A 229928-nucleotide genomic window follows, 5' to 3' on the forward strand; every position below is an offset into this window, starting at 1 on the left:
CGACAGCCCCTACGGCAACGGCACTTCCATCTTCACCAGCTCCGGTGGTGCGGCACGCCGCTACCAGCATGAGATCGAAGTGGGCCAGGTAGGTATCAACGTGCCCATTCCTGTGCCCCTGCCGTTCTTCTCCTTCACCGGCTGGAAGGGCTCCTTCTACGGTGACCAGCATGCCTACGGCAAGCAGGCGGTGAAGTTCTATACCGAAACCAAGACCATCACGGCGCGCTGGTTCAGCAGCGATGCGGTTGCCGAAACCAACTTCTCCATCCGCATGCGGTAAGGGGAGCACATGAACTTTGATCTGACCGAAGATCAGCTGGCCTTCCGCGAGGCTGCCAAAGCCTTCGCGGAAAAGGCCATGGCGCCGCACGCGGCAAAATGGGATGCAGAGCATGTGTTTCCGGTGGAGGTGATCCGCGAAGCCGGCGAAATGGGCTTCTGTGGCATCTATACCCCGGAGGAGCAGGGTGGCATGGGCCTGTCACGGCTGGATACCAGCGTGATTGTGGAGGAGCTGGCCGCGGCCTGCCCTTCCACCGCCGCCTACATCACCATTCACAACATGGCGACCTGGATGGTGGCGCAATTCGGCAATGCCGACATCCAGAAACAGATTGCCCCGAGAATGGCCAGCGGTGAATGGCTCGGCTCCTACTGCCTGACCGAGCCGGGTGCCGGCTCCGATGCCGGCAACCTGCGCACCAGGGCAGCCCGGGATGGCGACAGCTACCTGCTTAATGGCAGCAAGGTGTTTATTTCCGGCGCTGGCGCTACCCAGATGCTGGTGGTCATGGCCCGCACTGGGGAGCCCGGCAGCGGCCCGAAAGGCATCAGTGCCTTTGTGGTGCCGGCCGACAGTGATGGAATTCACTACGGCAAGGCCGAGGAAAAGATGGGCTGGAACAGTCAGCCGACCCGCCAGATTACCTTCGAGAACGTCCGTGTGCCTGCCAATAACCGCCTGGGCGAGGAAGGCCAGGGGTTCATGATCGCCATGAAAGGCCTCGACGGCGGACGCCTGAATATTGCTACCTGCTCCATTGGTGGCGCCCAGGCAGCGTTGCTGCGCGCCCGCAACTACCTGCACGAGCGCGAGCAGTTCGGCCAGTCGTTGGCGGGTTTTCAGGCATTGCAGTTCAAGCTGGCGGATATGGCCACCAACCTGGTGGCCTCCCGGCAGATGGTTCGCCTGGCGGCTTACCGGCTGGACCAGGGGGATAATGAAGCCACGCTCCACTGCGCGATGGCCAAACGCTTTGCCACGGATGCCTGCTTTGAGGTGTGCAACGAGGCACTGCAGCTCCACGGTGGTTACGGCTATATCCGCGAATATCCCCTGGAGCGCTATGTACGGGACTTGCGGGTACACCAGATACTGGAAGGCACCAACGAAATCATGAGGCTGATTGTGGCCCGTCGGCTGCTGGAGCCCGGCGTCGCCGAAGCCATTCAATAACAAGGAAAATCACATGAGCGAACTGATTCAGCTGGAAAAACGCGACCACACCGCGATCATTACGATCAACAATCCACCGGCAAATACCTGGACGCTGGACTCACTGAAAGCGCTGGAAGAAACCATCGAGGCACTGAATGAGGACCTCAATATCTTCGCACTGGTGGTGACCGGCCAGGGCGAGAAGTTTTTTTCCGCCGGCGCCGATCTGAAAAGCTTTGCCGATGGCGATATCGCCAACGCCGAATTGATGGGTAAGGCCTTCGGCCGGGCATTCAGCGCCCTCAGCCGCTTTCGGGGCGTGTCGATTGCAGCAGTGAACGGTTACGCCATGGGTGGTGGCCTGGAATGCGCCATGGCCTGCGATATTCGCATCGCCGAAGAACATGCCCAGATGGCCCTGCCCGAAGCGACCGTGGGGCTGCTGCCCTGTGCCGGTGGTACCCAGAATCTGCCCTGGCTGGTTGGCGAAGGCTGGGCCAAGCGCATGATCCTGTGCGGCGAGCGCATCAAGGCAGATAAGGCGCTGAGTATTGGTCTGGTGGAAGAAGTAGTGCCCTCCGGCGGCGCTCTGGACAAGGCCCTGGAGCTGGCAAAGATGGCCAGCAAACAGAGCCCGTCGTCCGTTGCCCGCTGCAAGACCCTGGTGATGAGCGCCCGCGATGGCCGCAGCCATGACGACGGCTGGCGCATGGAACGGGAGCTGTTTGTGGACCTGTTCCGCACCGAGGACCAGCGCGAAGGGGTAAATGCGTTTCTTGAAAAGCGTACCCCAGAGTGGAAAAACCGATAAGCCGGGCCGGAAAAGCTGAGTAAATGCTATGAGCAATCAAGTAGTCATTTTTGAAGAACTGGAAGCCGGCGGCGGCAGTCGCATTGGCGTTGTCCGTCTGAATGCACCGCGCTCCATGAACGCTCTGTCACTGGAGATGATCCACTCGCTGAAGGCCAGGCTGGACCAGTGGGCAGCAGACGACGGCATTGGCGCTGTCTGGCTCGAAGGTGAGGGCGAAAAGGCGTTCTGCGCCGGCGGCGACATAGTGGCGCTTTACCGGGATATGACCGAGCCACGTTCCGACAGCCAGTCTGTCAGTGAAGGGGAAGCTTTCTTCACCGACGAATACGAGCTGGACTATCTGATACACACGTATCCCAAGCCGTTTATCATCTGGGGTAACGGCCTTGTGATTGGTGGCGGGCTGGGACTGATGGTAGGTGGCTCCCACCGGATAGTGACAGAGCATTCGCGGGTGGCAATGCCGGAAGTGAGTATTGGCCTGTATCCGGATGTGGGCGCCGGCTGGTTTCTCAACAGGATGCCGGGCCGGACAGGGTTGTTCCTGGGCCTGACCGGCGCGCACATGAACGCTGCCGATGCCATCTTTACCGGTCTGGCAGACCGGTTTATTCGCCACGACATGCGCGAAGAAGTGAAGCACGCCCTGCAGCATTCCGATTTCGATACCGGGGCTCATGCTGCGGTCAACAAGGTATTGCGCAGGTTCGAGGCCGGTTCCCGGGATGCATTGCCCCGGGCTGTTGTCCGTGAGCATTTTGATGTCATTCAGTCGCTCACCGACGGCGACTCACTGCTGGACGTGGTGGATAACCTGGGCAAGTACGCCGGTGATGACCCCTGGCTGATCAAGGCGGTGAAAACCGTGGCATCAGCGTCACCAGCTTCCCTGACCCTGACCTGGCAACATTATCACAACACCTTGCATGACAGCCTGTCCCAGGTATTCGACAAGGAACTGCAACTGTCACTGCGCAGCCTGAAAATGGGCGAATTTGCCGAAGGCGTGCGGGCACTGCTGATCGACAAGGACCTGAAGCCGCGCTGGTATTTTCCAACCCTGGAAAGCGTGGACCCGGAATGGATTGACCGGTTCTTTATGCAGCCCTGAACAAAACAGAACAGACCTGACCAAACCTGATCAAAAAGCGGAGAACAATAATATGGCGACCATCACGTTTATCGGTCTTGGCAACATGGGCGGCCCCATGGCCACCAACCTCGTCAAGGCCGGCCACGATCTGACAGTATTCGATCTGTCTTCAGAAGCCGTCAAGGCACTCACCAGCGAAGGCGCGAAGTCCGCGGCGACGATACAGGAAGCGGTCGAAGGCGCCGAGGTGGTTATTTCCATGTTGCCTGCCGGCCAGCACGTGGAATCGGTTTACCTCGGTGAAAACGGTCTGCTGAAAAACCTGCCCTCCACCACACTGGTGATCGACTCATCAACTATCGCCCCGGAGACGGCAAAGGGTGTGGCGGAAGCCGCCGTTGAAGCCGGTATCACCTTCATGGATGCGCCGGTGTCCGGCGGCGTGGGTGGCGCCAAGGCCGGCACCCTGACCTTTATCTGTGGTGGTGAGGCGGACGCCTTCGAGCGCGCCAGGCCTGTCCTCGATGCCATGGCCAAGAACATCTTCCACGCAGGCCCTCACGGTGCCGGACAGATTGCCAAGATCTGCAACAATATGCTGCTGGCCATCCTGATGAGTGGTACCAGCGAGGCTCTTGCCCTGGGCGTGAAGAACGGGCTGGACCCTGCCGTGCTGTCGGAAATCATGAAGCAGAGCTCCGGGGGCAACTGGGCACTGAACGTCTACAATCCCTGGCCGGGTGTGATGGAGGGAGTACCGGCATCACGCAATTATGAGGGCGGCTTCCTGGTTGATCTGATGAACAAGGACCTGGGCCTGGCCTTCGACAATGCCGTCAAGAATCATGCGCCGATTCCCATGGGATCGCTGGCCCGTAACCTGTTCGAGCTGCACGCCAGTGAGGGTAACGGCGGCCTGGATTTCTCCAGCATCCAGAAATTCTATTACCGCGGGCAGAACTGAATACACAGCGCCTTCGGAACGCTCCAGGCAGAGGTTTTCACCCCGGCCGGAGCATTCCGGAGGCGCCTGGCTTTAGCTTAAAGTTTACCTTTACGTAAACTAAAGCCTGTGATAAACATTGAGAACAGAAATCGTCCACAACAATAAAAGGACTGAAACATGAGCCTCCCGGATTACCAATCGGTCTATGACAATTTCGATCCTGCCAGCCTCGAAGCGGAGGCCCTGGAGGGCAGCCTGGACGCTGGCCTGAACGTCTGTACTGAAATCTGTGACAAGTGGGCAGACGACCCGCAGCGAGTTGCGCTCTATTACGAGAAGGCTGACGGTGGCTCCGGCAAGCTCACCTTTGCCGAACTGAAAGAAAAATCCGCCCGTTTTGCCAACTATCTGACGTCCCGAGGCATTGGCAAGGGCGATCGGGTTGCGGCCCTGCTGCCGCGCGGCCCGGAGTTGCTTATCGTTATTGCCGGCACTCTGAGAGCCGGTGCTGTCTATCAGCCTTTATTCACCGCCTTCGGCCCCGGGGCTATTGAATATCGCTTCGAGCGAGCCCAAACCCGGCTGGTGGTCACTGATCCGGTCAACTACCCCAAGCTCATCGAAGTGAAGGACTGTGCTCCGGTGGTATGTGTGAACGCGGTCGAAGTCAGTGGCGACATCCCCGACTTCGACAGGACCCTGGCCGGGCAGTCAGACCAGTTCGAGCCGGTGCTGATCAAGGGCAGTGACCCGTTCCTGCAGATGTTTACCTCCGGAACCGTGGGCAAATCCAAGGGTGTGGCAGTGCCGGCCAAGGCGCTGCTGGCGTTCTACGTCTACATGAAGTACGCCATTGACCTGCGCGACGACGACGTGTTCTGGAACGTGGCTGATCCGGGCTGGGCCTACGGCCTTTACTATGCGGTGATTGGTCCGCTGCTGATGGGCCACGCCACCCATTTCAACCCCGGTGCGTTCACTCCGGAAACCACCTACGACATGATCCGCAAGTACGGCATCACCAACCTGGCAGCGGCACCCACCGCCTATCGCCTGCTGAAGGCCAACGACCACGTGTTGCCGGAAGGTGAAAACCTCGGCCTGCGGGTGGCCAGCAGTGCCGGCGAACCGCTGAACCCGGAAGTGGTGAACTGGATTGAAAGGCGCCATTTCTGCCCGGTCAAGGACCACTATGGCCAGACTGAAACCGGCATGACCTGCTGCAACTTCCACGGTCTTGAACACCCGGTACGCCCCGGCTCCATGGGCTATTCCTCTCCCGGCCACAAGGTGGTCGCCCTGAACGAGAAGAACGAGGAAGTAGGCGAGGGCGAAATCGGCCAACTGGCGGTGGATGTGGAAGCCTCGCCGCTGTTCCATTTCGATGGCTACACCTGGGGTGAGAAAGATCCGTTCGTGAACGGCTACTACCTCACCGGCGACATGGTGCTGAGTCACGGTGATGGCTGCTTCTCGTTCAGCGGCCGCGATGACGACATCATTACCACTGCCGGCTACCGTGTGGGTCCGGCCGACGTGGAAAGCACGCTGCTGGAGCACAAGGCCGTTGCCGAATCCGGTGTCGTGGCCAAGCCCGATGAAAAGCGCGGCTCCATCATCAAGGCCTACATCGTGATCAAGGGTGATCAGGAACCGGAGAGCGAGGACGCTCTGAAGGATGAGCTCCAGGAACTGGTACGCCACCGCCTCTCTGCCCACGCCTATCCGCGGGAGATCGAATTCGTGGATGAACTGCCGAAGACCCCCAGCGGCAAGATCCAGCGGTTCGTTCTGCGTAATCAGGCGAAGGAAGAGAAACAGGCATGATTGTCACCTTCGAGGAACTGCAGGCCTTCCTCGCCGAACAGTTTCCCCAGGGTGCCCGTTACGGCACCCTGGAGAAGCTCGGCGACGGCTGGGCGGAAATGAAGCTGGATGTGGATGATGAACACCTGCGCCCTGGCGGCACGGTTGCCGGCCCTGCCATGATGGGACTGGCCGACGTCGCCCTGTACGCCGCACTGCTGGGAAAGATCGGCCTGGTGCCGCTGGCGGTAACCAGCAACCTGAACATCAATTTCCTGCGCAAACCGGTATCCCATAGTCCGATCCGGGCGCGGGCCAACATGCTGAGGATCGGCAGGGCCAGTGGCGTGGGCGAGGTTTATATATACTCTGACGGTCTGGAAGAGCCGGTTGCCCATGCCACCATAACCTATGCCATTCCGGCGAAGCGGTGATGGTATGAATGTCACTGATGTCGCCGTCCCGTTAGGGGATGGCGTCAGGGTCCAGGCACAGCGACTGCGCCATGAAAATAGCAGCGGACCGGTGCTGGTCTTTCTGCACGAATCGCTGGGCAATATTGCCCTGTGGAAACAGTTTCCGCGACGGCTGGCAGAAACGACAGGCCTGGATGCCCTGGTCTATGAGCGCCGGGGCTACGGCGCCTCCACTGATGAGCCGTTGCCGCGCCCCTATGATTACCTGGAGCAGGAAGGCAGGGTCTGGCTGCCCCGGTTGCTGGACGCGCTGAAAATCGACCAGGTGATACTGGTAGGCCATAGCGATGGTGGCTCCATAGCCCTGATTGCAGCCGCAGTGCTGGGTGACAGGGTGAAAGGGCTGATCACCATGGCCGCCCATATTTGGGCCGATCACCTGACTCTGGCGGGCATCCGCGACATGGGGCGGCGCTATAGGGCGGAAGGTATTCGCGAAAAGCTGCTGCGCCACCATGGCGATCGCACCGATGCGCTATTCCACGCCTGGCAGGATGTGTGGCTGGATGAAGGCTTCCAGCAGTCGATGGATTTTGCACCCTGGCTGGACGCCATCCAATGTCCGGCTATGATCATTCAGGGGGAGAACGATGAATACGGGGTTCCGGAACAGGTGACCCGTATTGTGGAAGGCATCGGAAGCCATGCAACGCCGGTTTTCATGCCCGAAACCGGCCACTCGCCACATTTGCAGAAACCCGACCAGGTGCTGCAGCTAATATGCGACTTTTTGCGAATAGAGACTGATCAAAAAAGTGCGATTTCTGGTTGACGTTTACGTAGACGTCAATCTACTCTGTCAGTACTGTAAATGCACAACAATAACAAAAGGTAGGATGGCTCATGAGTGAACCGTTCGTTCTGGAGACCCAAAGCCTCGTCAAGGAGTTCAAGGGCTTTGTGGCGGTTAATGACGTCAATCTGAAGGTGCAGCGCGGCCATATTCATGCCCTCATCGGGCCCAATGGCGCGGGCAAGACCACCGTATTCAACCTGCTTACCAAATTCCTGAGCCCGACCCGGGGCAAGATCCTGTTCAAGGGTATGGATATTACCTCCATGAAGTCGGCTGCCATTGCCCGCGAGGGTGTGGTGCGCTCCTTCCAGATTTCCGCCGTGTTCCCCCATATGACCGCCCTGGAGAATATCCGCGTAGCTCTGCAGAGTTTTGAAGGCAACTCCTTTCGTTTCTGGAAATCCGGCGAGTCCCTGAACAATCTCAATGACCGCTGCATGGCACTGCTGGACAGCGTGGGGCTGACCGAGTTTGCCAACACCACCACGGTTGAGCTGGCTTATGGCCGTAAACGGGCACTGGAGCTCGCTACCACCCTGGCCATGGAACCTGAGCTGATGCTGCTGGATGAGCCCACACAGGGCATGGGCAGCGAAGACGTGGAGCAGGTGGTGGAGCTGGTGCGCAAGGCCGCTGAAGGCCGCACGGTACTGATGGTAGAGCACAACCTGGGGGTGGTCAGCAAACTCTGTGACCGGGTGACCGTGCTGGCCCAGGGCTCGGTGCTGACCGAAGGCGATTACCAGGAAGTGTCCGACGATCCCCGGGTGCGTGAGGTCTACATGGGCGGCACCGCGACCAAAAAGCAGGAGACAGCGGAATGAGCCAGGCCTCCCGGAGAGATTACGAACAGCTGCGCATTGACGGACTTCACGCCTTCTACGGTGAGTCCCACATCCTCCACGGCATCAATATCGAGGTTAAGCGTGGCGAGCTGGTTACCCTGCTGGGACGCAACGGTGCCGGTCGCAGCACAACCCTGAAAGCGATCATGAATATGGTGGGCCGGCGAACCGGGTCCATCATGATCAACGGTGAGGAGACCATGTCCTGCGCTCCCCACCACATAGCAAGGTTGGGAGTCGGGTATTGCCCCGAACACCGGGGCATTTTTTCCGGGCTCAATGTCATGGAGAACCTGACACTCCCACCCGTAGTAAGAAGCGGTGGCCTGGGGCTGGAAGAAATCTTCTCCATGTTTCCCAATCTGTATGAGCGCCGCGCCAGCCAGGGCTCCAAGCTCTCGGGCGGCGAACAGCAGATGCTGGCCATGGCGCGGATCCTGAGAACCGGCGCCAACATGCTACTGCTGGATGAGATCACCGAGGGCCTGGCGCCGGTCATCGTCGAGAAACTGGGCGATGTGCTGGTCAAGCTCAAGGAAAAGGGCCTGACGATCGTTCTGGTGGAACAGAATTTCCATTTCGCCGCACCCCTGGCGGACCGTCACTACGTGATGGAACACGGCCAGATTGTGGAGGAGATCAGCGCCGGCGAGCTTGAAAGCAAGCAGTCGATGCTGGACAAGTACCTGGGCGTTTAAGGTCCTGGTTTGAAAGTGTCTGTAGAAGTCGAGAGTGCAATAAAAGCAACAACAGCGAATCCCGAAAACCAACGCAAAGACAGTAGCGGAGAAACAACAATGACAATTACCAAAAAGCTTCTGACATCAGCGATTGCATCAGCCATGCTTGTAGGCGGTGCCCAGGCTGAGATATCCAATGACACGGTCAAGATCGGCTACCTGGCCGACATGTCCGGTACCTACCGTGACCTGGCCGGTCCCAATGGCCTGACCGCTCTTGAAATGGCCATTGCCGATTTTGGTGGCACAGTGAACGGGGCGAAAATTGAGGTAGTCAGCGCCGACGACCGCAACAGCCCGGATTCTGCATCAAGCACAGTGCGGCGCTGGGTTGAGAACGAAAACGTGGACCTGGTGGCGGGTCTGGTAGCGTCCTCGGTCACCATCGCGGTGAGCAACATCCTGGAAGAAAACAACAGGCTGGGTATCGTCTCCGGCTCTGCAGCTTCCAGCATCACTAACGAGCACTGTACCCCCAACCACATCCACTATGTGTACGACACCTATCCCCTTGCCAACGGTACCGCCAGCGCCATTGTAAAAGAAGGTGGTGAAACCTGGTTCATCCTGACCGCTGATTACGCGTTCGGGCACGCTCTGGAAAATGACGTAACACGTGTTGTGGAAGAAAACGGCGGTGAAGTGATTGAGACCGTGCGTCATCCGTTCCCGACATCGGACTTCTCGTCCTTCATCCTGCAGGCGCAGTCGTCCGGTGCCGACGTGGTTGCCCTGGCCAACGCCGGTGCAGACACCACCAACGCCATCACCACGGCCGGTGAATTCGGCCTGACCCAGTCCGGCCAGACCCTCGCCGCCCTGCTGCTGTTCCTCACTGACGTTCATGCCTTGGGCGCGCAGAGTGCACAGGGCATCCAGCTCACGACCGGCTGGTACTGGGACATGAACGAGGAAACCCGTGAGTGGTCCGACCGCTTCATGGAAGAGGCCGGCGTTCGCCCGACCATGGTTCACGCCGGTATCTATTCCAGCACCATCCAGTATCTGAACGCCGTCAAGGCGACCGGATCCGACGACTCCCAGACCGTGCGCAAGCAGATGATGGATACCCCCATCAACGACATGTTTGCCAAAAACGGCATCATCCGCGAGGATGGCCGCATGGTACACGACATGTACCTGGCGGAAGTGAAAACGCCTGAGGAGTCCGAGAGTGAGTGGGACCTGTACGAAATCGTGCGCACCATTCCCGGCGAAGAGGCTTATCGCCCGCTGTCCGAGAGCAAGTGCAAGCTGGTAACCCAAAACTGATGTTCTGACCGACCAGGCCACTCCGCAGTCCCGGCGGGGTGGCCACTGACCTGCAGACACGCAATCCGCCTCTGTAAGTTCAAAGTTGCGCTGCTTTTGGAGTTTGTAACATGACCGAGATTCTGGGAGTCCCCGTGGCTGTGCTGTCTGGCCAGTTAATGCTCGGGATTATCAATGGTTCCTTTTACGCCCTGCTGAGTCTGGGGCTGGCGGTCATTTTCGGCCTGCTGAAAATCATCAATTTCGCCCACGGTGCCATGTACATGCTCGGTGCCATGTGCACAGTGCTGATGTTCGATGCCTTCGGCGTCAACTACTGGGTGGCTCTGTTTCTTGCTCCCGTTGTGGTGGGCTGCTTTGGCATTGTGCTGGAGTATTTCCTGTTGCGCCGCATTGCCGGGCAGGACCATATCTACAGCCTGCTTCTGACGTTCGGTATCGCCCTTATTCTGCAGGGTGTGCTGATCAATATCTACGGCGTTTCCGGCCTGCGCTATTCCATGCCGGAAGTGTTCAGGGGTGGTATGAACCTCGGGTTCATGTTCCTTCCCTACTATCGTGCCTGGGTTATCGTGGCCGCCCTGCTGGTGTGTTTCGGTACCTGGTTCATGATCGAGAAAACACGGCTTGGCTCCTACCTGCGGGCCGGTACGGAAGATTCCCAGCTGATGCAGGGATTCGGCATCAATGTGCCACTGCTGATCAGCCTGACCTATGGCTTCGGCGTCATGCTGGCCGCGTTTGCAGGCGCCCTCGCTGCGCCCATCTACTCGGTGTCCCCGGTGATGGGTTCCAACATACTCATCGTGGTGTTCGCGGTGGTGGTGATCGGCGGCATGGGTTCCATCGCCGGTGCCGTGATTACCGGCCTGATGATGGGAGTCGTGGAAGGGTTTACCAAAGTATTCTACCCGGAAGGGTCGGCAGCCGTGATCTTCCTGGTGATGGTGGTTGTTCTGTTGATTCGGCCATCGGGCCTGTTCGGTAAGGAGGCGTAATCATGGCGACCACAACGACCCAGACTGATATCCAGCAAAGTATCGTCAAACAACAGAAAGCAGAGCAGCGCAAGAAGCAGATCCTCAACCTGGTGCTGCTGGCACTGCTGCTGCTTGCACCGGCGGTCTTTTACCCCGTGTTCCTGATGAAAATCCTGTGTTTCGCCCTGTTTGCGGTGGCACTGAACCTTCTGCTTGGCTACACCGGCCTGCTGTCTTTCGGGCATGCCGCGTTCCTGGCGGCGGGCTCCTACACAACCGGCTACCTGCTATCGAGCTTTCCCGGGGTGACCACGGAAATGGGTATTGTCGTGGGCACAGCAGCCTCACTGGTGCTTGGCCTGGGCTTTGGCCTGGTCGCCATACGTCGCCAGGGTATCTACTTCGCGATGATTACCCTGGCCCTGGCGCAGCTGGTCTATTTCTTCTTCGTGCAGGCCCCGTTCACCGGGGGCGAGGACGGCATGCACGGCGTGCCCCGTGGCTACCTGTTCGGCATGGTGGACCTGAGTGATAACACCGCCATGTACTACTTTGTGCTGGCGGTGTTCCTGGCCGGTTACCTGCTGGTGCAGCGCATCGTCGGCTCACCGTTCGGCCAGGTACTCAAGGCAATCAAGCAGAACGAACCAAGGGCGGTCTCCCTGGGCTACAACGTGGACCGCTACAAACTGATGGCCTTCGTGCTCTCCGCAGGCCTTGCCGGCCTGGCCGGCTCGGTGAAAACCGTGGTGTTCCAGCTGGCCTCTCTGAACGACGCCCACTGGCACATGTCCGGCGAAGTCATCCTGATGACCCTGCTGGGCGGCACCGGCACCCTGCTGGGCCCGGTGGTTGGCGCCGGCTTCGTGGTGACTCTGGAGTACCAGCTGTCACAGGGCCCGCTGGGGGACTGGGTGGATCCCATCCTGGGTGCCATCTTCGTACTGACGGTGCTGGCTTTCCGTTCGGGCATTGTGGGGGAGATCCAGAACTTTATGCGGAAGAATATGGGCTAAGAAAGCCGTATAACCGTCTGAAAAACACAAGGGCTGCTCTCCGGAGCGGCCCTTTATTATTGTCAAGGAATGTAAAAAGTTTTGTCCGGACTGTGCAGTGGCTTGACATGTTTGGATGCATAAACTAATCATAAGATCCGGGTCGCAAATATTAAAAAAACTACATGTTGCTCTCCCCTCGGCATATCCAGAAGGAGCTGACGACCCGAAAGTCAGATGGAAGAAGGGGATGTAGAAATGGAAAAATCTACCGTTGTGCTGGTAGATGCCACACAGTATGGATCGGATCCAGCGATCGTCAGGGTGATCGAGAGGGAATATCCGCTTGTTTATGTGACAAAGCAGGACGATCTTGGCCGGGTCTATGAGACTCAGGCAGCCGCCGGCCGGGTGATTACCTGCTTTGACTTTGATTTTCCGGATATCGCCAGCCTTTCAGTGCTCAGCGAGGCCAAGCAGCAGTTTGCCTCTGTGCCGATGCTGATGTTCACGGAGCAGCATTCCGAAGCCCTGGCGGTCTGGGCCCTGCGCACCAGGATATGGGATTATTTCGTAAAGCCGGTTGTCGATAACTCCGTTACCGCATCCCTCGACCGGTTGAACAGGCTGCTGACGGAATCTTCAGGCCGCGCCCCTCGCAGGACCATCTCCCACAAACAGCCCCTGCCGGATGACGCCCGCTTCCAGAAGCATAGGGGTGAAGACAAGGCGGTGGAGGTTGCTGCAGCCTATATTGACCAACACCTTGCCGAAAAATTAATGCAGACGAAGATTGCCGAACTCTGCGGAACCAACAGCTACCAGCTGAGCCGCGCATTCAAGCGGGTGTATGGCATCACCTTCCAGGAATACATCCTACGGCGTCGCATCGAAAAGGCCACTGAGCTGCTGCGGAACAATAGTGCTTCGGTCATCGACGTATGCTGGGCCGTGGGTTTTCACGATGCCTCCTACTTCACCAAGATGTTTCAGCGCCATACCGGCATGACACCGTCCGGGTACCGCCACAAGTGGATGACCTCCCGTAAAGAGGCCACTCTGCCGTTCCAGCTATCAACCGGCCACCTCGTCAAGCTCTGACGGTGGCCTGCAAAATCCTCCCAGTTTTTCGCCGGAATTCTCCTAACGGTTGATTCTCCGTTGCTCCTAAAGTGGTTGATACAGTGCACGGATAGGTGGCTGTACAACCATGGAAGTTCGTTTAACGACTGCAGGAGTGACGAAATGAAAAACTTCAAGGGAAAAGTGGTTCAGTTTCTTCGTGATGAAGAGGGTTTGGAGTTGGCTGAGTATGCGGTGGCTGGGTCTTTAATTGTTCTCGCTGTTGTAACGGCATTCACCGGCCTAGGTACTGCCATAGCGGGCGCAATTACTAAGATTACTGGCCACATCACTTAATAGTAGTGTCTCACGCGAAAAAAGGGGGGGATACCCCCCTTTTTTCTGGTCAGATCACTTGCGTAGCACGAGGTTTTTATGAATCCAAGTGGATGGGCATTAACAACACTAACCATAGGCCTGGTGATGGCTGTTTTCAGTGATCTGTCCATCCGCAGGATTCCAAACGTGGTTACTTTTGGCATGGTGATTGTGGCGCTCGCACTACATACCTGGTTTGGGCAATGGGAGGGGTTGCTCTTTTCCTTGGGCGGCCTACTTATCGGCTTGCTGTGTTTTCTGCCGCTCTATGCCTTCGCTGCCATGGGCGCGGGTGATGTGAAATTGTTGACAGCGGTTGGTGCTGTGGTGGGCGCCAAAGTGGTTTTTATTGCCGCCCTGATGACCATTATCGCAGGCGGACTTCTGGCTCTTGTGTATGTCGCCGCGAAAGGAGGGCTGCCAGCCATGCTCAAACGCTATGTCTCCATGTGCTGGCTGCTGCTGGCCCGACAGCCAACATATATACCTCCGGCACCAGGCGAGGCCGCAGGCCTACGCTTCCCATATGCACTGGCAATCGCCTGCGGAACGGCCCTGGCACTTATCTAGGCAATTCATTTTCCAGAATTCGGAGACTACGCAATGGAAGCTGAACTCCTGACCACAGAAACAAGGGAAGCCTCTCCGGCAGTTGCTGAGATTCTTTCCAGGCCACACACCCTGGACGATACCGGCCTGGACCATTTCTTTGTGGCGGATCTGCTGCTCAAGCATCTCAACCTGGTCAGCAATCAGACCCTACAGCACCTTGCCCGCCAGATGGCTTTGCCCGGTGCGGTGCTGGAACCGGTGCTGAATCTGTTGCGCCGGGAGGCCAAGGTTGAGAGCCGCAGTGCGGATCTCTCCGATGGTGGTCTGCGTTATGCACTTACGGATCGCGGGCGTGCAGAGGCGCTGGATTCCCTGTCCCGGGATGGCTACTGCGGCCCGGCTCCGGTTCTTCTCAGGGATTATGAGTCACTGGTCCGGCGCCAGTCGGTGTCCGGGTGTGTTGTTACCGAAGAGGATATGCACCGGTTGTTCCGCAATACCGTGGTCGACGATAGTCTGCTGGCCCAGCTTGGCCCGGCCGTGCATTCCGGCCGCGCCATGTTCATTTACGGCCCCGCCGGCAGTGGCAAGAGTTATATCTCCCGGCAACTGGTGAAGTTACTGGCGGGGCCGGTGTACATACCCTATTCCCTGCTGGTGGGCGATACGGTGATCAGCCTGTTTGATCCTGAATTCCACCACCCGGTTCATGGGGAGCAGCAGGACCCCGTGCACCTGACCAGCGGCCACGACCCCCGATATGTTCTCTGTCATCGGCCGGAAGTAACCACCGGTGGTGAGCTGACCCTGGATATGCTGGAGCTGAAGTTCGACGAACAGCGCAAGCAATACCAGGCGCCGCTGCAGCTCAAGGCCAGCAACGGCATGCTGCTGATTGATGACCTGGGCCGGCAGCGAGTCTCCCATGTGGATCTGCTGAACCGCTGGATCGTGCCCATGGAGGAGAAACGGGATTTCCTCAATCTCAGGGCCGGCCAGCACTTTGCGGTGCCTTTCGACATGCTGCTGATCTTCTCCACCAATCTGAATCCGCTGGAGTTGGCCGACGAAGCCTTCCTGCGCCGGATCGGGCATAAGATCGGTTTCAGAACCCTGGCGCCGCAATCGTACCTGCGGTTATGGCAACAGGTCTGCCAGCAAATGGCGATGGAAAACGATCCCGACGTTACCCGATTCATGATGACAGAGCTTTACCCGATGCAGGGCAACGTCCTGCTGCCCTGCCATCCCCGGGACCTGCTTGGTCTGGTCAGTGATTACTGCCGGTATCGCGGGTTACCGGCGAGGCTCAGCCGGGATTCCATTGAATGGGCCTGGCAAAACTACTTCGTACACATGGATAACGTGGGGTGACCGCTATGTTCAAGTCAAGAACCGTTCTCATGCTTGGTTTTGCCCTGATGATGGGCCTTGGTGCTGCCTACCTGGCGAGGGGCTGGGCGATGGATCGCCTTGCGTCGCCCGCTACCGAGGACGGTGTCCCCGTGGTAGTGGCGGCATTGCAGGTGCCGTTCGGCAAGAAACTGGAAGCCAGCGATCTGAGGGTCGCCAACATGCCGAGATCCATGGTGCCCTCCGGGGCTTATAAAGACACTGCCGAGGTGGAGAGCACGGTTGCCATGACCACAATCTACCCTGGAGAAGTGATCCTCAGGGAAAAAGTGGTTGCCTTCGGGGGCGGCAGTGCACTGTCGGCGGTCATCGCGCCGAACAAGCGGGCGGTGACCGTGCGGGTGAACGATGTGATTGGTGTCGCCGGCTTCCTGATGCCGGGTAACCGGGTGGATGTTGTCTCTGCCATTCCCAACGGAAACCGCCGTTATCAATCCCGGACACTGCTGGAAAACGTCAAGGTACTGGCGGTGGACCAGACTGCGTCACCGGAAAAAGACAAGCCGGTGATTGTGCGGGCCGTCACCCTGGAGCTCAGTTCGGCGGACGCCGAGGAACTGGTCAAGGCGACCCAGGAAGGGGTGGTGCAACTGGCCCTGAGGAACCCGCTGGACGACAGCATTCGCCCGATACCCGAACCGGAGCCGGAACCGGAAAAAGAAGAGGTGGTGGCGGAAGTGAAGCCAGCGCCAAAGCCGGCGCCGCGGCGGGCGGTATCCACTATATCACGGGTCACGATCATTCGCGGTACAGAGGTCAGCACGTCAAGGGTTTCCATGTAAGGGCACGCCCAGGGAGGCCTGTGGAATGGGAGCGGCCGGTGAGTTTCGGTAACCGGGCAGGAAGTAATGATAGGGAGAGTGGCCATGACAGTAACGGCACGGAATTTAACGATTGAAGGTTATCTGATCAGCCTGGTTCTGCTTTGTGTACTGGTGTTCCCGGCAGGGGCCAGTGCCCAGGCCATGCTCGCCAGCGGTATGAACAGGCAGGTTGTGGAAGTTGCCGTGAACCAGTCCCAGATTCTCTACCTGGAACAGCCAGTGGCAAAGATCTCCGTTGGCAATCCGGACATTGCCGATATCCTCATTCTGCGTTCACGGCAGCTGTACGTGGTGGGGAAAAAGCTGGGAACCACCAACGTGACCTTGTGGGATAACAACAATCAGGTTGTCAGTGCCGTTGGCATTGAGGTCAACCATGACCTGGAAAGCCTGAAATCGAAACTGTACCAGGTGCTGCCCGGGGAAGAGGTCGAGGTCCGTTCCTCCCAGGACGCCATCATTCTCAGTGGTGAGGTGAGCAGTGCCGCCCGCATGACCGCGGCCCTGGATCTGGCCCGCAGTTACCAGGGTGGTGACGAGGGCAGGGTGCTCAACATGATGCAGGTGGGCGGTGCCCAGCAGGTCATGCTGGAAGTCCAGGTAGCCGAGGTGTCGCGGGATTTCCTCAAGCGTATTGGCGCCAAGTTTGCCGCCATCAATGCCAACTCCCTGTTGACCATTGGCGCAGCCAACAATGGCACGGCACTGGCCCCTTCCGGAGCATTTGTTCCCGGCGGCGGTTCGGGCACGTTAACCGGAGAGACGCCGGCCACCCAGATCCTGCGTGAACCAATGACCTTTGAAAGCACCGGCCTGTTTGCCAGTTTCCTGGACGGTGACACCCTGTTTGACCTGGTGATCGACGCAGCCCAGGAGAATAACCTCGCCAAGGTACTGGCGGAGCCCACGCTGACCACACTCACCGGCCAGGAAGCCACCTTCCACGCCGGCGGTGAATTTCCGATCCCGGTGGGAAGTGGTCAGGATGACGGCATAACGATCGAGTTCAAAGAGTTCGGGGTCAGCCTCGGCTTCCTGCCCACGGTACTGGACTCTGACATGATCAGCCTCAAGCTCAATATCAAGGTCAGTGAGCTGAGCAATCAGAACTCGATCGCCCTGGACGTGCCTGAAACCTCTGCCACTTTCTTCATCAACGCCCTGACCAGCCGCAGTGCATCATCAACGGTGGAACTGGCCAATGGCCAGACCATCGGGGTGGCGGGATTGATCAACGAGAACCTGCGGGAGCGTGTCAACAAGTTCCCGGGCCTGGGCGACCTGCCGGTGCTTGGCAACCTGTTCCGCAGCCAGGAATTCATCAAGGGCAAGACCGAACTGGTGATCCTGGTAACACCCCACTTCGCAAGGCCGGTGGACCGCGAGCAGTTTACCCTGCCCACGGATTACTTTGTGGAGCCGTCCGATCTGGAATTTTACCTGTTGGGTTATACCGAAGGCAGGCGCAAGCCCGGCACCGGGCCCAGGTCGATGCAGCGTGGCAGTGTAAAGGGACAATTCGGCCATGAACTCTGAGGAAAGCACCATGGATGCCTACAAATGCAACGTGAAGACAGTGGTGGCCGGGCTGGCTATGGCAATGCTGGCAGCGGGATGTGCGTCACCCAGCTCCGAGGACCAATTTGGTAACTCGGTGCGCCAGATGATCGCTGCCCAGAAGTATGTTTCACCGGACCGGGAAGTGCCTGAGCTTCCGGTGCTGGATGGTCGCAAAGCGGAAGCCGGCTATGAAAGTTATCGCAAGGATACCGGCAACCCGTCGCGGATGACGCCGGACATGAGTGGCAGTGTCGGCCTGGGTCTTCAGCGCTGAACAGGGAGGGCGGGCCATGATCTCGCTTGGGAAGACTCAAAGGTACCAGCAGGGTGCGATCCTGCCACTGGCGGCGATTTCCCTGGTGGCCATTCTTGGTATGGCGGCGCTGGCGCTGGACATCAGCAACGCCCACCTGGAAAAGACACGGCTGCAGAATGCCCTGGATGCCGCCGCGCTCAGTGCCGCCAAGGTCCTGGACCAGACCGGCAGTACTGCCCTGGCAGATAGCGCCGGCCAGACAACCTTTGCCGGCAACCTGGCAGCGCCCGGTAATGCCGGGCTTGGCGCCGCGGCCAGTGGCGGCAATCTGAGCCTGGTGCTTGAATATTCCTCCACGCTGAATCCGTTTGTGTCGGGTACTGTGCCTGCCCAGTACGTGAGGGCCGCTGTCGCAAACTATGACGTCGCCGAATGGTTTGCCCCGGTACTCGGTTTTGATGACCTGACCATAGCCGGCACAGCCGTTGCCGGCCCCAGCCCGACCCTGCAGCAGGTGTGCAACGTCGCGCCGGTAATGGCCTGTGGTACGCCACCTGAAGAGAGCCCGCCAGGCACCACTTTTGGCTATTCCCGGGGACAGGTAGAGCAGCTGAAGATCGGCTCGGGCACCAGTTCCGAGGTGGGTAACGGTAACTTCTACCTGATCCGGCTTGATGGTAGCCAGGGCGGCGCCGATGTGCGGGAAGCGGCAGCCGGGAAATTTGATGCCTGCCTGTCTACCGGCGGTGACAGCGATATCGAGACCGAGCCCGGCAACACCGTGGGCCCGTTTGCCCAGGGGATCAACACCCGGCTGGGCATCTATAACGGGCCGGTCAACTCCACCGATTATCCGCCGGACTGGTTCACCAACCACGAAGCCTACACCGAACAGGATTACCTGGACCAGAAAATCCCACCCTATGACCTGGACTGGTACGAATCGCAATACCAGACCGTCAATCCGGATGCGCCCCCGGAGGGCGCGGCCGGCCGACGTATCCTGACCATGCCTGTTGGTAACTGTGACGGGCTGGCCAACGGCCAGGACAGTGTGGAGTTGCTGGGATTCTCCTGCTTTTACATGGTGGACCGGATGAATCAGCAGGGGCAGGCGGTGTTTTACGGTCAATTCAGGGACGATTGTGGCGGCAGCGGAGTGCCGGGGCCGGATCCTGGCGCCGGCCCGGGGCCCCGTATCATCCAGCTCTATAAGGATCCGGATACCATTGACAGCTGAAAGCTTTGGGATAAGCGGGAGCAAAGGCCATGGGAGAGATTTGCAGGACAGGGAAACAGCAGGGCATCGCGGCACTGGAATTCCTGCTGACAGCCCCGTTGTTGTTGCTGGTGGTTTTTGCAGTCAGTGAACTGGGGTGGGCATTTCACCAGTACCACACCATGACCCGGGCAACCCAGGACGGCGCCAGGCACGCGGCGTCCAATGCCATGCTTGGTAGTGTGGGGGTGATCTTCCTGGATAGCGCTCTGGTGCAGGAGTCCAGCAATCTGGTGGTGTACGGCAACACCCTGGGAGCGGGGGAGCCCCTGCTTCCGGGCTGGTCCCCCGGTGATGTCAGTGTGACCAGCCCGGATGCCAGCCATATTATGGTCAGCGCCAGGTATGACTATGTGCCAATTGTTGGTCGCATCCCCGCGTTCTACGGCGGAGACCCGATCAGCCTGGCTTTTGAAATGAACGGCACTGTGCAGATGAGGGCGTTATGAATATCAGGCTTCAGTCCGGCTTGCATACCGTGGAATTTGCCCTGGTGGGAGCACTGTTTTTTATCCTGCTGTTTGCCGCCATTGAGTTCGGTCGCCTGATGTTTGTCTGGAATACGCTGGATGAGACCAGCCGGCGGGCTGCCCGGGTCGCCGTCGTCTGTCCCGTTGAGCACAGCGCGATCCGGCGGGTGGCCATGTTTGCCGAGCCGACGTCGTCCGGAAGCAGCCCGGTACTCAGGGATCTGAACGAAGGCCTGATCAGTCTCCAGTATCTCACGGCCACTGGCAGTGTGGTGGCCGATACCACCGCAGACTTCATGGACATTGCCTTTGTGCGCAGTGAAGTCAGCGGCTTCCAGCATCAGCTGATCATCCCGTTCTTTTTCCAGCAGTTTGAGTTGCCACCGTTTATAACTGTATTGCCCAGGGAAAGTCTGGGTGTTTCGCCGGAAGGTATCGGCTGTTTTGGAACAGTCAGTTGAGCAGGCAGGGAAGGACAAGGCCATGAAAGCACCGATGACGGTTTTGATTGCAGGGCGCAATGCCTCTGAACTGGAAATACTCGAACAGATACTGGCCAACGAGCCAGGTTTGTCACCTACCAGGCGCCTGATTACCAACGGGCATTCTGATCCGCTCCATAATCTGACGGAGCTGCCGGATGCGCTGGTATTCTGCACCACCGTTGCCTGGGAAGACGAGCTGAAGGCGCTCGACGAACGCCCCGCGACGGGCCGCGTCCCGACGATGGTAACCGGTCCTGAAAATACCACCGTCATGCGAACGGCCATGCAGGTAGGGGCCCGGGACTACTTCACCTTCCCGGTCCAGAAACAGGAACTTCTGGTCTCCCTGTGGCGCGTTGCCCGGGAGCTGGAACCAACAGCCAGGCAGGCCGGTGACCTGTTTGCGGTGATTAACAGCAAGGGTGGCTCCGGCGCCAGCATCATCGCGGGCGCATTGGCCCACAGCCTGGTGGAAAAAATTGAGGACCGGGTCGCTTTGCTGGACATGGATCTGCAGTTTGGCCACCTGGCATCGGCCTTCGACCTGAAGGAGAGCGGTGGCCTCATCGACGCCATCCTGCGTGCTGACAACATGGATCTGATGGCCCTCGAGGGCCACATGGTCAAGCACAAAAGCGGGTTGCATCTGCTGGGCAATGGCACTGATCAGTTGATCGTGCCGGGAGATGTCGATGAGGGACAGCTACAGAAACTGATTACATTAATGCGCTCCGGCTATGATCATACGGTGGTTGACCTGCCCAGGCATATCGACGGCGTTACCGGTGGCGTGCTGGAATCCGCCGATCGCGTGCTGCTGGTGATGCAGCAGACCATCTCCCATGTCCAGGATGCCCGACGGCTGCTGCATTACCTCACTCGCTATATGCATGTTCCTGCCGATCGCATCGGGGTGGTGGTTAACCGCTGGAACAAGCGCCTCGCCCTGACTACTGCAGACATTGAAAAGGCGCTGGGTATCGGTGACCTCACCTGTATTCCCAATGATTATGCCCGCGTCGCCCAGAGCGCCAATATGGGGGTGCCGCTACTGGAGGCGGCGCCTTCGGCACTGGTAAGCCGCAGCCTGGTGCAGATGGCGGAGGCGCTGAGTGGCAAGAAGGTGGTGCCGCAGTCCGGTTTTGGCCGGGTCTGGCAGAAACTGGCAGGGGCCTGAGGAGGGCATTATGGAACCGAGCAGCATGAATGGCGCTGGCAAGAGCGAACTGGAAGCGCCACTGGTTACAGCGGGGGTCGGAATGGAAGCTGCGCGCCGGTCCGAAGAGGAACAGGAAAGGGTCTGGAAACAGAAAATTCACCAGAAGCTGATGAAGGTGCTGGATCTGTCCCTGCTGGGAACTTTGGGGCGGGAAGAAGCCGAGCGCCAGCTGGAGGAGATTGGTCAGCGGTTGATGGCGGAAGAGTCGATGCCACTCTCGCTGGCAGCGCGGCAACGTATTCTGCAACAGATCAAGGACGACATCCTCGGCTTTGGTCCCCTGGAGCCCTTGCTGGCAGACAAGTCCATCTCGGACATCCTGGTCAACGGCTACAACTGCATCTATGTGGAACGCAATGGCAAACTGGAGCGGGAATCCGCCACCTTCCAGAACGATAGCCATCTGTTGAATACCATTGATCGCATTGTTTCCAGTGTCGGGCGGCGGATCGATGAATCCTCGCCGATGGTGGATGCGCGGCTGAGGGACGGCTCCCGGGTAAACGCCATTATTCCGCCACTGGCCGTGGACGGACCGTTACTGTCCATTCGCCGTTTTTCCATTGATGGCCTGTCGATGGAGACCCTGATCGAGAAAGGCACCCTGACGCCTTCGATTGCCAATCTTCTGGAGGGCATTGTCCGGGGCAGACTTAATGTCCTGATCTCGGGCGGTACCGGCTCGGGTAAAACCACCCTCCTTAACGTGATGTCCGGGTTTGTGCCGGATGACGAGCGCATCGTCACCATTGAGGATTCCGCGGAACTGCAACTTCAGCAGCCCCACGTGGCGAGGCTGGAAACGCGGCCACCGAACATCGAAAACAAGGGCGAAGTCACACAGCGGGACCTGGTGCGCAACAGCCTGCGCATGCGGCCTGACCGCATTATCGTCGGCGAGGTTCGCGGCACCGAGGCCCTGGACATGTTGCAGGCAATGAATACGGGGCACGATGGCTCCATGACCACCCTGCACGCCAACGCCCCCCGGGATGCCCTGACACGGATCGAGAACATGGTGTCGATGACGGGAACCACCATGCCGACCAAGGCCATCCGTTCCCAGGTGGCATCCGCCATTGACGTTGTGCTCCAGGTGGAACGTCAGGAAGACGGTAAAAGACGGCTGGTGAGTGTGCAGGAGATAAACGGCATGGAGGGTGACGTGATCACCATGTCGGAGATTTTTACCTTCCGCCGCCTTGGTCGCGACGAACACGGCCACGTGCAGGGCAGGTACTGGGCAACCGGCATTGTTCCCCGTTTCCAGGAACATCTCCAGCAGCGGGGTATTGCATTGCCGTTGTCACTCTATGATCCGGATTTTGGGGGCTGAGCCATGGACGTATTGGGAGACAAACTGTGGATATTCCTTGCACTCGTGTTTGTGGCGGTTTTTCTACTGTCCCAGGGGCTGGTGATTCCGGTATTCGGGGAGAGTCGCGGTGCCCGTAAGCGCCTGAGCCAGCGCATGAACAACCTGACCGCCGAAGACGGAAGGGAAGACCGTATATCCCTTATGAGGGAGCAGTACCTGCGGGATCTTTCGCCCCTGGAAAAACGGCTGGAAACCCTGGCCCTGTTGCAGCCCCTGGCCACCCTCATTGCCCAGAGCGGCTACCAGACCCGGGCTTACCGGGTACTTCTGCTGGCGACGGTGTTGGCGGTGACCGCCGGTGTTGCCGGCTATTACGTCAAGAGTACCTGGTGGATACCGCTGGTCTTTGCCCCTGTTGGCGCTCTGATTCCGTTTTTTTATCTGCGCAGAAAACGCAGTCAGCGGATTGCCAGGATCGAGGAGCAGTTGCCGGATGTGGTGGATGTGATTATCCGCGCCTTGCGGGCAGGGCATCCTTTTATTGAAGCCATACGTCTGGTGTCCACCGAAATGCCCAGCCCGGTAAAGGAAGAGTTCCTGACCACCTTTAACGAAATCAATTACGGGGGGGATGTCCGCTCGGCTCTGTTCGGGTTACTGCAGCGGGTTCCCAGTGTGCTGGTCATGGCGTTGATCACGGCCGTTCTGGTGCAGAGAGAATCCGGCGGTAACCTCGCCGAGGTACTGGAGAAAATCGCCTCCGTCATTCGCGGCCGTTTCCGATTCCAGCGGCGGGTCCAGACCCTGTCTGCGGAGGGGCGGATGTCAGCCTGGGTACTCACCATGACGCCGTTTGTGCTGTTTGTACTGATTTCCCTGGTGAATCCGGACTATATGCCCATGCTTACCGAAAGTCCCCGTGGTGGTGACATTATCCTGGTGGCCCTGGTCATGATTGTGATCGGTGTTTTCTGGATCAGGAAGATACTCAATATCAAGGTGTAGGGAGAACAGCCATGGATTACCTGATCGGAATGCTCAACAGCATCATCGAGGACCAGCAGATGTCGCAACTGGCCTTTGTGGTGCTGATGGCGGTTGCCGTCTTCTGTCTCGCCCTGGCCGGCATGTTCCTGATGACGACCTTGTTCCATCCGGTGCGCAGTCGTCTGCACAATGTGGTGGCGCCGGAGGCCAGTGGCACGTCTAGCGGAGGCTCGTTTGCACCGCTGGTCAAGTCTCTCTCTCCCTACGTCTTGCCAAAGAAAGAAAAGGAACTCAACCGGACGGGCCAGCGCCTGGTCCATGCCGGCTTCCGCAGTGACAATGCCCTGTCCAACTTTTACGCCATAAAAACCCTGCTGATCATTGGTCTGCCACTAGCGGTATTTTTTGGTCTGAACTGGGTGCCAGGGCTGAGCAGTCTGGAAATCCTACAGGCGGCCACCGCGGCCACGCTGGTGGGAGCCCTGGGCCCCAACTACGTGCTGGGTAAGCTGATTGAACGGCGCAAGCGCAAGCTTTACAACGGGTTTCCAGACGCCCTGGACCTGCTGGTGGTATGTACCGAGGCGGGTTATGGCCTCAAGCCGGCGATACAGCGGGTGGCCGATGAGTTGGTGGTGGGGCATCCGGAACTGTCCGAAGAGCTAGCCCTGGTCAACAGCGAGATGCGGGCCGGTGTGGACCGGATCGATGCCCTCAAGAACCTCTCTGAACGCACCGGCCTGGAGGAGATTGGTGGTCTCGTGGCTTTGCTCAGCCAGAGCCTCCGGTTTGGCACCAGCACGGCCGAGTCCCTGCGAATCTATTCCGAGGAGTTCCGCGACAAGCGCATGCAGCGGGCGGAAGAGGCAGCCGCCACCATCTCCACGAAAATGATATTTCCGTTGGTGTTTTGCATGTTTCCCGCGTTCTTTGTCGTGGCCATAGGGCCGGCCGTTGTCGGGGTGCTGGATCATTTCAAGGGATAGATAATTGTATCCACACTCAGCTTAATCCGAGGATTTACATGATGGCCTATCAGCATACAAAGAAAGTGCGTGGTGTGTGTCTCGTCGTTACTGTGCTTTCCCTTTACGGTTGCGCCAGTAGCCAGACGGTAGAGTCCGGCAACAGTTATACAGAGCTGTATGAGGGCACGTCCGAGCTGACATTTTCCACACTGATGCCAGTGGAGTCGGCAGAGGAGGCGATCGCCAGGGGCGATGCCGCTTACCGGCGCGGCGATGTGGATGAGGCGGTATTCGAGTACATACGGTCACTGGAACTGGACCCGGACAATGCCGATACCCTCTACAAAATTGGTGCGATCAACCACCACAAGGGAGCCAATAACAAGGCCGCTTCCGCTTTTCGTCTGGCGCTTGAACAGGATGCCAGCCATCCCGGTGCCCTCGAAGGCCTGGGGTTGATGATGATGAAGCAGCGGGAATACGATCAGGCCCGCGCCATGCTTGAACAGGCCGTTGCGGCCGACAGCAAGCGCTGGCAGGCATGGAATGGTCTGGGTATTCTGGCGGACCTGCGCGGTGACTTTGCCAGCGCGCTGGATTATTACGACCGGGCACTGGCGCTCTCTTCCCGCAATGCCAAACTCCATAACAATCTGGGATACTCCTACTACCTCATAGGCAAATGGGAGCGGGCCGAGCATCAGTACCATACGGCGCTTGGCATCTCACCCCGGCACGAGCGCACATTGCGGAATCTTGGCCAGCTCTACACCCGTATGGAGCGTTACGACGAAGCCCTGGAGGCCTTTGCCAAAGTCATGGGCGAGGCAGATGCCCTGAACACCATGGGTTATATCCGCATGGCCGAGGGGGATTATCCGCAAGCCGAAGTCTTCTTCACCCGGGCTGCCAAGGCGTCCCCCAGCTACCATGTGACATCCAATGAAAATCTGGAGCAGGTGCGCCGCCTGATTGAGCGCGACTAGCGGCTGATTTTTCCGCGTCCCAGGGCCTGAAATATCAAGCGCGGCGGCGTTATTCCTCCGCCGCCCAACTCCCATACCCCAGCTCCATTACCCTGGCCACTTCGTCATCCGGTATGGAGCCAAGGTCACCCAGCTCCAGGGTGTCGTAGTGGAACGCATAGAGCCGTGAGGTAAATTCCGCGATGGGCAGGGAGGCCTCGCCGCGAATCTCGCCGTTTCCCCGTGTTGAACAGGTAATGCCCTGGCCCCAGTCCTGGCCGCTGTCGTTGTTGGGGTTGAAAAAGTACACCCGCATTTCGTTGCTGGGGCTCAGTGCCACCCGCTGGATGGTGATGGCGTGGCGGCCGACAAAACGGGCGGCGCTGTCGGTGACGGCAATGCCGGCGGGCTGGTGGTGAATGACCGGGAAATTTCCATTGTAGTAGGGGTGGTAACTGGCATAGAAGTGCCTGATAAAGCCTTCGTAGTCCTTTACCTCGCCAGTGTGGATGTCGGCTACCACCCTGAAACCATGGCTGACCCACCAGCCATAGAATTCCGGGTTGATCCAGCGGTGGGCGTCATCGTCCCGGTCTTCACAGCGGCGCCACATTTCACCGTAGATCCGATCCATGTGGGGAATCAGGATCAGTGACACCGGATCCACGTCCACCGGCGTGTCCTTGACCAGCCCCGGTTCCAGATTCTTGGACGACACTTCCCAGCCTTCAAACCGGCCCAGTACTTCATTGTCACGGGCTGCCCAGGTCAGCACCTGGAGCAGATAGTCGGCCTCGTTGGCCGCCCACATGGACAGCCCGATCGCAGACTGGCAACTGGGGTTGTTGCCCTGGCCCACGCCCAGTGGCTGTCCCAGCAGATTGAGCACACCGGCCAGCAGAAATACCCGTGGCGGAACGGCATTGCCGAACGCTTCTGTCAGGGCCTGCCCGGTTTCCTCCGACAGTTTGAGCTTGATCTGGCGCCACAGCGCCTGGGCCACCGCCGGGGTAAACAGCGAGCCACGTTCCAGCATCATGGTCAGGCCATAGACGGCCTGGCAGGTTTCCGGATAGATGGCTTCGTCGATCAGGGAATGAACCAGCTGGTGGTAGCAATACAGATCGTCCAGCCCGGTCATGCTCAGCCCCAGGGCCTTGGGAATCAGTTCGTCCTCGTTGCTGGTGCGCAGGAATCTCAGAAATACGGCATGATAGGGCGATGCCAGGCCGGTATCGTGCATGTTGCGGGCAAATTCCCTGGCCTCGCCCGCCAGCGCTATGTCGTCCATCCGGGTCAGGCGCAACTGGTAGACATCCAGGCCGGGGTCTTCCCTGCTGCCGGGGGTGGGCGCGAACAGGGCCCGCACCAGGCGGGTGGCATCGGCGGTGCCGGTGGTCTCAAGCTCAGGGTCATACAGGCATTTGGCGATCTGGCCGATCATGTCGCAGATGCTGTCCACCTGAACCGGCCCTTGCTCCAACAGCCGCCATACCTCTGCGACGAGGCTGTCCAGCAGGCTGTCGTAGCCGAGATGGGAAATCAGGTACTGGTATAGCCCCTCTACGATAACGCCGAGCTGCCTGGGCCGTTCCCGGTCCGCTTCGGTCAGCGTGCCGGACAGCAGATCCAGATTCAGTGCCATTACCTGGGTCAGGAAGTGCCGGGCCTGCTCCGAGGATATACCGGGGTGGAAGTAGTCTCCACGAACCACCGCCAGCAGGCGGATTTCGCTGAGCGCTTCCACCACGGTGGTCACGGCGCCGGCTTCACGCAGGGAGTGTTTTGCCAGTGCCGGCTGCAGGATACCCGGCCTGGACCAGTCGCTGCTACCGAAGATGCCGGCGGATTCCAGCGCACGAACCCGGCGGTACAGCACGTCAAATCCACCCGGTAACGTCATCAGCACTCGCGCCCTCTCCAGCAGGTTGAGGCTGGAAGCCTGCGGCGACATGCTTCGGGCATGGGCGAAATCCGCCAGTGCGACATCAAATTGCATCGAGGCCTGGGCAATATCCAAAGGTCAGCTCCTGTTGCTTTAAAATACGGACGAATTTTACGTTCGATCCGTTATCCTACAAACATTCTTTTTGCCAACGGCAGCCCCTTGAATCCACTGACTGCTATGGTGGCAAGTAACCCGCCGATCATGGCCCCGGCCACGCCGCAGGTCATGACATCCTGGCCGGTCAGGTAGAGGCCGGGGATGCGTGTTTTGGGCTTCAGCCAGTCCTGCTCGAAGCGGCTCGGGGTGTGGTTCAGGCCGTAGATCTCGCCCTTGCTGTAGCGGCAGAAGTAGTCGGTGGACAGGGGCGTGGACAGCTCGTAGTAATCCACCTTGCCTTCCAGGTGCGGGAACTTCTCGTACAGCTTGGCCAGCAGCCGCTGGGCATAAGCTTCTTTCTTTGCCTCGTATTCCTCGCCGCGCTTGCCCCAGGTTTTATCGGCCCAGTCCCGGTACCACTCATAGGGCCCGGGGGCGACAATCTCGATGGTGGCGCGGCCGGGATAGCGCTCGGTAAAACTCGGATCCTTGGCGGAGGGGAAGGAGATGTAGGTCAGTGGAATGTCGGTCTCATCGGGGGCAGCCATGAAGTCGCTGAGCTGCTTTTCGTAATCCGCGCCCGGATAGATCCAGTAGTTGGTTCTGGGTAATTCAAGGTTCTCGGCGGTATCCTGCAGGCCGATGTACAGGCAGTTGCTGGCCATGGAGCGTTCCACGGTTTTCAGCTTCTGCTGGTAAAAGTCCCGCTGCGGCGCGGTTTCCGGTAGCAGTTTTTCGAAGGTGTTGAACACGCCGGCATTGCTGATTACCAGCGGGGCGCGCACTTCTTCACCGTCGGCCATGCGCACGCCGACGGCTTTGCCTTTCTCGATCAGGATTTCGCTCACGTCGGCGTAGGTAAACACCTCGCCACCGCTCTGCTGGATGACCGGGATGATGGTCCGGGCCATTTCCGAAGCCCCGCCGATGGGGTAATAGCCACCGTAGAGATAGTGGCGCGCAATCAGGGCATGGATGATAAAGCTGGATTCGGCTGGCGGCAGGCCGTTATCGCCCCATTGTCCGGTGAGCACGGCAATCAGTTCCTGGTTACTGGTCAGGCCTTCCAGTACTTCACGGGTAGGGCGGTTCAGAAACGATGGCGCAGTGCGGTTTACCAGTTTACGCAGCGGGCCGGCGGCCAGGTCGGGCAGGACTTTGCCGATAACCAGCCCCGGCATGGCCCTGGCTACCTGTTTGAGGTAATCCAGATAGGTGTCGATGGCCTGTTCCTCGCCGGGGAAGGCCTTTTTCAGTTCGGCTTTGAAATTGTCAGGCCCGGCTACCAGATCCACATGGCGCTCGCCGATGAAGATACGGTCAAAATGGCTGTCCATGGGCGCCCACTTCAACTGGCCGTCAGTGATGTGGTCGAAAAGGCGTTTGGTCAGGGTGTGGTCAGCGCCCACATCGCCGATGTAGTGCACACCCACATCCCATTCGTAGCCGTTGCGATCGTAACTGTGGGTGAAGCCGCCGGCGGTGTAATGCTGCTCGAACACCACCACTTTCCTGCCCAGTTTGCTCATGCAGGCCGCCGTGGTCAGCCCGCCGATGCCGGAGCCGATAACAATGGCATCGTAGGGGCCGTCCAGACGATTGGCGCGGTAGCGATGGCCGACACGAATGGTGCTGGGTTTGGGGCTGCTCATGGTGTTTGATCCGGCTGAGGTTGATCATCAGAGGAGCGGGGATTTTTGCTGGAGAAATCGGTGCTGGCAAAGACCTCCGACAGAATCGCCTGCTCGATGTAACTGCGCTGTCCGGATTTGGCGGGCAGCCGGACAGTCAGGTGGATTTCGCTGGCCTCCGGGGCCTGGATGGTCACCCGCGGGTCTACCGAAGGCACTTCCAGGCCGCGCAAAACGCCCACCTTGTCCATATGTTTGCGGACTGACTCAAGATAGGGCTCGCAATGGCGATTGGCGGCTTCCAGCAGGGCATTCCGGGCGGCCTGCCAGTCGTCCTCCCGTTTAAAGGGCACGGTGAAAACGTGGAAGTCCCAGTGGTCGGTAAAGCTCTCATTGATGACCGGTTCAGAGACGAACAGGGCATTGGGTACCACGATCATCCGACCGGTGCGCTGGTGACCCGTTTTCCCCGGGCCAACCTCGAGGATGGTGGTCGCCAGCAGGGTCTGGTCGATGACATCACCGCGGAAATCCTTCACCTGTATGCGATCTCCCAGATTGAAAGAGCCGGCGCCGCTCTTCAGGATTGCACCGGAAACACAGAGGATCAACTCCTTGGTGGCGACCACAAAGGCGACGGCGATAGCGACGATGGATAATGCCAGGGAGCGGATCTGGTCACCCCAGATCAACGCCATTCCCAGGATTCCCAACAGCAGGAAGCCGTTGCGAAAGTTTACCAGCAATCGCCCCCGCAACTCCGATGACGTCACGTTTCGTCGGATAAAACGGGCGGTCAGGGTCCGCAGGATGATGATGGCCAGCACCAGTAATCCGGTGCTGATCAGCAGCCTCCACATGGAGTCCGGCAACGAAAAACTTTCAGGCGTCAACGCCAGAGTCTCGAGCATGCTTCAGTCTCATGACTTATAAATTCAACAACGCATTGTCGGGGGAAAGCGGGGAGGTAACAAGCCAAAACACCGTCCGGGAAACAGTTTCAGCTTTGCTGCTTGCGCCATCGCACCGGCGGCGCACCTGTCCAGCGCCTGAAGGCACGATAGAAGGTGCTGACCTCCGCAAAGCCCAGTGATTCGGCAATCTCGGGCAGGGACGCAGTGGTGTCGGTCACGGCCTGAAGCGCCCGCTCCCGGCGCACCTCATCCAGCAGTTTGTCGAACGTCTGCCCCTGTTCCCTGAGACGACGCGCCAGCGTGCGTTCGCTGATCCCCAATGCCGCCGCCGCAGCAGCACGGCGCGGCAGGGCCGGGCCCAGCCTGGCAGCCAGCCATCGCCGTATCTCCGGAGCAGACGCACTGTTGGTGGACAGGGCGGCCAGACGGGCTCTGGTGTAGCGTTTGTGTACCTGCGCCAGTTGGGGGTCTGCCTGGGGCAGGGGTTGATCCAGCACGGTGTTGTCCACCAGCACGCCGCTGAAGGCCTGCTCGAATTCCACCGGGCACCGGAATGCTGCCTGGTAGCCCTGCAGTGGCCCCAGCCTGGGTTGGCTGAACTGCGCCCGCGCGGGTTGCATCCGTGCTCCTGTCACCCAGCTGGCGAAACCGATGACCGCTGCCAGCACCGCTTCAATCTGGTGGGGGCTGAATGCCAGTTCTCCCTGGCGGGGATGATAGACGAGCCATGTGGCTGACTCGCCAGCAAGCACCTGGAAGCGCCCGCCATCGGAGATCAGGCGCTGGAACCTTTGTACCATCATCACCGCCTCTCGCAGGGTGGCCGCAGACTGCAGCGCAAACCCCACGCCACTGATACTCATCGGGGAGAACCCGGCCCCCACTTTCAGCCCGAAGCCGGGGTCGCCTGTGCAGCGCTCCGCCGCATGCCAGAGCCGCGTAATGTCATCAATGGGCCAGCGCTCGAGCTCCCGCGCAGCAGCAGGAATCCCGGCCGTGGCCAGCAGGGTATCTGCATCCACCGAGAGTCGTTGCGCCGCAGCAATGACGGTATTCACCCAGCCGAGAGAAACCGTGGCCTCTAATGTCAATTTTTATGGCCTCTGAAGTCAATTTTTAAGTCATGGTAGCGGTATATCTTGGAGTCTGACAACAGAGTTTTATCAACCCGGATGTGCAGTATGGCCAAGGTGATTACTTCAGATGTTCTGGTGGTTGGTGGCGGGCTGGCAGGTATTGTCATGGCACTTGAAGCCCTGCGGGCCGGAAAGAGTGTCACCCTGGCGGATCGTGATACCTCCGAACGCATGGGCGGGCTCGCACTCTGGGCCTTTGGTGGCATGATGCTGGTAGGCACGCCCCTGCAGGAGCGCATGAAGATTGCGGATTCGCCGGAGATCGCCCTCGGTGACTGGCTGAGTTTTGGTGAGCTGGCCAAGGATGATGAATGGCCGTTGCGATGGGCACGCTATTACGTCGAACATTCCCGTTCCGAAGTTTATGACTGGCTGAGCAATGAAGGCATCAGATTTCTGCCGGCCGTCAACTGGGTAGAACGTGGCCGCCTCGGGGATGGTAACCGTCTGCCCCGCTACCATGTGGTCTGGGGCACTGCTCGCGAGCTGGTCCGTTGTCTGCTCGCGGCACTGCATCGTGAAAACAGTGCCGGAAAGGTCACCGTGTTGCACCAGCATCGTATAACTGCGCTGGACCATGAGGGCGGCAAGGTCTGCGGTGCCGTGGCGATTAACGAAGCGAGCGGCGGGGAAGTCCGGCTGGCGGCATCTGCAGTGGTGCTGGCCACCGGTGGCATCAACGGCAGCCACACCGAATGCCGCGCCAACTGGCCGGCTGACCGCCCGCAACCTGCCAGCATGCTCAATGGCGCACATCCCAATGCGGACGGCAGCATGCACCACTGGGTTGCGGACACGCTTGATGGCCGGATAACCCACGCCGGTGAGATGTGGAATTACGCGGCCGGGTTTCCGCACCCGTACCCGCACTTTCCCGGTCATGGTCTGTCGACCATTCCCTGCAAATCCGCCCTGTGGCTGAACCACCGGGGTGAGCGCATCGGCCCCGAGCCCCTGGTGACCGGGTTCGACACCCACTGGCTGTGTCAGCGCGTTGCGGAACAGGAGAAACCCTGGACCTGGCACCTGCTGAACTGGCGCATTGCCGCCAAAGAGTTTGCAATCTCCGGCGCCGAACACAACGCCCGGATACGGGACAAGCAATTCCCCCTGTTCGTGAAAGAGCTGTTGCTGGGCAACCACGCACTGGTGAGCCAGATGCAACGCGAAAGCCGCGATTTCCTGGTGGCGGACAGCCTGAGTGACCTGGCAGGCAGAATGAACGCGCTGACCTGTTCCCATGACATTGATCCCGGCACACTCCAGGCCACCGCGGATGCCTTCGATGCCAATTTCAGCGCCGGCACCCGGCTGCATAACGACCCCCAGATCCGTCTGATCCAGCACGCCAGGGAATGGAAGCCGGACCGCCTGCGCACCTGCAAGCCGGCACCCCTGCAAGAGCCCGGCGCCGGGCCCTATATCGCCATTCGCATGCAACTGATCACCCGTAAAAGCCTGGGTGGTCTGCAGACCGATCTGCAAAGCCGGGTACTCAATGCTGCTGGCGCTCCCGTGGAGGGCCTGTACTGCGTCGGGGAAGCGGCCGGTTTTGGCGGTGGTGGCGCCAATGGTAAACGTTCGCTTGAAGGCACCTTTCTGCCCGGCTGCATCATGACTGCGCGGGCGGCGGTGCGATCCATTGTTGCAGGAGGCTGATGCCCATGAACCCGAAGTTTGGCTACCCGGCCACCGCTGGTGACTACCGTGAAAAGGCCCGCGCCCGCTTGCCCGGATTCCTGTTTGATTACCTGGACGGCGGCGCGACCGACGAGCAGACCCTCCGTGCCAACGAAGCCGACTGGGCAAACATAAAGCTTCGCCAGCGGGTTATGGTCAATGTCGACGAGGTGGATACAGCCACCACCCTTGTCGGGCAGCACTGCGCCATGCCGGTGGTACTGGCACCTCTCGGGCTGGCAGGGATGATGGCCAGGCGCGGCGAAGTTCAGGCGGTACGCGCCGCCAATGCCGCAGGCATTCCCTTTACCCTGTCCACAGTGGGTATCTGCCCGGTGGAGGAAGTGCAGGCCGCCGCCACAGAGGCCGCCTGGTTCCAGCTCTATATGATTCGTGACCGCTCCCGCATAGAAGCACTGCTGGAGAAGGCCTGGGCGGCCGGCTGCCGCACACTGGTGTTTACCGTTGACCTGCCCCAGCCCGGCATGCGCCATCGCGACTTTCGTAATGGCCTGTCCAGCCCCGGTCCGCGAGCCAGGCTGTTGAAAATCCAGCAACTGCTGTCGCGCCCGGCTTGGCTCTGGAGCGTTGCGGTGCGCGGCGGCCCTCTCAGCTTTGGTAACCTCAGTGATGTGGTGCCGGATGCCGGCAATCTCGATGCCTTCAAGGACTGGATTGATGCCCAGTTCGATCCCACCGTCACCTGGGCGGACATCGAATGGATACGCCAGCACTGGCAGGGCAAGTTACTGCTGAAAGGCATCCTGGATGTGGAAGACGCCCGCCAGGCTGTTCAGCTGGGGGCAGACGGAATCGTGGTGTCCAATCACGGCGGCCGCCAACTGGACGGCGTTGCCTCTGGTGTTGACAAACTTCCGGAAATCGTCGCTGCTGTGGGCGCGCAGACAGAAATTTTTGCCGATGGCGGCGTCCGCAGCGGGGTGGATGTATTTCGTGCCCTGGCCCTGGGCGCCCGGGGCGTAATGGTCGGCCGCCCCTGGGCCTGGGCACTGGCCGGCGGCGGTGAAGCCGGGCTGACCAGATTGCTGGCAAGCTGGCAGCAGGAGTTGCGGCTGGCCATGACGCTGACCGGCGTTACCCGTATCGTCGATATTGGCACAGAACAACTGGACCGACCCTATAACCCCGAATTCCGAAAGACTGGAGAACAACAATGACAAACGGCGCACAAGCTCTGATGAAAACACTGGTGGATGCCGGCGTAGAAGTCTGCTTCAGCAACCCCGGCACCAGTGAAATGCATTTTGTGGCGGCGCTGGACGATGAACCGAAAATGCGTGCTGTACTTGCCCTGTTCGAAGGCGTCGCCACCGGTGCGGCGGACGGCTATGCCCGCATGGCCGACAAGCCCGCCGCCACGCTGCTGCACCTGGGCTGCGGCCTGGGCAACGGGCTGGCCAACCTGCACAACGCCCGCAAGGGCAAGGTCCCGGTAGTGAACATCGTGGGCGATCACGCCACCTATCATGTGAAATACGACGCCCAGCTGCAGTCCGATATCGAGACGGTGGCCCGCAACGTATCACCGGGTTTTGTGCGCACCGCGAAGAGCACGGAAACACTTTGCGAGGATGCCGCCGACGCCATTGCTGCAGCACGCAGGGCGCCTGGCCAGGTCGCCACCCTGATCCTGCCGGCGGATGTTTCCTGGGGTGAAGGCGGAGTGCCCGGCGCGCCTCTGGCCCCGCCCCGGCCGGAACCGGCGGACGATGCCACGGTAGAGGCAATCGCCTCGGCCATCCGCTCCGGCGGGAAAACCGCCCTGCTGATGGGCGGGCATTCGTTGCGGGAACCCAGCCTGCTGGCGGCGGCAAAGCTTGCCGCACACAGCGGAGTCGTGCTGATGGCGGAGACGTTCCCGACCCGCATGGAACGAGGCGCCGGCCTGCCTCCGGTAGAGCGCCTGGCGTACCTGGCCGAACTGGCAACGGTACAGCTGACGGATATCGAACATCTCATCCTGGTCGATGCCAAGGCTCCGGTTTCTTTTTTTGCCTATCCGGGCAAGCAAAGCTACCTGGTGCCCGATACCTGCAAGGTTCACACCCTGGCAGCGCCGGACCAGGACATCACCGCAAGCCTCGACAAGCTCATCAAGGCCCTGGGCGCCAGCCAGGCCGAACCCGGGCTGCAAACCGCCAGAAGACCGGGCCGGCCAAGAGGAAAGCTTACCGCGGAAAAAGTCTGCAAGGCAGTGGGCCACCTGATGCCCGACAACGCCATTATCGTGGACGAAGGCATTACCTCCAGCCTTATGCTTTCAGTGATGACCGAAGGAGCACCGAGACACGATCTCATCACCCTCACCGGTGGCGCTATCGGGCAGGGCCTGCCCAATGCCGTCGGTGCAGCCGTCGCCTGCCCTGACCGTCCGGTACTGGCGCTGATCGGCGACGGCACGGCCATGTACACCATCCAGGCCCTCTGGACCATGGCCCGGGAACAGCTGAATGTCACTACCTTCATTTTCAACAACGCGTCCTACTCGGTGCTGAACATCGAACTGGAGCGGGTAGGGGCAGAACGGGCCGGCACCAAGGCCAAATCACAACTGGATCTGCGCGGGCCGGTGCTTAACTTCGCCGAGATGGCGCAGGGAATGGGGGTGCATGGGGTGAGAGTCGATACCGCTGAAGATATGAATAAAGCCCTGGAATACGCCCTGAGCATGCCGGGGCCACACCTGATCGAAGTGATGACGCCAGAGTCGCTGAGCGGCGTGAAACGCAGAATACTGCCGTGGATGCTACGCGCATTGCCGAACCTGCCGCTGTCGGTCAACAAGGCGCTGAAGCGCAAGCTGGCACCTTAGCCGCCACAGGGACGGGTCCAGGGATTCGGTGGCGCGCATTCTCGCGAATGCTCCTAGCCAATCTGTAACTTCTCTGGGGACGATGTTCCCCCGGGTCCGAGGGCGGATCCGACCAGATAGGCCACGGTCAGGGGACACACGCGCCCGACAAACATCAGGAAGGGTGGGTTAATGCGCCAGACAATCTGTGGGAAATGGTTATCAAGTCTTTGCCTGTCGCCCATCACTCATGGCCCCGGAGCTATTGGTAAAGCGATATTTTGGTTTAAGGAATGATAGCAGCCAGGATTCCGGACTGCCCGGTTACCCTCTCGTGCTCATTGTGGTGCTCTGCAGGTTAGTCTTCCATATCGATGAGCCGGACCGAAAAATCAGAATCCGGCATTTGTCGTTTCCCGGGAAACCCTCTAAAATTTGTGGGCTGTCTGGTGGAACAATCAACCAAATTCCGGACGCGCCAATGAAACTGCTTATTGTGGACGACCATAAGCTTTTTATTGATGGCATGCGCCATCTCCTGAATCATCTTGGCGGCGCAAACACCATTGAAGATTGCACCCGGGCTGAAGATGCTATCCTCCGGCTTGAGAAAGACGACTTTGACCTGGTCCTGATCGACCTGGCCATGCCCGGCATGGATGGTCTGGCAATTCTCCAGAGACTGTGGGAGACGGGTTCAGTCACGCCTGTTGTGGTTGTGTCCGCAGAGGAAGATATAGCCCGAATCGACAACGCCCTCGCGCTGGGCGCTTTGGGGTACATCCCTAAAGAACAGAGCGCGATAGAGATGCTTGATGCATTGCATCAGGTCCTTTCAGGCGAGATATATATTCCCGTAAAGATCCGCGAACGGCTACGTGGTTTCCATGCCCGTCGACATCCGGAGGACGGCACCCTGACCCGGCGGCAGAGCGACGTCCTCGAGCTGGTGGCCAAGGGATACTCCAACAAGCAGATCGCCTCCGCGCTGTTTCTTGCGGAGCATACGGTCAAGGTCCACATTGCCTGTATCATCAAGGCTCTCAATGCCAGCAATCGGACTGAATGCGTTCACAAGGCCCGGAGCCTGGGCTTGCTTGATTAGTCCACACCTGTGGGACTTGCCAATTGCCTCTGGATAAAGCTTCTGAGCAAGGATGGTCTGACAGGCTTTTGAATCATCCTGAGTCCACTGTTTTCGACTTCCTGTAACTGCCGGGGATTGGTTGTACCGGTAATAATGATGGCCGGTAACTCTGGCCCATAACGCTCTCTGATCATCTGTATCGCCTCGATGCCATTATGCGGTCCATCAAGGCTGAGATCCGAAAGCACCAGATCTGGCTGGTCTGGCAGGAGCTTTAACGCCTCCGTCGGGGATGTGACGGGGGTGACCCGGAAGCCCCACTTGTTTAACAGGGTGTCCATGGCATGGAGGACATTCTCGTCGTTGTCGATGACCAGAATGTGGTGGCCCGAATCCTGCCACTCAGGCTCAATTGCTTTTCCGGAAGACTGTTTCATGCGAGCGGGATCACCAGTCGGGATGGAAAGACTGAAAACCGATCCCCTGCCATCCACGGATCGAAGATCCAGTGGCAGACCCATTAAGCTGCAGAGCTTGTGAACAATTGCAAGACCAAAGCCCAACCCCTTATCTCTTTCATCTTCATGGGGTGATTCGTGAGCCTGTTGAAACTCAATGAAGATCCGTTCGTGTGCTTCCTGAGGAATACCGATACCGGTATCCCATACCTGGACCAGCACCGAGTCTTGCCTGGGGCGGGAACTGAGGAGGATACCACCGCGATCGGTATAGCGAATGGCGTTGGTTATCAGGTTGCGCAACACTCGCTCCAGTAGTACCTGATCCGTTCGCACGACTGCGGGTTGTGTGTGGAGCCTTAGCGACACGTGCCGTTGCCCGGCCTTGTCCTGGAACTCCTCTTTCAACTGAATGAGGAAGGTTTCTATATCGAAGTCCTCCGGCTCTGGCTGGACGATGTTGGCATCCAGTCGAGACAGGTCGAACAGGGCATCGAACATTCTGCGCATGGCATCAAGTGAGGCATCAATTCGGCTGAAAATGAATTTTTCTTCCCGGCGGCTGTCGGCGCCCTTCAGGGCATCGACAAAAAGCGACAGTGCGTGAAGAGGCTGCCGAAAGTCGTGGCTGGCCGTTGCCAGTGTCCGTGATTTTGTGCGAATGGCATTCTGGAGCTCGCGAGATTGTTCTTTGAGCTGATCCGCCAGGTCAGCGGTTTCAAGACGTAATCTTATTTCCCAACGCACAATCGAATTGAGCTTCCGGGCAAGGCCGTATGAGGCCAGGATGGCAAAGACAACCATTATTGCCGGCGCAAACCAGGCGACATCACCAAGTAGCACAAACTTTGCGGCCAAAGCGCTTTTAATGGGTAAACCGTAACTGTAATAGAGTGGCAGCCAGTGTGCGCCTGCGGAGATCGAGCCGATTCCGAGAATAAGGGCCAGAGTAATGGCGAAGACGCGGTGCGGCGGCGATTCAAGGTCGTGCATCAGAAAAACGGCGATAGCCCAGAGAAAACCCATGTATGCCTGCACAATCAGAAGCCTGAGGTGCCAGAGATGGGCGTTTTCAAAAGAGACGTCATTTCTACGATAACCAGAAGCAACCAGGTAGCGTGCGCCGGTGCCTGCGAGCATCAGTACTAACCAGCTCAACAACACAGCACGGTCAACCTGGTTCCACATGACCAGCATGACGGACAGTGGAACCAGGATGGTGAAGGCAGCCCATTCCCTTATCTGTTTGAAATAGGGGGCGAGCGCCTCAAAAGTGGTGCGTTGCTCGATCTTCGTGGACTCCATCTATATGAGTCACCTCCCTGCTTTCATGGTCCGCTGGTTCTGCTCATATTGTTCCACCAGAACTGAGAAGGTTCGCGGACGACACTGAGCCCACCAGGAGCCTACGAAAGGTCTCTGGCGGTGCGAGTGTGTTAGCTCGCGACCGGTCCGCACGAATCCCCAGTTTGTTGCCTCATCCAGAAGCATGACGCGCTTCCCCGACAACGCAAATGGCTGGGTCCTGGGTGGGCCACCCCGAGGATCGCCTGATTTTATTTTCCCGCAGATCAGAGGGTCTTTGTCCGGTTCGTTACCGGCAACGGCGTAGACGTTGAAGAGCTCGATCGAGCGGGCATCATCCACCAGTTCAGTAACTGAGTAGACGGCAGCTGCCTTTTGCTCACCCGAGACCAGGAACAGGATCGGTTCCGGCTCATCGGCGAGGTCAGAACTGAGAGCTGCGTAGCGCTGTGAGTCGGTGCTCGCACAACCGGTGATTACTGCAAGCATGAAAAGTAAGGTTAAGGATTTTGTAGTCATCTCCGCTGCTCCCTATCCAGACTATTGTTGAGTCTTGCCCCGGGCCAGAAACGGCTCTGGGTCCTTGTGTGAGGCTGGGATGAGCGTCACATTCCAAGTATTGGATATTGCAGCTGAGCCTTGTATTACTCGAAAGAGCTAATTTCATGATCGGGAACGAAGCGACTCTGACTTATGCTGGCCAGATGGGCGGCCACTCGCCATTGCGCTCCGCAAAGCGCTCGATCGGCTCACTCTGGTAGCCGCTGTTGTACCGCGCTCGTACACTCCCGTGTACCCAGGTTCTGATCTCGTCCAGTGGGGGTATTTCCCGCACCCGTTTGCCCAGTAACCTGTATTTGCCCTTGTACTCATTGTGCTGCTCGGCGGTGGTGTGGGTAGTCGTTGGCAGAATACTGTTAAACACCAGTTTCTGCTTCCGCGCTTCTTCCGCCATCCACAGCAGGGGGATATCGGCCAGAATGCGGCCCTGTTTGTCCGGGCCATAGCCGCCGCCGATATCGGAATGCACCCCGGCGAACCAGACCTGCTCGATGTCTGTCCCGGAACTGGGCTTCCAGATGGTCGGTTCGAAATCCTCCCGGTGTTCGTCCAGAGACAGGGCGTGCCGCGCAATTTCAATGTTGCTGCCGATCTCGCGGTCGTAAAACAGATCCTGGTCTTTGATCAGACCAAAAAAGGTAAACGGCAGCCCCAGCGCGCCGACGGTGTCCCACACGCCCACGAACCTGATGGGGGTGCGTTCTTCCACGGAATACCATCGTTTCCACGCCATGGCGTGGTCGCTGTTGGCTTTGTGTTTTTTGGTTTTGTAGAGTTTGAAGGCGTTCTGGATCCGGTTGGCGTTTTCCTTTCGCAGAATACTGCAGTTGTTGATCATGCCGCACAGGCTGCGGGCGGTATAGGCACCCCGGCTGAAGCCGAACAGGAAGATCTCGTCGCCAGGTTCGTAGTTGTGAACCAGGAACCGGTAGCCGTCCATCACGTTCTTTTCGAGGCCATGCCCGGTAGCGCCGGCGAGTAACTCGTCGTGATAGGAGCCGATGCCCCAGTCGTAGAACACCACCTGTTCGACGCCGTTGCCATCCGTTGGGCGAATGGCGCGGGCGAACTGCAGTACGTTGGTTGGAAAGTCTTCGCCAATGTTTGCTTCCGGCCGGTTCCAGGTGCCGTCAAAGCAGATGGCTATGCGTTTCATGGTGGTGACCTCCTGTCATCAATATTCCCTTTCTATTATAGCCTGACCCCCTCAGCCGGTGCGGAAAATAAATCTGTCCCGATTTCTGGATTTTACCCAAAGGTTTCTCTGACTTTGAATTTCATAACCTTTCCGGTAGGTGTGCGAGGAATGCTGTCGACGACCTGGATGGATCGCGGGATCTTGTAGCGAGCAAGCTTATCCTTGCAATAGCTTGTAATCGCCTCTTCATCGATAGGGCTGCTCCTGTCTGTGACAATGACTGCCACAACGGTTTCGCCCCAGTCCTTGTGCGGAAGGCCGATTACCGCAACTTCGTTGACACCGGGGCAGTTGATGAGAACATCCTCGACTTCCTTGGAATAAACGTTTTCACCGCCGGTGACAATCATGTCTTTGGCCCGGTCCACGATAAACAGGTAGCCGTCTCCGTCAATGCGGGCGAGATCACCGGTGCGGTACCAGCCGTCCTCGAATGCTTTCTGTGAGGCCTCCGGGAGCTTGTAGTAGCCCAGCATCATGGACTGTGCCCGCAGCCAGATTTCTCCCACTTCACCGGGTCTGGCATCCTCCCGGTTTTCATTCACCAGGCGCATGTCACAGCCATTGACAGCAATTTTACCGATAGAACCCGCTTTGGTTTGCTGCTCGTGGGGATAAAGCGCGGTACCGGTCGGGCCGGTTTCTGTCATCCCGTAAATCTGATAGAAGCGTTCACTTTTGTACTTCGCGCTCAGCAGTTTTGCGGTGTCGGCATCAATCGGGCCGCCGCCGTAGAGCCATGCATGCACACTACTCAGGTCAAAGGCCTCGAAATCCTCGACAACCTGTACCGGCATAACATAAGCGATCGGGGCGCCGAAGAAGATTGTGCAGCGTTCGTTCTGGACCGTCTCCAGGAACTTTACTGGTTCGTATTCCCGCATCAGAACGACGGTTGCACCCACGTACAAAGCGCCCAGCAGCTGGTTGTTCAGGGGAGCGCTGTGCCAGATTGGCATGGCCATGAGGATGCGGTCGTTCATTCCGGTACCCCAGACCATACCGGGCCCTATGCCTGCAAGCAGAGCTGTTTCATGTGAGTGCATGCATCCTTTCGGGCGGCCGGTAGTGCCCGACGTGTAAAGCAGTTCCGCCAGGTCATCCGCTGAAACATCAACAGAACGGAAGTCTGTCTCCGTCCCGAACCCCATCGGGTCCAGCCCCGTAACTTCTTTATCGGTATCAAGAGCAAAGGTCCGGATGCCGGTGTCCTTCGGGTCGAGCCCGAGCTCCTCAAACAGCGATGAGTCAACGAGCCAGAGGGAGGAATCGCTGTCTGCAAGAATGTACTCGACTTCCGCTGCCGCGAGTTTATGGTTTACGGGAACGGCTACGCCGCCACATTTCAGCACCGCAAAGAAAGCCTCAATCCATGTGGTTGAGTTCCTGCCATGAATTGCGATCTTGTCGCCTTTGCCAACGCCTTGCTGCTGCAGCCATGCCGCGCGTTGCCTGACGTTTTCCCCCAACTGACCCCAGGAAAGACGTCGGTCATCCTGGACAAAGGCTTCTTTGTCACTGAACTTGCGGGTGTTGCTATCGAGTACGTCATTAATGGTCCACATGGCTACCTCCACGAATGCCGCTCACTGATGATACTGGTCAGGGAGAAGGCTGAAATTTTGTTTTAGTTGGATACTGATGTCTGCTTCGCTGGATCCGGACTGTCGCTGGCAATAGCGTATTAAGAAATGAACCTGTTTTCAATCTTTGTTCAGATGATTGGTAATCGATAGTGCCTGGCAGGCGAAGGAGGGCGGTATCAGCTACCCTCTCTATAAACGGATTCCGGCAATTAACGAAACAGCCCTGAGTCCGGTGCGTTCGCAGCCCGCCTGATTTATGAGGTGATTATGAGCAATAGGGAAAAACGTCCCCTGTACATACCTTACGCCGGTCCGACTCTGCTGGAGATGCCGCTGTTGAACAAGGGCAGTGCCTTTACCCAGCGGGAGCGCCTGGATTTTAATCTGATCGGTCTGCTGCCACATAATGTGGAAACCATCGAAGAGCAGGCGGAACGGGCCTATAAGCAATACCGGTTATGCCAGACTGATCTTGACAGGCACATCACATTGCGCGCGATTCAGGACGACAACGAGACTCTCTTCTACTACCTGCTGGAAGATCATCTGGAAGAAATGCTTCCGATTATCTACACCCCCACCGTGGGCGAGGCGTGCGAGGAGTTCTCCAACATCTACCGCAACCACCGCGGTCTGTTCGTGTCCTGGCCTGACAGGGAGCACATGGACTATCTCCTGCGCAGCGCCACCAAGGAAAAAGTCAAAGTCATCGTGGTCACCGACGGCGAGCGTATTCTGGGGTTGGGCGACCAGGGCATTGGCGGCATGGGGATACCCATCGGAAAATTGTCGCTGTACACCGCCTGCGGTGGTATCAGCCCGGCCAACACTCTGCCCATCATGCTCGATGTCGGCACCAACAATCAGGCCCTGCTTGATGACCCGATGTATATGGGGTGGCGCCACAAGCGCATTGGCCAGGAAGAATACGACGATTTCGTGGCCGAATTCCTGGCGGCTGTGAAGCGCCGGTGGCCCGATGTTCTGGTGCAGTTCGAGGACTTCGCGCAGAACAACGCCATGCGCCTGCTGAACCAGTATCGCGACCAGGCCTGCTGCTTCAACGACGACATCCAGGGCACCGCCTCGGTTTGTCTCGCCACTTTGCTGGCCGCGTGTAAAACAAAGAATGAGAAGGTCAGTGAACAGACGGTCGCTTTTCTGGGCGCAGGATCCGCCGGTTGTGGCATCGCCGAACAGATTATCGTTGCGATGACCGACGAAGGCTTGCCAGAGAGCGAGGCGCGCCAGCGCGTGTACATGGTTGACCGTGCCGGGCTGTTGACCACCGACATCGACGGACTGCAGGATTTCCAGTCAGCGCTTGCCCAGGATCCGGCCCGGATCAGGGACTGGCCGGGCCGGGAACTGATTGACGTGGTGAAACAGGCAAAACCAACGGTGCTGATTGGCGTATCCGGCCAACGTGGTCTCTTTACGGAGGAAGTGATCAAAGCAATGCACGCGGGCTGTGCCCAACCGGTGGTGATGCCGCTGTCGAATCCCACATCGCGGGTCGAGGCGACGCCCGCCGACATATTGAGCTGGACGAATGGTGAAGCCCTGGTAGCCTCAGGCAGCCCATTCAAGCCGGTGGAGCTGGGTGACAAGACCTACCCCATCGCCCAATGCAACAACGCCTATATCTTCCCGGGCATTGGCCTTGGAGTTCTTGCTGCCGGCGCCTCCCGGGTGACCGACACCATGCTGATGGCCGCGGCCAACGCCCTGGCGAACCAGGCACCCATCGTCCAACAGACCGGCGAGCGGCTGTTGCCGGATCTGGCAAATATCCAGGAGATCAGTCGCAACATCGCTTTCGATGTCGCCAGGCAGGCGCAGGAAGATGGTGTCGTCGCCTTGCGCTCCGATGATGACACCATCCGCCAGACCATTGATCGCAATTTCTGGCGCCCCCGTTACCGGCGTTACCTGCGGCGCGCGATTTAAAGGGGTACCGGGAAGAGAGCAGTTTTGTCGAGATTTCGTTGTGTTATCGGAATTAGGAGACAGTTGCCCGGGAGAACACGTTGATCACCACCACGCCGGAGGTTGCGACCACTTCTGCAACAATGGCGATGCCGAGAAAAATCCAGCTTTTCATAACGGCTCAGTTCTGCATGCGGATGTCATCTTTGCACCGAAATCCCACGCCGCCGGCCATCGTTGTCTGACCGTCAACCCCTCCTGCTCAATCAGCGAGACCCGGCCAGGGTCCAGCGAAGGAATTGTCGGCAGGTTGCTGCTGAATTTTTCGGATGTCTGTCCCATAGTCTCAGTTACCTTACCGGTTCTGTTCCTGCTCCGCCCCTCGCTTGTTGTCTCTGGCCGTGAATCCCCAGCCGACGGCGGTCAGAAGAATCAGTCCGGTAATGATCAGTGACACCTCTCCAAAAGTGATCACTGCACCAATGACCGAGGCCACTGCCGCAACAGCAGACAGTTTCCAGGAGTAGCTGCTGGTGCCGGACTGTTTTTGGGGTATTTCTGTCATGAGAGAATCCTCGGAGTTTGTACTCACATTAGCAGGGATCGTTGCATTTTCCTGGCTTCGAAGCGAGTTGTGTTACAACATGTTGGTCTCACCCGGTTCATCCCCGTTCTGGAAATGGAGTCTGTTCATGCAGCCGAAAGACATCGTGGCGCAATACATCGCTGATATCCACGCCCAGCGTTTTGACGAGGCAAAGTCCTTGCTGGCTGCTGAGGGATTTGAGTATGTGGGGCCGAATATGCGCTTTCTTTGTCCGGATGACATGCTGTCCTACCAGTTCGGTATGGCAGCCATCCAGAAAGACCTGATCGTCCGTCAGCTCAGTGCCGACGGGGAGCACGTGTTCGCGATCCTGGATTACCGCACCAACTTTGAAATGATCGGCGATGTGCGGCTTGCGGTCTGGTTTCGTGTCCGGAACGATAAAATACAGACGGTTGAAGCCTTCTACAATGCGGCAGTGGTTGAAAACATGCTAGGAGGCAACCTGCCTTCAGCCGTCTGAAAAAACGGGGAGTTACCCGCCTTCGCGGAAGCGCCGGATAAAGGCCTCGGACTCGGCGACTGACTGTTCCATATTGCGAATCAGTTCGTCCACGTCCTGGCGGATACCCACCAGTTCATTCTCCAGCGAACCGATCGCCTGGGCATTCAGGTTATGCTTGAGGTACAGCACCTGATCCTGAAATGCCTGCAAGACCGGGTCCATGCGATCTTCGGCTTCGTGCATACGGCTGATCAGCTGGTTGTACTGGGTGCGGGTTTCATCAAGCTGCTGTTCGCTGCTACGCCGCAGAGAAGCGCTCTCATATTTATCAAGCTCGTCCTCCCATTCATCGAACAGGTCTTCTGCAACATCTTCCACCTTGTCGATGCGCTCACGAACTTTTTCCGCGCTCGATTTGCTGTCTTCGTAGGCATCGCTCATCTCGGCATACTGACCCTTGAGCTCGGTATCCGGCGTATCCACCACGCTCTGGAAACGCTCCAGAGACGAGCGGAAGGTCTCCTGAGCGTCATTCTGGCTGTCCCGCGCGTCTTCCACCCGGTCTACCAGGATATCGCGCTTTTCATACCCGAATTTTTCCATGGTGTTGTAGTACAGTGAGGAGCACCCTCCCAGAAGCGCGACACTGAGCAGCAACAGCCAGAGCCTCCCGGCACCGGGTGACGTTATTGAGGTAACGGTAACAGGATTGGACATAAAGTTGTCTCCGGTTGAAACGCGTGCGCGCTACACGGAAGTGAAGCATGGCGGCGGGCCGCTGACAAGCGCTGATTCGGGCGCCCCTTTTGTGATTGCGCAGACCCCGAACTATATTAAGTATAAGCAGTATATTAATCCGTGGTTTCCATTTTGATGCTGCGATGTCAAGTCCGACATGTCGGCCCTGTTTCACGGATGGAGGTGGTAATGAACCAGATCAGTAATCCAATGCCCGTCGTTATTGGGTCGTCCGCTGGCGGCATGGCGGCGTTAAAGGAACTGGTAGCACAATTTCCCGAGAATTTTCCCGCCCCGGTTTTTATTGTCAATCACATGGGCGCACACACCACCGGGGAAGCGCTCGTCAGAGTTTTGAATGAGAGCGGCCCACTTACCTGTGTGCATGCTTACAATGAACAAACGTTCAAAAGCGGTCACATTTATCTGGCGCCTTCGGATCAGCACATGCTGCTGGTAAAAGGAAAGATCCTTATTACCAAAGGTGCCAGGGAAAACCGGTCACGGCCGGCTATTGATCCCTTGTTTCGCTCCGCAGCAGTGGCTTACGGTAACCGGGTAATAGGGATCGTCCTCACAGGCTATCTGGATGACGGTACCAGTGGCATGATGGCCATCAAACGATGCGGAGGTGTCTGCATCGCACAGGATCCTGAGGATGCGTCTTATCCGGACATGCCGCAATCGGTAATATCGAATGTCGGTGCCGACTATTGTTTGCCGATAGCCGGAATGGGGGCGTTGCTATCCACTCTTATGAAGAGAGAGCTACCGGAGAGCGGGCCGGTTCCGGAAGACATAGTCATTGAGGCAAAGATCGCACGGCGGGTTCTGAGCGATCTGCCGTCTGTCGAAGCGCTCGGCGATCAGGTGCCGTACAACTGCCCGGACTGTGGCGGGGTATTATGGAAAATGGCGGAAGGAGAACTTCTCAGGTACCGCTGCCATACCGGCCATGCGTTTACCTCCTCGGCGTTGCTTACCCAGCAAACCGAAAAGATTGAGGAAACGCTCTGGGTTGCCTTGAGAATGCTTGAAGAGCGCCAGAATCTGCTCGTCACCATGAGCAAAACTGAAAGCAAACAATCGTCTTCATCGATCTCCCAGCGGGCTAACGACTCCCAGGTCCACATCGACCGCATTCGTGCCATGTTGAAATCCACTGACGCGGACGCTTGGCCGCCTGCCCCGTGGCTCAGTGAGGGCGTGTAAGCGAGAACCTGTAAGAAAGGGGGCGTTGGCTCCCTTCCTTACAGGAAAACACGGCTCCGGTTTCCGGGCAGCGGTTCAGCCGCTGACCTGATGGCGTATGTGGTCAATGACCATGCCGTGCTCGTGTTGCGGGCTGAACATCACGATATCGGTGTCTTTTTCTGCCCTTACGCTGTGGCCGGGAGGCCAGTAGAACAGGTCACCGCTGCGCGATGTTTCTTCACTGCCGTTCGAGTACAGGGCAGTGATTTCTCCGTCGACAACGTAGCCCCAGTGGGGGCTTTGACAACTGTCATTCTCAAGCCCGTGCAAAAGCTCGGTGATATCGGTGCCGGCACCGAAGGAGAAGTACTCGGCTCCCATCTTTCCGTAACCCGTCACATCACCAAACTCGGTTTGCTGTCTTGCTTTTGCGCCGGGTACATCAATCCGAACGGGTATATCTTCTTTTGCGATACGCATAGAGACTCCCTCCGTGTCGTTGCATTGCCGGCTGTCCTACCGCTTACGTACTCCCGGGCAGCCTCAACCAGCAAGATAGCACAGGTAAATGGCTGGCGCTGTTGCTGAGTCGTTGCTTCATAAAGAGCGTGCGTTGACACGTTTGCTGGCGGCAAACACGCTCCGCCCCAGCCACTGCCCGAGGGTCCCGGGAATCCTGCGGGCTGCCCCGGACAAGCAGCCGGCGCGCCTGTTGCTCGGCCTCCGGGTCACTGTCGCCGCTCCAGATTTCGGTCAGGCTGGCAACGCTGGCCTCTACCTCCAGGGTCAGTTCGTGGCCCGGGTCTTCACGGCACAGGTCGATCTCTCCGTTGGCAACCACCAGCCACCAATGCCGTTCCCGGTGCCGGGCATCATTCAGGAAAAAGTGGATGACCACGCGGCGGTCAGAAGGGAATTCGTCAATCCTCGCGAAGCGGCGGATATCCCACATCAGGAAGCCGGCATCGAGCTGGTTTGCCTGCAACCGGCTGCCAATCCATCTCGCCCCCCAGTGACCTATGGACAGGATGATCAGGCGCAGCTCCTCACCTGCCGGTGTAAGGAGATACTCCTGGTGGCTGCCCTCCTGCACGCGCTGAAGCACGCCCACTTCCTCAAGCTTTTTCAGGCGCTGGGCCAGAAGCGTGGCCGACATCCGCGGCAATCCCCGCCGGATCTCGTTGAAATGGGTGCTGCCACACAGTAGCTCCCCTACCACCAGCGGTGTCCATCGCTCCCCGAGTATCTCCGAACCCAGGGCATCGATATCTACATCGCCCCCACCTATGACAGCGGAGACCGCTGGATTCATACCCTCCAGCACATTGCCAGGGAAGGCGGGTGCTGGGTTCTCGGCGCGGGTAATGTACTGCGCACGAGCGATCTGCCTGCGGACTTCCCGGAGGCCGACCGCCTGTATCCGGACAGGGAAGAATGGATCAACTCCGGCGATTCGACAGTCATTTCACCCGCCGGGAAAATCGTAGCCGGCCCCCTGCGAAAGGAAACCGGCCTGCTGCTTGCGGACATTGATGTCAGCGAAGTGAACGCGGCAAGGTGTAGCCTGGATATCGTCGGCCATTACGCCCGGCCAGACTTATTCTCACTGCAGGTGAACACCCGGCAGCAAAGGCCGGTGAGCTTCAATGAATAGGGGCCGTGTGACCAAACCAATGAGGAGAGATGTGTCATGAACGAAGAAAAGGTCTACCACGGAAACTGTTTCCGGAAACTAAATCTGTCCCGGTTTTCTTTAAATTGGATCTTTTGGCAGATTCAGTGCCTGCTACCGTCAAAGGAATTATTGATTTCCCGAGCGACGACTCGAGCATACGCTTTCGCAGCTGTTCCAAGGGACTTGGGGTCGACCGTGCTTGAGAACATCTGCCAGATGCTGTCTCCGGAAGCCGCGTCGAACAGAGTGGTGCGGAGAATGTACGCGGTCGTTTCCTTGTAAGAGTCGGGTACGGGTATGGCTTCCATGTAAGTGGCTGAAGCCAGTGGCCCATAGCTTACCGTGACCGGATTGAAAACCACATGGTGGGGAATGTGTTCGACCTGTCTGTTCTTGCGAACCAGGGACACCGTCAATACACCGTCAGCATCCTCGATCTGTAACCTCTCTTCTACCTGTTGTCTGAGTTGCTGTGGATCCTGCCACTGAAGGGCAGGGGAGGGTCCGTATCCGGTAGCCTTAAAGTCTGAGTTCCGCAGCTGTGAAACCAGAGCTGATTCCATCACAGCGCGGTTTTCCTCGCTGGAACTGATGGCCAGCACCAACAGATGCGCTGGTGCTTCACTGACGCCCGATGCTTTCTTGACACTTTTAACTTCAGGGCCGGAAGAGCAGCCGGCAAGTGTCGCAAAACCGAATATGAGTGTGAGGCAAGTTGCCACCAATACGTTATTTTTCATTGCAAGGTCCTCAGGGGTTTACTGTTAAAGCCTGCGCCCGGAGCTGCCAATGTAGAGATAAACCGATTGGCTCGAACGATCCTCAACCCTGTGCACGGAGACCACTGGTGACTTCCTGTCTTCGTGCTGAAAGAGGGTGGCCATACCGGCGTCCTCGCCGTTACGCTCGCGAGCTTTTTCGCCAGAAGTCCATTCCGGCCCGAGACATCCCGATACTTTTTCCACAGCCTGGCTGTAGCGCGCGTTTGCGACATCCAGGTTCGGGGCACCAACGGTGCACACGTAGGCGGAATCCCCGTTACCCCATGCCCAGACCTCACAATGACCCCTGATCAGTTCTTCTCTCGCCTGGTATATGGTCAACGATCTGAAGTTCGAGCCGCCCTTCCGAAAGGCTGCAAACTCTGTCGGGTAGTCTGCCACGATATTTTGCAGAGTGGCGCACGGATCGTCCGTGCCACTTTGAATTTTGTCCTGCAAGGCACATCCGGTCAGGGAGAGTGCTGCCAAGGCAACGGATAAAGGCAATCGGATCATCTTCATTTTGTCCATCAGGCGTTTGTGATTGGAGGTCTGCTTCCATTCATTTAGCGTAAGTGTGTTCGATATGCAATGAATTAACTGGTTGAATACTGAACAATGGCCAGAGGTGAAGGGGTTGGCTATTCTTTGACTCAAACCCGCGGGCGTAACTCGGGCGCCTGCGTGTAATAAGGAAGAAAACTAATGTTAAAGCACCGATACGCCTGCCAGCTTCCCGGGAAACAGCCCGGGATTTTGCTTGCCCTGATTGTTTCCCTCTCCTTCATTGCCGGATGCTCCGAACCCGTTGACGCACCACAGAGCCCGCCGGTCGCGGTATCAGTGATGACAGTGGAAAGCGCCGAAGTGCGGCCATCCCGGGAGTTCGTTGCCAGAACCGCACCCTCAGCGAGGGCCGATATTTCTGCCCGTATTGAGGGAGAAATCAGGGAAATCAGTTTCAGGGAGGGATCCCGGGTCGAACAGGGGCAACTGCTGGTGCGCCTGGAAGATACCAGTGCCAGCGCAGATCTCAGGCAGGCCGAAGCAGAGCTGGCAGCGTCCCGGGCGGAATTACAGTCAGCCACCAGAAATCTCCAGCGGGGAGAGGAAGTTGCAGGGAAGGGTTTTCTTTCCGCCGCTGACCTGGACAAGCTGAAAGATCGCTTCAGTGCTGCCGAGGGGCGATTGCAGGCGGCAGAAGCAGCGGTGCAAAAGGCGTCCAATAACCTGGCTTATACCGAAATACGGGCACCCTTCGGGGGCTGGGTCGGTAAACTGAATTTTGATGTGGGGGCGGTGGTGGGCCCTGCCAGTGGCGCTATCACCGAAATGCTGGTAACCGATCCCATTTACGTGGAATTCCAGCTTAATGAAGCCGAGTATGTGGCGTTTCGGCGGGCAGGAAGGGAGGCTGCCGAAGGTCTGGTCAGTAATCTTTCTCTGTATCTGACGTTACCGGATGGTGAACGGTATTCCCAGGGCGGTGTGATGGATTTCGCAAACGTCAGCACTGACGCCACCACCGGGACTGTTGCCATGAGGGCCGTTTTCCCCAATTCCGCCGCCGTTCTGGTGCCCGGTCTGTATGTGAATCTGTATGTGGAAGGACAGGCCGGCGAGGCCCGGATTCTTGTGCCGCAAGTGGCTGTACAGGAAACCATCGAGGGCAAGTTTGTGCTGGTGGTGGACGATCAGCAGCAGGTAGCGCAGCGCTTTATCAGGACAGGGTCACGTCAGGGCGCCATGGTGGTGGCGGAAGCGGGTCTTGAAGCAGGGGAACGGGTCATCGTGGAGGGGATGCAGAAAGTCCGCACCGGGGTAACCGTCGATCCGCTGCAAAAACGTATCGACCCTGATACCGGCGTGCTCGCCGATGCAGAAGAGGTCAGCCAATGATCAGCGGCGTCTTCATCCAGCGACCGAAGTTCGCCTTTGTCATTTCCATCCTGATAACCCTGGCAGGCCTGCTTGCCCTCCGGGGTTTGCCTGTGAATATGTATCCCGATATGGCACCGCCCCAGATTCAGGTAGCGGCGACTCTGCCGGGTGCCAGCCCGCAGGTGGTCGAGGAAGCGGTGATCCGTCCGGTTGAGCAACAGCTCAACGGTGTCGAAGGGATGATCTATATTGAGTCGACAGCCTCCAGCGACGGCACCGCAAAGATAACCCTGACATTTGAAAGCGGCACGGATACCGATATTGCCCAGGTGAACGTACAGAACCGCGTGGCTCTGGCGGAACCCTTCCTGCCGGATGAGGTGCGCCGGCAGGGCGTGGTCGTCAGCAAGCAGGCCGGCAATATGCTGTTGGGTATTAACCTGACGTCTGACCGGCCAGACCTGGACGGTGTTTTTCTCAGTAATTACGCCTCGAACAATCTGGTAGAAGCATTGGGGCGTGTGCCGGGCGTCGGCTCTGCCGAAGTCATGGGGGCAAAAGATTACAGTATGCGGGTCTGGCTGGACCCGCAACGCATGTCGGCGCTTGATATAACAGTCTCCGATGTGGCGTCGGCGCTGAGAGAGCAGAATCAGATTGTGGCTGCAGGCAAGCTCGGGCAGCCGCCGGTGCCTGCCGGACAGCAATTTGTTTACAGCATCCAGAGCCGTGAGCGGCTTTCAGACCCCGACGAATTTGCCCAGACCATTCTCAGGGCAAAATCCGATGGCGGATTCGTGCGGTTAAGGGATGTAGGGCGCATCGAACTGGGTTCGCGCTCCTATGCGTCTACGGCCAGACTGAACAACCGGGACACAGCATTTGTGGTGATCTATCAGTTGCCCGATGCCAATGCACTTGAGGTTGCGGAACGGGTAAAAGAGGTGGTTGACAATGCGGCTGCCGGTTTTCCGGACGGCGTTGAGCACAGCATCCTTTTCGACAGCACCGAGTTTATCAGCCGCTCCATCGACGAAGTGATTGTTACCCTGCTTCAGGCGGTCGGACTGGTCATACTCGTGGTGTTTCTGTTCCTGCAGAACTGGCGGGCCACACTGATCCCCAGCATCGCCATACCGGTCTCGCTCATTGGCACCTTTGCGGTGATGGCGGTGCTTGGTTATTCCATCAACACCATAACCCTGTTCGGGCTGGTGCTCGCCATCGGTATCGTAGTGGATGATGCCATTGTGGTGATCGAAAACGTCGAGCGCCTTCTGCAGGAAGAAAAGCTGCCTATCCGCGAGGCGGTGACGAAAGCCATGGCGGAGGTTACCGGCCCGGTCATTGCCACCACTCTGGTGCTGCTGGCCGTCTTCGTTCCGGTGGGTTTTATGCCGGGCATTACCGGTGAGCTGTACAAGCAGTTTTCCGTCACCATCTCGGTGGCAGTGATTATCTCATCGATCAACGCTTTGACCCTGAGTCCGGCGCTTTGCGTTTCGCTGCTGGGCCGGGGCGGCAGCCAGCCGATTCGCTGGCTGGGCCCCGTCGAGAAGTTGATTACCAGTGGAACCAGAGGCTACGACGGACTGGTGACACGGCTGCTTCGCAAGAGCGCCCTGATGGGTGTCGGGCTGGTGGTGGTCCTGCTTGCCAGCGCTGGCCTGTTCAAGGCGGTACCTACTGCGTTTGTGCCTCCGGAAGACCAGGGATTTCTTTTTGTGGATGTGCAGCTGCCTGATGCGGCGGCGCTTGAGCGCACGGATGTGGTACTTCAGAAAGTCACCGATATGGTTCTGGAAGATCCTGCGGTGACCGATTTCATCACCGTGTCGGGGTTTTCGCTGTTAGGTGGTGCCAATTCCAATAATGGGCTTGGCATCATTACGCTCAGGGACTGGGAGGAGCGGGAGGACGGGACTTCAGGGCTGCAGCAGATCATACCCCGGCTGTCGTCACGTCTCTGGTCGATCGCGGAGGCGCAGGTGATGGTATTAAACCCGCCGCCCATCCCCGGGCTTGGCACTTCATCGGGGTTCGATTTCCGCCTCCAGGATAATCAGGGGCGGGACGTCACCGAGCTATCCCAGGTCATGAACGGCCTGATTTTCGAGGCCAATGAGCACGAAGCACTGTCACGGGTTTACAGTACCTATCGTGCCAATATTCCCCAATACCTGTTGCAGGTGGACCGTAACAGAGCGAAAGCGATGGGTATCCAGCTTTCGGACATTTTCTCTACCCTGCAGACACAAATGGGCTCGCTTTACGTCAACGATTTCACCCGCTTCGGCAAGAATTACCGGGTATTGCTGCAGGCGGAAGGTCGTTACCGACAGGACCCCGAGGACCTGTCCTATTACCAGGTGCGAAATCAGCAGGGTGAAATGGTGCCACTGACAACACTGGCATCCCTTGAGCCGGTTCTTGGGCCATCAACCATCCAGCATTTCAATCTCAAACGCTCAGTCACCATATCCGGTGAAGCTGCTGCCGGATTTGCCAGTGGCGACGCGCTCCAGGCCATGGAAACCCTGTCAGCACAATTGCCCCAGGGCTATGAATTCAGCTGGGCCGGGCAAAGTCTTCAGGAAATACAGGCCGGGAGCCTGGCAGCGGTGATCTTCCTGCTGGCCATCGTGTTCGTGTATCTGTTTCTGGTTGCCCAATACGAAAGCTGGAGCCTGCCGCTCGCCGTGATCGGGGCGGTCCCGCTGGCGATGTTCGGTGCCATGGGTGGGCTCTGGCTGCTGGGCATGGCCAATAATATCTATGCGCAGGTGGGGCTGGTACTGTTGATCGGTTTATCAACCAAAACGGCCATTCTCATCGTGGAATTCGCGATGCAGCTCCGCCAATCCGGCCTGCCGACAGGGGAGGCTGCCAGGAAAGCGGCCGTTCTTCGCTTCCGGGCTGTGCTGATGACCGCGTTTTCCTTCGTGCTTGGCGTTCTGCCACTGGTGTTTGCCAGCGGCGCAGGGGCTGCCAGCAGGGTCAGTCTGGGCATCACCGTGCTTAGCGGAATGGTGGCAGCAACCATTCTCGGAACACTGATGGTGCCTGTTTTCTATCAATGGATTCAGGGCCTTCGCGACAGGTTCAAGCCTTCCATCAAGCCATCCTCGTAAGCCTCAGGAAGGGCAACTTCGGAATTTGCCTGGTGACACCTGAACTTTGCACTTTTTCGACTTATCTGTGCGAACAGCGTCTTTATACTTTCAGGACCTTCAACGTCCCTCATCGAATACGGTTGGTGATCCGTTGGGACAGGGTCGAAAACGCACAGGAGCGCACGAATGAATACAAAAATCTTTCCAGCCGCAGTTTTATCTGTGGCAGGACTCGCCCAGACAGCCGCTGGCGAGATGCCACCGCCAGTTGAAGGCGCCGGTATAGAGACACAGAGCGGGCAGGCTGCGTATCAGCTTCCCCGTGACCATGCCTGGCATGGTGGCTCTTTCTACCAGTCCAACGATTACAACGAGTGGCACTACATCACCGCCATTGGTGAGGATGTGGAGACAGGTGATCGCGTATCGATTTTCTGGGTTCCCCTCGCTCAGGGCTGGATGAGCAGGGAAGAGAAAGAACGCCCCCTGCACAACGTGCTTTTCGCTTTCCATAATCTGGATACGGGCGAGTTCCACACCTCCATGCCCTATCTGACCGGCCCACTTCAGACCGAGGGCTCAGAACCGGAGGCGGATGATTTCAGGTTCAAGTATTCGATCGATGATGGTAACAACGGTTTTACGACCGAGTATGACCATCCCAGTGAAACCTGGACGTTTTCCGGTTACAACACCAAGGATGATAAGTGGAATCAACCATTCAGGCTCGACATGACAGCAACCCTGCAGGAACCGGGTTATGTGCCGCTGGCCTACTGGGGATTGGAAAGCATCGGTGTTGATCCGCAAAACCGCCAGAATCCCGAAACCATGTATGGGCTGACCTATTATTACGCAGCCCCGAGCATGGCGGTGCAGGGTACTGTGGAAGTGGGAGGGCGAACCATCGAGTTCGATGCGGAAGGCTGGTTCGAACACCAGTGGGGCAATTTCCGGAACACCTTCCAGTACCGGTATTTCTGGGCCTGGTTCCGCTTTGATAACGATGATGTGATGACCTTTCGCCAGTATTACAAGGACGACAGTTTTCGTGACCCGCACTATCACGTGAATCGCTACCTGTTCATGGACGGCGAAACCCATGAACGATCCTACGCCTTCGGTGAATCGTTCAAGCTTATCCCCTCGAAAATGTGGATGTCGCCCAAGTCAGGCAAGCATTACCCGTGGTGGGGCCGCATCGAGACACCGCAGGGAACCTACTACTACGAACCGACCTATCCGGAACAGGAAGGCTATGGCCTGGCCGGTCCCTATATCGAGGGTGTTATTCAGTTGCGGGAAGGATCACCCGACGGTCCGATCGTAGCGACGGGCTTCACCGAAATGATCATGCTTACTGATCCGTACGCTGACGGTACAGATCCTTCTTACGGTCCACCGGTGTCGCGTAGTCTCCCGGAGGATGCTGAGATGCCCTGGACGCCGTGGCAGCCGGCTGAGCAGGACTGAGATAACCAACCGTGATCAGCACAGGTGAAACCGATGTGGTACGCGTTGACTAGGGTCTTTCCCGGCTTCAGGGCCCTGGCTCTGGTACTGAGTACGCTGCCTTTCGCCACCATGGCTGCCGAACCCGGCGACTGGACCGGGGTGTGGGACACCCAATGGCGGGGTGGTGGCGCGGTCATGGAGTTGCAGCAGGATGGAAATCAGGTTGTCGGAACCTACCCCGGTTTCCGCGGCGAAGTTGAGGGCAGAATCGACGGCAGCGAGTTAGCCGGCAAATGGTCGGATGCCGCAGGCGAGGGTGTTTTTATCTTCGTGATGTCGCCGGACCAGCAAAGTTTCATGGGGCGTTTCGGAACCGGAGAGTGGTGGACGGGTGTCCGCACGGACAAAAAAATACAGGAAACCCTGTTTGGGAAACTTGATGCCTCCAGTGCTGAACTGACGCTGCTGTCGTTCCTGAAAGCCGGAAACCAGGCGGGTGAGGGGAGAAGCGACCGGCTTGGTGTGGTTTTCCAGTTGCTGGACTTCTCAGCGTTTGACGATTCCCTGACACCCTATGACCGTATCGATCTCGCGCGCCTGCTCTTCCAGATCGTTGATCGCCTGACTTTTCGAGTCTGGGAGCTGCGACCAAATGGCGACCTCAGCGGGGCCGAGGAGTATACAGTCAACCTCACCCAGGCAGGCACCAACCTTCCTTACTCGCTTACGTTCCGGCCCGGGGAGCCGACAAACGGGACAGGTTCAGAGCCCTGGCGAATCGTTGTTCCTCCGGAAGCGGAGATGCGGGAAGCGCTCGAGGCGCTGCTTGACAATTACGATGGTGCGGTCCCGCACCCGCGAAAGCATCACGAACTGGCGTCACCACGCGACACCATGCGCACCTTCCTTGAGCAGTGGAATAACGCTCGCAACGGCAAACGGGAGCTTTTCCTGAAAACCATGGATCTGTCGCAAATCGCGGCGGCCGTGCGTGAGGACGAGGGTTTTTTGCTTGGCGAGTATCTTATTGAGGTTCTCTACCGTATTGGCCTGCCATTGCGCCAGGAAATTCCCGACGACCCGAACCGACAGGCAGCCTATACACACTTTGTCCACCCTGCCGGGACGATCGAAATCCAGCCAGTAGGACAGGAAGACGGCTCTTTCAGATGGCAGTTCAGCGCAGAAACCATGGCCAGCGCACGCCAGTTGTTCATGGCAATGGAGGATATGCCGCTGGCGCAGGTAGAGCAGCGCCGGGAATCGACACCGTTTTTCGAAATCCGCAACAATGCCCGTTCAATACATCGCGACCTGCTCCAGGAGGCCGGTGCGGGAGTGGAAGTTTGGCAATGGATTGCGCTGGCACTGCTGCTGGTCATCAGTATTCCGTTGAGTTGGGTTTTTACATGGATCGTTGCGCAGATCTTCCAGCTTAAGAAAAGCGATGAAAATCATTCACTATCGGCCAAAGTCCGTTTTCTATGGCCGTTACGACTGATCCTGATTGCAGGTCTGGGTTTGTTGGCGCTTCGGACATTGGGCCTGCCTCAAGCCGTGGACATACCACTGCGCGTTTTCATCGGGGTAACCCTGTCCATCGCCGGTGGCTGGCTCGCCTATCATCTGGTGGACAAGGTTAGCGAGATGCTGGATGCCCACTCTCACAGCAATCACCGCTACCGGGACGAGATCCTGCGTTCGCTGGCGACGTCGATTGCCAAGCTTGCAGTGGTCATCGGTGCCATCCTGTTTCTCGCCGAGATTCTCTCGATTCCCTACCAGGGCGTGATCGCCGGCCTTGGTATCGGCGGTCTTGCAGTCGCACTGGCGGCTCGCAGCACGCTGGAAAACCTGATAGGTGGCATTACGCTTTATGCTGACAAGCCAGTCGAGGTCGGCGACTTTTGTTGTTTCGGAGACCACCTCGGGGTCATCGAGGGCATCGGACTGCGATCTGTAAAAGTACGCTCTCTGGATCAGTCGGTCATCACGGTCCCCAACGCCGAGTTTGTGAACCTGAATATCGAGAATCTCACGCGACGTGACCGGATGTTATTACAGACCACGATCGGTTTTCGCTATGAAACCAGCCCGGACCAGCTGCGCTGGCTTCTGGCGGAGATTCGAAAGCTGTTACTCCGGCATCCGATGGTGACGCCGGAGCCCGCACGGGCGCGATTCGCCGGTTTCGGTAATCATTCGGTCGATATCGAGATATTCGCTTATGTGAAAACCAGTGACTTTAATAAATTCTTTGGTGTGCGGGAGGATATTTTTCTTCGCCTTATCGACATTGTCGAGGAGTCCGGCACCACATTTGCCTTCCCGTCTACCGTGAATTACCTGGCTCAGGACTCCGGTGTGGACAGCGAGCGCACCATGCGCATTGAAGAGATTATGCGAGAGTTGCGCCACGGGCAAAAGTTGCCGTTCCCCGAGTTTGACCTGCAAACCCGGACCGAGTTGAGAGATTCCCTGGACTACCCGCCGGAAGGCTCCGTCGACTCAGGTGGCGGAGGCAATGCCAAATCCTGAAACCCCATGAGGCAGATTGGACATGAAAGTTTTGTTTAGCGTGTGTGCACTTCTGGTGCTGATGGGCTGCGCCTCCTCAGCCCATCAGCCTAAAACCGCCAAGGAAACTGGTGAAGGCCTGTCTCAGGAACGGATCACCGCGTTGCCGGCAACGTTTTCGGGGACGCTGCCCTGCGCAGATTGCCCGGGTATTGACCTGCACCTGAATCTGCTGGCCGACGGTGTTTACCTGCTGCGTGAAACATATCAGGATCGCGACGGTGGTCCGTTTTTTGATATCGGGCGCTACCTGTACTCATCGGATGGCCGGGAGGTTACGCTGTATGGCGGCCGAGAAGCCCCCAGGCGCTTTGAAATAGCGGCCCCGGACAGGTTGCGGTTGCTCGACAGGGACGGCCAAAGGATCGAATCCAGGCTGAACTACAGCCTTACGCGCGAACCGGAGTTTCAGGAGCTGGAGCCGCGCCTGCTGCTCGGTGGAAAATACCGTTATCTGGCCGATGCGGGCATATTCCGGGAATGTCTGACCGGGCTGGAAATGCCGGTGGCCGCCGAAGCCGATAACCGCGCTCTGGAGGAGGCTTACCTCGCTGCCCGGGAAAAGCCCGGCGAGGAGGTAATGGTCAGCCTCGAAGGTCAACTTGCCCAGCGTATGCCAATGGAGGGCCCCGGCCCTGTTCGTACCCTCGTCCCGGAGCGTTTTATCGGTGTCTGGCCGGAACAGTCCTGCCCCTCTCCGATCCAGCGTGCGACGTTGGAGAATACGTACTGGCGGCTGACTCTGCTGGGTTCAGAGGGAGTCCAGCGCGTGCCAAACCAGCGTGAACCGCACCTTGTATTCCGCGAAAACGGGCGTGTGACCGGTTCCGATGGCTGCAACGTCCTTACGGGGGCTTACCAGACGGACGGCCCGGCGATGGACCTTTCCCGGCTGGCAACAACCCGAAAGGCCTGCCTCGAGGGCATGGAACAAGCCGACCAGTTCCGGGATATGCTCGAAGAGGTGAGGGCATACCGAATCATCGGTCAGCACCTGGAAATGCTGGATGACTCGGGCGACCTGAAGTTGCGCTACGAGGTGGTTGCGCTCTACTGAAGGGCATCACCAGAGGCTGGCTCTGCCTACTCCATTTGCTTTGGCGGGTCTTGCTGGGTGATTCCCCGAACAGACGGGCGTAATCGATAGCGAACTGCCCGAGGTGACAGAAGCCCAGATCAGAAGCGATTTGCTGCACGCAGCGTTCGTTGCTCCGGGCGGCGATTTGACGCCTTGCAACGTGGAGCCGAAGGATTTTGGCGTGTGCGGAGGGTGTTCGCCCCAGCAGCTCCCGGAAAGCGTAGAACAGCAATCGCCGGCTGGTGTGTGTGATTTCGCAGAGTTCGCTGACGCTTGGGGGATTATCCAGACGGCTTCGTATCAGCTCCTCGGCCAGGCCGACGATCCGCCGCCGATGGACCAGGCTGGACCGGGCAAGGTGGTTCTGGGGGGCACTCGCCGCCAGAGAGATGATGTGTGCGGCAAGGTCGGCACCATTGCGGACGCCCCAGTATTCTGTCACCCAGGGCTCTGACAGCAGTCGCCCAAGAAGCCCGGCGATATGAACCGTGACAGCCGTATCAGCCCTTATGCACCAGCACCCCCATATGGCGCCGGCTGAGAGTCCATATTCTGTCTCGCAGATCCGCTCCGCAAGGTCCAGGGGAATTGATATGGCCTGTTGACGCTGTCCGGCGGCTACCTGTTGATAGACTTCACCGCCGGGATCCAGCAACAGAATCTGTCCGGCGTCGAGCTGATGACCACGAAACCGGCCTCCGGCGCATGTGTGGGTGATGGGGGAAATGGTCCAGAAATCATCGGAACGAGATCCTGAGCAAAGTAAAGAGGTGTTGGAACCGCTTTCATAAACAAGGCAATCGTTAACCCGGGTGGCCGCGATAAATGTTTCCATTGGCCCGGTTTCTGACTGGGTGATCTCCACGTCCCAGATGTGCCCTAAAGCTTGCTGAAACTCTTCGATCTCCTGGTAAGTGCTCCGGTGCGGTACATTCACGAGGGCTCTCCGAGTGAATACCCTTGAAAACTGTCTGACAGTGACGGACTGGTTTATACGATCGCAATCATTCTTCAGGCTATACGGCGAGACCAAAAAAAACAGACCCCGACAAAAAAGCCGGGGTCTGCAGACAGGAACCAGGCAGTAATAGTGATTAACTCTTCAATCCCATCTCCTCGATAGAAATCTCCCGCATCTTGAACTTCTGGATCTTCCCGGTAACCGTCATCGGGAATTCATCGACGAACTTGTAATTCCGGGGAATCTTGAAGTGGGCAATTTTGCCCTTGCAGAATTCCCGCAGTTCGTCGCCGGTGACCGGCTCCGCATCCGGGGCCAGTTTTACCCAGGCGATCAGTTCCTCGCCGTACTTGTCGTCGGGAATACCGGTTACCTGTACTTCCTCGATGGCAGGGTGGGTGTAGAGGAATTCCTCGATTTCTTTCGGGTAGATGTTCTCGCCGCCGCGGATGACCATGTCCTTGATGCGGCCGACGATCTGGATGTAGCCGTCTTCGTCCATGGTGGCCAGGTCGCCGGTGTGCATCCAGCCGGCCTCGTCGATGGCTTCGGCGGTTTTTTCTTCATTGTTCCAGTATCTCAGCATCACGCTGTAGCCGCGGGTGCAGAGTTCGCCGGTTTCGCCCCGGGGCAGGATGTTACCGTTGCCCGGATTGACGATTTTGGTTTCCAGATGCGGCTGGGTGCGGCCCACGGTGGTTACCTGCTTCTCGAACGGGTCGAGGGAGCTGGTCTGGGTGGACACCGGGCTGGTTTCGGTCATGCCGTAGGCGATCTGGACTTCCTTCATGTTCATCTTGCCGTTGACTTTTTTCATCACTTCCGCCGGGCAGATGGAGCCGGCCATGATGCCGGTGCGCAGGGTGGAGAGGTCGTAGGTCTCGAATTCCGGCTCGGCCAGTTCGGCGATGAACATGGTCGGTACGCCGTAAAGAGCAGTGGCCTTCTCCTGGTGCACCGCCTGCAGCACGGATTTGGGCTCGAAGCCTTCGCCCGGGTAGATCATGGTGGAGCCGTGGGTGATGCAGCCCAGGTTACCCATCACCATGCCGAAGCAGTGGTAAAGGGGGACCGGGATCACCAGGCGGTCTTTTTCGGTCAGGCGCTGGCTCTCGCCCACAAAGTAGCCGTTGTTGAGGATGTTGTGATGGGTGAGCGTGGCACCCTTGGGGTTGCCGGTGGTACCTGAGGTGAACTGGATATTGATGGGGTCATCGAACTGCAGCACCCTCTGGCGTTCGTCCAGTTGTTGCTGGGTGACTTCGCTGGCCAGTTTGACGAAATCATTCCAGGCCCACATGCCTTCGTGGCTGCGCTGGTCGAGGTTGATCACGCCTTCGAGGTCTGGCAGGCGCCGGGATTTGAGTTTGCCGGGCTGGCTGGCCTGCAGTTCCGGGGCCAGTTCGTAGACCATCTTGCGGTAGTCGGAGGTCTTGAAGCTGTCTGCGGTGACCAGGAAGCGCATGCCGGACAGGTTGAGGGCGTACTCCAGTTCGTGAACACCATAGGCCGGGTTGATGTTCACCAGGATGGCGCCCACTTTGGCGGTGGCGAACTGGGTGACGGTCCACTCGTAACGGTTGGGGGACCAGATGCCCACCCGGTCGCCACGTTCAACGCCGATGGCCATGAAGGCGCGGGCGGCTTCGTTGACCTTCTGCTGGAATTCTCTGTAGGTCCAGCGGATGCCCTGGTGCAGGGCGACCAGGGCTTCGGTGTCCGGGTATTTTTCGGCGGTGCGGTCGAGCATTTCGCCGATGGTCATGCCCAGCAGCGGGGTTTCGGAGGTACCGCTGGTATAACTTGGATAGGAGCTAGGTAGAGTCTGGTTCATTTGTCTGCCTCCATTTTTTTTGTAGTCGAGTGCGAACAGAGTCAGATGTCTGCTAGCGACTCTGGCTGTGATACTCAGGGTTTGGTTGCATGTCGCTGGCGATGGCCACGCGATTGGACATATTGTAGAAGCCGATCAGGTTGCTCAGGTCCCAGATGCCGCTGTCACTGAGGCCTGCGTCCCGCAGGGCCTGGATATGTTCTTCGGTGACGGTCGCCGGCGAACGGGTGAGATGCGATGCAAAATCCAGCATCGCCCGCTGGCGCCCGTCGAGTCGGGCACTGCGGTAGTTCATCACCATGTGTTCGCCCAGTTGGGGGTCGCCGCTCAGTACCCGTACGGCGGCGCCGTGAGCGACCAGGCAGTAGAAGCATTTGTTCTCGGAGGACACCACGACGGCGACCATTTCCCGCTCGAGTTTGCTGAGTTCGCTTTCGCCCATCATCAGTTCGTTATACAGGCGGGTGAAGCCCTCGAGCTGTTTGAGGTTCTGGCTGTAGGCGGTGAGTACGTTGGGGACCATGCCGAGTTTTTCCTGGCAGATCTGGAAGTACTTCTGGGTGTCTGCTGGCATGTCCTTGATCTCCGGGATCGGGAGATCCAACGCGACTACGCTCTTTTTGTTCATTTTGCGCTCCTAGCCTGTGGATGGGGTGCGGTGGGGAGTGGGCCTGGTTGTCCGGGACACGCCGTTAATACGTCCATGTAGGCTCGTAAAAAACATCCCTGTTTTTTACGGTCCCGGACAACCAGGCCCACTCCCCACTCGATCATTTGCAGTTACCGCCTAGTGCCTGGCCTACTTTGGAGCCGTTGTGACGGTTTAGCTGTTGGCTGATCCATTCGCCGGTTGATACCAGTTTGTCGAGATCGACACCCGTTTTTATACCCAATCCGTTCAGAAGGTATAGCACGTCTTCTGTGGCTACGTTTCCCGACGCGCCCTTTGCATAGGGGCAGCCGCCGAGGCCGGCGACTGACGCATCAATAACGGAAATGCCTTCTTCCACTACCGCGTACAGGTTTGCCAGAGCCTGGCCGTAGGTGTCGTGGAAGTGGGCGGCCAGCTTTTCCATGGGCACTTCAGCGGCGACGGCTTCGAGCATGCGTTTGGCTTTCAATGGGGTGCCTACGCCGATGGTGTCGCCAAGGGAGATTTCATAGCAGCCCATTTCGGCCAGGGCTTTGGCGACTTTGGCGACCTGTTCGGGAGCGATGTCACCTTCGTAGGGGCAGCCGAGGACGGTGGAGACGTAGCCGCGCACCGGGATGTGGTGCTGTTTGGCAGCTTCCATCACCGGCAGGAAGCGTTCGAGACTTTCGGCGATGGAGCAGTTGATATTTTTCTGGCTGAAGGATTCGGACGCAGCGCCAAAGACCGCGACTTCGTCTGCCCCGGCGGCGAGGGCGTTTTCGAAGCCCTTCAGGTTGGGGGTGAGTACGGAGTAGCGAACGCCCGGTTTGCGTTTGATGCCGGCCATGACGTCGGCAGCGTCACCCATTTGTGGCACCCATTTCGGGGATACAAAGCTGGCGGATTCGATGTGGTTGAGGCCACAGTCAGCCAGCCGTTCGATCAGGCCGGTTTTGATACGGGTCTCGATGACCGCGCCGGGTTCATTTTGAAGACCGTCCCGGGGGCTCATTTCAACCAGTCTTACTCGGTCGGGAAAGGCCATCAGCCTGCCTCCTCTTCCGCGTCTGCAGTGACTTCAATGGCGATCAGCTCGGCACCTTCGGAGACCTGGTCCCCTTCCACGAAGAAGATGTCGGTCACTATGCCATCCGCCGGGGCCTTGATAGCGTGTTCCATTTTCATGGCTTCCATGATCACCAGGCTCTGGCCGGCAGTGACCTGATCGCCCACTCTGGCCTGCACTGCCACGATCGCGCCGTTCATGGGAGCGGCCAGGCTGCCTTCACCGGCCATTTCTTCAAAGCCGTAGGTTTCCCGGTAAACGGTGCACTGGAAGGTGTCGCCTTCATAGAACAGCACCAGCTGATCGTTGTGCAGGTTGCCGTGGATGCTGATGCGATGGCCGTTGATGACGGCCTGCAGGAAGTCGTCGTCCAGCCGGGCGGTGAGGTTGTAGACGCTGTCGCCTACAAATACCTGGTAGCGGTCGTCCCGTTCCAGCACCTTGAGTTCGTGAATCTCGTCGCCCACCTGCAACTGCAGTGGTTGGGCATATTCCGAGTTCATGCGCCAGCTGTTCTGGCGGCCGAATGGCGACCACGGATCGGTGCTGATCACTTCCCGGGATTTGCGCTGTTCCAGCACGAAGCCGGCGGCCAGCACCAGGGCTTTGTGGGTGTCGAGCCTGGATTTCGGGAACAGCAGCTCGCGATGGTCGTCGATAAACCCGGTGGTCAGTTCTGCTTCCCGGAACGGCTGGGCGTCGGCCAGGGCGTGGAGAAAACGGATATTGGTTTTTACGCCGGCGATGCGGTAGTGCTCCAGGGCCTGGACCATGCGGTTGATGGCCTGGTCCCGGGTTTCGTCCCACACGATGAGCTTTGCGATCATCGGGTCGTAGTGGATGCTGATATCGTCGCCTTCGGTGACGCCGGTGTCCACGCGCACATGGGCACTTTCATCCGGGGTGCTCAGGTAGCGCAGGTTGCCGGTCGCGGGCAGGAAGTCCTGGTCCGGGTCTTCGGCGTAGATACGCGCTTCCAGGGCGTGGCCCCGGGTTTTTACCTGGGACTGTTCCAGGGGCAGCGGGTCACCCCAGGCAACTTTCAATTGCCATTCCACCAGGTCCTGACCGGTGACCATTTCGGTGACCGGGTGCTCTACCTGCAGGCGGGTGTTCATTTCCATGAAAAAGAAAGAACCGTCCACGTCGTAGAGGAATTCAACGGTGCCGGCGCCCACGTAGTTGATGGCCTGGGCAGCTTTTACCGCAGCCTCGCCCATGGCTTTGCGGGTTTCTTCGCTCAGGCCGGGAGCCGGGGCTTCTTCCAGCACTTTCTGGTGGCGGCGCTGCACCGAACAGTCGCGCTCCGCCAGGTAGACACCTTTGCCGCTCTTGTCGCAGAACACCTGGATTTCCACGTGCCGCGGTTGGGTCAGGTAACGCTCGATGAGCATGTCGGGGTTGCCGAAGGCGTTTTTCGATTCCCGTTTGGCGGCGGCCAGGGCATCGTCAAAGTCTTCCATGCGCTCGACCACGCGCATGCCCTTGCCACCACCGCCGGCGACGGCTTTCAGCAGTAGCGGGAAGCCGCACTTTTCGGCCTCTTTGCGCAGGGTGTCCGGGGACTGGTCGTCGCCATGGTAGCCGGGCACCAGGGGCACGCCGGCTTTTTCCATAATGGCCTTGGCGGCGGATTTGGAGCCCATGGCCGCGATTGCGGAAGAGGGCGGGCCGATGAACACGATGTTGTTGGCTTCGCAGGCTTCGGCAAACCCTGTGTTCTCGGAGAGAAAACCGTAGCCCGGATGAACGGCCTGGGCGCCGCTCTCTTTGGCGACCTCGATGATCCTGTCGGCTTTGAGGTAGCTTTCGGAGCTGGGCGCAGGGCCGATGTTGAAGGCTTCGTCCGCCATGGCCACGTGCCGTGCATCGGCGTCGGCATCGGAATAGACCGCGACGCAGCGGATGCCCATGCGATGGGCGGTCTGGATGATCCGGCAGGCGATTTCACCGCGATTGGCGATTAAAATTTTACTGAACATTATTCTTCCTCCGGAACCCAGTTGGCTTTGCGCTTGTTCAGGAAGGCGCTGAGTCCTTCCTGTCCTTCGGCACCCACCCGGATGTCCGCGATGCGTTGTGCAGTGTCTTCAAAGACGTCTTCGCCGATGATTTTGTGGCTGACCGCAAACACCAGGTCCTTGGCAGCGTTCATGGCTTCGGGGCCGTTGAGGGCAAGCTGCAGCAGCAGCTCGTCACAGCGGCGTTCCATGGCGTCCACGTCGTCACAGATCATGTGAACCAGGCCGTACTGCTCCGCTTGCCGGGCGCTGAACACTTCCGCCGAGATAAAGTACCGGCGCGCCTGGCGTTCACCAATGGCGCGCACCACATAGGGGCTGATCACGGCAGGGATCAGGCCGAGTTTGACCTCGCTCAGGCAGAAGCTGGATTTTTCCGTGGCGAGCACGATATCGCAGCAGGCGGCCAGGCCCACAGCGCCACCGTAAGCCGCACCCTGTACCAGGCCAATGACCGGCTTGCCGAGGGTATTGAGTGTTTCCATGAGCCGCGCGAGCTGGCGGGCGTCGTCCAGGTTTTCCTGGCGGCTGTTGTCCGCCATGCGGCGCATCCAGCCCAGGTCGGCTCCGGCGGAGAAGTGTTTGCCTGCGGAGCGCAGGATTACGATGTTGCTGTTGTCGTCGGCGTTCGCTTCTTCCAGCGCCTTGATCAGTTGCTGGATGATGACGTCGTCAAACGCGTTGCGTTTGTCCGGGCGGTTGAGCACCACTTCGGCAACACCGTCGCTGCGCTGTTTGAGCAGAACCGCTGATTCCTGATTGGTCATGGCGTTGTCCTCCGTTACATGCGGAACACGCCGAAGCGTGTTGGCTTGGCCGGGCGGTTAAGGGTGGCGGACAGGCTCAGGGCAACCACTTCCCGGGTCTGGGCCGGATCAATCACGCCGTCGTCCCACAGCCGGGCGCTGGCATAGTAGGGGTGGCCCTGGTGTTCGTAGGAGTCGACGATGGGTTTCTTGAACTGCGCCTCTTCTTCGGAGCTCCATTGCTGACCCTTGCGCTCCATTCCTTCACGCTTGACGGTGGCGAGCACGCCGGCTGCCTGTTCGCCGCCCATTACCGAGATGCGGGCGTTGGGCCACATCCACAGGAAGTCAGGGCTATAGGCGCGGCCGCACATGCCGTAGTTACCGGCACCGAAGCTGCCGCCAATCAGTACGGTAATCTTGGGCACTTCGGCGCAGGCCACGGCCATCACCATCTTGGCGCCGTGCTTGGCAATGCCTTCGGCTTCGTGCTTCTGGCCCACCATGAAACCGGTGATATTCTGCAGGAACAGCAGCGGGATGTTGCGCTGGCAACACAGCTCAATAAAGTGCGCCCCTTTCTGCGCAGACTCGCTGAACAGGATGCCATTGTTGGCGATGATGCCTACCGGGTAGCCGTGAATATGGGCAAAGCCGGTGACCAGGGTCTGGCCGTAATAGCGTTTGAATTCGTCGAATTCAGAACCGTCGACGATACGGGCGATCACGTCCCGTACATCGAACTGTTTGCGCAAATCAGTGCCGACGATGCCGTAGATTTCTTCGGCGTCGAACAGCGGCGCCCTGGGCTTGCGGATCTCGACGTCGGCCGGCTTGCGGCGGTTGAGATTGGAGATGCAGCGCCGGGCGATTTCCAGGGCGTGGGCATCGTTTTCGGCGTAATGGTCGGCCACGCCGGAGACTTTGCAGTGCACGTCGGCGCCGCCCAGGTCTTCGGCGCTGACCACTTCACCGGTAGCGGCTTTTACCAGCGGCGGACCGGCCAGGAAGATGGTGCCCTGGTTGCGCACGATGATGGATTCGTCGGCCATGGCGGGCACGTAGGCGCCGCCGGCGGTGCACAGGCCCATGACTACGGCGATCTGGGGAATATCGTCAGCAGACATGCGGGCCTGGTTGAAGAAAATGCGGCCGAAGTGGTCACGGTCCGGGAAGACTTCGTCCTGCCGTGGCAGGTTGGCGCCGCCGGAATCGACCAGGTAGATGCAGGGCAGGCGGTTCTGCAGGGCGATTTCCTGGGCACGAAGGTGTTTTTTCACCGTCAGCGGGTAGTAGCTCCCGCCTTTTACGGTGGCATCATTCGCGATAATCATGCATTCGGTGCCGGAGACGCGGCCTACGCCGGCGATAACACCAGCAGCAGGGACTTCTTCATCGTAGACGTTGTAGGCGGCGAACTGGCCCACCTCAAGGAAAGGAGAACCGTCGTCGAGGAGGCGGTTGATGCGTTCCCTGGGGAGCAGTTTGCCACGGGCGATGTGGCGTTCCTGATAGGAGGGGCCGCCACCCTGTTGAATCGTGGCTACTTTGTCCCGCAGGTCTGCCACGGCTTTTGCCATGGATTCCTGGTTGGCCTGGAATTCTTCGGACCTTGGGTTGATCTTGCTTTGGAGTATCGTCATAGCATGTGAGTCCGTGCATCGGGTCTGGGGACATGGCGCTCCGGGACACGCCGTTAATACGTCCATGTAGGCTCGTAAAAAACGTCCCTGTTTTTTACGGTCCCGGAGCACCATGCCCCCAGACCCTTGTTGTTCATTTGTGCTGGTCGCCTGCTTGGCTTCCTTCCTCGTGCTATTACCCTTAGTTGTTCAGGTACAGTTCGCGGCCGATCAGCATCCGGCGGATTTCGGACGTGCCGGCTCCGATTTCGTAAAGCTTGGCGTCCCGCAGCAAACGGCCTGTGGGATATTCGTTGATATAGCCGTTACCGCCCAGCAACTGGATGGCATCCAGGGCGAGTTTGGTTGCCATTTCCGCTGAATAGAGAATCGCGCCGGCAGCGTCTTTTCTGGTGGTGTTGCCGCGGTCGGCGGACATGGCGACCATGTAGACGTAGGATTTGGCGGTGTTCATCCAGGTGTACATGTCGGCGACTTTGCCCTGGACCAGTTCGAATTCACCGATGGCCTGGCCGAACTGTTTGCGTTCGCGGATGTAGGGAACGACTACGTCCATGGCTGCCTGCATGATTCCCAGCGGGCCGCCGGAGAGGACCAGGCGTTCGTAGTCGAGGCCGCTCATGAGGACTTTGGCGCCATTGCCGAGGCCACCCATGACGTTTTCCTTGGGCACCCTGGCGTCTTCGAATACCAGTTCACAGGTGTTGGAGCCGCGCATGCCGAGTTTGTCCAGTTTCTGGGCCTGGCTGAATCCCGGGGTGTCGCGTTCGACGATGAAAGCGGTGATGCCGCGCGGGCCTGCAGCCGGGTCGGTTTTGGCGTAGATCACGTAGACGTGGGCGTCGGGGCCGTTGGTGATCCACATTTTGCTGCCGTTGAGCACGTAGTGATCGCCGGCGTCTTTGGCGCTGAGTTTCATGGACACGACGTCGGAACCGGCGTTGGGTTCGGACATGGCCAGGGCGCCGATGTGTTCACCGCTGATGAGCTTGGGCAGGTATTTCTCTTTCTGCTCGTCGGAGCCGTTGCGGTTTATCTGGTTGACACACAGGTTGGAATGCGCGCCGTAGGATAGCCCTACGGAGGCAGAAGCGCGGCTGATTTCTTCCATGGCCACCACGTGTGCCAGGTAGCCCATGCCGGAGCCGCCGTAGGCTTCGTCAGCGGTAATACCCAGCAGGCCCATGTCACCGAACTTTTTCCACAGATCGTTGGGGAACAGGTTGTCCCGGTCAATATCTTCGGCACGGGGTGCGATGTCTTTCGCGGCAAACCCGTTGATCTGCTCGCGGAGCATATCTACCGTCTCGCCGAGGCCGAAATTGAACTCTGAGTATTGTGCTTTCATTGTTGGCTACCTTTTGATCTTTGCAGAGAGTTGGCTGACAAGGTGAGCGGGCAGGGCTTCCGAAACCGTGCGGAGCCATGGATGGCGGAGCCGAGCGTACAGGGACGTATTTACAGCGTGTTTCGGAAGCCCTGCCCGCTTGCCTTGTCATTCCCGTTATTTCTGTTCAACTGGCTCTTCTTTCTCAGCTTTCGCTTGTTGAAGCTTTTTCTTCTGAAGCTCGGCAAGGGCTTCCCGGCACCGGGCCTCTGCCGTATCCATTTCCATTTCCGCCTGGGCGATGTCGTTCTTCTGCTGCTCCAGTTGTGCCCGTTTGTTGGCCAGGGTGTTCAGCATCAGCAGGAGCTGTTTTTCGTTGCCGCTGAGGGTTTCATCCCACAGGTCGAACAGTTCCTTGGTTTCCGACAGCGAGAAGCCCATGCGCTTGCCCCGCAGGATCAGCTTCAGGCGTACCCGGTCTTTCGAGCTGAAGATGCGGGTCTGTCCCCGTCTGGTGGGGTGTAGCAGGCCCTGGTCTTCGTAAAAACGTACGCTTCGGGTAGTGACATCGAACTCTTTGGCGAGCTCGCTGATGCTGTAAGTTTTCTTGATGTCCATGGCGGTTTCCTTTTTAAGACTTAGGTTAGATAAAGTTTACGTAAACGTAAAGTATTTTCAGAATCGAATTCGGGTGGCAGGCGTAAAAAATTTCGGTGTATGGTGAAAGTGTCAAAAACGGTCTGTTGCCCTATAGTCATGGGATCAGGATGCCAATCCAGAACAACAACATCAGGAGACCTGTATGGCTTCGATCTTTGATCAGGGCCTTGAGCCCACGGATGCAAACCACGCGCCTCTGACACCGCTGGATTTCCTGGTGCGTACCGCCAGCGTGTATCCGGAATACCCGGCTGTGATTCACGGCAAAACCCGCCGTAACTGGCAGGAGACCTATGAACGCTGTCGACGCCTCTCGTCGGCCCTGGCGTCGAAGGGCGTGGGCAAGGGGGATACGGTGGCGGCGATGCTACCGAATATTCCGGAGATGCTGGAATGCCATTTCGGTGTTCCCATGCTGGGTGCGGTGCTGAATGCACTGAACACGAGACTGGACGCGAAGACCATTGCCTTCATGCTTGAGCATGGCGAGTCCAGGGTGCTGATTGCAGACCGCGAGTTTGGCGAGGTCATCAATGAAGCACTCAGTCTGCTGGATAACCCGCCGCAGGTGATTGATGTCAATGATCCGGAATTTGGCGGCGGTGGCACACAGGTGAGTGACCTGGACTACGAAGCCTTCCTGGCCGGCGGTGATCCCGAATTTGAATGGCAGATGCCTGCCGATGAGTGGGACGCGATTTCGCTGTGTTATACCTCCGGCACCACAGGCAACCCGAAAGGAGTGGTGTACCACCATCGCGGAGCCTATGAGAATGCCATGGGTAACGAGGCAGTGTGGTCCATGGGTATGCATCCGGTGTATCTGTGGACGCTGCCGATGTTCCACTGTAACGGCTGGTGTTTCCCCTGGACCATCACCGCTTTTGCCGGTACCCACGTATGCCTGCGCAAGGTGGATCCGGAGAAGATTCTGAAGCTGATCAGCGAGCACAGGGTCAGCCACATGTGCGGTGCGCCGATTGTGCTGAATACCCTGCTGGGGGCTCCTCCAGCGGCGAAATCGAGCTTCAGCCACACTGTTCAGGCAATGACTGCCGGCGCGGCTCCTCCGGCCAAGGTGATTGAGGCCATTGAAGAGATGGGCATTCGCGTTACCCACGTTTACGGCCTCACAGAAGTGTATGGCCCGGTGCTCGTATGCGCCTGGAAATCCGAATGGGACGACCTGCCGGCAGAAGATCGCACCCGCATCAAGGCGCGGCAGGGGGTTCGTTACCACACCCTGGCCGGCATGATGGTGGGGGATCCGGACAGCATGGAAGCGGTGCCGAAAGACGGAAAGACCATCGGCGAGATCTTCCTGCGTGGCAACACGGTGATGAAGGGCTATCTGAAAAATCCCAAGGCTACCGCCGAAGCCCTGCGAGGTGGCTGGTTCCACACCGGTGATCTGGCAGTGTGGCATGCCGACGGCTATGCCGAGATCAAGGACCGCCTGAAGGACATCATCATCTCAGGTGGCGAGAACATCTCCACCATTGAAGTGGAAGATGTGCTCTACCGCCATCCTGATATCCTCGAGGCCGCCGTCGTGGCCAGGCCGGATGAAAAGTGGGGCGAGACACCCTGCGCCTTCGTCACCCTCAAACCGGAGGCCGGGGATATCAGTGAAGACGCTATCATTGCGTTCTGCCGGGAGCGGATGGCAAAGTTCAAGGTGCCCAAGACCATCGTATTCAGTGAACTGCCAAAAACCTCCACCGGCAAGATCCAGAAGTTTGTGCTGCGGGACAACGCCAAGAATCTCTGACCGCGGGCGGTAAGCGCCGGTGCCGGCAGGAATTCCGGCCCCGGCGTGTCAATTTTTATCAAATTTCCTGTTCGGTTATGTCATGGCGCCCAGGAGGTGACTGAGACAGACTGACTGCCTGTCCAAATTCGAACTGTTCGCCGGCGGGCCACCGGGCTGCGCCGGCGACGCTGATATCGGGAGATAACCATGGAATTTCAGGGTGTACCAGCCATTGTAACCGGTGGCGCTTCAGGCCTTGGCGAAGGCGCTGCCCGTGCGCTGGCGGCTGCCGGCTGCAAAGTGGCCATTTTCGATCTGCAGAAAGAACAGGGCGAAGCAGTAGCGAAGGATATTGGCGGCGTATTCATTGCCTGTGACGTGTCCTCTGCGGAGAGCGCCGAAGCAGCTGTGAAAGCTGCCCGTGATGCCCACGGCCTGTGCGGCATCGCCGTCAACTGTGCCGGCATCGCCCCGGCCGCCAAGATTCTCGGCAAGGAGGGCCCGATGCCGCTTGAGAACTTCAGCAAGGTTGTCCAGGTCAACCTGGTTGGCACCTTCAATATCATGCGCCTGGCTGCCGCAGACATGGCCCAGCGTGAGCCCAACGCCGATGGTGAGCGGGGCGTGATTATATCCACCGCTTCTGTGGCCGCCTTTGAGGGTCAGATTGGCCAGGCGGCCTATAGCGCTTCCAAGGGCGGGGTTGTAGCCATGACCCTGCAGTCGGCAAGGGAGCTGGCGCGGGAAGGTATCCGCGTGAACACCATCGCCCCGGGCATTTTCATGACCCCGATGATGGCCGGCATGCCCCAGGAAGTGCAGGACAGCCTGGCGGCCACACTGCCGTTCCCCAAACGCCTGGGCAAGGCAGAGGAATTCGGCATGCTGGTAGACCAGATGGTACGCAACCCCATCCTCAACGGCGAAGTTATCCGCCTCGACAGCGCCCTGCGCATGGCGCCCAAGTAATTGCAGGAGACAACCATGACCAGCGTTGTTGATAAAGAAGAGCTCGGGATGTTCCGGGAATCCGTGATCAAGGCCCTGGAAACCGAGGTGACTCCCCACTACGAAGCCTGGGAGAAATCCGGCATTGTACCCCGGGAGCTCTGGAACACCCTGGGCAACGCCGGCATGCTGTGCGTTGACGTGCCCGAAGACTGGGGCGGCTGCGGCGCGCCCTTCCAGTACTCCGTTGTGGTGGGCGAGGAAATGGCCCGCCTGGGCTTCGGCGCACTGTCCACGAACGTCATGGTGCATTCCGACATTGTTGCCCCCTACCTCAGCCACATTGGCAACGAGGAACAGCGACAGCACTGGCTGCCCAAAATGGTCTCCGGCGAAGCCGTCGGCGCCATTGCCATGACCGAACCGGGTGCCGGCAGTGACCTGCAGGCCATCCGCACCGGCGCGGTGAAGGACGGGGACAACTACATCCTCAACGGTTCCAAAACCTTCATCACCAACGGCCAGCATGCCGACATGGTCATCGTTGCCGCCAAAACCGACCCTAAAGCCGGTGCCCGTGGCATCAGCCTGTTCCTGGTGGATACCTCGCTGCCGGGCTACAGCAAGGGCCGCAACCTCGACAAAATCGGCCAGCACTCCGGCGACACCTCGGAAATGTTCTTCTCCGACATGCGCATTCCCGCCTCGGCACTGCTGGGTGAAGAAGGCCAGGGCTTCATGTACCTGATGCGTGAACTTCCCCGCGAACGCCTGGTCATCGGCGCCCTCGGCGTCGCTGCCGCACGCGGCGCCCTGGACCTGACCATCGCCTATTCCCAGGAACGGGAACTGTTCGGCCAGAAACTGGCCCAACTGCAGAATACCCGCTTCGAAATCGCCCGCATGGAAACCGACTGCCGCGTCAACCGTGCCTTCGTGGACGAATGCATCGACCTGTACGAAAAAGGGGAGCTCGACGCACCCACGGCGTCCATGGCCAAGTACAGCGCCACGGAAATGCAGTGCCGGGTAGCCGACGGCTGTCTGCAGTTGTTCGGTGGTTACGGCTACACCAGCGAGTACCCGATTTCGCGGGCGTTTATCGACGCGAGGGTACAGAGAATCTACGGCGGTACCTCCGAAGTAATGAAAGAAATCATAGCTAGGTCCGTTCTGGGAAAAGCTTAAATCCGACGGACTCAGAGATAACTCACAGCCTGGAAGCCGGGTGGCGACCATCCCTCCGGGACCGTAAAAAACAGGGATGTTTTTTACGAGCCTACATGGATGTATTCACGGCGTGTCCCGGAGGGATGGTCGCCACCCGGCCAACTCCCGACTAGCAGTCTTACCAGATAAAGAGGCCACGAAAAATGTCAAACACAGAAGTAGTAATAGCAGGCTCCGCAAGAACCCCTATGGGTGGCATGATGGGCGACCTCAGCTCCGTGCGTTCCCCGGACCTGGGCGCCACCTCCATCAAGGCTGCCATCGAAAGAAGCGGCCTGCAGCCCGCCGACATCCAGGAAGTCATCATGGGCTGCGTACTGCCTGGTGGCCTCGGCCAGGCACCCGCACGTCAGGCCTCGCGCGCCTCCGGCATTCCTGATTCCAGCGGTTGCACCACCATCAACAAAATGTGCGGCTCCGGCATGCAGGCCGTGATCATGGCCCACGACCAGATCAAAGCCGGTACCAACAGCATCATGATCGCCGGCGGCATGGAAAACATGAGCCAGGCGCCTTATATGCTGCCCAAGGCCCGCGCCGGCTATCGCATGGGCCACGGCCAGATCATGGACTCCATGTTCCTCGACGGCCTTGAAGACGCCTACGAAGGTGGCCTCATGGGCGTATTCGCCCAACGCACCGCAGACAAGTACGATATCAGCCGCGAAGCCATGGACAACTTCGCCATCGCCTCCCTCGAGCGCTCCCTGGCGGCTATCAGGAATGGTGGCTTCGCCGACGAAATTACCCCCGTGACCGTCTCCGGCCGTGGTGGTGACACTGTTGTCGATACCGACGAACAACCCGGCAAAGCCAGGCCCGAAAAGATCCCCCAGCTCAAACCGGCCTTTGCCAAAGACGGCACCGTCACCGCCGCCAACTCCAGCTCCATCAGCGATGGCGCATCGGCGATTGTACTGGCCTCCCGCGAAGAAGCCGAAAAGCGCGGCCTCACACCCCAGGCCCGTATTGTCGCCCATGCCACTCATGCCCGCCTGCCGGCAGAGTTCACCCTCGCGCCCATCGGTGCCATCGAAAAGGTACTGAAAAAGGCCGGTTGGAGCCGCGACGACGTGGATCTGTTCGAGATCAACGAAGCCTTTGCCGTGGTTACCCTGGCGGCCATCAACGAACTCGGGCTGGACGCTGACAAGGTCAACGTCCATGGCGGCGCCTGTGCCCTGGGCCATCCCATTGGTTCCTCCGGCTCGCGTATCATGGTTACCCTGATCAATGCCCTGAAACAGCGTGGCCTCAAACGCGGCGTGGCATCCTTGTGCATCGGTGGCGGCGAAGGTACGGCCGTGGCGATCGAACTGCTGTAAAAGTGAAGCGGAAACTACTGGTCCTGCTTGCGGTAGGCCAGTGGGCTGAGCCCGGTCCAGTGCTTGAAGGCACGGGAAAAGGCGCCGGGCTCGGTAAACCCCAGTTGGGATGAAATTTCCGACACCGTCAGGTTCTGCCGCGTGAGCAGGATGACCGCCTGGTCACGCCGCAGGTTGTCCTTGATCTTCTGGTAAGAGCTACCCTCAGCCTTGAGCTTTCGCGACAGGGTATAGGCTGTCATGTGCAGTTCTTCCGCCACCTGCTCCAGGGTTGGTAATCGCTCGTTATCCACAATTTCCAGACTCTGCCGCACCCGGGTGGTCAGGCTGTCGTCGTCATCTGTCCAGATCAGCAGGTTGCGGGGCGACTGGGCGATGAAGTCGTTCAGCTCGGCTGGCGTTCGCGTTACCGGCATGTCCAGGTAGTTGCGGCTGAAAAACAGGCTGTTACGGTCGCGATTAAAGGTGCACCGGCAGGGAAACACAAAGCGGTATTCGTCGAAGTGTCCCGGTAGCCCGTGCCGGAAGGTGGCATGGCTGAGCACAATCTTGCGGCCAATCAGCCAGCCCACCAGACGGTGCCACACAAGTAACAGCCACTCCACCAGGAAGTTGTCCGGATCCAGCTCCGGGCGGCGGTGGGTAATGCTCAGCTCTACCTCCTCGCCGCTGGTGTCCAGTTCGATCACGATATCGTCCGAGAACAGCCGGTAACAGCGAATGCTCTGGCGAATGACCTCCTCCAGGTTATCGCTGTGCACCGCCAGCGATCCCATCAGATGAAAATGTCCGACACGGCAGGGTTGTGCAGTGCGGCCCATGAACTCGTCATCCAGCCTGCCCCATACCAGGCGGAACAGACGTATGAACTGCTCGGTGGGTACCCGCGCCCGTGGCGGGTGAATGAAATCCGGATCAATTCCGTTATTGCGCAGCAGTTCATCGGAATAGCCACCCGCTTTCTCCAGGCCGTACAGGACAGACCTGGCGTAGTGGGAGGAGAAAGTCAGGTTCTTCATCGGGCATTCATCTCGGGTGGCCGCCGGCTGCAAAATCTTACAATTTGAGAGGGGCCGGCATGTTATTGTCGACCCGAATCACTTTTCGCAAAGTTCCAGACAGGTTACAAGGTTATGGCCGAGGGCACCAAGCACCCCCAGAAACTGTTGCTGTTCTATCTGACAAGTCACCGGCCTTTCGGCCTGGGCACCCTGAAAATCCGCGAAATCATGCCGTTTGTTCCGTTGACCAGACTGCCTCACAGCCATTCGGCGGTGGTCGGTACCATGAGTTTTCGGGGCTCGGCGGTACCGGTCATCGATATGGCTGCAGCCGTTGGTTATCAGCCATTGACGTCGGAAGAACGCAAGACCGCGTCCATCATCGTGACCGATATTCAGCGCAGGGAAATCGGCTTCCTGATCCGCAGCGTGCGGAAAATTGTCGAGGCTGAGTGGAAGGATGTCATGCCTCCGCCCACGAGCCTGGGTGACCGGGCTTTCATTACCGGATTACTGAACATTGAGGACCAGATTGTCCAGTTGCTGGATGTGGAGCTGCTGCTGGCACGGGTGTATCCGGATTCCATCGCTCCTGGCGATGTGGTGCTGACGGACGTGCAGCGTGAAACCCTGAAGGGCCTGAACATTCTCCTGGTGGATGATTCCCAGGTTGCGCGGAAGCAGTTGTCCGACGCACTGGACAGCAAGGACGTCACCTATTTTGTCACCACCAACGGCCAGGACGCGCTCGACTTGATGGTCAATGCCAACAGCGACGGCAACCCCATCGATATCCTGGTGAGCGATATTGAAATGCCGGGGCTGGATGGTTATGAGCTGACCTTTAACGTACGTGACAGCAGTTCCCTCAAACAGCCCTACATCATTCTCCACACCTCGCTGAACAGCGAAATGAGCGTGAGCTATGCCAGGCAGGTGGGGGCTGACGAGGCGCTGACCAAGTTTGACGCGGAAGAGTTGCTGCACGCCATCCTCAGAGGCGCCGAGCGGGACTGAGCTGCCGGGCAGTGAAGGAAAGACCCTGCGCAAAACCATCTGGCCAGCCCTATACTATAGTCTGTTTACCGGGCTGATCGCGCTGGCTGCGTCCTGTCTGCCCGGTGTCACTGATCCATTGAAGGGAGCCTCATGACCCTTTCCCCTGACGCCCTTGCGGCAATAAAAGAGCTGATTCCGGCAACACGGGTCTATGATGATCCGCTGTCGACACTGGCCTACGGCACCGACGCCAGTTTTTACCGCCTGATTCCGGGGGCCGTGGTGAAGGTCGAAAGCGAGGAGGAAGTAGTCGGGATATTGAAGCTGGCCCGCCGCTTCGCGGCACCGGTCACCTTCCGGGCTGCTGGCACCAGTCTGTCTGGCCAGGCCGTCAGCGACTCCATCCTGCTTGTGCTGGGCGACCAGTGGCGAGATCACGAGATCCGCAACAGGGGCCGGCAGATCCGGCTGCAGCCGGGAATCATCGGTGCCCAGGCCAATGCCTGGCTGGCGCCCTATGGTTACAAGATCGGCCCGGACCCCGCCTCCATCAATGCCTGCAAGATTGGCGGCATTGTTGCCAACAACGCCAGTGGCATGTGCTGCGGTACCGCCCAGAACACCTATCATACCCTTGCCAGCATGCGGCTTGTGCTGGCGGACGGGGCGGTGGTGGATACAGAGGACTTCGCCAGCGTGAAGGTCTTCCGGGCCAGCCACGCAGCGTTGCTGTCGGAACTGGAGCAGTTGGCGGCCCAGACCCGCGCCGACACCGGGCTGGCAGACCGCATCCGCCACAAGTACCGGCTCAAAAACACTACCGGTCTCTCGCTCAATGCCCTGGTGGACTACAGCGACCCCCTGGATATCCTCACTCACCTGATGGTGGGCTCCGAGGGCACCCTGGGATTTGTCAGCTCGGTGACCTATAACACCGTGCCGGATTACCCCGACAAGGCCACGGCTCTGCTGGTGTTTGCCGATGCCGACAGCTGTTGTCGCGCGGCTGCACTGCTGCGTTCACAGCCGGTCGACGCTGTCGAGCTGCTGGACCGGCGAAGCCTGCGCTCGGTTGAGAACAAACCCGGCCTTCCGGAATGGATACACGGCCTGTCGGATGACGCCTGCGCGCTGCTGATTGAAACCCGGGCTCCCGACCAGGCCCTGCTGCAGGAGCAACTGGTTCGGATCCGGGCCGCCCTGGCGGACTTCCCGCTGGAAGAGAAGGTGGATTTCACCACCGATCCGAAAGTATCCGAGCTGCTGTGGGCCATCCGCAAGGGTACCTTCCCAGCCGTGGGCGCGGTGCGGCCGGTGGGCACCACGGTGATTATCGAGGATGTGACCTTCCCCCTCGACCAGCTGGCCGAGGGCGTGAAGCGGCTTCAGGCGCTGTTTGTAAAACACGGTTATGACAACGCCATCATCTTTGGCCATGCCCTGGAAGGGAATCTTCACTTTGTGTTTCCCCAGGGGTTTGATGACCCTGACGAGGTGGTACGCTACGACACCTTCATGAAAGACGTCTCGCAACTGGTGGCGGTTGAATTCGGTGGCTCCCTCAAGGCGGAGCACGGTACCGGCCGCAACATGGCACCCTTTGTGGAGCTGGAGTGGGGGCACGATGCCTGGCAGTTGATGTGGCGGATCAAGGGCCTGCTGGACCCGGAGAACCTGCTCAATCCGGATGTGGTGCTTTCCCGCGATCCGGACATTCACCTGAAAAACCTGAAGCCACTGCCTGCTGCCGATCCGTTGATCGATAAGTGTATCGAGTGCGGTTTCTGCGAGCCGGTCTGCCCGTCAGAAGGGCTGACCCTGTCGCCACGCCAGCGCATTGTGATCTGGCGTGATATCCAGGCCAGGAAACGGGCCGGGGAGGACACATCCGGGCTGGAAGCCGCCTACCAGTATCAGGGCATCGATACCTGCGCCGCCACGGGTCTGTGTGCCCGGCGCTGCCCGGTGGATATCAATACCGGCGACCTGGTGCGTAAACTGCGGGCTGGGAAAACAGGCCACCACGGCACTGCCGACTGGGTAGCAAACCATTTTCGGGCCGTGTTGCGTGGAACGCGTTTGGTGCTGACTATGGCTTCCGGTGCGGAAAAACTTCTCGGTGCACCAAGGTTAGCCAGGCTGAGTGCCGGGATGAGCAAGGTCTCGGGGCAGCGACTGCCGCAATGGGATCCGTCCATGCCGCAGCCCATCCGTTTTGTGCCGCCGTCACCGGCAGCGGCCGGTGACGCGCCAAAAGTGGTGTATCTCCCTGCCTGCGTCTCCCGCGTCATGGGGCCGGCCAGTGGCGACGCAGAACAGACGACGCTGCAGAATAAAACCCGCCAGTTATTGGAGAAGGGCGGTTACCAGGTCATTCATCCCCAGGGGCTGGATGCTCTTTGCTGCGGCCAGCCTTTTGCCTCCAAGGGTTATCCGCAACAGGCGGACCGCAAGAAAAAGGAGCTGCTGGATGCATTGCTGGCAGCGACCCGTAACGGCCAGGATCCGGTATATTGCGACACCAGCCCCTGTACCCTGCAGATTCAGGAAGCAGCCCGTGAGCTGGGCCTGGATCTGTACGATCCGGTGAAATTCATCCGTGAGAAGCTGGCGGATCGCCTCGTATTCAAGCCTGAAGAGACTGCGATTGCAGTCCATGTTACCTGCAGCACCCAGCATCTGGGTGAGTCCCAGGGTCTGATCGACATCGCAAGGCGCTGCAGCACCAATGTGGTGATCCCGGAAGACATTCACTGCTGCGCCTTTGCCGGTGACAAGGGGTTCAATGTACCGGAGCTGAACAGCCATGCCCTGCGAACGCTGCCCCGCCAGGTCGACGGTTGCACGGAAGGGATCTCCACCAGCCGCACCTGCGAGATCGGCCTGAGCCGCCACGGAGGGATTGATTATCACGGGCTGGTTTACCTGGTAGACCGGGTAACGGAAGCGGCCGCTCACTGATCGGGATTTTCGACCAGTCTCGCACGGAGTCGCGGCAGATGTTCGGGGAACTGTTGCTGAATGAAAGTGATCATGCCCTCGCGAATGGCGCAACGCAGGTCCCATAGTCCCGAGGAGTCTTTGGCGCTCATCAACAGGCGCACCTCCATGTTGGTGTCGCCGGCATCGGTCACCTGAACCGTAGCGGTGTTTCCGTTCCACTGCGGTGACTGTCGCAGCAAACGGTCGTATTCCGCTCGCAGCGGTTCAATGGGCATGGCATAGTCCACGTGCAGGAACACCGGCCCTGTCAGTTCCGTGTCGTTTCGCGACCAGTTCTGGAACGGGTTCTCGATAAACCACTGCAGCGGCACGACCAGCCGCCTCAGGTCCCAGACCCTCAGCACCACGTAGGTTGCCGTTACCTCCTCCACCCAGCACCACTCGCCCTGCACATACAGTACGTCGTCTATGCGGAAAGGCTGGGTCAGGGCAATCTGCATGCCTGCCAGCAGATTGCTGAGCACCGGTTTGGCGGCAAACCCCAGTATGATGCCGCCAATGCCTGCGGAGGCCAGCAGGCTGCCACCAAGGTGCTGAACCGGTTCAAAAGTCATCAGTGCGGCGCCCAGTCCGAGAATGATGACGAGGATGTTCAGTATCCTGACCAGAAAACGTGTTTGCGTTTCCACCTTGCGGGCCCGTTTCCACTGGCCCTCCAGAACCGGGTTCATGGCGACAATGACATTACCGATAGCGGAGGTGCATCGGACCAGGGCCCAGGTGACCGCAATGATCAATAACAGGGTTGCAGCATGCTGGATATGGCTTAACCAAAGTAAATCGGAGGAGAAGGTTTCCAGAATCCCATTGAGGACCAGCAGCGAAATGACAATGCCCAGCGCCGTCTCGGAAGCATCAAGAAATAATCGCGGAACAGTTCTGCTGCGGGTGAGCCGCTTGATGATCGCCAGCACACCTTCGTAAACCAGAAAGGTAAAAACAAGGGAAAGCAGGGCCGTTATGCCGGGCCGAAGCCAGTCTTCAAGGCCAGCCTTCAGCATGTTCAGAGTTTCAAAATCAGTCATGGGCAAAGGGCATTGGGTCAGCTTTGAGGTCCGGTCAGTTTAAACTGCTTTTCCGCATCGTGATATGGTTGCGCTCTGTCCCCCGGCACTAGACTGCAGTCATGAAAAGTCGCGACTGAGGATTATTTTATGAAAGTGATGCTATTGGGAGCCACCGGCCTGACTGGTGGCAAGGTGTTGCAAGGGCTTCTTGCGAGGGACGAGATTTCCGCCGTGGTCACGCCGGTGCGGCGGCCGGTTTCGCTGAGCCATGCAAAGCTGGAACAGCACGAGATGGATTTTGACCGCCTGGATGAACACGGCGAACTGTTCGCAGTCGACGGGATCATCTGCTGTCTTGGCACCACCATCAAAAAAGCCGGTTCCCGCGAGCAGTTCCGCAAAGTGGATTATAGTTATCCACTGAAAGCGGCGGAGCTGGGGCAGGCGAATGGCGCAAAAGCGTTTGTGCTGATGTCGGCGATTGCTGCCTCATCGTCTTCCACAGTTTTCTATAACCGTGTCAAAGGGGAGCTGGAAAATGCTGTAAAAGCGCTGGGTTATCCCTGCCTGTCCATCTACCAGCCCAGCCTGCTGCTGGGTGAACGGGAAGAGCATCGCCCCGCCGAAGCCCTGGCAATGAAGGCCATACCGCTGATCAACCGGGCACTGATTGGCCCGCTGGAACGGTTTCGGGGTATCAAAGCGGACACGGTGGCCAAAGCGATGGTCAACGAGATATGCGCGCTTGCCCGGGAAAACCCTACCGGGACCGTGGTCCGGGTACATGAGTATCCGGATATTGTCGCGCTGGCGAAGACTTGATCAGGAAAGCCCATGGATTACATCGGACCCATCAGTAGCGCCGTCATGGTCGTGATCTGGATCGTCTATTTGCAGTTGTTCCTGCTTCAGTACAGGCGCAATAGTCGTCCCTATCTGGTGATTCACCACGCCCAGAACGAGAACCCCGACGCCCTGTGTCTGCTGGTGAATATGGGCAAGGAAACCGTGCATGTGCAGTGTGTTCAGGTGGTGCTGCATACACGGGCGGGCGAAGAGAAAACACTGACAGTGACCGAGTATCGTCGGGTGGCGGCAGACGACAGCGACGTGCACCAGGTGCTGCGGCAGGGGCCCCTGCAGCCTGGCGGCTACCTGGTGCTGGGGTCGTTTCGTAATATTATTCTGGGCCGGCGAAGTGAGGACGGTGACACTGATAGTGATTATCTGTTTGAAGACATTGTCGCTGTACAGATACGCGCTGCTGTGGTTCATGGCCCCAGCCGGTATCCGGTGGGCGTGCGCCGTAGTTTCCGGCTGGAGCATGAAGGGGGGCCGCAGATATTTCCCCGGAATATTCACAGCGAACAGCTGACCCGTCGCCGCGACCGGCATGAAGTGCGTCGCTGGCTCGAGTCAGAGCTCAGTCCCGAGAAAAAAGGGCAGTCAGAGTCTGACAGTTCGGATCAGTCGCGGTGACCGGGTTTCCCGAAGCAGGCGGTGTGGCCTGTCAGTAAATCAGGGTCACTGGCCGCGAAATTCTGCGGTTCGCTTGGCCAGAAACGCCGATACACCCTCTGCAAAATCCTCGGTCCGGGTCATTTCCAGGAACGCCGCCCGCTCTGCTTCCAGGTGGCTGGCCAGCTGATCGCCGAAGGCCCTGTCGGTAAGCCCGCGGAAGGCACCAAAGGCCCGGGTGGGGCCGCTGGAAATCCTGCTGGTGATTTCGTCCAACAGATTTTCATAGTTGTCTTCCGTGGCAAACTCGGTGATCAGGCCCCAGTCTTTGGCTTCGGCTGCGCTCAGCGTCCGGCCCAGCAACATTAATTCCGCGGCCCGGCCGGCTCCGATTCTGTGGGCGAGAAACCAGCTGCCGCCGCAGTCGGGAACCGCGCCGATGCCGTTGTAGGCGACCAGAAATTTTGCATCTTCCCGTGCAATAATCAGGTCTGCCATCAGTGCCAGGCTCAGCCCGGCACCGGCAGCAACGCCCTTGACTGCGGCTATCACCGGGGCGTCCATACTGCGTAGCATGAGGATGGCCGGGTTGACCGCATCCAGAATGGCGCTGATGGCTTTACCTGCCTGCTCCGGAGAACCTGCCATGCTGGCGATATCCCCGCCCGCCATGAAGGCGCGCCCTGCGCCGGTCAGAACGATACAGCGGATGCGCGGAAGGTCTTTCAGCCCCTGGACAGCGGCAAGAAAGGCCTCCGCCAGAGGTACATCGATGGCGTTCAGGGCTTTCGGGCGGTTGAAAGTAAGAGTTGCCACACCCGTTTCCTGATCAAATTCCGTGGCTACCAGAGTGTCGGTCATTGTTGATTGCTCTCTTGTCGCTGCAGGTCTGACGGCCGGTTCTCTGCGTATCCGATGCAGTTGTCCGTCAGTTAACAGGTTAGATGGGTTTGCCTTATGTTGCCTGAATGGGCTACTTTAAATCCGCATCGGGGTTGTTCCCGGCGATAAGAAAAAACAAAAATCAACATCATCTTTTGGCGTTAATCCGGTTACAGGTAAGGCACTTCTGTGTGTCTGCGTATCCGGCGCCTGGGGTGCCGGGAGGTAACGTGAGCATCCTCGATATCAGCAATCTCTCCCTGTCTTTTGGTGGTGTGAAGGCCCTGCAGGATGTCAGCTTCCGGGTGCCGGAAAATACCATCACTACCATTATCGGGCCGAATGGTGCCGGTAAGACGTCCCTTTTCAATTGCATTTCCGGTTTCTACAGGCCCCAGCAGGGCACCATCAGCTATCAGGGCCAGGTGCTTTCAAGTGGTATCAGGCCGCCCCGCAGGGCAGCGCTGGGCCTGGCCCGGACTTTCCAGAATATTGCCCTGTTCCGGGGTATGACTGTGCTCGATAACATCAAGCTCGGCGCCCACGTCCACATGAAAAGCGGCCTGCTCAGCGCACTCGCCTATTTTGGCCCTGCCCGCCGGGAGGAAATCGCGGTCCGCAGGAACGTAGAGCAACGGATCATCGACTTTCTGGAAATCGACCATATCCGCCGACAATCGGTGTCGAGTCTGTCCTATGGCTTGCAGAAGCGGGTAGAGCTGGCCCGGGCACTGGCGATGCAACCGAAAGTGCTGATGCTGGATGAGCCGGTGGCCGGTATGAACCGGGAAGAAAAGGAAGACATGGCCCGCTTTATTCTGGATATCCGGGAGGAGTGGGGCATTACCGTGCTGATGGTGGAGCACGACATGGGCATGGTGATGGATATTTCAGACCACATTGCGGTGCTCAATTTTGGTCAGGTCATTGCCGAGGGCCTGCCGGCGGATGTCCAGAAAAACCCGGAGGTGATCAGGGCCTACCTGGGTAACAGTGACATCGACAGTTTGCGCAAGAAGCTCAATCCACAAGGGGAGGCCGCCTGATGGATTGGATGTTCTTTGGTGAAATCAGCCTGGCGGGCCTGGCCATGGGCGGGCTCTATTCGCTGATCGCCCTGGGGTTTGTAATCATCTACAAGGCAACCCGGGTGATCAATTTTGCCATTGGCGAAATAATGATGTTCGCGGCCTACCTGTTCCTGGCCTTTGCCGGCGGCATGGAGATGTCGGCCTGGATCGCGTTGCCGCTGGCGGTGGCCGGAGGCAGCATTCTGGGCGGGGTGATCGAGAAGACCATGATCCGGCCGATGCTGGGGGAATCTCCGATTTCGGTGGTGATGGTGACCATCGGTATTGCCAGTATTCTGGTGGGTCTGGTGGAGTTTATCTGGACCGCCGATCCGCAACTGCTCCCGAGCTTCCTGCCCCGGGAGCCGGTGTTCATTGGCGAGCTGTATCTGGCTCCGAAAATTGCCTACGGTTTCCTGATCGGCGCCGCCCTGCTGATTGTTTACCTGCTCTATTTCCGCTTCTCGCGAGGCGGCGTGGCATTGCGGGCCACTGCCTCGGACCAGGCAGCGGCCTATTCCATGGGCATTAACGTACGCCGGGTATTCAGCATGGCCTGGGTATTCGGTTCGCTTGCCGCTTCACTGGCCGGCGTGCTGGTGGCCGCCACCGGTGGCCTCAGCCCGCAGTTCGGGATCATCGGGCTGAGTGTGCTGGTGGTGGTCATTGTTGGTGGCCTGGACAGTATTCTGGGGGCGCTGATTGCCGGTGTGTTCATTGGCTGGCTGGAAACCGTGGCCGGTGCCTACTTCGGTGGCGAGTACCGGATGCCGGCTACTTTTCTGGTTCTGGCGGTGATTCTGGTTATTCGACCCTATGGCCTCTTCGGCACCCACGAAATAGAGCGAGTGTAAGATGCGGATCGGTGACGCAAAACAGACTTACGAGGCCGATGAGGCGATCTGGACCACCCAAACCCAAAAGCTCTGGTTTGGCCTGTTCCTGCTGCTTCTGCTGGTGTTTCCGTTCATGGCGGATTCCTACCTTCTGTACCTGGGATGCCTGGTGGGTATTGCCGTCATCAGCACCACCGGCCTGAATATCCTCACCGGCTTTACCGGCCTGATTTCCCTGGGCCAGGCAGGTTTTATGGGCGTTGGCGCCTATACTGTCGCCTGGCTCTCCGTTAATACCGCCCTGCCGTTCCCGGTAACCCTGTTGCTGGCCGGGCTCATGGCTGCTGCTGTGGGCATTCTGGTGGGCCTGCCCTCGCTGCGGGTCAAGGGACTGTACCTGGCCATTGCCACTCTGGCGGCCAGCGTTTTCCTGCATTTCATTTTTGCAGAGTGGGAATCGGTCACCGGCGGCATGGGCGGCATGAGTCTGGAACCGGCGCATCTGTTCGGGTGGTCTTTCCAGAGTGATTTCATGATGTATTTCATCATCGTGCCACTGGCGGTGCTGATGGTGCTTGCTGCCGCCAATGTGTTCCGCACCCGCATTGGCCGGGCTTTTATCGCCATTCGGGACCGGGATATTTCCGCCGAGATTCTTGGTATCGACCTGTTGCGTTACAAGTTGATGTCCTTCGCTCTCAGCTCGTTTTATGCCGGGGTGGCCGGAGGCCTGTTCGCCTATTTCTTCCGCGTGGTGACACCGGAGAGTTTCCCGCTGTCGATGTCGATTTTCTATCTGGCGGCGGTGATCGTGGGAGGCATGGGCAATTTACTCGGTGGCATACTCGGGGCGGTCTTCATGACCCTGGTGCCGGAAGCGCTGAAACTGCTGACGTCTGCACTGACGCCGTTCTATCCAAACGCACCTGTATTCATGTCGCCAATGCTGGAGATCATTTTTGGCGCCCTGATTGTAGGCTTTCTGATTTTCGAACCCCATGGCCTCGCGGAGATATGGCATCGCATTCGTCGCTTCTTCCACCTGTGGCCATTCAGGAATTAACGGTTTTTAACGAGAACCCGAGCAACACCAACAACAAGAAGCAGCAAGGAGAAGAAACATGTTCAGAAACATCCTCGACAAAGGACGCCGGCTTGCCGGGCTTGGCAGCCTGGTGGCTGCGTTAACCGTAGCCGCTCCGGCCATGGCCCAGGACAAGGAAACCATCGTGTTCGGTGGCTCCATTCCGCTCTCCGGTGTGTTTGCCTTTGCCGGCATTCACATCCATGCCGGCCTCACCGACTACACAGCCTGGATTAACAGCGAGGGCGGAATCAACGGCCATCCGGTGGAGTACGTGATGGAAGATACCGCTTACGAGGTGGACCGTTCAGTGGCTGCCTTCAAGAAAATTTCCGGCAGCGAATCGCCGGCCACCTATTACGGTGACAGCACCGGATTCATGAAGACCATCGCTTCGGAGCTGAACAGCCAGGGCGATACCCTGATGAGCGGAGCGTCGTTCGCGACTGCGCTGACGGATAACGAGCAATACCCCTATCAGTTTATTCCGGGACCCAACTACAGCCAGATGTTCGGCATCATCCTGGAATACATTGCCTCCCAGGGTGAAAGCGGGGACATGCCGACCGTAGCATTTGTCTACAGCGATACCGAGTTCGGCAAGGATCCGATCGAGAACGGCAAGGCCCGTGCCGCCGAGCTGGGTATCGAAGTGGTTGAGGATATCGTCACCAAACCCGGCAGCGTGGATGTGTCCGCTGAAATTCTGAAGCTGCGCCGGGTTCGTCCCGATTACGTGGTGTTCCACGGCTATGTATTGTCTCCGATCAACGAGTTCATGGTGCAGATGCGCCAGATGGGGCTGGATACCGAGTTCATGGGTACTTTCTGGTCTTCGGACAAGCTGATCATCGACAAGATGGGCGCGGATGCGGACGGTTACATGGGTGTTATGCCCTACAACTACTATGACAGCGAAGAAAGCGGACCAATGCTGGATGCACTTCGGGCCCAGGCCGAGAAGAGCGACCCGGATGCCGGTTACCGGCCGACCGGTTACATGCAGGCCTGGTTCAATGCCATGGTCTGGACCGAGGTTATCAAGCGTACCCTGGACGCCGACAAGGAGTTGACCGCTGACAACATGGCCGAGGCACTGGCCTCCATCGAAGACTGGGACACAGGCGGTATCATCGGCATACCGGTAACCGTCAGGGACATGTCTTTTCCGGTGGGCCGTATCTGGCGGGTTAACGCCGAAGAAGGCCGGTACGAGCCGGTATCGGACTGGATTCACCTCGACTGAGGGGCTGTATGAAAGCCTTACTGGAAATCGATAACATCGAGGTGGTTTACAACAAGTCGGTGCAGGTCCTGCGGGGCCTGTCACTGCGGGTGCCGGAGGGTGCCATTGTCGCGCTCCTCGGTTCCAACGGTGCGGGCAAGTCCACCACACTGAAAAGTGTTTCCGGCCTGTTGACCCTGGAAAACGGCGAAGTGACCGCCGGGGAAGTGCGTTTCCGGGGCAAGGATGTAAAGGGCACACCGCCTGAAAAACTGGTGCGCAACGGACTGTTTCATGTGATGGAAGGCCGCCGTGTGTTTGAGGACCTGACGGTGGAGGAGAATCTGGTTGCTGCCACCTATGCACTCACCGGCAATAAGCCCTCCCTGAGTGACAGCTATGAACTGGTCTACAACTACTTTCCGCGACTGCGGGAACGTCGCAAACAGCTGGCGGGGTACCTGTCCGGTGGCGAGCAACAGATGCTGGCCCTTGGCCGGGCACTGATTGCCCAGCCGCGGCTGATCATGCTGGATGAACCCTCGCTGGGCCTGGCGCCGTTGCTGGTGGAGGAAATTTTCACCATCGTGGCGCGAATCAACCGGGAGCAGGGCACCGCCATTCTGCTGGTGGAACAGAACGCCGCCGTTTCCCTGGCGATCGCATCCTACGGTTACATTATGGAAAACGGCAAGATCGTGATTGACGGGCCGGCAGACAAACTTACCGCCAACGAGGATGTCCGGGAGTTCTACCTCGGCGTGGGTGGCAAGGAAGGCGAAGCCCGCAGTTACCGTGACATCAAGCATTACAAACGCCGCAAACGGTGGCTTTCATGACGACACCTTCGATACCCGATCTGACCCTGACCCAGATGTTGCGGGCCCACGCCAAAGAGCGGCCCGACGCGCTGGCGCTGCGCCAGAAGGATTTCGGCATCTGGCAGGCCTATGCCTGGCAGGATTACTATCGGCGGGCCCGGCATTTCGGGCTGGGACTCCGCGCACTGGGGCTCCAGGAAGGTGGCCATGTGGCCATCATCTCGGAAAACCGGGTGGAGTGGGTCATTGCCCAGATGGGTATAGGCATCGTCCGGGGCATCTGTGTGGGAGTCTATCCGACCAGTCCATGGAACGAGGTTGCCTACGTTCTTGAGCACAGCGATGCGGAAATTGCGGTGTGTGAGGATCAGGAGCAGACCGACAAGGTGCTGCAGGCCTGGCCCGACCTGCCAAAGCTGAAGTACACCATCGCCATTGATATGAAGGGTCTTGGCTATTACCCGGAACCACCGACGGCGTTCGAACATGTCGAGGCCAGGGGCCGGGAGTTCGAGGAAGAGCACCCGGGGCTGGCGGATGAATTGCTCGATGGCCAGCAGATGGATGAAACCGCCCTCATGGTTTACACCTCCGGATCTACCGGCCGGCCGAAGGGCGCCATGATCAGCTGGGGTAACCTTCATGCCGCAGCCCCCGGCCTTATTGAGCTGCTGCAGGCAGACGAGCATGGGTCCTGTCTTTCCTACCTCCCGCTATGCCATGTGGCAGAGCAGGCAGTCACCAACATTGCGCCGGTTTACGCGGGCAGTTCTGTCAGCTTTGGTGAGAGCCTGCGGACAATCCAGGAGGATTTGCGGGAAATTGCGCCGACCTTTTTCCTGGGAGTGCCCAGAATATGGGAGAAGCTGCACTCTTCCATCTACATCAAGATCCAGGAAACCGGACGATTCCGGCGGGCGCTCTTCGACCAGGCCATCCGGATGTGTTCTCCCATGGCCACCAAGCCGCGGGCGCAGTGGAGTCTGAAAGAAAAATCTCTATACAGCCTCAGCTACTGGCTGGTATTCCGGGCATTGCAGAATTTCATCGGCCTGCGCCGTTGCACCCTCGCGATGACGGGAGCTGCCCCCATTTCCACCGGCATTCTGGAATTCTTCCGGACCATGGGTATTCCCCTGGTGGAAGTATACGGCCAGACAGAAAGCACTGGCGTTGCAACCGCCCAACCGGTGGATAACGTGCATCTTGGAACCGTGGGTGTCGCCATTGCCGGTGTCGAGGTCAGGCTCGGCGAGCACAACGAGATCATCATGCGCGGCGGCAGCATGTTCAAGGGCTATTACAAGAACGAGGAAACAACCGCTTCCACCCTGAAAGATGGCTGGCTGCACACCGGCGATGTGGGCGAATGGCGGGACGGCCAGCTCAAAATCGTTGATCGCCTTAAAGACATCATCATTACCGCCGGGGGCAAGAACCTTTCACCCACCGAGATCGAAAACACCATCAAGGCCAGCCCTTTCATCAAGGAATGCATCGTGATTGGCGAGGCCCGGAAGTATGTCTCCGCCCTGATCCAGATCGACTTTGACACGGTTGCCAAGTGGGCCGAGCAGGAGCGGATTGCCTACACCACCTTCCGCAGCCTGACCGAACAGCAGCAGGTGCACGAGCTGATTGAGGCGGAGGTGAACAAAGGCAACGCACAGCTGCCCCAGGTGGCGCAGATCAAGCGTTTCCACCTGCTCACCAAGGAACTCGATCACGACGATGATGAAGTGACTGCCACCATGAAGGTGCGCCGGAGCAAGATCTACGAAAAATACACCGATGTGATCGAGTCGCTTTACGCCTGAACAGCCGAAACCGCCAATCATTTCGGAGTGAGTTACTCGAGTAACCGGCCGACAGGATCAGCGATCTGTCGGTTTTCTTTAATTCCTCCTTGTATATTTCGAGCGCTCGTTCTATTTTTAGTGAACGGAGGTCGAACTATGAATAATTCCAATAATACGAACCCTCACTGCACAAACCCGTTGCGCCTTGACGGCAAGACTGCGCTGGTCACCGGCGCCGCCGGTGGCCTGGGCCACAGCTTTACCCGCTGCCTGCTGGAGGCAGGGGCAACGGTCATTGTCAGTGGCCGCCGCCGTGAGTCGCTGGAGTCCCTCAGAGCCGACCTTCCCCAGTACGCTGATCAGATTCACATTGTTGTCATGGATGTTACGGACGAGTTGAGTGTCACCGAAGCGTTCAACACCATGACTGATGACATCGCCGTTCCGGACGTGGTGGTTTCCAATGCCGGCGTGGCAACCAGCAGGAAGGCGCTGGATCTGACCGGGGCGGACTGGGACCGGGTGGTCGACACGAACCTCAAGGGCTGCTGGCTGGTGTGCAATGAGGCTGCCCGTCGCCTGTCCGCAATCAACCAGGGCGGCAGCATCATCATGATTTCTTCCATCCTGGGTCATCGCGTGGCCGGTAACGTGGCGCCCTATGCCGCGGCCAAGGCCGGTGTCGAGCAGCTCACCCGCGCCCTTGCCCTGGAGTGGGCGCGTTTCGGCATCCGTGTCAACGCGCTGGCACCGGGGTACATCGAAACCGATCTGAACCGTGATTTCTTCGCCAGTGAACCCGGCCAGAAAATGATCCGCCGTATTCCCCAGCGTCGCCTGGGACAGGCGAGTGATCTGAGCGGTCCGTTACTGCTTCTGGCTTCAGGACTTTCCGACTACATGACCGGCAGCACCCTTGTGGTGGATGGCGGCCATCTTCAATCTTCGCTTTAAGGAGTGGGCTGTGGACTTCAATCTGGACCCCCGGAATGAATCGTACCGAAAACGTATCAGGAACTTTGTGGAGCAGGAGCTGCTGCCGCTGGAGCAGAACCCTGAGGCCTACGATGAGCATGAGAATATTGCGCCCGACCATCTTGAGCAGATGCGTGCCAAAGCAAAGCAGCAGGGCCTCTGGTGCCTGCAGATTCCTGAGCATCTGGGTGGCCAGGGGCTCGATATCTCCGGTATGGCGGCGTGCTACGAGGAAATGAACCGGTCGCTTTTCGGGCCGGTGGTGTTCAACTCCGCGGCACCGGACGATGGCAACATGATCGTGCTGGCGAAGGTGGCGACCGAGGCCCAGCAGGAGCGCTGGCTCAAACCCATCGTGGAGGGCAGGGTGCGTTCGTCGTTCGTCATGACCGAACCACCTCCCGGCTGCGGTTCCGATCCGGGCATGATGCAGACCACTGCCACGCGCCAGGGCGACCGGTGGGTCATCCACGGCCATAAGCACTATATTACCGGTGCTGCCGAAGCGTCCCATTTCATCCTCATTGCCCGGACTTCCGACGATACCCGCAAGGGTCTGAGCGCCTTCCTGTTCCACAAGGATGATCCGGGCTGGGAAATCGTCCGGCGGATTCCGATCATGGGGCCGGAAGAACACGGCGGGCATTGTGAACTCCGGTTCGATGGCCTGGAAATTCCGGATGAAAACCGGCTGATGGAAGTCGGCGATGGCCTCAAGGTCACCCAGATTCGTCTGGGTACCGCCCGCCTGACCCACTGCATGCGCTGGCTCGGCCTGGCCCGCCGTTCCCTGGAGATTGCCACCGAGTACGTCGACACCCGGGAATCCTTTGGTCAGACCCTGTCACAGCGCGAAGGCGTGCAGTGGCTGCTGGGCGAGGCCGCCATGGAGATTCAGATCGGACGACTGTTGACGATGCACGCTGCCTGGAAACTGGATCAGGGTGACTTCGCCCGCAAGGAAGTTTCCATGGCCAAGGTCGCGGTGGCGGACACTCTGCACAAGGCGGTGGATACCGCCATTCAGCTTTGTGGTGCCCGCGGTTACTCCAAGGACACCCCCCTGGAATGGATCTACCGTTATGCGCGGCAGGCGCGACTGGTGGACGGTGCCTCGGAAATACACAAGATGGTGTTCTCGAAGACCCTGCTGGCAGAGCGTACCGACTTCTGGCACTGGGGAGTGAAGGCGTGATGTCTGCGCTTGCCGACACCTTCAGCAGGTTCATTGCCCGGCAAACCGGTGCCCGGAGTGCCCGGGTTATCGATTTCGACAAGCTCTCCGGGGGCGCGATCCAGGACAACTTCGGGCTGACACTGGAGCTGGAGGGCGGCAGCCGGCCGGGGCGGCAGGAATTTGTGGTCCGGCAGGACGCACCCTCCGCAGTGGCGGAGAGCCTTTCCAGGCCCCAGGAATTCCGGGTTCTTCAGGCGGCGTTCAGGGCCGGGGTTACAGCTCCGGAACCACTGTGGCTTTGCGAGGACCCTGAGGTCAGCGAGCGGGTATTCTACGTCATGACCCGGGCGGCAGGGAGCGCATCCCCGCGCAAGCTGGTCAAGGCGGATTTCAGCAAAGAGCAGCGCCGGAACATCGTGCGCCGGCTGGGTGCGGAGCTGGCCAGGCTGCACACGGTGAAACCACCGCAGGAGTCGCTGGCGTTCCTGGCGTTACCTGATCCGGGCAATCCGGCCCTGAGCCGGATAGCGCTGTATCGCCGCTACCTGAAAGAAATCGGTGAGCCCCATCCGGTGCTGGAATGGGCGCTGAACTGGCTTGAGGACCATGTGCCGGAAGCTGGCCCGACGGTGCTGTGCCACTGTGATTTCCGGACCGGCAACTACATGATGGACGGGGACCAATTGACCGCTGTTCTGGACTGGGAGTTCGCCGCCTGGAGCGACCCCTGTGAGGATCTGGGCTGGCTCTGTAGCCGCAGCTGGCGGTTCGGTGCTGATGACCGGGAAGTCGGAGGTGTCGGAGACCGGCAGGATCTTCTGGAGGGCTACCGGGAAGTGAGCGGTGTGGAGCTTGACCCTGCGAAGGTCAGCTACTGGGAAGTCATGGCCCTGGTGCGCTGGGCGATGATTGCGTTGCAACAGGCACGCAGGCACATGTCAGGTGAACAGCGCTCGCTGGAGCTGGCGCTGACCGGCCGCATGGTGGCCCAGATGGAGCTTGACCTGCTGAACCAGATTCAGGAACTGGAGGACGGGAAATGATCAATCAACCGGAAACCCGGGATCTGCTTGCCGAGGCCCGCCGGGTATTGCTGGATTCAATAGCCCCTGATCTTGGTGGGGAGCGCAAATACCAGGCACTGATGATTGCCAATGCCATGGCTATGGCAATGCGGGAACTTGAGCAGCGCGAGCAGGGCCAGCCAGAGGAAACCGACCATACTGTCCGGGCATATCTTGCGGAGCACTCCATTGACGGCACTGCCGCAGAAGCCGAGGCGGACCTTGCCCGGGCTGTTTTCGAGCGCCGTCTGGATGGAACCGACCCGGCCCTGCGTTCAGTACTCAGAACCCTCACCGAAGCCCGGTTGCGGATCAACAATCCAGGCTTTCTGGAACGGTGAACCATGAATAAGTACAACAGCCTTAACAAGACAGCCGCCAACCACTCTGCGCTGACACCGTTGAACCTGCTCCAGCGTTCTGCGCAGGTTTTCCCGGACAAAAGCGCGGTCATCGACGATGACCGGACACTGTCCTACCGGGAGCTCTATCAGCGTTGTTGCCAGATGGGTGATGCGCTTATGCGCAGGGGTGTCAACGCCGGGGACACGGTGGCCATCCTCTGTCCGAACAGCCATGAGATGCTGGAATCCCATTATTCCGTGCCCATGGCCGGAGCGGTACTCAACTCGATCAATATCCGCCTTGATGCCGCATCACTGTCCTTCATTCTGGCCCATGGTGAAGCCCGGGTGCTGTTCTATGATACCCAGTGGGAGAACACGGTCAGAGCTGCCATGGCTGAACTGGAGATGCCTCCGCTGCTGGTCGCCATCGAGCGCAAGGCGGGGGCGAGCGAAGGCCTGGCGGACAACGGCTACGAGAGTCTGCTGACCGAAGGGGATGCAGAGGCTTCCTGGCAACGCCCCGCCGACGAATGGGCCGCCATTTCACTGAATTACACCTCCGGTACCACTGGCAACCCGAAAGGCGTGGTCTACCACCATCGCGGTGCCTACCTGGCGGCCATGACCAACGCCATGGTCTTCAACATGACCGCCGACACGGTCTACCTGTGGACACTGCCGATGTTCCATTGCAACGGCTGGGCCTACACATGGGCGATTACCGCCGTGGGAGGCACCCATGTCTGCCTGCGGGAGGTTGACGCCCTGGAAATATACAGCCGGATCGAGGATTACGGCGTGACCCACATGTGCGGTGCGCCGATTGTAATGAACATGCTGCTGCAGGAGCTGGGGCGCGAGGGCCTGACGCTTTCCCGGCGGGCGCACTTCGCACTGGGCGGTGCGGCGCCCCCCAGCAGCGTGATCCGCAAGGCAGAGGAAATAGGCTTCGAGATTACCCACCTGTATGGCCTGACGGAGACATTCGGACCATCGACATTATGTGTGCCCCAGCCGGAATGGCAGCAGCTACCGCTGGAAGAACGGGCGGTGAAAATGTCCCGTCAGGGTGTCCCCACTCACGGCCTGGATGAGGTTGTGGTAATGGATACGGTCAGCGGCGCCCGGGTACCTGCAGACGGCAACACCCTGGGCGAAATCTGTATCCGCGGCAATACTGTGATGAAGGGCTATCTGAAAAATACGGACGCCACGGGCAATGCATTCCGGGATGGTTGGTTCCATACCGGTGACCTGGCGGTCATGCATCCGGACCACTATGTCGAAATCAGGGACCGGGCCAAGGACGTGATCATATCCGGTGGCGAGAACATCTCCAGCCTGGAGGTGGAAGAGGTTCTATACCGGCACCCGAAAGTCTCTGAAGCTGCGGTGGTGGCAATGGAGCATGAAAAGTGGGGTGAAGTGCCCTGCGCCTTTGTCAATCCGGTCGACGATGCCGATGAACTCACCGCCGAAGAGATTATCACTTTTTGTCGGGATCACATGGCGCACTTCAAGGTGCCGAAAAAGGTGGTGTTCGGCGAGCTGCCCAAAACCGCCACTGGCAAGATACGCAAAAACATTCTGCGGGACTCTCTATCACGATGACTGTCCCGATGATTGGGCTGACCATGGTCAGCAGGAGGTCGCGATAACGCCAATAACGCATTCAGAAAAACGACACAGGCTCTGATTCAGCGGGCCGCAAGTTCCAGTGACAACAAAGACAAGAAAACAGGAGCATTATCATGAAAAAAACGCACATCAAGAACTTCCTGGTTGCGATGACCGCAACCGCGGCGCTGGGTACCGCCAGTACCGGTTATGCCGAGGATCCGATCCGGATCGGGGGCCTCTACATTCTCTCCGGCAGTGCTGCCACCTACGGTGAGTTTGCCCAGAAAGGCATCGACCTTGCGGTGGATGAAATCAACGACTCTGGCGGCATTCTGGGCCGCCAGATTGAAATGATCTATGAAGACACTCAGGGTAAGGCCTCGGTTGCTATCCAGGCAGCCCGGAAACTGGTCTATTCCGAAGGGGCCGATGCCCTGGTAGGGCTGGACAGCTCGGGCGTCGCCCAGGGTATGGTTCCAACCATGCCGGAGCTGCAGAAGCCGTTGATTATCACCCATGCTGCCACGCCGGATGTCACCGGCAAGCTCTGTAATCCGTTTACCTATCGCATCAGTGTGAACGTGGCCCAGAACATGAAGGCCGCTGCCATGGTGGCCGCGGAAACCGATGCCACCAACTGGACCACCATCGGCCCGGACTATGCCTTTGGCCATCAGTCCTGGGAGTTCTTCGGTAACTACCTCAAAGAGATCAATCCCGATGTAAACCTGATGTCGGAGACCAACTTCCCGCGCTTCGGTGCCGAGGATTTCACTCCGTTCATTGACCGGGTCATGGACTCTGATGCCGAGGGCGTTCTGATCTCCGTATGGGGTGGTGACCTTGTCAACTTTATCCGCCAGGCCAACAACCGGGGCTTTTTCGAGCAGGACCTGGAGCTGATGTTTACCGTTGGTGCTGCTACCGAAGTACTGACTGCCCTGGGTGATGAAATGCCGGAAGGTGTGCACCTGTCCACCCGGTACTGGTACGAGGCCTACGACAATGACATCAATGACCGCTTTGTGAAGTCTTACATTGATGCCTACGGCAATCCGCCAAGCTATAACGCCGAGGGCGCGTATGCAGCCATCTACGCTTACAAGCAGGCGATGGAAGCGGCCGGTAACACCGACGGCCCTGCTGTTGCCAAGGCACTCAGCGGCATGAGCATGGAAGCCCCGAACGGAACGGTAACGTTCCGCAAAGGCGATAACCAGGCCATGGTCAGCCCGAACTGGGGTATTTCCGGCCCCATGCATGCGGAGCACGGCATCCGCACGCTGACCAGCCTGCAGATCTTTGACGGCGAAAAAGTAGCCCGCACCATCGACGAGACCGGTTGCAAGCTCTGATCTGACTGTTCTTGTGCTTGCCGTGGCGCCCTCCGGGGCGCCACGAATCCGGCCCTAACGTAATGAGGTAATCCATGTCTGGCATCGGAGCGGCGTTGCTGAATAGTCTCGATATCGGACTGCTGCTGTTCATCATCGCAGTGGGTCTGAATATCGTGTTCGGTGTGCTGAACATCATCAACTTTGCCCACGGGGCACTTTACATGCTGGGGGCCTATCTGGCCTTCACCCTGATCAACATAGCGGGGATGCCCTTCTGGGCGGCCCTGCTGCTGGCGCCGATTGGCGTCGCTATCCTGGCAGTGATCATCGACCGGGTCCTGTTGCGCTTTATCTATTCCCGCGACGTGGCAGACAGCCTGCTACTGACTTTCGCCATCCTGCTGATCATCAACGAGAGTGTGCGGATGATCTGGGGCAGTGGCATCCACGTGGTCCAGCCGCCGGATCTGCTTTCAGGTTCGGTGCGCCTGCTGGGCAGTTCCGTTGCCACTTACAGCCTGTTTGTGATTGCTATCGGCCTGCTACTGCTGGCGGGGCTCTGGTACCTGTTCAATCGCACCCGCATCGGCCGCATAATGCGAGCCGCGGCACTGGACCGGGACATGGCCGAGGCGCTGTGCATCAACACCCGCCTGGTGGTGACCGGTGTTTTCGCTTTTGGCGCATGGCTGGCTGCTGTCGGCGGCGTAATGGCAGCGCCGATGCGTGCACTGGATCCCGGTATGGGTGACAAGATCATTATCGAGTCGTTCATCGTGGTGGTAATCGGGGGGTTGGGCAGCTTTCCGGGTGCCTTGCTCGGTGCCATCATCCTGGGCCTGATTCATGGCTTCGGCGGCCGTTACCTGCCGGAAGTGAACCTGCTGTTGCCGTTCGTGGGCATGGCGCTGGTTCTGTTGTTCAAACCACACGGCATTATGGGCAAGGGGGCAACCGCATGAAGAACAAGGTTCTGATGGCCATTCTGGCTGTGGTGATTGCCGGGCTGATTGCGGTGCCCTGGATCGCTTCTTACTTCTATGTCTTTATCTTTACTGAAATCCTGGTTCTCGGTCTGTTCGCGGCCAGCTTCAACCTGATTTTCGGCTATACCGGGATGCTGAGCTTCGGGCATGCGGCTTTCTTCGGTATCGGTTCCTACGCCACCGCCCTGGTGCTGATCCACCTGCAGTGGTCGTTCCTGGCCTGCCTGCTGGTCTCCATGGGGGCGTCGGCACTGCTGGCGCTGGTGATCGGTTTCCTGAGCGTCCGCCTCAATGAGGTGTACTTTGCCATGCTCACCCTGGCTTTTGGCATGATGGTTTTTGCCATCGCCTACCAGTGGCGCTCGTTGACCAATGGCAGTGACGGTCTTGCCGGGTTTACCCTGGGCTCCTTCGGGCTCGGTCTTGATCTGACCCTGGGCAATCCGTTGGTCTATTATCATGTGGTGCTGGGTATCGTGGTCATTGCCTCGATAGTGCTTTACTTGATCTGCCGCAGCTCCTTCGGCATGATTCTCAAGGCCATCCGCCAGAATCCCGAGCGGGTATCCTTCGCCGGGCTGAATGTACGGACCTACCGTCTTGTGGCCTTCATTATTGCCGGCACCTTCGCGGGCCTGGCCGGTGGTCTGATGGCCCCGTTCCTGCGGGTGGCGAGCCCGGAGCTCCTGCACTGGTCGATGTCTGCCGAACCGATCCTGATGGCCATCCTCGGTGGTACCGGCTATTTCCTCGGGCCATTCATCGGTTCCGCGGCATTCGTATTGCTGGAAACCTGGATCACCACATATACCGAGTCCTGGATGCTGGTTCTGGGCATCATCCTGGCGATGATGGTGATCTTCTTCCGCAAGGGTCTGCTGGGTACCGCGATTGACTGGTGGATGGAGGTGAAGAAATGAGTAACCCGGTCCTTACCATAACCAGCCTTACCAAGCGTTTTGGCGGAGTCACCGCGGTGTCCGATATCAACCTGGAAGTCATGCCCAGGGAAACCATCGCTATTATCGGTCCCAACGGTGCCGGCAAGACAACCTTCTACAACATGGTTTCCGGCCGGATGCTGCCCACCGAGGGCAAGATCATGCTGGACGGCAAGGATATCACCGGCCTGCCGCCCCACAAGATCAGCCGGTTGGGAGTGTCCCGCTCGTTCCAGCTCAATAACATCTTCCCGGAGATGACGGTACAGGAGAACGTGGAAGTGGTGCTGTCGGCCTACCACGGCCATAGTCGCAAGCTGTTCAACATTGCCTCCCGTAACACCGGGATCCAGCAGGAGGCGGTCGAGTTCCTGGAGCGCCTGGGCATCGACAGCCTGAAAGAGCAGCGTGCCGAGGTCATCAGTTACGGTGACAAGCGATTGCTGGAAATTGCCATGGTGCTGGCAACACAACCCAAGCTGGTACTTCTGGACGAACCCACCGCCGGAATGACCCCGGACGAAACCCGGCGTACCACCCGGCTGATCAAGAAGCTTGCGGACAGCGGTGACTACACGTTCATGATTACCGAGCATGATATGGATGTGGTCTTCAACCTGGCGGACCGGATTCTGGTCATGCACCGTGGCGAAAAGCTGTTTGCCGGTACCCCCGAGGAGGTGAAGAACCATCCGGAAGTTCGTGTCGCGTACCTGGGTGAGGAAGACGACGAGGCGGTCGAGGAGGCCAACCCATGATTCTTGATGTTCGCAATATCCAGACGTTCTATGGCGAGAGCCAGGCGCTACACGGTGTTACCCTTCAGCTCGAAGCCGGTGAAACGGTTTGCATCCTCGGTCGTAACGGCGCGGGAAAGAGCACCACTCTGAAAAGTATAATGGGCCTGACGCCTCCGAGGTCCGGAGAGGTCATTTATGACGGCAAGCCGGTGCAGGGCTGGCCGGCGCACCGGATTGCCCGTGCAGGCATCGGTTATGTACCGGAAGACCGCCGGATCTTTCCCGGGCTGACCGTGCGGGATAATCTGGATGTGGCCGCCTACCAACGCAAGGGCAGTACCGCCCGCTGGACGGTGGATGGCATCCTCAAGAAATACGAGATGCTGGGCGAACGGGCGGGCCAGGACGGTGCCACTCTCTCCGGTGGCCAGCAGCAGATGCTGGCAGTGGCACGCTCACTGATGATTCAGCCGCGGCTGCTGTTACTGGACGAGCCCAATGAAGGGCTGGCCCCGGTGATCGTGCAGCAGATTGGCGAGCTGATTGATGACCTGAGCCAGACCACAACCATCCTGTTCACCGACCAGAGCGTGCGGTTTGCGCTCAAGCATGCCCAGAGGGCGTATATCCTCGAGAAGGGCCAGGTGGTCCACGAGGCAAGCAGTGATGAGTTGCGGACTGATCAGGCCACCCAGGACCGGTTTCTCTCGGTCGCATAGTCCGGCGGTGGCATAATCCGGTGTATAATCCCCGCCGCAGGAGCAGGCAGTCGTGGCAGTTATGATCGAGAATTATGAAGCATTTCGTGGTGAGCTCAGCATGTCCAAGGAGGATGTGATCCGTGATGTTTACCGCCAGAACAAAGAACGGATCAGTATCAAGAAGGAGGCGACGGCGGTAAAAAACCTGACCCGGATCATTGAGTCGACCCTGCGGCTGGCCAATTCCAAAGGTTTCCATGCCATGACGCTCAGGGACCTGTGCGCGGATTCCGGCATGAGTATGGGGGGGCTGTATGCCTATATCCGCAACAAGGATGACCTGATTCACCTGATCCAGAGCCACGGGTTCATTATCACGCGGCGGACCTTGCTGCATTACACCACAGAGGTCCGGGATGTGCGTGACCGTCTGTTCGCAGCGATCAAGGCGCACTTGTACCTGAGTGAGCTGATGCGTGCCTGGTTCTACTTTTCCTACATGGAAGCAAAGAGCCTGCCGGTTGAGGAAAAGCGGGATGCGGTAGCCATTGAGCTGGAAATCGAAGAAATCTTTCTGGGGTTGATCGAAGATGGTATCGAGGCCGGGGTTTACCGCGCAAGAAATGCCCGTCTTGTTGCCTCGATGATCAAGGCCCTGTTGCAGGACTGGTACCTGAAGCGCAGGAAATACCGTGACCAGAATGTTGCTGTTGACGACTACGCTGCGTTCGTCAGGGACGTGATTGAAAGCTATCTGCTCTGAGGGTTTTGATACCGGGGCAGGCGATGGTGATCACACACAAGGAGAATCGGATGTCAGGCTCCCTCTCTCATCTGCGTGTCCTCGATCTGTCGAGAGTCCTCGCCGGCCCCTGGGCCTGTCAGATTCTCGGTGATCTGGGCGCGGAGGTTATCAAGATCGAGCGTCCGCGAACCGGTGACGACACCCGCTCCTGGGGCCCGCCCTACCTGCAGGGAGCTGACGGTAGCGCCGAGCTATCCGCCTACTTCCTGGCGGCCAACCGGAACAAGCAGTCCCTGGCGATCGATATCGCCCATCCCGCGGGGCAAGAACTGATCCGCAAACTCGTGGCCGAATCGGACGTGGTACTGGAAAACTTCAAGGTTGGCGGCCTCAAGCGCTATGGCCTGGATTACGACAGCCTCAAACACATCAATCCGAAGCTCATCTACTGCTCGATCACCGGCTTCGGCCAGGATGGTCCCTACGCAAACCGCTCGGGCTATGATTTCCTGATCCAGGCCATGGGTGGGCTGATGAGCATTACCGGGCAGCCAGATGGCGAACCGGGCGCCGGGCCGATGAAGGCCGGGGTGGCCCTTACAGACATCCTCACCGGGTTATATGCCACCATTGGTGTGCTCGCCGCGCTCAGCCACCGGGACCGGACCGGGGAGGGCCAGTACGTGGAAGCCGCGTTGCTGGATGTCCAGGTGGCGTGCCTGGCCAACCAGGCCATGAATTACCTGACCACCGGCAAGGCACCGGCGAGGATGGGCAACGCCCATCCCAACATCGTGCCTTACCAGGATTTCCCTACGGCGGACGGCAATATGGTGCTGACGGTCGGCAATGATCAGCAGTTTGCCCGGCTGTGTGGCGTGCTCGGGCATGCGGAATGGGCGAGTGACGAGCGCTTTGCGACAAACCGTGCCCGGGTCGCCAACCGCAGTGAACTGATCCCCAAGCTGCGACAGGCTACGGTGATGCGGTCTACCCGGGATTGGGTAGCCATTCTGGAGGATGCCGGCGTGCCCTGTGGGCCGGCGAATACACTGGATCAGGTATTTGATGATCCCCAGGTCCTGGCGCGGGGCATGAAACAGTCTGTCGCCCACCCCGACCTGGGAGAGGTGCCAACGGTCGGTAATCCGATCAGGCTGAAACTGACCCCGGTCACTTATCGTACGGCACCGCCGCTGCTGGGGGAGCAGTCGCAACAGGTCCTCCAACGCGTGGCGGGTCTGTCGGCCGGGGAGATCAAGGATCTCAGGAATCGTGGCGTTATCGCGTGACCGGGCAGGTTAGCGGCGCGGGGCTATGACCTGTCGAGAAGAACGCGTGCCACCTGCTGTTTCCAGGCCGCGACATCAACCCTGCACTCACTGAGCACCTCCAGATCCCGGTTCTCAAGTAGCCGGTCCAGTGGTGACCTTGCCGATCGCAGCACCCGGTCCCGCTCAACAAGCAGGGCCGCAATGTGAAAACGGTGCAGTCTTACAAAATGGGTTATCCAGATATTCAGCGGCCAGCTCGGGGAGGCATGGTCAATCTCGAATTCACCCAAGCGCGGGATTACCTGTTCCGCGGAATGCCAGGTTTCGTCGGTGACCCAGCGATTGGTGGTAAACAGGCCGGTAGGGTGGCCCCAGGCATTCATGGAAATGGCAACCAGGTGCATAAGCTGGTCTTCCTCATGCTCCCCGTTCCTTACCGTCAGAAAAGTGTGAAAATGTCCGTGCTCGGGCGTGTCAGGGCGATGGGCGTGATAGTAATACTGGCTCCGGCTATCCGGGTCGAAGACATCACCTTTGGGATAATGCTCCATTTCATAGAAGGTGCCCTGGCCCTTCAGCACTTCACCCACCAGGTTCAGTCCGCCCTTCCCGAGCACCCGGCAACACTCCTGGATCCGGTTAGCCGAGTCCAGAAGGTCTTCAAGTTCTTCGCTTGTCAGTGCACTGAGGTCGGGCCGACACTCCATCAAAGTCCCATTAACTCCCGCACGGCGCCTTCACGGCTGGTCTTCAGACCGGCAGCCCGTCCTTCTTCAATAGCAATCTCCGCCGGAACGCCCATATGGAAACGGTAAAGAGCCCACATGGCACCAACACGGTTGCTGCTGGCGCAGTGCACCAGAATGGGATAGTTGGCCGGTGATGACGCGATTTTGGAGAATGCTCTGACCTGATCCCGGGTCGGTGCTGTCGTCGAGACTCCAAGCGCGTGGAAATTCAGACCTGCGGCATGTGCCTCGGCCTCTTCCTCAGAGACGCCTTCTTCCTCGGTGAGCAGACTGACCACGGTATTGAATCCCTGGGCCTTCAGCTCCGCCATGGCGCCTTCCTTGAGGTGGCCACCAGCGGCAATAAATGGTGACGGACGGTTGTAGTTTTTCACCACCTGGGGCATTTCGCTGCCGAAGGGGACGGTGGCCCAGTCATTTTCAATAGCGTAAGGGAGGCGCCGGTCAGGATTCTGTTCAGCGGAGCGCGGAACCGCTGCCGGCATTGGCTGGGCCCCTGCATTTCCAGTACCCGTCGCAGCACCTGCTGCGCATGGATTTGCCGACGGTTTGGCTGCTGCGCACGGATTGGCCGCCGCGCAGGGATTTGCGGTTGCACTCTGGCTTGCTGCTGCGCACGGATTAGCGGCAGCACAGGGATTGGCGGACGAACTCTGGCTGGTCGTCTGATCCTGGGTTGCGGTCGGATTCTGGGAATCGGAACACGCAGAAACTCCCATCCCCAGCGCGATGGTGATGGCCACAGGCAGTGTGGCACGTTTGAATCGGTAACAGGTCACGACTGTGCTCCTTCAGTTCTGTCTGTTGCTTTCCGGGTAAAGGTCAGATGCCTGATAGGGCCCGCCAAGCTTTCGCTCAAGCCTGCTGCCCAGCCTGAAACCACCCCACGCCATTGCCGCCAGCACCAGAATGATCAGCCACTCCGGTATCCCGGTAAGATCCATCAGGGTTTGCCCCTGCGGGCCGGGTGTAGCGAGATAGAGTTTCTCAAGGGGGGCGAACCAGGCGGCAAACAACGCCGTACCCAGCACCATTCCGGCCATGAAAACGATAGCGTCAATCCGCCCGCCGGCAAGTCCCGCCACCGATGTGCCGGGGCAGTAGCCACCAATGGCAAAGCCGGCACCAATCAGCAGTCCGCCGACTCCCATGGCGGCGTAAAACGGGGTAGGGACATAGTAGCTGCCACTCCCCATCAAGCCGAACTGCTTCGACACCCACAACAGCAGGGCAGCCACGATAACGGCGGTAAACATGACCTTGAAAACTGACCAGTCTTCAAGGCGAAACTGTCCGGTGAGTTTCCGGGGACTTCCAAACCCTGCATTCTCGAGCGCAAAGCCGAACAGGAATCCGGCAAGCAGGCCGGACGCAACACCGGAATCAAAGAGAGGCCAGATCATTGCCAGTACCTCCTTACCATAAAACTGAACAGGAACCCCGCCGCAAAGAAGCAGATCAGGAACACAAATCCCCCCACCGCCAGTGCGGCACCACCGGACAGGCCAAGGCCACTGGTGCAGCCTCGTGCCAGGCGCGCCCCTAGGCCGGTCAGAATACCACCGACCAGAGCCATCACCAGCCGGCTACCAACCCCTGCCGACGGCCCCCTCTCAACCTGGGGGCGGAAGCGGCGACCGGACAGCGCCCCGACAAGCGCTCCAATAAAGGCGCCGAGAACTTCCCAGGTGATCCAGGCCTGAAGGGGGTTACCGCGAACATAGTCTCCCAGGTAGCGGTTTGCAGCGGTCAACTCCGGCGCCAGCCACTGGCCGGACTCCGCCGTAAGTCGCGTGAAGAAACCACTGGCACCCAGACCATGGCCAGTCAGAACGAAGGTAAGAAAGAGGGCCAGTCCCAGAGCAACACCGGCCGATAAGGGTGACCAGAAAGGACGTGGAGACATGGGGGCTCCTTGCAGGCTAAATAGATATTACTTTTTGTACTATCCTTATTCGTTTATGTCAAGAGGCCAGGCAGCCATTGAGCCTCGCTGCTAAAGCCGGGACTCAACGGATAACCCACAGCGGCGGTGAGCAGCCCTGTTCAGGGACATCACAGGGCCCATGTCAGCGAAAGGGTGCCAAAACTGAAATTATCCTTGTTGGTTTCTTCTTCACCGGTCGTTGCCCGCAGAATCATGGCCAGCTGTAACTGATTCCATTGCCATGTTCCGCCAATACCGACCTGGCCCTGGACCAGACTTTCATCGAACCGGAAGGGATCGGAGTTTTCATCAAGATAGGAATAGGGTACATATTCCAGCCCCATCCCGAGAAATACAGACCATCCCCGACCATTTGCATTCAAGGCACCCGGCATCCCGATTGTGGAGGCGGTGCCGGCATAATCGGGTACAAAATTGATCGGCAAATACTGTCCGATACGCCAGACCAGGCCAATCCTGCCATTGGTTTTGAAGCTGGACAGCATGGCCGAGCCCAGGAGCGAAACTTCCTGCTCCAGGTCATCCGGCGAACCACTGTGCATGATTTTTCTGGCATGGGCCGCCTGTACACCGCCAAGGACGTCAGTACCAAGCTGGTGGTCCCAGCCATTCGGAGTTTCATTTCCAGTCAATTCATGCGCCCATTTCTGGGATTCTTCTGCGCCGCTTTCCGGGCCGACAACCCCGAGATGGACACCATATCCCGTAATACTGTTGGCATCCCAACTCCACAAGGTGGTGCTGGCAAAGAGAAACCCCGCATAGGGGAGATCGTCCAATTGGGGTTCACTGGCGGTGATATCTGCCGGGGTGACCATCAGTTGTCGCAAGCTGAAGGCAAGCGCATGCTCCTGGGTCTGTGAATTCAGGCCGGGTAAAAAACCGACGGCATCTTTCGCGCCGCGTGCAAGGCTGGCCGATTTTTTTTGCTGGTCATCGGCGCTGGCTGTGAGATAGGAGAGCTTTAAACCGTTCGTATATCCCCTGTCTGTACCGGTAAACAGGTCGTTATCCCAGGCAATGTTGAAGGTGTCGGCCTGGGCTGTAATGGCAAATGCCGAGAAGGTCAGGCCACCGAGCAGAGTCCTCAGGGTTGGCCGTAACAGGTGTTCTGTAAGCAGGGATAGTTTTGGGCGCACAGTGCACTCCAGCGCAAGTGTCTGAATAGTGGTTGAATTGCACAGTATAGTGGTTGCTGGCAAAGAGGGCGAGTGCTCACACCCCGAACGCCTTTTCTGTCGCAATAACAGAGTCAGTTTGCAGCCAGGCACCTTCCCGGCCGTCATGCCGGCCAGCCAGTGACTCCTGTCAAGCGTTTCAGAATCACTCGCTCCAATGCCTGGGCGGAAGGCGACAGCGACCGGTTGGCTGGTTTGATGATGCCGATCTGGCGGACCAGTTTGGGTTCGCTCAGGGGCACAAAGCACAGCTTCCGGTTATCTACCGGAAAGGCCAGGCGGGGCAGCGTGGTAATGCCACTGCCTGCCTCCAGCATGGCGAGCAGGGAGATCATGTTGGAAATGTAAAAGTCGTTATTATCCACCAGGCTGGCCGCCGCGGTATTTTTCAGGAGCCGCGAGGTGCCGTTGGCGATGAAACGTTCTTTCTCCAGTTCGTGCCACTGCAGGCTGTCGCGGTTTGCCAGTCGGTGGTCACGATGCAATACAACCCCGATGTTGTCCTCGAACAGGTGGGTATAGCTCAGGTGTTCATCCTGCGCCCAGACACTGCTGATCCCCAGATCCACCTCGCCATTGGCGACCATACGGCAGACGAACTCGGCGTTTTCGTCGTGGAGGTTAATATTGATGTCGGGATACTCGGCAATGAATGCCGCCAGGAATCCCGGCATCAGCCGGCTGGCAACGGACGGCACCGTGGCCAGTGTAACGCGCCCCTGCTGACCATGGGCGACATGCTGAAGGTCCCTGGCCAGTCGGTCGTGCTGTCTTATCAGTTCCCGGAATCTGGGCAGGCAATACTCACCAAATGGCGTCAACTGTCCCTTGAGACTCTTTTCGAAAAGCGGCTGTCCGAGCCGCTCCTCAAGATCACGTATGGCCATGGACAGCGCCGGCTGGCTGCGATGCAGCTGGCGGGCAGCGCCGTGAAAACTGCCTTCCTCCCAGACCGCCAGCACATAGCGCAGCGGCTGAATCTTGAGCTCGATCCCCATACGTCATTTATCCTCAGAGCAGTGCCAATAGACCATAAGCATAGCTTATCAAAAGTACGATATTTTTGATTATCCTTATAAATAAAAGGCGTCTAGGCTATGGGTAATCATTGAGGAGGAACCCATGTCACAGTCGCACGCACTCTACATCGGTGGAGAGTGGGTCAAGGGCGAACAGTCTGCCCAGCCCAACCAGAACCCGTCTGATCTTTCCGATATCATCGGCCATTATGACCAGGCCAGCGCCAGTCAGGTGAAACAGGCCATTGAGGCCGCCCGGCAAGGGCAGAAAGCCTGGGCTGAAACCGGGCTTGAGGCCCGTTACAGCGTGCTGATGGCCATTGGCAATGAGCTGATTGCCCGCAAGGAGGAACTGGGCGAGCTGCTTTCCCGGGAGGAGGGCAAGCCGCTGGCAGAGGGCAAGGGCGAGGTGTATCGCTCCGGCCAGTTCTTCCATTATTACGCCGCTGAAGTGCTTCGCCAGATTGATGACCGGGTGGCATCAGTGCGCCCCGGTGTCGAGATAGAAACCCGCCGCGAGCCGCTGGGGGTCGTCGGCGTGATCAGCCCCTGGAATTTCCCCATGGCGACCGCCGTCTGGAAAATCGCCCCGGCCCTGGCGTTCGGCAACGCCGTGGTGTTCAAGCCTGCCAATCTGGTGCCGGCAAGCGCCTGGGCGCTCACGGAAATCATCAGCCGTCAGGCTCTGCCCGCCGGTACCTTCAATCTGGTGACCGGCAGCGGCCGCGAAGCAGGTGAAGCCCTGATTACCAGTCCCCAGGTTCAGGCTGTCAGCTTTACCGGGTCGCTGGAGGTTGGTCGCCGTGTGGCTGCCGCTACTGCCGCCAACCTGGTGAAATGCCAACTGGAAATGGGCTCCAAGAATGCCCTGATCGTGCTGGACGACGCCGACCTGGATGTGGCCGTTGATGCCGCGTTCGCCGGTGCCTATTCCGGTACCGGGCAGAAGTGTACCGCCTCTTCACGACTGATTGTTACCGATGCGGTACACGATGACTTTGTGGCCAGACTGACCGCAAAGCTTGCCGCGGCGAAGGTTGGCCCGGCGCTTGCGGATGGCACGGTCATCGGCCCCATTGCCAGCGAAAGCCAGTTGGCAGCCAACCGGCGCTGGGTAGATGTTGCCCTGCAGGAGGGTGCCACGCTGGCATTCGGCGGTGACGACGTGAGTGCTGCCGGTGATGGCTATTACATGCAGCCGGTTCTGTTCACAGACACCACCAACGACATGGCTATCAACCGCGACGAAGTGTTCGGTCCTGTGGCCTGTGTGATCCGCGTTCCGGACTACGAAACGGCGCTGAGCACGCTGAACGATACCAACTACGGCCTGACTGCCGGCCTGATCACCCGTTCCCTGCATTGGGCGACGGACTTCAAGGCTCGTGCGGAGACCGGCTGCGTGATGGTGAACCTGGCCACTGCCGGCACGGATTATCACGTGCCTTTTGGTGGCCGCAAGGATTCCAGTTTCGGGCCGCGGGAACAGGGCCGGTACGCCCGGGAGTTCTACACCGTGGTGAAAACCTGTTACACCAAGGCCTGAGGAATCCGTCATGTCAAAGTCTGTTCTGACCATTGATGGCCTGCAGTACTCGAACTGGTCACGATCCATTTTCGAGGAAATGCGGGAAGGCGGTGTTAACGCGGTGCATGCCACTCTGGTGTATCACGAAAATTGCCGCGAGACCCTGCTGCGTTTCGGAGAATGGCAACGCCGCTTTGAAGAGCATGAAGACCTGATCATGCCGGTGTTCCAGGCCAGCGATATCGAGCTGGCCCGGGCAAGCAACCGAGTGGGCATATTTTTCGGTGCCCAGAACTGTTCGCCCATTGAAGATGATATTGATCTGGTCGCCATCATGCGGCGGCTCGGGCTGTTGATCATGCAGCTTACGTATAACAATCAGAGCCTGCTGGCCTGTGGATGTTACGAAGCGGAAGACAGCGGCATCACCCGTTTCGGCAGGCAGGTGATCCGGGAGATGAACCGGGTCGGCATGTTGATTGATATGTCTCACAGCGCGGAGCGTTCGACGCTGGAGGCCATTGAGCTGTCGGAGCGGCCGGTGATTATTTCCCATGCCAATCCGGCGAGCTTTCATGCCGCCAAACGCAACAAGTCCGAGGAGGTGTTGCGGGCAGTGGCGCAGAGTGGCGGCATTCTGGGGTTTTCCGTGTATCCGTTCCACCTTAAAAATGGTCCGGACTGCACGCTGGATGAGTTCTGCGGCATGGTGGCCGATACCGCAGAACTGATGGGAATCGACCATATTGGAATGGGCACCGACCTGTGCCAGGGACAGCCGGAATCGGTGCTGACCTGGATGCGCAACGGCAGGTGGACCAAGGCCATGGACTATGGCGAGGGCAACAAGGCGAACGCCGGCTGGCCGGAGCCGCTGTCCTGGTTCAGCGACAACCGCCATTTCGGCAATATCACTGAGGGGTTGCGCCTGAAAGGGTTCAATCAGGAAGAGATCGAGAAGATCATGGGCCGAAACTGGCTCCGGCAATTAACCGAGGGTACGCGACCCCAGGCAGGGAGCGTGTACTGAATTTTCTCTGTTCCAGCTATAAAGCTCCAACAACAAAAAACAGGTAAACGCCATGACAATCTCAGCCAGCTCTACCGCGACTCAGGAAGCGGGTATCAAGCGCTTGGGGGACCCGATCGTATTGGGCCTGAGCATTGGGTTCATACTGCTTTTTCTTGGTCTCTCACTCTATGACATCGAGTGGACGGCCGGATTGATTTCCAGCGGCTTTGCCTGGACGGCCGAGACCCTGGGCTCCTTCTTCCAACTTCTGCTGTTGCTGACCTTTCTGATTGGCATGGGCGTGGCTGTCTCCCCGGCGGGCAGTGCCAAGGTGGGTAACCGCAGCACCCCGGAGCTGAGCACGTTTAAATGGTTGTCCATCATCATGTGTACGCTCCTGGCCGGCGGTGGTGTTTTCTTTGCAGCTGGTGAGCCGGTGTATCACTTTGTAGTGACGCCGCCTGTGTTCAGTACCGAGGCCGGAACGGCGGAAGCGGTTGCGCCAGCGCTTGCGCAGTCATTCATGCACTGGGGATTCCTGGCCTGGGCAATTCTCGGGACACTGTCTGCCATTGTGCTGGCCCATGCCCACTATGTGAAAGGTCAGCCACTGCAGCCCCGGACACTGCTTTATCCGGTGTTTGGCAACCGGGTGATGCATGGCTGGTTTGGCGGCCTGGTGGATGCCGCCTGTGTGATCGCAGTGGTTGCCGGCACTGTGGGGCCGATCGGGTTCCTGGCCACGCAGGTCAGTTTTGGCCTCCATGAGTTGTTCGGTTTCCCCCAGGGTTACGGTACCCAGCTGGTGATACTGGCAGTGCTGGCGGGTGTTTATGTGACCTCGGCAATGACGGGAATCCACAGGGGTATCCAGATTCTGAGCCGGTTCAATGTCTTTCTGGCACTGGCGATTGCGGCGGTGATTTTCATCTTCGGTCCGACACTGTTTCTGACCAACGCCTACACCCAGGGCTTCGGAGAGTACGTCACGTCTTTCTTCGCCATGGCAACGGTTACCGCCAACACTGCTGAAGGCTGGTGGATGCAATGGTGGACCGTGTTCTTCTTTGCCTGGTTCCTGGGTTACGGGCCTCTGATGGCCATCTTCGTTGCCCGCATCTCCCGGGGCAGGACAATCCGCCAGATGATTCTCGCCGTGGGCGTCATGGCGCCAGTGGCGACCACCATATGGTTTACCCTGTTGGGTGGGTCCGGCATTTTTTACCAGCTAACGGGCGCTATCGACCTGACCGGAGCTCTCAACAATTTCCAGTTTGACGTAGCCACACTCACCATTGCCCAGGCGTTGCCCGGCGGCACGCTGATGGCGCTGGCCATTCTGGTCCTCACTACTATTTTTGTGGCAACCACGGGCGACTCCATGAGCTACGCCATTGCAGTGGTCAGCGCCGGACATGACGACCCCGACCCCATCGTTCGTGCCTTCTGGGGCGTGGCGATGGCTCTGATGGCGGCGGTGCTTCTGTACATGGGTGCGGGGCAGATCAGTGCGCTGCAGCAATTCATTGTCATCACGGCGATACCCGTCTCACTGATTCTGCTGCCGTCACTTTACATTGGCCCGAAATCCGCCTATGCAATGGCAAGGGAGCAGGGCATTGTGCCGCCCAAGGGTGAAGTGGCCCTGGCCGGTCAAACGTCAGTTTCGTCTGACTCTGTTTCGAGGAATTAAAACATGGCTACCCAGTTGGACACGCAACCTCAGCTGAAACTGCGCCCTGCCGCCAGGGTCATGAACCTGGTGCGGCTGGGTAGCCTGCACGCCAGCCGTCTGAGCTTCTCCCGCAGCCTGGTCCGCCAGATGGCACGCGAGGACTGGACGGTAACAACTGTGCGGGATGAGCTGGATGAGCACGGTCATGGCGTAATGATCTACCGCTTGCAGACGCCCCATCATAGCTACCACGGTGTGATATTTTCCCAGCACCTGGAGCCCGAACACAGGTCCGACCGCGTTATTGCCGAGGCATGGGACGTTACATTTGCGCTCGTCGAAGGGGCAGTGGAAGACAGCCTGCTGGCCCAGATGGCTGCCAACGTACCCCTGCAGGAGGCCGGCCGGCAGCATCCGAGATTGCTGGTGCTGTCGCGGGCCAACAAAAGCCTGCGTAACTTCGATCACTTTGTCGAAGCCCTGGCGTCGGGGCAGCAACCGGATCCGGCATGGCTGACCCGCGTAGGTTATCTTTATCGCACCACGGCGGTGTATGGCAATGGCAAGTTCGGCATTGCAGACTACGCGCGCCTGCAGAAAAACCCGGATTTCAACCGGCCATTTTCGGCCCAGATGTTCGCTGTCTATCTGTTGCGTCACTTCTCGATACAACAGGTGGAGCACCTTGCCCGGAGCCGTTCTCCAGCTCATGCTGTCGGCCTGGCCCCGCAGCTGCAACGTTATCTGGGTATTGGCAACTCCACCGGTTTGGGTATGGCGCCTTTCCTGATCAACCATCCGCAGCTGATCCAGCAGTGGGTCTGTTGTCGTGAACGTGCCCTGGCCTGGGCGCGCGGGCAATTGCCCACCGAAGCCTCACGTCTTGAGCTGATGACGCTGTTGCGCCGGGCTCACCAGCATTTTGTCGAGACCCTGACGGAGGACGCTGAGCAGACCCGGCGCAATGCGGCTACGGTAGAATCCATCGAGGCCGTCATTCACTGGCTGGAACAGACCACGGCGGGCCCGTGCCTGTGGGACAACCTCCTGGACTGGGCCGACGACCACTGTTCCCTGGAAGCCCAGGAACTGATCAACACCCTGCTGATTGAACTCTATCCCGATCTTATTGATGCGGTGGAAGACGAGTTGGGCTGTGAGGAAATACTGGAATTGCAGCCGGAAATGCGTGCGGCTGCACTCAAACAGTTGATCGAATCGAAGTTTGCCTGGGCACTGGATTACGACCCCAAGAATCCGGACCACCAGTACTGGTTCTGGTACCGTTCGGTGGAAAAAGAGGAGCCACGGTTGGGCGTGCGCGCGGAAGAGCCCGGAGCTGAAAAGGAACTTCCGCTGGCTATCGGGCCGCGGATACATCGCACCTATCAACTGCTGGATGCGTTTCTGGATCGCAGTCCGCGGGGCTCGGTGGTGGAGTTCCTGATGGCCCACCCCGGACAGAAAGAATGTGTCCGGCGCATCCAGACCATGGGAGCCACACCCTATGGCGAGATCCAGGCCAATCTCTGGCACCGGGACATGAAACCCATGCACCTGTTGCGCACCAAGCTCTCATTTTTCGGTGCCAGCCGGTTCGACCCCAAGTCGGATCGTTGGGTCCGGGTAACCCTGTTTCAGGGTGCACCGTTATTCTGTGAGCTGTTCAGCGATCATGGCACCGACAAGGCACGGCTGAAGGCGCTGGATGACTGGAGTTTCCCCGTCGAACCGGACCTGAAACCATCATGAAAGTCTCATTCAACGAACTGCAGGGAATGGGTCGCAAGGCGTTTATCGGTATCGGCTTCGAGGAAGGTGATGCCATTGATGCTGCAGAAATGGTCGCCTGGATGGAAGCCCACGGACTTGGCGGTGTCGCGGCCCTCAAGAAAGGCCTGGACTACCTGCTGACCGAGGACCCCGCCCGAACCCCGACTCTGGTGTACCAGGACGCTGACTTCACCGTGCTGGACGCCCACAATCACAGCATCCTCGGCAACGCCAGCCTGGCGCTGGAGCTCGGCTATGCCCGGGCCCGGGCGCGTGGGCTGTCAATTACCAAAATCCGCCACTGCCACAACCGGGTGTTGGTGATCGGTTATCTGTCCCGGCTGGCCCGTCGGGGTATGAACGTAACGGCCTTCTGGCGTAACTCCCACGAACCCCTGATCGAACAGGTAGTTGGCTTCAAGGCGGGCCACCTGGTTCCGGAAATATGTGTCTATAGCCTGGAGGATATCCCCGACGATACCGAAAAGAATGATGGCATTACCCTGATCATGGCCAACCATGTTGACCTGCTGCCAAGCCTGCGCTCGGACTATGCCCTGACAAACCTGATGCGGCAGACCGAGGAAGACCTGGAACAACAGCGGGGCCGGGCCCTGGTGGAAGGTCTGGAGGTGGATGACCAGCTCTGGAGGACCCTCAAAACCCTGGCTGACCGGTTGCTGGTGGAAGCCTCCGAGGCCTCCCGCAGTGGCGCCGGGGCTGGTAAGAGCGATAATGACTGACCGGAGAAAAACGGATGACGACTGCACCCACGATTAATCCCATCGCGACAGATCTGCCACGCTCGAAAGCACCATTGGAGTGGGCAGTGACCGCCAACGGTATTCTTTTTACCGCCCAGATTCCCATCGACGCCAGTGGCCAGGTCGTTCCCGGTGGCATAGAGCCCCAGATCAGGCAGACCATGAACAACCTGAAGCACACCCTGGACTGCGCCGGCATGGGGATGGCAGGCCTGACCCAGGCCCTGATCTACGTGACGGATCGCGAGCATCTGGCAGTGGTCAACCAGGTCTACGCCGACTATGTGGCCGAACCCTATCCCAATCGTGCAGCAATCATTGTTTCCGGTTTTGCGCGGGCGGATATGCTGGTGGAAATAGTGGCGTATGCAGCAAGCGACTGAGTAGTCCATGGGTTTCAGGGCCTTTCCGACCCTGATTCTCAACGGTTTTTCTGACCTGCCCCGACCAGATCCGGAAGATCAGTTATCGGTTGCAGTTATTCCGCGGTTGAAGACTCATAGTGGCGAATCATGCCTGCCAACTGATCTTTGAGGTTGAGGCGCTGCTTCTTGAGATTTTCCAGGTGCTCGTCGGAGGTGTTCTCTGCGCCGCCTTCGAAGTGGTGAACTGCATGATCTGCATCATGGTACTCGTCAAACAGCTTCGCGAAATGACTGTTGCTGGTTTTCAGGTGATGAATGGTTTCTTTTGATCCGGGCATTTCGTGAATCAGATCGTGCTTTTCCAAAGACATATAGCAAATCTCGATGGTTGAGGTGGGTTTTACTGGTTCAATATTAACCCGTCAGGCTACTCTGTTTTTGACACTCGTCAATGGCCCGTGCTGTTTTGGCGTCAAATCAGCGAGGAGACTCCGAAACCGATAACACCCTGATGCATTCACCAGTGGCATTTCTTTCCTGGCGGCCACGGGAAAACTTACAATACTATTGGAGAACAGTTAGCCAATACATTCCACCGAATTTGACATCAATTCCGGAGGATCAGTGTGAGTGAAAAGAAAAGCCTGTTAAACGACGCGCAGTCCCGGATGGAGGATATCTTCGACCGCCTGGATGTGGACGACGACGTCCGCCACCAATTCAAGCAACCCAGGCGGATTCACCAGGCCGCAATTCCGGTTCGTATGGATGATGGCAGTTTACAGGTCTTCCCAGGCTGGCGTGCCCAATATGACCAGAGCCGCGGACCCTGCAAGGGTGGCATACGCTTTCATCCCGATGTCGATGCCGACGAAGTCGCCACCCTCAGCTTCTGGATGATGCTCAAGTGTGCCGTGGTCAACCTGCCATTCGGAGGTGCCAAGGGCGGTGTGAAGGTAGATCCGAAATCTCTCTCCCGATTGGAGCTGGAGCGGCTGTCCCGGGGCTACATACGTGCCTTTTACGATGTGATCGGGCCGAACCGCGACATTCCCGCCCCGGACGTCAATACCAACGAAACTATCATGGGGTGGATGGCGGACGAGTATTCCGAAATTGCACGCCATAAAGTACCTGCGATCATTACCGGCAAGCCTCCCGCAATGGGTGGCTCGGCAGGCCGCACGGCGGCAACCGGGCGCGGCGCCCTCCAGGTTCTGGAAGCCTGGGCCAGACGCCGTGGCATGCAGCCCGAAAACATGACTATAGCGGTGCAGGGCTTCGGCAATGCCGGCTATCACTTCGCACGCCTGGCAAAAGAATCCGGCTACCGCATAGTGGCACTTTCCGATTCCAAGGGGGCAATCCACGCCAGGCAGGGCCTGGATCCGGAGCCGATCTGGCAGCACAAACACAAAAACCGCGAGCTCAGGGGCATGGTCTATTGCCAATCGTCCGTGTGCGCCGAGAGCGATGTCGACCACATGAGCCAGGACGATTTGCTGGCGTTGGATGTCGATGTGCTGGTGCTGGCGGCGCTGGAAAACGCCATCACCACCGACAACGTGGACCAGGTGCGTGCCGGCGCCATCCTGGAAATCGCCAACGGGCCGGTAACGGCAGACGCCGACAAGAGCCTGGCCAGAAAGAAAGTCACCGTGCTACCGGATGTTCTGGCCAACGCCGGAGGCGTGATCGTCAGTTACCTTGAATGGATACAGAACCGTACCGGCGACTACTGGTCCGAAAGCTATATCAACGAGCGCCTGGCCGACCAGTTGGTGGGCCAGGCCGAGCTTTGCTTTGACCGTGCGGAAGGGGAAAACATTGATTACCGCGTTGCTGCCTACCTGCAGAGCGTCGAGCGCATTGCACTGGCTATCGCCAGCAGCGGCACCCAGCGGTACTTTTGCAGTGAGTGAGAGTAGGGAACCTGGGAGGCGCTCTTGCGTGGGACCATTTTCGATCAGGTGAACCGCGGTCTGGGACTGCTGCAATCCTTTGTTATCTATCGACGTCCCGGGCGCCAGCGAGCTTTACGCCAGCTCTACAGTGAATTTATCCAGCCCGGGGATCTGGTGTTCGATATCGGCGCCCATCTGGGGGACCGTAGCTCCGCGTTTGCGGCATTGGGGGCACGGGTGGTGGCGGTGGAGCCCCAGCCACAACTGGTGCGCTGGTTGCGGCGGCTGACCCGGCATCAACCCGGGATAGTATGCCTGCCACTGGCGGTGGGGCGGGCTCCGGGCGAGGCCGAGCTGGCACTGAGCCTGCGCAATCCCACGGTGGCCTCACTGGACAGCCGCTGGCGCGAACACCTGCGTGCAACGACCGCCGGTTTCCGGCACGTGCGCTGGGAAGGCTCGGCCACCGTGACGGTCACCACGCTGGACGAGCTGATACTTCAGTACGGCCGGCCCGGCTTCTGCAAGATTGACGTGGAAGGCTTTGAAGTGGAAGTACTGGCGGGCCTGAGCCAGCCGCTGCCGGCGCTGTCTTTTGAATTCGTCAACGGCACCCTGGATCAGGCATTGCGATGTCAGGAGGAACTGGAGCGGCTGGGCCGGTACGAGTTCAATATTATTGCCGGCGAGCAACGCTGTTTTATCTGGTCTTCATGGCAGAGCCCGGAGTCACTCCGGAACTGGCTCGATGCGGGAGCTGACGGGATCGCCTCGGGTGACATCTATGCCCGGCTCATTACCTGAGCCCCGCTCACTGGCCGTCAGCAGTGGGCGTGAGAGGTCACTTCAATACAGCGCTTGCGGAGTACCCGAATAAATCCGATGATGGTTCAAGCACCAAAGCGATAGGAAATCACGTGGCTGTCTGGAGGGCGAACGTATGCCGGAGATTCAGAAATACCCCGCAGGCTGGCGGATACTGCATTGGGTAATGGCGCTGATGGTTCTGACTCTGATACCCATTGGGCTCTGGATGGCCTCACGTGCGGAAGCCGACCTCTGGGGGGATCTGACGGATACACTGTACAACTGGCACAAAGCAATTGGCTTCAGCGTGCTGTTGCTGATGGTCCTGCGGATTGTGGTCAAAATCCGCTTAAAGACCCCTCCCTATCCGGATGAAATGCCACGGCAATTGCAGATTGCCGCCAAGAGCCTGCACCACCTGATCTATATAATGCTGGTGGTGACACCCCTGTTTGGCTGGGCCGGTGTGACGGCATTCCCGGCTCTGGTCACGGTAGGCGGCTACCACTTGCCTGCCATGCCCTTTGTGCCAGAGGATAAAGAACTGGCCAACCGCCTGTTTGAAATACACGGATGGCTTGCCATAACCCTGGGTGTGCTGATCGCCGGCCATATCGCCGCAGCGTTGCGTCACCTGCTCCGCAAGGACGGTATCTTCCGGCGGATGGTTTGAACAACCACAAGAGGGTGCCCTTTAACCACTCGTCGTGATCAGAAAGGCCTCATGGCTCTTTTTGCTTCGTCATGGCTTTCCCGCGAATGCCAACTATGCCAGACAGATACGATAACGGAGGACGCCAGCGTTTTCCTCGCGGATCCATTCAATCCGGTGACCGGTCAGATCACACAGTACCTGTAAATCCCGACGGCCGCTGGGGTCATCGGCAAGAAACTCGACCTGCGTGCCGCTGGGCAGATTCTGAATGCGTTTTTTTAAACGCAAGATGGGAAGAGGGCACACCAGACCGACAGCGTCGATCTGGTGTACCTCATGGTCTAACTCTGATTGATCAGTCAAGCCGCACGCTCTCACTGCTGTATTGCTCGGCTGAAGACCACCCGAACTGATCCAGAACTACCGGCGCGAGAGCGGCGATCACCAAGGCTGCGATAAATCCGGAAATCATGACTTTCACGATGATTCTCCTTTGCCTTGTCTACCCTGTTTGGCTTGAACTTCTTCTACCCACAGATCGTGGTGTTGGCGGGCCCACTCCAGATCAACCTGACCGTTACCCATGGCATCGAATGCACCTTCCATACCGACCGAACCGATATAAATATGTGCAATGATGGCCAGCATCATCAGGAACGCCACAATCGAGTGCCAGAGGTTAGACAACTGCATCTCTTCATGCGGCGCCAGGTCTGTCTGAAGATCGGTTCCCAGAATGCTGTTCACGAAGCCAAAGGTATCGGCAAACATGGGCAACTGAAATGGAAACAGCAGCGACAGGCCCGACAGGGACACTGAAAAGCCAAGCACCATTACAGTCCAGAAGATAATCTTCTGACCGGCGTTAAACTTCTTTGCTGAAGGATGACCATTGGTAAAGATGCCGCCTCCCGCCTTGAGCCACTGCCAATCCAGCTTGTTGGGGATGTTGTGCACCACCCACATGGAGAAGGTCAGCACCAGGCCGAGCATGAAGGCCCAGGAAATATTGTTGTGAATCCATTTGGAACCAATAGCCAGAGGTGCAAAGGCTTCCTGCCCTATAACGGGGATCAGGAAACTGCGCCCCATGAGGGTGATCAGTCCCGTCAGGGCCAATGCGATGAACGAGCCGGCCAGCAACCAGTGACCAAATCGCTCGATGGCCTTGAATCTTTCAATCTTGGTACCTGAAGGTCCACCCTCGATCTCGATCCTGCCGCGAACAAAGTAAAATACCACCAGCAGCAACACGAAGCCCAGGATTGCGCCACCGCCATAGCTGATGACCGGTCCTTCCCGCAACTGATACCAGGGCATGCCTTCGTCCTGGATCATAACGTCGACCGCTGGCCCGCGGACCTGCGTTTCGGGATCAAGCTCGTTGTAGCGAATGCCGCGCCAGACATCGGCGTCAGAGCGCCCTCCGAGAGTGCCCAGTTCATCCCTGATCGGCGCCGCATTGGCCGGATCACCCAGGTTTTCTGATCGGAAAGACTCGTCAATTTCCAGCTGCTTCTGACGGGCCATGATGTCTTCCAGAGTTTGAGCACCTCCGGTATCGGTCCGATCAATCGCCGGGGCCTCGTCCGCCAAGGCAGGATTAAACGCCAGTGTCGCCAGCACAAACACGGCGGCACTGCATATTTTAAGGTTCATGAGAGTACTACTCCAGCGGGATCAACATAGAGAATTCGTTGCCTCAATAAAGTCCGGGGCCCGCGAAGGCCCCGGAGCAATCAGGCTGGTTTAACTGGTCTTTTTCTCGTATGCCGTGCCCCATCCCCAGGCGCCTGCACCGAAACCACGGTTCACTACACGCTGGCGATAGATGTCTGCCACGTCGTTGCCATCACCGGCCAACAGCGCTTTAGTGGAACACATTTCTGCACAGATCGGCAGCTTGCCCTCCGCAATACGGTTGCGACCGTATTTATTGAACTCGGCGTTGGAGTTGTCTTCTTCGGGACCACCTGCACAGAATGTGCACTTGTCCATCTTGCCACGGCTGCCAAAGTTGCCCGCCTGGGGGAACTGGGGCGCGCCGAAGGGGCAAGCGTAAAAACAATACCCACAACCGATGCACAGATCCTTGGAGTGCAACACTATCCCGTCTTCAGTCTGGTAGAAGCAGTCAGTGGGACAGACGGCCATACAGGGCGCGTCTGAACAGTGCATGCAGGCCACCGAGATCGAACGCTCGCCAGGTTTGCCATCTTCGATGGTCACCACGCGTCGACGGTTGATGCCCCAGGGGACTTCATTCTCATTCTTACAGGCCGTTACGCAGGCATTACATTCGATGCAGCGTTCCGCATCACAAAGGAATTTTGCGCGTGCTTGTCCTTCAAGTGCCATTTTGTACACCTCTTGTTATGCCGGCATAATCGAACACAGGGTGGCTTTGGTCTCTTGCATCTGCGTGACCGAGTCATACCCGTATGTCTGAATCGTGTTAGAGGATTCGCCCAGGACATATGGGTCAGCGCCCTCGGGATACTTGTGCCTTAAATCCTTACCCTCGAGATGTCCGCCGAAGTGGAAAGGCATAAAGACCACACCTCTGCCAACGCGCTCGGTGATCATCGCCTTTACCCTGATGCGACCGCCCTCAGGGCCGGAAACCCAGACATCGTTGCCGTCACGAATGTTCAGGTTATTCGCATCGTACGGATTCACCTCAATGAACATATCCTGCTGCAGTTCCGCCAACCAGGGATTTGAACGCGATTCGTCACCCCCACCCTCGTATTCAACCAGGCGGCCTGAAGTCAGAATGAGGGGGAATTCCTTGCTGAAGTCGTTCTTCTGAATCGACTCGTACAGCGTCGGGACGCGCCAGAAGTGCTTGTCTTCATAGGTCGGATAATCTTTGACCAGATCGCGACGACTGGTGTACAGCGGCTCGCGGTGAAGCGGCACTGGATCCGGGAAGTTCCAGACCACAGCGCGCGCTTTGGCGTTGCCGAAGGGGGCACACTCGTGCTTGATTGCAACGCGCTGTATGCCGCCTGAAAGATCAGTCTTCCAGTTGGTTTCGGGGCCTGCAACCGCGTCAATACTGGCACGCTCTTCGTCCGTAAGATCGCCGTCCCAGCCCAGATCCATCAGCATCTGCATGGTGAATTCCGGGTAGCCGTCCTTGATCTCCGAATTTTTCGAGTAGACGCCTTCAGCAAGCAGGTTCTCGCCGTCGCGCTCGACACCAAAACGGGCACGGAAAGTGAGTCCGCCCCTGGACACCGGCAATGACATATCGTACAGGTTCGGTGTTCCCGGGTGGTTCATCTCGGCGGTACCCCAGGATGGCCATGGCAGGCCGTAAATATCACCGTCACAGGGCCCACCCACGGCACGCAGGGTCGTCTTGTCAAAGTGGTGCTGGTTCGCCATGTGTTTTTTCAGGCGCTCGGGCGACTGACCGGTATAGCCGATGGTCCACATGCCGCGGTTGAATTCGCGGGTAAGGTCCTCGACAACCGGGATGTCACCTTCCACGGCAATGTTGCGGAACATGCGATCGGTGAAACCGAACTTGTCAGCAAACAGCTTCATGATCTCGTGATCGACCTTCGAGTCAAAGTTCGGCTCGATGACCCTTTCACGCCACTGGAGCGATCGGTTGGAAGCGGTTACTGAACCATGGGTCTCGAACTGGGTTGTTGCCGGCAACAGGTAGGCGCCGTCCTTACGATCGTGCAGCACCGCTGATACGGTGGGGAAGGGGTCCACTACCACCAGCAGGTCCAGTTTTTCCATGGCTTCCTTCATTTCAAGCATACGGGTCTGCGAGTTGGGCGCGTGGCCCCACAGAACCATTGCCCGGGTGTTATCGGGCTGGCCCAGGTTTTCCTTGGCTTCCAGAACACCGTCGATCCAGCGGGATACGGGAATGCCCTTCTCGTTCATCATGGCCTTGGACTTGCCGTTTTTGTCCCACACGGCAAACCGGCCTTTCAGCCAGTCCTGGTCTTCCTCCCAGACGCGGGCCCAGTGAGCCCAGGCGCCAGCGCTCAGGCCATAGTAGCCTGGCAGGGTATCGGCCAGGACACCCAGGTCAGTGGCACCCTGAACGTTGTCGTGGCCACGGAAGATGTTGGTGCCGCCGCCGGAGACGCCCATATTGCCAAGTGCCAGCTGTAATATGCAGTAGGCGCGCGTGTTGTTGTTACCATTGGTGTGCTGGGTGCCACCCATGCACCAAATGACAGTGCCGGGGCGGTTATTGACCAGGGTACGCGCAACGCGCTCAAGCTGCGCACCCGGGGCGCCGGTGACGCGCTCGACTTCTTCAGGGTTCCAGCGCTTCACCTCTTCACGGATGTCGTCCATACCGTACACCCTGGTGCGGATGAACTCCTGGTCTTCCCAGCCGTTTTCAAAGATGTGCCAGAGCAGGCCCCAGACCAGCGCGACGTCTGTGCCCGGCCGGAAACGCACATACTCGTCAGCATGGGCGGCAGTACGCGTGAAACGCGGATCACAAACGATGAGCGGCGCGTTGTTTTCTTCCTTGGCCTTCAGAATGTGCAGCAGCGACACCGGGTGCGCTTCCGCCGGGTTGCCGCCGATCACGAAGATCGCCTGGGAATTGTGGATGTCGTTGTACGAGTTGGTCATCGCACCGTAGCCCCAGGTGTTGGCTACGCCGGCTACCGTCGTTGAGTGACAGATCCGGGCCTGGTGGTCGACGTTATTGGTGCCCCAGTAGGCAGCAAACTTACGGAACAGGTAGGCCTGTTCGTTGGAGAACTTTGCACTTCCCAGCCAGTAGACGGAGTCCGGACCGCTCTCTTCGCGGATCTGCAGCATCTTGTCGCCGACCTCGTTGATCGCCTGTTCCCAGGAGATCTTCTGCCACTCGCCGTTGACCATTTTCATGGGGTATTTCAGGCGTCGTTCACCGTGACCGTGCTCTCGCACCGAGGCGCCCTTGGCGCAATGAGCGCCCATGTTAAAAGGGCTGTCCCAACCGGGCTCCTGGCCGGTCCATACGCCATTCTGAACTTCGGCCTCGACTGTGCAGCCGACAGAGCAGTGCGTACACACTGTCTTTTTATGAACAACTTCGCCACCCGCTGTTGCCGGGTCCGCCGCTTCGACGCGCGTCGAAGTCATCGACAAAGCCGCCAGCCCGCCCACGGTAACCCCGGAGGCAGTGAGAAACCCCCGGCGGTCCATAGTTTTCGCAGCGAGGGATGAAAGCAAAGATCCCGCACGGGAGCCTTTCGCTACCCCGTTGGTTTTCTTCCTTAACATGTCACTTACCTCTCTCTTTTTTTATTCTCGTTTTCCTGGAGCTGCGGTCACCCAAGAGCCTTTCGCAACCTTGAATGACTCACGATTCCTCAGAAGCGAGCCGATTCCAGATATTTACGTGTGTGCTCAGTGTCACGTAGACCGCTGCTTTTGGGGGCGTCCTGTTTGACGACCCTGGCTGCGGCGTTCGGTGCTACTGCCACGGCAACCGCAGCTGGAACTGCCGTTGCTGCCATCCGCAAGAAACTGCGGCGGCTGTTTTCACGCTTTTGGTTGTCCATAGGACACCTCCACCTGAGTTAAGGGGTCGGGTAGACCCCGGTTATTGAAGTGCAAACGCTTCAGCTTCCACGGTCATGAACGCCCGCCCCAGCGAGCCCACAGGAGAGTAGAAGATCGCGTTTTGCGCTCTCTCCAAATCGGTAAAAAACAACTCCGCCCACTTTGCCAGGTGCGCGTCAAAAAAGGCTTTTTGGGAAGACAGGTCGCTGTCGCACGCAAAATCGCCCGCAATAATGCCCGCCATGATTTCACACAGCGTGCCCATATGATCTTCAGGTTCTTTGACGTCGTCGCTGGTCTTGATGCCCCTGGTCATGAGATCACCACGCAGATGCGCAAGGGGCTTCTCATTCAGAAAACCGGTGAGGTAATAACTCGCGTATGGCAGCAGTTCGCCACGGCCGACTCCGATGAACAGGTTGTTGTACTCACGCCTGGCGTTATCAGGGGTGGTGCGTTCTGCCAGGGCAGCCAGGTTTCTGGAGGCGGACCCCAACGTGGTGTCATCACCCTGCAAGGATGCCAACCCCTGAAGCAGCTCACTCGAAGGTGGGCCACCCAGCAACACCCCCAGCAACTGATACATTTGGGCTCGCGCGCGCTCTTCTTCGGTGATCGAGCGAGGGCACTGGATTTCAGCAGTGTTGGCCAAGTCTTTGTCCTTACTGTTATTGTTCGGCGTGTTATTTGTTGGCGTACTCTGAATTACTATTTATTTATATTTTTTTTCCATTATTATTTATAGCCCCGATCTGACTCCGGCGCAACCGTGCTTCCACACGCTATTACGTGAAACGCATCCGCGGTCGATAGCGCGGTGCGGGTTCCACTTCATCGTGGCTAACCACAGCTTCGGCATGGAGAGTGTTGGCCGAGGACTCAACAGCGACTTGGGGCTCTGTTCCCTCAGGAGGCAGCTCACTCTCGGCCACCTCTGCCTCTACGGGGATAGCAGTTTCCGAAGCTTCGGCCTGGCCCCGGATTTGCTCCGCGGCCTGCTCATCAACCTGCTTGTCGGCCCCCGCGGTTTTATCAAACATGCCCTGGCCCACCCTGTACAGGGTCTGCACGCCGTTGACTGTTGTTGCAGCGTTAGAGAAATCTTCATCGTAATCATTGAGACCGTCCAGCACCGCCAGAACGGGGTTGGACTTCCAGAGCGAGCGCAGGGCCTTGCGGCGCAGGAGTTCAGGAATTTCTTTTCGCATGAACCCGGTGATATCGGTGCCGATTTCGATGGCATCCGGGTCAGGCAAATCGTACTTCGCCAGCACCGCTTGCTCAGGCAAGGTCTCGTTAACGGCGAGTTCCTGCTCCTGGGGTGATGGCTCGGGCTCAACGGCCGAGGGCGGGGCGGGATCAGCTTCTTTGAGGGCTCCGGTTTTTTTGCGCGACCAACGCTGCAGGCGTGACTCGGCCATTAGTGCACTCCCGGTTTTCTGATGCTGGAGGGTGCACGGTAAACGTCGCTCTGCTGACGGATACGCGCATCACCCTTGCCGTCCTCGGTACCATCAACACGGATCTCGTCGCGACGGCGTTTCTTGAAGGGTTCTTCGATATAGTGCATATCGACAAATTCTTTGATCCAGGCCGCCAGGGACTCGGGAATCGGAACCGCTTCGACGATGCTTTCGCCGCTGTCCAGGGCGTCCAGCGCCTCATGGGCGCTGGCGGTAACCGCGCTGACAACCCATCCTGACGGAGACAGGCTGGTCTGATCCTTATCCATGACAACCCACACAGAGGGAGCGGTCATATTCAGGGACACGAGGTAACCTTCGACATCGGCCCGAAATAATTCCATTGCCACAGTGCCGGCGTGGTAATCGACCACTTCGCCGTCCCGCACGAGCTCTTTCCAGAACGCCTCCGGTGCCCCGGGGATGACCGCCACCGGTTTCCAGATATCCCGCGCCCACTGTGTCACGCCGGGTGTCCGGCGAACGACGGCACCGACTTTTAACTCGCGCTTCCAACTACTTATGTTACGGCTCATGGCAGCTCTCTTTTTTTATGAAGTTAGCAGAGCACAAACAATTATCCAATTATCCAATTGTCGAGTGACAAACGGATGTGGCATCCTCAACCAGTAATGATAAACACGCATAGGTATAAAAATAACTAAAAGAGTCAAAATTCTGATGACGGCACCCAAAACCCTACTGTTATGCACCTGCGATAAAACTCAGTCTTTTAGTCCCGAGGCACTGCAGACAGCGGCGGCAGCTGAGCAGGTGATCGTGGTGGATCAACTGTGCGGCACAGATATGAAAACTGCCGTCGAGCACATGGGCGGCAGTGGCGAGTTGCTTGTTGCCTGTGGCCAGCAGGCCGCGCTGTTTGAGCGCCTGAAAGAAGATGTGCACACTGAAATCCAGCACTCCGCTGAGCTGAATACCATCGATATCCGGGATCGTGCTGGCTGGAGCGCATCGAGCGCAAAGCCCAGGCGCATACACGCCAAGCAAGCGGCCTTGATGGCCGCTGCCCAGCTACCGGCGTCAATGGCGCCCGCCAAAACCATTCAGTCCAGTGGCGTATGTTGTATTGTCGGCCCCACCGAGCAGGCCGTCAGAATGGCTGAGCTGGTGCAGGACGATCTGGGCGTTACCTGTATCGTGAATGATGCAGGGCCCATACAGCTGCCCTCCGCTAATTACGACATGGCCCGGGGCCGGTTGACGGGTGCCCGTGGCGCACTGGGCAACTTCGAACTGGAGTTTGCCCAGTTACAGACTCTGAACCCGGCAGGTCGTGGTGCCCCTGGTTATGGCGAGGCCAAGGCCACCGCCCGCAGCGAGTGCGATGTATTCATCGACCTGCGCGGCGGCGCGCCAGCGTTTCCCAGCTACCAGAAACGCAACGGTTACTTCTGGGCTGATCCGGCCAGGGCCGGAGAGCTGGAGCGTATCGCTCTGACTGCCAGGGAGCGGGTCGGTGAGTTCGAGAAAACCGTGTATTTCAACCTGGAAACCTCGCTCTGTGCACACTCACGGGCGAACCAGCCCGGTTGCACCCGCTGCCTGGACGTCTGCCCCACCGAGGCGATTTTCTCCTTCGGGGAGCACGTACAGATTGATTCTGATATCTGCGCCGGCTGCGGGTCCTGTGCGGCAGTCTGCCCGACCTCAGCCGTGACCATGAATGAAACCCCCTTCGAGGCCCTGACCCAGGCCATGGCGGTTATGGCCAGGGTCTATCGCGAGCATACCGACGAAGCTCCGCGCCTGGTTTTCCATACCCTGGGTGCTGGCGCTGACAACATCGCCTTCCTGGCACGATACTACGACGGACTGGCGGACGATCTGATACCGCTGGGGCTGGAGCATGTCGATCGTGTCGGCCACGCCGAGATAATGGCGGCCTTTGGCGCAGGCTACGCCGAAGTGCTGGTCCTGGCGGACAACGAGATAGACCGCCGTGCGGTTACTGCGGAAGTTGAATTGGCCCAGGCCATGCTCAAGGGTACGCAAAACTCCCCCGGCCGGGTCCGGGTGATCGCAGCCGAAGAACTCGGCGCGGCCGGAGACAACGCCGGGAGAGTGAGCGATCCGGTTCTGCTGGTCGGCGGCCGCCGCGATATTACGCGGGTCACTGTCGGCGCGATGGCGGACAAGGTCGAAGCGCCGATCCCCCTGCCGAAGGGCGCACCATACGGCGCGATCGAGATCAACTCCGACAAATGCACGCTCTGTCTGGCCTGCGTATCGCTGTGTCCCACCGGCGCCCTCGGCGACCACCCGGATCGGCCAGAGGTTCAGTTCACGGAAAACGCCTGCGTTCAATGCGGCGTTTGCGAGAGCACTTGTCCCGAGACAGCGATTACTCTGATTCCCCAGCTGGATTTGTCGAAGGACGCGCTGAGTGCCCGGGCGTTGCATGGCGAAGAACCGTTCGAATGCATCAAATGTGGCACTCCCTTTGGCGTGGCCAGCACGATTAACCGTATCGTGGAAAAACTGGAAAACCTGCACTGGATGTACACCAACTCTGATAACGTTCAGCTCATCAAGATGTGTGACGACTGTCGGGTCAAGGCCCAATTCCACGGGGATAATGCGTCCATGGCGGCGAGCGGGCGTCCTCGGGTTCGCACCAGTGACGACTACCTGGACAGCTAAAAAGCAAACAGGATACAACATGGTTCAATATACTGAGGTTGGAAAACCCAACCTGATCGGTACTGACGCGCCCCGGCCGCAGGATAAAAACCCCAAGGGGATTGATCGCATCATCGCCATTGCTTCGGGCAAAGGCGGCGTCGGCAAGTCCACAGTGGCATCCAATCTGGCTGTCGCGCTGGCCTCGAAAGGTCTTAAAGTGGGCCTTCTGGACGCCGACGTCTACGGCCCCAGCCAACCCCGCATGATGGGTGTTTCCGGGCGGCCATCCAGTCCCGACGGGAGTACCATACTGCCGCTGCGTAATCATGGCGTGACCCTGATGTCCCTGGGGCTGATGACCCCGGATGGTGAAGCCATCATCTGGCGCGGGCCTATGCTGATGGGTGCCCTGGAACAGATGATGAATCAGGTGGACTGGGGCCGGCTGGACGTGCTGCTGGTGGACCTGCCCCCGGGCACCGGGGACGTGCAGATGACCCTGAGCCAGAAGTTCTTTGTGGCAGGTGCCATTGTGGTCTCTACCCCCCAGGACATTGCCCTGATGGATGCGCGCAAGGGCATCGACATGTTCAACCGGATGGATGTGCCGCTGTTCGGCCTGATTGAAAACATGGCGTCCTTTGTCTGTGACGGTTGCGGTAAAGAGCACCACCCCTTTGGATCCGGGGGCGCCCGGACTGAGGCAGAAAAGCTTGGGGCGCCGTTCCTGGGTGAAATTCCACTCGATCTGGATATTCGTGTGGGTTCGGACGGTGGTGTTCCGATTGTGGTTTCAAAACCGGAAAGCCCTCAGGCCCGGTCCTTCCAGCGTATCGCCGATGAAATTATCGCCTCTGACGCCTACGCCCGGGCCATTCTATGATCGAGTCGCCTCAATTCCCGCCACTATTCTCGGGCGAAGCAGTGCCCAAACACACGGATCCTTTTGATAAGGCCGTCAGCCAGGCCATTGCCGGGGTCGATTCGGGGACAATTTTTTACTCCGAGGCGGCCGACACCCTGCGTGCCGCCCTGGTGCTGGCGCCGGAAACGCCTTTGGAAGAGGCTATTCAGGCCGTTTACGTTGCCCAGATAGGCCTGGCGGAGAGTCTGGGCGCACTGGCTCCACCGGAAGTGCCGGTGCATTTTCAATGGCCCGATCGCATCAAGATCAATGGCGCGGTCTGCGGTGGCGTTCGCTTTGCAGCGGATGTGTCAGATCCCAAGGCGTATCCTGGTTGGCTGGTCATCGGTATCGATGTACCCTTTATACCGGCGAGCGACGAGCCAGGGAAAAACCCCAATAAAACCTGTCTGCTGGAAGAAGGTTGCGGCGAAATCGAGCCCATGGCGCTACTGGAAAGCTGGTCCAAGCACACGCTTCTGTGGCTGAACTACTTCATGGATAGCGGGTTCGAGCGCGTGCACAACGAGTGGCGGCCGCGCTGTGACACCCTGGGCAAAGAGATCGACCAGCCAGCGTCCGGCATCTTTGTCGGGCTGGATGAAAAAGGCCGGATGCTGTTGCGCCAGGGCCCCATGACCGAAACAGTGAGTTTGATTGAATTCGCGGAGCACACATGAAACTGGCCCGAACCCTGCGACTGGATATATCCGATGAAAATGTGTACGAAGTGCCGGCCCCCAGCGGCGAATGGGCAATTTCGGGCGGGTTTGAATTCTCCAACTGGACCGAAGCGGAGCTGAAGGGCAAGGCTCGTCAGGCCTTTACCAACGGTTGGTACAGCGTAGAGTCCGGCGGCCGCGCCAGTTTCGTTGGCGTCTGCAACATCACCGAAGCCGAACTGGAGCAGCTGCGCCAGACGCTGGCGCAAACCTTCGTCGAGTGTTACGGCGCGCCGGATGTTGACGCAGCCTACCCTGTTGCCTGTGAAGAAATCGACCAGATGCGCAATATGTGTGAGGACTTCGAGGAGAACACCCTGCTAATGGTCAGCCGTACACTGACCGGGCTGGGTGTTGAGGAAACCTACCGCTCGCGAGCCCCGCAAGATGCCTCGTTAGAGGCCTTTGCAGTGCACGGCGGCTATGAGTGATTACAATCCGAAGCTGGCGTAGGGGATAAACCGCACGGGGGTTCCCGGCTCTATCTGCTGAGCACTCTCGCCCAGTTCCACCATACCCTCCGACCAGGCCAGACCGGTAACCCGGCCCGAGCCTTCAGAACCGAATACCTCAACCTCGCCGTTACGGATCCGGGCGCGCAACATCTCGCTGCGCCCCGGCTTCTTGTTTTTAGAAAAACCGGCGGGCATGAGATAGCCCTGGGGTTCGAACCACTCACCCCCAGCCAGGAGCGACATCGCCGGAGCGCCAAAACGCAGTGCGCAGACCCAGGCTGCAACCGGATTTCCCGGCAACCCCACCACGGGCGTCCCCTGGAACATGGCCAGCGCCAGGGGGCGGCCGGGCTTGATCGCGATGCGCCAGTTGCTGATGTCACCATGGGCCTTCAGTATTTTCGACACATGATCTTCGTCCCCTGCGGAAACACCGCCACTGGTCAGGATCAGGTCGCACTGCTCAGCCCCCCGTTCCAGTGCCGTCCTGACTTCCTCGGGGCGGTCGAGCACATGGCCGAGGTCCACCAACTGATAGCCAAGCTGCGTGACCAGAGCACTCAGCATCGGGCGGTTGGCATCATAAATTTGCCAGTCAGTGACCGCTGCACCGACAGGTTTCACTTCATCACCGGTGGACAGGACTCCGACGCGAAGCCGCTGATAGACATCGACCGACTCGACCCCGACACTGGCGAGGACTGAAATCTGGGTGGGCGTCAGGCGGGTTGCCATGGTGAGGATTCGATCCTGCGCCTTGATGTCCTCACCGGCTTTACGTGCGTTGGCTCCCGCTTTCAGCGTGCCGTTCAGATGTAGCTGCTGGTCTATGACTTCGCAGTCTTCCTCCAAAACCACCGTATCAGTGCCTGCCGGGATAACCGCTCCGGTCAGGATCCGGATAGCGTGGCCCTCGGGCACCTGGTCGGTGTACGGCGCCCCGGCGGCACTGCGGCCTTCAACCAGAGGCACGGTGCAGGGAACCCGGCTTATGGGTCCGGCAAGAGCATAGCCATCGACCGCGGAATTGCTGCTGGGGGGATGAGCGCGAGGCGCATAAACGTCACTCGCCAATATCCGGCCATTCACCTGTGACAGCGGGACAGCGCGATCTACGCCCACCACTGGATGCAAACGTGTACGTAAGCGCTCCAGGGCCTCATCCACCGGCGTCCAGTTAACTCCGGGGGGCAGGGCAAAACAGTCGTTACGAAGCTCGTTCATGAATCTCCCGTTAATGGTTCTCTTGGGCCAATGACTTTTTTGGCCCGAGAATAAAGTCCGCTATCCCGGGGACATCGTTCAAATCAAAGCCAGGACCCGCAAAATCCGCCGCGTAGTCCGCCGCCACCGCAATGATACTGGCGTCGTTCGGGTACAGGGGCGCCTTCGCGCACTCCCGCCTATGCACTTCAATCTTGGGGTGTGAATGGGTTTTAAACCCCTCGACCACAACCCAGTCGCATGGGCCCAGGCGGGCCAGCAATTCATCGAGTGTCGGCTCCTCGGCGCCACGTAGTTCGTGCATGATGGCGAATCGCTGTCCCCCCGCCAGAATGACCTCCCGGGCGCCGGACTCACGATGATGGTAGCTATCGGTACCCGGCTGGTCCACATCCACCTTGTGGTGGGCATGTTTGATGGAGTTGACTGTAAAACCCCTGCCGGATAACTCGCGAATCAGAGCGCTGGCCAGGGTGGTCTTTCCGCAGTTTTTCCACCCCACGATGCCAATGACATTCACTTCAGATGATCCTTGGCCCAGGCCAGATCTTCCGGCGTATTAATATTGAAAAAGTCGTCCGGGCCAAACAGCACCAGCGACTCGCCCTGGGCCTGGGTCCATTGGCGGATCTTGCGGACACCTTCATTCAGGGCAGCTCGCAAATCATGCCGCAACGCAACCTGCCAGCGGCCAAAGGTTGGCTGGGGCAGTCGGCCGCGCTCGGGGTCCGGCGTGGCCGCCAACACCACCGGCGTGTCATGCTCGGCCAGTCGCTCCGCCAGATCCAGAGGGAACGACGGAGTATCCGCAGCAACGCTGATCAGCCACTCATGTCCCTGCTCGGCGGCCCAGTCCATGCCCGCGAGCACACCGGCCAGCGGGCCCGGGAAACCACCGATAGAGTCGGAGACCACGGGCAAACCCAGATCATCAAAACGACCCGGATCCCCGTTGGCGTTCAACACCACCGCGTCGACCTGCGGGGTGATCCGATCGATGACACGCTGGATCAATGACTGGTCGCCCAGCATCAACCGTCCTTTGTCACCACCGCCCATCCGGTTTGCCTGGCCGCCGGCCAGAATGACTGCACACTCAGTCATGCTCCGTCTCCTCCAATAATGCTGAAGCTCCGTCAATCATGCTGAGCGCCTTTTCGCCGCATTTTTTTCTCATCATCCGGAACCTGCGACAGGTCCTGGTCGAACACCAGCCGGTGCTGGCCACTGAGGCAGGTGAATTTCTTGCCCCGCATCCGTCCGATCAGCGTCAATCCGACCTGCCGGGCAATATCGACGCCCCAGGCCGTAAAGCCTGACCGGCTGATCAGGGTGGGGATGCCCATGAGTGCGGTCTTGATAACCATTTCGGAGGTCAGCCGGCCAGTGGTGTAGAGGACTTTATCCGCCGCCGAAATGTCATTCAAGTGCATCCAGCCTGCAATCTTGTCGACCGCGTTATGACGCCCGACATCCTCCATGTAGGCCAGGACCTGAAGTCCCTGACACAGAGCGGTGCCATGAATGGCACCGGTTTCCATATACAGGCTGGGGGTGTGGTTAATCTGGTACGAGAGGTCGTAAAAAGTACTGGTGTGCACGGGTGTATCCGGCAATGAAAGCCCGTCAAGCCCGGCCATCATGTCACCAAACACAGTTCCCACTGCGCAGCCGGAGGTGCGGGTTTTCTTTTCCAGCTTGTCCTCTACATCCGTAACCCCTGCGGTACGGACCACAGCGACTTCCAGTTCTTCGTCAAAATCAATCTTTGTTACCCGATCAGCCTTTTTCAGCATGCCCTGATTCAAGAGAAAACCGAGGGCCAGATACTCCGGGTGATCGCCGATGGTCATCGCCGTGACGATTTCCTGGCTGTTCAGATAGATGGTCAGGGGACGTTCTTCGATCACGCTGATCGACTTCAACTGGCCGCTTTCATCGATGCCCTCAACAGTGCGGGATAGCCGGGGATCGGTAGGATTCGGTAGAAGGGGTGCAATCATCATTTCAACTCAATTGTACTGTGTAGCCTGGCTGGCGTTCGGAAAAACAGCTGCTTACCTTCAACCTGATAGGCTGCAATGGCGGCTTGTCCGGTTTCGGACAATAGCCACTGTGTAAAGGTGTTCGCCGCCTCTCGATTCACGTTGGGGCACTTATCCGCATTGACCGGAATGATGCCGTACTGGTTAAACAGGGCGGGCTTCCCCTCGAATAAAATGGTGCTGTCCTGTTTGTTGGCAAATGAAATCCAGGTGGCTCTGTCGCTCAATACATAGGCGCCAAGGCTCACCCCGGTATTGAGGGTTGCGCCCATACCGCTACCGGTTTCAAGGTACCATTGCCCCGATCCGGCGTCAGGGTCGATTGCTGCCGCCTGCCACAATGAGCGCTCTTTTTTATGGGTTCCCGAATCATCACCGCGTGAGGCAAATCTGGCGCCGGCCTGCCGGATTCGCCGCAGGGCTTCAATGACGTCACCGGCTCCTGCGACATTTGCCGGATCTGCTTTGGGTCCGATGATGACAAAGTCGTTGTACATCAGGTCGCGGCGGTATTCTCCATAGCCGTCGGCGACGAACTTTTCTTCGTCCGATCTGGCGTGGACCAGGAGCACATCGCCATCACAGCGCATGGCATTTTTGATCGCCTGTCCCGTGCCCACAGCGACTATATTGACCTGAACACCAGTATCCTTTTTCAGCAGCGGTAGCAGGTAGTCATACAGGCCACTATTCTGGGTCGAGGTGGTGGACTGAACAATGATGGTGTCTGCCAGTGTGTGAGTGCTGAAAGCCAATGCAACGAAGATGACAAGGTGTTTCATAACCGTTCTCTAAAGCAGGATTTCACCGGCTAAATAAGCTTTAGCCACCGGGGTTCTGGGCGAGGCAAAAAACTGGTTCGCCGGACTCTGCTCGGCTACCTGCCCATCAGACATAAATACGACATCATCGGCCAGACGTCGAGCCTGACCTTGGTCGTGACTGACCAGAATGACCTTGGTTCCCTGGGCACTTTGGGCTTTGACCAGGGATTCAATCACCAGGACCGATGCGGGATCCAGACTAGCTGTCGCCTCATCCAATAGCAATAACGCAGGCTTACCCAACAGGGCCCGCGCCAGGGCCAGTCGCTGTTGTTCTCCGCCCGACAGCATCCGTGCCGGTTGGTGGGCGCGATCAGCCAGGTGGACGGATTCCAGCGCCTCAATTAATCGCTGCGGCCGGGATTTGGCAATCACGGGGGCGGCAAAGGCCAGATTCTGGAGAGCAGTCCGGCGTAGCAGTACCGGTTGCTGGAATACCATGGCCTGCTGATCGCGACTGTCAGCCACCCTCAGGTGGCCAAGTGTAATCTGCCCCTGGTCCGGTCTGATCAGTCCGTGCAAACAGCGAAGCAGTAAGGTCTTGCCCGCACCGTTCGGGCCCATAATCACCGTGATGCCGGATTTATCAATGGTCAGGTCCACACCCCCCAGCACGGCCCGCTCGCCTTTGGTCAGACGCAGATCGCAGATTCGTATAGGCATGATGGAACTAGGCATACTGGCGCTCCGCAGCGTATTCACGCACGCCTATCACCAGTGCATTGACCAGCAATGACAGCGTTAGCAACACGGTGCCCAATGCCAGGGCCAGTGTCAGGTTGCCCTTGGAAGTTTCCAGCGCGATGGCGGTGGTCATGACACGGGTCACGTGATCAATATTGCCGCCGACGATAATGACTGCGCCAACCTCGGCGATAGCCCGACCGAAGCCCGCCAGAATGCAGGTGGTCAGCGCATAGCGTGCATCCACCAGATAGGCCACCACAGCACGGCGCCCGGTGATGCCCATCGAGTAAAACGTATCGCTGTACTCCTGATGAAGATTCTCGATCACCTGATTCGACAGTGCCGCGATAATCGGGGTGATCAGCACCACTTGCGCGATGATCATGGCGGAGGGCGTGTACAACAGGCCCAGCCAACCGAGCGGGCCGGACCGTGACAGCAGCAGATACACTATCAGTCCCACGACCACCGGCGGCATCCCCATCAGGGCGTTCAGCAAAAGGATGCAGAATTTCCGGCCCGGAAATCTGGTGATCGCCAGCCAGGTTCCCAGAGGTAAACCGATTACAGCGGCAATGACCAGTGCGATCAGACTGACACGGATGGACAGCCACAGAATTTCGAATAAATCCGGGTCCAGCGTGATAATAAGTCGAAAGGCTTCAGCCAAAGCGTTCATTTTATTGTTAGGGTCCTGCAGTGGTGAGTTCGGGATTGAACGCTTTTTGCCCCAGATTCGCAAGGGTTTCGGAACGAGTCAACCCGAGCGGGAATCAAACTCGGGTGATTCGGTGAGCAGGTAGTGTTGCCACAACTTCAGGCTGATATTCCGTGGTTAAGCTTACATATTGGACCGCTGCTGGGCGCCGTCTACAGGAATGCAGGCTCCGGCACCTTTGCCCGGGCCATCGGCCAGTTTCATCAAGCCATCTTGGCGTCAGTTGATCAGTAGTGGCTATAGTTAAAGTCTCGGGCAAAAATTTCATTCAGGAATGACCCAATATGAATGAAGCGTATATCAAGAACATCCAGGAAAGCTTCTGGTTTCTTCCAGCCATCTATAACGCTGTTGCTCTCATGCTCGCTATTGCAGTCGTTCTCGTCGACTACCAGTTAACCCCTGAGACCTCGCTGCTCGGTATTGCTCCGCTCTCGTTGAGTCGCACCACTGAGATGCTGAACTCGCTGGCTGGTGGGATCCTCACCATGACAACGATAACATTCTCCGCCATCCTCATTGTGTTGACTACGTATTCGTCTCAGTTCTCACCCCGGGTGTTACAGGACTTTGTCTCCAGTCGGCCCACCCGGCATGTTCTGGCCCTTTTCAGCAGCGGTTTCACCTTCTGTGTTGCAGCGATGCTGATCATCAGTGAAGAAAAAGCTTACCAGCTGCTCGCGACACCCATCCTTGCGGTGCTTTGGGCGCTGGCAGGAATCGCTGCCTTTGTTTTCCTCCTGAATCACACCGCGAGCTGGCTGCGGGTCAACAACCTGATTGGCTATATTGCCGACGAGACAAGAAGGACCATTGATCATATGCTGAAGCGGGACGTCAATGGAATGCGCGATTGCGTGGATCAGGATGATCCCGCATGGAAAAAACACGGAGTCGTGATTACCTCACCCATTTCAGGTTATGTGGTTACACTTGCTCTCGATGGCCTGATTGCAACGGGTTCTTTGAACAGCAGGAGTTGAGGCGCTATGGGACTTCGGGGCCAATACCTATCGTCTTGCCATCACCTCCCTCGATTTACAGGAAGCTGAGTATTTGCGGCTCAGATCTCCCCTGGAACAATTGGCCAATGTCGCCGACAGGCATGCCGATTTCAGTGAACTGATGAGATCGCTTTAGCCAGTGGTTATCACGCTTGCGTATCTCACCTTTAAGCCGTTGGTCCGGCAGACGGTTCAAACGTGATCTCACCTGGCGTCATCCTCATTTTTACAGTTGCCTTTGGAGGCCCGGTGGTAATGCAATCGATAGGCGCGATAGAAGTTGGTCACTCCTCCTGCGAAGAACAGTATGCTGGCGAATATGAACTGACCGGCCAGGTAGGTAAACATTTTCTGCGGGAGATCGGGGCGGCTCGAGGGCCAGAGGTAGGGAATCGAGGGGATAAGAAACAAAATCGAGCCAATGACGAAACAGATGGCAACAGCGTTCAGGAGTTGCAGGCCAATCAGCGTGCCAGCCTCGGTAATCTGAGTCACGCTTATCGTTGCGCCGGCAGCGAACAGGGCGCTGCCGATGATGAAACACCAGGCCCCCCACGCTTCCTTGAGCACGCCGGGCAGGAAACAGACGCTGCCGAGCAGAAACAGCACACTGGCGATGACATAGCCTGTCAAGGTGAGGAACTCCAGAATCGCCTTGCGGCCGCGTTGCCTGTTATGCCGGTAGTAAATGAGCGTCTCGGCGAAATCATGCAGGGAAACCGCCAGATAGATCAGCGAGCCGGTCATGAATAGCCAGGCGGCGGCCGCGGAATAACCCTGGAACGCGGGCAGGAAAAAGACACTGCCCACGACGAAACAAAGTGCTCCGGCGATGTAGCTGGAGGCATTTAACCCCTCCCACAAGAAGCTCTTCGATTCTGACGTGTAGCTACGTCTTCGGTTCGTAATGTGATGGGCCATGACTACATTGCTTCTTTGGTGCCTCGCTTGATCAGCCACCAGTTAACAGGGTAGGACGTCAGGACGCCGAAAATCATGGCGATCTGCATCATGAACCAGAACTCCGCTGAAGAGACGGCCAGTTTATGGTTCAGCACGACAGCGAAGATAGAAGTGGGCAAAGGTCATGAAACATCTGGAACTCCTTTTCCTGTTTTGTGTTTGTGAACCACTTTTTGTTTGTGAACCGCTCTTAGACCTGGATTCGCCTCTGAGGGCGTTTTCCATAATTACCTGGCTGTAAGAGTAGCGTCGGTGCGCTGCCACACAGAGCGAAAGCGGAGCGTGCGGGAACAGAGATGTCCCGGCAGCGCCAGGCCCCTGTCATTCTGGCAGCAGCCTAGCCACTGTCCTTTGCTGCCTCAATTGCGCGCTCTGCCTCGTTGATGAGTTCTCTGTCAGTCTGGGGCGGGGCCAGTGCCTCATGTTCACTGATGCGGCAGAACCGCCCCACAAACGGGTAATGGTCGGACCCGAACGATCCGAGCCGCTCAAGGGAAAGCGTAGCGAACCCTGGCTCGTGGAAAATGTGGTCCAGTGGCCAGGACATCCACCAGGAAGTCGCATTGAACGTCGGCAGATAACCATAACCACGGCGCGGTTCCTGAAGATTGCCAATCTGGCGCATCCGTTTGACGGCATTTTCCCAGGGGGTCGCGTTGAAGTCACCCGCAACGATACCTGTCCTCTCGCTCTCACGCAGAAGTAAAGCTGCTTTATAAAGCACCGCGTCACGGCCTAAGGTTGTATTTGACTGCGACGGCACAGGTGGGCGCGGGTGAACCCCAAGAAAGTCCACCGTTTCTCCGCTGGCTAGCGTTACACCTGTGACAACCTGAGGGGTGCCCTGTCCCGCCAGGAATCTGATCTCCGGGGATTCAAGGGCTAACCGGGAAAACAGATGAATGCCGAAGGTCGAGTCCGAGATGTGGGACACTGTATGGGGCATAGTCTCGTCCAGCGGAGCCAGGGCCTCGTTCCACTTTTCATTCGTCTCCATAGCCAGGAACAGATCTGGCTGCATTTCACGGACCAGCTCAAGCAGGCGGCCGTCCGGGTCATTGCGCATCTTTACGTTTGCGATCATGACTGACATGGCGCTTCCGGGTCGGCATTCAGCTTCGGGAAAATCCTGTCCAGACTGAAAGTAAGGGAACAGGACAAGCCCATGGTAGCTTAGAGCACTGACAATAAGGATCATCCCCAGGCCTGCCATTTTCCGGAAGTACCGCACATAAAAAGCCACTGGCACTGCCAGGATCAGTAGCGCTATTCCTCCTTGCAGCCGGGGGAAATCCAGAAGCCGAACCCACCAGCGATTGGAGTCGAGCAGCGGAATGAAGGTCAGCGTCGCGAGTACCAGAACGATCAGAAAGACCAATCCGAAGCCGACCTTGTGTTTTGCCTTTCCTTGGTGGGCGTTTCCCGAGTCAGGCGTCACTGCATTTCTCCCTTGCTGGCGGCCCGTCAACCGATGCCTTCCGTTTGCTTACCGTAAGCAATCAGCACTGACTTGTGAATAGTCCGGGGGTGAGACGGTCCGATGAGTCGAGCGTCTACTAAGAGGGTAGCATGACAGCTGATAACTTGATGGACACGGAGGTTTTCGGCACGGATGATGAAGAAATTGGTAGCGTCGAGAACATACCTCTGAACGATAAGAACGAGATCGTTGCGGTTATCGCCCAGGTTGGTGGTTTATGGGATATTGGCGACACACACGCCCTGGTGCCTTGGGAAGAAGTCGAAGTTAACGAGAATGGCGTCTCGATTCCCGCCCATGAAGACAATGCCGATAACTATGGTCTGTTCGAGGGAGAGTCTGTGACGAAAGAGGATCTTTCTCACATCTCGCAAATAGACGATGACCCCTGCGCAGGGAAGCACGTACACGCTTCCCTATGATGAAGCTGATCTGGACGATGCCACAGCCTTTGACTACGACGAGTACGATAGTTTGTGGGATTAATATCGCCGGGCCTGAGTGCAGCAGGTAGCCAAATCCAACTCAACTGGTGTTCAGGTAAGGGGGGGGGGTACTATCTCCCCTTTTTGCTGCGGCAATACGGGCTAAAGCTTGCTTAATCTTGCCAGCCTGGCCGACATGTCCTCGTCGGTTATACCGGTAAGCAACGTATATCGGTCCAATACAGATAACAATTGGTTAAGCTCTTTTTTCGTCTGTTGACCGGCATCCTCGTTACGACTCTCCCTGGAAGGTTACGAGCCCTAGCCTCGCCAGTTGAACAGGAAGAGAAAATCTTTCGTCCCTGCTGACGAAATTGTCCAGAACGGGGTAAGCAAGACGCTGTTCGGTGCAGGAAACAAGCTCATTTTTGATCCCCGCTACCCAAGCTGCAAAATTCTCAATGTCAGGGAATTCGCTCAGAAATTCACCCTCGTTACCCCCATTCAGGTAAATTTTATAGGCCAAAACCCGTCGGGCGACCACAGCGCTAACCACAGAAACGGCGTAGGTTACTATCAGAGTCACGATCAGCAAACCGCTAAAGGACGACAGGACAGTCGCTATCTGTGCCCCTCGGGTGGTAGGGAAAAGATCGCCGGTACCCAGGGTGGAGAGGGTGAACCCAACGAAATAGATAACGTCATGGAGGTCCACCCCTGACATATCGCCGGAATGCGCAATCGCATCGGGAATTCCCATGAAAACCAGGACCCACCCTGCCCACAGCCCGGCCAGCCATACTAGGGCCAGAGTCGATATGGAGATTGAGCCAATAATTTCGGAGGGCCTGTGTCCCGCGCGTATGGATGAGCAAGCGACTTTTCGAAATGCCCCGGACACAAAAGCGGATATAAGGCCTTCGCCTCTGGTTGTGAGGGTCGTCCGGACAATATCGGTCATCAAAAGCAGGATGAGAATCACGCCAGAAATGATATATGCCATCGTGCTAGTTCCGATTTCCCCGGCGCCCGGATCACATCCGATGACGGGTTGCTTTGGTAATCCCCCTTCGGTGGTAGCGAGGAAAGAGATCCGTTGGACCAGATAGTTCAGAATTTCAACGAGGGCTGGTTCCAGGAATGGGAGGCAGCGCCTGAAGAGCAACGAGTAGGGTTCTGATCATCAGACACTCCTAACCTGTGATTAGAGTATAGGAGGAAGTGTCGTTAAGATACTCAAGAAATGCTATGCGAAAGACGGAATGGACCGGTAACAATTCGAATAAATCAAAAAACTTCAGGGCTGAAGGAGAAAACTGAGATGAAGGATGCACTCGATGCACAGCGGTCTCACTGGCAAAAAACGTTCATTCAAAAGCCGGAAATGTTTGGCAGTCAGCCAAGTCAGCCCGCCCGAGCGTCCGCGGAGCTGTTCGCAAGGGAAGGAGTAAACCGGATTCTTGAACTGGGCGGTGGGCAGGGGCGCGACACGCTGTATTTTGCTGGTGCCGGCTTTCGCATCCAGATGCTGGATTATTCGGATAGCGCAGTGGAGGCTGTGACGGAAAAAGCACGGCAACTGGATTTATCGGAGTCGGTTACTGCTCTGTGTCATGACATCAGAGCCCCGTTGCCCTTTGACGATGAGTCTTTCGATGCATGTTATTCGCATATGTTGTACTGCATGGCCCTGACCACGTCCGAGCTGGAATTCCTTTCCGCAGAAGTCAGACGAGTATTGCGCCCTCAGGGTCTTCATATTTATACCGTGCGGCACACCGGGGACCCGGACTACGGGACGGGAATTCACCGCGGTGAGGATATGTATGAAAATAATGGCTTCATCGTGCATTTTTTCAGTCCCGAGAAAGTCGGGCGTCTGGCGAAGGGCTACAAGATACTTGGCGTTGACGAATTGGAGGAGGGCAAACTGCCCCGGAAACTATTTGTTGTAACGCTGAGAAAAGAATAATGTTTAAACAGCTTCAGGTTCTGCTAGGAGCAATATCTGGCCCGGCCCGACTCAATGATCTTGCTCTGGTCCGGTAATGGCTCAAACCCTGGACACCTCCGCGGACACAATTTGGACACAGACAAATAAAAAAGGCCTGCGTTTCCACGCAAGCCTCTGAAAATAATGGCCCGCCCGTCAGGATTCGAACCTGAGACCTCTGCCTCCGGAGGGCAGCGCTCTATCCAGCTGAGCTACGGGCGGTTGTCGGAATCAACGCCTTGGCATCAATTTCGAGTGCGCAATCTTACGTGTGATGGGGTGTTCTGTCCAGTCCTCTTGGCGCTTGTCTGGCAAGTTACAGAGTCCGGGCGGAATCGGCTGCGGCTCTGGGGTTGCGGGGATAGTAGCGCTCGGGCAGGCGTTCGATGTGGGGGAAGAAGCGGGTGTCCTTGTAGGGCATTTTCATGAAGCCCGAAACACCCAGCCCGGTGATCTGGTCAACCGAGGACAGGATTTCGTCGAGCAGGCGGGAAAATTCGCCTTCCCGTTCAGGGTCCAGCAGCCGGTAGTGGCTATGGATCTTGAGATGGCGGGGCAGGGCCTCGAAGATGATCATGCCGGTGTGATGGATGTTGTTCAGGGATTCCAGTGCCGTGATGATGGTTTGGGGCAACAGCAGGAATTCCTCCGGATCGGGGCCGTCTTCGAAGTAGGAATGCACCCTTGATTCGTCTTCCACTTCCGGCGCCGCGCTGACCTCGTAGCGCAGTTGCATGCCGGGTTCGGTCACGAAGGGCTGGTCCGGTTCGTCGCGATCGATGTGCAGAGTGTTGCGGGCGTTGAACAGGCAGCTCTTGAAAATGCCCTGGCGGTAGATGGCCTGGGCGAGGTACACCATGTTATTGACGGCCCGGGTGAAGGCGGTCTTGAGACTGGGGTCGTGCAGGTTCAGCGAGGTATCGATGTAGACACCGTCGCTCTCCCAGCGCACGGCGAGGCCGCCTTCGACGGGGTATCGTCCGAGCCGGCTGACGGCGGCCAGGAACGCCTTTTCCGTTTCCCCCATGCCCTGCATGAAATTCTTGTAGTAGCGGTCCAGCTGAACATCGTTGACGTCGTTGAGGGTTTCCGGGGCGCCTTCCTGTCGCAGGAAGGATTTGCGCGAGCTGTACACCACGGTATCGATCTCGTGATCCGAGGCCCTTGCCCAGACCGGCACCAGAGGATTTACCGACGGTTCCGGCAGGTCGATCATCACTGTGCGCGCCATTCTGGGCATTTCATTCAGGTAGTAGTCACCGGCCTTTCGGCGTGTCTCCGGATCCGGGGCCAGCATGCCATCAAGCATGCGGGCAAATTCCATGGGTAGGCCCAGGGAATTTGCAGGAATGGCCTGATGCCCGAAGCGGCACGACTGGCCTGAAGCCAGCGCGTAGAGGGTTCCGGCCGCGCCCTGTTCGTCGAAGCGGGGGGATGAGAGGCCGCCGTTGAGCTGCTCCTCGCCAATGAAATAGACATCGCCCAGCCGTGCGTTGGTCTGCTGCAGGTTGTCGGACATCAGTTCCATGACATTGGTGGTGAGGAACTGCTGGTTGGCGTCGAGCTGTGCGAACACCGACGAGCCCCAGTCGATCAGGGCGATGTTCTCGGTGCTGGCGTCGAACACCAGGTTTGAAGGCTTGATATCGCCGTGGACGATAGGCCGGCCAGCGGGGCCGCTCTCACGTCGCAGATTGCGCAGGATGTCACCAAGCTGGTCGGCGATTCGCATTACCACCCGTGGTTTGAGGCGGCCCTCACGCAGGGACACTTCCTCCAGGTTAAGGCCGGCTGCCCGTTCCATCACCAGGATGGGCTGGTTGTGGGCCCGCTGATAGGCAATCAGCCGGGGCACCCTTGGGTGTCGGACCTGTTCGAGGATGTAGGCTTCGTCCTCCAGCCGGTCCTGCAGGTGCTGGGGCAGATTGATACGGGTGAACTTGAAGACGTGCTCGGGGCCGGTGCCGTCGCGGCTTGGCAGGCGGCCCGCGAACACAAAGCCATAGGCGCCCTTGCCGATCAGTTCGATGTCCAGGTAACCCAGCTGGCGGAGCTGGGCAGCGCAAAGCGCCACCCAGTCCTTGAGCTTCTTGGCATCGTCATGGCTGAGCAGGTAGATCGACTGCTCTTCAGGGATGTAGAACTGCTGAAGCTCTGTCTTCTGCGCCATGATGCCCCGTCAGCCCAGGTGCAGCAGCATTGATTGCGGCGATTCCAGGTAGCCCTTCCAGCGGTTGCAGAAACGCGCAATGGTGCCGCCATCAATGATGCGGTGGTCACCGGCCCAGCTTACGGTCATGATGGCCCGTTCCACCACCTGGCCGCTGGCGTCGAATCGCGGCAGTTTCTGGGTACGGCCCAGGGCCACAATCGCCACTTCCGGCGCGTTGATGATGGGCGACGCGTAGGTGCCGCCCAGTGCGCCGATGTTGGAGATGGTGATGGTGCCGCCTTTGAGATCTTCCTGGCTTACCCGGCCCGAACGGGCCGCCTCGGTGAGGCGCGCTACTTCATCGGCAATGCCCAGCAGGGTCAGGTTTTCAACGCCTTTGACGTTGGGGACCATCAGCCCCGCCTTGCCATCCACCGCCATGCCGATATTGCAGGCGGGCAGGTAGTGAATCTCCGTAACCTCGTCATTGACACGGCTGTTGAGTACCGGGAACTCCTGAACCGCCAGGGCTATGGCCTTCATAATGAAAGGCATCAGTGTCAGCCGTGAGCCTCTGGCTTCGGCTTCCGGTTTGAGTTGCTCGCGCAGCTTCAGCAGGTCAGTAACGTCGATGTCTTCACTGTAGATGAAATGCGGGATGGTCGTTGCCGATGTGACCATGCTACGGGCCATGGCCGCTTTCATGCCCCTGATCGGCTCGATCCGTACTTCCTGCTCGCTAGCCGGCGTTCTTCGATCGCGGCCTTTACTTGTTGGCTGCAATTCACTGCTACTTTCCTGACTTTGCGTGGGCTCGGCAGATTTATCGAGATGGGCGAGCACGTCTGCCTTCAGCACGCGGCCATCCTTGCCGGAACCGGCGATGTCCGCGAGGTTCAGGTTATGCTCCCGTACCAGGCGGCGCACAGCAGGGCTGGCGGGAATCCGCTGCCGCGCCCCTGTTGCAACCGGTTTTGTGGTGGCCGGGGAGGGTTCTGGTGCCGGCTTTGATGCGGCTTTTGCCTCGGCAGGCTCGTCACGGTCCCGGGGAATAAACGCAAACAGCGGTGAATGCACCCGCGCCATCTCCTGCTGCTTATGGTAAAGCTTGGTGACGCGGCCAGCCTTGGGCGCGGTGATCTCGACCATGGCCTTGTCGGTCATGACATCGACCACCGGCTGGTCTTCCTCGATCTCGTCACCTTCGGCGACACGCCATTCCACCACCTCACACTCAACGATGCCTTCGCCGATGTCCGGCAGGATAAAGTCCTCGGTTTCGTCGTCATTGGGTGTGGTGGTGCCAGAGGCTTCCTGCACAGGCTCTGCTTCGCTGGCGGTAACTCCGGCTTCTGTCGATGGAGTCGGAGGTGCTGTCTCCTGTTCACTGTCGCCACCCTCTTCCACCAGCTCGAACAGCGGAGCGTGGACCTTCGCGATGTCACCTTCCTTGTGATAGAGGCGGGTCACCCGGCCTTTATAGGGCGCCGGAATTTCCACCAGGGCCTTGTCGGTCATCACCTCGGCAACCGGCTGGTCCTCTTCGATGACATCCCCTTCACTGACCAGCCATTTGACCAGTTCGCACTCCACGATACCTTCGCCGATATCGGGCAGTATAAAATCACTCATGATTGCTCTCCTGTCCTGATATCAACCTAGAATTCCACGCTCGACCTGATGGCCTCATAGACCTTCAGGTGATTGGGCAGATGCTCTTTTTCCAGCACCAGCGGGAAGGGTGTATCCATCCCGGTCACCCGCGCGATGGGGGACTCGAGGTACAGGAAGCAACGCTCCTGTATCGTCGCTGCAATTTCACCGGCGAAACCGCCGGTCAGCGGGGCCTCGTGGGTAACCACCAGGCGCCCGGTCTTGAACACCGAGTTGGCCACGGTTTCCACATCCCACGGCAGGATGGTTCTCAGGTCGATGACTTCACAGGAAATGCCTTCTTTTTCCGCCATCTCGACGGCGTGTTCAATCACTTCCATTTGTGCACCCCAGCCCAGCACGGTCACATCAGTGCCTTCCTTGAGTACTTCCGCTTCTCCCAGGGGCAGGCGGTAGTCTTCATCCGGCACCTCGCCCACGGAGGCGCGATAGAGACGTTTGGGCTCGAAAAACAGGGTCGGGTTCTGGTCATGGATGGCGGCCAGCAGCAGGCCCTTGGCCTGGTGCGGGTTGCGCGGTACTACAACCTTGAGGCCCGGTGTGTGGGCGAAATAGGCCTCCGGCGACTGTGAGTGATAGAGCCCCCCGGCAATGCCGCCGCCGTAGGGTGCGCGAATGGTGAGTCCACCCACATTGAACAGGTTGCCCGAGCGATAGCGGAACTTGGCCGACTCGTTCACGATCTGGTCAAAGGCCGGGAAGATGTAATCGGCAAACTGTATCTCGGCGACCGGCACCGAACCCTGGGCGGCGAGGCCGTTGGCAAAGCCGATGATGCCTTGCTCCACCAGTGGCGTGTTGAAGCAGCGGTCCTTGCCGTATTTCTGTTGCAGGTTGCTGGTGGCGCGGAAAACGCCACCGAACACGCCCACGTCCTCACCGAAACACAGCACCCGCTCGTTGGCGGCCATGGCGGTATTGAGGGCATTGTTGATGGCCTGGAGCATATTCATCTGTGTCATATCAGGCCCCTCCCTTGGCATGTTCGGCGCTCTTGGGGTAGGCGTCCGGGTGCCGGCGGATGTGAGCCTTGAGACTGTCGAACTGTTCGGCCAGGGCTGGCGGCACCTGGTCGTAGACATCACTCACCAGAGTATCCAGTGCCGGTGGCGGCCGCTTTTGTGCCCGCTTCATGGTTTCGAGAACCTCGCGGCGCATGTTTTCCTGCAGCTGCTTCTCGTCGTCTTCGTTCCACCACTTCTTGCTCTCGAGCCAGAGACGCATCCGCAGGATGGGATCTTTCTCGCGCCATACGGCTTCTTCGTCCTTGCTGCGATAGCCGGACGGATCGTCGGAGGAAGAGTGCGCAGCCAGGCGATAGGTCATGGTCTCAATCAGCACCGGGCGATTGTGTTCCACTGCCAGGGTGCGTGCCGCTCTGGTGGCTTCGTGGACAGCCAGGATGTCGTTGCCATCAACCCGGATCACGTCCATCTTGTAGCCGTAGGCGCGGGGCGCAACACCATCGGCGGCGAACTGCTCGGCGGCCGGGGTGGAGATGGCGTAGCCGTTGTTGCGGCACAGGAAAATCACCGGAACCCGGTGGACGGCCGCCATGTTCAGGGCGGCATGGAAGTCACCCTCCGATGCGGCGCCTTCGCCAAAATAGGTAATGGTGCAGTGGCCGTCGCCGGCCAGTTTCTGGCCGTAGGCGTAACCGGTGGCCTGGGGGATCTGCGTGGCCAGGGGCGATGAGATGGTCATGTAGTTCAGCTTGCTGGAACCGTAATGAACCGGCATCTGGCGGCCTTTGCCATAGTCCAGTTCGTTGCCGAACAGCTGGTTCATGAACTCGTCGATGGTGAAGCCGCGATACGCCAGGGCACCCTGTTCACGATACTGCGCCATGATCATGTCGGCATCGTCCAGTGCGGCGGCACTGCCGACGACTGCAGCTTCCTCGCCGGTGCACTGCATGTAGAAACTCAGGCGGCCCTGCCTCTGGGCGGCGAGCATGCGCTCATCGAGAATCCGGGTGGTGACCATCGCGCGGTAAATGCGCAGGGCCTTGTCTTTTTCGAGATCAGGCGCCTTGGCGCCCTTGTAGAGCGAGCCGTCCTGTTTCAGTAACTTGAAGGTGGGAATCCGGAATTCCGCACCGTCGGTAAATGCCGGGGAGTAAACAACTTTGGCTTTTGTTGTTGTCATAATCCTCTTCCTGGGGTAGTGGCCTGAGGAACAAAACACCCCTCGTGAGGGTGTCAATGTTTTATGAGTATAGCCAATCTGAAGGAACCTGGTGCGGCTCCGATCATCGTCGACCAAGGTTTACCTTAACGTAAACTGTATCGTTCTGGTAGACCCGAAAAGGTGATTTTTTAGACAGGGTAGAGCGGTGCGGGCGTCAGGCTGACGAGGGTTTCCTCGTTGCCGATATTGACGGTCCCGTCCTGGATGGTGCACTGCAGGTTCATGCCGCGCTCCGCCAGTTCGGCAAGTGGCTCGGTGGCTTCCGGTGGCAGGTTGATGATGGTGAGATTGTTGAAGCGGGTCAGTTTGCCCTGATGTTTTTCCCACCACAGGGGCACGGCCCGACCGCCATAGGTATACAGGATAACCCGGTCCGAGCGGTTGCAGGCTTTGCGCAGGCGGCTTTCGTCCGGCAGGCCCAGTTCGATCCAGAGTTCGATATCGTCACTCAGGCTTTTCTGCCACAGGTCCGGTTCGTCATCCGTGCTGATACCCTTGGTGAATTCCAGACTTTCACTGGCATTCAGTATGAAAGCCAGCAGGCGTATCATCATCCGCTCGTCAGTTTCCGACGGATGGCGGGCAATGGTGAGGTGGTGGTCAGCGTAGTAGTGCCTGTCCATGTCGGCGATGTTCAGTATCGCCTTGAAGATGGTTGCCTTGAGCGCCATTGGGCTTCCTGCTTAGGGTTGTCCGGGGCGACAGTGTAAATCAAATGTTCAGCAGAGAAACAACAGCCATGTCAATGTTGCGCGGTTTTCTGGTTCTGACAGTATTCTTTATCGCCGGCGAGGTCCTCAGGGTGTTGCTGGCACTGCCAGTGAGTGGTGGTGTTATCGGCATGATCCTGCTCACCCTGTTGCTGATGGTCAAGGGTTCCATCAGTGACAGCCTGGCGGGGGCGAGCCAGGCGCTGATTTCGGTGCTGGTGTTGCTGATCATGCCCGGGGTGGTGGGTGTGTTTTTTGTTGCCGATGAATTCGCGGGGCAGTGGCTGGCGGTTGGAATCGCGCTGGTGCTGGGAACACTGCTGAGTGTGCTGACCACGCTGTGGCTGATGAGGCGTTTCAGCGGCCAGGAGGTTGATGGTCATGACTGAGTTGTCGAACCGCTTTCAGGAACTGCTCGAACTGCTTTCCGTGAGCCCGGTGCTGGCGATCGCACTGACCTTCGGGGCATTTTTTGCGGGCAACCGTCTGTTTGAAGGTCTGAACCGTCCGGCGTGGCTGCCGCCGATCCTGATTTCGTCGATGCTGGTCAGTGCAGCGATTGCCATTCTGGCAATCGACTACGGTGATTATCGTGAAGGCGCCCAGTGGCTGTCCGTCCTGCTGGGACCTGCCACGGTGGCACTGGGTGTGCCACTGTACCAGCAGATGCATCATATCCGGGCGTTGTGGCGCCCCATTGTATTTACACTACCGGTGGCAGCAACGCTCGCCGCTGTTTATGCGGTGCTCATCGCCGCCTTGATGGGCGCCTCCCCGGAAGTGCTGGCATCACTGGCGCCTAAGTCAGTTACCGCACCCATTGCCATCGGCATCACCGAGCAGCTCGGCGGCTCCGTGTCCCTGATGATGGGTGGGCTGCTGATCACCGGCATCATGGCAACCCTGTTTGTGGACCTGCTCGCACGGCGGCTCTCGATCACAGATCCACGCATCCTGGGCCTTGCGCTGGGGTTGAACGGTCATGCCATCGGCACCGCGAGGGCGTTTGAGCTGGGCCCGACCGCAGGCGCGTTCGCTTCCCTTGGTATGGGCCTGACCGGCATCTTCACTGCCCTGATCCTGCCCCTGGCATTCAGCCTCACGGGCATTTGACGGGGCCTGATACATTTAATTGCACAAAAAACGCTCGCAGGGCTTGCAAACCCGCATGCAAATGACAATAATTATCAGTACCTTTCATTGGCCCTGTGAGTAACCTCCATGTACGTATGCCTTTGCCACGGTGTGACAGACAGAGAAATCCGCGAAGCTGCCGACAACGGCATCAGTTCCATGCGCCAGCTTGGGCGGGAACTCGGTGTGGGTACCCAGTGTGGCCGTTGCGCCTGCACTGCCCGGGAAATTCTTCGCGAGAGCCGTACACCTGATTATCTGGCCATGGCAAATATGCTCGCCCAGCCGGCCTGACCCTCGCTTGCTGCATTCATTTCCCATTTGTGATTTTTTCTCCTCGAGTGAAAGGCTATCCTTGTAAGTAGTTCACACTCAACATGGAGATCCGTCATGAAAGGCGACAAGAAAGTCATCCAGTTTCTTAACAAGGTGCTCGCCAACGAGCTTACCGCGATCAACCAGTATTTTCTCCACTCCCGCATGTACAAGGACTGGGGCATCACCAAACTGGCGGACAAGGAATACGAAGAATCCATCGACGAAATGAAGCATGCGGATCAGCTGATCGAGCGCATTCTCTTTCTGGAGGGATTGCCGAACCTGCAGGATCTGAACAAGCTGCTGATCGGCGAGAACGTCGAGGAAATGATTTCCTGTGACCTCAAACTTGAAATGATTGCCCACAAAGACCTCAAGGATGCTGTGATCTATTGCGAGCAGGTTCAGGATTTCACAAGCCGCGAACTGTTCCGCAGTATTCTGGACAGCGAGGAGGAGCATATTGACTGGCTCGAGACTCAGCTGGACATGATCGGCAAGATGGGGATCCAGAACTACATCCAGCTTCAGTCCTCGGCAGGGGAGTAAACGACCGTGACAATGGACCTGTCCTGTTTCAAAGCCTATGACCTTCGCGGCCGCGTGCCGGATCAGCTCAACCCGCAGCTGGCGGAACGGATCGGCCGCGCCTATGTGGAAGTGACCGGCGCGAAGCGGGTTATCGTCGGCTACGATATCCGCCTCACCAGCCCTGAAATTGCCGACGCCCTCAGTTCCGGCCTGATGGCCGCCGGTGCCGATGTCTTCGATATCGGCCTGTGTGGCACCGAAATGGTCTACTTCGCCACCAGCCATTACAAGATGGACGGCGGCATCATGGTTACTGCCAGCCATAACCCCCGTGACCACAACGGCATGAAAATGGTTGGCCCGGACTCGCGCCCCATCAGTTCCGATAATGGCCTCAACGACATCCGCGACCGGGTTCCGGAGCCCTTTGCTGACGCGCCAGAGCAGGGACGTTATGAGCCGCTTGAAGTCACCACCGCCTATATCGACCACCTGCTGGGCTATGTGGATGCCGGATCGCTCAAGCCGAAGACCATCGTGGTCAATGCCGGTAACGGCGGGGCGGGATTGATCATCGACGAACTGGAGCAGCACCTGCCGTTTGATTTCGTGAAAGTGCACCATGAGGCAGACGGTAACTTCCCCAACGGTGTCCCGAACCCCATTCTGGAAGAAAACCGTGCGGTGACTGCTGAAGCCGTCATCAATTACGGCGCCGCCATGGGCATTGCGTGGGATGGCGACTACGATCGCTGCTTCTTCTTTGACGAAAATGGCCGCTTCATCGAAGGCTACTACATCGTCGGCCTGCTGGCGGACCAGTTCCTCCGCAAAACCGGCGGCGGCAAGGTCATTCACGACCCGAGACTGACCTGGAACACCATCGACCTGGTCAAAGCCGCCGGTGGTGAAGCCATCGAAAGCAAAACCGGCCATGCCTTCATCAAACAGCGCATGCGCGACGAAGATGCGGTTTACGGCGGCGAAATGAGTGCCCACCACTACTTCCGCGACTTCGCCTACTGCGACAGCGGCATGATCCCCTGGCTGCTGGTCGCCGAACGCCTGTGCCAGTCCGGCCAGACATTATCGTCCCTGATCGACGCCCGCATCGAAGCCTACCCGGCCAGCGGCGAAATCAACCGCACCATCGCCGACCCGCCCAAGGTCATCGCCGCCATCGAAGCCAAATACAGCGTGGGTGCCAAAAGCGTCTCCCACGTCGACGGCGCAAGCATCGAATTCGACGACTGGCGCTTCAACCTCCGCATGTCCAATACTGAACCGGTGGTCCGCCTGAACGTGGAGTCGAGGGGTGATATTCCGTTGATGAAGGAAAAAACGACAGAGCTGTTGGCGGAAATGCAAAGGCTAAACGAGGAGGGCTAACCCAGGATTTTGGGGCCGGTCGGGGCGATACCCCTATCAGAAACTGTGCGGAGCCATGGATGGCGGAGCTCAAGCACCACATGGATGTGCTTGAGCGTGTTTCTGATAGGGGTGTCGCCCCGACCGGTCTTGTGCTAAAAGCCAGAAGCGACTCAAAGCCAGTCGTTCAGCATAATGCCGATACCAATCCGCTGAATCCGCTGATTGTAATCAATCAGACTCTCTCCGTAGCCGTTGAAATACTGAACATATCCCTTGATGGTATCCCCCATGGGAAAGCTGTAACCCAGCTCAACAGACGTCCTGTTATCCTCAGAGCGTAAATTGTTCTGCAGCGTCAGTGACAGCGTCCGGTCCTCGCTCCACTTGTAGACTGCTCTGTAATCGGCGTACCCCAGATAACGCTCAATATCCGGATTGTCATCCTCACCGCTGTTCTCCGGCAACCGGTACCAGGGCTTCACCATGAACAACCAACGGTCATAACTGTAAGCCGCTCTGGCGGTAATGCGGTTCCAGCTGCGGGAACGGGGCTCGGACTGGCCATTGGACTGATGATTCAGGCCCAGGGAGACCCCATTGAAGGTGCCCGGGCCGATATCATAGTCCATGGCATATCGCAGGAAGATCTCCGGCTCGAAATTGGTTTCACGGAACGGGGCGGAATCTTCCGTGTTATAAACCTGCCAGAACGACTTCTGGGTGTAGCCGAACCAGAGCGTTGTGCGGTTATCAAGCCAGCCGGTGAGCAGCGGTACCTTGAAACTGATCTGGTACTTGGCTTCCTGATTGTCGATGCCATGATCGTAACCGGCGGTGCCCAGTCTCGGGCTGTCGGGGGTTCGGTTGGCATTCTCCATGTAGCTGAAGGGGAGAATGTACATTGGCCGGTGGCCGACAAAACCGCCGGAAAACGAGAAAATGGCGCTTTCCGCTGCAACCTCGCGGTTCACAAGTGCTGACGCCACGCCGGAGTTTTCACCCTTGCCCCCGGCTTCCAGCTCCTCAACGGCCTCGTCGTCCGTTGCCTGCTCCCGGGCCGCCCGCGGATTGTTGATGGCATCGTAGCAAGCCAGTCGCTGGACTCCGTCCCTGATCAATGCACAGTCCTGTGGTGACAGATCGTCAAACGCCGTTTCTGTTTGCGTCGGTGTTTCTGCCGCAGTGGCCGATGCCGCGCCAAGGCAGAAAATGAGACCGGTGGCTTTCACGGACCGTAAGTTGAAAATGACTGGCATTGCGATGTCCTTATGCGTTGGAGAGACTGATCCATGTATTGGCGATGCCATAGGCCCAGACGCCAAGCAGGGTCAGCACCAGCAGTGAAAAAACAATTTTGTGACGGGTTCTTCGCTCCGCCGCTGCCGCTACTACCCAGCGTAAGTACATCAGGCCGATAAAACAGATAAACACTGCCAGGCTGGCAGCCGCAGGGATCAGCAGCCAAACAGGGCTGAGCTCTGCTCCGCTCCCGGTGCGGCTGGAAAACCAGGCCATGGAGACCAGCAGTACTGCCAGTGCCGAAAACTCGGCGATCAGCAGAGGTTTGCGCCACGGATGGGGTTGCGGTTTGTTCGCATCAGGCATAAATTCCGACCTTCGGACTCTGTTTTTGTGTATGTTACCCGTAATAGAGAGGTAGGGCCTCCTGACTTACGAAATGGCAACGAAACCGATTGAAATCGGACGTTCATTTTGCACTTTGGTTTTTTTGCCTCGCCGCAGCCGCTATAATGCTGCCACTGATTATTATAACGCCCAATTGCGAGGTGCATTGTGAAGATGAAGAGAGTCCTGGCTGCCGTATTGCTTGGTTTCGGCCTGACAACAGGCGCCGTAATGGCGAATGTTGAAGATGAAATTCGCGCTCGTATCGCTCCCGTAGGAGATGTTTGTGTACAGGGTGAAGACTGTGGGCAGGAAGCAGCGCCGGCTGAAACCGCCAGCACTGAACCCCGTGCCGGTAACGAGGTCTACGATGCCGCCTGTGCAGCCTGTCATGCTTCCGGTGCCGCGGGTGCACCCATAATGGGCGACGCCGGTGCCTGGGAAGGTCGCATCGACAAGGGACTTGAGACACTGGTCGATCATGCCATTAACGGCTTCAATGCCATGCCGGCCAAGGGCGGCTGCTCCAGCTGTTCCGATGAAGAAATTGAAGTGGCCGTCGAGTATATGGTTGAGCAGGTCGAGTAAGCTGCCACTGTAATGCCTTCGATCCCAAAAGCCCCGCACCGCGGGGCTTTTGCGTGACGGGGCCTGCAGGTTTCAGCTTCCCAGATCACCCAGCAGGGCACTCAGCGTGGCCTTGCCCTTTTTCTGATTGGCTTCCACGTCCAGGTCACCGGTACCTTCCCAACGCAGGTCGTCTCCCGGCAGTTCATCCAGAAACCGGCTGGGGATGGTTTCCAGCTTTTCGCCGTATTGCTTGCGCTGTGCGGCATAGGTAAGCGTCAGGGTTTCCCGGGCCCGGGTGATACCGACGTACATCAAGCGCCGTTCCTCTTCGATATTACCCTCTTCGATGCTGGAGCGGTGGGGCAGGATTTCCTCCTCAAGGCCCATGATGAATACGTGGGGAAATTCCAGGCCCTTGGACGCGTGCAGGGTCAGCAGCTGGACCTTGTCACTGTCGTCTTCCTCTTCCCGTTGCTCCATCATATCCCTCAGGATCAGGCGGCTGATGGCATCTTCGATGCCCATCTCGTCAGCTGTGCCCTTGCCATCATCCAGCATGCGCCGGATCGACTCCACCAGGTACCAGATATTCTCCATCCGCCGTTCCGCCTGTTTCGGTGAGCCGGAGTGGAGGTGCAGCCATTCTTCGTATTCAATGTCGGTGAACAGCTGTTTGATCACCGGAATCGGCTCTTCCCCGAGCAGCCGGCCGCAGGTGCTGTCCACCCAGTGGGCGAAGCGACGCAGGCGATCCAGTCCCTTTTCGGTGACATGGGTTTCGGCACCCATGTCACCGAGTGCCCGGAACAGGCTGACATTGCGAGAGCGAGCGTAATGGCTCAGCTGCTCCAGGGTGCGGGGCCCGATCTCCCTGCGCGGCACGTTCACTACCCGCAGGAACGCAGCATTGTCATCCGGGTTTACCAGCAGGCGCAGATAGGACATGGCGTCCTTGATCTCGTTCTTGGAAAAAAACGACTGGCCGCCGGAGATACGGTAAGGAATCTGGTAGGCCTGCAGTTTCATTTCCAGCAGGCGCGCCTGGTGATTGCCGCGGTAAAGCACGGCGAAATCCCGGAAGGCCTGGCCTTTCTTGAGTTTCTGGTCAAGGATTTCCGTGGCCACCCGCTCGGCTTCCGCGTCCTCGTTGCGGCAGCGTACGATGCGCAACTCATCGCCGGTGGTGTGGTCGCTCCAAAGGGCCTTTTCGAACACGTGGGGGTTGTTGGCGATGACTGTATTGGCGCAACGCAGGATACGAACGGTAGAGCGATAGTTCTGCTCCAGCTTGACGATTTTCAGGCTGGGGAAGTCTTCCTTCAGTTGTGCAAGATTCTCCGGCCGGGCGCCGCGCCAGGCATAGATGGACTGGTCGTCATCGCCTACCACCGTGAAGGCGGCACGCTCCGCCACCAGCAGTTTTACCAGTTCGTACTGGCACACGTTGGTGTCCTGATATTCATCCACCAGCATGTAGCGGATTTTCCGGCGCCATTTCTGCAGCACCTCGGGGTTGTCACGGAATAATTGCACCGGCAGCAGGATCAGGTCATCGAAATCGACCGCGTTGTAGGCCTTGAGATATTCGTTGTAGTAGCGGTAGATAATGGCAATGCGCTGTTCTCGTTCATCCGCCGCCCGGCTCCAGGCGTCCTGGGGGCTGCGCATGGCGTTCTTCCAGGATGAAATAGTCATCTGCACGTCGGATAGCTCGTCACCGGCATCTGCGCTGGCCTCGCGCATCATCAGGTCCTGCAGCAGGGCCTTGGCATCTTCCGCGTCAAAGATGGAAAAGCCGGGGTGGTAGCCCAGGTGCTCGTGCTCCTCGCGGATCATGTTCAGCCCGAGGTTATGGAATGTCGAGACAATCAGCCCCCGGGTCAGTTTACGATCCACCAGGCGCCCGACACGCTCTTTCATCTCCCGGGCTGCCTTGTTGGTAAAGGTGAGCGCGGCAATGTGTCGCCCCGGAATACCCAGGTGCTCGATCAGGTAGGCAACCTTGCGGGTGATCACACTGGTCTTGCCGCTGCCGGCACCGGCCAGTACCAGCATGGGGCCATCCGCATACCGGACGGCTTCACTCTGTCGGGGATTGAGCATGTTCACAATATCGGCGCCAAATCGGAATTTTGTGGGTAAACCCGGGAGGCGGATATTCTACACCAGCCGGACTTCGTGTACCTTGGGGATCTATCAGCTATTCTTGAGGAGCGGAGATGTTTGCTCACCAGCAACGGGACGTTTGTTGATGACCCTGGCAGTACAATCGTTTGATTCCGGCCGTGTGCGCCTGCTGGTATTGACAGCCGAGTACTCGGATTTCCTGTGGCTGGGTGCATTGCTGGCAGGCGACGGCGAGATGAATGCGGATCTGACATGGTGTCCGGACCTGATTGACTGTGATGACCTGATTCACAACACCCACTTTGACGTCATCCTCTGGGACTGTGTTTTTCATGGTGGATCCGAGGATGCCTTCCTGCAATACCTGTCGGCGTCCAGCAATGAAAAGCCGGTGCTGGCCATGAGTGCGGAATTGCCGTCAGAGCGGGCGCCAGGGCTGTTTTCCAATGGTGCTGCGGATTATCTTTGTCGCCGGGAGCTTGACGCCTGGAGCCTGCGCAGGGCAGTCCGGTGTTTGTGGTACCGGCAACAGCTGTCGGAGTACGCCCATGGTCGGCTGGGCAGGGAAGTCGCCAGTGGATTTATCAATCGCGACCTGTTTTTCGATCGCCTGCAACAGGCGCTGCTGAGGGCAGAGCGGGCCGGTGAGCGGCTGGCCCTGCTGCATATCAATCTGGATGACTTTCGCAGTTTTAACGAATCCTTTGGCTACCAGAAAAGCGACCAGATCATGCTCAAGCTGGCTGAACGCCTGCGCCTTAATCTGCGTCGAATGGATTCGTTGATGCGAATTGGTGGCGATGAGTTCGCCATTATTGTCGAGAAAGTGGAAGACTCCCTGGATATAACCCAGATTATCCGCAAGGTTGTGAATGCTATTGGTGAACCACTGAGCATCGATGGCCAGAATGTGGTGGTCAGCGCCAGCCTCGGCGTTGCCACCTATCCCGAGGCCGGCGAAAGCGCCGAGAACCTGATGCGCAGAGCCAACCGCGCCATGTTCGAGGCCAAGCGTGATCCCGGCACCAGCTACCGGTTTTACGATCGCCAGTTGCACATTACTGCCGGCTACCAGCTGCGTCTGGAGGCGGATCTTCGCAATGCCCTGCGGGGTAACGAGCTGGAAGTTTATTACCAGCCACGCATTGACCTCGCTTCCGAGGAAGTGCGCGGAGTGGAATGCCTGTTGCGGTGGAATCACCCGGAGCGGGGAGTGGTAGGCCCGGATGAATTTATTCCCGTGGCCGAACGTAGCGGGCTGATCGTACCTATTGGTTACTGGGTCATTGAACAGGCATGCAGGCGCCTGCAGGAATCCTCGGAGCTGGGTCATCCGGGGCTGGTATTTGCGGTCAACCTGTCCTTCCGTCAGTTTCACGACCGTAAAATGACCGAGACCATATTCCGCATCATCTTCAATGCCAATGTGGACACCAGTCTGCTGGAGCTGGAACTTACCGAAAGCGCCATGATGCACGATCCGGAATACGCCCAGCGATGTCTGCGTGAGCTCAATCAGCTGGGTATCAGTTTTGCCCTTGATGATTTCGGTACCGGTTTTTCCTCCCTCAGCAATCTCCAGCACCTGCCCATCTCACTGGTTAAAATCGACAAGTCCTTCGTCCAGGAGCTGGGGCGGTCGGCGGATGCTGAACACATCATTCGTGCCATCATCAGCCTGGCCCACAGCCTGCAGATCAGTGTGGTGGCAGAGGGTGTGGAAACCGAAGGGCAACTGGAATTCCTGCGCCAGCACCATTGTGACGAAATCCAGGGTTATTACTACGCACGCCCCATGCCCTGGAATGATCTTGTTCAATTCCTGGACAACCGTAGCCGCTCTGCTTGCCTGCAGCAATAAGCCGCTGTACCTTTGCGCTTTGACTCGTAAGCATCAGATGAGGTTGCATGAACAGTATCATCAGGCGCATTGCTGACGAACTGGGTGTTCGTGAACAGCAGGTTAATGCCACCGTGGAAATGCTGGACGGTGGCGCCACCGTTCCCTTTATTGCCCGCTACCGCAAGGAAGTCACTGGTTCACTGGACGACAGCCAGTTACGAACCCTGGAGGATCGCCTGCGCTATCTTCGGGAACTGGGTGATCGCCGCTCCACCATTATCAAAAGCATTGAGGAGCAGGGCAGGCTGACCGATGAGCTGCGGGCCAGCATTGATGCCGCGGACACCAAGAATCGCCTGGAAGACCTCTATCTGCCGTACAAGCCCAAACGCCGCACCAAGGCCCAGATTGCCCGTGAGGCGGGGCTTGAACCCCTGGCCAATGCACTTTATGACGATCCAGCGCTGGAGCCGGAGCGAGTAGCGGCAGGCTATCTGAACACAGAAGCCGGTATTACCGACACCAAGGCTGCGCTCGACGGCGCCCGCTATATTCTCATGGAGCGCTTTGCCGAAGACGCGGAGCTTCTGGGTGAGCTCCGTGATTTCATCTGGCAGCAGGGCCAGCTCAAGGTTACTGTGGTGGCCGGCAAGGAGAATGAAGGCGCCAAGTTCCGCGATTACTTCGACCATGTTGAACCACTGAAAAAAGTGCCGTCCCACCGTGCCCTGGCCATTCTTCGTGGTCGCAATGAGGGCGTGCTGAGCTATGCCATTGTGCTAGGCGATACCGAAGACGACCGCCGTCAGCCACATCCTGCGGAACAGCGCATTGCCGCACGTTGGCGAATCCGCGATAACGGCCGTGCCGCTGACCGCTGGTTGTCGGAAGTGGTGCGCTGGACCTGGCGGGTAAAGCTGTCTACCCAGATTGAAACCGATCTGATGGCGCAGGTGCGGGAAGCCGCGGAGACCGAGGCCATCAACGTATTCGCTGCCAACCTTAAGGATCTTCTGCTGTTGGCGCCCGCCGGCCCGCGCCCGACGCTGGGGCTGGACCCTGGCCTGAGAACCGGCGTGAAAGTCGCTATTATCGATGGTACCGGCCAGGTGGTGGGCCATGGTGGAATCTTCCCCCATGCGCCACGCAACCAGTGGGACCAGTCCATAGAGCAGCTGGCAACCTGGTGTCGCCAGTACAGCATTGAACTGATCGCCATCGGTAACGGCACCGCGTCGCGGGAAACGGACAAGCTCGTGGCGGATCTGTGCAAGCGTTACCCGGAACTGAAGCTGGCGCGCATTGTAGTCAGTGAGTCCGGTGCCTCCATTTACTCCGCTTCCGAGTTCGCCTCCCGCGAGCTGCCGGAGCTGGATGTGACCATCCGTGGCGCGGTGTCCATTGCCCGCCGCCTGCAGGATCCGCTGGCAGAAATGGTCAAGATCGAACCCAAGTCCATTGGCGTGGGCCAGTACCAGCATGATGTATCACAGGTGCAGCTGGCCCGCAGCCTGGACGCCGTGGTGGAAGACTGTGTTAACGGCGTGGGCGTTGACCTCAATACGGCATCCATCCCGCTGTTGGCGCGAGTGTCCGGGCTGAACCAGAGCATTGCCAATAACATTGTCGACTTCCGTAACCAGAATGGCGTATTCCGTGACCGCAGGCAGTTGCTCAAAGTATCGCGTCTCGGTGAGCGTACCTTCGAGCAGGCGGCAGGTTTTCTGCGCATTGCCAGTGGTGACAACCCCCTGGACCGTTCCTCGGTTCACCCGGAAGCCTATGGCGTGGTTGAGGCGATTGCCCGCAAGAATAGCCGCAAGGTGGAAGGCATCATTGGTGACGCTGCCTTCCTGCGCTCACTGAATCCTCAGGACTACGTGACCGAGCAGTTTGGTCTGCCGACCATAAAAGATATTATTGCAGAACTGGAAAAGCCGGGGAGGGACCCTCGTCCGGAGTTCCGTTTTGCCAGTTTTGAGGAAGGGGTGGAAACTCTGAACGACCTGAAGCCGGGTATGGTACTGGAAGGCTCGGTCACCAACGTCACCAACTTCGGTGCGTTCGTGGATATCGGTGTTCACCAGGACGGCCTGGTGCATATTTCTGCACTGTCCAATACCTTCGTGAAAGACCCGCGGGAAGTGGTCAAAGCCGGGGATATCGTCAAGGTGAAGGTGATGGAGGTGGACATCCCGAGAAAACGGATTGCGCTGTCCATGCGTATGGATGATCAGCCGGGCGAGAAATCCGACAATCGTGCCAGCTCCGGTGGTAATCGCAGGGGCGGCGGTGACAAGCCTTCCGCCAGGAACCATCGTCAGAAGGCAGCGGAAAGTCCGCAGAAAGGTGCCATGGCTGGTGCGCTGGCACAGGCGCTGGCCTCAGCCCGCAAAGACGGCCGTTAATGCACGCAGTCACACACTATACTCATCACCGCCGGTAATCCCGGCAGTCATCCTAGCAGGAGTCATTCATGGGTGAATCCCGCCATCAGCTTTTTCAGCAGTTCACTGCCAGCCAGTGGACAGGGTTCAGAAAGGGCGTGGAGAAAGAGGGCCTGAGGGTCGATCGCAACGGTTTTATTGCGCAGACTCCGCATCCGCGCACGCTCGGCGCCGCGCTGACACACCCTCGCATCACAACAGACTACTCTGAGGCCCTGCTGGAACTGATCACACCGGTGTTTGACACCACCCGTGGCATGCTCGACTCGCTCCGGGACATTCACCGGTTCGTGCAGATCAACCTGGGTGACGAAGTATTCTGGGCCCCCAGCATGCCCTGTGAGCTCGACGGCGACGAGAGCATTCCCATTGCCGAGTACGGTACGGCCAACATCGGCCGCCTCAAGCATGTCTACCGTCAGGGGCTGGCAGTGCGCTACGGCCGCATGATGCAAAGCATTGCTGGCGCCCATTACAACCTGTCATTGCCAGACAGTTTCTGGAGCCTCTGGCAGCACGCGGTTGGCGATCAGCAAAGCCTTCAGGACTTCAAGTCGGACCAGTACTTCTGGCTGATCCGCAATTTCCGTCGTCGCAGCTGGCTGCTGATGTTGTTGTTCGGGGCGTCTCCGGCACTGGATGCCAGCTTTGTTGCCGGGGTACGCCATGACCTTGCCCGATTCAGCGACGACACCCGCTACGGCAGGCACGCCACGTCCCTGCGCATGGGGGATCTGGGTTATCACAACAATGCCCAGGCCTCGCTGAATATCTGTTTTAACGAGCTCAAGACCTACACAGACACGCTATTCCGGGCAATTCATACGCCGTGGCCACCCTATGAAGAAATCGGTATCCAGCGTGATGGTGAGTTTATCCAGATCAATACCAGTGTGCTGCAGATCGAGAATGAGTACTACAGCGCTGTGCGCCCAAAGCGTACTACCGCACCGCAGGAAAAGCCGATCCAGGCCCTGGAATCCCGTGGTGTGGAATATATCGAAGTGCGCTGTCTGGATCTGGATCCGTTTTCCCCGGTCGGGGTCAACGAAAGCCAGATCGATTTCCTCGACCTCTTTCTGATGGACTGCCTGTTGTCTGATAGCCCGCGTATTGACGATGATGAGTGTGACCGGCTGGATGATAACTATCAGGACGTGGTGGCCAGGGGGCGGGATCCGGAGCTGACCCTGTGTCGCGCCGGTGAGCCGGTTGCTGTGAGCGATGCTGCCACGGCTGTGCTGGACAGGCTGGAACCGCTGGCGGAGCAGTTGGACGGCTGGAACCGCGACGATACCTATCGACGCGCCCTGAATGACCAGCGGGCGAAGTTGGCGGATCCGCTTCAGGTTCCCTCGGCAAGGGTGCTGGAAGCCATGGAGAGTTCCGGCATGGGGCATCGGGAGTGGGGGCTGGAAATATCCCGGCGCCACCAGCAGACATTGCGGAACGAAGGCCTGCCGGACGAGCTGATGGCGGAGTTCAAACAAATGAGCGAAGCATCACTCTCCGAACAGGCTGCCATGGAGCAGAGTGATAACCAGCCTTTCGATGAATTTCTTGAGCAGTATCGCCGCTCTTGAAGTGACGATTCCGGCCCTGCACCCCGGCGGTTATTTCTGTACCACGAACTCGGTGAATAACACGCCGGTGATGCTTTCACCGGTCTGTTGTTCTGCCAGTACCGCATTGATTCTGCCTGTGGCTTCCTCCCGCAGTGCCTGCTGCCCTTCATTTCCGGATAGCCGGTCGGTATCAGTCTGTTCACCAAACAGCATTACCAGCTCGTGGCGCAGCCTGGGCATGTGCGCTTCTACCGCTGAGCGCGTGGTCTCCCTGGATGCCCGCAGGGTAACGGCGGCTTTGAGGTAGGTCAGCCTGGTGCCAGGTTCCCCGACATGGGTCACGAATGCAGGATCCATGGCGATGTAGTCGGTTACGCCCGGCTCTTCGGGCTGTTCCTGCTCTGCTGCTTCGTCTTCCTGGGCAAAGCTTGCGGATGCCAGGGCCAGGGTAATCAGCAGTGCCAGCAAAAGGTGCTTTGGCTTAAGTGTCATAGGCTTGAAGTTCGTATTGGTATAAGGTTGAGTGGCTGGACGCCCGCAGGCGCCACTGATGCTGGGAGAATAGCAGGGTCGGTGCAGGGTTGCAGCATCTGGTGGTTCCGCCGCTTTGGCGGAATGAACTGTCCGACATGAATGTTGATCAGAGGTACGCATTTGAATTCCAGAGCCGTTTTTTTTCTGATATTCCTGCTTTGTGCCGGCCTGTTGGGCGTGGCCTTTTACATGGAACATGTGATGGGGCTTGAGCCTTGCCCGCTATGCTGGTTGCAGCGCTTCGGCTTTATGGCGGCCGGCCTGGTCAGCTTGCTGGCAGTACTGCACGGCCCCCGGGGCTTCGGGACAAGGGTTTATGGCTTTTTTCTGGCGCTGAGTGCAGGAGCTGGCCTTGGAGTTGCCGGGCGTCAGCTCTGGTTGCAGAGCCTGCCTGCTGATCAGGTTCCTGCCTGCGGCCCGTCGGTCGACTATATGCTGGATGTGCTGCCCTGGACGGAGGTGCTGACCACAGCCCTGAGGGGAACCGGCGACTGCGCCGAGGTGACCTGGCGTTTCCTCGGTCTCAGCATCCCGGGGTGGACCGCAATCTTTTTCACCCTGTTGGTAATCATTGGCTTGATCATGCTGTTCCGGCCCCGCAAAAAGTCTGGCTGGATACAGGGCTGAAACGGTTGCGGCGGACGGTCAGCATGGGGTAACTTGAGACTCGACCAGGCAAGAAGAATCAAACCAGAACCGGTAACCGGAGAAAGGCGTCATGTTGGATAATTGCCGTAATGCCAGGGAGCGTTGGGGGGGCGTCAGCGAGCTGATTGACCGCTGGCTGAAAGAGAGGCAGGAGCTGCTGGTGCATTATTGTGAACTGTCCGGCGCCACGGATTACTCGCAAACAGATGCACTGCACGGGAAGTTTGTCAGGCTCTGCGAGGTACTGGTGGATTACGTATCGGCAGGGCACTTCGAGATATACGAGCAGCTCGTACAGGAAGCCAGGGAATTCAATGATGGTGGTCTGGAGCTGGTCGCAAGGCTGTATCCGAAGATCGAGCAAACCACGGAAACGGCACTGAACTTCAATGACCGTCTGAACGGCCAGTCACTGACCGAGAGCGAGGTCCGCGAGTTGTTCCAGCAGCTTTCGGAACTGGGAGAAACGCTGGAAAGCCGCTTCGAGATGGAGGATTTCCTGATCGAGCATCTTCACAACGCCCATGCAGAGAAAGTCATGTCGTCAGCCTGAATGGCCCGCTTTATGGCTTCCCCCCGAGCTCATCCGGAGAAGTGGGGGGGAAGACCAGAACCCGAGGTGATTATTCCGGGTTGATTTCCAGCAGTTCCACGTCAAACACCAGCGTCTCGTTCGGCCCGATCCTCTGGTTTCCACCCGGCCCGTAAGCCAGTTCTGCCGGGATATAGAGCCTGGCCCTGCTGCCCTCAGACATCAGTTGGAGGCCTTCGGTCCAGCCCGGAATAACCTGAGTCAGGCCGAAAGTTACCGGTTCACCACGCTCGCGGGAGCTGTCGAATACCTCACCGGAAATCAGTTCGCCGGTATAATGAACCCGCACACGGTCCTCTGCGGTCGGCTTTTCTCCGTCACCTTCTTCCAGGATTTCGTATTGCAGGCCTGAATCGGTGGTTTTAACACCTTCGCGTTCTGCATTCTCGGCCAGGAATTCCTCTCCGGCTTCGCGGTTCTTTCTGGCCAGCTCTTCCGTCTGGGCCGATTCTTGTTCCCGGAGCTGGGCCTGGAAGGCCATCAGGGCCTCCTGGATCTCTTCCCGGCTCATGCGGGCCTGCTCTTCGTCGCCGGCGTGGCCATGCTGGATGCCCTGCAGAAACTGCTCCATCTGCAGATCTGGCAGATCGTTGCCCATGCGTTCACCCATTGCCAGGCCCATGCCATAGCTGACCTTTTCATCGGTGGATTCCAGTGGGGGATTATCCTGGGCCGCATCCTGAGAGGATGAGCAACCGGCCAGGGCGCCGGCAACCGCCAGTGCGATCAGGGTTTTGTTCATTGCCTGTTCCTTCATTGTGGTTACAGTTGAATCATTGCGAACGCACAGAAGGTAACGGGTTCTGCCGCCAGATGCCACTGAACATGTGTTAAGGGAGGAGTAACGGCAGCGTCAGCTGCCGTTGTTGGCGGCGTCAGGAGACAGTGAGAACGGCGCGCGGTAGGGGGATTGCCAGTCGGTGTCCGGATCAGCGGCCGGTGGGCGCACAGTTGTGTCGTCTGTGCGTTCTATGGCCAGCGCATTCCAGGAGCCCTGGGGTGGTGGTTTGTCGGCGTAATGCCAGCTTCCGTCACTGTCCTGCCACTTGAAGACAATGTCCGGCCCTTCAGTGGACACCGGAGACGGAACCAGCCCTTCGAAGGAGGGAATGTCCACGTTTGCTTCTGTCTCGGTGGACTCGGTTGACGTATTCGCGGGGTCATTAATGCCAAAAAACATCAACGCAACAAGAACGCCCAGTGCGGGGAACGCCAGCCGGATCAGCCATTTCATCAACACGGCTTTTTGTCTCCCTTTGCGAGCATCGACAGTTCTCTGGCAAGTGTGTCCAGCAATCTGCCGGTCTCGTTATCCATTTTAGTCTCCGGTGCCGCAGTGAGCAGGTTGTTCCGGGCCAGGCCGGCCGTGGTTCCCTCACTGGAGGCTGTTTGTATCTCTGCAACCAGAGCCTGATAAGCCAGCGCCAGCTCAACCCGCTCAGCTTCAAGTTCGCTGCGGGCTATGTATTCTCTCACGATAGCAGTGCCAGGATTGTTTTTCGTTATGTATTTTCTCGCAGATCTCAGTGGTACGGTTACCCGGTTTCGCCAGTCGGTTACCGTGGCGCTCTCCCGGCCCGTAAAACTGTGGCCAGAAGATGCAAGCCAGGCGGCACTGAGAATCCGCGTAACACTCCAGCCCCGGCTCTGCAGCGCCAGGCAGGCTTCCCGTGCCCGGCGCGCTGCCCATAATCGGCAGGCAAAATGCCATAACGGGTTTTCCGGATCAGTATCCTCAGGTATCTTGCTCCCGCTACACGACATAGAGCCTCTACTGGTTCCCTATTGAACGTTCCCTGATACCATTACGTTATGCTAACGATAACCGATCTCAGTTTACAACGGGGTGGCGTCTGGTTGCTAGAAGCCGTCAACCTGACTGTTCAGCCCGGCCAGCGGGTGGCGATAGTCGGTGCCAATGGCGCCGGAAAATCCAGTCTGTTCCAGTTATTGCTGGGGCAGTTGTCACCGGAGCAGGGCAGTGTGTCATTACCCGGTGGTTGCCGAATCGCCCATATGGCCCAGGAAGTGGCGGCTTCGTCCCGCAGTGCCAGGGATTTTGTGCTGGATGGCGATCACGACCTGCGGCGAATGGAGGCCGAACTGGCCGCTGCGGAAAAACGCGGAGATGATCACACCATTGCGCGTATTCACGGCGATCTCGACGTTCACGAAGCCTGGTCCGCGCCGCGCCGGGCGGAAAGCCTGCTGCGGGGGCTCGGGTTTTCGGATGCCGATGCTGACCGGCCGGTATCGTCATTTTCCGGTGGCTGGCGGATACGTCTGAATCTGGCCCAGGCATTGATGCGCCCCTCGGACCTGCTGTTGCTCGACGAGCCCACCAACCACCTGGATCTGGACGCGTGCCTGTGGCTGGAAAACTGGCTGCGACGTTACGAGGGCACCCTGCTGTTCATTTCCCACGACCGGGATTTCATGGATCGCGTGGCCACACATCTTGTCCATTTTGACCGGCGAACCCTGGAACTTTATACGGGTAATTACTCAGCATTTGAAACCCAGCGCAGTGAGCGTCTTGCCCAACAGCAGGCCGGTTATGAACGCCAGCAGGCCAAGATCGCCGAGATCCAGCGCTTCATTGACCGTTTCAGGGCCCAGGCCACCAAAGCCCGCCAGGCCCAGAGCCGGGTTAAAGCGCTGGAGCGAATGGAAAGAATCGCTCCCGCCCACGTCGACTCGCCGTTCAGTTTCGAGTTTCCGGTGGCCGACAAAGTCTCCAATCCGCTGCTGACTATCCGCAACGGCGCCGCCGGTTACGACGAAACGGTCATTCTCGAGGGGATCAATCTTTCCCTGCTGCCCGGAAGTCGCATTGGTCTGCTGGGTCCCAACGGCGCCGGCAAATCCACCCTGATGGATGCCTTGCGGGGTGAAAGCACGCTGCTTCGGGGCGAGCGGAGCACCGGAGAGCACCTGGCTATCGGTTATTTTGCCCAGCACCAGCTGGAATCCCTCGATCTGGATGCCAGTCCCTTTCTGCATCTGCAGCGGCTTTCTCCCAGGGCATCGGAGCAAAGCATCCGCAATTTCCTGGGGGGCTTCGACTTTCACGGAGACGGCGCCCTGAGTGCCATCCGCTCGTTTTCTGGCGGTGAAAAGGCCCGCGTGGCCCTGGCGGTCATTGCCTGGCAAAAGCCCAACCTGCTTTTGCTGGACGAGCCCACCAACCATCTGGATCTGGAGATGCGCCAGGCCCTGACCATGGCTTTACAGAACTTTGACGGCGCGATTGTTGTAGTCTCCCACGACCGCCACCTGTTGCGTAACACGGTGGATGATTTCTGGCTGGTGAACGACGGCCGGGTGACGGAATACGATGGCGATCTGGAAGATTACGAGCGCTGGCTGGCGGATCGACGCAAGGATGAAACAGAAGCGCCCAGGCGTGAGAATGGCAATGTTTCTGCCGCTTCAGTGGCAGAGGCCGACGTCGCCGGTGTCGGCGAGAATGCGGAAGATCGTAAGGCCCGCAAGCGGGCAGAAGCGGCTGTTCGCCAGAAACTCAGCCCCTATCGCAAGAAGCAGGCCGCGCTGGAGAAAGAAATGGACAGGCTGCAGTCCACATTGATGACACTGGAGCAGGACCTTTCCGAGCCTGAGCTCTATGCTGACCAGGGCAAGCAGAAACTGAAACAGCTGTTGGGGCAGCAGGCAGCCGCCAAGAGCCGTCTTGCAGAGGTTGAGGCAGAGTGGCTCGATATCAGCGAAACGGTGGAGAACCTGGAGGCAGAACTGACCCCCTAGATCTTCACTTTCAGGCTGAAATCCTGTTTGGCGAGGTAGTCCCGTTCATTCTCGAGATCGGCGAGAGTGAGCGGACGGTCATCCAGCCAGCCGGCAGGGAACTCCACGGTAAGACCGTCGCTTGAAGGGCGCAGGCGGAGTTCCGGGGGTTGCTCGTGATTTCGGGGATGCTGCAGTAGCACGGCCAGGCGAACCAGAATGCTCAGATATCGCAAACGGGGAATGTCCTCGGGGTCCAGGCCTTCGAAAATGGCTGACGAGAATTTGCGTCGGTGGCCCCGTACCAGAGTCGCCAGGTCACGCTGGAATTGCTGGGTGAAGCCGGGCAGATCCGAATATCGCAGCAGGTAGGCACCGTGCTTGTGGTATTGGCTGTGTGAAATTGTCAGACCGATCTCATGCAGCCGACAGGCCCATCGAAGCGCTTCCTCGTCAGCCGGAGTATTCAGCCCCCAGGTATCGGCTACCTGTTTCCAGGCCGCGATAGCGGTCTCCTCCACGGCAGCACCATGCTCGTTGTCCACATGGTAGCGCTCCTGCAGGGCCTGGATCGTCCGTTCCCTTACGTCTTCGTGCTGGATTCTGCCGGCAATGTCGTATAAAAGCCCCTCTCGCAGGGCGCCATCGGCGAAAGTCAGTTGCTCTATCTGCAGTGACTGGAAGGCACCCATCAAAATGGCAAATCCTGCCGGGAAAATGCTCTGCCGGTCGGAGCGCACCCCCAGGTCGGCAAGCTTCTCGACCTTGCCCATGTCCACCAGGCGCTTTCGGAGTTCGGTCATGGCCTTGAGGGTGATGGTGCCGTCAGTGATCTTGAGACTTGCCAGTACACTGGCAATGGCCTTGATCGAACCGGATGACCCAACGGCGCTTTGCCAGCCCTTGTTGCGGAAGTGCTGGCGAATGTTGAGTAGCTCCTGCTCGGCGTGGGTAATGGCCTTGTCCATCTGCTTGCGGGTAATCCTGCCATCCGCGAAGTAACGGTTGCGGAACGAGACACAGCCCATGTGCAGGCTTTCCAGTTCCTGGGGCTCGAAACGCTCACCAATGATGAATTCGGTGCTGCCGCCGCCGATATCGATCACCAGCCGTCGGCCACTGTCATCGGACAGGGTGTGGGATACGCCCAGATAGATCAGCCGGGCTTCTTCGCGGCCGGCAATGATCTCCACCGGATAACCAAGCACCTCCTCCGCGCGCGCCATGAACTCCTGGGCATTGCGCGCCACCCGCAGGGCATTGGTGCCCACCACCTGAACCGCTTCCGGCGGCATCCCCCGTAACCTCTGTGCAAACCGGCCAAGGCAGGCCATGGCGCGAGCCTGGGCTTCTTCGGTAAGGCGGTTGTACCTGTCCAGTCCGGCCCCGAGCTGAACCTTCTCGCCCATCTTCTCAAGGGTGCGGATTTCGCCGTGAACAAGGCGGGCAACCACCATGTGAAAACTGTTGGAGCCCATGTCAATCGCTGCAAGCAGCTCTGGCGTGGTGGCGGAGGAGTTGGCCGTCACGTGTATTGAATTCCTTCTGCCAGGCCCTAAATAGAGGGAAGGGAGCTTGATAAGCCGTGCGAGGGAAACCCGGCAACGGTCGTCTGATAACCAGTGAACATGCGATGGCGGGCGGAATATCCGCCAGGCATGGTGATCACTATAAGCGATATGCGATGTAACGCAATGATGCGCTACGGGTCAGGGTAATCCGAGAGCTTGGGGCTGAAGGAAGCGCTTCACATAGGCCTGACCAATCGCGTAAAGTATCGCCTACCATGATTACGGTAAACGGTCATTCATAGCCAATGGCTGTGACCGTCAGTAACAGTCAATAGCATTGGCAAGCGGCCCGCGCCGTTGGCAGATGCACGAATCGGGAAACTGAAATGAGCGGAAATATTGTAAACGTCACAGATGCCTCTTTTGAGCAGGATGTCCTGCAATCAGACATACCGGTACTGGTGGATTACTGGGCAGAATGGTGCGGCCCCTGCAAGATGATCGCACCGGTGCTGGAAGAAATGGCCGAAGAATACGAAGGCAAGTTGAAAGTGTGCAAGCTGAACATCGACGAAAACGAGCAGACACCGCCCAAGTTCAACATCCGCGGGATCCCCACGCTGATGCTGTTCAAGAACGGCAACGTGGATGCCACCAAAGTGGGCGCCCTGTCCAAGTCACAACTGGCCGCCTTCCTGGACAGCAATCTCTGATCGCTGTCCCCGGAAAAAAACCGCCCCTGAGCAAACGTTCACGGGCGGTTTTTTATTGCCATGAAGCAGTCAGAAGAGTCTTGAAAACCACTCCAAATCAGGCAGGCAATGCCATCCCCCTTCCGAAAATATGCGCAGCCATGGATGGCGGAGCCCAAGCCTATACGGACGTATTCACAGCGTTTTTCGGAAGGGGGGGATGGCATTGCCTGCCGTCTGGAATAAAGTCCCAGAGAGCTACTCCCAGCTCTGAGACCGATCCCGGTCAGCCGCCTTCTGCTCCACCCAATGCTCGCTATCCCCGGTAATCTCCTTCTTCCAGAACGGCGCCGATGTTTTCAGCGCATCCATAATGAACTCGCAGGCCGCAAACGCATCCCCGCGGTGGGCGCTGCACACCCCCACAAACACAATCTGTTCCGCCAGGGCCAGGAACCCCACGCGATGGATGACGCGGGCCTCACGCACATCCCAGCGCTGCGAAGCCTCATGAACCAGCCCTTCAATAACCTGCTCCGTCATCCCGGGATAATGCTCCAGAAACAGCCCCGTCACATCCTTCAGGTCACCACTGTCCCGAACCAGGCCGGTAAACGTCGCAATAGCCCCGGTCCCGGAGCCACTATCCCGGAGTACACGGTATTCCTCAGCAGGATCAAAATCCTGTTGCTGGACACGAATCACATCAGCCTCCTGTCACTGGTGGGAAAAAGGCCACCTCATCACCAGGCTGCAATGCCTTCTCGGGCTTTGTCATTACCTGGTTGACGGCAATCATCACCGGTTGCGCACCGTCCAGCTGGGCCCAGTTTCCACCCCTGCCAGCAAGATCATGAAGCAACTGGCCTGCCGTCAGCCCGGGTTTGGCTTCAACCCTCAGCGTGGCCGTATCCAGCTCCTCCCGCAGGCGGGCGAAAAACTTCACAGTAATGGTATTGTCGGTACTCATGGTTATTCCAACAGCTCTGCAAATGAGTAGTAGGTAACAGGGTCGCCCTGGCCAATGGTCTCGTTCTCCGGCACCACGGCCAGCCCATCGGCCCAGCACGCAGAACTCAGCACGCCAGAGCTCTGGTTGGGATAGGCGGTGATTACCGGGCCGTCATCACCCATGCTCTTGCGGGCACGGACATACTGTCGACGAACCGAGGGCTGCTCCGTAGAAAAAGCCGCCGGTAACCGTTCACCAGGGCCGGTAACGCCTGTCCGGCCCTGACAGGCGCGGATAAACGGCATGCCCACCACCAGAAAGGTTACCAGCACGGCCGCCGGATTACCGGGCAGGCCAAGCACCGGAGTATCGGCAATCGTACCGAACGCCATCGGCTTGCCGGGCTTGCTGGCCATGCGCCACAGGGACAGTTTGCCTGACTCCTCCAGCACTGCCCGCACGTGGTCTTCCTCGCCCACCGACACGCCACCGCTGGTGATGATCAGGTCGGCTTCGGCTGCCGCCCGCTCAAGAGTGCTGCGGGTTGCTTCCCGGGTATCCTTCAGGGTTTCACAGAGGACCACTGCGCAGCCTGCTTTCGCCAGCAGCCCCAGCATCGTATAGCGATTGCTGTTATAGATCTGGCCGGGCCCCAGCGGTTGTCCGGGATCCACCAGCTCGTCACCGGTTGTGAGAATGGCGACTTTCAGTTTTGCGTACACGGCAACGTCTGCCACACCGATGGAGCCCAGCAGGCCCATCTCCTGGGGCCGAATCCTGGTGCCTTTCGCCAGTGCCAGCTCACCCTGGACCAGGTCCTGTCCGCGGCGACGGATATTCTGGCCTTCGCTCACCGGAGCATTAATCGTTATGCCGTCATCGGACACGGTGACCCGCTCCTGCATGATGACGGAGTCCGCGCCTGAGGGAATTTCCGAACCGGTGAAAATGCGCACAGCGGTTCCGGGCTTGAGGGCATCAGGCGCTTCGCCGGCGGCGATACGGCCAGACACCGGCAGCGGGCCCTCGCCGGCAAGATCTCCGGCGCGCACGGCATAGCCATCAACGGCACTGTTGTCTGCTGGCGGCACATCCGCAGGAACCGTGTAATCCCGGGCCAGAACCCGGTCCAGGCTGTCTGCCAGCGGCACGGTTTGGGTGTGCGCCACCGGGCGGGCCCGGGCAACCAGATGGTTAATGGCATCGTCGACGGGAATCAGGTCAGAACTTGCCATGGATTATCGCTCCGAGCGCTCGCCAATGACCTGATTGATGCGGTTCAAAGGCCGATCCGGCTTGCCCAGGGCCAGAGCCGAAAAATTGCAGGGGCCGTGGCGGCTGTCCAGTTGGCTGCTCAGAATGCCGTCCCAGCCGGTCCGACAGGCGCCCGTGGAACCGGGCAGGCAGAAAATCACGGTGTGATTTGCCATCCCGCCGAACGCCCGGGACTGAATGGTGGAAGTACCGATCTCACCGGCGGACAGGCGGCGGAATTCCTCGCCAAACCCGTCAATGCTCTTGTCCAGCAGCGGGGCGACGGCTTCCGGGGTGCTGTCCCGCTCATGGAAGCCGGTGCCGCCAGTGATGATCACCACATTGATCTCAGGGTCAGCAATCCATCCGGACATCAGCGCCCGCACCAGATAGACATCGTCCGGCAGTATCCGCCGGGCAACCAGCCGGTGGCCCGCTTCGATTATGCTGTTTTCCAGGAACTGCCCCGAGGAGTCCTCTGCCTCGCCACGGCTATCAGACACCGTTAGCAGGGCGATGTTCAGGGGTTTCAGTTCGATGGTGGTGTCGCTGCTCATGGATGCTCTCCAAAGTCTTTGAGGTCTGTCCGACAGTATCCTCATTGGCAATGATGAATGGAAGGGGAGTAACCCATCAGAGGGAGGGAAGGCCGGTGCCCTGAATAGCAGTGACGGCCACAAAACCGCAAATCGCTGCAAAAGTGTGGAACATCACTTGACATTGATACGCAAGGTAGCTGATTATCGCTGTTGCCCGGCGAACGGTTGTTCTTCCTGTCTCTGGCTTCAGTACTTATCCGGACTTCATCTATACCGGTTGCTCCATCTGGCCAGCACCTAGATCAACGCATACCTGATCAATCCGTTCAGTGGCACCCCTGTCATTCCAATGTTCGCTTACTTCCATTCCTGACAATCTAATAACCTATGAATCTTACTGAACTCAAGCAGAAATCCGTGCCCGAATTGCTCGATATTGCGCAAGAGATGGGCCTTGATAACCTGGCTCGTTCGCGCAAGCAGGATGTCATCTTCACAATCCTGAAGAAGCACGCAAAAAGCGGCGAAGACATTTATGGCGATGGCGTACTGGAAATTCTGCAGGACGGTTTCGGCTTTCTGCGATCCGCCGACGCTTCCTACCTTGCCGGCCCGGACGATATCTACGTTTCACCCAGCCAGATCCGCCGCTTCAACCTGCGGACCGGCGATACCGTTGCCGGCAAGATCCGCCCGCCCAAAGACGGCGAGCGTTACTTTGCGCTGTTGAAAGTTAGCGAGATCAACTTCGACAAGCCGGATAACGCCCGCAACAAGATTCTGTTCGAGAACCTGACACCGCTGTTCCCGGACGAACGTCTGTTGCTTGAAGCGGGTAATGGCAGCACCGAGGACCTGTCTTCCCGTGTGCTCGACCTGGTTTCTCCCATCGGCAAGGGCCAGCGCGGCCTGATTGTCTCTCCGCCCAAGGCCGGTAAGACGCTGCTGATGCAGGGCATAGCCCAGGCCATCACCCGTAACAATCCGGAGTGCCATGTGATGGTGCTGCTGATTGACGAGCGTCCGGAAGAAGTCACCGAGATGCAGCGTACCGTGCGCGGTGAAGTGATTGCATCCACCTTCGACGAGCCACCGGCCCGTCACGTGCAGGTGGCCGAAATGGTCATCGAAAAGGCCAAGCGCCTGGTCGAGCACAAGAAGGATGTGGTGATCCTGCTGGATTCCATTACCCGACTGGCCCGTGCCTACAACACGGTGATTCCGTCATCCGGCAAGGTTCTGACCGGTGGTGTGGACGCCCATGCTCTGGAAAAGCCGAAGCGTTTCTTCGGTGCGGCCCGGAACGTGGAAGAGGGCGGCAGTCTGACCATTCTGGCAACGGCGCTCGTGGATACCGGTTCCAAGATGGACGAGGTTATCTACGAGGAGTTCAAGGGCACCGGCAACATGGAAGTGCACCTGGACCGCAAGATCGCCGAGCGTCGCGTTTACCCGGCGATGAACATCCGCCGCTCCGGTACCCGCCGCGAGGACCTGCTGATGAGCGAGGCGGATATCCAGCGTATCTGGATTCTGCGCAAGCTGCTGCACTCCATGGACGACGACACCGCTGCGATCGAATTCCTGCTGGACAAGCTCAAGGAAACCAAGACCAACGACGAGTTCTTCCAGTCCATGAAGCGCCGTTGATTCTTACAGCGCTTCAGGTTTGGGGGGCGTACAGCGCGGGGGCATTCCTCCCCGGACACGCCGTAAATACGTCCCTGTAGGCTTGGTCTTGCCATCCCTGGCAAGACACAGTCCAAAGAGGAATGCCCCCGCGCTGTTGATCTGATTCCGTGCGCGCATCGTTAATACCGTCTCAGGCGCTTCACGCGCTTTGTTTGCAGCCGATTCGGGGCTGATGAACAGGGTGCTGGATGTCTTTCCCAGACCGTGCATTGCCATGGATGGCAATGCCGAGCCCCCAGGGATGGGTTTACGGCGTGTCTGGGGAAGATATCCAGCATCCTGTTCCTGCACCCAAGTTCAAACCGGAGCGGCCGATGAAATACAACGACCTGAGAGACTTCATTGACCAGCTTGAAAAGCTCGGTGAGCTGAAGCGGATTTCAGTAGAAGTTGATCCCCACCTGGAAATGACCGAAATCTGCGACCGCACGCTGCGGGCAGGTGGCCCCGCGTTGTTGTTCGAGAATCCCAAAGGTTACGACATGCCGGTGCTGGCCAACCTGTTTGGCACTCCCAGGCGTGTCGCTATGGGCATGGGGCAGGACGACGTGACTGCACTGCGGGACATCGGCAAGCTGCTTGCCTTTTTGAAGGAGCCCGACCCCCCCAAGGGCTTCAGGGACGCCATCGAAAAACTGCCGCTGTTCCGGCAGGTGATGCGCATGAGCCCGAAGGTGCTCCGTTCCGCGCCCTGTCAGGATGTGGTGATTGAAAAAGACCAGGTGGATCTGTACCAGATACCGGTGCAGCACTGCTGGCCCGGGGATGCAGGACCACTGGTGACCTGGCCGTTGGTGATTACCCGCGGGCCGAACAAGGAGCGCCAGAACCTGGGCATCTATCGCCAGCAGGTCATAGGTCGCAACCGGCTGATCATGCGCTGGCTCAGTCATCGTGGTGGGGCGCTCGACTTCCTGGAATTCCAGAAGGCCAATCCCGGCAAACCCTACCCCGTAGCCGTCGCTCTGGGGGCGGATCCCGCGACCATTCTCGGGGCTGTGACGCCGGTGCCGGACAGCCTCTCCGAGTATGCCTTTGCCGGCCTGTTGCGGGGTGGTCGTACCGAACTGGTGCAGTGCGGCCTCAGTGATCTGCAGGTGCCGGCCAGTGCCGAGATTGTGCTGGAAGGCTTTATCTATCCCGATGATATGGCGCCCGAAGGTCCGTTCGGGGATCATACCGGCTATTACAACGAAGTGGATCAGTTCCCGGTGTTTACCGTGGAGCGGATGACGCACCGCAAGGACCCGATTTATCACAGTACCTACACCGGCCGCCCGCCCGATGAGCCGGCGATTCTCGGGGTGGCGTTGAATGAAGTGTTTATTCCCATCCTGCAGAAGCAGTTTCCCGAGATCGTGGATTTCTATCTGCCACCGGAGGGGTGTTCCTACCGTCTTGCCGTTGTGACGATGAAAAAGCAGTATCCGGGCCATGCCAAACGGGTGATGATGGGTGTATGGTCGTTCCTGAGGCAGTTCATGTACACCAAGTTCGTCATTGTCACCGACGATGATGTGAACGCGCGGGACTGGAAAGACGTGATCTGGGCCATGACTACACGCATGGATCCGGCCCGCGACACGATGCTGGTGGAGAATACCCCCATCGATTACCTGGATTTTGCGTCGCCGGTCTCCGGGCTGGGCTCGAAGATGGGCATGGACGCCACCAGCAAGTGGCCGGGGGAAACCGATCGCGAATGGGGCACGCCCATCACCATGTCCGATGGTGTCAAAAAGCGTGTCGATGACATCTGGGACAGCCTGGGGATTGAAGTTTCACCCGACCGCCCCGACTGATATGGCCAGTGATTTGTTTCGTATCAGGCTGCTACCGGCTGCATTATCGTTTGACACCGCGGTCGGTGTTACGCTTCTGGCCGCCGCCGCTGAGGCGGGCATTGCGGTTCCAGCTGCCTGCCGCAACGGTGTGTGTGAACTCTGTGAGGCCCGCCTGGTCAGTGGCGCGGCCCTGAATACCCGTAATCAACATACAATTCCGCTCGCCGGGCGCCTGATGATGTGTCGCACCCTCGCGCTCAGCGACCTAGAACTGGAGATAGACGCCGTTATGGCAGCCGGAGACAACCAGCCCCGCAAGTTCCAGGCAAGGGTGGTGGACGTCCGTTCCATCAGCCACGATGTATACCGTGTGGAACTGCAACTGCCCCGTCGCCGGGAACTGTCGTTCCATGCCGGCCAGTATCTGTCGGTGAACCTGCCGGATACAGATCCATGCTACTTTTCCATCGCCAGTAGCCCGTCACAAGAGCTGATCGAGTTGCACATCCAGGCGACGCCGGAATGGGTTTCTGCCCAGAAAGTGATCGACGCGCTTACCTCCGGAGGAGAAGTCACCGTTGAATTGCCACACGGCCGCGCCTGCCTGGCCTCGATACCGGAAAAACCTTTGCTGCTGGTGGCGGCCGGAACTGGTTTCGCCCAGATGAAGAGCCTGGTGGATTACCTGCGTGAAACCTCTTACGACAAGCCGGTGAAGCTTTACTGGGGGGTTCGTCGTCACGAAGATATGTATCTCCGTTCCCTCGCGCAGAAGTGGCAGGATGAGTGGCCACCGCTTACCTTTCTGCCGGTTGTGGGAGATGATGAAGACAACGACTGGAGCGGGCATCATGATCAGCTGGTGCGGGTAGTCCTGGCTTCAGGTATGGACTGGAACAACGTGGAAGTGCACGCCAGCGGCTCGCCAGCGATGGTTTATACCTTGATGGATGCATTGTTGGAGGCCGGCCTGCCGCAGCAGGCGTTTTTCTCTGACGTGCTGGAGTATGCACCCAGGGAATGACCGGATTGGTGTTACGGTTGTCGGATTACGGCTTCGCCTAATCCGACCTACATGCAGCATGGCGGGAGGGCCCGCGTAGGTCGGTTTTGGCGAAGCCGTAATCCGACAACCCAGGACGACCCAATCAAGCCTTCGGCATCGGCAAGTCCGGCAACCCGCTATCCCTGGCCAGCCCCTGCATCAACAGCTTCACACTGTTCTCCCTTTCACCCATATGGGCATTGAGGCGGCCAAGCTCCGCCATTGTTTCGCGGCTGCGGCGTAATCGAAGGCTTGTTTCGAAGTATTCCCGGGCTTTGCCCCAGAGTTCGTTGCGCAGGCTCAGGCGGCCCAGGGCCAGCAACAGTTCCGGGTTGTTGGGCCGGTCTTTGAGCCACTGTTCGGCGATCAGCAACTGCTCGTCCGGTTTCTGGCCTTTCACCCGACCGTACAGGTTGATCAGGTCATCACCCCAGTGATTGCGTAACACTTTCCTCAAAAGTGTTTCGGCCTGTGCTTCATCTCCCAGTCGAGCCAGCAGACGGGCATATTCGCGGATGGTGTGTTCGTCACGGCGCAGGAATCCGGGTAGTTCGTCCCATAGCCGCGTCAGTGGCTCCAGGGAGACAGAGTGGTCGTCGGACTGGCGCCGGCATTCCTCGGCGGCATTCTGCAGCAGGTTGTGCCATACCAACCGCTCCAGCTCAGCCAGCTCCTCACCCTCCATCAGGTTGCGTTTGCGGATCTCCGGCAACAGCCGGGAGAGTTCCCGCCAGTCTTCCAGGCGAACGTAGGTGTTCTTCAGCAGCTTGAGCACGAACGGGTGATGGGGGGCCTGCTTACGCAGCCGCAACAGTGTCGCCAGGGCCTGCTCCAGACGGTTGCCGGCCAGTTGCAGTTGGGCCTGGGTAATACCTACGGCCATGTCGGAGCCGGGGGTGCTTTCAAAGGCCTTGCGCAGCAGTTCGTCCACGGCTTCGTGATCGCCGGTTTCAAACGAGGCCTGGGCGGCAGCCAGATAGTTGATGAGCGGGGTGTCGGCGTGCTCCGCCGATGATGTGAGCAGCTTGCGCGCCCGCGGCCAGTTGCCCTCTGCCAGGGCCAGCAGGCCCTGGGTGGTGCGGCGGCGGGCGCGGCGTTCGCTGCTACGCGCGATCCAGCCGGCGACCATGCCGGTACCGTGGCGCAGACGGCGAAACAGATTGAGGGCCATCACGGAGCCCACGACCAGCAACACCAGCAGGGCCAGGCCGATCCAGAAATTGGTTTCAACCAGGTAGTTGCCCAGGCTGATACGGATGTAGCCGAGGTCGTATTGCAGCCCCATGGCAAGGGCGGTGCCCAGCGCCAGGGCGATGAGGATGATCAGCAAAATGCGGATCATGAGGCATCTCCCTGTTCGCCGTCGTTACCGGTTTCCCGGGTATTTCCCTCGCCGCGTTCACTGCTCTCACCACCCTCATCATCCGCACTGCTGTCCAGCCGTCCTGCCAGGCGGGACTTGAGCAGTTCCAGTGATCGGCTGATGTCCGGCAATTCCGGGTCAACATTCTTTTCCGACAGCTCTTCCAGGGTTCTGGAGAGGGCGATGATGCGGTCATTGCTGCTGTCATACCAGTTGTTGATGGCGTTGCTGGCTTTGGTGAGGGCCCGGGAATACAGCTCCTGATTGCCTCGTAGCACCGCCAGTTCGGCCTCTTCCAGCATTAGCTGGAGGTTGAGCCTCGCGTAGGCGCTCTGTTCGGGGGACAGCAGGGGTTTGACCGGCTCATCCAGCCTGCGGACCACGACCACCTGTGACAGTGTCTGCTTGACCTCCTGCCAGGCTTCGGCAACCAGCCCCTGTTCGGCATTGGCATTGTCCTGGCTGCCGCTGCCGGTGATAAACCCGGGTGCACGATCATGGACAAGGGCGCTGTCAGTTAGCTGGTGAATGCTGTCAATCGCCGCCTCCAGCTTCAGGTAGAGACCGGTTCTGTCGACCTCGGCCAGACCCTTGAGCGCGAGTATTTCTTTTGCCAGTTGCTGGCGTACCGGGTAAACGCCGATGTCGTCGGACTCTGCCAACACCTCGTCAGCCGATTCCAGTGCCGCCAGTGCGCCACGGATATCCTTTTCAATCATCAGACGCTGGTTGGCGATCCGCAGCAGGTATTCGGCTTCCGCCAGCAGCCAGTCGGTGCGGGTGCGGTTGCCGGCTTCCAGCAGTTCGCGGGCATTGTGATCAATCTGGCGTTGCTGGGTGGCAATGAGCTCACGCTGCTCCGACAGCCTGTCTTCCAGGGTCTGCAGTCGCTGGCTCTGTTCGTTGTCGGTCTGGCCGTACATGCGGTCCAGCTGCCGAGTGTCATTTTCCAGGCTGGCGATGGATTGCTGCAGGGTCTGGTAGTTATTCCAATGCTGCCAGCTCCACAGCGCCAGTGCGATCACCAGGGCAAGGGCCAGCAGGGTGAGGATCCAGAGGGGCCACAGCCGCTGCCGTGTTTGTTTTTGCTTTTCAATCGGGGCGGGCAGTTGTGCTTTTGATTCTGTCACGGGCATCCTTACTTGGTGTTTCCGGAGCCTCCGTCCAGGCTGGCAAGTTGCTCGGCAACTGCAGCCACAATCGTGCTATCGGCAAGGCTTCCTGGTATACACGTTCGCCGAAGGCCGGCCAGACGTGCTTGTTCGGCGATCCGCTCAACAGGGACAACCAGCAAAGTATCTTCAAGATTATGGCCGGTATTTTCACTTAGTGCGATGAGATTGTTCAATGTTTCTCCCGACAGTGTGACGATGGCCTCGGGAGAAAAGTCGTTGAGCATCGCTTTCAGTGTGGCTTCATCATAGTCGGGGCAGTATCGGCGATAAAGCGGCAATACGGTGACCCGTGCCCCCCGTTTCTCCAGAGTTTGCGGGATAAGCTCGCGGCCTTCCTGTCCCCGCACCACCAGCACCTTTTCATAGTCGGGATTGGCCAGTTCCGGCAACTGTAGCAAATCTTCGCTGGTATGACCGGTTTGCGGCTGTTGTGTGTTCAGGCCATGGCTGGCGAGTACCGCAGCGGTTCCGGCGCCAACGCCGTACCACCGGATGCCTGCAGGCGTCTGTGGCCACCAGGTGTCCAGCCATTCCAGCAACAGGCGGGCGGCATAGGGGCTGACGGCAATCACATGGGCAAACTCGTCCAGATTGAGAACGAGTGTGCGGGCAACGGGATTTTCCGGAAGAGGTTCCCGGGTAATAAGAGGCAGCACCCGCGCGTCCGCACCGGCGTCACAAAACACGGTGGCCAGGCGGTCGGCTTCGGGTTGTGGCCGGCAGATCAGGATCCGCCGGCCCTCGAGCGGCAGCGGGTCAGGTCGGAGTGTGGCCATAGATTTCAGCCAGCACCTTGTCTGCACCCAGGGCGAGCAGGTCCTCTGCCAGTTCGCGACCCAGGCGCTCGCCTTCGCTGCGGGGTGCACGGCCCTCTACCCGGAACACCTGGGTGCCGTCCACGGCACCAACAAGGCCGCGCAGCCAGAGCGTATCATCATCTTCCAGCAGCGCGTACGCGGCGATCGGCACCTGGCAGCCGCCCTGCAGGCGGCGGTTCAATGCCCGCTCCGCCTTTACACGGTCGGAGCTGTCCCGGTGGTCCAGGGGCTCCAGCATGCTGATCAGCTCGGCGTCGTCCAGCCGGCACTCGATGCCCAGTGCGCCCTGGCCAACGGCGGGCAGCGAGACGCTGTCCGGCAGGCAATAGCGGATGCGGTCATGAAAGCCCAGGCGCTTGAGCCCGGAGCTGGCCAGCACGATGGCGTTATAGTCGCCCGCATCCAGCTTCGCCAGGCGGGTGTTGACATTGCCCCGCAGGGTGCGGATTTCCAGGTCCGGCCGATAGGCACGAAGCTGGGCCTCGCGGCGCAGGCTGGCGGTACCCACGACGGCACCATGGGGCAGGGCGTCCACGTTTTCAAAATCGTTGCTGACGAAAGCATCGGTGGGATCTTCGCGCTCGCAGATGGCCACCAGCCCGAGCCCTTCTGGAAACTCCATGGGGACGTCCTTCATGGAGTGCACGGCCAGATCTGCACTGCCTGCCAGCATGGCTTCTTCCAGTTCCTTGACGAACAGGCCCTTGCCGCCAATCTTGGCCAGGGGTACATCAAGGATCTTGTCGCCCTGGGTTTTGATTTTGACCAGTTCGACCTCAACGTTGTCATGAAGCCGTTCCAGTTCGGATTTGATGAATTCCGCCTGCCACAGCGCCAGTGCGCTGCTGCGGGTTGCAATGCGAAGGGTTCGTTTTGCCATGGTACTCGTTGCCGGATCTGAAAAATGGTACGCCAAGGGTACCCTTTGTGGGGGCATTTGTGGAGCCAAATGTCCCCTCCCCGCCAAGGTTGGTGACTTACCCGGGGCGCTGTTGCTTCAGCCACTGCCGCACAGAAGCGGTATGCCTCCGGCTTACCGGCAGTCGGCCGTGGTTGTCCGTCAGGTCGATTGCGTTCTGGCCGTCACCGTTTCTCAGCAGGGCCTGGATAAATCGCACGCCTACCAGTGTATGGCGGTGTATCCTCAGCAGATGCTGTGGATAGGCATTTTCCAGCTCTTTAAGGGTGTAATCGGTGACAGTCTCGCCGCGGACGTGATGGATAGTGACGTATTTCTGGTCAGCCTCGCAGTACAGGATTCCGCGGATATCGATCAGTTCGGTGCCGCGATGGGTGCGTATGGCGAGTTGTTCCGGGGTGCCGATATCCTGCCCGGCCAGCGCCTGGAGCTGCACCCGGTTGACACGGCCAGCGCGCTTCAGCGCTTCCGCCAACGCTTCGCGGCGGACCGGCTTGAGCAGGTAGGCCACGGCATGCACATCGAATGCCTGTATGGCGTAATGGTCATAGGCGGTACAGAAAATAATGGCCGGCGGCGCCTCCAGTGCGGCAATTCTCTCGGCGGCTTCCATGCCATCCATGCCGGGCATGCGGATGTCCAGCAGCAGGATGTCGGGCCCCTGTTGCGCAATTTTTGTCAGCACTTCCTCACCGTCGGCGGCTTCACCGCAAACCTCGTAGGCTGGTAGTGCTTCCACCAGCCTGCGGATGCGTTCCCGGGCCAGGGGCTCATCATCAGCGATCAGTACGCTGCGGCTGTTTGCATCGGCCATACCTGCTTACGCGCTCCTTGTCAGGGGTCTGCCATTGCCACTGGCTTTTTGCCAGGGCAGCCTGATAGTGACGGTATATATATCATTCTGTTGGCTGTGTTTCAGCACTGCCGGTTCCCCAAAAAGGGCATGCAGGCGTGACTGGATGTTGGCCAGGGCCATGCGGTTGCCGTCATGACCGCCATGTTCCGCGGCCGGGCGCGGGTTCTGCACCATCAGGTAGACTGAGGGCCCGTTGCGATAGGCCTCGATCTTGACGGTGCCGCCGTTCGGGCGCGGCTGTACGCCGTGGTAGATGGCATTTTCCACCAGCGGCTGCAGCGTCAGCGGCGGAATGGCCTGCTGGTCGAGGCCGTCCTGGATATGCCAGTCCAGGGACAGCCGGTCCTCCAGGCGCAGCTTTTCGATCGCCAGGTAGCGCCGGCACAGGTCCAGCTCGTCCGCCAGTGCGATCAGCCGGTCACCGGTTCGCAGACTGGCGCGGAACAGTTCGGAAAGATCAAGCACTGCGTCTTCGGCCCGCTCCGGGTTCACTGCGATCAGGCTGGCAATGGTGTTCATGCTGTTAAACAGAAAGTGGGGGTGGATCCTTGCCTGCAGGGCGGTCAGCCGTGCCTGCATTTCCGATTCGCGCTGCTGCTGCCACTGGAACTGCAGGTAGAAATAGCGCAGCACCATCAGTGTGATCAGCAGGGCCAGTAACAGTTTCTTGGCTACCCCCTGCCAGGCCTCAACGCCGGGCCGGGGATGCAGCACACTGTCGGCGAACAGGCTGAAGGCCAGCACATCCAGCAATACGATGGCGACGATGACGGCGGTGGCACGGGGAACCGTCAGGCCGGACAACCAGCGCCGCAACAGGCAGATCAGTGCAGCGCTGGTAAGAACTGTCCATTGCACGAAGAGGGACAGCAAGCCGAAATAGTTCCAGTCAATCCAGTGGCTCTGGGCCTGAACGATTGATAGCACCAGGACCAGCAGTTCACTGGTGACCACCAGCATGAAGACGGCCCGCACCCGGCACAGGTCCGGGACATAGAAATCGGTGTCGTTCACTGCAGGTATCTGCACCCGGCGTTCCCTGTTGTGTTTTGCTGCCATTGAACCTGTTCCTGAATCAGAGAAGGGCAACTGTGTGCTATGGAATGCTATAATCCCGCGACATTCCACTTACCCATTCCCGCAGAATGATGCCGGGCTGTCAGCAGGAAAGATAGACCATGACAGATCAGAGCAAGAGTGCCGAAAAACCCTGGGGCGGTCGATTTACCGAACCCACCGATGCCTTCGTGGAACGCTTCACCGCATCCGTGGGCTTTGACCAGCGCCTGTACCACCACGACATTACCGGTTCCATTGCCCATGCCACCATGCTCGCGGAAGTGGGCGTGCTGACCATGGACGAGCGTGACACCATTATTGCAGGCCTTAAAGCGGTCAGGGCAGACATTGAGGCAGGCACGTTTGAGTGGTCCGTCAGCCTGGAAGATGTGCACATGAACATCGAGGCGCGGCTGACCGACCGCATCGGGATCACTGGCAAGAAGCTGCACACCGGTCGCAGCCGTAACGACCAGGTGGCTACCGATATCCGCCTGTACCTGCGTGATGAAATCGACGTCATTGCAGAAGAGCTCAGGCGGCTGCAGACCGGTCTGCTGGATCTGGCAGAGCGTGAGGCGGAGACCATCATGCCGGGGTTTACCCATCTGCAGACCGCCCAGCCGGTCACATTTGGCCATCATCTGCTGGCCTGGTACGAGATGCTGGTGCGGGATGCCGAGCGGCTACAGGACTGCCGCAAGCGGGTGAATGTGATGCCACTGGGCGCTGCCGCACTGGCCGGTACAACCTATCCGATTGATCGCAGCATTACCGCGAGGCTGCTGGGCTTTGACCGGCCCAGCGAGAATTCCCTGGACTCCGTCAGTGACCGGGATTTCGCCATTGAGTTCTGCAGTTTTGCCGCTCTGCTGATGACCCATCTTTCCCGGTTCAGCGAGGAACTGGTGCTATGGACCTCCGCCCAGTTCGATTTTATCGACCTGCCGGACCGTTTCTGCACCGGGTCATCCATCATGCCGCAGAAGAAAAACCCGGACGTACCAGAGCTGGTGCGTGGTAAGACCGGTCGCGTGAACGGTCATCTGATCAGCCTGCTGACCCTGATGAAGAGCCAGCCGCTGGCCTACAACAAAGACAACCAGGAGGACAAGGAGCCTCTGTTCGACACCGTCGATACCGTCAAAGGCTGCCTCAGGGCCTACGCCGACATGATCCCGGCGATCGAGGCCCGGGCGGACAATATGCGGGTGGCGGCCAAGCGGGGATTTTCAACCGCGACCGATCTGGCAGACTACCTGGTCAAGAAGGGCGTAGCCTTCCGTGATGCCCACGAGATCGTCGGCAAGGCGGTGGCCTTCGGTGTCGCCGAAGGCCGTGATCTGTCTGAAATGACCACCGACGAGCTGAAGCGTTTCTCCGATGTTATCGGCGAGGACGTGTTCGATGTGCTGACCCTGGAAGGTTCAGTGCAGGCCAGGGATCATCTGGGCGGCACCGCGCCGGCCCAGGTTCGCGCTGCCGTGGCGCGAGCCAGGAAAGCACACTTGCTGTGACGGTGCCTGCGGCTCCCATTGCCCTGGATTTCGATGAGGGTATCGACCGGAAAACGCTGCGTCGGCTGCGGGACCGGTTCGTGGCTGTCAATAAGCAACGCTGGGAGCGCGCCCGGTCTGCGCTGACCCATCGTCAGCAGGCCGTGCTGGAAGTTCTGCCGCTGGTGTTTCATCTCAACCATCCTGCGCTTCCCGGTTACCTCGACAGTGACTGCCCCTACGGACTGAGCCACTACCGGCCCACGGAACCGACGCTGAATGCGGCCAGGCGGTTGGCGCGCACGTTTTCCCTTAAAAACGAAGGGCGGCGGAAGCCCGATCTGGAAGCGCTGTTTCTGATGGGCAGTCCCGGTACGCTGGGCCACTCGGTGGCGAGCGACCTGGATGTCTGGTTGTGCCATCGCCCGGACCTGTCCGAGCGCGGAGTGCACTGTCTTGAGCGCAAGGCGGAGAGTCTTGCGGCCTGGGCAGCAACCCTGGGTGTGGAGCTACACGTATTTGTTTTTTGTGCCGCAGACTGGCGCGCGGGGCGCCAGCGTGCCGAGGTCACTGGCGAAAATTGCGGCAGTGCACAGCATTTTCTTCTTCTGGACGAGTTTTATCGCACCAGCATACATCTGGGCGGATGCTATCCGCTGTGGTGGCTGGTGCCGGTGGAAGACGAGGTCCGCTATGACGAGCGTGCCCGGCAGCTGATCGACTGCCGCTTTATCCGCGGTGATGAGTACATCGATTTCGGGCCGGCGTTGTCAATTCCGCAGGAAGAGTTTCTTGGCGCCGGTGTCTGGCAGTTGTACAAGGGCATTGATGCACCCTGGAAGTCCATTCTCAAACTGCTGCTGATCGAATGCTATGCCCGCGATGACAGTCAGCCACTGTTGTCCCGGGTCTTCAAGGCAGAGGTCTATGCCGGAGAAACCGATCCTGACCGGCTTGACCCCTACCTGTTGCTTTACCAACGTCTGGAGCAGTGGCTGCTGGAAGAGGATGCTCCCGAGCGTCTGGCACTGGTGCGACAAAGCCTTTATCTTAAAGCCGGGCTGCCGCTGACCCGCTCTGCCCAGCTGGTTGCCAACTGGCGAACCTGCCTGTTGCAGACGCTGGTGGATGCCTGGGGCTGGTCGGCGGCTGAAATCGAGAATCTGGATAACCGCAGCCGCTGGCGTGCGGAGGAGGTGGTTACTCTGCGCCGGTCGGTGGTGGCAGAGCTTACCCACAGTTACCGCCTGCTGTCCCGGCTGGCCCGGGAGCATGGCAGCCGTGCTGCCATCCGCAGTAACGACATGAACCTGTTGGGTCGAAAGCTGTATGCCGCCTTCCAGCGCAAGGCGGGTAAAATTGAACAGATCAATCCCGGGCTGGCGCCCTCTCTGGCGGAAGAGAACCTGGCCTTTCATCACCAGTCCGGGCAGGGCGGAATGGCCGGCCATGAGGGCTGGTTGTTGTATCGGGATCTCGAAGACCCCTCCGATGCATTCTGGCAACCGGTGATCCGCCGTTCCGGAAACCTGGCCGAGCTGATGGTCTGGTGCTACTGCAACGGCCTGCTGAGCCGATCGACCCGCCTGAATGTGCGGGCTGGCAACAGCACGGCGTCGGTGGCGGAGTTGCGGGAAATGCTGGATGCTCTGGCTGGGTTTCTGCCCTCTCCTGTGGAGCCAGCCAGCCGGGAGGCACTGTCGCGGGGGGTGTATCCACTGCGTAATCTGCTGTTTGTCAATGTGGGTCTGGACCCGCAGGCCCGCCTGACCGAGCGTGGGCTACACAAACTCAGTGCCCGCCACGATTCGCTGGGCTTCAGCGGCGGCCGTGAAAACCTGGTGAACACCATCGACCAGGTCACTTTCAACAGCTGGCATGAGGTCAGTCTGCAGCATTATGCGGCTGGCGACACCCTCATCCAGTGCCTGAAAAATGTGCTGGCATCGGTGGCAGGAGCGCCGGGGCGGTTGCCGGATATCATGGTCCACAGCCATAACAAGGGCCACGGCGCCGCAATAGCCCGCAGGGTGCGGGAGCTCTTTACCGATGTCATGCGCCACTACTTTGCCGGTGGCACGGGGCCGCATCCGCTGCGTTATGTCATCGAGATGGACCGCCGGTTTTTTGTGCTGCGATTCAGCGGGCCCGAGCCGGGATTTGTTGCCCTGGACAGCAATGAAGCGCTGATGGACTACCTGGCCAAGCCCCAGGAGTCCTATGTTCCGGTGGTGTTCGACCGTTATGCCCTGCTGGATGACCTGCCGTTGCGAACGGTCTGCCACGCCAGCGAACCGGGCAATATCCAGGTATTCTACCGGGTAAGCGGTGACCGGGCCCGGGTGTGGGTGGTGGATGAACTGGGCTCGGTATTCTCCTGGCAGCAGGACTATGTCAATCGCCGCTATTTGCTGGTGCCACTGCTGCGGTTTCTCGAGAATCTGACCGAACGACGTCAGCTGAGGCAACTGGATGCGGTAGCGGATATCGGCGCAATCCAGTGCTATGAAATGACGCTCCGGCACGGCCAATGGTGTGCCGAGCGGCGCTCCGATGCCGACAGCAATGTGCCTCTGCCAGGGTTTGAAGTACAGGCGATCGGCATTCAGGAAGGCGACGCCCGGGTCCGTTTCGATATTTTCTGCGGTGACCAGGAATTCACCGTGCAGGAATACGGCAACCGGCTGATTCCGGCGGTGGCCCATTATATCCGCTCCCAGCGCCACAGTCCGGAGCCGTATCCGGTCTATCTGACCGACATTCATTTGCCTCACGATCTGGATCCCCAGGTCTACCAGCAGGACATTCAGACGATTCAATACCTCTATTACCGGTCACAACTGGAAAATGCCCTGAACCGCCATCTCTGACGCTCCCAATCAGTGTCTGGGACGTCTCGCCGGGCATGGTTCCACTCAGGTATACTGCATGCATACAGATAACAGGGGCAGTTACCCATGAAACCAGGACAGACAATCGTGTTCATGCTGGTGATGGTCGGGTTTATTGCGGGTTGTGGTCAGAAGGGGCCGTTGTATCGGGAGATACCCCCGGATGACGACAGGGCCTCTGAACAGGCCAGCGATAGCGAGCAGGGCCGGAACGAAGATGCCGGCGACCGCTAGGCCCGGCCTGGCGCCCCGCCAACAGAATCAGGATTTACATGGATCACTTTAATTACCGTGACGGCGAGTTGTACGCCGAGGACGTGCCGGTTGCCACTATTGCCGAACGTTTCGGTACACCGGCCTATGTGTATTCCCGCGCCACTCTGGAGCGTCATTATCACGCCTATGACGATGCCCTGGCCGGTCGCCCACATCTGGTCTGCTACGCCGTAAAGGCCAACAGTAATCTCGCAGTACTGAATGTGCTGGCGCGTCTCGGCGCGGGCTTCGATATCGTTTCTGCGGGGGAACTGGAGCGGGTGATTCGCGCTGGCGGTGATCCGGGAAAAACTGTTTTCTCGGGAGTCGGCAAGCAGCGCTGGGAAATGCGTCGGGCCCTGGAAGCCGGGGTTCGCTGCTTCAATGTGGAATCCGATACCGAGCTGGACCGGCTCAATGAAGTGGCTGGGGAGCTGGGCGTGAAGGCGCCTGTTTCCCTGCGGGTAAATCCCGATGTGGACGCAGGTACGCACCCCTATATCTCCACGGGGCTGAAAGAGAACAAGTTTGGCATCGACATTGGCGAAGCCCCCGGCGTTTACGAGCGGGCTGCTTCCATGCCCAACCTGGTCATAAATGGCGTGGATTGCCATATCGGTTCCCAGTTGACATCGGTAATGCCCTTTCTGGACGCCCTGGATCGGGTGCTGGTACTGATCGATACCCTGGCGGACAAGAACATTGTCATTCAGCACCTGGATATGGGTGGCGGCCTGGGTGTCACCTACGACCGGGAACAGCCACCGCAGCCGTCGGACTATGTCACGGCGCTGGCTGAACGTCTCGGCGACCGTAAACTGGAACTGATCCTGGAGCCGGGACGCTCCATTGCGGCCAATGCCGGTATTCTGTTGACGCGGGTAGAATTCCTCAAGTGCACGCAGCACCGCAATTTCGCCATCATTGACGCGGCGATGAATGATCTGATCCGGCCCGCACTCTACAGTGCCTGGCAGTCGATCATACCGGTGACGCCCCACAATGAGGGAGAGGAAAAAGCCTGGGATCTGGTGGGCCCGGTGTGCGAAACCGGTGATTTCCTCGGCAAAGACCGCAAACTTCGACTTCAGGCCGGGGATCTGCTGGCGGTCCGTTCCGCTGGCGCCTATGGTTTTGTCATGAGCTCCAACTACAATACGCGCAATCGCCCACCGGAACTGATGGTGGATGGCGACCAGATGCATGTTGTGCGCCGTCGGGAAACCCTCGAAGAGCAGCTTGGTCCTGAAAGCTGTTTGCCGGAATGAGTGAGGATGATGGTATGAATCAGCCTCGGCGCGGGCAGGGACCCATGTTGAATTTCACCAAGATGCACGGTCTGGGGAACGACTTCATGGTGGTGGATGCCATCAGCCAGCCGTTCCGCCTGCGCCCGGAAATGATCCGTGAGCTTGCCGACCGGCATTTCGGCATCGGCTTCGACCAACTGTTGGTGGTAGAGCCACCGGGACTGCCCGACGTGGATTTCCGTTACCGGATATTCAACAGCGACGGCTCGGAAGTGGAACAGTGCGGTAATGGCGCCCGCTGTTTTGCGCGCTTTGTCCGCGACCAGCGCCTGACCAACAAGAAGGTGATCCGGGTACAGACCGCCAAGGGCGTGATCGAGCTCAGGGTTGGTCGTGGCGGTATGGTAACCGTGGACATGGGTGTGCCAGAGCTGAATCCGCCCGCCATCCCTTTTGCAGCTGACCGCCGCAAGGAGGTTTACACCGTGGAAGTGGGCGACGAAACCGTGGAACTCAGCGCAGTATCCATGGGTAATCCCCACGGGGTGCTGGTGGTGGACAATGTCGACACCGCACCGGTGGCTGAGCTTGGCCCCCGGCTTGAAAATCATCCCCGCTTCCCGGCTCGCGCCAATATCGGATTTTTGCAGATTGTTGATCGTACCCACGTGCGGCTGAGAGTATTCGAGCGCGGCTCCGGTGAGACCATGGCCTGTGGCAGCGGTGCCTGTGCGGCCGTTGTCGCGGGTTGTCTGCGCGGCTTGCTGGACAGTCGTGTGGATGTCGAGCTCAGTGGAGGGCACCTGGTCATCGAATGGCAGGGTGAAGGGTCCCCTGTTATGATGGAGGGCCCCACAGCCAGCGTCTTTGAAGGTCAGCTTCGTCTGCCGGGAGACCAGCCCCCGCGGCGTCGGAAAAATACACGGCAGGGCGATACACGGCCGGGACAACAGCGGCAGCAGAATCGCCATCGCCAGCCAGTTATATCAAAGCCCTGACGATCAGGAGAGCAGCATGACAGACGAAACGGCCCACAAGAAGGCCGGAGAGTTCACCGCGGAAGCCGTCGCAGACTATCTGCGTGACAACCCCGACTTCTTCGTTGAACAGGATGAACTTCTGCGCAGCCTGACGCTGCCCCACGACAGCGGCCGCGCGATATCGCTGGTGGAACGTCAGGTACACCTGTTTCGTGAACAACGCGATACCCTGCGTCGCGAGCTGGTTGAGCTGGTCTCCATTGCCCGTCACAACGACCGTCTGTTCGAGAAAAGCAAACGGCTGCTGATGCAGGTGATCGAAGCCCGCAACCTGAATGACATGGCGGCCGCCATTGATGACAGTATCCGTGGCGACTTCGGCCTGGATGCGGCATCTGTCATTCTGTTCACCGATTCCGAGTTACCAACGGCGGCGCAGGGAGCCCTGCACGTGGTCGCACCGGAAGTGGCAAAAGCGCGGCTCGGAGGTTTGCTGGAAGGCGATCGCGCCGTCTGCGGCCAGTTCCGGGAAAGCGAGCGCAGCTTCCTGTTTCCTGATCGGGAAGAGCCTATTGCATCGGTGGCCCTGGTGCCATTGCGACACGATGAGCTGGTTGGTGTGTTTGCGGTTGGCAGCTGTCAAACCGGGTATTTCGACCAGAGCATGGGCTCTCTGTTCCTGACCTATATCAGCGATACCCTCAGCCGGCTGTTGCCCCCCATCCTGCAACGGCATACTGCTGCGGTGCCGGTAACCAACGCGGTGGCGGAGTCTCGCTGAGCATGGCCGAGACCGCTTCTGAAACAGGCATGCTTGCCGCGTTCTCAGAATCGCTGGATGGATTTCTGGGTTATCTGGCATCGGAAAAGCGCCACTCCCCGCGTACTTGCCGTAATTATCGCGACGACCTCAGGCGTTTCCTTGCCTGGGTTGAGCAGCTCCCGGCTCCCGATTGGCGCGCTGTTACCAGCCACGACCTGCGGCGTTATGTAGCCCAGCTTAGCCGCGAAGGGCTTGGCGGGCGCAGTATTGCCCGCCATCTGTCCGCGATACGTCGTTTTTATGAATACCTCTTGCGGGAACATCTGGCCACTGACAATCCCGCCCTTGATATCCGCGCCCCGAAGTCCGGAAGGCGGCTGCCCAAAGTAGCGGACGTGGACCAGCTCAACCACCTGCTTGATGCCTCCCCTGAGGATCCGCTGGAAATCCGCGACCTCAGTATGTTTGAACTGATGTATTCCTCGGGGCTGCGATTGTCGGAACTTGCCGGCCTGAATCTGCACGCGGTGGACCAGCGTGGCGGTGAAGTCCGGGTGCTTGGCAAGGGTAGCAAGGAACGAATTCTTCCGGTGGGTCGCAAGGCGCTTGAGGCGCTCGCCTGCTGGCTTGAGGTTCGACAAACAATGGCTGCGGAGTCGGAAAGCGCCCTGTATGTGAGCCGACGTGGAGACCGGCTCAGCACCCGCAGCATCCAGTCACGGCTCAGTCGCTGGGGCCTGGCCAAAGGGGCTGACCAGCGGTTGCACCCTCATCTTTTGCGGCACTCCTTTGCCAGTCATATGCTGGAATCCAGCGGCGACTTGCGGGCGGTGCAGGAACTGCTGGGTCACGCGGACATAGCGACGACACAGATCTATACCCATCTTGATTTCCAGCATCTGGCAAAGGTATACGACCAGAGCCATCCCCGCGCCCGCCGTGGCTACAAGAAAGGCAGAGAAAACTAAATGTCATCGGAGTCAGCCTGGAAGGACAAGTACCTGAAGGCGCTTGAATCGTCAGAGGAGTTCGAGTCCCGGTGGGACCGCGAGAGGAATCAGCTCGAGCGCATGCTGGTTCGGACAAGTCTGGCTGCAGAAGGACAGGATCCGCAACTGGACGGTTTACTTGCCCAGCTGCGCGGCGAACTGCGTAAAGGTTCTCCGGATTCCGGGAGCTGGCAAAAACTGCAGGACCGGATTGATCGCCAGGTGTCGGCCCTCGATGAACAGAAAGCCGAAACTGCCCGCCGGATCAGGGCGACCCTTGAACATCTGTTGACCGCGCTTTCCTCACATTCCCTGTTTGCCGGCGATAAGGATCGGCTTCGGGGCCTGGAAAAGCGACTCCGTAAGCCAGAAACGCTGCAGTTGTCTTTTACCGGCTGGCTGTCTGACTTCGCGGGAATTCTGGAAAGCGGGCTTGCCCAAAGCGGGGATCAGGGGGGCCGGCCCGGTGTATTTGGCAGGCTGTTTGGCTCCAGGGAGCCCCCGCCCGCTGCGCCGGTGGTTGCCGCCAGCGGTGAGTCTGTGCCGCCGGCCCGGGACAGCACGGAACTGGACCAGGGCGAGACCGAAGATGCCAGCCAGCGCCTGAGAATTGCCCGGCGGGTTGGCGACCTGCTCGGACACATGCTGGGTCAGGTAGCTCTGGAGCCTGCCTCCGAGGCCAGAGCCAGGCGGCTGCAGGAGTTACTCCTGAACAGCGATAACTGGGATGAACTGCGGGAAGGGCTGAATGGTGTTGCGGAGCTTGTGATAGCCGCAGTTACCCGAAGCCAGCGGGAGTTCGAAGAGTTTCTGCGCCGCCTGGATGAGCGGCTGGAGTCATTACGCCAGTGTTTTTCCGATCAGACCGCGGCCCAGGCAGGTCGCCTGAATGCGTCTGAGGCGCTGGATCGTGAGATCCGCAACGAGTTGCAGACATTGGGCGCGCAGGTTGAGTCCAGCGCGGATTTCGGCCAGTTGAAGATGTCTGTGGGGCGGCACCTGCAGTCGATCGGTGGTGCAGTGGAGCGCTTCCGTAGCCAGGAGTCAGAGCGTGAGAAGAACCTGTCGCAACAGCTTGAGTTGATGCACGAAAAACTGGCGACGATGGAAGCGCATGCGGAACAGGTCCGCGACGAGCTCGCTGAAGAACGCCAAAGAGCCCTCAGGGATGTTCTTACCCAGTTGCCTAATCGGGAAGCCTGGCAGGAGCGCCTTGCGTTCGAATACCAACGCTGGCGACGGTACCGTCATCCGTTGACAATCGGCGTACTCGATATTGATTATTTCAAGCGCGTAAACGACTCCTACGGTCACAAGGCGGGAGACCGTGTCCTGCAACTGGTGGCGAAGGCGCTGGCCGAACGCCTGAGGACAACGGATTTTATTGCCCGTTTTGGTGGCGAGGAGTTTGTCATTCTGCTGCCCGAGACAGCACCGGACATCGCAAAGCCGGTCCTTGATAACATGCGCAAGCACGTTGCCTCATTGCCGTTCCATTTCCGGGGGGACCCGGTGTCTGTAACTTTTTCCGCCGGGCTTGCGCAGTTTGTGGACGGTGATGATGACGATGCGGTTTTCGACCGCGCAGACAAGGCACTGTACCTGGCCAAGGATTCGGGGCGTGACCGGGTGATAGTCAGCGGGCCTGAGCCCGCCGGGGGCTGAATCAGTGCCGCATCAGTGCGTCCAGTTCGTCAATGATTTCCGCCCAGTCCGAGTCCTCTTCCAGGCCTTCCTCCAGGAAACGGGACTGGCTTTCAGACCAGAAGGGCGCATCCTGCAGAGCAATTTCCGAAGGAAGGGGTGAGTGTTTCGCAATGAAATCCTCGATGCTCTGCGTGTCAGAAGGCAGACCCAACTGTTCAAACAGGGCGCTGAACGTATGCTTGCTGGTATCCATCGTACTGGTTCTCCCGGGTTCGTCGTTGAATGTTTATCCGGTTACGGTAAAACGGGTAACCCGCTGAATGCAATCAGAAGAATTTACAGGTATGGTTCCTTGAACTGTAGCCAAACCGGTGAGGATATCCAGTGAGGGTCGCCTTTTATTTTCTGTTGGTGGTCACCTGCCTTCTGGTCTCCGGTGTGTCCGGCGCAGAGCCTCCGCAGCCATCGCCTGCGCCGGTTCTGGGTAACGAGGACCTGCAATGGCTGGAGGATCGTGACGCCTTCCGCATCGGTGTCCGTGCCGGTCAGGTTCCCCTGGCATTCGATACCGGAGAGGGAGAGCTGGCAGGTATTTATATCGATTATCTCGACCGGATATCGGACAAACTGGATGTGCCGGTTGAACCGGTTGCCGGCGACGAGGAGCAGTTGGATGAATGGCTGAGCGAGGGCAGGCTCGATGCCAGACTGACCACTCGCCTGGCCCGTCGGCCAGTTCCATCGGATGTGGCGGTATCGTCGCCACTTATGAGTCTCACCTACGGCATTTTTGTCAGTTCCGGGAACGCCGGCATTCGCAGGCTATCGGATCTCGAGGGTGCGCGGATAGCCCTGATTACAGACGATCCCAATCAGTTTGCACTGCTGGATCCGGTGGACAATCTCTCGCCGGTGCCGGTAGCCACTATCAGTGAAGCGGTCAGTATGCTTCTGTCTGGCCAGGCTGATGCTTTCCTGGGGCCGGTTCCGGTGGTTTCCGATTATCTGCAGTCTGCCATGGTGAACGGCGTGGGGATGGCAACGCTGCTGAACCATCAATCGGTGGACGTGGTGCTTGAAGTCACGGCGGGTGAAGACCGGGTTTACCGGGTCCTCAATCAGGCCGTTCTGGCGATTGACCATAATGAGCACCGGGCCATTCGCCAGTCATGGTTGCAAACTGAGCTGCCGGAGCAGGACCCGTCGGCCATTTCCCTCTCTGCCAGCGAAAGCGAATTTCTCAGGCGTAATTCGGGGCTGAAGATGGCTTTCCGACCCGACTGGCCGCCATTCGAGTTCATCCAGGACGGCCAGCCTACCGGACTGGTTCCGGATCTGGTCAGCCGCCTGGAAGAACAGCTCAATATCCGCTTCGATCGTGAGATTCTGTCTGACAGTGCCGATGCCGAGACGGCACTGCGTTCCGGTGAGGTAGATATCCTGCCTGCACTTTCCCGCACGCCACAGGTGCAGGACGAGTTTCTTTTCAGCCGCGCTTACCTGACGGTGCCCATCGCGCTGGCCATTCGCGACGACGGCCGCTTTATTGGTGAATTGCGCGAACTGAGAGACGAGCGGGTGGGTGTGGTGAACCGTCAGGCCGGACACGATTATCTGCTGATCAATCATCCTGATCTTGATCTCTATCCGGTGACGTCCATTGAAGAGGGGCTGCTGGCATTATCCAATGGAGATCTTGATGTGATGGTGACCCACATTCCAGCGGTTAGCTATACCGTGGCCCGTCTGGGGCTGTCCAACCTCAGAATCACCAGCATTACTCCCTATCAGTACGACCTGAGGTTCGCCGTCAGCACCGATAGGCCGGAACTCCAGCGCATACTCAACAAGGCCCTGAGCAGCCTGGAGGCCTCCGAAACCGAGTCGATCTATAACCGCTGGATTCACCTGGATATTGAACAGGAGACAGACTACACCGTCGTGCGTCGCATTGTGCTCATTGCTGTTGTGGTGGTGCTGATCTTCCTGTATTGGAACCGCAAGCTGTCGCGGGAGGTGGACGAGAGAATACGGTCGGAAAATGCATTGCGCAGAAGTGAAGACGAACTGCGGGCGGCAAAACTGGAGGCGGAACGCCTGGCCCGTGAAGCGGAAGCGGCCAGCCTGACCAAAAGCGAGTTCCTGGCCAATATGTCCCATGAAATCCGCACCCCGATGAATGCGGTGATTGGTTACAGTGACCTGCTCAGCAACACCGTCAGGGATCCGCAGCAACGGAATTATCTGGATGCTATCCGTGCCGGCAGTCGCAGTCTGTTGATGCTGATCAATGATATTCTTGACCTTTCCCGTATTGAGGCTGGCAAGATGCGGCTGGATTATTCGGCGGTTTCTGTGCGCCGTCTGCTGAGTGATGTACGGCATATATTTGATCTGCGGGCGACGGAGCAGGGTATTTCACTTGAGGTCAGCGTTGATTCCAAAATGCCGGCGGCGATGATGCTGGACGAAACCCGGTTGCGCCAGGTGCTGTTCAATCTTGTCGGCAATGCCATCAAGTTTACCCACGAAGGTGGTGTGACGGTCCGTGCCACAGCCACACCCCACAAACCCACGGCTGGAGAGCCCGCTGTCGATGGCGATACCGGAAGGCGCAGGTGGTACCGGCTGGTGGTGACGGTTGCGGACACCGGTATTGGTATACCCCCGGACCAACAGGAGCAGATTTTCGAGGCGTTTGAACAACAGGAAAGGCAGAATAGCCGCCGTTACGGGGGCACCGGCCTGGGTCTTGCCATCAGCCGCAAGCTGGTACGAATGATGGGGGGCGAACTGACCCTTGAGAGTGAACCCGGCTCCGGGTCTACCTTTACGGTCAGCCTGCCGCGGGTGGAGGTGACCGCAGAACAGGCGGAGGAAGAGGGACCTCCCGAAGAGTCAGAACGGCTGCTGGCCCAGACTCTGAGCATGCAGGAGCGTGGCTGGCTGCGTCAGCAACTTGCCAGGGACTTCGGAAACGAATGGGAAACCGTGCGGGAAAGCGGCGACCCGGAACAGATGAAGGATTTTGCGATGCGCTTGCTGGAGTGGGGCAAACGCTTCCGTTCGCCCTCGGTTACCCGCTATGGCGAGAAACTGCTGGCGGATGTCGAAGCTTTCAATCTGGACGCCGTCAACAGTGCTCTGGATGCGTTTCCACGCTTACTGGGCAGGGATCAGTAGGTCAGCCTCAGAGGCAGTCGTACTGGGACTGACGGTCAAAGGCGACGGAGACCATGTCATAACCGGAATCGGACAGGGACTGGATCAGTTCCCTGTCTTTCAGCAGCGCCATGCAGACCTTGTGGACACTGGCCTGTAACTGGTCCCCGGCAGAGTCGGATCTGAAGCGGAAATCTACTACCAGGTACTTGCGCTCAATATGGGAGGTAGTGGGTATATCTTCCCGTTCAACGCTTTCATAGCCGATGTAGGTGGCTTGCTGGTCGGGGAAGATACCGCTTAGCAGCAGGTCCAGGTTGCCGGCTGTCACAGGCTGGGAAGCCATTGCCAGCAGCAGGATAAAAGTGCCGGTGATGCTTCTGATGGTCATGGAACCACTCCTGTGATGCGAATCTGCAAAGGTTCGTAAACATATGTAACGTTTGGTTACTGATCATTATCGCAGAGTATTCTCTGTTTTGCGTGATTCATACAGACATTTTTCAATTGTTTGCAGTTGGCAGTAAAACCGGCATACGACAGCCGGTTTCCGGAGCCCGCCAGGATCAACTATCATGATTAAAAACCGATGCAGCCAGAGGCAGGATCATGTTCCAGCTCGTTTTCAAAGGTGAATGTACGCCGGGGACAGACCCGGCGACAGCCCGAAATAATGCAAAAACCCTCTTCAAAGCCACGGTAGAACAGGTTGACCGGATGTTCAGCGGCCAGCCAGTGGTTATCCGTAACAAACTGGAAGAGGAGCAGGCGGAGAAATACCGTATGGTGTTGAAGAAACATGGCATGGTGGCCTACGTGCGGCCAATGGACGCTGCAACGCAGCCTTCCCGCCCGGCGGCAGCCGGCGAGCCCCGGGCAAAGTCTCAGCCTTCCCCGCCAGCCCCACCGCAACAGGCCGAACCGGAGCGGGCTTCTGCTGCCGGCAAGCCGGCCACGTCTGTTGCCGTTGAGCCTGGTGATCGCTTGCCGGTGGCAGGTGAGAAGGTTGACACGATTCTGTCCGGGTCCGGGTTGAGTCTCGATCCGGTCGGCGTCACCCTTGAGGAACACAGGGAAGCCCGAGCCCCGATGTTCCAGCATCTGGAAGACTGGACACTGGCACCGCCCGGTACCGAACTTGGTGTCAAGCGGGATATCCCGCCACCGGTTGTACCCGACGTCTCCCACCTGTCGCTGGCAGACGAAGACCGCACAGACAATCAATAATATTCAGGCGGTATCCTGTTCTGGCTGACGTCCATTTGCCTGGCCATCGCATTTTCAGAGCAGGGGGGCTGCCAAGCGGATCGTTCTGCAGGTGAGGCGGAAAGGGATCGAACGGTCCCGGTAATCGCGCTCTGTCATCAGACGACAGCTGGCAAGGTCTTCCTCCAGCATGTGTTTCACACCCTCGACAAAGTCGCCCGCCGTGCTGATGGCGGTAATCTCGAAGTTCAGGCGCATGGACCGGTTATCCAGATTGGCCGTGCCCACGGCCGCGTAACGATGATCCACCAGCACCATCTTCTGGTGCATGAAGCCGGGTTGATACCGGTAGATGCCAATGCCGGCCCGGCTAGCCTGGACCAGGTACGAGTAGGCTGCCAGCCCGATCAGCCAGCTGTCGGGTTTTTCCGGAATGATAATGCGCACGTCCACCCCCCGCAGCGCCGCCAGTTGCAGGGCGTTCATGATCTGGAAGTCGGGCACAAAATAGGGCGAGGCAATCCAGAGCCGGTCACGAGCGTTATTGATGCAGTTCAGGAAAAACAGGGTGCAGGTTTCGTAGGTGTCGGCGGGTCCGGTTGGCAGGATGAGCACTTCCTGATGGCCACGTTCCGGCATCGAAGGTGTCCAGTTGAGATCGGGAATTTCTTCGCTGGCCCAGTCCCAGTCTTCCAGCCAGGCCAGTTGCAGTCCGGTTACCGCCGGCCCGGTGATGCGGCAGTGGCTGTCGCGCCAGGGTTCTTCATCCATGGCGGTGCCCAGATACTCGTCACCCAGGTTGATGCCTCCGACAAAGCCTACCTCTCCATCGCAGACCAGCAGTTTGCGGTGATTGCGGAAGTTCACCTGCAATCGCATGCGGCGGAGGTTGCCATCCCCGAAAGAAGCAACTTTTGCGCCGGCGGCGGCCAGTTCCTTGAGGTATTTCCGGGGGAGCCAGACACTGCCAATGTCGTCGTAAAGAAACCAGACTTCCACGCCCTCGGCGAGTTTGCGTTTCAGTATCGATTTGATTCGCTGGCCGATTTTGTCGGAGCGGACGATATAGAACTCGAGGAGGATGTAACGTCGGGCATTTTCAATGGCATTGAACAGAGCGTCGAAGGTGGCTTCCCCGTCTTTGAGCAGGTCGCACTGGTTGCCTCTGGTAAAGGGTTGCCGGCCCAGCTTGCAGAGAACCTGAAGTTCGTCATGGAAATGCTCTTGATCCCGCTGGCTGATGGATGCGGACTGCTGCTCGAAGCGGTTAAGCAGTTCGGCCATTGCGGCATCGCCGCTTCGGCGCACATTCAGATAGCCTCCGAACCGGTTGCGCCCGAACAGCAGGAACATTGGAACGGCGATGTAGGGCACGCCGATCAGCGCCAGAACCCAGGCAAGTGCACCCTGGGCGGTGCGGTAGGTCATCAGTATCCGGTAGATGCAGGCTGCCGCTGTCAGGTAAATCAGGCCGATGACAGCAGCCAGCCACGAGATATCGGGCAGGGTCATTCTGATGTTTCCCCGGGATCGCGGGATTGGTGGCGGGCCCGGTACTGGGCCGGTGCCATGCCGGTCCAGCGTTTGAACGCCCGGCTGAAGGCGCTGAGCTCGGAAAAGCCCAGCAGGAAAGCGATTTCACCAAGCGCGTAGTGGTCTGATGCGACGTAGCGCAGAGCCTTGTCCTGGCGGACTTCTTCCACCAGTTCGCCAAACCCCAGCCCTTCTTTCTTCAGACGTCGATACAGGGTCTGGCGGCTCATATGGCATTGCTTCGCAAGGGTATCGGCATCGATACGTTCGGTAGCCATCTGACGGGATATCAGCCGCCGGATCTTGCGGCCAAAGGTACGCCGGCCTTGAAGACGGGCCAGCAGTGAGTTGACCTGTTTGAGTACGGCCGAGTACACGTAGGGATTGCGATGAGGAATCGGATGGCTCAGGTGCCGGCTGTTGAAGGCAAGGCGGGTGATGCCGGACCCGAAATAGACGCGGCCACCCAGCAGGTCCTGGTACTTCTTCCCGTAGGACGGTTCGGGATGGGCAATCTCGGCCCACTCGGCAACAATGGAGGAATGGATAAAATGCCGTGTCCGGCACAGGGCAGCTGCAAGCGTCCGGTCCATATCCTGGCGGCAATAATGTCCGGGTGAATCCGCCTGCCAGGTCAGAATGGCCACGTCGCCGGCCTGTTCAAAGCTCAGTGTGACCGACTCGTTGATCAGTCGGTGCAGGCGGACATATTGGGTAACAGCCTCGCCGAGAGTATCGCAATTGAAAAATACGTGGCCGACCAGTCCCATGCGGTCCGGATCGATCACCTGGCCGGCATGAAGGCCGATAGCGGGGTCTCCGGTAACCCGCTCAGCGTATTCCCACAGGCGGTAGTGGTTTTCAGCGGGAATGCGAAGATCAGGGTCGGTCAGTTCAGTGCGACGGAATCCGGTAATCTTCTCCACGGCGGGAAGGTCCAGTACCCCTTGCCGGTCCAGATAGTGAATCAGCGCCAGGGTGCTTGAAGCGGCAACCAGGGGGGATGTGGTGGCTTCTGCCTGGGGAGCGTTCACGGTCACCTTTGTTAAATGGTTAACAGGAATTCATTAATGCTGGCACAAAATGTCAAGCCTGTGGGACAGCCTGTCAATGGTTTATCACGCTAACAACGATAGTATCAAGTCATTAAGTATTCTCATCTGGCCATAATCAGACAGGAGGTGTTTTCATGGATCTGGAAATTTTTGTACCCCGCAACGAACTTGAGCGTTCCAACATTGCCGCGCTGGCGGAATACCTGAACGGTATGTATTACTGCTGATCGCCGGTAGTCTGTATGTTGGAAAGACTCCAGCGTTTATGACCTGAGCCGGGTGAGATCCCGGCTTTTTTTCGCCTTCAGGACCTGTAGCACGTCCCCATGAGTCTGCCCCCTCTTGTGCCTGTGTCCACCGGTGGTAATGTAGTCGGCTGATGGAAGCGCAGTTCGTTCGAAACATGTCCGGTTTTTCAAGAGGCTTTGTTCATGAGTGTTGAGCTCAACTACCGTATTACTGGCGATGGCCAGCCGCTGATCCTGCTGCACGGACTGTTCGGCTCGCTCGATAACCTGGGTGGTATCAGCCGCCGGCTGCAGGATCAGTGGCAGATCCATGCGCTGGATCAGCGCAATCACGGCAGTTCTCCCCATACGGACATCATGGACTACCCGTCAATGGCGGACGACGTCCTCGCCTACATGGATGCCCGGGAACTGGACAAGGTTGCCCTTCTTGGCCACTCGATGGGTGGCAAGACCTCAATGCAGGTGGCGCTCCAGGCACCGGAGCGTGTTGATCGCATCATCGTGGCCGATATCGCGCCGGTGACCTATCGTCCTCGCCATGATGCTGTCCTTGAGGGTCTGACTTCCATTGACCTGGCTACAATCCGTTCGCGGCAGGATGCCGACGAGGTGCTGGCCGACTACGTTGAAGAGCCCGGTGTCAGGCAGTTCCTGCTGAAAAATCTGGTGCGGGTAGCGGACAATGAGCGTAACGATTACCCCGGCACTTATCGCTGGCGGCTGAACCTGCCGGTGATTGAGCAGTGTTACTCCCGGCTTGCCCAGGCGCCGGATGGTGATGGCCCATTTGAGGGGCCGGTGCTGTTTGTCAAGGGTGCCGACTCCGCCTACATCCAGGAGAAGCATCGCGACGAAATTCGCCGGCTTTTCCCCAATGCCGATCTGCGCATTATCAATGGAACGGGGCACTGGTTGCACGCCGAGAAACCTGACAGCTTTGCTGCCCTGTGCCGGCGTTTTCTCAGCGATTAGGGGGCTGAGGCTCCGCCCGGTGGATGATGCCAGTATGGTTTCCAGTTTAGCGACCAGCGGGTGTCTGATAAGGTGACACCATGGTATCTGACAGCAACGGGCGTCATCTATGAAGTGGTTTCTGGGAGCTTTGCTGATCGGGTTTCTGGTATTGGGCAGTTTTTTACTGTCGCCATCCCCCATCAACAGCCAGTCCTGGGATGCCCCCTCGCCACAGCCACTGACCGGTGAGCTGGCCCCGAACGAACGTCTGAGACTGGCAGACCTTTTGGCCAGGGGCGAGGTCTACGGCCCGGAAGACACCGCAGCGGATGATAACGGCGTGCTCTATACCGGCACTCAGGACGGATGGATTGTCCGGGTCTGGCCTGACGGCCGCGTTGAAAAGTGGCTGGAAACGGGTGGCAGGCCTCTGGGTATGGTGTTTGACCATCAGGGCAATCTTATTGTGGCAGATGCCTGGAAGGGCCTGCTGTCCATCGCCCCGGACAGGTCCGTTACCCTGCTGACGCGGGAGGCGGAAGGGCTGCCGTTTCGTTTTACGGACGATGTCGATATTGCCCCCGATGGCAGAATCTATTTCACCGACGCCAGTTCGCGTTTTCATCAGCCGGACTACCTGCTGGATCTTCTGGAAATGCGCCCTCACGGGCGTCTTCTGCGCTATGATCCGCGCACACGAAGAACCGAGGTATTGCTGAGTAACCTGCATTTTGCCAATGGCGTGGCGGTGTCACCGGACGGTGAATACGTGCTGGTCAACGAAACCTGGAAGTACCGTATCCTCAAGTACTGGATAGGCGGCCGCAATCCGGGCCAGGCCGAGGTGTTTGCAGAAAACCTGCCGGGATTTCCCGACAACCTTGCTGTCGATAATGAGGGCCGCTACTGGGTGGCCTTTCCCACCCTGAGAAATCCTCAGGTCGATGCCCTGCACCGGCATCCCTGGCTCAAGGACCTACTGGCCAAACTGCCGGACTATTTTCTGCCGGAGCCCCAGGAGTACGGGCTTGTTGTGGCAATGGACGACAAGGGCGGAGTAATTACCAGCCTTCACGATACCAGCGGCACCCATCTGCAGGAGATCACTTCGGCCAACCCCCACCAGGGCGTGCTCTACTTTGGTTCACTTCACAATGACCGTATTGGCCGGCTGGCGTTGTCCGCCATTCCGGGTCTGGGAGAAGACAATGATGAGTGATGTCACCTTTGATCCCACACCGTGAAGTTTCTGCTAGTCTGAACAGAAGATTCTGTCCTGTCCCTGAAGCTGTCTGGAGAACATCATGGAGAACACCGTTGACGCGAATGCTGGCAACGCCATGCGCCAAGTAGTCTATGACCGGTTTGGCGATGCCGGGGTACTCCGGATCGAGACCTCCCCAATCCCGGAGCCGGGTGCCGAGGAAGTACTGTTCAGGGTTGCCGGTGCCGGGCTTAATCCCATTGACTGGAAAACCCGCAAGGGGCTGGGCTTCGTTGCCCGGCAGATTGAAGACCATCTGCCCTGGACTCCCGGCTTTGATGCTGCCGGTGAAGTGATCGCCGTCGGCAGTGGCGTAACCACCCTGGTGCCCGGCGACCGGGTGATGGGGATGATTGGTTTTCCTGTCAACGGCGGGGGTTATTCCGAGTATGCTGTTGCCCGCGCCGATGAGCTGGCCATCGTGCCGGAAGAGCTGGACCTGGTAACCGCAGGCGCCTTGCCTCTGGCAGCACTGACTGCGTGGCAGGCACTGTTTGAAGTGGCGGAACTGGAAGCGGGCCAGAAAGTACTGATTCATGCCGGTGCCGGCGGAGTCGGCCATTTTGCGGTGCAGTTCGCCCTGGAGCGGGGAGCGCATGTTATCGCCACCGCTTCCGCCAGCAACCGCGATTTCCTGGCCGCTTTCGGTGTCCATGAAGTAATTGACTACCACACCACGGATGTCGTCGACGAATGCTATGGCCTGGATGTAGTGCTGGACCTGGTGGGTGGCGAAACCGGTAAGCGCTCCCTGCATACCCTCAGCGAGCGTGGCGTATTGGTGACCATTCCCACGGTAACGGCAGACGAGATCATCACGGCGGCAGAAGGACTGGGGCTACGGGCCCATGGCATGACGGTACGCCCCGATGTCTTTCATCTTGATGAAATCGCCGAACTGATCGAGGACGGCGATGTGCGGGTTCACATCGACCACACCTTCCCGTTGGATCAGGCGGCCGATGCGCACCGTATGCTGGAGGGGGGGCACGTCAGGGGCAAACTGGTGCTCGACTGCCGTAACCGATAGTGGCCCCTCTCAGGCAGGAGCAGGTTCCTGGCTCTCGCCGATGTGCCGCTCCCTGCGTTCCTTTCTGGGCTGGGGCGGTACCAGGCTGACGAGGGTCCAGTCTTTCTCAGGCTTGATGTCACTGATGCTCTTGACGGGCGTGATGTGCTCGCGGTTGTCCAGCACGAACAGCACGAGCGCCTGCCGATCGTATTTTTTCAGAAAGTCGTCGAACGTAAACTCGTCACTGAGCTGGGTGGTTTTCACTGAATAACCCTGGGCTACCAGACTGGCAAGTTTGGCATAGCTCACTCCTCCGAACAGGCCCCGGGTCATCTGGATTTTCTCGGCGGTCTGATGCCGGGCTTTCTGGTCCTGGTCTCCTTCGGCCAGTGTCAGCACCGAGTCGTTACCGAACCAGTCCAGAAAGTGGTATGTCGCCAGCGAGTTCATGTGCTTGTAAGGGGATATCACCAGCAGGTTACCAATGCCGGTCAGATCCAGGTGGGTGGACGCATGCTCTGACACCGGGTTGCCGAAATACACCTGCAGATCTTCCATGCGCGCCTGTTTGACGTTTTCCCAGTTGGTATCCGCGAGAACGACGGGTACCTCCAGTTTTTTCAGAGCCAGACCGATTTTCCGTGCTACCGGGTTGGCCCCCAGGATGAGGAAGCCGTACTCCCCTGGTTCGGCCACTTTCAGCAGTTTGGCCAGAGGTCTTGCTGTAAGGCTCTGCAGGGTAACGGTGGCAATAATCAACATGAACACCAGCGGCACCAGGGCGCCGGCGCTCTCGTAGCCCAGTTTCTGCAGCTGGAAAGCGAACAACGCCGATACAGCGGCAGCCACGATGCCCCTCGGGGCAATCCAGCTCAGAAACAGCTTGTCCCGCCAGTTGAGGCTGGTGCCGATGGCAGACAGGAAGATGCTTGCCGGGCGTGCTACGAGCATCAATAGCGCCAGCACCAACACCAGGCCCCAGCCCAGCTCGGCAATGGCCGCAAATTCGACCCGCGCGGCAAGGATAATGAACAGAGCGGATATCAGCAGTACGCTCAGGGATTCCTTGAATTCCAGAATGCTGTCGATGGGTACCTGTTTCATGTTGGCCATCCAGATGCCCATCACGGTCACTGTCAGCAGTCCGGACTCATGGGCCATCTCGTTCGACAGCGCGTAGACGCCGAGCATGAATGTCAGCGTGCCGGCGTTGTGCAGGTACTGGGGTAACAGGTGTTTGCGCAGGGCGATGCCATTGAGCCAACCCGCGACCGCACCAAGGATAAAGCCCACCGCCAGGGTTTTTCCGAAGATGTACATGGAATGGCCGAACACATTGCCCTGGCCCCAGGATACGATGCCCTCAAAAACCAGAACCGCCAGCAGGGCTCCTACCGGGTCAATGATAATGCCTTCCCAGCGCAGGATGTTGGCGAGTTTGGCATCGGGCCTGACGGATCGCAGCAGGGGGGCGATAACCGTTGGGCCGGTGACGATGGAGATGGCACCGAACAGCAGCGCGACCTCCCAGGACACATCCAGAATCCAGCGTGCGGCAAGGGTGCCGATAAAGCAGGTGACGATGGAGCCGACGGGAATCAGGTTACGGACCATCTTGCCGTGGCCGCGGATTTCTTCATAGCGCAGAGTCAGGCTACCCTCGAACAGGATGATGGCCACCGCCAGGGAAATGACCGGAAACAGCAGGTCCCCAAAGACTTGTTCCGGATTCAGAAAGCCCAGCAATGGACCGGCCGCAATACCGCCGGCCAGCAGGAACAGGATGGCCGGCATGCGAACGCGCCAGGCGAGCCACTGGCAGAACAGGGAAAGCACACCAATGGAGGCAAGTAGAAAGACAGTGCTGACGGTCATAATGGGGTCAGTTCCGTTGCGTCGTGGGGGTTAGTTCTGCTGTCTGGCCGGAGGGGTTGCGGCGGTGTCTGACTCTGCTTTGCGTGCGAGCCTGGCCAATAGCCTGGCTGCCGCAAAAAAACCAAAGCTGGCGGTAACCGGGCTGGCGGCGCCGAATCCGGACGCGCAATCCAGGCGGACAGGGCCGTCTGTGGCCGGCTTCTGGAGGCAGACCTCACCGTCTCCTGCAGGATACGTGAGCTGTTCCAGGGAGTACACGGCTTCAATGCCGAAACGGCGCTTGGGGTTGCGAGAGAATCCATATTCCCGCCTCAACAGGTTCCGGACCTTGGCCAGCAGAGGATCCTGAGTGGTTTTGCTGAGGTCGCTGACGCGGATCTGGGTCGGGTCCATCTGGCCACCGGCGCCGCCGGCACACACCAGCGGTACTTTTCGCCGCTGGCAATGTGCGATCAGTGCCGCCTTGGCCTTGACGCTATCAATAGCGTCAACCACCCCTGACATCTCCGGGGTAATCAGTTCGCTGACGTTTCTGGTGTTGAGGAACCCGAAATGGACACGGATATCGGCTTCCGGATTGATGCCCCTCAGGCGCTCCGCCATGGCATCGGTTTTGGTACGACCGTACTGGCCTGCCAGCGCGTGAAGCTGGCGGTTGGTGTTGGACACGCAGATATCGTCCATATCGATCAGCGTCAAGGTACCAATGCCGGAGCGGGCCAGGGCCTCGGCAGCCCACGAGCCGACACCACCGAGGCCGACGATGGCGATGTGGGCCTGTCGGAAGCGCTCCAGGGCCCTGCGGCCATACAGTCGCTCGATACCGCCGAAGCGGAAGTGGAAATCGTCACCCGTCATGCTGCATCTCCGCTCAAAAGCCCCGATTGTAACCCAGCCCGGCGGGCCGTCTCTAATCGCCGGACATAAAAAGGCCACGCAAGAGCGCGGCCTGTAAGCGATTGCCTGAAAAGGCGGTTCAGGCGGACCAGTGGTCGTCCCCGAAAGCCATGAGCGAGTCTTTTCCGCTTTCGATATCCTGCTGCAGCCACTGGATTTCCGGTAACAGTTTCTCGAAGTAGAAACGGGCCGAGACCAGTTTGCCCTCCAGCAGGGGCCTGTTGCCTCCGCCGGCCTCCAGTTGTGCCTGCGCCACGCCGGCCATGCGGGACCAGAGATAGGCAATGACGGTCAGCGCCATCAGGCGAAGGTAAGGGCTGGCCGCAGCGCCAGCCTGTTCAGGATCGCCGGGAGCGTTACTGGCAATCCACACCGTCGCCGACTCCAGCGACCTGATCGCGCCCTTGAGTTCCTCCCGGTGTGGAGCTTGCGGGTTCTCCTTCAGGTAAGAGGTCATTTCGGTGAACAGGGTACGTACCAGTTGCCCGCCCTTGAGGCCGAGCTTGCGGCCCACCAGATCCATTGCCTGTATGCCGTTGGTGCCCTCATAAATCCTTGCTATGCGGCCATCCCGGACAAGTTGCTCCAGTGGCCAGTCCGTTGTAAAGCCGGAACCGCCCAGCACCTGCAGACCGGTATTGGCATTGTTGAACCCTTCGTCGGTAAGGAAGGATTTCACCACCGGCGTGAGCAACTGAACCAGGTCATCCGCAGATTCGCGTACGGACCCATCACCGTGAGCCACCGACAGGTCCAGCTTGTGGCCGGTGAACAGCGCCAGCGCACGCATACCTTCATTGAGCACCTTCTGGCGCATCAGCATGCGGCGAACATCCGGGTGCACGATGATCGGGTCTGCCGGGCCATCCGGATTCCTGGGGCCGCTCGGTGAGCGGCTCTGCAGACGCTCGCGGGCAAAGCCCAGGCTCTCCTGGTAGGCCATCTCCGCCAGACCCAGGCCCTGCATGCCCACCATCAGGCGGGCCTCGTTCATCATGGTGAACATGGCGCGCATGCCATCATTGGGCTCGCCCACCAGCCACCCTCTGGCGCCTTCAAAGTTCATTACGCAGGTTGCCGAACCCTTGATGCCCATCTTGTGTTCCAGGCCACCGCAGAAAACGGGATTGCGGTCGCCGGAATCCGCAAGCACCTTGGGTACCACGAACAGGGAGATGCCCTTGGTTGTGTCCGGTGCGCCGGGCAGCTTGGCCAGTACCAGGTGTACAATGTTGTCGACCAGGTCGTGCTCCCCGCCAGTGATCCAGATCTTGGTGCCTTCGATGGCATAGGAACCATCGTCGTTGGGGGTGGCGCGAGTACGGATCAGACCCAGGTCTGTGCCACACTGGGGTTCGGTCAGGCACATGGTGCCCGTCCACTGGCCGGAAATCAGCTTTTCCAGGTAGGTATCTTTCAGCTCTTCGGAGCCATGGGCATAGAGGGCAGTGATCGCGCCGTGGGTGAGCCCCGGGTACATGCCCAGGGACAGGTTGGTCGAGCACACCATCTCATCCACTACGAATTTCAGGGTATGGGGCAGCCCCTGGCCACCATACTGCAGAGGTGCATCCAGTGCTGTCCAGCCGCCTTCGACGAACCTGGTGTAAGCCTCACGGAATCCGTCCGGCGTCGTCACCTCACGGGTTTCAGGATCGTACTGACAACCCTGGCGGTCGCCGACCTGATTGGTGGGCTGGATCACTTCTGCCGCCAGTTTGCCGGCTTCGTCGATTACTGCCGAAATCAGGTCGGGTGTGGCGTCTGCGTATTTTTCCAGTTCATGCAGTCTGTCCACGCCAAGGACATCAAACAGTAAAAAGCGAAGGTCGTTCGCGGGGGCCTGGTATTGCATGAAAGTCTCTCCTCAATGCAGCAAGTTGTGTCAACGCCTGTATTCATACGCTCGTTTTAATCTCCGGTTCACCGAACGAGCCGGTCTGACAGGGAATATGTTCGTATCACTTTAGTGGGTTCATTTAATCGACGGGCAAGCCCCGTCATACGGGAGTTTCTATGACACAGGTGTTGATTGCCGGGGTATCAGGCGCCATTGGCCATGCCATCGCAGAGCGGCTGCTGGCAACGGATCCGGAACTGTCGATTGTAGGGCTCTGTCGTGACCCGTCTGCTGTCAGCTTCGGTGAAAAGCAGGCGGAACGGGTTACGTTGGTACCCTGGGACGCGGCCGGAACTGGCGGCGCCGATGCCATGGCGGAAAAACTGAAAGAAATGCTGCCGGCAGAATCGGGGCTGGACACGCTCATCTACGCGGCGGGGATACTGCACGGCCCCGCCATGAGCCCTGAAAAGCGACTGGAAGACCTGGATGCCCGGGCATTTGCCCATGCGTTTGCGGTAAACGCGACCGGCTTTGCGATGCTGGTTCAGGCGGTCTCACCCTGGCTTCGTCACCGGCGCTTCAAGCGTATAGTGGCAGTATCTGCCAAGGTCGGGTCGATTACCGACAATGGCTTCGGGGGCTGGTATGCCTATCGCAGCTCCAAGGCAGCGCTGAATATGCTGGTGCGCAACCTGTCAATTGAGTTGCCCAGGAAATACCGCCCGCTGGCCTGTGTTGCCGTACATCCCGGGACGACCCTGTCGCCACTGAGCAAACCTTTTACCCGGTCGCTGGCACAACTTCAGGTCCATGAGCCCGCAGCAACGGCAGAAAATATTCTGCATGTAATGGAAGATCTTACAGAAGACGACAACGGAACCTTCCTGAGCTGGGATGGTTCCCCTATTCCATGGTGAGGGAAAGCGCTGAGGCGGTAAACCGTCTCAGCGTATGAAGGGGTTCAGTAAGCGGGTGAAGGTGCCGGTCAGTTTTACCGGTGCGCTCAGCACCGACAGGGTAATGCAGTCTTCGCAACCTACCGCCACAGGCTTGTGATCATCTTCCTCGTTGAGAACAACAAAATCCCACTGGTTGAACACGCCCTTGTGATCCGCAAATGCGCCCTGAAGAACAATGGTGGTTTCGTCACCGCGATGGGTGTGGGCAGGGGCTTTTCCGCCCGCTGCCAGCTTCTGCAGCACAACCTGTTCCCTCTGGCCCGGGAACTTCTCGCTGATATCCAGTACACTGACGTCACCCAGCTGACGCTTCCACGGCAGCGCGTTGAGGTCTTCGCCCAGCAGCTTCTGCAGCGGGCTCACGCGCTTCGTGCGGCTGCTGATGTATTTCTCCGTCATATCCGGCTCGCTGTCGATGCGCGACAGAATGGAGTCAAACATGTCCGATGAAACACCTACTTGCGGCTGGTTTTCCATCATCACCGCACCCAGGCTGTCCAGCGTATCAACGCGGCTGCGGCAGTGCGGGCACTGGTCCAGATGAAGGCGAATACACAGAGCGTGGGGCTCACTTAGATTGCCCGCGCTATAGTCCATCAGGGATAGCGTGTCTGGATGATGCCGTGTCATACGTTCTGGTCCTGCAAAATCACTTTCAGTTTGTTCAGTGCCAGGCGAACCCGGCTCTTGACGGTACCCAACGGTATATTAAGCTCATCGGCCACCATCTGGTGTGACTTGCTTTCCATGTAAACTTTGGCAATAACAGTAATCTGTTCTTCCGGGAGCTGGCTGAGCGATTCTCTCACCCGCCGCTCCGACATCAGCCTGTGCAGCGATGTGACCGGCTCATCGTCGTTCTCTCCGGGGATCTGCCACAGATCTTCAGTCTCAACCGGCATTTCTGCGCTGGTACGCTTCATCTTGCGGAGCATATCGATCCGCTGGTTACGGGCAATGGTGAAAATCCAGGTGGATGCCGCAGCCTTGCGCCAGTCGTAAAGGCAGGAGCGCCGCCAGATGGACACAAACACTTCCTGTACCAGCTCTTCGGCATGACTCGCCAGCCCGTTAGCCATGGCGTAGTACTTTATCTGCGGGCCAAAATGCTCGAACAGGGCATGGTAGGCCTGGCGGTCCTGGTTCTTTCCCACCTTTAAAAGCAACTGGCTCCAGGGATCCTTACGGCCCTCGCCCCGTGCCGGTTTCTGATCCAGTGTCGTCACCGGACGCTCCTTGACTGTCGCATGATTCGAGATTGGTCTGGTCATCATTCTATGCACTCGCCACGGGTTTGTCAGTGCCAGTTAATACGGGGCGGGCGGACAGCCGGATCAGCGCGGGCGAGTTATTTGTGAATTTTTTCGTAACTGCCGGCTCATTCTTCCAGGTAGGTATAGCCCTCCAGTCCGTTGCCGAGCTCCTCGAGCAGGCTGGCCTGTTCCCCGTCCGGCAGTCCGCTGGCGGCAAACTTCTGCTGATAGGCCCGCAGCAGGGCAGCGGGTTCAAAGTTTACATACTGCAGCACCCTGGCCACGGTATCGCCGTGGATCGGCTCGCTTACAGTGTGGCCTCCGCCGGCGTTCCGCCGCACGTCCACCGAGTGGGTGTCGCCGAACAGGTTGTGCATATCCCCCAGGATCTCCTGGTAGGCACCGGTCATGAAAAAGCCCATCAACATGGGTTCCTCCGGAGTATCTTCCGGCAGGGGAAAAGTGGTCTCGATGCCCTGGCCGTCCACATAGCGGTCGATCCGTCCATCGGAGTCGCAGGTAATGTCCTGAATAACCGCTCGCCGGTTCAGGGGGCGATTCAGACCGTTGATCGGCATGATCGGGAAAATCTGGTCGATGCCCCAGACATCCGGCAGCGACTGGAACAGCGAGAAGTTCACAAACAGCTTTTCTGCCAGCTTCTCGTTGAGCTCGTCAATAATCTCCCGGTGCGCCCGGTTGTCTGAGTTCAACTGCTTCCGCAACGCCCGGCAGCAGGTGGTATAGATCGTTTCCGCCCGGGCGCGGTCGGCCAGTGACAACAGGCTATGGGCAAACTGGGTGTGTACATCTGCCATGGCATGAAGCACGTCGTGGTATATCTCCGCCAGGGATCGGGGGGAGCGTTCGCTCTGAAGGCTTTCCAGATCCCGCCAAAGATCCTGCAGTGGCGCCGGAGAATCACTGGCCGGCTGCTCGGGATGGCGCCTGTCGGGCACCTCACGGTCGATAACATTGGTCACCAGGACGGAATGGTGGGCAGTCAGTGCCCGGCCGGATTCGCTGATCAGGTTGGGGTGGGGGATGCCTGTCCGCTCACACTCCGACTGCAGTATGTGCACCACGTTGTAAGCGTACTCGTGCACGCTGTAGTTCATGGAGCAACTGCTGCGGGAACGGGTACCCTCGTAGTCCACACCAAGGCCACCACCGATATCCACCGTGCCCACCGGTGCACCCATCTGGCGCAACTCACTGTAGAAGCGGGCACATTCCCGCAGCCCGGTCTGGATATCACGAATATTGGCTATCTGCGAGCCCAGGTGAAAATGCAGCAACTGCAGGGACTCCAGGGCGCCGGCGTTGCGCAGGGTCGTGACCACATCCAGCACCTGGCTGGCAGAGAGGCCGAATTTTGACTTCTCACCGCCGGTATTCTGCCAGTTCCCCTTGCCAATCGTCGCGAGACGGACACGCACACCGATCAGGGGCGTGACACCGAGACGACGGGCCTGCTCCAGAATCAGCGGCAGCTCGGACTGTTTCTCTACCACAATAAACACCCGGTGACCGAGCTTCTGCCCGATGAGTGCCAGCCGGATATATTCCCGGTCCTTGTAACCGTTGCAGACAATTACCGATCCTGGTTGTTGCGACAGCGCCAGAACGGCCATCAGCTCGGGTTTGCTGCCCGCCTCCAGACCGATCTGGTTATCGCTGGCGGCCGGTTCTGCGCACAGAAGTTCCTCAACCACTCGCCGTTGCTGATTCACCTTGATGGGGTAGACCGCCGTGTAGGCGCCCTGGTACCCCTGCTCCCGGGCAACCTTGTTAAACGCCCCGCAGAGTTTGTTGACCCGGTCGTGGAGAATATCGGTAAAGCGGATCAGCACCGGCAACTGCACCCCGCTGCTGACCAGAGACCGGGTCAGGTCCGGCAGGTTGATGTCCTCGCCGCTGTCACCTCTGTCTGGCCGGATCAACACCTCGCCACGGACATTCACATCGATATAGCCATCGCTCCAGTGGGCGATGTTGTACACCTTGTGGGCGGCGCTGCCGGTCGGTTCATTCATGAGGCTGTCCTGTGCTGAATCCGGAGCCGGCACCGTGCCGGCTTATGGCGGTCATTGTATGGATTCCACCGGCTTGCTGAAAGAACCCCGCCTGAAAAACCGTGGCCTGCCACGATGATTGTCCTTTAGGTGTGGCAGCTCCCCACCTACAATACCCTCAACAGGACCCCCCCAACAGGAACAGGCTAGACACGTAAATCCGGAGACATGAAATGACTGCACTGAACGACGGCTGGTTTACCGAGGTATTCCAGGACCAGGGAACTGCCTTTTCCCTGCAGGTAAAGAAGAAACTTCACGAGGAGCAGACCCGGTTCCAGAAGCTGGAAATATGGGAAACGGAAACCTTCGGCAATCTGATGGTGCTGGACGGCTGCGTGATGCTGACCAGTCGTGACAACTTCCTCTACCACGAAATGATGACCCATCCGGCGCTGTTCACCCACCGGGATCCCAGAAAGGTTGTCATCGTCGGCGGTGGTGACTGCGGCACCCTGAAAGAAGTCCTCAAGCACCCCGGTGTGGAAGAGGCGTGGCAGGTGGAAATCGACGAGCGCGTCACCCGTGTCTCCGAACAGTATTTCCCCGAACTGTGCGAATCCAACACCGACCCCCGCGCCAACTTCTTCTTCGGCGACGGTATCCAGTGGATCCGGGACGCGGTACCGGAAAGCCTGGATGTCATCATCATTGACAGCACCGACCCGGTAGGCCCCGCCGAGGGCCTGTTCGCGCTGGACTTCTACCGCGACTGCATGATCGCACTGCGCGAGGGTGGCATAATTGTCCAGCAGAGCGAATCACCGCTGCTGCACACCAACACCATCATCAAGACCATTCACGACGACATGAAAAAGGCCGGATTCGATCACGTTCGCACCCTGCCGTTCCCGCAGCCGGTTTACCCCACAGGGTGGTGGAGCTGCACTATGGCTGGGAAGGAAAAGCCGGTTGTGTACTTCCGGGAGGAAGACGCGGATCAGCGGCCGTTTGTGACCCGGTATTACAACGCTGATATTCATCGTGGGGCCTTGGCGATGCCGCAGTTCATGGTGGATGCGTTGGAGGATGAGGTTATGTCGAGCGAAAGGTAGGGGTTAGCCGGGAGTGGGGGTGTCGGATTACGGCTTCGCCTGATCCGACCTACGGGAGGTAAACCCCGAGGTTGGCGGGGAAGCGGGCCCTGCCCGCTTCCGTCACCTCCAGGAACCGTTAACTCCGAAGCAAAAAAGAGGGGCGCCCGTGGGCGCCCCTCTTTCGCTCCGGTGTCAGCCGATATTACTTGCTGCTGACAAACTCCGGATAGGCTTCCATGCCACACTCGGACAGATCCACACCTTCGTACTCTTCCTCCTCGGTGACCCGGATACCCATGACCGCCTTGAGGATGCCCCAGACAATCAGGCTGGCTACGAAGACCCAGACGAAGATGGTGAGCATGCCGATCAGCTGGCCCATGAAGGTTGCATCCGCGTCCGACAGGAGAACCGCGAAGATGCCCCAGATGCCAACCACACCGTGCACCGAGATAGCACCGACCGGATCATCGACACGCATCTTGTCGAGCGTGACGATCGAGAACACCACAATGATGCCGCCGATTGCACCGATAATGGTTGCCAGCAGGGGTGAAGGATCAGCAGGCTCGGCAGTAATTGCCACCAGGCCAGCCAGGGCCCCGTTCAGGGCCATGGTCAGGTCGGCCTTGCCGAACATGATGCGGGCAACGATCAGCGCGCCGATCAGGCCGCCGGCGGCCGCCGCATTGGTGTTCAGGAACACGTTGGCAACCTCGTTGGCCACGCCGACACCACCAAGCTTGAGGGTAGAACCGCCGTTGAAGCCGAACCAGCCCATCCACAGGATAAAGGTACCGAGCGTAGCCAGCGGCAGATTGGCGCCCGGGATAGCGTTGATCTGGCCCTTCGAGCCGTACTTGCCTTTACGGGCACCCAGCAGAATCACACCTGCCAGGGCAGCCGCAGCACCAGCCATGTGCACAATGCCGGAACCGGCGTAGTCGCTGTAGCTGAGCTCGTACAGGCCGAAGACCGCGTCGCCGTTCCAGGTCCAGGAACCCTGCATCGGGTAGATGAAGCCACACATGACAACGGCAAATGCCAGGAAGGCCCAGAGCTTCATGCGCTCAGCAACGGCACCGGAAACGATAGACATGGCGGTGGCCACGAATACCACCTGGAAGAAGAAATCAGAAGCCCCGCTGTATTCACCCATGTCGCCAAAACCGGACTCGGTAGAAGCGGCAATTACGCTGGCAACGGCTGCGTCGTCCATTTCAGCAACGGTGGTGATGCCGCTGAGGAAAAGGCCACCATCGTACATGATGTCGTAGCCGACGATCAGGTACATGGTACAGGCGACTGCAAACAGGGAAATGTTCTTGGTCAGGATTTCAGTGGTGTTCTTGGCACGCACCAGGCCTGCTTCCAGCATCGAGAAGCCTGCGGCCATCCACATGACCAGGGCGCCGCAAATCAGAAAGTAGAAGGTATCCAGCGCATACTGGAGTTCAAAAATATGATTGAGATTGCTTTCCATGTGAAGCCCTCCGCACGAGGCTTTTCAGGTTATAGATTTTTTGCGTTGGCTGGCTGGTAGATCAGACTGTGATCAGACCGCTTCTTCGCCGGTTTCCCCGGTTCGGATCCGGATAGCCTGCGCCAGTTCGGTCACAAAAATTTTGCCGTCACCGATTTTTCCGGTGTTGGCGGCCTTGGTGATGGATTCGATGACCTGGTCCAGGAGGTTGTCGCCAATAGCAACTTCAACCTTGACCTTGGGCAGGAAGTCCACCACGTACTCTGCGCCACGGTAGAGCTCGGTATGACCCTTCTGGCGACCGAAGCCTTTGACTTCAGTGACCGTTACGCCTTGTACGCCAATCTCGGATAGTGCCTCACGGACATCATCCAACTTGAAAGGCTTGATGATCGCTGTCACAAGTTTCATTGCTTTCTCCTTGGTAAAGACGTCTCAACATCTGGAACTATTCGGCCCGTTGTTGAGGTCGGGATGCTGCCACCTCGCACATCAATTGTGCGGATTGCGTACAAGGCTTTTAGCATCGGGTGTGCCAACGCAAAAAATAATAATAATATCAGTGTATTGAGTATATGATGATCCAAAGTGGACCGTCGCTGCGCACCAATTAAGGGCGCGCCTGACTGCAGCGAACCATAATAAGGCACAACTCAGGTGCGATCATTCAGGTGCGCTGCAGCCGCATTATACTGCCTACAGGGTACATTATGGCAGGGCAGGCAATGTGTTACACTCCCGTCCTTGATACCGGTGCCGGATCCGGGCCGGGTTCAACAGGATTCCAGAGAGTTCAAGCCAGTGAGGTGATTTGTGAAAGGTCCCCAGGATTTCTTTACCCAGCTCCAGGGCCAGTTCGGCCAGTTTGTTCCGGATATGGCACGTGCGGCCCGAGAGGATTTTGAGGCTCAGGCCCGTGCAACTGTCATGACTGTGCTGTCGCGCCTGGAGTTGGTGACCCGTGAAGAGTTTGATGCCCAGCAAGCAGTACTGATGAAAACACGGGAGAAGGTTGAGGCGCTGGAGAAGCGCGTGGCCGAGCTGGAACAGCAGTTCCCGAAAAACTGACGGGCAGGAAGCCCGGCAGGCGGCTGAGCCGCCAGTGCCCGTAACCATGGAAGGTTGTTATGTTTGCCGTTGTCCACACCCGCGCCAGCATTGGCGTATCCGCGCCGTCTGTCACTGTTGAAGTCCACCTGTCCGGCGGCCTGCCGGCGCTTTCCATCGTCGGACTTCCGGAAACAGGCGTTCGTGAAAGCCGCGAGCGCGTTCGCAGCGCGCTGCTCAATGCCGGCTTCGAGTTCCCCGCCCGCAGAATAACCATTAACCTGGCTCCCGCTGATCTGCCCAAAGAGGGTGGGCGCTTTGACCTGCCCATTGCCCTGGGTATCCTCGCCGCTTCGGGGCAGATCCCTGCAGAGAGTCTTGCGCATTACGAGTGCGTAGGAGAGTTGTCCCTTGATGGTGCATTGCGCCCTCTCAAGGGTGTGCTCCCCGCCGTATTGGCAGCGCGCAACGAAGGCCGCCAGCTACTGATTCCCCAGGCCAATGCTGCTGAAGCAGCACTTGCCAGCCAGGACGACGTGCTGCCCGCCGGGCATCTGCTGACGGTGTGCGAGCATCTCTGCGAGCGGGCCCGCATTTCACCGGTGCGGGCAGCTATACCGGATGAGGGTGTCAGGCCTGGCCCGGATCTGGCGGATGTGCGTGGCCAGAACGTGCCGCGCAGAGCACTGGAGATTGCGGCCGCTGGCGGACACAACCTGCTGATGTTTGGTCCGCCGGGAACCGGCAAAAGCATGCTCGCCAGCCGCCTGCCCGGCATTCTGCCACCGTTGACGACGGAGTCCGCTCTGGAGGTCGCCAGCATTCATTCAGTGGCCGGCCTGCCGGTTCAGGATGGGGACTGGTGCCGGCCACCTTACCGGGCTCCGCATCATACCGCCTCATCCGTTGCCATGGTCGGTGGTGGCAGCAGCCCGCGGCCAGGGGAAATTTCGCTGGCCCACCGTGGTGTCCTGTTTCTGGACGAACTGCCGGAGTTCGGCCGACGGGTACTGGAGGTGCTGAGGGAACCCATGGAATCCGGCGAGATTGCTATCAGCCGGGCTGCGCGGCAGGTGACTTTTCCTGCCCGCTTCCAGGTGGTCGCGGCCATGAACCCCTGCCCCTGCGGCTACCTGGGACACCCGACGATCGAATGCCAGTGCACGCCGCCCCAGGTACTCCGTTATCGGGCAAAAATATCCGGGCCGTTGTTGGACCGCTTCGACCTGCATGTGGAGGTTCCGGTGCAGAGCGGTGAAGTACTGATGCAGCGCGAAGGAGATGGCGAGTCCAGTGCTATTGTTCGGCAACGCGTGAATCTGGCGCGGCGACGACAGCTTCAACGGGGGGCAGTGAACGCGGCCTTGGGCGGCAGCGAGCTTCATGACCATTGCCGGGTGGACGAGGCGGGCGAAACCATGTTGGCGGGGGCCATGGAACGGTTGGGGCTCTCAGCCCGGGCCTTACACCGCATTCTCAGGGTGGCGCGAACCCTGGCTGACCTGGAGGGCCAGGAACGTATAGGTCGCGGTCATCTGGTGGAAGCTCTGGGCTATCGTAAGCTGGACCGGCAGCAGACACGCAATGCACAGGTATCCGTATGATCGGGCTCCGGTCCTGCAGGGGCTGACGAGTGCAGAAAGCTGGCGGTATAGTGGCGTCTGCAGCGAGTCAGTCTGGTAAACTGCCCACATAACCCATTGAGATGAACCGCGAGCGAGCGGCTGAGGACGTCAGATGACCGATCACAATGATGTTTCCGGCGATTCACCTGTTACCCGGCGCCGTGGCGTGCGCAGTTTTGTATTGCGCCAGGGCAGAATGACGGAAGGCCAGAAGAAGGCTTACGAGCGCAGTTGGCCCAAGTATGGCCTGACCCGTGAGCACGGGATGATTGATCCGCGGGAGGTGTTTGGCCGGGATAATATGCTCAATCTTGAAATCGGCTTCGGTATGGGAAAATCCCTGGCAGACATGGCGGAAGCGGCGCCGGAGCAGGATTTTATCGGTGTGGAGGTCCACCTTCCGGGTGTGGGTGCCCTGTTAAAGGAAATAGAAGACAGGGGCCTGGAAAACATCCGGATCTATGCCATTGATGCCAATGATGTGATTGACCTGTGCCTGCCCGATGCGGCTCTGGACAGGGTAATGGTGTTTTTCCCGGATCCGTGGCACAAGAAACGGCATCACAAACGCCGCTTGATCCAGCATGACTTTGTTCAGCGCCTGCGCCATAAACTTCGGGTGGGCGGTATCCTGCATCTGGCAACAGACTGGGAGAACTACGCAGAATACATGATGGAAATCATGAGTGAGTCGGAAGGCTTCGCCAATACTCAGGAACCGGGGCTGTACTCCCCCCGTCCCGAGGATCGCCCGGTGACCAAGTTCGAGAAACGTGGCGAGAATCTGGGGCACGGGGTCCGGGACCTGGTGTTCTATCGCACCAACTAGAATAGAACCTGCCGCTACGGCCCTTATCCGTGGGCCATCGGGCGTCGCCTGGCTGCGCGGATAATCACCAGCCCGGCGGCACCCAGCATAAGCCCGGTAAACTTGACGAGCGCGCAGATGGTCGCAGACAGGCTGACCAGGTCCGTAGGCGGGTCCATGTTGTTCAGTAGCAGGATATTTTCCGCCATATCGCCGGTGCCTGCGGCCACAAAAAGCGCCTTGATCCATCTTGCCACGTTACGCTCCCGCACGCCCGGGCGATCCCGTGTCAGATGGTTGGTGAGGAAAATCAGCGTAAACAGGTAAGCCGGAACAAACAGGAAGTCCAGCCAGAGAGAGATATGGGCCCATAGCAGGCCATCCTGTCGCCAACTGCGGATGATGGCCATGGACTGGTCCGCCGTCGCCGCCATCTGGAAGCTGACAATGCCCTGGGGCGCTGAGCCGGTCTGCAGTGGCTGGTTGACCAGTAGCAGAATAAGCAGCAGGACCGCGGTTGCCAAAAGACTCAGGTTGAGCCTTTTGGGGAACAGAGTCAGAAGGCGCAGCAATGGCATCAGAGAAAGCGCTCCAGCAGGCTGTTCAGATATCGCTGACCGAGTTCCGTAGTCTGTATTCTTCCCGGTTCCAGCAGATTTTGCGTTCTTAGTGCCTCAAGTTTTACCGCAACTGTGTCCAGTGGTAAACCTGTACGTTCTGTGAACATGTTTTCCGGTACGCCGGCGGTCAAGCGCAGGGCGTTCATCAGGAACTCCAGCGGGCGCTCGTCGGGTTCAATCGCCTGGCAGCCGGCGGTGCGGCTGCCAATCCGGTTCAGGTAGGCCTCGGGCTGCCGGGTTTTCCAGAAACGCCGTATTTCGCCGTCACGCAGGGTGATCTTTCCGTGAGCTCCGGCACCCAGCGCCAGGTAGTCACCGAACATCCAGTAATTCAGATTGTGGCGGGAGGCCTTTCCGGGACGGCTCCAGGCTGACACTTCGTAATCCGCGAAACCCTGCTGGTTCAGATAGTCCGAGCCCTGGCGATAGATTTCCCACAGCTGGTCCTCGTCTGGCAATGGTGGGGGACGGCTGAAAAATTCGGTATTGGGCTCCAGCGTCAGCTGGTACCAGGACAGGTGTGGAGGCTCCCACGCCAGCGCCGCCTTCAGGTCAGCAATGGCCTGTTCCGGTGTCTGGTCTGGTAGCCCGTGCATCAGGTCGAGATTGAAGTTGTCGAAGCCGGCGCTGCGGGCGGTCGCAATGGCTTTATGAGCGGCCTTGTCATCGTGGATGCGCCCCAGCACTCTCAGACTCTTTGCATTGAAGCTCTGGATGCCAATGGACAGGCGGTTGATTCCTGCTGCGCGAAAGCCATGGAAGCGGTGTTGTTCAACCGTGCCGGGATTGGCTTCCAGGGTGATTTCAGCATCATCGGTAAAGTGGAGATGTCCACGCAGCCGGCGGAACAGGTTTTCATAGAAGCGCGGTGACATCAGCGATGGTGTGCCACCGCCGATAAACACTGTCTGGATGCTGCGGTTCTGCACCAGGGGCAGGTCGCTGGCGAGATCCTCCATGATCGCCTCCAGGTAGCGGTCTTCAGGGATCTCGCCGGTCAACGCGTGAGAGTTGAAATCACAATAGGGGCATTTCTTCACGCACCAGGGAACGTGAATGTACAGGCTTAGCGGAGGTAATGCGCAGTTTTGCCAGGCTTCCGGCAGGCCCATGTTCATGTCGCCACGCTGCCCAGCTGTTCCAGCAACTGGCTCAGTGCCCGACCGCGATGACTTATGCGGCCCTTGTCCTCACGAGACAGCTCGGCGGCGCTGGTTCCTGTTTCCGGTACCAGGAATACCGGGTCATAACCGAAACCGCCTTCACCCCTGGGCGTTTCCAGTATGTGGCCGGGCCAGCGGCCGTGACAGATGAGCGGTGTCGGGTCATTGGCGTGGCGCAGGTAGACCAGCACACAGTGAAACTGGGCGGTGCGCCGTTTTTCAGGCACTCCTTTCATCGCCGATAACAGCGCCCGCACATTGTCTTCATCACTGGCGGCCTCTCCGGCATAGCGCGCAGAGCGCACGCCAGGTTCGCCATCAAGCGCGTCCACCGCAAGCCCGGAATCGTCTGCCAGGGCTGGTAAGCCGGTAATACGGGCGGCATGGCGGGCCTTGAGGATGGCGTTTTCGACAAAGGTGACCGCAGGTTCCTCCGCTTCGCCGACCCCCAGTTCGCCCTGGGCGACAGGCGTCAGTCCGAGTGGGCCCAGGAGGTCAGCCAGTTCGGCGATCTTGCCCTTGTTGTTACTGGCTATAACCAGTTGGTCATCGGGTCCGGTCATCAGTCATTAAACAGCGTGTGGGTGAAACGGACGGGAAGGTCCTGATTTGCGCCGGTGGGCCTTGCAGTTATCTCGAACGTCATCATGTTGCCACTGCTGTACTGGTATTCCGCGATAAAGTAGACGGCATCACCTTCCTGAATGCGGCGGAAGGCCAGGAACGTTGGCTGCTGTACATCGTTCAGTGCTTTACCTTCCACCTGTCCTGATACAGGCTCCAGGCCACCATCTTCGGTTTCCTGCATGATGGATATGTTTACAATGCCAATGCTTTTGCTGCGGTTCAGATTGTTTTCCCGGGCAACCTCGGGTGGCAGGAACGTGCTGGGAAAAACACTCCAGTGTACCTGGAACTCACCAAAATCCTTTGAGCCGGCATGGCTGTGGGTGGAAAGAAAAGCCAGAAATATCAGTGACATCAGGGCGAAGTAATGGGTACGGATGGTCTTGATCATGATTCCTCCCGGGTTATCCGGTAAATGGCAATTTGTCCCAACATGTTAGGCCACAGGCGGCTGAGCCAGCGATCCTGGTGTTCACCATCTACCACTGTGCGGTTCAGTATCCGGAAGCCCTTGCGATAACACAGAGCCTCAAAATCCTTGAATGTGCACAAGTGAATGTTGGGGGTGTTGTACCACTTATACGGTAGCGTTTCAGACTCCGGCATGCGACCCCTGCGAATCAGATACCAGCGCAATCGCCAATAGGCGAAATTGGGAAAGGTAACGATACCCTCGCGGCCTAACCGCAACATTTCGTCAAGGACCACGTCCGGACGACGAACAGCCTGCAGAGCCTGGGTCATGAGAACGGTATCGAAGGTGTGGTCTTCAAAATTACCCAGCCCCTGGGTGTCCAGGTTCTGCTCAATCACGGACACACCGCGGCTCATGCAGGTGGTGATATGGTCAGGATTGATCTCCAGGCCAAAGCCGGTGGCGCTTTTTTCCCGTTGCAGGTAATCCAGCAGGGTGCCGTCACCGCAACCCAGGTCCAGCACGTGGCTGCCCGGACTGATCCACTGTTCAATGATTTTCAGGTCTGTCCTCACGCGCCCACCTCCCGCGCAACTCTGTCCATGTAGGACTCGAAAATTGCAGTGTATCTCGGCGTCGGAATCAGGAAGGCATCGTGGCCCCAGGGGGCGTCGATTTCCGCGTAGCTGACCTTGCGGCGGGCCGAAATCATGGCATCGACCAGTTCTTGCGAACGGGCCGGGGTGAAACGCCAGTCGGTGCTGAATGACAGCACCAGGAACTCGCAACTGGCACGAAGCAGGGCTTTTGCCAGGTCATTGTCGTGCTCGTAGGCCGGGTCAAAGTAGTCCAGCGCCCGGGTCATCAGCAGGTAGGTGTTGGCATCAAAGGATTCCGAGAAGCGCTCCCCCTGGTAGCGCAGATAGCTTTCAACCTGGAATTCCGCATCGTAGCCGAACTTGTAGGCCTGGTCCCGGAGTTCGCGACCGAATTTTTCACCCATGGAGGCATCGGACAGATAGGTGATATGTCCGACCATGCGCGCCAGCATCAGCCCCCGGCGGGGCAGGGTGTTGTGCTCGAAATAGCGGCCATCATGAAATTCCCGGTCAGAGGTGATGGCCTGACGGGCGACTTCATTGAATGCGATGTTCTGGGCACTCAGGCGGGGGGTGGATGCAATAACCACGGCGTGCCTGAGCCGGTCCGGATAATCAAGGCTCCATTGCAGCGCCTGCATGCCACCGAGGGAGCCACCAACAACCGCTGCCCAGCAGTCTATACCCAACCGGTCAGCCAGCAGAGCCTGGCTGTGAACCCAGTCGCGAACGGTGATTACGGGGAAATCGGGGCCGTAGGGTTTGCCGGTCTGTGGATTGATACTGGAAGGGCCGGTGCTGCCGTGGCAGCCGCCAAGGTTGTTCAGGCTGACAACGAAAAACCGGTTGGTGTCGACAGGCTTGCCCGGACCTATGCAGCTATCCCACCAGCCGGGCTTGCGATCTTCTTTGCCATGGTAGCCGGCGGCGTGATGGTGGCCGCTGAGGGCGTGGCAGATAAGCACCGCGTTGCTGGCATCGCCATTGAGTCTGCCATAGGTCTCGATCACCAGATCATAACTTTCCAGTGCACGATTGCACGCCAGGGTGATCGGCGTATCGAAGTGCAGTGTCTGAGGGGTGACTATCCCTACAGAATCCGTTGGCAAGGGATCGGGCATTGGCGCGACAGGTTCCTGGTTCGGTCCATAATATCTGCAACAAGATCAAGGCAATGGCCGCGCCGGGGAACCCCGGATGCTGGTGGGTTCGATGGAGTGGCCGGCTGACTGCCAGCCAAGCAGTTTAAAGGCCGGCCTGCGCGGCTGCAACCGCCATCTCGGGCGCTGGTTAGACAGCGCCCGAGATGTTGACCACCTTCTGCTGGATCAGGGTTGGCGCCGGTTTGCGGATCTGCCGTTGCATGGCATCGGCCAGTTCCAGCTGGCGTTTCAGATCGGTGATGGTGTTCTGCAGCCGTTCCCGCTCAGCACGGCTGTCGCGGTCGCTGCGGACCATGTCCCGCAGCCGGCGTATCTGGTGCTCCAGCAACTGCTTCTGCTCCATGGAGTATTGCATAATGGGCAGTAACGCTTCCGCAGGCCAGCGTTCGACATCCGCCCTCACCCGTTGATGCAGCGTGCGGGCCTCGCCCACCATAACGTTGAAGAAACGTTTCACCAGCAGGGATTGTTCCGTCAGCAGGTTTTTCGGGCTGATACGAAAGCGTCTGGCTTTCTTGCGAAGCTCGCGAATGGCAATGACGTGACGGCCGGTGCGCAGTGGTATCGGTTCCAGGTGACGGGCGCGGGTATCCTCGTTGTACCGGCGGTAAATGGCGCCAACCATTTTTTCCGCCAGCCGCCCTTCACTGAGGAGGTTGGTGAGGTCGCTCTCCAGCAATTCGAAAAAATGCTCCATGCTGTGGTTCATACCAGCGGTGGTCCAGCTTTTGGACATCTTCAGACGTACCTTTTCGGCGTGGGCCTCAAATCGTTCCGCGCTGACCAGACCCGTGAGCATGTCACCCTGGGATTCCATCAGCCGGCGGCTGGAGCGCAGGGTGATCAGCTTCTTGTAGTAGAAGTCGTAGTCGCGCTGGGCGCGGTCGGCCAGCCGACGCAAGGCCTCCTTGTCCATGGTGGCGCCAGAGCAGGCTTGCAGTTCCTCCTCAAGGGCATTGAGGCGGGTCTGCATGGCTGCCTGGCTGTTTTGCAGCATGCCCAGGAGATCGTTGATCAGGCTCTGGGTGATCAGTTGCTCCTTGTGCATCAGGATGCGCTGGATAATCAGCTGTTCCAGCAGACCGAGGTTGGAGCGCGTGAGCAGCTCTTCATCCCCTTTTACACGGGCCAGCAGCCCCTGTTTGGCGGATAGCGGGATCACGTCCTGCTGGCGTATGCCAAGATGATCTGCGGTATAGCCACGTACCCGGTCGATGGCGTCCCGTGTCTGTTTCTCGCTCTGGAGATCGTCCCAGAGCACGTCGATCTTGTTGAGGACCGCGAACCGCCCGGCGCGGTGGTCGGCGTGCCTGGTGTCGATATGCTCTTTCCATATGGTCATATCACTGGCAGTGACACCGGTATCGGCGCTGAGCAGAAAGATGATGGCGTGGGCCCGGGGCAGCATGCTGATGGTCAGTTCCGGCTCGGAGCCGAGTGCGTTGAGTCCCGGGGTGTCGAGGATTCGCAGGCCGCGTTCAAACAGCGGGTGGCGGATACTGATCTGGGCGTTGCGCCACGCCGGAACGAGTACGTTGCCAGGCCTGTTGCGGTCGTGCTCAAGCATGCCCTCGTCAAAACCGAGGCTGCGGGCCTCCTGGGGTGGCACACTCTTTACCCGGGCTACTTCCGCCAGAACTTCCCGCATGATTTCCGGGTCGCGTTCATCCAGGTCGTGCTTGACCCAGCGTTCTGGCTGCCTGCGCAGTTGCTGCAGGGAGAGATCACCGGTGCGGGTCTCGATGGGGAGCAATAACAGGTAGTTGCTGTTTGATGTGCGGTCGAAGAAAAGCTCGGTCGGGCACATGGTGGTGCGTCCGGCCTGCGAGGGCAGCATGCGCTGGCCGTATTCGGAAAAGAACAGGGCGTTAATCAGTTCTGTCTTGCCACGGGAGTACTCGCCGACAAACGCAATGGTGAGCTCGTCCTCGATCAGTAATTCCAGGCCGTGACGGATGCGGTTGCTGACATCGTCCGAAAACAGGTTGTTGTCCTGAAGCCACAGGCGATATCGGCCGATCTGTCTTATCAGTTCTTTCTTCCAGCCATGGTAGGCTTCCACCTGCTGCGACAGGGTACCTTGCTTGCTCATCGGACCATCCTTCTGCGGGACTTCAGGGCGACTGCGTTGGATTTGGGTTGGGCAGAATTGTGCCCAAGATATAGCTAAGGGTACCGCACGGGCGCGGCAAAATTGCGGGGGTGGTCAGCGTTGTGTATACCGGTGCGACGTGTAGAGCGCAAAAAAAAGCTGCTGATTCAAGGGGATGAATCAGCAGCTGGTTAAGGTTGTTTAATTGTCCTGAAGTGTAACCGATTGTATTTTTGAGGTGTCATCTACATTCCGACAATGGATCCCATGCCAGCGGCAATCTTCATGTGTTCGATGACCACGGAGATGACGTTCAGAATCAGGAAAACAATAATCGGTGACAGGTCCAGTCCGCCAAGCGACGGCATCACGCTGCGTACCGGCCGCATTACCGGCTCGGTAATCTGGGCCACCAGCTGGATAGCCGGGTGGTTGCTTTGCGGGGCAATCCAGCTGACAACGACAACGGCAATAACAGACCAGAAGTAGATCTTGACGATCAGATCCAGCACATTGAGTATCGACCAGCTCAGCAGTGTCAGCGGGTTGATCGACGGAATACTGCCGTTAAGGGCAATCAGGATCAGGAAAAAGGTGATGGCCTGGATGATGACTGCCAGCACCAGTGCAGCGCCGTCGATGCCACCCCAGCCGGGGATGAAGCGGCGCAGGGGGCGCAGCAGCGGATTGGTGGCCTTGACCGCAAACTGTGTGATCGGATTGTAGAAGTCGGCTCTTGCCAGTTGCAGCAAAAAACGCAGCAGCACAATCGTCAGATAGAACGTCGAGGCAATGAGCAGAATGGTAATCAGAATGTCAGCCAGCATGAAGCCGTGTCTCCCGTTAACGGTTACTGTTTCTTGGCGAGTTCTTTGGACATTTCCCCGGATCGCTGATAGGCGGCAGCGTAAGCCTTCTTGACAAGGTCTCTCAGGCCGCCTTCCTCGAACGTCCGGATGGCCTGTTCGGTGGTGCCCCCGGGAGACATGACATTGCGCTTCAGCTGGCCCGGATCATGTTCGCTGCGCCCCGCCATTTCGGCGGCGCCGGCCATGGTCTGAATCGCCAGGGCCCGCGCGGTTTCGCTGGCGATACCGGCGTCGGTTGCGGCCTCCTCAAGAGCTTCCAGCATCAGGAAGAAATAGGCCGGGCCACTTCCCGATAGTGCCGTGACTGCGTGCAGGAGCGACTCTTCCTCTACCCATAGCGCGGAACCGATACTGCTGAAGACCGACTCCACCATGGCCTTCTGCCTGTCCTTTACCTGGTCGTTGGCGTAAAGGCCGGCCGCCCCCTTGCCGACCAGTGAGGGCGTATTCGGCATTACCCGCACCAGCGGCAGGCCGCCACCCAGCCATTCGTCCAGGGTGGCCGCTTCCAGTCCTGCGGCGATGGAGACCATCAGCGGACGGGTGTTCTGAACCACCGGAGCAATGTCCTGGCAGACGTCCGCCATAACCTGCGGTTTGACCGCCAGAATCACCATGTCCGCCTGCTCGGCGCAGTAGCGATTGTCAGTGGTGACGCTGACACCAAACTGCTTGCGGATGGACTGGAGGTGATTGTCATCGGGGGCGCTGACCCAGATATTGGCGGCCTGGAAGCCGCTGTCCAGCATGCCACCGATAATGGCACTGGCCATGTTGCCGGCACCGATAAATGAAATCGTTGGTGATGTGCTCAAGGTTCACTCCACGTTCGGGTCAATAGTGGTCAGTTGTCGATCTGCTGCTGATGATAACAGGATCTGCCGTCATCAGCCTCAGGTTAGCGTGATCCAAACAGCGCGGTACCTACCCTTACCCAGGTAGAGCCCTCTTCAATGGCCATCTCCAGATCGTCGGACATTCCCATGGAAAGAGTGTCCAGAGGGCCTGAAGCCGGGGCCTCCTGGCGGAGTTTTTTCAGGGCATTGGCCAGTCTGCGGAAGCTTGATCGCAGTTCCGCCTCTGGCTGGTCGGGATCCGGGATCGCCATCAGGCCCCTGAGACTGAGATTGGGCATCTCTTCGATGGCGTCGGCCAGCCCGGTGAGATCCGCCAGTGAGCAGCCGGACTTGGATACTTCGTTGTTGATATTCACCTGCAGGCAGACATTCAGCGGTGGCAGTGCGCTGTCGCGCTGTTCATCCAGCCTGTGGGCGATCTTCAGCCGGTCGATGCTGTGAACCCAGTCAAATGCCTCAGCGATCTGGCGGGTCTTATTCGACTGGATCGGGCCGATGAAGTGCCACTCAATGGCCTCCAGATCGGCAAGTGCCTCCTTCTTGTCGAGCGCTTCCTGCACATAGCTTTCACCAAATGCACGCTGGCCGGCCTGGTAGGCGATACGAAGTTTATCGGCAGGCTGTTTTTTGCTCACGGCCAGCAAATGCACCGTCCCCGCCTTGCGGCCGGCCTTCAATGTTGCTTTTTGTATGCGTCGGGTTACGGTCCCGATGTTGTCTGCTATGCTGCTCATAGTGCGAATCCGCCGACTCTGGTCTGTCACTGAGATGGTGACACGTTACCCGCAGGTCACTGAAATGCCAAGTGAAGCTGTCCGGGCCCTGCTGCCGGAAGCCGGCGCATACCGGAATAAAAGAAAAATGCCTTCCGAGGACCCCTATGGATATTACTGAACTGCTTGCCTTTTCGGCCAAACAGGGCGCATCAGACTTGCACCTTTCGGCCGGCCTTCCCCCGATGATCCGTGTTGATGGCGATGTTCGCCGTATCAACCTTCCGCCCATGGAGCACAAAGAAGTCCACGGGCTGATCTACGACATCATGAACGACAAGCAGCGCAAGGACTATGAAGAGTTTCTGGAGACCGACTTTTCCTTCGAGGTTCCCGGAGTTGCCCGCTTCCGTGTCAACGCATTCAACCAGAACCGCGGGGCCGGCGCGGTCTTCCGGACTATCCCGTCAAAAGTACTGACCATGGAAGACCTGGGCATGGGCCAGGTGTTCAAGGACATCTCATCGGTACCCCGTGGCCTGGTACTGGTTACCGGACCCACCGGTTCCGGCAAGTCTACAACGCTGGCGGCAATGATCGACTACATCAACGACAGCCGCTACGAGCACATCCTCACCATCGAGGACCCCATCGAATTCGTGCACGAATCCAAGAAGTGCCTGCTCAACCAGCGGGAAGTGCATCGTGACACCCTGGGCTTTAACGAAGCCCTGCGCTCTGCGCTGCGGGAAGACCCCGACATTATCCTGGTGGGCGAACTGCGGGACCTGGAAACCATCCGTCTGGCACTGACCGCCGCGGAAACCGGTCACCTGGTATTCGGCACCCTGCACACCACGTCGGCAGCAAAAACCATCGACCGCGTGGTGGATGTATTCCCGGCGGAAGAGAAGTCCATGGTTCGCTCCATGCTGTCGGAATCCCTGCAGGCGGTAATCTCCCAGACCCTGATGAAAAAAGTGGGCGGCGGCCGGATTGCGGCCCACGAGATCATGATTGGTACCTCGGCGATCCGTAACCTGATCCGCGAGGACAAGATTGCGCAAATGTACTCGGCGATCCAGACCGGCGGTTCCCTGGGCATGACAACCCTGGACCAGTGCCTGGAAAAACTGTTGAAGAAAGGCCTTATTTCCCGCGAGGCGGCGCGAATGAAGGCGAAAATGCCGGATAATTTCTAGATTCTGCAGAAGGCTGGGCACACTGTTCGGAGGGGGCGGGCAGGAGCTGTTCCCGGGACGTCAAAAACAGGGAGGTTTTTGTCGAGCGTACATGGACGTATTTACCGCGTGCCCTGGAACAGCTCCTGCCCGACACCCTTGCACCGAAAGTCAGGAAAAATAGGTAGAAAATCATGGAATTCGAGAAACTGCTTCGTTTGATGGTGGAGAAGGGCGGCTCTGACCTGTTTATAACGGCCGGTGTGCCGCCTTCCATGAAGGTAAACGGCAAGGTGCTGCCCGTCACCAAGAATGCGCTGACGCCGGAACAGACCCGCGAGTTCGTTTACGGTTCCATGAACGACAAGCAGCGGGCCGAGTTCGAGGAAAGCCACGAGTGTAACTTCGCCATCAGCGCCCGGGGTATCGGCCGTTTCCGGGTCAGCGCCTTTTTTCAGCGCAACCTCTGCGGCATGGTGCTGCGGCGGATCGAGGTGAAGATTCCGCAGATTGATGATCTGGCGCTGCCGGAAGTCATCAAGGAACTGGCCATGACCAAGCGCGGCCTGATCATGTTCGTGGGCGCCACCGGTACCGGTAAGTCGACCTCACTGGCGGCCATGCTGGGGCACCGGAACCGCAACAGTCGGGGCCATATCATCTCCATCGAAGACCCCATCGAGTTTGTTCACCAGCACCAGGGCTGTATCGTTACCCAGCGGGAGGTGGGCATTGATACGGAAAGCTTTGAAGTGGCGTTGAAGAACACCCTGCGCCAGGCGCCGGACGTTATCCTGATCGGTGAGGTGCGTACCCGCCAGACCATGGAATACTCGGTACAGTTTGCCGAAACCGGCCACCTGTGCCTGGCCACGCTGCATGCCAACAACGCCAACCAGGCGCTGGACCGGATCATCCAGTTCTTCCCGCCGGAGCAGCACAACCAGATCTGGATGGACCTGTCCCTGAACCTCAAGGCCATCGTTGCCCAGCAATTGATTCCGACGCCGGACGGCCAGGGCCGGAAAGCCGTTATCGAGGTGCTGATCAACACGCCACTGGTTGCGGACC

Annotated in this window: 217 protein-coding genes and 1 tRNA gene (2 of these 218 cut by a window edge); 119 read left to right on the plus strand and 99 right to left on the minus strand. The window is 58.6% G+C overall.

Translation table 11 applies throughout. The features are described 5' to 3' along the window. From DIT72_RS06885 to DIT72_RS07020, 28 genes are all read left to right on the plus strand, one after another. On the plus strand, positions 1 to 283 hold the 3' portion of the coding sequence (locus DIT72_RS06885; RefSeq protein ID WP_135954417.1) for a CoA-acylating methylmalonate-semialdehyde dehydrogenase. Its footprint begins 1208 nt before the window's first position; the window shows 283 of its 1491 coding nt (coding positions 1209-1491); the start codon falls outside the window, past its left edge; it ends in the stop codon at positions 281 to 283. A 9-nt stretch (positions 284 to 292) separates the two neighbouring features. Next, the gene (locus DIT72_RS06890) at positions 293 to 1459 is read left to right on the plus strand and encodes an acyl-CoA dehydrogenase family protein (RefSeq protein WP_135954418.1); all 1167 of its coding nucleotides are present in this window, start codon (positions 293 to 295) and stop codon (positions 1457 to 1459) included. 13 nt (positions 1460 to 1472) lie between these two features. Beyond that, positions 1473 to 2252, plus strand: a complete 780-nt coding sequence (locus tag DIT72_RS06895) for an enoyl-CoA hydratase (protein WP_135954419.1) — start codon at positions 1473 to 1475, stop codon at positions 2250 to 2252. Between the two features lie 28 nt (positions 2253 to 2280). Then, positions 2281 to 3366, plus strand: a complete 1086-nt coding sequence (locus DIT72_RS06900) for an enoyl-CoA hydratase/isomerase family protein (protein ID WP_135954420.1) — start codon at positions 2281 to 2283, stop codon at positions 3364 to 3366. 52 nt (positions 3367 to 3418) lie between these two features. Next, entirely contained in the window at positions 3419 to 4312 is an 894-nt protein-coding gene (mmsB, locus tag DIT72_RS06905; protein WP_135954421.1) for a 3-hydroxyisobutyrate dehydrogenase, read from the plus strand. 159 nt (positions 4313 to 4471) lie between these two features. After that, positions 4472 to 6121, plus strand: coding sequence for an AMP-binding protein (locus tag DIT72_RS06910; protein ID WP_135954422.1), 1650 nt, complete (start codon positions 4472 to 4474; stop codon positions 6119 to 6121). Beyond that, positions 6118 to 6534, plus strand: coding sequence for a PaaI family thioesterase (locus DIT72_RS06915; RefSeq protein WP_135954423.1), 417 nt, complete (start codon positions 6118 to 6120; stop codon positions 6532 to 6534). Before DIT72_RS06910 ends, DIT72_RS06915 begins: the two co-directional genes overlap by 4 nt. Positions 6535 to 6538: 4 nt before the next feature. Then, positions 6539 to 7348: an alpha/beta fold hydrolase gene (locus tag DIT72_RS06920; RefSeq protein WP_135954424.1), complete on the plus strand. Its 810-nt coding sequence runs from the start codon at positions 6539 to 6541 to the stop codon at positions 7346 to 7348. Positions 7349 to 7419: 71 nt separating this feature from the next. Beyond that, positions 7420 to 8196, plus strand: a complete 777-nt coding sequence (locus DIT72_RS06925) for an ABC transporter ATP-binding protein (RefSeq protein ID WP_135954425.1) — start codon at positions 7420 to 7422, stop codon at positions 8194 to 8196. Then, positions 8193 to 8915 (plus strand): ABC transporter ATP-binding protein, encoded by a 723-nt coding sequence (locus DIT72_RS06930; RefSeq protein WP_135954426.1) that lies wholly within the window; start codon positions 8193 to 8195, stop codon positions 8913 to 8915. Before DIT72_RS06925 ends, DIT72_RS06930 begins: the two co-directional genes overlap by 4 nt. A 99-nt stretch (positions 8916 to 9014) precedes the next feature. Beyond that, a complete protein-coding gene (locus DIT72_RS06935) occupies positions 9015 to 10229 on the plus strand; it encodes an ABC transporter substrate-binding protein (protein WP_135954427.1) in 1215 nt (404 codons plus the stop codon). A 110-nt stretch (positions 10230 to 10339) separates the two neighbouring features. Continuing rightward, positions 10340 to 11227: a branched-chain amino acid ABC transporter permease gene (locus DIT72_RS06940; protein ID WP_135954428.1), complete on the plus strand. Its 888-nt coding sequence runs from the start codon at positions 10340 to 10342 to the stop codon at positions 11225 to 11227. Between the two features lie 2 nt (positions 11228 to 11229). Further along, on the plus strand, positions 11230 to 12225 hold the full coding sequence (locus DIT72_RS06945; protein WP_135954429.1) for a branched-chain amino acid ABC transporter permease: 996 nt from the start codon (positions 11230 to 11232) through the stop codon (positions 12223 to 12225). Between the two features lie 237 nt (positions 12226 to 12462). After that, complete coding sequence (locus DIT72_RS06950) at positions 12463 to 13305, plus strand: AraC family transcriptional regulator (protein ID WP_168355028.1); 843 nt, start codon at positions 12463 to 12465, stop codon at positions 13303 to 13305. A 144-nt stretch (positions 13306 to 13449) separates the two neighbouring features. Further along, entirely contained in the window at positions 13450 to 13623 is a 174-nt protein-coding gene (locus tag DIT72_RS06955) for a Flp family type IVb pilin (protein ID WP_135954431.1), read from the plus strand. A gap of 78 nt (positions 13624 to 13701) precedes the next feature. Beyond that, positions 13702 to 14214: an A24 family peptidase gene (locus DIT72_RS06960; RefSeq protein WP_135954432.1), complete on the plus strand. Its 513-nt coding sequence runs from the start codon at positions 13702 to 13704 to the stop codon at positions 14212 to 14214. A 33-nt stretch (positions 14215 to 14247) separates the two neighbouring features. After that, on the plus strand, positions 14248 to 15570 hold the full coding sequence (locus tag DIT72_RS06965; RefSeq protein ID WP_135954433.1) for an AAA family ATPase: 1323 nt from the start codon (positions 14248 to 14250) through the stop codon (positions 15568 to 15570). 5 nt (positions 15571 to 15575) lie between these two features. Continuing rightward, a complete protein-coding gene (gene cpaB, locus DIT72_RS06970; RefSeq protein ID WP_206081052.1) occupies positions 15576 to 16391 on the plus strand; it encodes a Flp pilus assembly protein CpaB in 816 nt (271 codons plus the stop codon). An 84-nt stretch (positions 16392 to 16475) separates the two neighbouring features. After that, positions 16476 to 17969, plus strand: a complete 1494-nt coding sequence (locus DIT72_RS06975) for a type II and III secretion system protein family protein (RefSeq protein WP_135954434.1) — start codon at positions 16476 to 16478, stop codon at positions 17967 to 17969. A gap of 10 nt (positions 17970 to 17979) precedes the next feature. Then, complete coding sequence (locus tag DIT72_RS06980) at positions 17980 to 18267, plus strand: hypothetical protein (RefSeq protein WP_168355029.1); 288 nt, start codon at positions 17980 to 17982, stop codon at positions 18265 to 18267. Positions 18268 to 18283: 16 nt separating this feature from the next. After that, a complete protein-coding gene (locus tag DIT72_RS06985; RefSeq protein ID WP_135954436.1) occupies positions 18284 to 19489 on the plus strand; it encodes a Tad domain-containing protein in 1206 nt (401 codons plus the stop codon). A 29-nt stretch (positions 19490 to 19518) separates the two neighbouring features. After that, positions 19519 to 19977 carry a TadE family protein gene (locus tag DIT72_RS06990; protein ID WP_135954437.1) on the plus strand — a complete coding sequence of 153 codons (459 nt, stop codon included), beginning with the start codon at positions 19519 to 19521 and terminating at the stop codon, positions 19975 to 19977. Then, the gene (locus DIT72_RS06995; protein ID WP_135954438.1) at positions 19974 to 20459 is read left to right on the plus strand and encodes a TadE/TadG family type IV pilus assembly protein; all 486 of its coding nucleotides are present in this window, start codon (positions 19974 to 19976) and stop codon (positions 20457 to 20459) included. Before DIT72_RS06990 ends, DIT72_RS06995 begins: the two co-directional genes overlap by 4 nt. Before the next feature lie 22 nt (positions 20460 to 20481). Continuing rightward, on the plus strand, positions 20482 to 21660 hold the full coding sequence (locus DIT72_RS07000; RefSeq protein ID WP_135954439.1) for an AAA family ATPase: 1179 nt from the start codon (positions 20482 to 20484) through the stop codon (positions 21658 to 21660). An 82-nt stretch (positions 21661 to 21742) separates the two neighbouring features. Next, a complete protein-coding gene (locus DIT72_RS07005) occupies positions 21743 to 23038 on the plus strand; it encodes a CpaF family protein (protein WP_206081078.1) in 1296 nt (431 codons plus the stop codon). A gap of 3 nt (positions 23039 to 23041) precedes the next feature. Further along, positions 23042 to 24025: a type II secretion system F family protein gene (locus tag DIT72_RS07010; RefSeq protein WP_135954441.1), complete on the plus strand. Its 984-nt coding sequence runs from the start codon at positions 23042 to 23044 to the stop codon at positions 24023 to 24025. An 11-nt stretch (positions 24026 to 24036) separates the two neighbouring features. Further along, positions 24037 to 24993: a type II secretion system F family protein gene (locus DIT72_RS07015; RefSeq protein ID WP_135954442.1), complete on the plus strand. Its 957-nt coding sequence runs from the start codon at positions 24037 to 24039 to the stop codon at positions 24991 to 24993. 41 nt (positions 24994 to 25034) lie between these two features. Beyond that, positions 25035 to 25961 carry a tetratricopeptide repeat protein gene (locus DIT72_RS07020; protein ID WP_168355030.1) on the plus strand — a complete coding sequence of 309 codons (927 nt, stop codon included), beginning with the start codon at positions 25035 to 25037 and terminating at the stop codon, positions 25959 to 25961. Between the two features lie 49 nt (positions 25962 to 26010). Here DIT72_RS07020 and DIT72_RS07025 read toward each other — a convergent pair whose 3' ends face one another. The 4 genes from DIT72_RS07025 to DIT72_RS07040 form a co-directional block, all read right to left on the minus strand. After that, positions 26011 to 27939, minus strand: a complete 1929-nt coding sequence (locus DIT72_RS07025) for a hypothetical protein (protein WP_135954761.1) — start codon at positions 27937 to 27939, stop codon at positions 26011 to 26013. 71 nt (positions 27940 to 28010) lie between these two features. Continuing rightward, positions 28011 to 29636 carry a phytoene desaturase family protein gene (locus DIT72_RS07030; protein WP_135954444.1) on the minus strand — a complete coding sequence of 542 codons (1626 nt, stop codon included), beginning with the start codon at positions 29634 to 29636 and terminating at the stop codon, positions 28011 to 28013. Beyond that, positions 29633 to 30526: a mechanosensitive ion channel family protein gene (locus DIT72_RS07035; protein WP_168355031.1), complete on the minus strand. Its 894-nt coding sequence runs from the start codon at positions 30524 to 30526 to the stop codon at positions 29633 to 29635. The genes DIT72_RS07030 and DIT72_RS07035 overlap by 4 nt, the downstream gene beginning before the upstream one ends. 89 nt (positions 30527 to 30615) lie before the next feature. Continuing rightward, positions 30616 to 31620, minus strand: coding sequence for an AraC family transcriptional regulator (locus DIT72_RS07040; RefSeq protein ID WP_135954445.1), 1005 nt, complete (start codon positions 31618 to 31620; stop codon positions 30616 to 30618). A 90-nt stretch (positions 31621 to 31710) separates the two neighbouring features. Here DIT72_RS07040 and DIT72_RS07045 point away from each other — a divergent pair, with 90 nt between their 5' ends. From DIT72_RS07045 to DIT72_RS07060, 4 genes are all read left to right on the plus strand, one after another. After that, positions 31711 to 33324, plus strand: a complete 1614-nt coding sequence (locus tag DIT72_RS07045; RefSeq protein WP_135954446.1) for an FAD-dependent oxidoreductase — start codon at positions 31711 to 31713, stop codon at positions 33322 to 33324. Between the two features lie 5 nt (positions 33325 to 33329). Continuing rightward, positions 33330 to 34523 carry an L-lactate dehydrogenase gene (locus DIT72_RS07050; RefSeq protein WP_407657956.1) on the plus strand — a complete coding sequence of 398 codons (1194 nt, stop codon included), beginning with the start codon at positions 33330 to 33332 and terminating at the stop codon, positions 34521 to 34523. Further along, positions 34520 to 36178: an acetolactate synthase large subunit gene (locus tag DIT72_RS07055; protein ID WP_135954448.1), complete on the plus strand. Its 1659-nt coding sequence runs from the start codon at positions 34520 to 34522 to the stop codon at positions 36176 to 36178. Before DIT72_RS07050 ends, DIT72_RS07055 begins: the two co-directional genes overlap by 4 nt. Positions 36179 to 36638: 460 nt before the next feature. Beyond that, complete coding sequence (locus DIT72_RS07060) at positions 36639 to 37262, plus strand: response regulator (protein ID WP_135954449.1); 624 nt, start codon at positions 36639 to 36641, stop codon at positions 37260 to 37262. Here DIT72_RS07060 and DIT72_RS07065 read toward each other — a convergent pair. The 4 genes from DIT72_RS07065 to DIT72_RS07080 all read right to left on the minus strand — a co-directional run bounded on the left by DIT72_RS07065 (position 37259) and on the right by DIT72_RS07080 (position 42331). Beyond that, positions 37259 to 39007 (minus strand): ATP-binding response regulator, encoded by a 1749-nt coding sequence (locus DIT72_RS07065; protein ID WP_135954450.1) that lies wholly within the window; start codon positions 39005 to 39007, stop codon positions 37259 to 37261. The two genes, DIT72_RS07060 and DIT72_RS07065, sit on opposite strands and share 4 nt — an antisense overlap. A gap of 9 nt (positions 39008 to 39016) precedes the next feature. Beyond that, on the minus strand, positions 39017 to 39526 hold the full coding sequence (locus DIT72_RS07070; protein WP_135954451.1) for a hypothetical protein: 510 nt from the start codon (positions 39524 to 39526) through the stop codon (positions 39017 to 39019). A 172-nt stretch (positions 39527 to 39698) separates the two neighbouring features. Beyond that, positions 39699 to 40724 (minus strand): DUF2235 domain-containing protein, encoded by a 1026-nt coding sequence (locus DIT72_RS07075; RefSeq protein ID WP_135954452.1) that lies wholly within the window; start codon positions 40722 to 40724, stop codon positions 39699 to 39701. Between the two features lie 92 nt (positions 40725 to 40816). Continuing rightward, positions 40817 to 42331 carry a class I adenylate-forming enzyme family protein gene (locus DIT72_RS07080; RefSeq protein WP_135954453.1) on the minus strand — a complete coding sequence of 505 codons (1515 nt, stop codon included), beginning with the start codon at positions 42329 to 42331 and terminating at the stop codon, positions 40817 to 40819. Between the two features lie 288 nt (positions 42332 to 42619). Here DIT72_RS07080 and DIT72_RS07085 point away from each other — a divergent pair, with 288 nt between their 5' ends. Further along, positions 42620 to 44302, plus strand: coding sequence for an NAD-dependent malic enzyme (locus DIT72_RS07085; protein ID WP_135954454.1), 1683 nt, complete (start codon positions 42620 to 42622; stop codon positions 44300 to 44302). 334 nt (positions 44303 to 44636) lie between these two features. Here the strand turns inward: DIT72_RS07085 and DIT72_RS07090 are convergent, their stop codons facing one another. Then, on the minus strand, positions 44637 to 44846 hold the full coding sequence (locus DIT72_RS07090) for a hypothetical protein (protein ID WP_135954455.1): 210 nt from the start codon (positions 44844 to 44846) through the stop codon (positions 44637 to 44639). 127 nt (positions 44847 to 44973) lie between these two features. Between DIT72_RS07090 and DIT72_RS07095 the strand changes: the two genes are divergently transcribed. After that, entirely contained in the window at positions 44974 to 45351 is a 378-nt protein-coding gene (locus tag DIT72_RS07095; protein WP_135954456.1) for a nuclear transport factor 2-like protein, read from the plus strand. 12 nt (positions 45352 to 45363) lie between these two features. Here DIT72_RS07095 and DIT72_RS07100 read toward each other — a convergent pair whose 3' ends face one another. Continuing rightward, entirely contained in the window at positions 45364 to 46050 is a 687-nt protein-coding gene (locus tag DIT72_RS07100; protein ID WP_135954457.1) for a DUF2959 domain-containing protein, read from the minus strand. A 210-nt stretch (positions 46051 to 46260) separates the two neighbouring features. Here DIT72_RS07100 and DIT72_RS07105 point away from each other — a divergent pair, with 210 nt between their 5' ends. Beyond that, positions 46261 to 47283, plus strand: a complete 1023-nt coding sequence (locus DIT72_RS07105) for a chemotaxis protein CheB (RefSeq protein WP_135954458.1) — start codon at positions 46261 to 46263, stop codon at positions 47281 to 47283. Positions 47284 to 47358: 75 nt separating this feature from the next. Here DIT72_RS07105 and DIT72_RS07110 read toward each other — a convergent pair whose 3' ends face one another. Beyond that, positions 47359 to 47745, minus strand: a complete 387-nt coding sequence (locus DIT72_RS07110; protein ID WP_135954459.1) for a cupin domain-containing protein — start codon at positions 47743 to 47745, stop codon at positions 47359 to 47361. Between the two features lie 43 nt (positions 47746 to 47788). Then, the gene (locus DIT72_RS07115; RefSeq protein WP_206081053.1) at positions 47789 to 48577 is read right to left on the minus strand and encodes a winged helix-turn-helix transcriptional regulator; all 789 of its coding nucleotides are present in this window, start codon (positions 48575 to 48577) and stop codon (positions 47789 to 47791) included. Here DIT72_RS07115 and DIT72_RS07120 point away from each other — a divergent pair. Further along, positions 48539 to 48919, plus strand: a complete 381-nt coding sequence (locus DIT72_RS07120; protein ID WP_265937495.1) for a nitrilase-related carbon-nitrogen hydrolase — start codon at positions 48539 to 48541, stop codon at positions 48917 to 48919. The genes DIT72_RS07115 and DIT72_RS07120 overlap by 39 nt on opposite strands. 122 nt (positions 48920 to 49041) lie before the next feature. Here the strand turns inward: DIT72_RS07120 and DIT72_RS07125 are convergent, their stop codons facing one another. Further along, the gene (locus DIT72_RS07125; protein ID WP_135954460.1) at positions 49042 to 49680 is read right to left on the minus strand and encodes a hypothetical protein; all 639 of its coding nucleotides are present in this window, start codon (positions 49678 to 49680) and stop codon (positions 49042 to 49044) included. Positions 49681 to 49704: 24 nt separating this feature from the next. Then, the gene (locus tag DIT72_RS07130) at positions 49705 to 50160 is read right to left on the minus strand and encodes a hypothetical protein (protein WP_228260747.1); all 456 of its coding nucleotides are present in this window, start codon (positions 50158 to 50160) and stop codon (positions 49705 to 49707) included. 246 nt (positions 50161 to 50406) lie between these two features. Here DIT72_RS07130 and DIT72_RS07135 point away from each other — a divergent pair, with 246 nt between their 5' ends. The 5 genes from DIT72_RS07135 to DIT72_RS07155 all read left to right on the plus strand — a co-directional run bounded on the left by DIT72_RS07135 (position 50407) and on the right by DIT72_RS07155 (position 59784). Further along, positions 50407 to 51600, plus strand: coding sequence for an efflux RND transporter periplasmic adaptor subunit (locus DIT72_RS07135; protein ID WP_135954462.1), 1194 nt, complete (start codon positions 50407 to 50409; stop codon positions 51598 to 51600). After that, positions 51597 to 54713, plus strand: coding sequence for an efflux RND transporter permease subunit (locus DIT72_RS07140; protein ID WP_135954463.1), 3117 nt, complete (start codon positions 51597 to 51599; stop codon positions 54711 to 54713). The genes DIT72_RS07135 and DIT72_RS07140 overlap by 4 nt, the downstream gene beginning before the upstream one ends. 168 nt (positions 54714 to 54881) lie before the next feature. Beyond that, positions 54882 to 56168 carry a lipocalin family protein gene (locus DIT72_RS07145; RefSeq protein WP_135954464.1) on the plus strand — a complete coding sequence of 429 codons (1287 nt, stop codon included), beginning with the start codon at positions 54882 to 54884 and terminating at the stop codon, positions 56166 to 56168. A gap of 33 nt (positions 56169 to 56201) precedes the next feature. Continuing rightward, positions 56202 to 58688: a mechanosensitive ion channel family protein gene (locus DIT72_RS07150; RefSeq protein ID WP_135954465.1), complete on the plus strand. Its 2487-nt coding sequence runs from the start codon at positions 56202 to 56204 to the stop codon at positions 58686 to 58688. A 22-nt stretch (positions 58689 to 58710) separates the two neighbouring features. Next, positions 58711 to 59784 carry an META domain-containing protein gene (locus DIT72_RS07155; protein ID WP_135954466.1) on the plus strand — a complete coding sequence of 358 codons (1074 nt, stop codon included), beginning with the start codon at positions 58711 to 58713 and terminating at the stop codon, positions 59782 to 59784. Here the strand turns inward: DIT72_RS07155 and DIT72_RS07160 are convergent. The 9 genes from DIT72_RS07160 to DIT72_RS07200 all read right to left on the minus strand — a co-directional run bounded on the left by DIT72_RS07160 (position 59708) and on the right by DIT72_RS07200 (position 70655). Then, the gene (locus DIT72_RS07160) at positions 59708 to 60742 is read right to left on the minus strand and encodes a helix-turn-helix domain-containing protein (RefSeq protein WP_135954467.1); all 1035 of its coding nucleotides are present in this window, start codon (positions 60740 to 60742) and stop codon (positions 59708 to 59710) included. The genes DIT72_RS07155 and DIT72_RS07160 overlap by 77 nt on opposite strands. Before the next feature lie 157 nt (positions 60743 to 60899). Next, positions 60900 to 62600 carry an AMP-binding protein gene (locus tag DIT72_RS07165; RefSeq protein ID WP_135954468.1) on the minus strand — a complete coding sequence of 567 codons (1701 nt, stop codon included), beginning with the start codon at positions 62598 to 62600 and terminating at the stop codon, positions 60900 to 60902. Positions 62601 to 62652: 52 nt separating this feature from the next. Further along, positions 62653 to 63228 (minus strand): peroxidase-related enzyme, encoded by a 576-nt coding sequence (locus tag DIT72_RS07170; RefSeq protein WP_135954469.1) that lies wholly within the window; start codon positions 63226 to 63228, stop codon positions 62653 to 62655. 142 nt (positions 63229 to 63370) lie between these two features. Beyond that, on the minus strand, positions 63371 to 64279 hold the full coding sequence (locus DIT72_RS07175; protein WP_135954470.1) for a hydroxymethylglutaryl-CoA lyase: 909 nt from the start codon (positions 64277 to 64279) through the stop codon (positions 63371 to 63373). Continuing rightward, the gene (locus tag DIT72_RS07180) at positions 64279 to 66282 is read right to left on the minus strand and encodes an acetyl/propionyl/methylcrotonyl-CoA carboxylase subunit alpha (RefSeq protein ID WP_135954471.1); all 2004 of its coding nucleotides are present in this window, start codon (positions 66280 to 66282) and stop codon (positions 64279 to 64281) included. Before DIT72_RS07180 ends, DIT72_RS07175 begins: the two co-directional genes overlap by 1 nt. Then, positions 66282 to 67088, minus strand: a complete 807-nt coding sequence (locus DIT72_RS07185; RefSeq protein ID WP_135954472.1) for an enoyl-CoA hydratase-related protein — start codon at positions 67086 to 67088, stop codon at positions 66282 to 66284. The genes DIT72_RS07180 and DIT72_RS07185 overlap by 1 nt, the downstream gene beginning before the upstream one ends. Positions 67089 to 67102: 14 nt before the next feature. After that, on the minus strand, positions 67103 to 68710 hold the full coding sequence (locus tag DIT72_RS07190; RefSeq protein ID WP_135954473.1) for a carboxyl transferase domain-containing protein: 1608 nt from the start codon (positions 68708 to 68710) through the stop codon (positions 67103 to 67105). Positions 68711 to 68891: 181 nt separating this feature from the next. Continuing rightward, positions 68892 to 70058: an isovaleryl-CoA dehydrogenase gene (locus DIT72_RS07195; protein ID WP_135954474.1), complete on the minus strand. Its 1167-nt coding sequence runs from the start codon at positions 70056 to 70058 to the stop codon at positions 68892 to 68894. Between the two features lie 156 nt (positions 70059 to 70214). Continuing rightward, positions 70215 to 70655, minus strand: coding sequence for a MerR family transcriptional regulator (locus DIT72_RS07200; RefSeq protein ID WP_135954475.1), 441 nt, complete (start codon positions 70653 to 70655; stop codon positions 70215 to 70217). A 184-nt stretch (positions 70656 to 70839) separates the two neighbouring features. On the opposite strand from DIT72_RS07200, the gene DIT72_RS07205 reads away from it, so the two are divergent. From DIT72_RS07205 to DIT72_RS07220, 4 genes are all read left to right on the plus strand, one after another. Beyond that, complete coding sequence (locus DIT72_RS07205) at positions 70840 to 72468, plus strand: acyl-CoA synthetase (RefSeq protein WP_135954476.1); 1629 nt, start codon at positions 70840 to 70842, stop codon at positions 72466 to 72468. Between the two features lie 189 nt (positions 72469 to 72657). Further along, entirely contained in the window at positions 72658 to 73419 is a 762-nt protein-coding gene (locus tag DIT72_RS07210; RefSeq protein WP_135954477.1) for an SDR family NAD(P)-dependent oxidoreductase, read from the plus strand. A gap of 15 nt (positions 73420 to 73434) precedes the next feature. Beyond that, positions 73435 to 74586, plus strand: a complete 1152-nt coding sequence (locus DIT72_RS07215; protein ID WP_135954478.1) for an acyl-CoA dehydrogenase family protein — start codon at positions 73435 to 73437, stop codon at positions 74584 to 74586. A 185-nt stretch (positions 74587 to 74771) separates the two neighbouring features. After that, on the plus strand, positions 74772 to 75953 hold the full coding sequence (locus DIT72_RS07220; RefSeq protein ID WP_135954479.1) for a thiolase family protein: 1182 nt from the start codon (positions 74772 to 74774) through the stop codon (positions 75951 to 75953). A gap of 14 nt (positions 75954 to 75967) precedes the next feature. Here the strand turns inward: DIT72_RS07220 and DIT72_RS07225 are convergent, their stop codons facing one another. After that, entirely contained in the window at positions 75968 to 76972 is a 1005-nt protein-coding gene (locus tag DIT72_RS07225; RefSeq protein WP_135954480.1) for an AraC family transcriptional regulator, read from the minus strand. Between the two features lie 114 nt (positions 76973 to 77086). Between DIT72_RS07225 and DIT72_RS07230 the strand changes: the two genes are divergently transcribed. Next, positions 77087 to 77971, plus strand: a complete 885-nt coding sequence (locus tag DIT72_RS07230) for a chemotaxis protein (protein WP_135954481.1) — start codon at positions 77087 to 77089, stop codon at positions 77969 to 77971. Positions 77972 to 78103: 132 nt separating this feature from the next. Then, complete coding sequence (locus DIT72_RS07240) at positions 78104 to 80914, plus strand: FAD-binding and (Fe-S)-binding domain-containing protein (RefSeq protein ID WP_135954483.1); 2811 nt, start codon at positions 78104 to 78106, stop codon at positions 80912 to 80914. On the opposite strand, the gene DIT72_RS07245 is transcribed toward DIT72_RS07240, so the two are convergent. Continuing rightward, positions 80908 to 81981 (minus strand): mechanosensitive ion channel family protein, encoded by a 1074-nt coding sequence (locus DIT72_RS07245; RefSeq protein ID WP_135954484.1) that lies wholly within the window; start codon positions 81979 to 81981, stop codon positions 80908 to 80910. The two genes, DIT72_RS07240 and DIT72_RS07245, sit on opposite strands and share 7 nt — an antisense overlap. 129 nt (positions 81982 to 82110) lie before the next feature. On the opposite strand from DIT72_RS07245, the gene DIT72_RS07250 reads away from it, so the two are divergent. Together DIT72_RS07250 and DIT72_RS07255 are read left to right on the plus strand one after the other, a co-directional pair. Next, complete coding sequence (locus DIT72_RS07250; RefSeq protein ID WP_135954485.1) at positions 82111 to 82785, plus strand: NAD-dependent epimerase/dehydratase family protein; 675 nt, start codon at positions 82111 to 82113, stop codon at positions 82783 to 82785. Positions 82786 to 82797: 12 nt separating this feature from the next. Further along, complete coding sequence (locus DIT72_RS07255; protein WP_135954486.1) at positions 82798 to 83442, plus strand: hypothetical protein; 645 nt, start codon at positions 82798 to 82800, stop codon at positions 83440 to 83442. Between the two features lie 45 nt (positions 83443 to 83487). Here DIT72_RS07255 and DIT72_RS07260 read toward each other — a convergent pair whose 3' ends face one another. Continuing rightward, the gene (locus DIT72_RS07260) at positions 83488 to 84282 is read right to left on the minus strand and encodes an enoyl-CoA hydratase/isomerase family protein (RefSeq protein WP_135954487.1); all 795 of its coding nucleotides are present in this window, start codon (positions 84280 to 84282) and stop codon (positions 83488 to 83490) included. A 251-nt stretch (positions 84283 to 84533) separates the two neighbouring features. Here DIT72_RS07260 and DIT72_RS07265 point away from each other — a divergent pair, with 251 nt between their 5' ends. The 18 genes from DIT72_RS07265 (at position 84534) to DIT72_RS07350 (ending at position 103063) form a co-directional block, all read left to right on the plus strand. After that, positions 84534 to 85349, plus strand: a complete 816-nt coding sequence (locus DIT72_RS07265; protein ID WP_135954488.1) for an ABC transporter ATP-binding protein — start codon at positions 84534 to 84536, stop codon at positions 85347 to 85349. Continuing rightward, positions 85349 to 86227, plus strand: coding sequence for a branched-chain amino acid ABC transporter permease (locus DIT72_RS07270; RefSeq protein ID WP_135954489.1), 879 nt, complete (start codon positions 85349 to 85351; stop codon positions 86225 to 86227). Before DIT72_RS07265 ends, DIT72_RS07270 begins: the two co-directional genes overlap by 1 nt. Before the next feature lies 1 nt (position 86228). Then, the gene (locus DIT72_RS07275) at positions 86229 to 87272 is read left to right on the plus strand and encodes a branched-chain amino acid ABC transporter permease (protein ID WP_135954490.1); all 1044 of its coding nucleotides are present in this window, start codon (positions 86229 to 86231) and stop codon (positions 87270 to 87272) included. 58 nt (positions 87273 to 87330) lie between these two features. Further along, entirely contained in the window at positions 87331 to 88539 is a 1209-nt protein-coding gene (locus DIT72_RS07280) for an ABC transporter substrate-binding protein (RefSeq protein ID WP_135954491.1), read from the plus strand. A gap of 8 nt (positions 88540 to 88547) precedes the next feature. Continuing rightward, positions 88548 to 89357 carry an ABC transporter ATP-binding protein gene (locus tag DIT72_RS07285; protein WP_135954492.1) on the plus strand — a complete coding sequence of 270 codons (810 nt, stop codon included), beginning with the start codon at positions 88548 to 88550 and terminating at the stop codon, positions 89355 to 89357. Then, the gene (locus DIT72_RS07290; protein WP_135954493.1) at positions 89354 to 91156 is read left to right on the plus strand and encodes an AMP-dependent synthetase/ligase; all 1803 of its coding nucleotides are present in this window, start codon (positions 89354 to 89356) and stop codon (positions 91154 to 91156) included. The genes DIT72_RS07285 and DIT72_RS07290 overlap by 4 nt, the downstream gene beginning before the upstream one ends. 138 nt (positions 91157 to 91294) lie before the next feature. Then, positions 91295 to 92092 carry an SDR family NAD(P)-dependent oxidoreductase gene (locus DIT72_RS07295; protein ID WP_135954494.1) on the plus strand — a complete coding sequence of 266 codons (798 nt, stop codon included), beginning with the start codon at positions 91295 to 91297 and terminating at the stop codon, positions 92090 to 92092. Between the two features lie 10 nt (positions 92093 to 92102). Next, positions 92103 to 93308 carry an acyl-CoA dehydrogenase family protein gene (locus tag DIT72_RS07300; RefSeq protein WP_135954495.1) on the plus strand — a complete coding sequence of 402 codons (1206 nt, stop codon included), beginning with the start codon at positions 92103 to 92105 and terminating at the stop codon, positions 93306 to 93308. Further along, entirely contained in the window at positions 93308 to 94333 is a 1026-nt protein-coding gene (locus DIT72_RS07305) for a phosphotransferase family protein (protein ID WP_135954496.1), read from the plus strand. The genes DIT72_RS07300 and DIT72_RS07305 overlap by 1 nt, the downstream gene beginning before the upstream one ends. After that, the gene (locus tag DIT72_RS07310) at positions 94330 to 94695 is read left to right on the plus strand and encodes a DUF6285 domain-containing protein (RefSeq protein WP_135954497.1); all 366 of its coding nucleotides are present in this window, start codon (positions 94330 to 94332) and stop codon (positions 94693 to 94695) included. The genes DIT72_RS07305 and DIT72_RS07310 overlap by 4 nt, the downstream gene beginning before the upstream one ends. A 3-nt stretch (positions 94696 to 94698) precedes the next feature. Further along, positions 94699 to 96312, plus strand: coding sequence for an AMP-binding protein (locus DIT72_RS07315; RefSeq protein ID WP_135954498.1), 1614 nt, complete (start codon positions 94699 to 94701; stop codon positions 96310 to 96312). Between the two features lie 140 nt (positions 96313 to 96452). After that, positions 96453 to 97676 (plus strand): ABC transporter substrate-binding protein, encoded by a 1224-nt coding sequence (locus tag DIT72_RS07320; protein ID WP_135954499.1) that lies wholly within the window; start codon positions 96453 to 96455, stop codon positions 97674 to 97676. 74 nt (positions 97677 to 97750) lie between these two features. Further along, positions 97751 to 98620 (plus strand): branched-chain amino acid ABC transporter permease, encoded by an 870-nt coding sequence (locus DIT72_RS07325; RefSeq protein ID WP_135954500.1) that lies wholly within the window; start codon positions 97751 to 97753, stop codon positions 98618 to 98620. After that, positions 98617 to 99564, plus strand: a complete 948-nt coding sequence (locus DIT72_RS07330; protein WP_135954501.1) for a branched-chain amino acid ABC transporter permease — start codon at positions 98617 to 98619, stop codon at positions 99562 to 99564. Before DIT72_RS07325 ends, DIT72_RS07330 begins: the two co-directional genes overlap by 4 nt. After that, positions 99561 to 100343, plus strand: coding sequence for an ABC transporter ATP-binding protein (locus DIT72_RS07335; RefSeq protein WP_135954502.1), 783 nt, complete (start codon positions 99561 to 99563; stop codon positions 100341 to 100343). The genes DIT72_RS07330 and DIT72_RS07335 overlap by 4 nt, the downstream gene beginning before the upstream one ends. Next, entirely contained in the window at positions 100340 to 101044 is a 705-nt protein-coding gene (locus tag DIT72_RS07340; protein WP_135954503.1) for an ABC transporter ATP-binding protein, read from the plus strand. The genes DIT72_RS07335 and DIT72_RS07340 overlap by 4 nt, the downstream gene beginning before the upstream one ends. A gap of 61 nt (positions 101045 to 101105) precedes the next feature. Then, positions 101106 to 101789 (plus strand): TetR/AcrR family transcriptional regulator, encoded by a 684-nt coding sequence (locus DIT72_RS07345; protein WP_135954764.1) that lies wholly within the window; start codon positions 101106 to 101108, stop codon positions 101787 to 101789. Between the two features lie 50 nt (positions 101790 to 101839). Then, positions 101840 to 103063: a CaiB/BaiF CoA transferase family protein gene (locus DIT72_RS07350; RefSeq protein WP_135954504.1), complete on the plus strand. Its 1224-nt coding sequence runs from the start codon at positions 101840 to 101842 to the stop codon at positions 103061 to 103063. A 23-nt stretch (positions 103064 to 103086) separates the two neighbouring features. Here DIT72_RS07350 and DIT72_RS07355 read toward each other — a convergent pair whose 3' ends face one another. The 6 genes from DIT72_RS07355 to DIT72_RS07380 all read right to left on the minus strand — a co-directional run bounded on the left by DIT72_RS07355 (position 103087) and on the right by DIT72_RS07380 (position 107918). Beyond that, positions 103087 to 103752 (minus strand): DUF6969 family protein, encoded by a 666-nt coding sequence (locus DIT72_RS07355; protein ID WP_135954505.1) that lies wholly within the window; start codon positions 103750 to 103752, stop codon positions 103087 to 103089. Next, positions 103752 to 104279, minus strand: a complete 528-nt coding sequence (locus DIT72_RS07360; RefSeq protein WP_135954506.1) for a fused DSP-PTPase phosphatase/NAD kinase-like protein — start codon at positions 104277 to 104279, stop codon at positions 103752 to 103754. The genes DIT72_RS07355 and DIT72_RS07360 overlap by 1 nt, the downstream gene beginning before the upstream one ends. A gap of 306 nt (positions 104280 to 104585) precedes the next feature. Beyond that, on the minus strand, positions 104586 to 105197 hold the full coding sequence (locus DIT72_RS07365; RefSeq protein ID WP_135954507.1) for a DUF6691 family protein: 612 nt from the start codon (positions 105195 to 105197) through the stop codon (positions 104586 to 104588). Then, positions 105194 to 105700 carry a YeeE/YedE thiosulfate transporter family protein gene (locus DIT72_RS07370; protein WP_135954508.1) on the minus strand — a complete coding sequence of 169 codons (507 nt, stop codon included), beginning with the start codon at positions 105698 to 105700 and terminating at the stop codon, positions 105194 to 105196. Before DIT72_RS07370 ends, DIT72_RS07365 begins: the two co-directional genes overlap by 4 nt. A 149-nt stretch (positions 105701 to 105849) precedes the next feature. After that, positions 105850 to 106881 carry a lipid A deacylase LpxR family protein gene (locus DIT72_RS07375; protein ID WP_228260748.1) on the minus strand — a complete coding sequence of 344 codons (1032 nt, stop codon included), beginning with the start codon at positions 106879 to 106881 and terminating at the stop codon, positions 105850 to 105852. Positions 106882 to 107024: 143 nt separating this feature from the next. Further along, entirely contained in the window at positions 107025 to 107918 is an 894-nt protein-coding gene (locus tag DIT72_RS07380) for a LysR family transcriptional regulator (RefSeq protein ID WP_135954510.1), read from the minus strand. Positions 107919 to 108042: 124 nt separating this feature from the next. On the opposite strand from DIT72_RS07380, the gene DIT72_RS07385 reads away from it, so the two are divergent. Genes DIT72_RS07385 through DIT72_RS07410 form a run of 6 tightly spaced genes read left to right on the plus strand, consistent with a single transcriptional unit; the run spans position 108043 to position 115074 of the window. Next, positions 108043 to 109485 (plus strand): aldehyde dehydrogenase family protein, encoded by a 1443-nt coding sequence (locus tag DIT72_RS07385; RefSeq protein ID WP_135954511.1) that lies wholly within the window; start codon positions 108043 to 108045, stop codon positions 109483 to 109485. A gap of 10 nt (positions 109486 to 109495) precedes the next feature. Next, positions 109496 to 110497: a membrane dipeptidase gene (locus DIT72_RS07390; protein WP_135954512.1), complete on the plus strand. Its 1002-nt coding sequence runs from the start codon at positions 109496 to 109498 to the stop codon at positions 110495 to 110497. Positions 110498 to 110549: 52 nt separating this feature from the next. After that, positions 110550 to 112172, plus strand: a complete 1623-nt coding sequence (locus DIT72_RS07395; RefSeq protein WP_135954513.1) for a BCCT family transporter — start codon at positions 110550 to 110552, stop codon at positions 112170 to 112172. A gap of 3 nt (positions 112173 to 112175) precedes the next feature. Then, positions 112176 to 113906, plus strand: a complete 1731-nt coding sequence (locus DIT72_RS07400; RefSeq protein ID WP_135954514.1) for a protein kinase family protein — start codon at positions 112176 to 112178, stop codon at positions 113904 to 113906. Next, on the plus strand, positions 113903 to 114670 hold the full coding sequence (locus DIT72_RS07405) for a DUF3726 domain-containing protein (protein WP_135954515.1): 768 nt from the start codon (positions 113903 to 113905) through the stop codon (positions 114668 to 114670). The genes DIT72_RS07400 and DIT72_RS07405 overlap by 4 nt, the downstream gene beginning before the upstream one ends. A gap of 14 nt (positions 114671 to 114684) precedes the next feature. Continuing rightward, positions 114685 to 115074, plus strand: a complete 390-nt coding sequence (locus tag DIT72_RS07410) for a RidA family protein (protein ID WP_135954516.1) — start codon at positions 114685 to 114687, stop codon at positions 115072 to 115074. Positions 115075 to 115169: 95 nt separating this feature from the next. Here the strand turns inward: DIT72_RS07410 and DIT72_RS07415 are convergent, their stop codons facing one another. Beyond that, positions 115170 to 115427: a YdcH family protein gene (locus DIT72_RS07415; RefSeq protein WP_135954517.1), complete on the minus strand. Its 258-nt coding sequence runs from the start codon at positions 115425 to 115427 to the stop codon at positions 115170 to 115172. Positions 115428 to 115682: 255 nt separating this feature from the next. Here DIT72_RS07415 and DIT72_RS07420 point away from each other — a divergent pair, with 255 nt between their 5' ends. The 3 genes from DIT72_RS07420 to DIT72_RS07430 all read left to right on the plus strand — a co-directional run bounded on the left by DIT72_RS07420 (position 115683) and on the right by DIT72_RS07430 (position 118440). Beyond that, positions 115683 to 116978, plus strand: a complete 1296-nt coding sequence (locus tag DIT72_RS07420) for a Glu/Leu/Phe/Val family dehydrogenase (RefSeq protein ID WP_228260749.1) — start codon at positions 115683 to 115685, stop codon at positions 116976 to 116978. A 24-nt stretch (positions 116979 to 117002) separates the two neighbouring features. Beyond that, positions 117003 to 117764: an FkbM family methyltransferase gene (locus DIT72_RS07425; protein WP_206081054.1), complete on the plus strand. Its 762-nt coding sequence runs from the start codon at positions 117003 to 117005 to the stop codon at positions 117762 to 117764. 136 nt (positions 117765 to 117900) lie between these two features. Continuing rightward, a complete protein-coding gene (locus tag DIT72_RS07430) occupies positions 117901 to 118440 on the plus strand; it encodes a cytochrome b (protein ID WP_135954518.1) in 540 nt (179 codons plus the stop codon). A gap of 93 nt (positions 118441 to 118533) precedes the next feature. Here the strand turns inward: DIT72_RS07430 and DIT72_RS07435 are convergent, their stop codons facing one another. The 9 genes from DIT72_RS07435 to DIT72_RS07470 all read right to left on the minus strand — a co-directional run bounded on the left by DIT72_RS07435 (position 118534) and on the right by DIT72_RS07470 (position 125962). After that, positions 118534 to 118785: a sulfurtransferase TusA family protein gene (locus DIT72_RS07435; protein WP_135954519.1), complete on the minus strand. Its 252-nt coding sequence runs from the start codon at positions 118783 to 118785 to the stop codon at positions 118534 to 118536. Continuing rightward, on the minus strand, positions 118778 to 118903 hold the full coding sequence (locus tag DIT72_RS18475) for a hypothetical protein (RefSeq protein ID WP_265937496.1): 126 nt from the start codon (positions 118901 to 118903) through the stop codon (positions 118778 to 118780). Before DIT72_RS18475 ends, DIT72_RS07435 begins: the two co-directional genes overlap by 8 nt. Beyond that, the gene (locus tag DIT72_RS07440; RefSeq protein ID WP_135954520.1) at positions 118900 to 120081 is read right to left on the minus strand and encodes a formate dehydrogenase subunit gamma; all 1182 of its coding nucleotides are present in this window, start codon (positions 120079 to 120081) and stop codon (positions 118900 to 118902) included. The genes DIT72_RS18475 and DIT72_RS07440 overlap by 4 nt, the downstream gene beginning before the upstream one ends. A gap of 90 nt (positions 120082 to 120171) precedes the next feature. Next, positions 120172 to 120780: a formate dehydrogenase FDH3 subunit beta gene (fdh3B, locus tag DIT72_RS07445; protein WP_135954521.1), complete on the minus strand. Its 609-nt coding sequence runs from the start codon at positions 120778 to 120780 to the stop codon at positions 120172 to 120174. 15 nt (positions 120781 to 120795) lie between these two features. Then, positions 120796 to 123681, minus strand: a complete 2886-nt coding sequence (locus DIT72_RS07450; protein WP_135954522.1) for a formate dehydrogenase subunit alpha — start codon at positions 123679 to 123681, stop codon at positions 120796 to 120798. Positions 123682 to 123770: 89 nt separating this feature from the next. After that, complete coding sequence (locus DIT72_RS07455; protein ID WP_135954523.1) at positions 123771 to 123962, minus strand: twin-arginine translocation signal domain-containing protein; 192 nt, start codon at positions 123960 to 123962, stop codon at positions 123771 to 123773. A gap of 41 nt (positions 123963 to 124003) precedes the next feature. After that, positions 124004 to 124615 carry a TorD/DmsD family molecular chaperone gene (locus tag DIT72_RS07460; protein WP_135954524.1) on the minus strand — a complete coding sequence of 204 codons (612 nt, stop codon included), beginning with the start codon at positions 124613 to 124615 and terminating at the stop codon, positions 124004 to 124006. Between the two features lie 133 nt (positions 124616 to 124748). Next, positions 124749 to 125384 (minus strand): DUF3306 domain-containing protein, encoded by a 636-nt coding sequence (locus DIT72_RS07465; protein WP_135954525.1) that lies wholly within the window; start codon positions 125382 to 125384, stop codon positions 124749 to 124751. Then, a complete protein-coding gene (locus DIT72_RS07470) occupies positions 125384 to 125962 on the minus strand; it encodes a DUF3305 domain-containing protein (protein ID WP_135954526.1) in 579 nt (192 codons plus the stop codon). Before DIT72_RS07470 ends, DIT72_RS07465 begins: the two co-directional genes overlap by 1 nt. Before the next feature lie 145 nt (positions 125963 to 126107). On the opposite strand from DIT72_RS07470, the gene DIT72_RS07475 reads away from it, so the two are divergent. From DIT72_RS07475 to DIT72_RS07490, 4 genes are read left to right on the plus strand one after another with little or no spacing between them, the layout of a single operon-like run. Continuing rightward, a complete protein-coding gene (locus tag DIT72_RS07475; RefSeq protein ID WP_135954527.1) occupies positions 126108 to 128087 on the plus strand; it encodes a 4Fe-4S binding protein in 1980 nt (659 codons plus the stop codon). A gap of 19 nt (positions 128088 to 128106) precedes the next feature. After that, on the plus strand, positions 128107 to 128952 hold the full coding sequence (locus DIT72_RS07480) for an Mrp/NBP35 family ATP-binding protein (RefSeq protein ID WP_135954528.1): 846 nt from the start codon (positions 128107 to 128109) through the stop codon (positions 128950 to 128952). Next, on the plus strand, positions 128949 to 129653 hold the full coding sequence (locus DIT72_RS07485) for a biotin/lipoate--protein ligase family protein (RefSeq protein WP_135954529.1): 705 nt from the start codon (positions 128949 to 128951) through the stop codon (positions 129651 to 129653). Before DIT72_RS07480 ends, DIT72_RS07485 begins: the two co-directional genes overlap by 4 nt. Continuing rightward, positions 129650 to 130126, plus strand: a complete 477-nt coding sequence (locus tag DIT72_RS07490) for a DUF6505 family protein (RefSeq protein ID WP_135954530.1) — start codon at positions 129650 to 129652, stop codon at positions 130124 to 130126. The genes DIT72_RS07485 and DIT72_RS07490 overlap by 4 nt, the downstream gene beginning before the upstream one ends. On the opposite strand, the gene DIT72_RS07495 is transcribed toward DIT72_RS07490, so the two are convergent. The 7 genes from DIT72_RS07495 to DIT72_RS07525 are packed head-to-tail and all read right to left on the minus strand — an operon-like array spanning position 130127 to position 135609. After that, complete coding sequence (locus tag DIT72_RS07495; protein ID WP_135954531.1) at positions 130127 to 131374, minus strand: molybdopterin-binding protein; 1248 nt, start codon at positions 131372 to 131374, stop codon at positions 130127 to 130129. It lies immediately after the preceding gene. A 10-nt stretch (positions 131375 to 131384) separates the two neighbouring features. Continuing rightward, a complete protein-coding gene (gene mobB / locus DIT72_RS07500; protein ID WP_135954532.1) occupies positions 131385 to 131894 on the minus strand; it encodes a molybdopterin-guanine dinucleotide biosynthesis protein B in 510 nt (169 codons plus the stop codon). Then, on the minus strand, positions 131891 to 132478 hold the full coding sequence (mobA, locus tag DIT72_RS07505) for a molybdenum cofactor guanylyltransferase MobA (protein ID WP_135954533.1): 588 nt from the start codon (positions 132476 to 132478) through the stop codon (positions 131891 to 131893). Before mobA ends, mobB begins: the two co-directional genes overlap by 4 nt. 32 nt (positions 132479 to 132510) lie before the next feature. After that, entirely contained in the window at positions 132511 to 133380 is an 870-nt protein-coding gene (locus DIT72_RS07510; RefSeq protein ID WP_135954534.1) for a formate dehydrogenase accessory sulfurtransferase FdhD, read from the minus strand. Next, positions 133377 to 134201, minus strand: coding sequence for a substrate-binding domain-containing protein (locus DIT72_RS07515; protein WP_135954535.1), 825 nt, complete (start codon positions 134199 to 134201; stop codon positions 133377 to 133379). Before DIT72_RS07515 ends, DIT72_RS07510 begins: the two co-directional genes overlap by 4 nt. A 9-nt stretch (positions 134202 to 134210) precedes the next feature. Continuing rightward, positions 134211 to 134921: an ATP-binding cassette domain-containing protein gene (locus tag DIT72_RS07520; RefSeq protein WP_135954536.1), complete on the minus strand. Its 711-nt coding sequence runs from the start codon at positions 134919 to 134921 to the stop codon at positions 134211 to 134213. Continuing rightward, entirely contained in the window at positions 134914 to 135609 is a 696-nt protein-coding gene (locus tag DIT72_RS07525) for an ABC transporter permease (RefSeq protein WP_135954537.1), read from the minus strand. The genes DIT72_RS07520 and DIT72_RS07525 overlap by 8 nt, the downstream gene beginning before the upstream one ends. A 323-nt stretch (positions 135610 to 135932) precedes the next feature. On the opposite strand from DIT72_RS07525, the gene DIT72_RS07530 reads away from it, so the two are divergent. Next, the gene (locus tag DIT72_RS07530) at positions 135933 to 136631 is read left to right on the plus strand and encodes a DUF2254 family protein (RefSeq protein WP_135954538.1); all 699 of its coding nucleotides are present in this window, start codon (positions 135933 to 135935) and stop codon (positions 136629 to 136631) included. 225 nt (positions 136632 to 136856) lie between these two features. Here the strand turns inward: DIT72_RS07530 and DIT72_RS07535 are convergent, their stop codons facing one another. From DIT72_RS07535 to DIT72_RS07545, 3 genes are all read right to left on the minus strand, one after another. Next, entirely contained in the window at positions 136857 to 137573 is a 717-nt protein-coding gene (locus DIT72_RS07535; RefSeq protein ID WP_135954539.1) for a YrhK family protein, read from the minus strand. A 2-nt stretch (positions 137574 to 137575) separates the two neighbouring features. Next, positions 137576 to 137734 (minus strand): DUF4396 domain-containing protein, encoded by a 159-nt coding sequence (locus DIT72_RS07540; protein ID WP_135954540.1) that lies wholly within the window; start codon positions 137732 to 137734, stop codon positions 137576 to 137578. 218 nt (positions 137735 to 137952) lie between these two features. After that, on the minus strand, positions 137953 to 139053 hold the full coding sequence (locus DIT72_RS07545) for an endonuclease/exonuclease/phosphatase family protein (protein WP_135954541.1): 1101 nt from the start codon (positions 139051 to 139053) through the stop codon (positions 137953 to 137955). Positions 139054 to 139184: 131 nt separating this feature from the next. Here DIT72_RS07545 and DIT72_RS07550 point away from each other — a divergent pair, with 131 nt between their 5' ends. Beyond that, on the plus strand, positions 139185 to 139517 hold the full coding sequence (locus DIT72_RS07550; RefSeq protein ID WP_135954542.1) for a PRC-barrel domain-containing protein: 333 nt from the start codon (positions 139185 to 139187) through the stop codon (positions 139515 to 139517). Between the two features lie 295 nt (positions 139518 to 139812). Here the strand turns inward: DIT72_RS07550 and DIT72_RS07555 are convergent, their stop codons facing one another. After that, a complete protein-coding gene (locus tag DIT72_RS07555) occupies positions 139813 to 140523 on the minus strand; it encodes an ion channel (RefSeq protein WP_135954543.1) in 711 nt (236 codons plus the stop codon). A gap of 318 nt (positions 140524 to 140841) precedes the next feature. Between DIT72_RS07555 and DIT72_RS07560 the strand changes: the two genes are divergently transcribed. Continuing rightward, a complete protein-coding gene (locus DIT72_RS07560; protein ID WP_135954544.1) occupies positions 140842 to 141492 on the plus strand; it encodes a class I SAM-dependent methyltransferase in 651 nt (216 codons plus the stop codon). 166 nt (positions 141493 to 141658) lie between these two features. Here DIT72_RS07560 and DIT72_RS07565 read toward each other — a convergent pair. From DIT72_RS07565 to DIT72_RS07590, 6 genes are all read right to left on the minus strand, one after another. Next, positions 141659 to 141735 (minus strand) — tRNA-Arg (locus DIT72_RS07565). A gap of 94 nt (positions 141736 to 141829) precedes the next feature. Further along, positions 141830 to 143683: a protein kinase domain-containing protein gene (locus DIT72_RS07570; protein WP_135954545.1), complete on the minus strand. Its 1854-nt coding sequence runs from the start codon at positions 143681 to 143683 to the stop codon at positions 141830 to 141832. A 9-nt stretch (positions 143684 to 143692) separates the two neighbouring features. Next, positions 143693 to 145297, minus strand: coding sequence for a dihydrolipoyllysine-residue acetyltransferase (locus DIT72_RS07575; protein ID WP_135954546.1), 1605 nt, complete (start codon positions 145295 to 145297; stop codon positions 143693 to 143695). Between the two features lie 26 nt (positions 145298 to 145323). Next, on the minus strand, positions 145324 to 146301 hold the full coding sequence (locus DIT72_RS07580) for an alpha-ketoacid dehydrogenase subunit beta (protein ID WP_135954547.1): 978 nt from the start codon (positions 146299 to 146301) through the stop codon (positions 145324 to 145326). A 1-nt stretch (position 146302) separates the two neighbouring features. Beyond that, complete coding sequence (locus tag DIT72_RS07585; RefSeq protein WP_135954548.1) at positions 146303 to 147487, minus strand: thiamine pyrophosphate-dependent dehydrogenase E1 component subunit alpha; 1185 nt, start codon at positions 147485 to 147487, stop codon at positions 146303 to 146305. Between the two features lie 170 nt (positions 147488 to 147657). Then, positions 147658 to 148200 carry a YaeQ family protein gene (locus DIT72_RS07590; protein ID WP_135954549.1) on the minus strand — a complete coding sequence of 181 codons (543 nt, stop codon included), beginning with the start codon at positions 148198 to 148200 and terminating at the stop codon, positions 147658 to 147660. 68 nt (positions 148201 to 148268) lie between these two features. Between DIT72_RS07590 and DIT72_RS07595 the strand changes: the two genes are divergently transcribed. The 5 genes from DIT72_RS07595 to DIT72_RS07615 all read left to right on the plus strand — a co-directional run bounded on the left by DIT72_RS07595 (position 148269) and on the right by DIT72_RS07615 (position 151611). Then, the gene (locus DIT72_RS07595) at positions 148269 to 148628 is read left to right on the plus strand and encodes a CidA/LrgA family protein (protein ID WP_135954550.1); all 360 of its coding nucleotides are present in this window, start codon (positions 148269 to 148271) and stop codon (positions 148626 to 148628) included. Then, positions 148621 to 149352 carry an LrgB family protein gene (locus DIT72_RS07600; RefSeq protein ID WP_135954551.1) on the plus strand — a complete coding sequence of 244 codons (732 nt, stop codon included), beginning with the start codon at positions 148621 to 148623 and terminating at the stop codon, positions 149350 to 149352. The genes DIT72_RS07595 and DIT72_RS07600 overlap by 8 nt, the downstream gene beginning before the upstream one ends. 108 nt (positions 149353 to 149460) lie before the next feature. After that, positions 149461 to 149667 carry a bacterioferritin-associated ferredoxin gene (locus tag DIT72_RS07605; protein WP_135954552.1) on the plus strand — a complete coding sequence of 69 codons (207 nt, stop codon included), beginning with the start codon at positions 149461 to 149463 and terminating at the stop codon, positions 149665 to 149667. Positions 149668 to 149763: 96 nt separating this feature from the next. Further along, positions 149764 to 150240, plus strand: coding sequence for a bacterioferritin (gene bfr, locus DIT72_RS07610; RefSeq protein ID WP_135954553.1), 477 nt, complete (start codon positions 149764 to 149766; stop codon positions 150238 to 150240). Between the two features lie 12 nt (positions 150241 to 150252). Continuing rightward, the gene (locus tag DIT72_RS07615; protein ID WP_135954767.1) at positions 150253 to 151611 is read left to right on the plus strand and encodes a phosphohexomutase domain-containing protein; all 1359 of its coding nucleotides are present in this window, start codon (positions 150253 to 150255) and stop codon (positions 151609 to 151611) included. A 152-nt stretch (positions 151612 to 151763) separates the two neighbouring features. On the opposite strand, the gene DIT72_RS07620 is transcribed toward DIT72_RS07615, so the two are convergent. Both DIT72_RS07620 and DIT72_RS07625 read right to left on the minus strand, forming a co-directional pair. Continuing rightward, positions 151764 to 152849: a phospholipase A gene (locus tag DIT72_RS07620; protein WP_135954554.1), complete on the minus strand. Its 1086-nt coding sequence runs from the start codon at positions 152847 to 152849 to the stop codon at positions 151764 to 151766. 10 nt (positions 152850 to 152859) lie between these two features. Next, on the minus strand, positions 152860 to 153198 hold the full coding sequence (locus DIT72_RS07625) for a hypothetical protein (protein WP_135954555.1): 339 nt from the start codon (positions 153196 to 153198) through the stop codon (positions 152860 to 152862). Positions 153199 to 153393: 195 nt separating this feature from the next. Between DIT72_RS07625 and DIT72_RS07630 the strand changes: the two genes are divergently transcribed. Further along, a complete protein-coding gene (locus DIT72_RS07630; RefSeq protein ID WP_135954556.1) occupies positions 153394 to 153807 on the plus strand; it encodes a c-type cytochrome in 414 nt (137 codons plus the stop codon). Positions 153808 to 153879: 72 nt separating this feature from the next. On the opposite strand, the gene rep is transcribed toward DIT72_RS07630, so the two are convergent. Further along, positions 153880 to 155898: a DNA helicase Rep gene (rep, locus tag DIT72_RS07635; RefSeq protein ID WP_135954557.1), complete on the minus strand. Its 2019-nt coding sequence runs from the start codon at positions 155896 to 155898 to the stop codon at positions 153880 to 153882. A gap of 142 nt (positions 155899 to 156040) precedes the next feature. On the opposite strand from rep, the gene DIT72_RS07640 reads away from it, so the two are divergent. The 3 genes from DIT72_RS07640 (at position 156041) to gshA (ending at position 161789) form a co-directional block, all read left to right on the plus strand. Then, on the plus strand, positions 156041 to 157777 hold the full coding sequence (locus tag DIT72_RS07640) for an EAL domain-containing protein (RefSeq protein WP_135954558.1): 1737 nt from the start codon (positions 156041 to 156043) through the stop codon (positions 157775 to 157777). 47 nt (positions 157778 to 157824) lie between these two features. After that, positions 157825 to 160167 carry a Tex family protein gene (locus tag DIT72_RS07645; RefSeq protein ID WP_135954559.1) on the plus strand — a complete coding sequence of 781 codons (2343 nt, stop codon included), beginning with the start codon at positions 157825 to 157827 and terminating at the stop codon, positions 160165 to 160167. A gap of 68 nt (positions 160168 to 160235) precedes the next feature. Further along, entirely contained in the window at positions 160236 to 161789 is a 1554-nt protein-coding gene (gshA, locus tag DIT72_RS07650; RefSeq protein ID WP_135954560.1) for a glutamate--cysteine ligase, read from the plus strand. A gap of 30 nt (positions 161790 to 161819) precedes the next feature. Here the strand turns inward: gshA and DIT72_RS07655 are convergent, their stop codons facing one another. Further along, positions 161820 to 162263 carry a flagellar basal body-associated FliL family protein gene (locus tag DIT72_RS07655; RefSeq protein WP_135954561.1) on the minus strand — a complete coding sequence of 148 codons (444 nt, stop codon included), beginning with the start codon at positions 162261 to 162263 and terminating at the stop codon, positions 161820 to 161822. Positions 162264 to 162425: 162 nt separating this feature from the next. Between DIT72_RS07655 and DIT72_RS07660 the strand changes: the two genes are divergently transcribed. Both DIT72_RS07660 and rsd read left to right on the plus strand, forming a co-directional pair. Next, complete coding sequence (locus DIT72_RS07660; protein ID WP_228260750.1) at positions 162426 to 162932, plus strand: disulfide bond formation protein B; 507 nt, start codon at positions 162426 to 162428, stop codon at positions 162930 to 162932. Positions 162933 to 163023: 91 nt separating this feature from the next. After that, positions 163024 to 163506 (plus strand): sigma D regulator, encoded by a 483-nt coding sequence (gene rsd / locus DIT72_RS07665; RefSeq protein ID WP_135954563.1) that lies wholly within the window; start codon positions 163024 to 163026, stop codon positions 163504 to 163506. A gap of 70 nt (positions 163507 to 163576) precedes the next feature. Here rsd and DIT72_RS07670 read toward each other — a convergent pair whose 3' ends face one another. The 3 genes from DIT72_RS07670 to DIT72_RS07680 all read right to left on the minus strand — a co-directional run bounded on the left by DIT72_RS07670 (position 163577) and on the right by DIT72_RS07680 (position 165309). Then, complete coding sequence (locus tag DIT72_RS07670) at positions 163577 to 164287, minus strand: FKBP-type peptidyl-prolyl cis-trans isomerase (protein WP_135954564.1); 711 nt, start codon at positions 164285 to 164287, stop codon at positions 163577 to 163579. A 111-nt stretch (positions 164288 to 164398) separates the two neighbouring features. After that, positions 164399 to 164779 carry a DUF4124 domain-containing protein gene (locus DIT72_RS07675; protein WP_211578676.1) on the minus strand — a complete coding sequence of 127 codons (381 nt, stop codon included), beginning with the start codon at positions 164777 to 164779 and terminating at the stop codon, positions 164399 to 164401. Beyond that, a complete protein-coding gene (locus tag DIT72_RS07680) occupies positions 164779 to 165309 on the minus strand; it encodes a TIGR02444 family protein (RefSeq protein ID WP_135954566.1) in 531 nt (176 codons plus the stop codon). The genes DIT72_RS07675 and DIT72_RS07680 overlap by 1 nt, the downstream gene beginning before the upstream one ends. A gap of 48 nt (positions 165310 to 165357) precedes the next feature. Between DIT72_RS07680 and DIT72_RS07685 the strand changes: the two genes are divergently transcribed. After that, positions 165358 to 167310 carry an ATP-binding cassette domain-containing protein gene (locus tag DIT72_RS07685; protein WP_135954567.1) on the plus strand — a complete coding sequence of 651 codons (1953 nt, stop codon included), beginning with the start codon at positions 165358 to 165360 and terminating at the stop codon, positions 167308 to 167310. On the opposite strand, the gene ppx is transcribed toward DIT72_RS07685, so the two are convergent. Further along, entirely contained in the window at positions 167307 to 168818 is a 1512-nt protein-coding gene (ppx, locus tag DIT72_RS07690; protein ID WP_135954568.1) for an exopolyphosphatase, read from the minus strand. The two genes, DIT72_RS07685 and ppx, sit on opposite strands and share 4 nt — an antisense overlap. A gap of 368 nt (positions 168819 to 169186) precedes the next feature. Here ppx and trxA point away from each other — a divergent pair, with 368 nt between their 5' ends. Continuing rightward, a complete protein-coding gene (trxA, locus tag DIT72_RS07695; protein ID WP_135954569.1) occupies positions 169187 to 169513 on the plus strand; it encodes a thioredoxin TrxA in 327 nt (108 codons plus the stop codon). 237 nt (positions 169514 to 169750) lie between these two features. On the opposite strand, the gene DIT72_RS07700 is transcribed toward trxA, so the two are convergent. Genes DIT72_RS07700 through moaB form a run of 4 tightly spaced genes read right to left on the minus strand, consistent with a single transcriptional unit; the run spans position 169751 to position 172255 of the window. Further along, on the minus strand, positions 169751 to 170197 hold the full coding sequence (locus DIT72_RS07700) for a molybdenum cofactor biosynthesis protein MoaE (RefSeq protein WP_135954570.1): 447 nt from the start codon (positions 170195 to 170197) through the stop codon (positions 169751 to 169753). Between the two features lies 1 nt (position 170198). Beyond that, on the minus strand, positions 170199 to 170462 hold the full coding sequence (moaD, locus tag DIT72_RS07705; RefSeq protein WP_135954571.1) for a molybdopterin converting factor subunit 1: 264 nt from the start codon (positions 170460 to 170462) through the stop codon (positions 170199 to 170201). A gap of 2 nt (positions 170463 to 170464) precedes the next feature. Next, the gene (locus DIT72_RS07710; protein ID WP_135954572.1) at positions 170465 to 171679 is read right to left on the minus strand and encodes a molybdopterin molybdotransferase MoeA; all 1215 of its coding nucleotides are present in this window, start codon (positions 171677 to 171679) and stop codon (positions 170465 to 170467) included. A 3-nt stretch (positions 171680 to 171682) separates the two neighbouring features. Continuing rightward, positions 171683 to 172255, minus strand: coding sequence for a molybdenum cofactor biosynthesis protein B (gene moaB / locus DIT72_RS07715; RefSeq protein ID WP_135954573.1), 573 nt, complete (start codon positions 172253 to 172255; stop codon positions 171683 to 171685). Between the two features lie 369 nt (positions 172256 to 172624). On the opposite strand from moaB, the gene rho reads away from it, so the two are divergent. The 3 genes from rho to DIT72_RS07730 all read left to right on the plus strand — a co-directional run bounded on the left by rho (position 172625) and on the right by DIT72_RS07730 (position 176737). Further along, the gene (rho, locus tag DIT72_RS07720; RefSeq protein WP_135954574.1) at positions 172625 to 173887 is read left to right on the plus strand and encodes a transcription termination factor Rho; all 1263 of its coding nucleotides are present in this window, start codon (positions 172625 to 172627) and stop codon (positions 173885 to 173887) included. A gap of 356 nt (positions 173888 to 174243) precedes the next feature. Beyond that, positions 174244 to 175731, plus strand: a complete 1488-nt coding sequence (gene ubiD, locus DIT72_RS07725; RefSeq protein WP_135954575.1) for a 4-hydroxy-3-polyprenylbenzoate decarboxylase — start codon at positions 174244 to 174246, stop codon at positions 175729 to 175731. A 1-nt stretch (position 175732) separates the two neighbouring features. After that, positions 175733 to 176737 (plus strand): 2Fe-2S iron-sulfur cluster-binding protein, encoded by a 1005-nt coding sequence (locus DIT72_RS07730; RefSeq protein WP_169450000.1) that lies wholly within the window; start codon positions 175733 to 175735, stop codon positions 176735 to 176737. A gap of 124 nt (positions 176738 to 176861) precedes the next feature. Here DIT72_RS07730 and DIT72_RS07735 read toward each other — a convergent pair whose 3' ends face one another. The 6 genes from DIT72_RS07735 to DIT72_RS07760 all read right to left on the minus strand — a co-directional run bounded on the left by DIT72_RS07735 (position 176862) and on the right by DIT72_RS07760 (position 182948). Beyond that, positions 176862 to 178100: a heme biosynthesis HemY N-terminal domain-containing protein gene (locus DIT72_RS07735; RefSeq protein WP_135954576.1), complete on the minus strand. Its 1239-nt coding sequence runs from the start codon at positions 178098 to 178100 to the stop codon at positions 176862 to 176864. Then, positions 178097 to 179257 (minus strand): uroporphyrinogen-III C-methyltransferase, encoded by a 1161-nt coding sequence (locus DIT72_RS07740; protein ID WP_135954577.1) that lies wholly within the window; start codon positions 179255 to 179257, stop codon positions 178097 to 178099. Before DIT72_RS07740 ends, DIT72_RS07735 begins: the two co-directional genes overlap by 4 nt. 2 nt (positions 179258 to 179259) lie before the next feature. Continuing rightward, positions 179260 to 180072: a uroporphyrinogen-III synthase gene (locus DIT72_RS07745; RefSeq protein ID WP_135954578.1), complete on the minus strand. Its 813-nt coding sequence runs from the start codon at positions 180070 to 180072 to the stop codon at positions 179260 to 179262. After that, the gene (gene hemC / locus DIT72_RS07750) at positions 180053 to 180994 is read right to left on the minus strand and encodes a hydroxymethylbilane synthase (RefSeq protein ID WP_135954579.1); all 942 of its coding nucleotides are present in this window, start codon (positions 180992 to 180994) and stop codon (positions 180053 to 180055) included. The genes DIT72_RS07745 and hemC overlap by 20 nt, the downstream gene beginning before the upstream one ends. A gap of 97 nt (positions 180995 to 181091) precedes the next feature. Further along, positions 181092 to 181847, minus strand: coding sequence for a LytR/AlgR family response regulator transcription factor (locus DIT72_RS07755; RefSeq protein WP_135954580.1), 756 nt, complete (start codon positions 181845 to 181847; stop codon positions 181092 to 181094). A 6-nt stretch (positions 181848 to 181853) separates the two neighbouring features. Then, the gene (locus DIT72_RS07760; protein WP_169449988.1) at positions 181854 to 182948 is read right to left on the minus strand and encodes a sensor histidine kinase; all 1095 of its coding nucleotides are present in this window, start codon (positions 182946 to 182948) and stop codon (positions 181854 to 181856) included. A gap of 119 nt (positions 182949 to 183067) precedes the next feature. Here DIT72_RS07760 and argH point away from each other — a divergent pair, with 119 nt between their 5' ends. The 8 genes from argH (at position 183068) to DIT72_RS07800 (ending at position 193237) form a co-directional block, all read left to right on the plus strand. Next, positions 183068 to 184465 (plus strand): argininosuccinate lyase, encoded by a 1398-nt coding sequence (gene argH, locus DIT72_RS07765; protein WP_135954581.1) that lies wholly within the window; start codon positions 183068 to 183070, stop codon positions 184463 to 184465. Beyond that, positions 184462 to 187314 (plus strand): class I adenylate cyclase, encoded by a 2853-nt coding sequence (locus DIT72_RS07770; RefSeq protein ID WP_135954582.1) that lies wholly within the window; start codon positions 184462 to 184464, stop codon positions 187312 to 187314. The genes argH and DIT72_RS07770 overlap by 4 nt, the downstream gene beginning before the upstream one ends. An 87-nt stretch (positions 187315 to 187401) precedes the next feature. Further along, positions 187402 to 187569, plus strand: a complete 168-nt coding sequence (lptM, locus tag DIT72_RS07775) for an LPS translocon maturation chaperone LptM (protein ID WP_135954583.1) — start codon at positions 187402 to 187404, stop codon at positions 187567 to 187569. Between the two features lie 38 nt (positions 187570 to 187607). Continuing rightward, entirely contained in the window at positions 187608 to 188858 is a 1251-nt protein-coding gene (gene lysA, locus DIT72_RS07780) for a diaminopimelate decarboxylase (protein ID WP_135954584.1), read from the plus strand. Positions 188859 to 188872: 14 nt separating this feature from the next. Then, positions 188873 to 189838 carry a diaminopimelate epimerase gene (dapF, locus tag DIT72_RS07785; RefSeq protein ID WP_135954585.1) on the plus strand — a complete coding sequence of 322 codons (966 nt, stop codon included), beginning with the start codon at positions 188873 to 188875 and terminating at the stop codon, positions 189836 to 189838. A 16-nt stretch (positions 189839 to 189854) separates the two neighbouring features. Beyond that, positions 189855 to 190601 (plus strand): DUF484 family protein, encoded by a 747-nt coding sequence (locus DIT72_RS07790; protein ID WP_135954586.1) that lies wholly within the window; start codon positions 189855 to 189857, stop codon positions 190599 to 190601. A 2-nt stretch (positions 190602 to 190603) separates the two neighbouring features. Then, positions 190604 to 191551 (plus strand): tyrosine recombinase XerC, encoded by a 948-nt coding sequence (gene xerC, locus DIT72_RS07795; protein ID WP_135954587.1) that lies wholly within the window; start codon positions 190604 to 190606, stop codon positions 191549 to 191551. After that, positions 191552 to 193237, plus strand: coding sequence for a GGDEF domain-containing protein (locus DIT72_RS07800; protein ID WP_135954588.1), 1686 nt, complete (start codon positions 191552 to 191554; stop codon positions 193235 to 193237). It abuts the gene before it with no gap. Between the two features lies 1 nt (position 193238). On the opposite strand, the gene DIT72_RS07805 is transcribed toward DIT72_RS07800, so the two are convergent. Further along, positions 193239 to 193472, minus strand: coding sequence for a DUF2789 domain-containing protein (locus DIT72_RS07805; RefSeq protein ID WP_135954589.1), 234 nt, complete (start codon positions 193470 to 193472; stop codon positions 193239 to 193241). Positions 193473 to 193603: 131 nt separating this feature from the next. Here DIT72_RS07805 and DIT72_RS07810 point away from each other — a divergent pair, with 131 nt between their 5' ends. After that, on the plus strand, positions 193604 to 196402 hold the full coding sequence (locus DIT72_RS07810; RefSeq protein WP_407657957.1) for a transporter substrate-binding domain-containing protein: 2799 nt from the start codon (positions 193604 to 193606) through the stop codon (positions 196400 to 196402). 7 nt (positions 196403 to 196409) lie between these two features. On the opposite strand, the gene DIT72_RS07815 is transcribed toward DIT72_RS07810, so the two are convergent. After that, positions 196410 to 196772 (minus strand): hypothetical protein, encoded by a 363-nt coding sequence (locus DIT72_RS07815; protein WP_135954590.1) that lies wholly within the window; start codon positions 196770 to 196772, stop codon positions 196410 to 196412. 218 nt (positions 196773 to 196990) lie between these two features. On the opposite strand from DIT72_RS07815, the gene DIT72_RS07820 reads away from it, so the two are divergent. Beyond that, positions 196991 to 197608, plus strand: a complete 618-nt coding sequence (locus tag DIT72_RS07820) for a hypothetical protein (protein ID WP_135954591.1) — start codon at positions 196991 to 196993, stop codon at positions 197606 to 197608. Between the two features lie 54 nt (positions 197609 to 197662). Here DIT72_RS07820 and cls read toward each other — a convergent pair whose 3' ends face one another. Both cls and DIT72_RS07830 read right to left on the minus strand, forming a co-directional pair. Further along, positions 197663 to 199099, minus strand: a complete 1437-nt coding sequence (gene cls, locus DIT72_RS07825) for a cardiolipin synthase (protein WP_407657958.1) — start codon at positions 199097 to 199099, stop codon at positions 197663 to 197665. Continuing rightward, complete coding sequence (locus tag DIT72_RS07830; protein WP_407657959.1) at positions 199096 to 200160, minus strand: AraC family transcriptional regulator; 1065 nt, start codon at positions 200158 to 200160, stop codon at positions 199096 to 199098. The genes cls and DIT72_RS07830 overlap by 4 nt, the downstream gene beginning before the upstream one ends. A gap of 446 nt (positions 200161 to 200606) precedes the next feature. Here DIT72_RS07830 and DIT72_RS07835 point away from each other — a divergent pair, with 446 nt between their 5' ends. From DIT72_RS07835 to DIT72_RS07845, 3 genes are all read left to right on the plus strand, one after another. Continuing rightward, positions 200607 to 201398, plus strand: coding sequence for an alpha/beta fold hydrolase (locus DIT72_RS07835; RefSeq protein ID WP_135954593.1), 792 nt, complete (start codon positions 200607 to 200609; stop codon positions 201396 to 201398). A gap of 109 nt (positions 201399 to 201507) precedes the next feature. Beyond that, the gene (locus DIT72_RS07840; RefSeq protein ID WP_135954594.1) at positions 201508 to 202599 is read left to right on the plus strand and encodes an SMP-30/gluconolactonase/LRE family protein; all 1092 of its coding nucleotides are present in this window, start codon (positions 201508 to 201510) and stop codon (positions 202597 to 202599) included. Between the two features lie 85 nt (positions 202600 to 202684). After that, complete coding sequence (locus DIT72_RS07845) at positions 202685 to 203674, plus strand: NADP-dependent oxidoreductase (protein WP_135954595.1); 990 nt, start codon at positions 202685 to 202687, stop codon at positions 203672 to 203674. Between the two features lie 9 nt (positions 203675 to 203683). Here the strand turns inward: DIT72_RS07845 and DIT72_RS07850 are convergent, their stop codons facing one another. The 3 genes from DIT72_RS07850 to DIT72_RS07860 form a co-directional block, all read right to left on the minus strand. Continuing rightward, positions 203684 to 205531, minus strand: a complete 1848-nt coding sequence (locus DIT72_RS07850; RefSeq protein ID WP_135954596.1) for a cation:proton antiporter — start codon at positions 205529 to 205531, stop codon at positions 203684 to 203686. Positions 205532 to 205561: 30 nt separating this feature from the next. Beyond that, a complete protein-coding gene (tcdA, locus tag DIT72_RS07855; RefSeq protein ID WP_135954597.1) occupies positions 205562 to 206389 on the minus strand; it encodes a tRNA cyclic N6-threonylcarbamoyladenosine(37) synthase TcdA in 828 nt (275 codons plus the stop codon). 118 nt (positions 206390 to 206507) lie between these two features. Further along, positions 206508 to 208283, minus strand: coding sequence for an acyl-CoA dehydrogenase C-terminal domain-containing protein (locus tag DIT72_RS07860; RefSeq protein ID WP_135954598.1), 1776 nt, complete (start codon positions 208281 to 208283; stop codon positions 206508 to 206510). A 161-nt stretch (positions 208284 to 208444) separates the two neighbouring features. Between DIT72_RS07860 and DIT72_RS07865 the strand changes: the two genes are divergently transcribed. Continuing rightward, positions 208445 to 209188 carry an SDR family oxidoreductase gene (locus tag DIT72_RS07865; RefSeq protein WP_135954599.1) on the plus strand — a complete coding sequence of 248 codons (744 nt, stop codon included), beginning with the start codon at positions 208445 to 208447 and terminating at the stop codon, positions 209186 to 209188. 27 nt (positions 209189 to 209215) lie between these two features. Here the strand turns inward: DIT72_RS07865 and DIT72_RS07870 are convergent, their stop codons facing one another. The 3 genes from DIT72_RS07870 to speA form a co-directional block, all read right to left on the minus strand. Beyond that, positions 209216 to 209860, minus strand: coding sequence for a ChrR family anti-sigma-E factor (locus DIT72_RS07870; RefSeq protein WP_135954600.1), 645 nt, complete (start codon positions 209858 to 209860; stop codon positions 209216 to 209218). Further along, positions 209857 to 210456 (minus strand): sigma-70 family RNA polymerase sigma factor, encoded by a 600-nt coding sequence (locus DIT72_RS07875; RefSeq protein ID WP_135954601.1) that lies wholly within the window; start codon positions 210454 to 210456, stop codon positions 209857 to 209859. The genes DIT72_RS07870 and DIT72_RS07875 overlap by 4 nt, the downstream gene beginning before the upstream one ends. 152 nt (positions 210457 to 210608) lie before the next feature. Further along, entirely contained in the window at positions 210609 to 212519 is a 1911-nt protein-coding gene (speA, locus tag DIT72_RS07880) for a biosynthetic arginine decarboxylase (protein ID WP_135954602.1), read from the minus strand. A gap of 212 nt (positions 212520 to 212731) precedes the next feature. Here speA and speE point away from each other — a divergent pair, with 212 nt between their 5' ends. After that, positions 212732 to 213613 (plus strand): polyamine aminopropyltransferase, encoded by an 882-nt coding sequence (gene speE, locus DIT72_RS07885; protein ID WP_135954603.1) that lies wholly within the window; start codon positions 212732 to 212734, stop codon positions 213611 to 213613. Between the two features lie 184 nt (positions 213614 to 213797). Here speE and DIT72_RS07890 read toward each other — a convergent pair whose 3' ends face one another. Both DIT72_RS07890 and glnK read right to left on the minus strand, forming a co-directional pair. After that, positions 213798 to 215078 (minus strand): ammonium transporter, encoded by a 1281-nt coding sequence (locus DIT72_RS07890; RefSeq protein WP_135954604.1) that lies wholly within the window; start codon positions 215076 to 215078, stop codon positions 213798 to 213800. A 72-nt stretch (positions 215079 to 215150) separates the two neighbouring features. Continuing rightward, positions 215151 to 215489, minus strand: a complete 339-nt coding sequence (gene glnK, locus DIT72_RS07895) for a P-II family nitrogen regulator (protein ID WP_008173268.1) — start codon at positions 215487 to 215489, stop codon at positions 215151 to 215153. A gap of 402 nt (positions 215490 to 215891) precedes the next feature. On the opposite strand from glnK, the gene DIT72_RS07900 reads away from it, so the two are divergent. From DIT72_RS07900 to trmB, 3 genes are all read left to right on the plus strand, one after another. After that, positions 215892 to 216146, plus strand: coding sequence for an accessory factor UbiK family protein (locus DIT72_RS07900; RefSeq protein ID WP_135954605.1), 255 nt, complete (start codon positions 215892 to 215894; stop codon positions 216144 to 216146). A 59-nt stretch (positions 216147 to 216205) separates the two neighbouring features. Next, positions 216206 to 217729, plus strand: coding sequence for a YifB family Mg chelatase-like AAA ATPase (locus DIT72_RS07905; protein ID WP_135954606.1), 1524 nt, complete (start codon positions 216206 to 216208; stop codon positions 217727 to 217729). Between the two features lie 133 nt (positions 217730 to 217862). Continuing rightward, a complete protein-coding gene (trmB, locus tag DIT72_RS07910) occupies positions 217863 to 218579 on the plus strand; it encodes a tRNA (guanosine(46)-N7)-methyltransferase TrmB (protein WP_135954607.1) in 717 nt (238 codons plus the stop codon). Positions 218580 to 218602: 23 nt separating this feature from the next. Here the strand turns inward: trmB and DIT72_RS07915 are convergent, their stop codons facing one another. From DIT72_RS07915 to DIT72_RS07960, 10 genes are all read right to left on the minus strand, one after another. Next, positions 218603 to 219136, minus strand: coding sequence for a hypothetical protein (locus DIT72_RS07915; RefSeq protein WP_135954608.1), 534 nt, complete (start codon positions 219134 to 219136; stop codon positions 218603 to 218605). Beyond that, entirely contained in the window at positions 219136 to 220296 is a 1161-nt protein-coding gene (gene hemW, locus DIT72_RS07920; protein ID WP_228260751.1) for a radical SAM family heme chaperone HemW, read from the minus strand. Before hemW ends, DIT72_RS07915 begins: the two co-directional genes overlap by 1 nt. After that, on the minus strand, positions 220293 to 220904 hold the full coding sequence (gene rdgB, locus DIT72_RS07925) for an RdgB/HAM1 family non-canonical purine NTP pyrophosphatase (protein WP_135954609.1): 612 nt from the start codon (positions 220902 to 220904) through the stop codon (positions 220293 to 220295). Before rdgB ends, hemW begins: the two co-directional genes overlap by 4 nt. Next, positions 220904 to 221323 (minus strand): DUF4426 domain-containing protein, encoded by a 420-nt coding sequence (locus DIT72_RS07930; protein WP_407657966.1) that lies wholly within the window; start codon positions 221321 to 221323, stop codon positions 220904 to 220906. Before DIT72_RS07930 ends, rdgB begins: the two co-directional genes overlap by 1 nt. A 32-nt stretch (positions 221324 to 221355) precedes the next feature. Beyond that, positions 221356 to 221958 (minus strand): methionine biosynthesis protein MetW, encoded by a 603-nt coding sequence (gene metW / locus DIT72_RS07935; protein ID WP_135954611.1) that lies wholly within the window; start codon positions 221956 to 221958, stop codon positions 221356 to 221358. Next, positions 221955 to 223103: a homoserine O-succinyltransferase MetX gene (gene metX, locus DIT72_RS07940; protein ID WP_135954612.1), complete on the minus strand. Its 1149-nt coding sequence runs from the start codon at positions 223101 to 223103 to the stop codon at positions 221955 to 221957. Before metX ends, metW begins: the two co-directional genes overlap by 4 nt. Before the next feature lie 169 nt (positions 223104 to 223272). Continuing rightward, positions 223273 to 225237, minus strand: coding sequence for a dynamin family protein (locus DIT72_RS07945; RefSeq protein ID WP_135954613.1), 1965 nt, complete (start codon positions 225235 to 225237; stop codon positions 223273 to 223275). 245 nt (positions 225238 to 225482) lie between these two features. After that, on the minus strand, positions 225483 to 226064 hold the full coding sequence (locus DIT72_RS07950; protein ID WP_135954614.1) for a YggT family protein: 582 nt from the start codon (positions 226062 to 226064) through the stop codon (positions 225483 to 225485). 23 nt (positions 226065 to 226087) lie between these two features. After that, entirely contained in the window at positions 226088 to 226921 is an 834-nt protein-coding gene (gene proC, locus DIT72_RS07955; protein WP_135954615.1) for a pyrroline-5-carboxylate reductase, read from the minus strand. 83 nt (positions 226922 to 227004) lie between these two features. Next, positions 227005 to 227697, minus strand: a complete 693-nt coding sequence (locus DIT72_RS07960; RefSeq protein WP_135954616.1) for a YggS family pyridoxal phosphate-dependent enzyme — start codon at positions 227695 to 227697, stop codon at positions 227005 to 227007. Positions 227698 to 227843: 146 nt separating this feature from the next. On the opposite strand from DIT72_RS07960, the gene DIT72_RS07965 reads away from it, so the two are divergent. Together DIT72_RS07965 and DIT72_RS07970 are read left to right on the plus strand one after the other, a co-directional pair. Beyond that, a complete protein-coding gene (locus DIT72_RS07965; protein WP_135954617.1) occupies positions 227844 to 228878 on the plus strand; it encodes a type IV pilus twitching motility protein PilT in 1035 nt (344 codons plus the stop codon). Positions 228879 to 229051: 173 nt separating this feature from the next. Further along, on the plus strand, positions 229052 to 229928 hold the 5' portion of the coding sequence (locus DIT72_RS07970; RefSeq protein ID WP_135954618.1) for a PilT/PilU family type 4a pilus ATPase. Its footprint extends 245 nt past the window's final position; 877 of the gene's 1122 nt are visible here — the first part of the coding sequence; the start codon lies at positions 229052 to 229054; its stop codon lies off the right edge, out of view.

The organism is Marinobacter orientalis, assembly GCF_004792665.1.
Lineage (GTDB): Bacteria > Pseudomonadota > Gammaproteobacteria > Pseudomonadales > Oleiphilaceae > Marinobacter > Marinobacter orientalis.

Coding starts and splice junctions, on each gene's coding strand:
- DIT72_RS06890 (WP_135954418.1), top strand. CDS start 293: ATGAACTTTGATCTGACCGAAGATCAGCTGGCCTTCCGCGAGGCTGCC.
- DIT72_RS06895 (WP_135954419.1), top strand. CDS start 1,473: ATGAGCGAACTGATTCAGCTGGAAAAACGCGACCACACCGCGATCATT.
- DIT72_RS06900 (WP_135954420.1), top strand. CDS start 2,281: ATGAGCAATCAAGTAGTCATTTTTGAAGAACTGGAAGCCGGCGGCGGC.
- mmsB (WP_135954421.1), top strand. CDS start 3,419: ATGGCGACCATCACGTTTATCGGTCTTGGCAACATGGGCGGCCCCATG.
- DIT72_RS06910 (WP_135954422.1), top strand. CDS start 4,472: ATGAGCCTCCCGGATTACCAATCGGTCTATGACAATTTCGATCCTGCC.
- DIT72_RS06915 (WP_135954423.1), top strand. CDS start 6,118: ATGATTGTCACCTTCGAGGAACTGCAGGCCTTCCTCGCCGAACAGTTT.
- DIT72_RS06920 (WP_135954424.1), top strand. CDS start 6,539: ATGAATGTCACTGATGTCGCCGTCCCGTTAGGGGATGGCGTCAGGGTC.
- DIT72_RS06925 (WP_135954425.1), top strand. CDS start 7,420: ATGAGTGAACCGTTCGTTCTGGAGACCCAAAGCCTCGTCAAGGAGTTC.
- DIT72_RS06930 (WP_135954426.1), top strand. CDS start 8,193: ATGAGCCAGGCCTCCCGGAGAGATTACGAACAGCTGCGCATTGACGGA.
- DIT72_RS06935 (WP_135954427.1), top strand. CDS start 9,015: ATGACAATTACCAAAAAGCTTCTGACATCAGCGATTGCATCAGCCATG.
- DIT72_RS06940 (WP_135954428.1), top strand. CDS start 10,340: ATGACCGAGATTCTGGGAGTCCCCGTGGCTGTGCTGTCTGGCCAGTTA.
- DIT72_RS06945 (WP_135954429.1), top strand. CDS start 11,230: ATGGCGACCACAACGACCCAGACTGATATCCAGCAAAGTATCGTCAAA.
- DIT72_RS06950 (WP_168355028.1), top strand. CDS start 12,463: ATGGAAAAATCTACCGTTGTGCTGGTAGATGCCACACAGTATGGATCG.
- DIT72_RS06955 (WP_135954431.1), top strand. CDS start 13,450: ATGAAAAACTTCAAGGGAAAAGTGGTTCAGTTTCTTCGTGATGAAGAG.
- DIT72_RS06960 (WP_135954432.1), top strand. CDS start 13,702: ATGAATCCAAGTGGATGGGCATTAACAACACTAACCATAGGCCTGGTG.
- DIT72_RS06965 (WP_135954433.1), top strand. CDS start 14,248: ATGGAAGCTGAACTCCTGACCACAGAAACAAGGGAAGCCTCTCCGGCA.
- cpaB (WP_206081052.1), top strand. CDS start 15,576: ATGTTCAAGTCAAGAACCGTTCTCATGCTTGGTTTTGCCCTGATGATG.
- DIT72_RS06975 (WP_135954434.1), top strand. CDS start 16,476: ATGACAGTAACGGCACGGAATTTAACGATTGAAGGTTATCTGATCAGC.
- DIT72_RS06980 (WP_168355029.1), top strand. CDS start 17,980: ATGGATGCCTACAAATGCAACGTGAAGACAGTGGTGGCCGGGCTGGCT.
- DIT72_RS06985 (WP_135954436.1), top strand. CDS start 18,284: ATGATCTCGCTTGGGAAGACTCAAAGGTACCAGCAGGGTGCGATCCTG.
- DIT72_RS06990 (WP_135954437.1), top strand. CDS start 19,519: ATGGGAGAGATTTGCAGGACAGGGAAACAGCAGGGCATCGCGGCACTG.
- DIT72_RS06995 (WP_135954438.1), top strand. CDS start 19,974: ATGAATATCAGGCTTCAGTCCGGCTTGCATACCGTGGAATTTGCCCTG.
- DIT72_RS07000 (WP_135954439.1), top strand. CDS start 20,482: ATGAAAGCACCGATGACGGTTTTGATTGCAGGGCGCAATGCCTCTGAA.
- DIT72_RS07005 (WP_206081078.1), top strand. CDS start 21,743: ATGGAAGCTGCGCGCCGGTCCGAAGAGGAACAGGAAAGGGTCTGGAAA.
- DIT72_RS07010 (WP_135954441.1), top strand. CDS start 23,042: ATGGACGTATTGGGAGACAAACTGTGGATATTCCTTGCACTCGTGTTT.
- DIT72_RS07015 (WP_135954442.1), top strand. CDS start 24,037: ATGGATTACCTGATCGGAATGCTCAACAGCATCATCGAGGACCAGCAG.
- DIT72_RS07020 (WP_168355030.1), top strand. CDS start 25,035: ATGGCCTATCAGCATACAAAGAAAGTGCGTGGTGTGTGTCTCGTCGTT.
- DIT72_RS07025 (WP_135954761.1), bottom strand. CDS start 27,939: ATGCAATTTGATGTCGCACTGGCGGATTTCGCCCATGCCCGAAGCATG.
- DIT72_RS07030 (WP_135954444.1), bottom strand. CDS start 29,636: ATGAGCAGCCCCAAACCCAGCACCATTCGTGTCGGCCATCGCTACCGC.
- DIT72_RS07035 (WP_168355031.1), bottom strand. CDS start 30,526: ATGCTCGAGACTCTGGCGTTGACGCCTGAAAGTTTTTCGTTGCCGGAC.
- DIT72_RS07045 (WP_135954446.1), top strand. CDS start 31,711: ATGGCCAAGGTGATTACTTCAGATGTTCTGGTGGTTGGTGGCGGGCTG.
- DIT72_RS07050 (WP_407657956.1), top strand. CDS start 33,330: ATGAACCCGAAGTTTGGCTACCCGGCCACCGCTGGTGACTACCGTGAA.
- DIT72_RS07055 (WP_135954448.1), top strand. CDS start 34,520: ATGACAAACGGCGCACAAGCTCTGATGAAAACACTGGTGGATGCCGGC.
- DIT72_RS07060 (WP_135954449.1), top strand. CDS start 36,639: ATGAAACTGCTTATTGTGGACGACCATAAGCTTTTTATTGATGGCATG.
- DIT72_RS07065 (WP_135954450.1), bottom strand. CDS start 39,007: ATGGAGTCCACGAAGATCGAGCAACGCACCACTTTTGAGGCGCTCGCC.
- DIT72_RS07070 (WP_135954451.1), bottom strand. CDS start 39,526: ATGACTACAAAATCCTTAACCTTACTTTTCATGCTTGCAGTAATCACC.
- DIT72_RS07075 (WP_135954452.1), bottom strand. CDS start 40,724: ATGAAACGCATAGCCATCTGCTTTGACGGCACCTGGAACCGGCCGGAA.
- DIT72_RS07080 (WP_135954453.1), bottom strand. CDS start 42,331: ATGTGGACCATTAATGACGTACTCGATAGCAACACCCGCAAGTTCAGT.
- DIT72_RS07085 (WP_135954454.1), top strand. CDS start 42,620: ATGAGCAATAGGGAAAAACGTCCCCTGTACATACCTTACGCCGGTCCG.
- DIT72_RS07090 (WP_135954455.1), bottom strand. CDS start 44,846: ATGACAGAAATACCCCAAAAACAGTCCGGCACCAGCAGCTACTCCTGG.
- DIT72_RS07095 (WP_135954456.1), top strand. CDS start 44,974: ATGCAGCCGAAAGACATCGTGGCGCAATACATCGCTGATATCCACGCC.
- DIT72_RS07100 (WP_135954457.1), bottom strand. CDS start 46,050: ATGTCCAATCCTGTTACCGTTACCTCAATAACGTCACCCGGTGCCGGG.
- DIT72_RS07105 (WP_135954458.1), top strand. CDS start 46,261: ATGAACCAGATCAGTAATCCAATGCCCGTCGTTATTGGGTCGTCCGCT.
- DIT72_RS07110 (WP_135954459.1), bottom strand. CDS start 47,745: ATGCGTATCGCAAAAGAAGATATACCCGTTCGGATTGATGTACCCGGC.
- DIT72_RS07115 (WP_206081053.1), bottom strand. CDS start 48,577: ATGAATCCAGCGGTCTCCGCTGTCATAGGTGGGGGCGATGTAGATATC.
- DIT72_RS07125 (WP_135954460.1), bottom strand. CDS start 49,680: ATGAAAAATAACGTATTGGTGGCAACTTGCCTCACACTCATATTCGGT.
- DIT72_RS07135 (WP_135954462.1), top strand. CDS start 50,407: ATGTTAAAGCACCGATACGCCTGCCAGCTTCCCGGGAAACAGCCCGGG.
- DIT72_RS07140 (WP_135954463.1), top strand. CDS start 51,597: ATGATCAGCGGCGTCTTCATCCAGCGACCGAAGTTCGCCTTTGTCATT.
- DIT72_RS07145 (WP_135954464.1), top strand. CDS start 54,882: ATGAATACAAAAATCTTTCCAGCCGCAGTTTTATCTGTGGCAGGACTC.
- DIT72_RS07150 (WP_135954465.1), top strand. CDS start 56,202: ATGTGGTACGCGTTGACTAGGGTCTTTCCCGGCTTCAGGGCCCTGGCT.
- DIT72_RS07155 (WP_135954466.1), top strand. CDS start 58,711: ATGAAAGTTTTGTTTAGCGTGTGTGCACTTCTGGTGCTGATGGGCTGC.
- DIT72_RS07165 (WP_135954468.1), bottom strand. CDS start 62,600: ATGAACCAGACTCTACCTAGCTCCTATCCAAGTTATACCAGCGGTACC.
- DIT72_RS07170 (WP_135954469.1), bottom strand. CDS start 63,228: ATGAACAAAAAGAGCGTAGTCGCGTTGGATCTCCCGATCCCGGAGATC.
- DIT72_RS07175 (WP_135954470.1), bottom strand. CDS start 64,279: ATGGCCTTTCCCGACCGAGTAAGACTGGTTGAAATGAGCCCCCGGGAC.
- DIT72_RS07180 (WP_135954471.1), bottom strand. CDS start 66,282: ATGTTCAGTAAAATTTTAATCGCCAATCGCGGTGAAATCGCCTGCCGG.
- DIT72_RS07185 (WP_135954472.1), bottom strand. CDS start 67,088: ATGACCAATCAGGAATCAGCGGTTCTGCTCAAACAGCGCAGCGACGGT.
- DIT72_RS07190 (WP_135954473.1), bottom strand. CDS start 68,710: ATGACGATACTCCAAAGCAAGATCAACCCAAGGTCCGAAGAATTCCAG.
- DIT72_RS07195 (WP_135954474.1), bottom strand. CDS start 70,058: ATGAAAGCACAATACTCAGAGTTCAATTTCGGCCTCGGCGAGACGGTA.
- DIT72_RS07200 (WP_135954475.1), bottom strand. CDS start 70,655: ATGGACATCAAGAAAACTTACAGCATCAGCGAGCTCGCCAAAGAGTTC.
- DIT72_RS07205 (WP_135954476.1), top strand. CDS start 70,840: ATGGCTTCGATCTTTGATCAGGGCCTTGAGCCCACGGATGCAAACCAC.
- DIT72_RS07210 (WP_135954477.1), top strand. CDS start 72,658: ATGGAATTTCAGGGTGTACCAGCCATTGTAACCGGTGGCGCTTCAGGC.
- DIT72_RS07215 (WP_135954478.1), top strand. CDS start 73,435: ATGACCAGCGTTGTTGATAAAGAAGAGCTCGGGATGTTCCGGGAATCC.
- DIT72_RS07220 (WP_135954479.1), top strand. CDS start 74,772: ATGTCAAACACAGAAGTAGTAATAGCAGGCTCCGCAAGAACCCCTATG.
- DIT72_RS07225 (WP_135954480.1), bottom strand. CDS start 76,972: ATGAAGAACCTGACTTTCTCCTCCCACTACGCCAGGTCTGTCCTGTAC.
- DIT72_RS07230 (WP_135954481.1), top strand. CDS start 77,087: ATGGCCGAGGGCACCAAGCACCCCCAGAAACTGTTGCTGTTCTATCTG.
- DIT72_RS07240 (WP_135954483.1), top strand. CDS start 78,104: ATGACCCTTTCCCCTGACGCCCTTGCGGCAATAAAAGAGCTGATTCCG.
- DIT72_RS07245 (WP_135954484.1), bottom strand. CDS start 81,981: ATGACTGATTTTGAAACTCTGAACATGCTGAAGGCTGGCCTTGAAGAC.
- DIT72_RS07250 (WP_135954485.1), top strand. CDS start 82,111: ATGAAAGTGATGCTATTGGGAGCCACCGGCCTGACTGGTGGCAAGGTG.
- DIT72_RS07255 (WP_135954486.1), top strand. CDS start 82,798: ATGGATTACATCGGACCCATCAGTAGCGCCGTCATGGTCGTGATCTGG.
- DIT72_RS07260 (WP_135954487.1), bottom strand. CDS start 84,282: ATGACCGACACTCTGGTAGCCACGGAATTTGATCAGGAAACGGGTGTG.
- DIT72_RS07270 (WP_135954489.1), top strand. CDS start 85,349: ATGGATTGGATGTTCTTTGGTGAAATCAGCCTGGCGGGCCTGGCCATG.
- DIT72_RS07275 (WP_135954490.1), top strand. CDS start 86,229: ATGCGGATCGGTGACGCAAAACAGACTTACGAGGCCGATGAGGCGATC.
- DIT72_RS07280 (WP_135954491.1), top strand. CDS start 87,331: ATGTTCAGAAACATCCTCGACAAAGGACGCCGGCTTGCCGGGCTTGGC.
- DIT72_RS07285 (WP_135954492.1), top strand. CDS start 88,548: ATGAAAGCCTTACTGGAAATCGATAACATCGAGGTGGTTTACAACAAG.
- DIT72_RS07290 (WP_135954493.1), top strand. CDS start 89,354: ATGACGACACCTTCGATACCCGATCTGACCCTGACCCAGATGTTGCGG.
- DIT72_RS07295 (WP_135954494.1), top strand. CDS start 91,295: ATGAATAATTCCAATAATACGAACCCTCACTGCACAAACCCGTTGCGC.
- DIT72_RS07305 (WP_135954496.1), top strand. CDS start 93,308: ATGTCTGCGCTTGCCGACACCTTCAGCAGGTTCATTGCCCGGCAAACC.
- DIT72_RS07310 (WP_135954497.1), top strand. CDS start 94,330: ATGATCAATCAACCGGAAACCCGGGATCTGCTTGCCGAGGCCCGCCGG.
- DIT72_RS07315 (WP_135954498.1), top strand. CDS start 94,699: ATGAATAAGTACAACAGCCTTAACAAGACAGCCGCCAACCACTCTGCG.
- DIT72_RS07320 (WP_135954499.1), top strand. CDS start 96,453: ATGAAAAAAACGCACATCAAGAACTTCCTGGTTGCGATGACCGCAACC.
- DIT72_RS07325 (WP_135954500.1), top strand. CDS start 97,751: ATGTCTGGCATCGGAGCGGCGTTGCTGAATAGTCTCGATATCGGACTG.
- DIT72_RS07330 (WP_135954501.1), top strand. CDS start 98,617: ATGAAGAACAAGGTTCTGATGGCCATTCTGGCTGTGGTGATTGCCGGG.
- DIT72_RS07335 (WP_135954502.1), top strand. CDS start 99,561: ATGAGTAACCCGGTCCTTACCATAACCAGCCTTACCAAGCGTTTTGGC.
- DIT72_RS07340 (WP_135954503.1), top strand. CDS start 100,340: ATGATTCTTGATGTTCGCAATATCCAGACGTTCTATGGCGAGAGCCAG.
- DIT72_RS07345 (WP_135954764.1), top strand. CDS start 101,106: ATGATCGAGAATTATGAAGCATTTCGTGGTGAGCTCAGCATGTCCAAG.
- DIT72_RS07350 (WP_135954504.1), top strand. CDS start 101,840: ATGTCAGGCTCCCTCTCTCATCTGCGTGTCCTCGATCTGTCGAGAGTC.
- DIT72_RS07355 (WP_135954505.1), bottom strand. CDS start 103,752: ATGGAGTGTCGGCCCGACCTCAGTGCACTGACAAGCGAAGAACTTGAA.
- DIT72_RS07360 (WP_135954506.1), bottom strand. CDS start 104,279: ATGCCGGCAGCGGTTCCGCGCTCCGCTGAACAGAATCCTGACCGGCGC.
- DIT72_RS07365 (WP_135954507.1), bottom strand. CDS start 105,197: ATGATCTGGCCTCTCTTTGATTCCGGTGTTGCGTCCGGCCTGCTTGCC.
- DIT72_RS07370 (WP_135954508.1), bottom strand. CDS start 105,700: ATGTCTCCACGTCCTTTCTGGTCACCCTTATCGGCCGGTGTTGCTCTG.
- DIT72_RS07380 (WP_135954510.1), bottom strand. CDS start 107,918: ATGGGGATCGAGCTCAAGATTCAGCCGCTGCGCTATGTGCTGGCGGTC.
- DIT72_RS07385 (WP_135954511.1), top strand. CDS start 108,043: ATGTCACAGTCGCACGCACTCTACATCGGTGGAGAGTGGGTCAAGGGC.
- DIT72_RS07390 (WP_135954512.1), top strand. CDS start 109,496: ATGTCAAAGTCTGTTCTGACCATTGATGGCCTGCAGTACTCGAACTGG.
- DIT72_RS07395 (WP_135954513.1), top strand. CDS start 110,550: ATGACAATCTCAGCCAGCTCTACCGCGACTCAGGAAGCGGGTATCAAG.
- DIT72_RS07400 (WP_135954514.1), top strand. CDS start 112,176: ATGGCTACCCAGTTGGACACGCAACCTCAGCTGAAACTGCGCCCTGCC.
- DIT72_RS07405 (WP_135954515.1), top strand. CDS start 113,903: ATGAAAGTCTCATTCAACGAACTGCAGGGAATGGGTCGCAAGGCGTTT.
- DIT72_RS07410 (WP_135954516.1), top strand. CDS start 114,685: ATGACGACTGCACCCACGATTAATCCCATCGCGACAGATCTGCCACGC.
- DIT72_RS07415 (WP_135954517.1), bottom strand. CDS start 115,427: ATGTCTTTGGAAAAGCACGATCTGATTCACGAAATGCCCGGATCAAAA.
- DIT72_RS07430 (WP_135954518.1), top strand. CDS start 117,901: ATGCCGGAGATTCAGAAATACCCCGCAGGCTGGCGGATACTGCATTGG.
- DIT72_RS07440 (WP_135954520.1), bottom strand. CDS start 120,081: ATGAACCTTAAAATATGCAGTGCCGCCGTGTTTGTGCTGGCGACACTG.
- fdh3B (WP_135954521.1), bottom strand. CDS start 120,780: ATGGCACTTGAAGGACAAGCACGCGCAAAATTCCTTTGTGATGCGGAA.
- DIT72_RS07450 (WP_135954522.1), bottom strand. CDS start 123,681: ATGTTAAGGAAGAAAACCAACGGGGTAGCGAAAGGCTCCCGTGCGGGA.
- DIT72_RS07455 (WP_135954523.1), bottom strand. CDS start 123,962: ATGGACAACCAAAAGCGTGAAAACAGCCGCCGCAGTTTCTTGCGGATG.
- DIT72_RS07465 (WP_135954525.1), bottom strand. CDS start 125,384: ATGGCCGAGTCACGCCTGCAGCGTTGGTCGCGCAAAAAAACCGGAGCC.
- DIT72_RS07470 (WP_135954526.1), bottom strand. CDS start 125,962: ATGAGCCGTAACATAAGTAGTTGGAAGCGCGAGTTAAAAGTCGGTGCC.
- DIT72_RS07475 (WP_135954527.1), top strand. CDS start 126,108: ATGACGGCACCCAAAACCCTACTGTTATGCACCTGCGATAAAACTCAG.
- DIT72_RS07480 (WP_135954528.1), top strand. CDS start 128,107: ATGGTTCAATATACTGAGGTTGGAAAACCCAACCTGATCGGTACTGAC.
- DIT72_RS07485 (WP_135954529.1), top strand. CDS start 128,949: ATGATCGAGTCGCCTCAATTCCCGCCACTATTCTCGGGCGAAGCAGTG.
- DIT72_RS07490 (WP_135954530.1), top strand. CDS start 129,650: ATGAAACTGGCCCGAACCCTGCGACTGGATATATCCGATGAAAATGTG.
- DIT72_RS07495 (WP_135954531.1), bottom strand. CDS start 131,374: ATGAACGAGCTTCGTAACGACTGTTTTGCCCTGCCCCCCGGAGTTAAC.
- mobA (WP_135954533.1), bottom strand. CDS start 132,478: ATGACTGAGTGTGCAGTCATTCTGGCCGGCGGCCAGGCAAACCGGATG.
- DIT72_RS07510 (WP_135954534.1), bottom strand. CDS start 133,380: ATGATGATTGCACCCCTTCTACCGAATCCTACCGATCCCCGGCTATCC.
- DIT72_RS07515 (WP_135954535.1), bottom strand. CDS start 134,201: ATGAAACACCTTGTCATCTTCGTTGCATTGGCTTTCAGCACTCACACA.
- DIT72_RS07520 (WP_135954536.1), bottom strand. CDS start 134,921: ATGCCTAGTTCCATCATGCCTATACGAATCTGCGATCTGCGTCTGACC.
- DIT72_RS07525 (WP_135954537.1), bottom strand. CDS start 135,609: ATGAACGCTTTGGCTGAAGCCTTTCGACTTATTATCACGCTGGACCCG.
- DIT72_RS07530 (WP_135954538.1), top strand. CDS start 135,933: ATGAATGAAGCGTATATCAAGAACATCCAGGAAAGCTTCTGGTTTCTT.
- DIT72_RS07535 (WP_135954539.1), bottom strand. CDS start 137,573: ATGGCCCATCACATTACGAACCGAAGACGTAGCTACACGTCAGAATCG.
- DIT72_RS07550 (WP_135954542.1), top strand. CDS start 139,185: ATGACAGCTGATAACTTGATGGACACGGAGGTTTTCGGCACGGATGAT.
- DIT72_RS07555 (WP_135954543.1), bottom strand. CDS start 140,523: ATGGCATATATCATTTCTGGCGTGATTCTCATCCTGCTTTTGATGACC.
- DIT72_RS07560 (WP_135954544.1), top strand. CDS start 140,842: ATGAAGGATGCACTCGATGCACAGCGGTCTCACTGGCAAAAAACGTTC.
- DIT72_RS07570 (WP_135954545.1), bottom strand. CDS start 143,683: ATGGCGCAGAAGACAGAGCTTCAGCAGTTCTACATCCCTGAAGAGCAG.
- DIT72_RS07575 (WP_135954546.1), bottom strand. CDS start 145,297: ATGAGTGATTTTATACTGCCCGATATCGGCGAAGGTATCGTGGAGTGC.
- DIT72_RS07580 (WP_135954547.1), bottom strand. CDS start 146,301: ATGACACAGATGAATATGCTCCAGGCCATCAACAATGCCCTCAATACC.
- DIT72_RS07585 (WP_135954548.1), bottom strand. CDS start 147,487: ATGACAACAACAAAAGCCAAAGTTGTTTACTCCCCGGCATTTACCGAC.
- DIT72_RS07590 (WP_135954549.1), bottom strand. CDS start 148,200: ATGGCGCTCAAGGCAACCATCTTCAAGGCGATACTGAACATCGCCGAC.
- DIT72_RS07595 (WP_135954550.1), top strand. CDS start 148,269: ATGTCAATGTTGCGCGGTTTTCTGGTTCTGACAGTATTCTTTATCGCC.
- DIT72_RS07600 (WP_135954551.1), top strand. CDS start 148,621: ATGACTGAGTTGTCGAACCGCTTTCAGGAACTGCTCGAACTGCTTTCC.
- DIT72_RS07605 (WP_135954552.1), top strand. CDS start 149,461: ATGTACGTATGCCTTTGCCACGGTGTGACAGACAGAGAAATCCGCGAA.
- bfr (WP_135954553.1), top strand. CDS start 149,764: ATGAAAGGCGACAAGAAAGTCATCCAGTTTCTTAACAAGGTGCTCGCC.
- DIT72_RS07615 (WP_135954767.1), top strand. CDS start 150,253: ATGGACCTGTCCTGTTTCAAAGCCTATGACCTTCGCGGCCGCGTGCCG.
- DIT72_RS07620 (WP_135954554.1), bottom strand. CDS start 152,849: ATGCCAGTCATTTTCAACTTACGGTCCGTGAAAGCCACCGGTCTCATT.
- DIT72_RS07625 (WP_135954555.1), bottom strand. CDS start 153,198: ATGCCTGATGCGAACAAACCGCAACCCCATCCGTGGCGCAAACCTCTG.
- DIT72_RS07630 (WP_135954556.1), top strand. CDS start 153,394: ATGAAGAGAGTCCTGGCTGCCGTATTGCTTGGTTTCGGCCTGACAACA.
- DIT72_RS07640 (WP_135954558.1), top strand. CDS start 156,041: ATGACCCTGGCAGTACAATCGTTTGATTCCGGCCGTGTGCGCCTGCTG.
- DIT72_RS07645 (WP_135954559.1), top strand. CDS start 157,825: ATGAACAGTATCATCAGGCGCATTGCTGACGAACTGGGTGTTCGTGAA.
- gshA (WP_135954560.1), top strand. CDS start 160,236: ATGGGTGAATCCCGCCATCAGCTTTTTCAGCAGTTCACTGCCAGCCAG.
- DIT72_RS07655 (WP_135954561.1), bottom strand. CDS start 162,263: ATGACACTTAAGCCAAAGCACCTTTTGCTGGCACTGCTGATTACCCTG.
- rsd (WP_135954563.1), top strand. CDS start 163,024: ATGTTGGATAATTGCCGTAATGCCAGGGAGCGTTGGGGGGGCGTCAGC.
- DIT72_RS07670 (WP_135954564.1), bottom strand. CDS start 164,287: ATGAACAAAACCCTGATCGCACTGGCGGTTGCCGGCGCCCTGGCCGGT.
- DIT72_RS07675 (WP_211578676.1), bottom strand. CDS start 164,779: ATGAAATGGCTGATCCGGCTGGCGTTCCCCGCACTGGGCGTTCTTGTT.
- DIT72_RS07680 (WP_135954566.1), bottom strand. CDS start 165,309: ATGTCGTGTAGCGGGAGCAAGATACCTGAGGATACTGATCCGGAAAAC.
- DIT72_RS07685 (WP_135954567.1), top strand. CDS start 165,358: ATGCTAACGATAACCGATCTCAGTTTACAACGGGGTGGCGTCTGGTTG.
- trxA (WP_135954569.1), top strand. CDS start 169,187: ATGAGCGGAAATATTGTAAACGTCACAGATGCCTCTTTTGAGCAGGAT.
- moaD (WP_135954571.1), bottom strand. CDS start 170,462: ATGAGTACCGACAATACCATTACTGTGAAGTTTTTCGCCCGCCTGCGG.
- DIT72_RS07710 (WP_135954572.1), bottom strand. CDS start 171,679: ATGGCAAGTTCTGACCTGATTCCCGTCGACGATGCCATTAACCATCTG.
- moaB (WP_135954573.1), bottom strand. CDS start 172,255: ATGAGCAGCGACACCACCATCGAACTGAAACCCCTGAACATCGCCCTG.
- rho (WP_135954574.1), top strand. CDS start 172,625: ATGAATCTTACTGAACTCAAGCAGAAATCCGTGCCCGAATTGCTCGAT.
- ubiD (WP_135954575.1), top strand. CDS start 174,244: ATGAAATACAACGACCTGAGAGACTTCATTGACCAGCTTGAAAAGCTC.
- DIT72_RS07730 (WP_169450000.1), top strand. CDS start 175,733: ATGGCCAGTGATTTGTTTCGTATCAGGCTGCTACCGGCTGCATTATCG.
- DIT72_RS07735 (WP_135954576.1), bottom strand. CDS start 178,100: ATGATCCGCATTTTGCTGATCATCCTCATCGCCCTGGCGCTGGGCACC.
- DIT72_RS07740 (WP_135954577.1), bottom strand. CDS start 179,257: ATGCCCGTGACAGAATCAAAAGCACAACTGCCCGCCCCGATTGAAAAG.
- DIT72_RS07745 (WP_135954578.1), bottom strand. CDS start 180,072: ATGGCCACACTCCGACCTGACCCGCTGCCGCTCGAGGGCCGGCGGATC.
- hemC (WP_135954579.1), bottom strand. CDS start 180,994: ATGGCAAAACGAACCCTTCGCATTGCAACCCGCAGCAGCGCACTGGCG.
- DIT72_RS07755 (WP_135954580.1), bottom strand. CDS start 181,847: ATGGCCGATGCAAACAGCCGCAGCGTACTGATCGCTGATGATGAGCCC.
- DIT72_RS07760 (WP_169449988.1), bottom strand. CDS start 182,948: ATGGCAGCAAAACACAACAGGGAACGCCGGGTGCAGATACCTGCAGTG.
- argH (WP_135954581.1), top strand. CDS start 183,068: ATGACAGATCAGAGCAAGAGTGCCGAAAAACCCTGGGGCGGTCGATTT.
- lptM (WP_135954583.1), top strand. CDS start 187,402: ATGAAACCAGGACAGACAATCGTGTTCATGCTGGTGATGGTCGGGTTT.
- lysA (WP_135954584.1), top strand. CDS start 187,608: ATGGATCACTTTAATTACCGTGACGGCGAGTTGTACGCCGAGGACGTG.
- dapF (WP_135954585.1), top strand. CDS start 188,873: ATGAATCAGCCTCGGCGCGGGCAGGGACCCATGTTGAATTTCACCAAG.
- DIT72_RS07790 (WP_135954586.1), top strand. CDS start 189,855: ATGACAGACGAAACGGCCCACAAGAAGGCCGGAGAGTTCACCGCGGAA.
- xerC (WP_135954587.1), top strand. CDS start 190,604: ATGGCCGAGACCGCTTCTGAAACAGGCATGCTTGCCGCGTTCTCAGAA.
- DIT72_RS07800 (WP_135954588.1), top strand. CDS start 191,552: ATGTCATCGGAGTCAGCCTGGAAGGACAAGTACCTGAAGGCGCTTGAA.
- DIT72_RS07805 (WP_135954589.1), bottom strand. CDS start 193,472: ATGGATACCAGCAAGCATACGTTCAGCGCCCTGTTTGAACAGTTGGGT.
- DIT72_RS07815 (WP_135954590.1), bottom strand. CDS start 196,772: ATGACCATCAGAAGCATCACCGGCACTTTTATCCTGCTGCTGGCAATG.
- DIT72_RS07820 (WP_135954591.1), top strand. CDS start 196,991: ATGTTCCAGCTCGTTTTCAAAGGTGAATGTACGCCGGGGACAGACCCG.
- cls (WP_407657958.1), bottom strand. CDS start 199,099: ATGACCCTGCCCGATATCTCGTGGCTGGCTGCTGTCATCGGCCTGATT.
- DIT72_RS07835 (WP_135954593.1), top strand. CDS start 200,607: ATGAGTGTTGAGCTCAACTACCGTATTACTGGCGATGGCCAGCCGCTG.
- DIT72_RS07840 (WP_135954594.1), top strand. CDS start 201,508: ATGAAGTGGTTTCTGGGAGCTTTGCTGATCGGGTTTCTGGTATTGGGC.
- DIT72_RS07845 (WP_135954595.1), top strand. CDS start 202,685: ATGGAGAACACCGTTGACGCGAATGCTGGCAACGCCATGCGCCAAGTA.
- DIT72_RS07850 (WP_135954596.1), bottom strand. CDS start 205,531: ATGACCGTCAGCACTGTCTTTCTACTTGCCTCCATTGGTGTGCTTTCC.
- tcdA (WP_135954597.1), bottom strand. CDS start 206,389: ATGACGGGTGACGATTTCCACTTCCGCTTCGGCGGTATCGAGCGACTG.
- DIT72_RS07860 (WP_135954598.1), bottom strand. CDS start 208,283: ATGCAATACCAGGCCCCCGCGAACGACCTTCGCTTTTTACTGTTTGAT.
- DIT72_RS07865 (WP_135954599.1), top strand. CDS start 208,445: ATGACACAGGTGTTGATTGCCGGGGTATCAGGCGCCATTGGCCATGCC.
- DIT72_RS07870 (WP_135954600.1), bottom strand. CDS start 209,860: ATGACACGGCATCATCCAGACACGCTATCCCTGATGGACTATAGCGCG.
- speA (WP_135954602.1), bottom strand. CDS start 212,519: ATGAATGAACCGACCGGCAGCGCCGCCCACAAGGTGTACAACATCGCC.
- speE (WP_135954603.1), top strand. CDS start 212,732: ATGACTGCACTGAACGACGGCTGGTTTACCGAGGTATTCCAGGACCAG.
- DIT72_RS07890 (WP_135954604.1), bottom strand. CDS start 215,078: ATGGAAAGCAATCTCAATCATATTTTTGAACTCCAGTATGCGCTGGAT.
- glnK (WP_008173268.1), bottom strand. CDS start 215,489: ATGAAACTTGTGACAGCGATCATCAAGCCTTTCAAGTTGGATGATGTC.
- DIT72_RS07905 (WP_135954606.1), top strand. CDS start 216,206: ATGTTTGCCGTTGTCCACACCCGCGCCAGCATTGGCGTATCCGCGCCG.
- trmB (WP_135954607.1), top strand. CDS start 217,863: ATGACCGATCACAATGATGTTTCCGGCGATTCACCTGTTACCCGGCGC.
- DIT72_RS07915 (WP_135954608.1), bottom strand. CDS start 219,136: ATGCCATTGCTGCGCCTTCTGACTCTGTTCCCCAAAAGGCTCAACCTG.
- hemW (WP_228260751.1), bottom strand. CDS start 220,296: ATGAACATGGGCCTGCCGGAAGCCTGGCAAAACTGCGCATTACCTCCG.
- rdgB (WP_135954609.1), bottom strand. CDS start 220,904: ATGACCGGACCCGATGACCAACTGGTTATAGCCAGTAACAACAAGGGC.
- DIT72_RS07930 (WP_407657966.1), bottom strand. CDS start 221,323: ATGTCACTGATATTTCTGGCTTTTCTTTCCACCCACAGCCATGCCGGC.
- metX (WP_135954612.1), bottom strand. CDS start 223,103: ATGCCCGATCCCTTGCCAACGGATTCTGTAGGGATAGTCACCCCTCAG.
- DIT72_RS07945 (WP_135954613.1), bottom strand. CDS start 225,237: ATGAGCAAGCAAGGTACCCTGTCGCAGCAGGTGGAAGCCTACCATGGC.
- DIT72_RS07950 (WP_135954614.1), bottom strand. CDS start 226,064: ATGCTGGCTGACATTCTGATTACCATTCTGCTCATTGCCTCGACGTTC.
- DIT72_RS07960 (WP_135954616.1), bottom strand. CDS start 227,697: ATGAGCAGCATAGCAGACAACATCGGGACCGTAACCCGACGCATACAA.
- DIT72_RS07965 (WP_135954617.1), top strand. CDS start 227,844: ATGGATATTACTGAACTGCTTGCCTTTTCGGCCAAACAGGGCGCATCA.